Source organism: Roseomonas sp. HF4 (assembly GCF_005222755.1).
GTDB lineage: Bacteria > Pseudomonadota > Alphaproteobacteria > Acetobacterales > Acetobacteraceae > Neoroseomonas.
The window spans coordinates 1-188,943 of sequence record NZ_STGD01000013.1 but is presented as its reverse complement, the minus strand read 5'-3'; the positions used below and the strand labels follow the sequence as shown (position 1 = coordinate 188,943).

At 71.0% G+C, this 188,943-nt stretch carries 174 protein-coding genes and 3 pseudogenes; 73 read left to right on the top strand and 104 right to left on the bottom strand.

The genetic code is table 11. The features are described from left to right. Positions 1-81 precede the first annotated feature (81 nt). From E8M80_RS19315 to E8M80_RS19290, 6 genes are all read right to left on the bottom strand, one after another. Positions 82-645, bottom strand: a complete 564-nt coding sequence (locus E8M80_RS19315) for a hypothetical protein (protein WP_137127349.1) — start codon at positions 643-645, stop codon at positions 82-84. A gap of 72 nt (positions 646-717) precedes the next feature. After that, positions 718-1,536, bottom strand: a complete 819-nt coding sequence (locus tag E8M80_RS19310; RefSeq protein WP_137127348.1) for a hypothetical protein — start codon at positions 1,534-1,536, stop codon at positions 718-720. Continuing rightward, on the bottom strand, positions 1,533-1,715 hold the full coding sequence (locus tag E8M80_RS19305) for a hypothetical protein (RefSeq protein ID WP_137127347.1): 183 nt from the start codon (positions 1,713-1,715) through the stop codon (positions 1,533-1,535). Before E8M80_RS19305 ends, E8M80_RS19310 begins: the two co-directional genes overlap by 4 nt. A gap of 155 nt (positions 1,716-1,870) precedes the next feature. Next, positions 1,871-3,577 (bottom strand): hypothetical protein, encoded by a 1,707-nt coding sequence (locus tag E8M80_RS19300; protein ID WP_137127346.1) that lies wholly within the window; start codon positions 3,575-3,577, stop codon positions 1,871-1,873. A gap of 76 nt (positions 3,578-3,653) precedes the next feature. After that, positions 3,654-4,928: an MBL fold metallo-hydrolase gene (locus tag E8M80_RS19295; RefSeq protein WP_206035680.1), complete on the bottom strand. Its 1,275-nt coding sequence runs from the start codon at positions 4,926-4,928 to the stop codon at positions 3,654-3,656. 216 nt (positions 4,929-5,144) lie between these two features. Next, positions 5,145-8,678 carry a S8 family serine peptidase gene (locus E8M80_RS19290; protein WP_137127344.1) on the bottom strand — a complete coding sequence of 1,178 codons (3,534 nt, stop codon included), beginning with the start codon at positions 8,676-8,678 and terminating at the stop codon, positions 5,145-5,147. 219 nt (positions 8,679-8,897) lie between these two features. Here E8M80_RS19290 and E8M80_RS19285 point away from each other — a divergent pair, with 219 nt between their 5' ends. Beyond that, the gene (locus E8M80_RS19285) at positions 8,898-9,707 is read left to right on the top strand and encodes a hypothetical protein (protein WP_137127343.1); all 810 of its coding nucleotides are present in this window, start codon (positions 8,898-8,900) and stop codon (positions 9,705-9,707) included. A 7-nt stretch (positions 9,708-9,714) separates the two neighbouring features. On the opposite strand, the gene E8M80_RS19280 is transcribed toward E8M80_RS19285, so the two are convergent. After that, positions 9,715-10,812, bottom strand: coding sequence for a patatin-like phospholipase family protein (locus tag E8M80_RS19280; RefSeq protein ID WP_170979514.1), 1,098 nt, complete (start codon positions 10,810-10,812; stop codon positions 9,715-9,717). A 175-nt stretch (positions 10,813-10,987) separates the two neighbouring features. Between E8M80_RS19280 and E8M80_RS19275 the strand changes: the two genes are divergently transcribed. The 10 genes from E8M80_RS19275 to E8M80_RS19230 all read left to right on the top strand — a co-directional run bounded on the left by E8M80_RS19275 (position 10,988) and on the right by E8M80_RS19230 (position 19,914). Next, a complete protein-coding gene (locus tag E8M80_RS19275) occupies positions 10,988-12,106 on the top strand; it encodes a pectate lyase (RefSeq protein WP_137127341.1) in 1,119 nt (372 codons plus the stop codon). Next, positions 12,103-12,717: a hypothetical protein gene (locus E8M80_RS19270; RefSeq protein ID WP_206035679.1), complete on the top strand. Its 615-nt coding sequence runs from the start codon at positions 12,103-12,105 to the stop codon at positions 12,715-12,717. Before E8M80_RS19275 ends, E8M80_RS19270 begins: the two co-directional genes overlap by 4 nt. Continuing rightward, positions 12,704-14,500, top strand: a complete 1,797-nt coding sequence (locus E8M80_RS19265; RefSeq protein ID WP_170979513.1) for an OmpA family protein — start codon at positions 12,704-12,706, stop codon at positions 14,498-14,500. The genes E8M80_RS19270 and E8M80_RS19265 overlap by 14 nt, the downstream gene beginning before the upstream one ends. After that, on the top strand, positions 14,497-14,961 hold the full coding sequence (locus E8M80_RS19260; protein ID WP_137127339.1) for a hypothetical protein: 465 nt from the start codon (positions 14,497-14,499) through the stop codon (positions 14,959-14,961). Before E8M80_RS19265 ends, E8M80_RS19260 begins: the two co-directional genes overlap by 4 nt. Before the next feature lie 26 nt (positions 14,962-14,987). Then, positions 14,988-15,752, top strand: coding sequence for a hypothetical protein (locus E8M80_RS19255; protein ID WP_206035678.1), 765 nt, complete (start codon positions 14,988-14,990; stop codon positions 15,750-15,752). A 31-nt stretch (positions 15,753-15,783) separates the two neighbouring features. Beyond that, positions 15,784-16,344, top strand: a complete 561-nt coding sequence (locus E8M80_RS19250; protein WP_137127338.1) for a hypothetical protein — start codon at positions 15,784-15,786, stop codon at positions 16,342-16,344. Positions 16,345-16,496: 152 nt separating this feature from the next. Then, on the top strand, positions 16,497-17,321 hold the full coding sequence (locus tag E8M80_RS19245; protein ID WP_137127337.1) for a hypothetical protein: 825 nt from the start codon (positions 16,497-16,499) through the stop codon (positions 17,319-17,321). Further along, positions 17,318-17,959, top strand: a complete 642-nt coding sequence (locus E8M80_RS19240) for a hypothetical protein (RefSeq protein ID WP_137127336.1) — start codon at positions 17,318-17,320, stop codon at positions 17,957-17,959. The genes E8M80_RS19245 and E8M80_RS19240 overlap by 4 nt, the downstream gene beginning before the upstream one ends. After that, positions 17,956-19,242, top strand: a complete 1,287-nt coding sequence (locus E8M80_RS19235) for a PASTA domain-containing protein (RefSeq protein WP_137127335.1) — start codon at positions 17,956-17,958, stop codon at positions 19,240-19,242. The genes E8M80_RS19240 and E8M80_RS19235 overlap by 4 nt, the downstream gene beginning before the upstream one ends. 24 nt (positions 19,243-19,266) lie before the next feature. After that, positions 19,267-19,914, top strand: coding sequence for a PASTA domain-containing protein (locus E8M80_RS19230; RefSeq protein WP_137127334.1), 648 nt, complete (start codon positions 19,267-19,269; stop codon positions 19,912-19,914). Positions 19,915-20,082: 168 nt separating this feature from the next. Here E8M80_RS19230 and E8M80_RS19225 read toward each other — a convergent pair whose 3' ends face one another. Further along, positions 20,083-20,415, bottom strand: a complete 333-nt coding sequence (locus E8M80_RS19225; RefSeq protein WP_137127333.1) for a hypothetical protein — start codon at positions 20,413-20,415, stop codon at positions 20,083-20,085. Between the two features lie 183 nt (positions 20,416-20,598). Here E8M80_RS19225 and E8M80_RS26315 point away from each other — a divergent pair, with 183 nt between their 5' ends. The 4 genes from E8M80_RS26315 to E8M80_RS19205 all read left to right on the top strand — a co-directional run bounded on the left by E8M80_RS26315 (position 20,599) and on the right by E8M80_RS19205 (position 23,477). Beyond that, on the top strand, positions 20,599-21,138 hold the full coding sequence (locus tag E8M80_RS26315) for a hypothetical protein (RefSeq protein WP_206035677.1): 540 nt from the start codon (positions 20,599-20,601) through the stop codon (positions 21,136-21,138). A 261-nt stretch (positions 21,139-21,399) separates the two neighbouring features. Further along, positions 21,400-21,831, top strand: coding sequence for a PadR family transcriptional regulator (locus E8M80_RS19215; RefSeq protein WP_240790125.1), 432 nt, complete (start codon positions 21,400-21,402; stop codon positions 21,829-21,831). A 61-nt stretch (positions 21,832-21,892) separates the two neighbouring features. Beyond that, the gene (locus tag E8M80_RS19210) at positions 21,893-23,278 is read left to right on the top strand and encodes an FAD-dependent oxidoreductase (protein ID WP_170979512.1); all 1,386 of its coding nucleotides are present in this window, start codon (positions 21,893-21,895) and stop codon (positions 23,276-23,278) included. A gap of 10 nt (positions 23,279-23,288) precedes the next feature. Further along, positions 23,289-23,477, top strand: coding sequence for a hypothetical protein (locus E8M80_RS19205; RefSeq protein WP_137127331.1), 189 nt, complete (start codon positions 23,289-23,291; stop codon positions 23,475-23,477). A 143-nt stretch (positions 23,478-23,620) separates the two neighbouring features. Here E8M80_RS19205 and E8M80_RS19200 read toward each other — a convergent pair whose 3' ends face one another. The 10 genes and pseudogenes from E8M80_RS19200 to E8M80_RS19160 form a co-directional block, all read right to left on the bottom strand. Then, entirely contained in the window at positions 23,621-24,538 is a 918-nt protein-coding gene (locus tag E8M80_RS19200) for a cation diffusion facilitator family transporter (protein WP_137127330.1), read from the bottom strand. Between the two features lie 8 nt (positions 24,539-24,546). After that, the gene (locus E8M80_RS19195; protein WP_137127329.1) at positions 24,547-24,783 is read right to left on the bottom strand and encodes a thioredoxin family protein; all 237 of its coding nucleotides are present in this window, start codon (positions 24,781-24,783) and stop codon (positions 24,547-24,549) included. 12 nt (positions 24,784-24,795) lie between these two features. After that, positions 24,796-25,845 carry a permease gene (locus E8M80_RS19190; RefSeq protein WP_137127328.1) on the bottom strand — a complete coding sequence of 350 codons (1,050 nt, stop codon included), beginning with the start codon at positions 25,843-25,845 and terminating at the stop codon, positions 24,796-24,798. Continuing rightward, positions 25,842-26,138 (bottom strand): metalloregulator ArsR/SmtB family transcription factor, encoded by a 297-nt coding sequence (locus E8M80_RS19185; RefSeq protein WP_137127327.1) that lies wholly within the window; start codon positions 26,136-26,138, stop codon positions 25,842-25,844. The genes E8M80_RS19190 and E8M80_RS19185 overlap by 4 nt, the downstream gene beginning before the upstream one ends. 60 nt (positions 26,139-26,198) lie before the next feature. Next, positions 26,199-27,965: an arsenical pump-driving ATPase gene (gene arsA, locus E8M80_RS19180; protein ID WP_305013245.1), complete on the bottom strand. Its 1,767-nt coding sequence runs from the start codon at positions 27,963-27,965 to the stop codon at positions 26,199-26,201. Beyond that, positions 27,958-28,311 (bottom strand): carboxymuconolactone decarboxylase family protein, encoded by a 354-nt coding sequence (locus E8M80_RS19175; protein WP_137127325.1) that lies wholly within the window; start codon positions 28,309-28,311, stop codon positions 27,958-27,960. Before E8M80_RS19175 ends, arsA begins: the two co-directional genes overlap by 8 nt. An 18-nt stretch (positions 28,312-28,329) precedes the next feature. Next, on the bottom strand, positions 28,330-29,514 hold the full coding sequence (locus E8M80_RS19170) for an acetyl-CoA C-acetyltransferase (protein WP_137127364.1): 1,185 nt from the start codon (positions 29,512-29,514) through the stop codon (positions 28,330-28,332). 235 nt (positions 29,515-29,749) lie between these two features. After that, positions 29,750-29,932 (bottom strand): hypothetical protein, encoded by a 183-nt coding sequence (locus E8M80_RS27055; protein WP_370287462.1) that lies wholly within the window; start codon positions 29,930-29,932, stop codon positions 29,750-29,752. A gap of 80 nt (positions 29,933-30,012) precedes the next feature. Further along, positions 30,013-30,786: pseudogene (locus tag E8M80_RS19165) on the bottom strand (IS21 family transposase); the annotation flags it as partial. Between the two features lie 309 nt (positions 30,787-31,095). Further along, positions 31,096-32,004 carry an acetamidase/formamidase family protein gene (locus E8M80_RS19160; protein WP_137127323.1) on the bottom strand — a complete coding sequence of 303 codons (909 nt, stop codon included), beginning with the start codon at positions 32,002-32,004 and terminating at the stop codon, positions 31,096-31,098. A gap of 257 nt (positions 32,005-32,261) precedes the next feature. Between E8M80_RS19160 and E8M80_RS19155 the strand changes: the two genes are divergently transcribed. Both E8M80_RS19155 and E8M80_RS19150 read left to right on the top strand, forming a co-directional pair. Next, positions 32,262-33,005 (top strand): DUF2786 domain-containing protein, encoded by a 744-nt coding sequence (locus tag E8M80_RS19155; protein ID WP_170979511.1) that lies wholly within the window; start codon positions 32,262-32,264, stop codon positions 33,003-33,005. Beyond that, on the top strand, positions 33,002-33,433 hold the full coding sequence (locus E8M80_RS19150; protein WP_137127321.1) for a hypothetical protein: 432 nt from the start codon (positions 33,002-33,004) through the stop codon (positions 33,431-33,433). Before E8M80_RS19155 ends, E8M80_RS19150 begins: the two co-directional genes overlap by 4 nt. Positions 33,434-33,530: 97 nt before the next feature. Here the strand turns inward: E8M80_RS19150 and rsgA are convergent, their stop codons facing one another. From rsgA to E8M80_RS19120, 6 genes are all read right to left on the bottom strand, one after another. Further along, a complete protein-coding gene (gene rsgA, locus E8M80_RS19145; protein WP_206035676.1) occupies positions 33,531-34,619 on the bottom strand; it encodes a ribosome small subunit-dependent GTPase A in 1,089 nt (362 codons plus the stop codon). An 87-nt stretch (positions 34,620-34,706) separates the two neighbouring features. Continuing rightward, a complete protein-coding gene (locus E8M80_RS19140) occupies positions 34,707-35,243 on the bottom strand; it encodes a hypothetical protein (RefSeq protein WP_137127320.1) in 537 nt (178 codons plus the stop codon). A 244-nt stretch (positions 35,244-35,487) separates the two neighbouring features. After that, positions 35,488-37,104, bottom strand: coding sequence for a GMC family oxidoreductase (locus tag E8M80_RS19135; protein WP_137127319.1), 1,617 nt, complete (start codon positions 37,102-37,104; stop codon positions 35,488-35,490). Beyond that, positions 37,101-37,961 (bottom strand): TauD/TfdA family dioxygenase, encoded by an 861-nt coding sequence (locus tag E8M80_RS19130; RefSeq protein ID WP_137127318.1) that lies wholly within the window; start codon positions 37,959-37,961, stop codon positions 37,101-37,103. The genes E8M80_RS19135 and E8M80_RS19130 overlap by 4 nt, the downstream gene beginning before the upstream one ends. An 80-nt stretch (positions 37,962-38,041) precedes the next feature. After that, positions 38,042-38,947, bottom strand: a complete 906-nt coding sequence (locus E8M80_RS19125) for a LysR family transcriptional regulator (RefSeq protein WP_137127317.1) — start codon at positions 38,945-38,947, stop codon at positions 38,042-38,044. Positions 38,948-39,293: 346 nt separating this feature from the next. Continuing rightward, entirely contained in the window at positions 39,294-40,115 is an 822-nt protein-coding gene (locus E8M80_RS19120) for an alpha/beta fold hydrolase (protein ID WP_170979510.1), read from the bottom strand. A 119-nt stretch (positions 40,116-40,234) separates the two neighbouring features. Between E8M80_RS19120 and E8M80_RS19115 the strand changes: the two genes are divergently transcribed. From E8M80_RS19115 to E8M80_RS19105, 3 genes are read left to right on the top strand one after another with little or no spacing between them, the layout of a single operon-like run. After that, positions 40,235-41,206: a tripartite tricarboxylate transporter substrate binding protein gene (locus E8M80_RS19115; RefSeq protein WP_137127315.1), complete on the top strand. Its 972-nt coding sequence runs from the start codon at positions 40,235-40,237 to the stop codon at positions 41,204-41,206. A 39-nt stretch (positions 41,207-41,245) separates the two neighbouring features. Then, positions 41,246-42,229, top strand: a complete 984-nt coding sequence (locus E8M80_RS19110) for a dihydrodipicolinate synthase family protein (RefSeq protein WP_137127314.1) — start codon at positions 41,246-41,248, stop codon at positions 42,227-42,229. Next, the gene (locus E8M80_RS19105; protein ID WP_170979509.1) at positions 42,226-43,434 is read left to right on the top strand and encodes an MFS transporter; all 1,209 of its coding nucleotides are present in this window, start codon (positions 42,226-42,228) and stop codon (positions 43,432-43,434) included. Before E8M80_RS19110 ends, E8M80_RS19105 begins: the two co-directional genes overlap by 4 nt. A gap of 113 nt (positions 43,435-43,547) precedes the next feature. Here E8M80_RS19105 and E8M80_RS19100 read toward each other — a convergent pair whose 3' ends face one another. Genes E8M80_RS19100 through E8M80_RS19065 form a run of 8 tightly spaced genes read right to left on the bottom strand, consistent with a single transcriptional unit; the run spans position 43,548 to position 50,568 of the window. Next, a complete protein-coding gene (locus E8M80_RS19100) occupies positions 43,548-44,408 on the bottom strand; it encodes an aspartate/glutamate racemase family protein (RefSeq protein WP_137127312.1) in 861 nt (286 codons plus the stop codon). Positions 44,409-44,418: 10 nt separating this feature from the next. After that, positions 44,419-45,204 (bottom strand): SDR family NAD(P)-dependent oxidoreductase, encoded by a 786-nt coding sequence (locus E8M80_RS19095; RefSeq protein ID WP_240790126.1) that lies wholly within the window; start codon positions 45,202-45,204, stop codon positions 44,419-44,421. Positions 45,205-45,209: 5 nt separating this feature from the next. Beyond that, on the bottom strand, positions 45,210-46,181 hold the full coding sequence (locus E8M80_RS19090) for a tripartite tricarboxylate transporter substrate binding protein (protein ID WP_137127311.1): 972 nt from the start codon (positions 46,179-46,181) through the stop codon (positions 45,210-45,212). A 25-nt stretch (positions 46,182-46,206) separates the two neighbouring features. Continuing rightward, the gene (locus E8M80_RS19085; RefSeq protein WP_137127310.1) at positions 46,207-46,827 is read right to left on the bottom strand and encodes a carboxymuconolactone decarboxylase family protein; all 621 of its coding nucleotides are present in this window, start codon (positions 46,825-46,827) and stop codon (positions 46,207-46,209) included. Next, positions 46,824-47,663, bottom strand: a complete 840-nt coding sequence (locus E8M80_RS19080) for a polysaccharide deacetylase (RefSeq protein ID WP_137127309.1) — start codon at positions 47,661-47,663, stop codon at positions 46,824-46,826. Before E8M80_RS19080 ends, E8M80_RS19085 begins: the two co-directional genes overlap by 4 nt. Positions 47,664-47,666: 3 nt before the next feature. Next, positions 47,667-48,488, bottom strand: a complete 822-nt coding sequence (locus E8M80_RS19075) for an alpha/beta fold hydrolase (protein WP_137127308.1) — start codon at positions 48,486-48,488, stop codon at positions 47,667-47,669. Beyond that, complete coding sequence (locus E8M80_RS19070; protein WP_137127307.1) at positions 48,485-49,570, bottom strand: ketopantoate reductase family protein; 1,086 nt, start codon at positions 49,568-49,570, stop codon at positions 48,485-48,487. The genes E8M80_RS19075 and E8M80_RS19070 overlap by 4 nt, the downstream gene beginning before the upstream one ends. Further along, a complete protein-coding gene (locus E8M80_RS19065; RefSeq protein ID WP_170979507.1) occupies positions 49,567-50,568 on the bottom strand; it encodes a tripartite tricarboxylate transporter substrate binding protein in 1,002 nt (333 codons plus the stop codon). The genes E8M80_RS19070 and E8M80_RS19065 overlap by 4 nt, the downstream gene beginning before the upstream one ends. A gap of 122 nt (positions 50,569-50,690) precedes the next feature. On the opposite strand from E8M80_RS19065, the gene E8M80_RS19060 reads away from it, so the two are divergent. Then, positions 50,691-51,371 carry a GntR family transcriptional regulator gene (locus E8M80_RS19060; RefSeq protein ID WP_137127305.1) on the top strand — a complete coding sequence of 227 codons (681 nt, stop codon included), beginning with the start codon at positions 50,691-50,693 and terminating at the stop codon, positions 51,369-51,371. 73 nt (positions 51,372-51,444) lie between these two features. Here E8M80_RS19060 and E8M80_RS19055 read toward each other — a convergent pair whose 3' ends face one another. The 5 genes from E8M80_RS19055 to E8M80_RS19035 form a co-directional block, all read right to left on the bottom strand. Then, complete coding sequence (locus E8M80_RS19055) at positions 51,445-53,031, bottom strand: ABC transporter substrate-binding protein (protein ID WP_137127304.1); 1,587 nt, start codon at positions 53,029-53,031, stop codon at positions 51,445-51,447. Positions 53,032-53,071: 40 nt separating this feature from the next. Next, positions 53,072-53,890, bottom strand: coding sequence for a polysaccharide deacetylase (locus tag E8M80_RS19050; protein WP_170979506.1), 819 nt, complete (start codon positions 53,888-53,890; stop codon positions 53,072-53,074). Continuing rightward, a complete protein-coding gene (locus E8M80_RS19045; protein ID WP_240790124.1) occupies positions 53,890-54,657 on the bottom strand; it encodes an SDR family NAD(P)-dependent oxidoreductase in 768 nt (255 codons plus the stop codon). Before E8M80_RS19045 ends, E8M80_RS19050 begins: the two co-directional genes overlap by 1 nt. After that, positions 54,650-55,402: an SDR family NAD(P)-dependent oxidoreductase gene (locus E8M80_RS19040; protein ID WP_137127302.1), complete on the bottom strand. Its 753-nt coding sequence runs from the start codon at positions 55,400-55,402 to the stop codon at positions 54,650-54,652. The genes E8M80_RS19045 and E8M80_RS19040 overlap by 8 nt, the downstream gene beginning before the upstream one ends. A gap of 268 nt (positions 55,403-55,670) precedes the next feature. Then, entirely contained in the window at positions 55,671-56,642 is a 972-nt protein-coding gene (locus tag E8M80_RS19035; RefSeq protein ID WP_170979505.1) for a tripartite tricarboxylate transporter substrate binding protein, read from the bottom strand. A 60-nt stretch (positions 56,643-56,702) separates the two neighbouring features. Here E8M80_RS19035 and E8M80_RS19030 point away from each other — a divergent pair, with 60 nt between their 5' ends. Both E8M80_RS19030 and E8M80_RS19025 read left to right on the top strand, forming a co-directional pair. Continuing rightward, positions 56,703-60,323, top strand: coding sequence for a hydantoinase B/oxoprolinase family protein (locus E8M80_RS19030; RefSeq protein ID WP_137127300.1), 3,621 nt, complete (start codon positions 56,703-56,705; stop codon positions 60,321-60,323). 63 nt (positions 60,324-60,386) lie between these two features. Continuing rightward, positions 60,387-61,274, top strand: a complete 888-nt coding sequence (locus tag E8M80_RS19025) for a hypothetical protein (protein WP_137127299.1) — start codon at positions 60,387-60,389, stop codon at positions 61,272-61,274. 113 nt (positions 61,275-61,387) lie between these two features. Here the strand turns inward: E8M80_RS19025 and E8M80_RS19020 are convergent, their stop codons facing one another. The 5 genes from E8M80_RS19020 to E8M80_RS19000 are packed head-to-tail and all read right to left on the bottom strand — an operon-like array spanning position 61,388 to position 66,832. After that, complete coding sequence (locus E8M80_RS19020) at positions 61,388-62,356, bottom strand: ABC transporter ATP-binding protein (RefSeq protein WP_240790123.1); 969 nt, start codon at positions 62,354-62,356, stop codon at positions 61,388-61,390. Next, positions 62,353-63,288, bottom strand: a complete 936-nt coding sequence (locus tag E8M80_RS19015) for an ABC transporter ATP-binding protein (protein ID WP_240790122.1) — start codon at positions 63,286-63,288, stop codon at positions 62,353-62,355. The genes E8M80_RS19020 and E8M80_RS19015 overlap by 4 nt, the downstream gene beginning before the upstream one ends. 58 nt (positions 63,289-63,346) lie before the next feature. Further along, the gene (locus E8M80_RS19010) at positions 63,347-64,201 is read right to left on the bottom strand and encodes an ABC transporter permease (protein ID WP_137127296.1); all 855 of its coding nucleotides are present in this window, start codon (positions 64,199-64,201) and stop codon (positions 63,347-63,349) included. After that, positions 64,201-65,205, bottom strand: coding sequence for an ABC transporter permease (locus tag E8M80_RS19005; RefSeq protein ID WP_137127295.1), 1,005 nt, complete (start codon positions 65,203-65,205; stop codon positions 64,201-64,203). Before E8M80_RS19005 ends, E8M80_RS19010 begins: the two co-directional genes overlap by 1 nt. Positions 65,206-65,236: 31 nt before the next feature. Continuing rightward, complete coding sequence (locus E8M80_RS19000) at positions 65,237-66,832, bottom strand: ABC transporter substrate-binding protein (RefSeq protein WP_137127294.1); 1,596 nt, start codon at positions 66,830-66,832, stop codon at positions 65,237-65,239. A 158-nt stretch (positions 66,833-66,990) separates the two neighbouring features. On the opposite strand from E8M80_RS19000, the gene E8M80_RS18995 reads away from it, so the two are divergent. The 10 genes from E8M80_RS18995 (at position 66,991) to E8M80_RS18950 (ending at position 78,816) form a co-directional block, all read left to right on the top strand. Continuing rightward, positions 66,991-68,031, top strand: coding sequence for a ketopantoate reductase family protein (locus tag E8M80_RS18995; protein WP_137127293.1), 1,041 nt, complete (start codon positions 66,991-66,993; stop codon positions 68,029-68,031). 3 nt (positions 68,032-68,034) lie between these two features. Further along, positions 68,035-68,781, top strand: a complete 747-nt coding sequence (locus E8M80_RS18990; RefSeq protein ID WP_137127292.1) for an SDR family NAD(P)-dependent oxidoreductase — start codon at positions 68,035-68,037, stop codon at positions 68,779-68,781. 5 nt (positions 68,782-68,786) lie between these two features. Then, positions 68,787-70,829: a hydantoinase/oxoprolinase family protein gene (locus tag E8M80_RS18985; protein ID WP_137127291.1), complete on the top strand. Its 2,043-nt coding sequence runs from the start codon at positions 68,787-68,789 to the stop codon at positions 70,827-70,829. Next, positions 70,826-72,787, top strand: coding sequence for a hydantoinase B/oxoprolinase family protein (locus E8M80_RS18980; RefSeq protein ID WP_137127290.1), 1,962 nt, complete (start codon positions 70,826-70,828; stop codon positions 72,785-72,787). The genes E8M80_RS18985 and E8M80_RS18980 overlap by 4 nt, the downstream gene beginning before the upstream one ends. An 11-nt stretch (positions 72,788-72,798) precedes the next feature. After that, a complete protein-coding gene (locus tag E8M80_RS18975) occupies positions 72,799-73,572 on the top strand; it encodes an SDR family NAD(P)-dependent oxidoreductase (protein ID WP_137127289.1) in 774 nt (257 codons plus the stop codon). A 139-nt stretch (positions 73,573-73,711) separates the two neighbouring features. Beyond that, complete coding sequence (locus E8M80_RS18970) at positions 73,712-74,518, top strand: ABC transporter ATP-binding protein (protein WP_137127288.1); 807 nt, start codon at positions 73,712-73,714, stop codon at positions 74,516-74,518. A 2-nt stretch (positions 74,519-74,520) separates the two neighbouring features. Beyond that, entirely contained in the window at positions 74,521-75,345 is an 825-nt protein-coding gene (locus tag E8M80_RS18965) for an ABC transporter permease (protein WP_137127287.1), read from the top strand. Further along, the gene (locus E8M80_RS18960; protein WP_137127286.1) at positions 75,315-76,505 is read left to right on the top strand and encodes an acyl-CoA dehydrogenase family protein; all 1,191 of its coding nucleotides are present in this window, start codon (positions 75,315-75,317) and stop codon (positions 76,503-76,505) included. The genes E8M80_RS18965 and E8M80_RS18960 overlap by 31 nt, the downstream gene beginning before the upstream one ends. Further along, positions 76,502-77,371 carry an amidohydrolase family protein gene (locus tag E8M80_RS18955; protein ID WP_137127285.1) on the top strand — a complete coding sequence of 290 codons (870 nt, stop codon included), beginning with the start codon at positions 76,502-76,504 and terminating at the stop codon, positions 77,369-77,371. Before E8M80_RS18960 ends, E8M80_RS18955 begins: the two co-directional genes overlap by 4 nt. Then, entirely contained in the window at positions 77,368-78,816 is a 1,449-nt protein-coding gene (locus E8M80_RS18950) for a class I adenylate-forming enzyme family protein (protein ID WP_137127284.1), read from the top strand. Before E8M80_RS18955 ends, E8M80_RS18950 begins: the two co-directional genes overlap by 4 nt. Here E8M80_RS18950 and E8M80_RS18945 read toward each other — a convergent pair. Together E8M80_RS18945 and E8M80_RS18940 are read right to left on the bottom strand one after the other, a co-directional pair. Continuing rightward, positions 78,813-79,442 carry a cysteine hydrolase family protein gene (locus tag E8M80_RS18945; RefSeq protein WP_137127283.1) on the bottom strand — a complete coding sequence of 210 codons (630 nt, stop codon included), beginning with the start codon at positions 79,440-79,442 and terminating at the stop codon, positions 78,813-78,815. The two genes, E8M80_RS18950 and E8M80_RS18945, sit on opposite strands and share 4 nt — an antisense overlap. Further along, positions 79,442-80,461, bottom strand: a complete 1,020-nt coding sequence (locus E8M80_RS18940; protein ID WP_137127282.1) for an ABC transporter substrate-binding protein — start codon at positions 80,459-80,461, stop codon at positions 79,442-79,444. Before E8M80_RS18940 ends, E8M80_RS18945 begins: the two co-directional genes overlap by 1 nt. Before the next feature lie 557 nt (positions 80,462-81,018). Between E8M80_RS18940 and E8M80_RS18935 the strand changes: the two genes are divergently transcribed. The 5 genes and pseudogenes from E8M80_RS18935 (at position 81,019) to E8M80_RS18915 (ending at position 84,875) form a co-directional block, all read left to right on the top strand. Continuing rightward, positions 81,019-81,438 carry a hypothetical protein gene (locus tag E8M80_RS18935; protein ID WP_137127281.1) on the top strand — a complete coding sequence of 140 codons (420 nt, stop codon included), beginning with the start codon at positions 81,019-81,021 and terminating at the stop codon, positions 81,436-81,438. 300 nt (positions 81,439-81,738) lie between these two features. Further along, a complete protein-coding gene (locus E8M80_RS18930; RefSeq protein WP_137127280.1) occupies positions 81,739-82,050 on the top strand; it encodes a hypothetical protein in 312 nt (103 codons plus the stop codon). 738 nt (positions 82,051-82,788) lie between these two features. Continuing rightward, a pseudogene (atpD, locus tag E8M80_RS18925) lies at positions 82,789-84,207 on the top strand (F0F1 ATP synthase subunit beta). A 36-nt stretch (positions 84,208-84,243) separates the two neighbouring features. Further along, positions 84,244-84,570, top strand: a complete 327-nt coding sequence (locus E8M80_RS18920) for a F0F1 ATP synthase subunit epsilon (RefSeq protein WP_206035673.1) — start codon at positions 84,244-84,246, stop codon at positions 84,568-84,570. Continuing rightward, positions 84,567-84,875 (top strand): AtpZ/AtpI family protein, encoded by a 309-nt coding sequence (locus E8M80_RS18915; protein ID WP_137127279.1) that lies wholly within the window; start codon positions 84,567-84,569, stop codon positions 84,873-84,875. The genes E8M80_RS18920 and E8M80_RS18915 overlap by 4 nt, the downstream gene beginning before the upstream one ends. A 180-nt stretch (positions 84,876-85,055) precedes the next feature. Here the strand turns inward: E8M80_RS18915 and E8M80_RS26715 are convergent. Together E8M80_RS26715 and E8M80_RS26075 are read right to left on the bottom strand one after the other, a co-directional pair. Further along, positions 85,056-85,348: pseudogene (locus E8M80_RS26715) on the bottom strand (DDE-type integrase/transposase/recombinase); the annotation flags it as partial. A 343-nt stretch (positions 85,349-85,691) separates the two neighbouring features. Further along, on the bottom strand, positions 85,692-86,099 hold the full coding sequence (locus E8M80_RS26075) for a hypothetical protein (protein WP_170979503.1): 408 nt from the start codon (positions 86,097-86,099) through the stop codon (positions 85,692-85,694). 313 nt (positions 86,100-86,412) lie between these two features. Here E8M80_RS26075 and E8M80_RS26070 point away from each other — a divergent pair, with 313 nt between their 5' ends. Further along, entirely contained in the window at positions 86,413-87,423 is a 1,011-nt protein-coding gene (locus E8M80_RS26070; protein ID WP_170979502.1) for a GGDEF domain-containing protein, read from the top strand. Positions 87,424-87,435: 12 nt separating this feature from the next. Here E8M80_RS26070 and E8M80_RS18905 read toward each other — a convergent pair whose 3' ends face one another. The 7 genes from E8M80_RS18905 to E8M80_RS18875 form a co-directional block, all read right to left on the bottom strand. Next, on the bottom strand, positions 87,436-88,458 hold the full coding sequence (locus E8M80_RS18905) for a succinylglutamate desuccinylase/aspartoacylase family protein (protein WP_137127277.1): 1,023 nt from the start codon (positions 88,456-88,458) through the stop codon (positions 87,436-87,438). Positions 88,459-88,466: 8 nt separating this feature from the next. Then, entirely contained in the window at positions 88,467-89,450 is a 984-nt protein-coding gene (locus E8M80_RS18900; protein ID WP_137127276.1) for an ABC transporter ATP-binding protein, read from the bottom strand. After that, entirely contained in the window at positions 89,447-90,424 is a 978-nt protein-coding gene (locus tag E8M80_RS18895) for an ABC transporter ATP-binding protein (protein ID WP_240790121.1), read from the bottom strand. Before E8M80_RS18895 ends, E8M80_RS18900 begins: the two co-directional genes overlap by 4 nt. Beyond that, on the bottom strand, positions 90,421-91,308 hold the full coding sequence (locus tag E8M80_RS18890; protein ID WP_137127275.1) for an ABC transporter permease: 888 nt from the start codon (positions 91,306-91,308) through the stop codon (positions 90,421-90,423). The genes E8M80_RS18895 and E8M80_RS18890 overlap by 4 nt, the downstream gene beginning before the upstream one ends. Further along, positions 91,301-92,245 (bottom strand): ABC transporter permease, encoded by a 945-nt coding sequence (locus tag E8M80_RS18885; RefSeq protein WP_240790120.1) that lies wholly within the window; start codon positions 92,243-92,245, stop codon positions 91,301-91,303. The genes E8M80_RS18890 and E8M80_RS18885 overlap by 8 nt, the downstream gene beginning before the upstream one ends. Positions 92,246-92,248: 3 nt before the next feature. After that, entirely contained in the window at positions 92,249-93,823 is a 1,575-nt protein-coding gene (locus E8M80_RS18880; RefSeq protein WP_137127274.1) for an ABC transporter substrate-binding protein, read from the bottom strand. Positions 93,824-93,904: 81 nt separating this feature from the next. Continuing rightward, the gene (locus tag E8M80_RS18875) at positions 93,905-96,091 is read right to left on the bottom strand and encodes a N,N-dimethylformamidase beta subunit family domain-containing protein (RefSeq protein WP_170979501.1); all 2,187 of its coding nucleotides are present in this window, start codon (positions 96,089-96,091) and stop codon (positions 93,905-93,907) included. Between the two features lie 120 nt (positions 96,092-96,211). Here E8M80_RS18875 and E8M80_RS18870 point away from each other — a divergent pair, with 120 nt between their 5' ends. Beyond that, the gene (locus tag E8M80_RS18870) at positions 96,212-96,976 is read left to right on the top strand and encodes a class II aldolase/adducin family protein (RefSeq protein ID WP_137127273.1); all 765 of its coding nucleotides are present in this window, start codon (positions 96,212-96,214) and stop codon (positions 96,974-96,976) included. 3 nt (positions 96,977-96,979) lie between these two features. Here E8M80_RS18870 and E8M80_RS18865 read toward each other — a convergent pair whose 3' ends face one another. The 11 genes from E8M80_RS18865 to E8M80_RS18815 form a co-directional block, all read right to left on the bottom strand. Beyond that, the gene (locus E8M80_RS18865; protein ID WP_137127272.1) at positions 96,980-98,566 is read right to left on the bottom strand and encodes an ABC transporter ATP-binding protein; all 1,587 of its coding nucleotides are present in this window, start codon (positions 98,564-98,566) and stop codon (positions 96,980-96,982) included. Then, positions 98,563-99,396 carry an ABC transporter permease gene (locus E8M80_RS18860; RefSeq protein ID WP_137127271.1) on the bottom strand — a complete coding sequence of 278 codons (834 nt, stop codon included), beginning with the start codon at positions 99,394-99,396 and terminating at the stop codon, positions 98,563-98,565. The genes E8M80_RS18865 and E8M80_RS18860 overlap by 4 nt, the downstream gene beginning before the upstream one ends. Then, positions 99,396-100,373 (bottom strand): ABC transporter permease, encoded by a 978-nt coding sequence (locus E8M80_RS18855; protein ID WP_137127270.1) that lies wholly within the window; start codon positions 100,371-100,373, stop codon positions 99,396-99,398. Before E8M80_RS18855 ends, E8M80_RS18860 begins: the two co-directional genes overlap by 1 nt. Positions 100,374-100,377: 4 nt before the next feature. Continuing rightward, a complete protein-coding gene (locus E8M80_RS18850) occupies positions 100,378-101,970 on the bottom strand; it encodes an ABC transporter substrate-binding protein (protein ID WP_137127269.1) in 1,593 nt (530 codons plus the stop codon). A gap of 11 nt (positions 101,971-101,981) precedes the next feature. Further along, a complete protein-coding gene (locus E8M80_RS18845; protein WP_137127268.1) occupies positions 101,982-102,770 on the bottom strand; it encodes a VOC family protein in 789 nt (262 codons plus the stop codon). A gap of 74 nt (positions 102,771-102,844) precedes the next feature. After that, positions 102,845-103,093: an acyl carrier protein gene (locus E8M80_RS18840; protein ID WP_137127267.1), complete on the bottom strand. Its 249-nt coding sequence runs from the start codon at positions 103,091-103,093 to the stop codon at positions 102,845-102,847. Then, a complete protein-coding gene (locus E8M80_RS18835) occupies positions 103,090-104,235 on the bottom strand; it encodes a dihydrolipoamide acetyltransferase family protein (protein WP_137127266.1) in 1,146 nt (381 codons plus the stop codon). The genes E8M80_RS18840 and E8M80_RS18835 overlap by 4 nt, the downstream gene beginning before the upstream one ends. Beyond that, entirely contained in the window at positions 104,232-105,215 is a 984-nt protein-coding gene (locus E8M80_RS18830; RefSeq protein WP_137127265.1) for an alpha-ketoacid dehydrogenase subunit beta, read from the bottom strand. The genes E8M80_RS18835 and E8M80_RS18830 overlap by 4 nt, the downstream gene beginning before the upstream one ends. Further along, the gene (pdhA, locus tag E8M80_RS18825; protein WP_137127264.1) at positions 105,212-106,198 is read right to left on the bottom strand and encodes a pyruvate dehydrogenase (acetyl-transferring) E1 component subunit alpha; all 987 of its coding nucleotides are present in this window, start codon (positions 106,196-106,198) and stop codon (positions 105,212-105,214) included. The genes E8M80_RS18830 and pdhA overlap by 4 nt, the downstream gene beginning before the upstream one ends. Next, positions 106,195-107,991, bottom strand: a complete 1,797-nt coding sequence (gene acsA / locus E8M80_RS18820) for an acetate--CoA ligase (protein ID WP_137127263.1) — start codon at positions 107,989-107,991, stop codon at positions 106,195-106,197. Before acsA ends, pdhA begins: the two co-directional genes overlap by 4 nt. A gap of 94 nt (positions 107,992-108,085) precedes the next feature. Further along, on the bottom strand, positions 108,086-108,838 hold the full coding sequence (locus E8M80_RS18815) for an SDR family NAD(P)-dependent oxidoreductase (RefSeq protein ID WP_137127262.1): 753 nt from the start codon (positions 108,836-108,838) through the stop codon (positions 108,086-108,088). Between the two features lie 125 nt (positions 108,839-108,963). Here E8M80_RS18815 and E8M80_RS18810 point away from each other — a divergent pair, with 125 nt between their 5' ends. Next, the gene (locus E8M80_RS18810) at positions 108,964-110,316 is read left to right on the top strand and encodes a GTPase (RefSeq protein WP_170979500.1); all 1,353 of its coding nucleotides are present in this window, start codon (positions 108,964-108,966) and stop codon (positions 110,314-110,316) included. A 36-nt stretch (positions 110,317-110,352) separates the two neighbouring features. On the opposite strand, the gene E8M80_RS18805 is transcribed toward E8M80_RS18810, so the two are convergent. Next, positions 110,353-111,672 carry a rhamnan synthesis F family protein gene (locus tag E8M80_RS18805; protein ID WP_137127260.1) on the bottom strand — a complete coding sequence of 440 codons (1,320 nt, stop codon included), beginning with the start codon at positions 111,670-111,672 and terminating at the stop codon, positions 110,353-110,355. After that, complete coding sequence (locus E8M80_RS18800) at positions 111,669-113,528, bottom strand: class I SAM-dependent methyltransferase (protein WP_170979499.1); 1,860 nt, start codon at positions 113,526-113,528, stop codon at positions 111,669-111,671. The genes E8M80_RS18805 and E8M80_RS18800 overlap by 4 nt, the downstream gene beginning before the upstream one ends. Positions 113,529-113,734: 206 nt before the next feature. On the opposite strand from E8M80_RS18800, the gene E8M80_RS18795 reads away from it, so the two are divergent. Beyond that, positions 113,735-114,379 carry a class I SAM-dependent methyltransferase gene (locus E8M80_RS18795; RefSeq protein WP_137127258.1) on the top strand — a complete coding sequence of 215 codons (645 nt, stop codon included), beginning with the start codon at positions 113,735-113,737 and terminating at the stop codon, positions 114,377-114,379. A 78-nt stretch (positions 114,380-114,457) separates the two neighbouring features. Here the strand turns inward: E8M80_RS18795 and E8M80_RS18790 are convergent, their stop codons facing one another. Genes E8M80_RS18790 through E8M80_RS18780 form a run of 3 tightly spaced genes read right to left on the bottom strand, consistent with a single transcriptional unit; the run spans position 114,458 to position 116,616 of the window. Then, positions 114,458-115,198, bottom strand: coding sequence for an ABC transporter ATP-binding protein (locus tag E8M80_RS18790; RefSeq protein WP_137127257.1), 741 nt, complete (start codon positions 115,196-115,198; stop codon positions 114,458-114,460). Between the two features lie 4 nt (positions 115,199-115,202). Beyond that, positions 115,203-116,036, bottom strand: coding sequence for an ABC transporter permease (locus tag E8M80_RS18785; protein ID WP_137127256.1), 834 nt, complete (start codon positions 116,034-116,036; stop codon positions 115,203-115,205). A gap of 49 nt (positions 116,037-116,085) precedes the next feature. After that, entirely contained in the window at positions 116,086-116,616 is a 531-nt protein-coding gene (locus E8M80_RS18780) for a glycine zipper 2TM domain-containing protein (RefSeq protein WP_137127255.1), read from the bottom strand. Between the two features lie 294 nt (positions 116,617-116,910). On the opposite strand from E8M80_RS18780, the gene E8M80_RS18775 reads away from it, so the two are divergent. From E8M80_RS18775 to E8M80_RS18740, 8 genes are all read left to right on the top strand, one after another. Further along, positions 116,911-118,230, top strand: a complete 1,320-nt coding sequence (locus E8M80_RS18775; protein WP_137127254.1) for a lytic transglycosylase domain-containing protein — start codon at positions 116,911-116,913, stop codon at positions 118,228-118,230. 160 nt (positions 118,231-118,390) lie between these two features. Further along, on the top strand, positions 118,391-120,538 hold the full coding sequence (locus E8M80_RS18770) for an acetate--CoA ligase family protein (protein ID WP_206035672.1): 2,148 nt from the start codon (positions 118,391-118,393) through the stop codon (positions 120,536-120,538). Beyond that, a complete protein-coding gene (locus tag E8M80_RS18765; RefSeq protein ID WP_137127253.1) occupies positions 120,538-121,395 on the top strand; it encodes a MaoC family dehydratase in 858 nt (285 codons plus the stop codon). Before E8M80_RS18770 ends, E8M80_RS18765 begins: the two co-directional genes overlap by 1 nt. A 13-nt stretch (positions 121,396-121,408) precedes the next feature. Beyond that, positions 121,409-122,089: a 3-oxoacid CoA-transferase subunit A gene (locus tag E8M80_RS18760; RefSeq protein WP_137127252.1), complete on the top strand. Its 681-nt coding sequence runs from the start codon at positions 121,409-121,411 to the stop codon at positions 122,087-122,089. A gap of 85 nt (positions 122,090-122,174) precedes the next feature. Next, a complete protein-coding gene (locus E8M80_RS18755; RefSeq protein WP_206035671.1) occupies positions 122,175-122,816 on the top strand; it encodes a 3-oxoacid CoA-transferase subunit B in 642 nt (213 codons plus the stop codon). 142 nt (positions 122,817-122,958) lie between these two features. Further along, positions 122,959-124,029 (top strand): acyl-CoA dehydrogenase family protein, encoded by a 1,071-nt coding sequence (locus tag E8M80_RS18750; protein ID WP_137127251.1) that lies wholly within the window; start codon positions 122,959-122,961, stop codon positions 124,027-124,029. Continuing rightward, positions 124,026-124,796: an enoyl-CoA hydratase/isomerase family protein gene (locus tag E8M80_RS18745; RefSeq protein WP_137127250.1), complete on the top strand. Its 771-nt coding sequence runs from the start codon at positions 124,026-124,028 to the stop codon at positions 124,794-124,796. Before E8M80_RS18750 ends, E8M80_RS18745 begins: the two co-directional genes overlap by 4 nt. Before the next feature lie 5 nt (positions 124,797-124,801). Then, on the top strand, positions 124,802-125,971 hold the full coding sequence (locus E8M80_RS18740) for an acyl-CoA dehydrogenase family protein (RefSeq protein WP_137127249.1): 1,170 nt from the start codon (positions 124,802-124,804) through the stop codon (positions 125,969-125,971). A gap of 7 nt (positions 125,972-125,978) precedes the next feature. Here E8M80_RS18740 and E8M80_RS18735 read toward each other — a convergent pair whose 3' ends face one another. Beyond that, the gene (locus E8M80_RS18735; protein ID WP_137127248.1) at positions 125,979-127,472 is read right to left on the bottom strand and encodes a triacylglycerol lipase; all 1,494 of its coding nucleotides are present in this window, start codon (positions 127,470-127,472) and stop codon (positions 125,979-125,981) included. Positions 127,473-127,556: 84 nt separating this feature from the next. Further along, entirely contained in the window at positions 127,557-129,155 is a 1,599-nt protein-coding gene (locus tag E8M80_RS18730; RefSeq protein ID WP_137127247.1) for an ABC transporter substrate-binding protein, read from the bottom strand. Between the two features lie 137 nt (positions 129,156-129,292). Between E8M80_RS18730 and E8M80_RS18725 the strand changes: the two genes are divergently transcribed. Genes E8M80_RS18725 through E8M80_RS18705 form a run of 5 tightly spaced genes read left to right on the top strand, consistent with a single transcriptional unit; the run spans position 129,293 to position 133,235 of the window. Then, positions 129,293-130,135, top strand: coding sequence for a DUF547 domain-containing protein (locus E8M80_RS18725; protein ID WP_137127246.1), 843 nt, complete (start codon positions 129,293-129,295; stop codon positions 130,133-130,135). A 10-nt stretch (positions 130,136-130,145) separates the two neighbouring features. Continuing rightward, complete coding sequence (locus tag E8M80_RS18720) at positions 130,146-130,994, top strand: phosphate/phosphite/phosphonate ABC transporter substrate-binding protein (RefSeq protein WP_137127245.1); 849 nt, start codon at positions 130,146-130,148, stop codon at positions 130,992-130,994. After that, complete coding sequence (phnE, locus tag E8M80_RS18715; protein WP_137127244.1) at positions 130,994-131,740, top strand: phosphonate ABC transporter, permease protein PhnE; 747 nt, start codon at positions 130,994-130,996, stop codon at positions 131,738-131,740. Before E8M80_RS18720 ends, phnE begins: the two co-directional genes overlap by 1 nt. Continuing rightward, positions 131,740-132,387, top strand: a complete 648-nt coding sequence (locus E8M80_RS18710; RefSeq protein WP_137127243.1) for a phosphonate ABC transporter ATP-binding protein — start codon at positions 131,740-131,742, stop codon at positions 132,385-132,387. The genes phnE and E8M80_RS18710 overlap by 1 nt, the downstream gene beginning before the upstream one ends. Next, a complete protein-coding gene (locus E8M80_RS18705; RefSeq protein ID WP_137127242.1) occupies positions 132,369-133,235 on the top strand; it encodes a metallophosphoesterase in 867 nt (288 codons plus the stop codon). Before E8M80_RS18710 ends, E8M80_RS18705 begins: the two co-directional genes overlap by 19 nt. On the opposite strand, the gene E8M80_RS18700 is transcribed toward E8M80_RS18705, so the two are convergent. From E8M80_RS18700 to E8M80_RS18675, 6 genes are all read right to left on the bottom strand, one after another. Then, positions 133,192-134,307 carry a YeeE/YedE thiosulfate transporter family protein gene (locus tag E8M80_RS18700; RefSeq protein WP_137127241.1) on the bottom strand — a complete coding sequence of 372 codons (1,116 nt, stop codon included), beginning with the start codon at positions 134,305-134,307 and terminating at the stop codon, positions 133,192-133,194. The two genes, E8M80_RS18705 and E8M80_RS18700, sit on opposite strands and share 44 nt — an antisense overlap. A gap of 1 nt (position 134,308) precedes the next feature. Beyond that, positions 134,309-134,809, bottom strand: a complete 501-nt coding sequence (locus tag E8M80_RS18695; protein WP_137127240.1) for a DUF302 domain-containing protein — start codon at positions 134,807-134,809, stop codon at positions 134,309-134,311. Between the two features lie 79 nt (positions 134,810-134,888). Then, entirely contained in the window at positions 134,889-136,637 is a 1,749-nt protein-coding gene (locus E8M80_RS18690) for a hypothetical protein (protein WP_137127239.1), read from the bottom strand. 133 nt (positions 136,638-136,770) lie between these two features. Further along, positions 136,771-137,325 (bottom strand): demethoxyubiquinone hydroxylase family protein, encoded by a 555-nt coding sequence (locus E8M80_RS18685; protein ID WP_137127238.1) that lies wholly within the window; start codon positions 137,323-137,325, stop codon positions 136,771-136,773. 30 nt (positions 137,326-137,355) lie between these two features. Then, complete coding sequence (locus E8M80_RS18680; RefSeq protein ID WP_137127237.1) at positions 137,356-138,210, bottom strand: NUDIX hydrolase family protein; 855 nt, start codon at positions 138,208-138,210, stop codon at positions 137,356-137,358. 64 nt (positions 138,211-138,274) lie between these two features. Beyond that, positions 138,275-138,634: a DUF6636 domain-containing protein gene (locus E8M80_RS18675; RefSeq protein WP_370287463.1), complete on the bottom strand. Its 360-nt coding sequence runs from the start codon at positions 138,632-138,634 to the stop codon at positions 138,275-138,277. 57 nt (positions 138,635-138,691) lie between these two features. On the opposite strand from E8M80_RS18675, the gene E8M80_RS18670 reads away from it, so the two are divergent. The 4 genes from E8M80_RS18670 to E8M80_RS18655 all read left to right on the top strand — a co-directional run bounded on the left by E8M80_RS18670 (position 138,692) and on the right by E8M80_RS18655 (position 141,205). Continuing rightward, complete coding sequence (locus E8M80_RS18670) at positions 138,692-139,885, top strand: phosphoglycerate kinase (protein WP_137127235.1); 1,194 nt, start codon at positions 138,692-138,694, stop codon at positions 139,883-139,885. A gap of 166 nt (positions 139,886-140,051) precedes the next feature. Continuing rightward, a complete protein-coding gene (locus E8M80_RS18665; protein WP_170979498.1) occupies positions 140,052-140,261 on the top strand; it encodes a hypothetical protein in 210 nt (69 codons plus the stop codon). 57 nt (positions 140,262-140,318) lie between these two features. Beyond that, complete coding sequence (locus E8M80_RS18660) at positions 140,319-140,855, top strand: NUDIX domain-containing protein (RefSeq protein ID WP_137127233.1); 537 nt, start codon at positions 140,319-140,321, stop codon at positions 140,853-140,855. Then, positions 140,852-141,205 (top strand): hypothetical protein, encoded by a 354-nt coding sequence (locus E8M80_RS18655; protein WP_137127232.1) that lies wholly within the window; start codon positions 140,852-140,854, stop codon positions 141,203-141,205. The genes E8M80_RS18660 and E8M80_RS18655 overlap by 4 nt, the downstream gene beginning before the upstream one ends. Here E8M80_RS18655 and E8M80_RS18650 read toward each other — a convergent pair. Together E8M80_RS18650 and E8M80_RS18645 are read right to left on the bottom strand one after the other, a co-directional pair. Further along, positions 141,199-142,824 (bottom strand): tetratricopeptide repeat protein, encoded by a 1,626-nt coding sequence (locus E8M80_RS18650; RefSeq protein WP_137127231.1) that lies wholly within the window; start codon positions 142,822-142,824, stop codon positions 141,199-141,201. The genes E8M80_RS18655 and E8M80_RS18650 overlap by 7 nt on opposite strands. Continuing rightward, the gene (locus E8M80_RS18645; protein WP_370287461.1) at positions 142,824-143,108 is read right to left on the bottom strand and encodes a BolA family protein; all 285 of its coding nucleotides are present in this window, start codon (positions 143,106-143,108) and stop codon (positions 142,824-142,826) included. The genes E8M80_RS18650 and E8M80_RS18645 overlap by 1 nt, the downstream gene beginning before the upstream one ends. Positions 143,109-143,227: 119 nt before the next feature. Here E8M80_RS18645 and E8M80_RS18640 point away from each other — a divergent pair, with 119 nt between their 5' ends. From E8M80_RS18640 to E8M80_RS18615, 6 genes are all read left to right on the top strand, one after another. Beyond that, positions 143,228-143,839, top strand: a complete 612-nt coding sequence (locus E8M80_RS18640) for a J domain-containing protein (protein WP_137127230.1) — start codon at positions 143,228-143,230, stop codon at positions 143,837-143,839. A gap of 56 nt (positions 143,840-143,895) precedes the next feature. Then, positions 143,896-144,900 (top strand): cobaltochelatase subunit CobS, encoded by a 1,005-nt coding sequence (gene cobS / locus E8M80_RS18635; protein ID WP_137127229.1) that lies wholly within the window; start codon positions 143,896-143,898, stop codon positions 144,898-144,900. 149 nt (positions 144,901-145,049) lie between these two features. Then, the gene (gene cobT / locus E8M80_RS18630) at positions 145,050-146,924 is read left to right on the top strand and encodes a cobaltochelatase subunit CobT (protein ID WP_137127228.1); all 1,875 of its coding nucleotides are present in this window, start codon (positions 145,050-145,052) and stop codon (positions 146,922-146,924) included. 118 nt (positions 146,925-147,042) lie between these two features. Then, the gene (locus tag E8M80_RS18625) at positions 147,043-147,909 is read left to right on the top strand and encodes an esterase-like activity of phytase family protein (RefSeq protein ID WP_170979497.1); all 867 of its coding nucleotides are present in this window, start codon (positions 147,043-147,045) and stop codon (positions 147,907-147,909) included. Positions 147,910-147,966: 57 nt separating this feature from the next. Continuing rightward, complete coding sequence (locus E8M80_RS18620; RefSeq protein WP_137127226.1) at positions 147,967-148,710, top strand: metallophosphoesterase; 744 nt, start codon at positions 147,967-147,969, stop codon at positions 148,708-148,710. Between the two features lie 4 nt (positions 148,711-148,714). Continuing rightward, positions 148,715-150,091, top strand: a complete 1,377-nt coding sequence (locus tag E8M80_RS18615; protein ID WP_137127225.1) for a bifunctional serine/threonine-protein kinase/universal stress protein — start codon at positions 148,715-148,717, stop codon at positions 150,089-150,091. An 18-nt stretch (positions 150,092-150,109) separates the two neighbouring features. On the opposite strand, the gene E8M80_RS18610 is transcribed toward E8M80_RS18615, so the two are convergent. Beyond that, positions 150,110-150,613, bottom strand: coding sequence for a hypothetical protein (locus tag E8M80_RS18610; RefSeq protein WP_137127224.1), 504 nt, complete (start codon positions 150,611-150,613; stop codon positions 150,110-150,112). A 135-nt stretch (positions 150,614-150,748) separates the two neighbouring features. Between E8M80_RS18610 and E8M80_RS18605 the strand changes: the two genes are divergently transcribed. Continuing rightward, the gene (locus tag E8M80_RS18605) at positions 150,749-151,717 is read left to right on the top strand and encodes a LysR substrate-binding domain-containing protein (protein ID WP_170979496.1); all 969 of its coding nucleotides are present in this window, start codon (positions 150,749-150,751) and stop codon (positions 151,715-151,717) included. On the opposite strand, the gene E8M80_RS18600 is transcribed toward E8M80_RS18605, so the two are convergent. Then, entirely contained in the window at positions 151,718-153,322 is a 1,605-nt protein-coding gene (locus E8M80_RS18600; protein WP_137127222.1) for a peptide chain release factor 3, read from the bottom strand. Positions 153,323-153,505: 183 nt separating this feature from the next. Here E8M80_RS18600 and E8M80_RS18595 point away from each other — a divergent pair, with 183 nt between their 5' ends. The 3 genes from E8M80_RS18595 to E8M80_RS18585 all read left to right on the top strand — a co-directional run bounded on the left by E8M80_RS18595 (position 153,506) and on the right by E8M80_RS18585 (position 155,864). Continuing rightward, the gene (locus tag E8M80_RS18595) at positions 153,506-153,964 is read left to right on the top strand and encodes a hypothetical protein (RefSeq protein WP_137127221.1); all 459 of its coding nucleotides are present in this window, start codon (positions 153,506-153,508) and stop codon (positions 153,962-153,964) included. 111 nt (positions 153,965-154,075) lie between these two features. After that, positions 154,076-154,948: a UTP--glucose-1-phosphate uridylyltransferase GalU gene (galU, locus tag E8M80_RS18590; protein ID WP_137127220.1), complete on the top strand. Its 873-nt coding sequence runs from the start codon at positions 154,076-154,078 to the stop codon at positions 154,946-154,948. Continuing rightward, positions 154,941-155,864 (top strand): polysaccharide deacetylase family protein, encoded by a 924-nt coding sequence (locus E8M80_RS18585; protein WP_206035669.1) that lies wholly within the window; start codon positions 154,941-154,943, stop codon positions 155,862-155,864. Before galU ends, E8M80_RS18585 begins: the two co-directional genes overlap by 8 nt. Before the next feature lie 108 nt (positions 155,865-155,972). On the opposite strand, the gene E8M80_RS18580 is transcribed toward E8M80_RS18585, so the two are convergent. The 5 genes from E8M80_RS18580 to E8M80_RS18560 are packed head-to-tail and all read right to left on the bottom strand — an operon-like array spanning position 155,973 to position 160,136. After that, positions 155,973-156,434 carry a DsrE family protein gene (locus tag E8M80_RS18580; protein WP_137127219.1) on the bottom strand — a complete coding sequence of 154 codons (462 nt, stop codon included), beginning with the start codon at positions 156,432-156,434 and terminating at the stop codon, positions 155,973-155,975. Positions 156,435-156,466: 32 nt separating this feature from the next. After that, positions 156,467-157,222 carry a c-type cytochrome gene (locus E8M80_RS18575; protein WP_170979495.1) on the bottom strand — a complete coding sequence of 252 codons (756 nt, stop codon included), beginning with the start codon at positions 157,220-157,222 and terminating at the stop codon, positions 156,467-156,469. Continuing rightward, complete coding sequence (gene soxC, locus E8M80_RS18570) at positions 157,215-158,495, bottom strand: sulfite dehydrogenase (protein ID WP_137127217.1); 1,281 nt, start codon at positions 158,493-158,495, stop codon at positions 157,215-157,217. The genes E8M80_RS18575 and soxC overlap by 8 nt, the downstream gene beginning before the upstream one ends. A gap of 31 nt (positions 158,496-158,526) precedes the next feature. Next, a complete protein-coding gene (locus E8M80_RS18565) occupies positions 158,527-159,822 on the bottom strand; it encodes an NAD(P)/FAD-dependent oxidoreductase (RefSeq protein ID WP_137127216.1) in 1,296 nt (431 codons plus the stop codon). A 14-nt stretch (positions 159,823-159,836) separates the two neighbouring features. Beyond that, entirely contained in the window at positions 159,837-160,136 is a 300-nt protein-coding gene (locus E8M80_RS18560) for a c-type cytochrome (RefSeq protein WP_206035668.1), read from the bottom strand. 434 nt (positions 160,137-160,570) lie between these two features. Here E8M80_RS18560 and E8M80_RS18555 point away from each other — a divergent pair, with 434 nt between their 5' ends. Continuing rightward, complete coding sequence (locus E8M80_RS18555; RefSeq protein WP_137127215.1) at positions 160,571-160,951, top strand: thioredoxin family protein; 381 nt, start codon at positions 160,571-160,573, stop codon at positions 160,949-160,951. Then, complete coding sequence (locus E8M80_RS18550) at positions 160,948-161,445, top strand: heme-binding protein (protein WP_137127214.1); 498 nt, start codon at positions 160,948-160,950, stop codon at positions 161,443-161,445. The genes E8M80_RS18555 and E8M80_RS18550 overlap by 4 nt, the downstream gene beginning before the upstream one ends. 48 nt (positions 161,446-161,493) lie before the next feature. On the opposite strand, the gene E8M80_RS26065 is transcribed toward E8M80_RS18550, so the two are convergent. Both E8M80_RS26065 and E8M80_RS26060 read right to left on the bottom strand, forming a co-directional pair. Further along, positions 161,494-161,940, bottom strand: a complete 447-nt coding sequence (locus E8M80_RS26065) for a DsrE family protein (protein WP_170979494.1) — start codon at positions 161,938-161,940, stop codon at positions 161,494-161,496. Further along, positions 161,937-163,472, bottom strand: a complete 1,536-nt coding sequence (locus E8M80_RS26060; protein WP_170979493.1) for a fused MFS/spermidine synthase — start codon at positions 163,470-163,472, stop codon at positions 161,937-161,939. Before E8M80_RS26060 ends, E8M80_RS26065 begins: the two co-directional genes overlap by 4 nt. A 68-nt stretch (positions 163,473-163,540) precedes the next feature. Here E8M80_RS26060 and E8M80_RS18540 point away from each other — a divergent pair, with 68 nt between their 5' ends. Next, positions 163,541-164,098 carry a thioredoxin family protein gene (locus E8M80_RS18540; protein WP_137127212.1) on the top strand — a complete coding sequence of 186 codons (558 nt, stop codon included), beginning with the start codon at positions 163,541-163,543 and terminating at the stop codon, positions 164,096-164,098. An 8-nt stretch (positions 164,099-164,106) separates the two neighbouring features. Here E8M80_RS18540 and E8M80_RS18535 read toward each other — a convergent pair whose 3' ends face one another. From E8M80_RS18535 to E8M80_RS27050, 16 genes are all read right to left on the bottom strand, one after another. Next, positions 164,107-164,841, bottom strand: a complete 735-nt coding sequence (locus E8M80_RS18535) for a cytochrome c biogenesis CcdA family protein (RefSeq protein WP_137127211.1) — start codon at positions 164,839-164,841, stop codon at positions 164,107-164,109. Positions 164,842-164,851: 10 nt separating this feature from the next. Further along, positions 164,852-166,513, bottom strand: coding sequence for a thiosulfohydrolase SoxB (soxB, locus tag E8M80_RS18530; protein WP_137127210.1), 1,662 nt, complete (start codon positions 166,511-166,513; stop codon positions 164,852-164,854). A 172-nt stretch (positions 166,514-166,685) separates the two neighbouring features. Next, entirely contained in the window at positions 166,686-167,483 is a 798-nt protein-coding gene (soxA, locus tag E8M80_RS18525; RefSeq protein WP_137127209.1) for a sulfur oxidation c-type cytochrome SoxA, read from the bottom strand. A 10-nt stretch (positions 167,484-167,493) separates the two neighbouring features. Further along, entirely contained in the window at positions 167,494-167,826 is a 333-nt protein-coding gene (soxZ, locus tag E8M80_RS18520; protein WP_137127208.1) for a thiosulfate oxidation carrier complex protein SoxZ, read from the bottom strand. Positions 167,827-167,844: 18 nt separating this feature from the next. Further along, positions 167,845-168,306, bottom strand: coding sequence for a thiosulfate oxidation carrier protein SoxY (gene soxY / locus E8M80_RS18515; RefSeq protein WP_137127207.1), 462 nt, complete (start codon positions 168,304-168,306; stop codon positions 167,845-167,847). A gap of 17 nt (positions 168,307-168,323) precedes the next feature. After that, a complete protein-coding gene (gene soxX, locus E8M80_RS18510; protein WP_206035667.1) occupies positions 168,324-168,782 on the bottom strand; it encodes a sulfur oxidation c-type cytochrome SoxX in 459 nt (152 codons plus the stop codon). A gap of 143 nt (positions 168,783-168,925) precedes the next feature. Beyond that, positions 168,926-171,724 carry a malto-oligosyltrehalose synthase gene (gene treY / locus E8M80_RS18505; protein ID WP_137127206.1) on the bottom strand — a complete coding sequence of 933 codons (2,799 nt, stop codon included), beginning with the start codon at positions 171,722-171,724 and terminating at the stop codon, positions 168,926-168,928. Then, a complete protein-coding gene (gene malQ / locus E8M80_RS18500; RefSeq protein WP_137127205.1) occupies positions 171,721-173,865 on the bottom strand; it encodes a 4-alpha-glucanotransferase in 2,145 nt (714 codons plus the stop codon). The genes treY and malQ overlap by 4 nt, the downstream gene beginning before the upstream one ends. Beyond that, positions 173,862-175,661: a malto-oligosyltrehalose trehalohydrolase gene (gene treZ, locus E8M80_RS18495; protein ID WP_137127204.1), complete on the bottom strand. Its 1,800-nt coding sequence runs from the start codon at positions 175,659-175,661 to the stop codon at positions 173,862-173,864. The genes malQ and treZ overlap by 4 nt, the downstream gene beginning before the upstream one ends. Continuing rightward, the gene (gene glgX / locus E8M80_RS18490; protein WP_137127203.1) at positions 175,658-177,757 is read right to left on the bottom strand and encodes a glycogen debranching protein GlgX; all 2,100 of its coding nucleotides are present in this window, start codon (positions 177,755-177,757) and stop codon (positions 175,658-175,660) included. The genes treZ and glgX overlap by 4 nt, the downstream gene beginning before the upstream one ends. A gap of 8 nt (positions 177,758-177,765) precedes the next feature. Further along, a complete protein-coding gene (gene glgB, locus E8M80_RS18485) occupies positions 177,766-179,937 on the bottom strand; it encodes a 1,4-alpha-glucan branching protein GlgB (RefSeq protein WP_240790119.1) in 2,172 nt (723 codons plus the stop codon). 1 nt (position 179,938) lies between these two features. Next, the gene (treS, locus tag E8M80_RS18480; protein ID WP_137127202.1) at positions 179,939-183,241 is read right to left on the bottom strand and encodes a maltose alpha-D-glucosyltransferase; all 3,303 of its coding nucleotides are present in this window, start codon (positions 183,239-183,241) and stop codon (positions 179,939-179,941) included. Next, a complete protein-coding gene (locus E8M80_RS18475) occupies positions 183,238-186,315 on the bottom strand; it encodes a maltotransferase domain-containing protein (protein ID WP_206035666.1) in 3,078 nt (1,025 codons plus the stop codon). The genes treS and E8M80_RS18475 overlap by 4 nt, the downstream gene beginning before the upstream one ends. Before the next feature lie 610 nt (positions 186,316-186,925). Next, positions 186,926-188,134: a sulfotransferase family protein gene (locus E8M80_RS18470; RefSeq protein ID WP_137127200.1), complete on the bottom strand. Its 1,209-nt coding sequence runs from the start codon at positions 188,132-188,134 to the stop codon at positions 186,926-186,928. Continuing rightward, on the bottom strand, positions 188,131-188,559 hold the full coding sequence (locus E8M80_RS18465; RefSeq protein WP_137127199.1) for a hypothetical protein: 429 nt from the start codon (positions 188,557-188,559) through the stop codon (positions 188,131-188,133). The genes E8M80_RS18470 and E8M80_RS18465 overlap by 4 nt, the downstream gene beginning before the upstream one ends. Before the next feature lie 21 nt (positions 188,560-188,580). Next, on the bottom strand, positions 188,581-188,796 hold the full coding sequence (locus E8M80_RS27050) for a glycosyltransferase (RefSeq protein ID WP_170979492.1): 216 nt from the start codon (positions 188,794-188,796) through the stop codon (positions 188,581-188,583). On the opposite strand from E8M80_RS27050, the gene E8M80_RS18455 reads away from it, so the two are divergent. Then, positions 188,774-188,943 (top strand): transposase (locus E8M80_RS18455; protein WP_170979491.1); only part of this gene is annotated, 170 nt, incomplete at its 3' end. The two genes, E8M80_RS27050 and E8M80_RS18455, sit on opposite strands and share 23 nt — an antisense overlap.

The window sequence follows — 188,943 nt, the reverse complement described above, 5'->3', positions numbered from 1 at the left end:
GATCGGACCAACTCCACCATCTGCCGCCGGAACTCCGGCGGGTAGGGCACTCTGAATCTCGGCATCTCGAACACCTCCGTCTCAAGCCTCGGGGTGTCCACGAAACCGGGTCAACTTCAGCCGTGCGGTGAACTGGTCGCTGATATGCGCGTAGCGCTCCTTGAAGATGTCCTGAAGCGCCTGTTCGACGCGGGCGCGAAAGAAGGCCGTGAATTCGGGGGTCTGCGCCACCTGCCGCAGTTGGTCTTCGAGCACTGTCCTCCGTTGCCGATCGAAGGCATTCAGCACGGCATCAGAAACCCTGGCGTTGATGTCGCGCTCAACCTGCTGGCGCAGCTCGACAACGGCCTCGCGTATCTGCCCCTCCATGCGATCCGTCCGCCGGCCCAAATCGTCGCGCAACGAGGTCACTGCGGGCCGGACGGCGTCGGTGACGCTAGTCTTGATGGTGGAGTCCAGGAGCTTCCAGACGACGCCGACGATCGCAATGATGCCGGGGAGCCCGAAGAAGAGGACGGAGCGGGCGACCTTCTGCCAGGTTGCATCGGTAACATCCTTCCTGAAACGATCGCTCAGGACGCGCCGCAGTTCGGCGGTCGTAACTTGGCTGATCAGTGGTTCGCCGTCACTCTTGCTGCCGCTCATGGATGGCACCTCCGCCATTTTGCCATGTCGCTCGACCCGGCTATCGGTCACCGGCCGGGCTGATCATGCCGCTCATGTTCCCGCGTACAGAATGCTCCTGCGCCACGTGCAGCGCTGCGGCGCCCGTTGCGAAGGACCTGCCCGACCTTGAAGCGGCCGCTTGTCAGCACAATTGACTGCGCCGCTGCGCCAGCCTGACCGCTGCGGAACCCACCAACGAAGGCCGGGCTGTTGACCTGTTGGGTTTTCGGTTCGTCGCGGCCGTCGATGGCGTGGCCGTAACCACATGGCTGCCCGAGCACCCGGGGCGACCGCGACCCCGGTCCGCCGGTAACCGAGATGGATGTTCGGTTTGCGGACACCGGAGGCCGCATTCTGCGGCGCCCCCCTGATCCTGAAGCCGATCGAGGTCGTGGTCGAAGAGATCAGCGGGCTGGAAACTCCGCTCTCTGGCGGCGGGCGGTCATCGCAGCCGCGCGGCCGCTCGCTGATGCAGGCGGCGCCGTGATTGCGGTCGGCTCCCGGTGCCTTTCCGGTAGCGCCGACCCTGCCTGGGGCGGTATCGGCGGAGACGGGCGCCCGGGTCATCGTGGCGGCCGCCGACCCAGCCGCAAAGACCGTAATGTGCGCCACGGACTGGGGCCCGACCACCTGCACGTGATGCGCGCCCGCCGTCGCTACGCCGACGACGCTGCCATCCTCGAAGACCGGCTGCACAACGCCCTCGGTGCGGCTGAACCCGATGTCAACACACGGATAGGGCGTGGACTCGATGGCGATACCGATATTGTCGCCTGTCGCGAAGGCAAGGCGATTGGAGCCAACGCGGGTGGCCAGGATCGGACCGTCAGCAGCCAGCATGAGGCCCGCAGAGGGCGGGGCGAGAATCATGGAAGCCTTCCTTGCGTCGTCGCGGCGCCAGGTGGGTGCGCATCGGTCAGATCGCATTCCAGGCAATCAAGGGTGACGACTTGGTCGTCGCAGAGACAGGCTGCGCGTTCCCGCACCATCCCGACGACGACGACGCTCGAGATCGTCGTGGCCAGGACCGTCACTTCGAGTGCGGCCACGCCGGCTACTGTCGCGGTCTGCGCGGCCGACCGCGCCGGCCGGGCGATGCAGCCCAGTTTGATCGCGCGCCGTCGTCTGGCGCCTTCTCCGCACACCACCCCGCACGAGGTCGGCTCCGCGCAGAGCGCTGTCGCGAGGAGGCGTGGGATTGGCGTCATCCGTGCACCCAGAATGCGCTCTCGGCGAACTCCTCGCCGTTCCACCAATTCGCGCGCCCGGTGCCGCGGCGGAAGTTCGCGGCCCCGGCCTGGCTCTGGAGCGGCGCGGTGACTTCCCCGCTGCTGTTGCGGCGCGCCCTATCGGTCGCCGTCTCGGGAATGACGATCACGATATGCCCCGACTTCCCGTCTTCCTTGCGGCGCGCGACGATCAGTCCGATCGCGCCCTGGTTGGCGGCCTCCTGCAGCTTTGTCGTGGTGCCTGTCCGGCGCCAGCCGAAGGCCGGGCCGAAATCCTGCAGCCAGCGGAACAGGTCGTTGGCGCGCATCTCGACGATGGTGTCGCCGATCAGCGGCTGGACCCGCTGCCCGGCGGCCAGTGCCTCGAGCGCGCGTTGCCGCCACCACACCCGCGGCAGGTAGATGCCGGCGAGGTGGCAGACATCATGCGCGTAGATGTTGCAGAACGTGCTGCCGCCCCCTGGCTGGTATCGCCTGTGTGCGAGGCGGTCCACCGCCAGGTGGTCGATGATCGCCGCGATGCTGGCCACCAGTTCCTGTGGCGTGCTGCCCGTGCGGCCCGGCTGGCCCGCCTCGTTCAGCGAATGGGCGCCGGCGGGCGCGGTGCGCTTCGTGACAGTCCCGGGCCTGCGCGGCATGTGGGCGGCGACGATGCCGCCCGCGGACGGCGCGGCGGCAGGCGCGGCCGGGAGGGAAGGCGGCGCCCCGTCCGCCGGCACAAGCATCCTCGTCGAACAGAAGCCGCGGATCAGCGCTCCCGACAGGCTGGTCTCGATCTCCAGGAACCCGTTGACCGGCTTGCCCGTCACCGCCCGCACGTGGTGCCCGTCAGGCAGGTGCGCCACCACGTTCCGCCCGGGCGGATCGCTCTTGCGGGGCTCGCTGCGCACCCGCAGCGGCGCTTCCAGCGTCTCCACCATGAAAATGGCGCCTTGCGCGGTGACGTCGCTCGGTGGCGGCAGGATGGCCGTGTCCGGCGCCGGCGGGGAAATGCGCGGCGCCGCGCCACCCAGCGCCACGGTTTGGGCGAGGCGCAGGAACCCGAAGACCTTCTCGCCATAGAACTGCGTGCCGTCGAAATGGCCCTGCTTCAGCCCCTTGGCCGGCTTGAAGCCGCCGGTGTTGTAGGTGATCGCCACAGCCGCGAATTCGAGGTCGGTGAGGCGTGTCTTCGTCTCGAAGCCGAGCTTGCGCAGGCCGCGCTTCAGCTCGCCAAGGCATTGCTCGAGGGCTGCGTCAAACCCTTCGTAGCGACGCTGCAGGAAGTAGTCTGGATCGGTCTTGAAGAACTGCAGGTCCCGCTGGAACATGCCGAAGCCGTGGCAGAACTTATTGGGATTGCCGACGACGCCGGAAAAGCCCGCGATATGGGCAGCCATGTCCTCGAGTGCCTTACGTGCGATCGCGAACATCTGGGCGCCGTTCGGCGCCGCCATGAGCTCGGCCCGGTTGCGTGGGAAGGCGCGGCGCCCTGCGGTGTCGTCCAGCGTGTCGCCAACGCACAGCGCCAGGATCTGCTCGGTCGGCATCGCCTTGCGGCGCAGCGTGGACCAGATGTGGCCCGTCTCCTGGCAGGCGATGGCGACCAGCATGTCGACATCGAAGGGCGTCCCGACGAGAGCCGCGGCGATCGGCGCCTCGAACTGTTCCTTGAACCAGCGCATGTCGTCGGCAGTGGCCATGGTGGGGTCCTCCTAGCTGGCTGTTCTCGCCGGATCGCCGGACCGCGCGCACTGGCGCGACGGCGCGCGGCGTCGGTCAGGGTGGGAAGGCGAAGAACAGGTCGTCCTCGGTCAGCGCCTCGATGCCGGTGGGTGCAGGACGGTCGCTGCGCAGCAGCCGGCCGCCGGTCATCTCCTCAAGCCGCGCGACCAGGCCGGGCAGCGGCATGGCGTTCCAGCGCCGCTTGCGCGCCATCGCCTCGTCCACCGGGATCGCAGCGATCCGCAGGCGCCGCATGGTCTCGAGGCCCTTCTCGCGCAGCGTCGCATTGTGGCTGCCGTGGTGGCCGACCTTGTAGAACACGGTGCGCGCCAATAGGTCCGGGCCGGTGACCCGCCGCCCGCCATCGTCCCAGGCGAGCGTCTCCCACGACAGCCAGTTGCCCACCTGCGCGTCGGCCGCGAACAGCAGCACATCGCCGTCGGCCAGCTCGATCGCGACGGCAAGGCTGGTGTTGTTGGTATCCGCGTCGAGCCTGAGTGCCAGCTCCGCCGCAGCGTCCATCCAGTCCGCGTCGATCCGGCGCCAGCTCTCCTCCGCGCCCCAGTACCGCGCGAAGTCCGGCATGGCCCGCGCGACCTGCATCGGGATGCTCATGCCCTCGGCGAAGGGGCCCTCCGTCGCCTCCCCGGCGAGGCGGGCCTGGACCTCTTCCATCGACCCGGCGCCGAAAGCGAGGTGATAGGTTTCGGGCGTCCGACGCGAGGGGGTGGAGCGCAGCAGCAGCGCCTCGTCGCGTGGCGGGCCGAGCACGAAGATCCGCGCGTCCGTCCCGGGCAGCGGGGTCGGCGGCTCGCCGGGCTCGACGTAGCGCAGCCTGTCCGGTGCGCCGAGAGCGCGCGCGGCCTCCAGCGCATCGGCCGTGGTGGCGCCGCGCCCGCCGGCGCCGAAGAAGGCGAGCAGTCCGCCGACCTCCTCCGCGACCGCTTCCGCACCGGCCAGGCGCAGGCGGCTGTCCGCCATACGAAGGGCGGTGATCGCCTGGCTGCGCCGCTGCAGAAGGGCCTTCGCCTGGCGATCCGCCGGGTTCTCAGTCCAGCCCATCCACACCGCCCCGAAGCTGATGGCGGCCAGGGCATCCCGCGCCTGAAGGAAGCCCGAGACATGATCCCAATGTTCATGCGTAACGATCAGCAGGTCGACATGCCCGCCGCTTTGCGCCGCGATGTCCTGCGCCACCGCGCGCATCCGCGCCTCGGCATCCGGCGTGCCGAGCAGCACGCCGCAGTCGATCATGATGCGGAAGGCGCCCGCGCCGTCCGTGCGCGGCAGCGTGAGCAGGAAGCAGTCGCCGAGCCCGTGGCGGTACATTCGCACTTCGGGCCGCGGCGGGGCGGCAGCACGGCTCGCACGCTTGCGCGCCTTGGGCGCGGCGGATGCCTTGGGTGCCTCGGGCCTGGCAGACGCCTTGCGCGGCTTTGGCGGGGCGGCCTCGGCTGCGGTGGAGCGGGCGCCGGCGCGCCCGGTTCCGCGCGGCGCCGGAGTGCGGCCGGGGGCCTTGGTGTTCCTGGCCATGCGTGCCTCCCGTCAATGGCCGCCATGCAGCATGGCGAAGGGCTCCCGCCCGCCCGCCCGGCCGCCGCCGTAATTCGCCCGGAGCGTTCCTTCCTCCGCCGTTGCCGCGAAGCGCATCTGCTCGCCGATGCGCTCCGCGCTCGCCACGCGCTTGCGGATCAGGTAGCGGACCTTGCCGGTCTCGAAGTCGATCAGCAGCGTGCAGCCGCCGCGGTAGCGCCCGAGCGCGGGGTCGGCCGGCCGCCAGGTCTGGGTCAGTTCCACCACCAGGTCCGCCTGGAGCTGCCCGTCCGGCCCGACGCGGCGCGCGGGGCGGACGGAATGCACCTCGATGCCGCGCAGCGCGCCCGCGATGCCGTTCACCGCGAGCGGGCCACCGTTCCGCACCAGGCCCAGCATCGCCAGCTCCTCGTCCGGCACATCCAGCGCAGAGGTGAGCCAGCTGTGGAACCGCATGGCGTTCAGGGTCGAGACGCGGTGGATCCGCTCGCGGCGCTCGCGGAGGTTCCAGGACAGGTCGATCTTCCTCAGGATCGCGTGGATGTTGCGGAAGCCGGCCGGCGGCGGCTCCCAGACCACACTGTCGGTGGACAGGTGGCGCACCCGCTGCGGATGGATGCCGCGGTCGCGAAAGGCCGAGACGAGCGCCACGCGGTAGCCGAGCGGGTCCGAGGGCACGAGGTCGCGGTCCGCCGTGATCAGTGCGCGCAGGTATTCGCCGAAGGTGATGTCCACCGGCGGGCAGTAGTCCAGCGCGCGGATGCACATATCGAGGAAATGCCCCGCCGTCTTGCTCGCCTCCGCAGTCAGGCGCGTGACCAGGTCGTGGGAGATGTCGCCTTCCGGCAGCACGCCCGTACCGTTGGTGGCGAGCCTGACCAGGTCCGCGCTGCGCCGCGCGTAGATCTGCAGGAAGGCGTCGAACACCGCCGCGACCAGCACCGCGCCGCGGGCATGTGGCGCCTTCGCGGTCTCGTAGTCCGTCCGGTTCGCCTTGCGCGGCACCCAGCGCCTGCCCTCCTTCCCGTCATCCTCGAAGTGGCCGATGAAGTCGCGCAGCGCGCCATGCCCGTGCGTCGCCGCACCGAACTGCTGCGCCAGCGCGCCGAGCAGGCTCTGGCGACGGATGTCGCCGCGCGTGCGCGCCACCTGGTCGCGCAGCGCCTCGGGCATGGTGAAGTGCTGGAACAGCGCGACGATGTCGGCGAAGGCCTCGTGGAAGGCCAGCACGTCCGGGTTGGTCGGCTCGCGGAAGCGCCGGTGCAGGCCATCGAGCAACGCATGCGTCGTCTCGTGCGCGATGATGTCGTGCGACAGGCAGGTGAAGACGATCCCGCCCGGGATGTTCTCCCCGCCGCGGTCGTCCGGCGCCTGGAAATAGCCGAACAGCAACGCCCGCTTGTCCGGACTGTAGAAGGCGTTGGCGCCGCGCAGCGCATGCGGGTGGATGCGCAGCCGCTCGACGAACTGCTCGGCGTAACCGCCCTCGAGCGTGCGCACCATCCTGGGCGCCCAGAGCGCAACGCGGCCCAGCGCGCGCTGAAAATGCCCGATGGTCTTCATCGCCACCGCATAGGCCATCTGCTGGTGGAAGCGCGGATCGGCCTCCGACGGCCTGAGCCCATCGGCCGCGAGGTTCGCCGGATGGTCGAGGTCGACCGGCGCGTAGCAGGCCCCGGCGGCGGGGTCGACGTCCACCACCTCGACCGAGCGGCCGACCGGGCCGGGTTCCAGCGTCTCCCACGGGACCTCGATCGTCGCCTCGTTGATCGCGAGCGTGTCGAGCCGCGCGCCCACGCTCGGGTCGAATGCATAGACGCGCAGGCGGCGCGTGGCGGGCGCCGACGTCTCGGGCGCCATGGCCGAGCGCAGGCGCATGGCGGCCATGGCATCGCCCGGCGGCAGCGGCGGGTGGGCCGGCACCGCGCGGACGGCCGCGCCGCCCAACCTCTCGCGCAGCGCGCGCGAGGCGCGCGGATCGGCCGCCAGCGCATCGAGGATGCGCCGCGCCTGCGCGGTGGCGAGCGGCGCCTCCGGATCCTCCGGCAGCAGCGCCTCGATCACCGCGGATTGCGACAGTTGCAGCGCCTCGAGCTCGAGCATCCGCTGGCGCGGATCCGCCGCCGCATCGATGCCGAGCCCGGTCAGCACGCGCAGGATGGAGAAGGAGGCGCTGTCCTGCGCCATGCGCGCCAGAGATGCCGCCGCGGGCGGCGCGATGTTCATCGCCGCGCGCGCGGCCAGGTGCCCGGCGCCAAGGCGCTTTGCGTCGCCGGGTACTGCACTCGACAGCAGGGCGCGGCGCACTGCCTCGGCGCGCATCCAGTCCTCCGAATAGCCCGCCAGCGCCGCGCGGTGCCGCGCGATCCAGATCGCCGCCGCCGCGGCGACCTGCGGCGTGGCGGAGGAGGTTCCCGCACCGTCGAGATCGACGATCCGCGGGCAACCCAACCGCGACCAGGGGATGTTGGGCGTGCAGGCGGCGAGCGCGGTCGCCATCTTGTGCTCCGGCCCGTAATTGCCGGCCATCCGGTCGAGGCCGAGATCGGCATAGGGCCGGCCATCCGCCATCACGCCGCAGGCCGCGAGCACCCGGCCGAAGCGCGCCGGATAGACGAGGTGGCGCGTCGGCAGGTTGCCGAAGTTGTTGCCCGCCGCCGCCACCACGACGATGCCGCGGTCGTACAGCGCGTTCACCGCCTCCGCCCAGGCCTGCGAGGCGACGCCGCCCATGCTGATGGTCACCACCTGCACGGCCTTGGCCGGGTCGAAGGACAGCGCGTGGACGTAGTCGAAGGCACGCGCGATGGCGCTGTTGCGGAACAGCACGACGCGGTCGGCCACGCGGATCGGCACGACCTCGGCGAAGGGCGCGGCGCCGATACCCTGGCCGGCCAGGATACCGATCGTGCCCGTGCCGTGGCCGAGCTGCGTGAGGAACCCCTCGGTCACGTCCGTCGCATCATCGGGCTTTTCGCCGGCGACGAAGTTGCGCTGCAGGTCGCGCCGCAGCCGCAGCGGCAAGGTCGAATGGGCGGGGTCGTAGCCGGTGTCCAGATGCGCGATGCGCACCGGCGCCGCGCCACCGTCCAACGCCGCATTCGCCGCATCGAACTGCGACCTATCGTCGTCGCGGTACCAGAGCGGGCGCGATCCCTCCGGGAAGCGCGCATCCTGCGGGCTGCCGGCCGCCGGGCAGCCGCCGGCCATGGCCAGGGCCTGGCGCGGCTCCTCCCCGAAGGTCCAGCGCTGCTCGAGGTCCGGCTCGGCGAAGACCGGCGCGGTGCGCGCCACGCCGAAGCCGCCGGTCATCAGCGCGTGGCAGACATCCCAGGCCGAACTCGGCGCCGCCAGCATCGGCCCGCGCACCAGGTGCCATTGCTCAGTCACGCCCGGTGCCGCCGCGAGGCCGGCGGGGGCGGCGCCGATGCTCGCAAACAGCGGCTCGGCCGCGAACTCCGCGCGCTCGCCGCCGATCTCGAGGCGGAACTCGCGCGGCGCCGCCGCGGACTTCACGAGCAGCGCCGGTCCTGCATCCTGAGCCATGGGCGACCTCGCAAGGTTCCGCGGCCTCGGCCGCGCTGGCGGCGCAACATCACGCCAGGGGCAGGTCGTAGGACAGTGACGTGCATCACTGCCCTCCCGCCCTCCGTATGCGCGAAATACAGTGCCTCTACGCTCGCGGAGCGTGCATTCGCCGGAACTTCATCGCAAGATAATTCGCCGCCGGCCGGCAGTGTCGGTCCGGCGAGGGAGGTCAGGCCCATGCGGAACCGTGGCGGTGTCGGCGTCCTGCTCATGGCCGGCATCTGCGCCCTGGCCGGGCCCGCACAGGCCGCCGATACGCCTACGAGCGTCGCGGCGCTGCTCTCGGGAGAGGGGCTGACGGCCGCGACGACCACGGTCCTGACGCTTTTCTTGATCGCGGTGCTGCTGGAATCGGCGCTCGCCGTGCTGTTCAACTGGCGGCCCTTCGTCGAGACCTTCAACGCCCGCGCGACACGCCCGCTGCTGGCCTTCCTGATCGCCTGGCTGTTTGTGGACCGCTTCGACTACGACGCCGTCACGGCGCTGATGAACGCGGTGCAGGGCGGCGCCGCGCAGCAACCCCGCATGATCGGGCGGCTGCTGACCGCGGCGATCCTCGCCGGCGGCAGTTCCGGCGTGAACACGGTGCTCGTCTCCCTCGGTTTCCGCGAGGTCCGCACCCAGGCGACCGAGGTACCGAAGGTGATGCCCGACAAGGCCTGGATCGCCGTGCGCGCGGAGCAGGTCGCCTCGGAGGGCGACGTGATGGTACGGATCGGCCAGCCGGACGCCACTCCCGGCGATGCGCTGCCACTGGCCGGCGTGATCAATGGCGGGCGTGGCACGGCGACCGCGCTCGGGCGATTCTTCCTGCGCGACCGCAACCGGTTCCCCGCCTTCGGCGGCTACGAGGTGCCCTCGGGCCAGCCCTGCCGCATCCTCCTCAGTGCGCGGCGGAAGGATGGCGGGGAGGATCGCATCGCATCCGCGCCACTCGACTTCGTCCCGGCGAAGGGCGCGATCATAGACCTGACTGTCCGCCTCTGACCGTGCCTCAGCGAAGCGCGAAGCCCGGCACGGGCCAGGATGGCGCCGGTCCGTTCGTGCCCGGCAGGAAGCGGCGGACCGCGGCGTCCGCCAGCGCGTAGCCCCAGTTGATCAGCCGGCCCTGCTCAGCCTCGTCAAAGGGATTGAGCCGCGTGCGCAGCCGCGCGAGCGGGTCGGCGACCTCGGTGCGCACGGGCATCGCGTCGGGCAGCCCGTAGTCGGCGATCCTTGTGTCGATGCCCCAGTAGGCGACCGTCTGGCCGCGCACCGGCGCGCGCTCCAGCAGCATGCGCTTGCGCAGGGCGCGCGCCTGGTCCGTCGCGATGTCGAGCGCGCGCATCGGCTGCCCGAGCCAAGCCACGCCATCCTCTCCTTCCACGGAGAAGGGCGCGCCGGCGTCGCTGACGAGCAGCGTCGCGAAGTCGTCGATCGTCTCGAGGCCGAGATTGTCATAGGCCCCGCCGTCGGTCAGTTGCAGCACGCCGCGCTGGCCCGGGTCGTCGAACAGATCGGCGCCAGGCTGGCACTGCCACGCCATGCCCCTCGCATCGATCGTGACCGGCGAGAGGATGGGCGGGAAGGCAGAGGAGGCGGCGACGGCGCGCGCGAGGGGAATCGCCGGCGCATCGACGCGCCCGACGCGCCAGTCCGCCATGTAGGGCTTGGCGATGCGGACCAGCCTTCCGCTGCGCAGGTTGGTCGCGTTGAAGACGAAGCGCGGCGCGTCCGGCAAGGATTGCATCCCGGCGCCCTCGAGCAGTTCCTCGGCATAGATGCGCTCGAGCGCATCGCCGACCGTCCGGCGCAATGACAGGCTGCCGAGCGCCACGGCGCGGCGGTCGACGTCGCGCGCGCAGAAGGCGCGCAGCGGCTCCACGACCTCCGGCCCCAGGTTCGTCGCGACACCCGCGACGAAATCCAGCCGCCGCCAGGCGACAGCGAGCCGCCCGGCCGCGATGGATCCGCCGGAGACGCTCGAGATGCGCGCGAGCGTGCCGAGCAGCGCGCATTCGTTAAGGCGAACCAGCGCGCCGGCGTGGAACAGCGTCGCGCGGAAGCCGCCACCCGACAGCGCCAGCGCCGTGCCCGCACGCAATTCCGTCATCGCGACGTCCCCCGCCTTCGCGCTCCTGGCGCGGCGCGTGCCCTGCATCACAGCGGCTCGCCACAGGAGAGCTTTTGGATTGTATAACTACTTTCTGAATCTGTATGGTCAAATTCTGCAATCTGTGAGGCGCAGGCAAGCCATTTGGTTCTGCCGTTAGTTGAAGGTTGCTGGCATGACGCTCGCTATGAGGGAAGCCGCCGAGGACACGCGGCGCATTGTCGTGACCTCAGTCGGCTCGGCGGGGCCGACCGCCGCGGCAGCCATCGCCCGCGGCCTCGGCGTCCCGGTCAGTCGCGCCGTGGCCTGCCTCTACCGTGCTCCCGCGGTGCTCGCCGAGGGCGTTCCCGCCGCCACCGCGCCCGACTTCCTGCGCCTGCTGTTGGGCATCGGCCTCACCGCCGAGGCCGCGCCGCAGGCGACCCCGCCGCCACCGCCGCCGCTGCTGCGCGATGTCGCGCTGCACCTCGACGACCCGCGCGCGCTGCCGGGCGCCGCCGCCGCGCTCGCGCGCTTCACCGGCATGGCGGAGGACGCGGCGCTCGCGATGATCCTGGCCCCACCGGGCGTGGTGCTCGGTGCGGTCAGCGATGCCACCGTCGCGGCGCTCGCAGCGCGGCTGCCGGCCGGCGCCTCGCTGGTCGCGGCACGGCCGGAGGACGCCACCTACCACCTCTTCCTGCTGGACGGGCCGGAGGTGGTGCGCGCGCGGCTGATGCCCGACCTCGCGGCGCTCGGCGTCACGGCCGATGCGCCGCCGGGGCTGGTCGCGACCGACGTGCCGCATCGCCTGGTGCGCGACCTCTGGCAGCGGCACCAGGCGGGCGGGATGCTGCGCGCCGTCAACAGCGCCTTCCTGCGCTACGACATCGTGCTGGCCGGCCTTGGCGCTGCGCGGCCGAACGATCCGGCGCTGGCGGACGCCCTCGCGCGCGAGGCCGGCATGCCGGCCGAGCTGCTGCCCGCGATCCTCGCCGCGCTGCCGGTCACGCTCGCCGAAGGCGTCGCCCATGGCGAGCTGGCAGGCCGCCTTGGCGCGCTCGCCGCGACCGGGCTCGAGGTCCGTGCGGAGCTCACCACCTTCCAGCGCCTCGGCCTGGAGGTGATCTCCGCACCGGCGCAGGAGGCGGTGCGCCATGTCCTGCGCGGCTTCGGCTGCCTGGCGCCGGATGCGCCGCTGCCGCGCCCGCCCTTCGCGCTCGATGGCCAGTTGCCCGAGGCGCAGGCGCGCGTGCTTCGGGCCGCGCTCGAGGATGCCGGCGCCGAGGTGCGCTTCACCGGCGGTTCGACATGAGCGCGGCGCCGGACGACGCCGCGCGGCACAGGGTGCATCTCGGCATCGCCGAAGCGGGCAAGGTGCACGCCCTCGCCCGCCGGCATGCCGAGGCGCTGCGCCACTACCGGGAAGCCCTGCGCCTCGCCGTCGCGGCGCAGGCGCCGGAGGTGTTCTTCCGCCACTACACCCAATGCGTCCTCGAGAGCCTTGAGCTGCTCGAGAGCTACGACGAGGTCATCCGCTTCTGTGAGGAGGCGGATGCTCACTACGCCAGGGCGGGCCAGGCGCTGGCACTGCACCGCGCCGACCATGCCGCGATCCTCGAGCGCCTCGGCATCGTGCGGCTCAAGGCGGGCGATCGCGACGGCGCGGCGGCGTCCCTGCGCCGCGCCGTCGCCCTCGCCGGCCCGGGGCGCCTGCCGCTGGCGGAGGACGCGCTCGGCTGGCTCGGCCGCCGGCTGTCGCCGTCCGCGTCCCATATCGCGGAGGCCCAGCGCCGTCGCCGCTACTTCACCGTGCGCGCCGGCCAGGTGAATGCCGCCGCCGCGACGCCGCTGCCGCCGGCCGGCGCGGCAGGCCCCTTCGCCATGCCAATTCCAGGCAAGGAGATGCGCGATGTCGGATTATGACGGGCTGACCCCGGGCCAGGTCCTGGCCGATGCCTCGGTCGCGGAATTCATCAGCCAGCTCGGCCTCGGCATCGCGCAGGCGCAGCGCGCGCTGGACGCGAACTCGGTCGACCAGATCGCCGAGTTCATCACCCCGCGCGAAGGGCTGGGCGGGCGCACGCTGCTCGACCTCGGCCTGTCGCCCGCCTTCTACCACTACCAGCACGCGGACATCTCCTGCTCGCTGCAGCTCAGCCTGCGCGTGCAGAAGGACCTCAGCCTCGGCCTCAATCTCTCGGGCTCGGTGAACGACACCACCACGAGCGACGAGAACCGGGCGGAGAACTCGTCCAGCACCGAATCCGGCAGCGAGACGCGCACCGAGACGCGCAGCGCCAACGTCGAGATCACCGCCGCCTCGGTCGGCGCGCTCACCGTGGGGGGCCAGAACTTCAGCCTCACCGGGCAGGATCCGCTGGAGAGGATGCGCAACCTGCAGACGGCGCTGCTGGCCAACGACGGCGCGGGCATCGGCCGCGCCCTGGTCAGCGCGACGCCGCAGACCTTCGCCATCACCACCGATGCCGACCCGGCCAGCGTCCAGATCGGGCCGAACACCATCGCCTTCCTGACCGGCGGCTTTGACAGCGCGATCATCCAGGTCGACGCAAATGCCGCGACGGACTACCGGATCAGCGCCTCCGCCAGCAAGACCGCCGCGACGACGGCGCAGCCGACGATCGACACCTATGTCGGGCACGTCGTCGAGCAGATCGAGGCGGCGGGCTACGACGCCATCGCGGCTGCGCCGGGCGAGCCCATCAACAGCACCTTCTTCGACACCGGCCGCCACCATATCACCGAGGCGCTGCAGCCGCCCAACACGCGCAACCGCAACATCGACGCGCGGCTGCTGCAGCTCGCGCAGATGATCCGCGCGCGCGACCTGCGCGTCGAGATCGAGGGCTTCGCCGACCGCCAGCCCTTCCGCGGCGCGACCGCCGGAGGTTCGGCGGAATCGAACCGCCGCCTGGGCGACCTCAGGGCGCACGCGGTGCGCGACCGGCTGGTGGCGAACGGCGCGCCGGCCAACAACATGGCGATCCGGCCCTCCCGCGGGCATGAGGCGGCGCCGGCGACACCGGTGGACAATCCGGATTTCCGCCGCGCCAGCGTGTTCGTCGTCGGGCGCACCCAGCACTGGATCCGCGTCGATGCGCGCAGCGGCGGGACCGGGATCGACGGCGTCACGCCGGATCTGCGCACCGGGCCGGCGGCAGGCAATGGCTTCATCTTCCTGTTCAACCCGCGCCCGCTGAACCTGGCCGGCAAGAAGGTGACGATCGACGGGACTGACTTCCCGCTCTCCGGCACGGCGGTCACCCCGCATGCGGCGGGCACTCCCGAGGCGCATGCGCGCAACCTCGCCAATTCGATCAACGCCAACACTGGGGTGACCTTCACCGGGTCGGCCGAGGCCAACGTCACGACGGTGATGCGCAAGACCCAGCCCTTCACGCTCGAGCTCATCACCGCGGAGCAGCGGCAGATCTCGCTCTCCGGCACCTCGGGCATCACGGTCACGCGCCAGTTCACCCGCACCGAGAGCCGCAGCCTGACCAGGCAGAACACCGGCAACCGCGCCATCGCCTTCGGCGCCTCGCTCGACGTGCGCTACTCCCGCCAGTTCGAGATGAATGTGACGGGCAATTCCTCGATCACGGCGCGCCTGGTCTCGATCCCGGCGCCACCGGAGTTCCTCGAAACGATCCGCGCCTTCCTCGCCCCGCGTGACCAGCCATGACCGTCGAGACCGTCACCCGCGCGCTCGTCACCGCGCCGCTGCCGCAGATCATCGAGAAGCTCGGCACCTCGATCGCGCAGGCGCAGCACGCGCTCGACACCAACTCGGTCGAGGTCGCCAAGCTGATGGCCGCGACCGAGGTCGAGCTCGGCGGGCGGACCTTCAACCTGCTCACCCTCGGCTTCACGCCGAGCTTCTATACCTTCACCGAGGCGACGGTGGAGGCGAAGCTGAGTTTCACGATGACCGAGAGCACCGAGCTCTCGGTCAGCGTCGGTGTCACCGCCGAGGTCAATGTCGGCGTCTTCATGGCCGCGGCGACCGTCGACGTCTCCTATGCGCGGAAATACTCGGTCACGTCCGAGGGCGTCAGCTCCATCGCGGCGCGGCTCGTCTCGGTGCCGGCACCCGATGTCTTCACCCAGCTGCTGCGGCGGCAGTTCGAACAGCCGGTCACCTGAAGGCGACCCGCAGGAGGAGGAACAGCATGGCGATCGGTCAGGAACTGCTCAACGTCCCGATGGGGGACATGATCCGGCAGATGGCCTTCGCCATCGCCGAGGCGCAGTACAAGCTCGACGAGAACGCGATCAGCGTCGCCGAGATGATGGGCGGGCTGCAGACCGTCACCGACCGGCGCGGGGAGGTCACCTTCGACGACAGCCGCGTCTTCTTCGGCTACGAGTACATGACCCTGCCCGAAGCGGTCGCCTACGCGACCGTGGACGACGCCTTCACCGGCGCGCTGAACGGGGAGGAGAGCCTCAAGCTCCTCGAGATCGTCAAGAAGGTCGCGCAGGAGCTCGGCGTCAGCGACATCAACAACCTGTCGGAGCAGCAGCGCAGGATCGAGATCCGGGTGCCAACGCGCGTCTCGATGCTCGAGCTCGGCTTCACCCCCACCTTCTACCAGTTCGTCGACACCATCATCGAGGTGAAGATCGCCATCAAGATCACCCGCGAGGTCACGACCAGCCGCACCTCGCGCGACAGCGAGACCGAGAAGGAAGGCCGCGTCCGCCTCCGCCGCCGGGCCGTGACCGTCGGCAGCACGGTCACAACGAGCCAGGTCGATGCCTCCTACTCCGCGCGCTACGGCTACAGCGCCGAGGGGGCGAGCCTGCTGCGCACCAAGCTCAGCCCCGTGCCGCCGCCCCCGGTCCTCGAGGAGCGCGTGCGCTCGCTGATGGAGAACGAGGCGGCACGGCGCGCGGCGAGCCTCGAGGCGCGGCGCAACCCGCCGACGCCGTGAGCCAGGCCGCGGCAGCCGAGGAGGATCCTGCATGAGCGTCGGAACGGAACTGCTCAACGCCCCCTTCCCCGAGATGGTCAAGTCGCTCGGCGTCGGCATCGCCGAGGCGCAGTTCGAGCTCGACCTGGTCTCGATGAAGATCGCGCGCATGATGGCCGGCTACGCGCCCGACCCGGAGCCGGCCGAAGGCGCCGCCGCCATCGCGCCGAGCGGCATGCCGGAACGCACCATGCTGGTGCCGCTCGGCGACGGGCGCAGCTACAGCCTGCTCGAGCTCGGCTTCACGCCCACCTTCTACCAGTTCGTCGACACGCTGATCGAACTCAAGATGTCGATCTCGATGTCGCGGGAGACCAACATCGCGCGGTCCTCCAGCACCACGAACGCCTCGGTGAAGGGCTCGGTCGGCTTCTTCTCGGCCAGTGCGCGCATGACGGTCTCCTCGGTCTCGGCCAGCTACTCGGCCAAGTACCAGTATTCGGCCGAAGGCAGCTCGCTGATGCGCACCAAGCTCGTGCCCGTGCCGCCGCCCGCGATTCTCGAGGAGCGCATCCGCGCCATGATCGCGGCAACCATCGGCCAGCCGGGCTAGGCCGCGCCATGCCCGGCCGCAGCTGGCGCGACGTCGCGGGCCAGGGCCGCAGCGCGGAATCCCCGCCACGCGCGCCTGCAGCCGTGCCGGTTCGGCCCGCCGCCCCGCCCCGTTCGCCCACGGCCGTACCGGACCCGCGCCTTGCGTCGCTGATGGCAGAGCGCGAGGCGCTGACCCGGCGCATGGACGCGCTGACCCAGGGCGGCCGCCAATCGGATCCGCGCGACGCCGCACGCTTCCCGGTCGCGACCTTCGCCGAACGCCGCGCCGAGGCGCGCGCCCTGGCCGAACGCCAGGAGGCGCTGCGCGCCCGCCCCGTGACGCGCACCCCGCCACCGCCCGAACCGCCGGCGCGCGAACCGGCGCGGCGCGACCGCCAGCCCGCCGGCCGCACCGCGCCGCCCGACCCGCTCGCCGCGCTGTTCGCCGCGCCCATCGCCTCGGCGCGCGACTTCCTCGCCGCGCGGGACCGAGACCGCGACCGGCTGCGCGCCTCAGCGCGCGACCGCCTGGCACCGCTCACCGCGGTGGCCGAGGTCGGGCGCGGCGCCCAGGCGAAGCTGCAGGAGGCGCAAGGCCGGCTGCGGGACCTCGATCGCCAGCTTGCCGAGCGCGACGTCTCCGCCGAGGAACGCGCCGAGATCCAGCGCACGCTGAAATCGGCCGAGATCGACGCCATCGCCGGGCGTGTCGGCCGCGCGACGCGCGCCGCCGAGGCGCCGATGCGCGCCGTCGAGCGGCTCGATTCCGCCTGGAGCCAACGGCGCGACGGCATCTCCGGCGCGATGGACCGCGTCGGGCCCTATGCCGCGGCGCGGGCGCGGCGGCTCGGCCTCGACACCGGCGGGTCGGGCGATCTTTTCGAACGTGCGGACCGCGCCCGCGCAAGGGCGCTGGAGCGCCGGCGGGAGGCGCGCGCCGCCGAGGCGCGGCGCGAACGCCGCAGCGCGCAGGACAGGCAGGAGGGCGGCCGATGAGCGAGCGCAGCTTCGTCTCGGGCTCGATCGGGCAGCTGCTCGTCGCCATCGCCGATGGCGTGCGTGACGCGCAGGAGGCGCTGAGCGCCGCCCCGCCGGTTGATGCCTTCGGCCGGCCGACGCCCTCCTACCACCTGCCGCAGCTCGACTTCGAACTGCGCGTCGAGATCGAGACGCGGTCGACCGGCAGCGGCCGCGCGATGATGCTGGTGATGCCGGCATCGAGCAGCACCTCCTCCGTCTCGAGCGTGGTGTCGGGCCGCCTGGTCGCGGTGCCGCCGGGCCAGGGCCTGCCGCTGCCGGTGGTCGAGCTCACCGCACAGCGCCGCACCGCGCGGCAGCACGAGCTCGCGGTGGTCGCGGCGAATTCGGCCGGCGAGTTGCTGGCCGGCGCGACGGTCGAGATCAACATCGACCTCGAGATGTCGCGCCGCCTGTCGGAGGTCGAGGGCGTGCGCATCACCGGCGCCGGCAGCACGCGCATCGCGCAGCCGGTGCTGGTCACGGACGAGGCCGGCCGCGCCGCCACGCTGCTCGATATCGACGCGCGGCTGCCCGCGCAGGCAGTCCTGGTGCTGACCGCCGAGGCCGGGTCGGCCGTCGCGCGACTGAGCGTCACCGCGGGCAAGCCGGCATGAACCGCATCAACGCCCTCGCGCGCATCCTGACCGCCGAAGGGCAGCCGGCGGTGGGCCAGGTCGTGCGGCTCGAGGCCTTTGAGCTTGCCGGCGGCTGGAAGGCGATCGGCGAGGGCAAGGCGGATGCCGACGGGCAGGTCCGGATCTCGGCCGAGCCGGCTGGGCAGGGCCATGTCTACGCACCGGCGCTGCGCCTGGTCGAACCCGGCGACCCGGCCGCGCGCATCCTGGCGGAAGGCGGCGGCGTTACCTTCCAGACGGTGCGCGGACGCGTCATCGTGGTGACGCCGCGGCCCACGCCGGCGCCCTCGATCCAGTCGCTGACCGTCGATTTCGGCGAGATCGAGCGGCTGGAGGAGACCGCCCATGCGCGCCGCGCCGCGGATGGCAGCGCGGCGGCGGGCCATACCGTCGCCGGCCAGCCCCGGCGCGGCGAGGTGAGCGCCGCGATGATGGTGCGCGCGATCGGCGCGGTGAACCCGAAGGCGCTGGGCGGCGTCGCCGACCGCACGCGCGCCGTGGCGCTGGGCGAGGCAGCGCGCAAGAGCCTGCTCGGCGATGCGGTTGCCGCCACGCCCGCCGCGCGGGTCGAGGCGCCCGTCGTGACCGAGCGCTTCAACGCCGAGCTGCTGCAGTTCATCAGCCGCGAGACCGCCCTGCGCGCCGACCTGCGCGCCAAGGTCATCGAGGCGGAAGAGGCCCAGGTGAAGGCCGTCGGGCTCGAGCGCAACATCGCCGACATCGCCGCGCGCCTCGCCGCCACCGAGCGCGAGCGCGCCGCGGCGGCGGCGGAGGCCGCCACGCTGCGCGCGGCCGCCGCGCAGGAGGCGCCGGTGCAGGCGATCGCAGCCAGCATCGGCACCGAGGCGGAGGCGGCGAACCAGGCGCTCGCCGGTTCGGGCGCCAATTGGCGCATCGGGCGCCTGCAGGTGACGCTGCGCGGCACGCTGAGCGGCGCGGGCACCCGCATCACCCTGCCCGATGCCGCGACGGTCCGCCGGCCCGGCGCGATCGGTGCGTTGCAGGACGTGACCTTCGACCTGCTGCCGGAGCGCCGGCCCGCCGCGCCCGCCACCGGCACCAAGGTGCCCGACGTGCGCGGGATGACCGAGAGCGCGGCGCGCCGCGCGCTGGCCGGCGCCGGCTTCGCGCTCTCGGCCGCGACGCGCCCGGGCTGGACCGGGGATGGCTTCAGTATCGGCCAGGCCATCCAGCAGGCGCCGGCGGCAGGCGCCGAGGCCCAGCCGGGCGAAAGCATCGTCGTCGTCTTCGCGGCACCCTGAGCCGCCGAGCGGGAGGCAGAGCCCATGTCACAGAGCATCCGCAGCCTGGCTCGGGAGGTGGTGGCCTCGCCACTCGGCGATGTCATCGCCGCGGTCGGCCAGGGCGTGGCGGCGGCGCAGCAGGCGCTGGACGACGCCTCCCTGGCCAAGACGCTCGAGATCTACGGCGATGCGGGGGCCGAGGCACACCAGCTGCTGCGCGAGATCGGCTACCGCCCAACCTTCTACGTGCTCCCCGAGACGACGGGGGAGGTGCATGTCTCCCTTACCCTCGGCGGCGAGAGCCAGGGCGCGGCGCGGCCGGGGCGGGGGATCGTGCCGCGTGCGCGCATCTATGCCACGCCTGTCGATGCCGGCTTCGCCAACCGCTTCGCCTTCCAGGCGCAGGTGAGCGCGAAACTGACCTTCCGCATCGTGCCCGTGCCGCCGCCGGCGGGAACGGAGGACCTGCGCGCCATGCCGGAGCTGGCAGGCCTTGCGCAGAAACCCACGCCGGAGCGCGCGGCGGCGGCGCTGCGCTCGCTCGGCCTGGCGGTGCAGATCGAGGGGCCGGACGGGGCGGTGCTCGATGCCGTGCCGGCTGCGGGGGAGGTGACCGCGCAGCGGCCCGAGGCCGGCACCATCCTCCGCGCCGGCGACGAGGTGACGCTGACGGTTAAGCCCTCGGCGTAGAGGTTGGACCGAGGATCCGGCTCCCAGGCACATCAGGCAGTCGCAGCCGGCCGAATATGGTGACCGCCCGCTCGGCCTCGGCGGGGAGCAACAGCGGCATCTCCGACAGCAGCGACTGCCCCGCCTGGATGCCCGCCGCCCAGTCCGGGCAGGCCAGCGACCACGCGGTCACTGAGGTCGGCTGCTCGCCGGTTCGAGCAGGCTCTCCAAGAAGGTGCCGCGCTCGGCGGTCTCCGCTTCGAGTGCGCGCTGCTCCTTCATGCCGAGATCGTCGATGGCCGGCCACTCGCGCCAGCCGGCGCGGCACTTCAGCCAGAAGATCGCAGCCACCACCGCCTCGCGGCCATCACCGGTCGCCTTCTTGAACAGGGAGGCGGCGACCTTGGCATTGGCCTCGACATGGCCAACCTCGAGTTCGGTCCAGAAGTGCTTGCGCAGCGTCTTGGGGTCGATGGCGAGCACGCGGGTGATCTCGTAGTCGGGGATGCCGAAGGCGGACATCGTCTTGACGGTGGCGCAGTCCTTCTCGGTGGGGGTGTAGCCGGGCGGCCTGGCTTGGGGTGCAGCGCCGGCCCGGTGGTGACCTGCGGCCCCTCGACGCCGTTGAGGTCGCCGTAGACATAGACCGGTGCCGCGACCGGGTCGAAGGACAGGTACCAGCGGTTCGCCGCAATCAGCGGCGCGATGATTGGCCGCACGAAGCCGGCGAAGACATTCGCCTTGCCGGTCTCGCTCGCCTGCACGACAACGGTCGCCTGCAGTGCGGCGATCTCGAGGTTCGACCCGACCAGCCGGCGCATGGTCTGGCCCATGGAGATCGGCGGGCCGTCCAGGGTGCGCTGCGTCATGATGGCGGTGCGGCCGTCGCCGATGGTCGAGGTATCGAGCACCGTGCCAGTGCCAGCCTTGATGGCGCGCGCGGCGCCAGTGGCGAACACCGGCACGCTGCTGCGCCAGCCGGAGATGGTGGTCGGCACCTGGCGGGCCGCGCGCAGAACGGCGCCGGACGTCACCGAGCAGGAGGTGCTGCTGGCGCTGGAGCGGATCGAGCCGTTGTGGGACGAGCTTTTCCCCGCCGAGCGGGCGCGTATCGTGCGGCTGCTGGTGGACCGGGTCGACATCCAAGCAGAGGGCGCCGTGGTGCGGTTGCGGCTGGACGGGCTCGGCAGCCTGGTGCGTGACCTCGCCGCCCACGCACCCGAGGCCGGGAGGGCCCCGGCGTGAGCGACGCGGCGCAGACCCTGACCGTGGTCATCCCGCTCCGTGTAAAGCCGCGCGGCGGGCGGAAGGCCATGTCACCCCCGGCGTGCTGGCGCTGGAGCGCTGGCAGGACCTCACGCTGATCAAGGCGGTGGCGCGGGCGCTCCGGTGACCTTGGTGCCGCCGCCGCGTGCTCACGGTGGCACCCGACAGCCATCCCGCGTGCGCATCACCACTTCGCCTTAGAGCTTGATGCATAGAGGGTCAAGGTATACGATGATTACCATGAAGGTCCTCCGTCCTGCTCCCGCACCCCGCGTCGACTATGCCTCCCGCGACTATTGGGCGGGGACCATCAAGATGGGCCTGAGCAAGTTCTTCATTCTGCGCGTCCTGCACCATGGACCGATGCACGGCTACGACATCGCCCGCCTGGTCGAGCGCACCACCAACGGGTGCTGCTCGCCCACCGAGGGCACGATCTACCCCGTACTCCGCGAGTTCGAGGCCGGCGGCTTCGTCACCGCGACCGAGGAGGTGGTCGGCGGCCGCCAGCGCCGGGTCTATGCGCTGACCGACGCCGGGCGCGCTGCCTTCCGCGTCGCGCTGGACGCCTGGATGGAGGCGACCGCCGCACTCCAGGACACCGGCCGCGCCTTTGCCGCCGCCGATGGCGCGCGGGCGGAGCGGCGCTCCGGCGGGGAGTGCTGCAGGTGACCCGATCCGCGCCTTGTCGTGCCAACATACCTCACCCCTCTATGCATCAAGGAGCCTCCGCATGAGCGAACCCAGCCTGCCCGTCGTCGTGATCGGCGCTGGCCCCGTCGGCCTCGCCGCCGCCGCGCAGCTCCTCGCCCGTGGCCTGGAGCCCTTGGTGCTGGAGGCCGGGCCCGGCATCGGTCACGCGGTCCGCGCCTGGGGCCACGTCCGCATGTTCTCGCCCTGGGAGTTCAACACCGACGCCGCGGCGCGGGCACTGCTCGAGGCCGAGGGATGGTCTGCGCCCCAACCCACGCACTACCCGACCGGCCTTGAGCTTGTCACCGACTACCTCGCCCCGCTGGCCGCGACGGCGGCGCTGCGCGGTCGCATCCGCACCGGCTCGAAGGTGGTGGGCATCGCGCGCCGCGACTTGGGGCGGCTGCACGACGGGGCCGGCCGCGGCGCGGCCCCCTTCGTTGTGCATATCGAGACCTGCTGCGGCGTGCGGGTGATCGAGGCGCGCGCCGTGATCGACTGCTCCGGCACCTGGCATGCGCCTAACCCCGCCGGGAGCCACGGCATGCCCGCGCCAGGTGAGACGTGGCACGCCGCGCGCATCGCCTACGGCATTCCTAACGTGCTCGGGGACGAGCGCGCGGCCTACACGGGCGCGACGACGCTCGTCGTCGGCGCCGGGCACTCGGCGATGAACGCCGTGCTGGACCTGGCCGAGCTCGCGAAGGAGGCGCCGGGCACGCGGATTCTCTGGGCCTTCCGCCGCCCACTCGGCGCGGTGAACTTCGGCGGCGGCGCGAAGGACGGGCTCGCGCAGCGCGGCGAGCTCGGCGCCCACGCGCAGGCGCTGGTCGAGACCGGCGCCGTGACCGCCCTCGCGCCCTTCCTGATCGACCGCATCACCGAGGCCGACGGCAAGCTCGCCGTCACCGGCCGGCAGGAGGCGCGCACGACGACAGTGCAGGCCGACCGGTTGATCGTCGCCACCGGCTTCCGCCCCGACCTCTCCTTCCTGCGTGAGGTGCGGCTCGGCCTGGACCCGGCGGTGGAGGCGACGCCGGCGCTCGCGCCACTGATCGACCCGAACCTGCATTCCTGTGGCACGGTGCGCCCACACGGCGAGGCGGAACTCCGCCACCCGGAGGCGGGCTTCTACATCGCCGGCATGAAGAGCTACGGTCGCGCGCCGACCTTCCTGTTGGCGACCGGCCACGAGCAGGTGCGCTCCATTGCCGCCTATCTGGCGGGCGACGTCGAGGCCGCGCGCCGCGTGGAACTCGTGCTGCCCGAAACGGGCGTGTGCTCGACCGTACACAGCGCGGCGACCTCCACTGCGTCCTGCTGCGGTCCCGCCTCGGCGGCGGCCCTGCCTGAGCCGGTCAGCGCCGGCGCTTGTTGCGGCCCGGCTTTGGCGCCAGCGCCCAAGAGCGGCGGCTGCTGCGGCTGAGGGATTGGGCGTGAGCGTGTTGCCGGCCGCCGCCGCGGCGGCCGAGCGCCCGAGCCTGGCGGTGATCTCCGGCATCGGGCTCGGGCAGATCCTCTCCTGGGGCTCGACCGACTACCTGCCAGCGGTGCTGGCCGTGCCGATCGCCGCGGACACGGGCTGGTCGCTCGGCTGGCTGTTCGGCGCCATGCGACCACGCTAACCTCCCCGGGCGGGGGACCGGAAGCGCTAGTCACCCCGCGCGGCAATCGCTCGCCTGGCCGCAACTCATGGCCGGCCTCGTGTCGCCGACCATCCGCCATGCCGACCAGGCCGGCGAGGGCGGCCTTCTTGGCAGTGCAGGTTTCAGCCCTTGGCGGCCTGACAGGTCGGGCCGTCGCCAAGCTCCACCTGTACTGTCGCGCGAGCAATGCCGAACCGCGCGCGGAGATCGGCCGAAACGGCAGCGAGAAACGCATCCCCTGGATGGCCCGCCGGCATGACGAGATGCGCGGTCACCTCATTGACGGTCGTGCTGTGTGCGCGAATGCGCAGATCGTGCACCTCTGCCACACCCGGCTGCGAGGCAAGGAAGTCGCGTAGCGCCTCTGCATCGACCTCGGGCGGCACGCCATCCATGGCGAGGTGCAGCGCATCGCGCAGCAGGCGCGCCGCGGTGACCGCGATGACAATGCTGACCGCGAGCGCCGCGAGCGGATCCAACACCGACCATCCGGTCGCGAGGATCACCGCCGCAGAGCCGATCACGCCGACCGAGACGGCCGCATCCGCCGTCATGTGCAGATAGGCGCCGCGTGCATTGAGGTCGTGCGCGCCATGGCCGCGGAAGAGCAGCGCGGTGCCGATGTTCACGCCGATGCCGACGGTCGCAACCAACAGCACCGGTAGCCCGGCAACGTCGGGGGGCGACGCCATACGCCCGATGGCCTCCCACATCACGGCGCCGACGCCGAGCAGGATCGCCACCGCATTGGCCAGCGCCGCGAGGATCGTCGCCCGCCCGAACCCATAAGTGTGCCGCACATTCGGCCGCAGGCGGGACGCGGCTACGGCACCCCAGGCGATCAGCAGCCCGGCGACGTCGGTGAGGTTGTGCGCGGCATCGGCGAGCAGCGCGAGCGAGCCGAACCAGAAGCCCGCCGTGGCCTCGAGCAGCGTGTAGCCGAAGTTGAGCCCGACCCCCCAGCGGAAGGCCGCATCGAGCCCGCCGTTCGTGGGCGATGCGTGACGGTGATGATCGTGACCGTGATCGTCGTGGGACATGCCTGCGCTCAGGTGGCGATCCAGCGCGCCAGGTCGTCGGCCTTCGGCAAGCCGCCCGCATGGACGACCTTGCCGTCCACCACGATCCCCGGCGTCGAGGCGATGCCGTAGCCGGCGATCTCCGCGTAGTCGGTGACCTTGCTGACCGCGACTTCGACGCCAGCCGCGGCGGCAGCGTCCTTGACCATCTGCACCGCTGCGTCGCAGCGCTTGCAGCCGGGCCCCAGAACCTTCACGTCTTTCATGACGCGCCCTCCTCAGGCGAACAGCAGGTTGAACAGGAACCCCACGGCGAGGATGCCGCTGCCCACCACCGCGACGAAGACCGCGATCAGCTTCAGCGACAGCACCTTGCGCAGGATGATCATCTCCGGCAGCGACAGCGCGATCACGCTCATCATGAAGGCCAGTACGGTGCCGAGCGCCGCGCCCTTGCCGAGCAGCGCCTCGACCACCGGGATGATGCCGGCGGCGTTCGAATACATCGGGATGCCGATGACAACGGCGGCGGGCACCGACCACCAGGCGTCCTTGCCCATGATCGAGGCCAGCAGATCCTCCGGCGCATAGCCATGGATCAGCGCGCCGGCGGCGATGCCGGCGATGATCCAGTACCAGACACGGCCGACGATCTCGCGCATGGCGTCGAGCCCGGCGCGGATGCGGTCGGGCCAGGTGGTGGTGGTTTCGGGAAGGTCCACGGCGCCGGCGTGGATCTTCAGCACCCAGGGCTCGAGCCAGGATTCCAGCTTCAGCCTGCCGATCACCCATCCGGCGACGATGGCGATGCCAAGACCGAAGGCGAGATAGGTCAGCGCCACCTTCCAGCCGAGCAGCGCGAAGAGCAGGCCGAGCGCGACCTCGTTCACCATCGGCGCCGCGATCAGGAAGGAAAAAGTCACGCCAAGCGGCACGCCGGCCGAGACGAAGCCGATGAACAGCGGCACAGCCGAGCAGGAACAGAAGGGCGTGACGATGCCGAGCGACGCGGCCATCGCATTCCCCACGCCCTCGCGCCGCCCGGCCAGCATCGCGCGGGTGCGTTCGGGCGAGAAAAAGCTGCGCACCACGCCCATGGCGAAGACCACCAGCGTCAGCAGCAGCAGCACCTTCGGTACGTCGTAGAAGAAGAACGCGATGGACTCGCCGAGATGCGAATGCCGCTCGACCGGCAGCAGCGAGACCATCCAGTCCGAGAAGGGGATCAGCTGGCTGTATAGCAACGCCCAAGCCACCAGCCCCGCGGCGGTGCCGCCGATCCAGGGCAGCGCGGAGGGCGCGCGGGGCGCGCCGGCGGCGGCACTCATGCGGCAGTCCTTTCGGCTTGGGCGGGCAGGTCGAGCGCTGCGTCGAGCAGGCTGCGTACCGAGCCGGGCAGAGCCGGGTTCAGCCGGTAGCGAACCCATTGCGCGTCGCGCCGGTCGGTCACCAGCCCGGCCGCGCGCAGCGTCGCCATGTGGCGCGACATGCGCGACTGCGTGGCGCCGAGGCGCGCGACCATCTCGCAGACGCAGTGTTCCTGCCCGTCGCGCAACAGGCGCAGGGCGGCAAGGCGGGTCGGGTCAGCAAGGGCGGCGAGCAGCGTCACCGGATCTGTCATGCCGACCTGATATGCCATCGGGCGCATATGCGCCTTGCGGCATATCAATCCCGCGACGCGCTACGCGGCGAGCTTCCGCAGCGCCGGCAGGCCCACCGGCGCTTCCGCCTGCCACGGTAGGAGGAAGAGCCGCTGAGCGAGGCCGGCCTTCAGCCGGTCGATCTGCGCTGCCTCGCCCGCCATGCGCTGGCGCAGCAGCGGATCCGCCGCGCCGCTGCCGGACAGGGCACGGTTGACCACCCAGGCATGGGGCTCGATGCCGGCGCGGCGCAGATCCTCCTGCAGTGCCGCCGCCTCCGACACCGGCGTCGTCTCGGGCAGCGTCACCAGCAGGACCTGGGTGTGCTCAGGGTCCTGCAGGCGCATCAGCGGCGTGACGATGCGCCCCTTGCTGCCATTGCCCGGGTCGAGGTTGCGCGTCATCTGGCGGTGATACGCGCCGGTGGCGTCCATCAGCAGCAGCGTATGGCCGGTAGGGGCCGTGTCCAGCACTACGAAACTGCTGCGCGCCTCGGCGACGACGCGGGAGAAGGCGTGAAAGACCGCCACTTCCTCGGTGCAGGGGGAACGCAGGTCCTCTCGCAGCAAGGCGCGTCCTGCCTCGTCGAGGTCACGGCCGCGGCTGTCCATGATCTTGGCGACGTAGCGCTCGGTCTCGACCTTCGGGTCGATGCGGTCGACGCGCAGGTTCGGCATCTCGCCGCCGAGCGTCATCGCGAGATGCGCCGCTGGATCGGTGGTGCTGAGGTGCACCGCGTGCCCGCGCGCCACCAGGCCGATCGCCACCGCCGCGGCGATCGTGGTCTTGCCGACGCCGCCCTTGCCCATGACCATCACAAGGCCATGCCCGCGCGCGACGAGACCATCCACCAGCGCATCCAGGCCGGGCACGGACGGCATCGCCAAGGCGCTGGGCGGCGCCGCGACGCCAGCCGGCTCCGATTCCGGCCGCAGCAGCGCGCGCAGGGCCGGCAGGCCGACCATGTCGAAGCCGCGCAGCGGAACCTCGTCGCGCGGCAGTCTGCGCAGAGCCTCAGGCATCTCCGCGAGGGCTGCCTGACCGCTCTGCTCGATCGACTGAGCCACTGGGTCGTCCGCCTGGCTGGCGCGGAAGACGCCGTTGACCACGAGCGTCTGGTTGGCAAGGCCGAGTGCTGCGAGTTCGCCCGCGCTACGCGCCGCTTCGGCCAGTGCGGCGCGGTCCGGCCGGGTCACGAGGACGATCTTGGTCGTCCCGGCATCCCCAAGCGCCTCCATCGCCGCGCGGAAGCGCTGCTCCTGCGTCTTCAACCCCGAATGCGGGCCGAGGCAGGAGGCGCCGGCTTCGTTCGCCTCGAGGAAGCCCGTCCAGGCGGCCGGCAGGCTCAGCAGCCGCAGCGTGTGCCCGGTCGGCGCCGTGTCGAACAGGACATGGTCGAATCCGGGCGCGCCGCCGGCGAGCAGGGCGGCGAACTCGTCGAAGGCCGCGACCTCCGTGGTACAGGCGCCGGAGAGCTGTTCGCGTACCGTCGCGCGCTCGGTCTCGGTCGCGCTTTCGATCTGGGCCAGCACGCGGGCGCGATAGGCCTCGGCCGCGGCCTCGGGGTCGATGTTCATCGCCTCGAGGCCGGCGACACCGGGCACTGGCCGAGGGGCGTCGGACAGTGCGACGCCCAGCATCTCATCGAGATTGGACGCCGGATCGGTGCTGATCAGCAGGACGCGCTTGCCGGCCTCGGCCAGCGCGATCGCCGCGGCGCAGGCGATCGAGGTCTTTCCCACCCCGCCCTTGCCGGTGAAGAACAGGCAGCGCGGCGGCGTGGTCAGGAAGGACGGAAGGTCAGCCACTGGCGGCGCCCGCCATCTGGTCGTAGGCGCGCAGCGCATCGGCGCCGTACACCGCCGCCGGGCCACCGCCCATGTAGAGCCCGACAGCGACTGTCTCCGCGACCTCCTGCCGGGTCGCGCCATGCTTGAGCGCGGCCCGGGTGTGGTACGCGACGCAGCCGTCGCAATGCGTCGCGATGCCGATGGCCAGCGCCATGAGTTCCTTCGTCTTGGTATCGAGCGCGCCGGCAGCGGTCGCCGCCGCTCCCAGCGCACCGAAGCTCTTCATGGCCTCGGGAGCAGCGCGCGCGATCAGCGCAGCACCCTGCGCCACCGTCTCTGCCCTATCCTTGAAGACGGTCGTCATGCGCCTGTCTCCCGCCGGTCAGAGCCGTTCGAGACAGAGCGCAATGCCCTGGCCGCCGCCGATGCACAGCGTGACGAGCCCGCGCGTCTGACCCGCGCGGGCCATGCCGTGCAGCAGTCTGGTGGTCAGCACGGCGCCGCTGGCGCCGATCGGGTGACCATGGGCGATGGCGCCCCCCTCGGGGTTCACTGCTTCCTGCCGCAGGCCGGTCTCACGCATGACGGCGATGGCGATAGCGGCAAAGGCCTCGTTGATCTCGGCGCGTTCGATGTCGGCGGCGTTCCAGCCCGCACGAGTCAGCGCACGTTGTACGGCGGGCACCGGACCAAGGCCGAACATCCCCGGCTCAACCGCGCCGACGCCCGCGGATACGAGACGCGCCACCGCCTTGAGACCCAATCGCTCGGCAGCGCCTCGCTCGGCCACCACCATGGCGGCGGCGCCGCTGTTGAGGCCCGGCGCATTGCCGGCGGTGATACTGCCATCCTTGCGGAAGGCCGGCCGCAGCTTCGCCAGGGTCTCCGCCGTTGTCTCGGGACGGTTGTGCTCGTCCTTCGCGAAGGTGGTCGGCCCCTTGCGGCTCTGGATCTGCGCCGGGGCTATCTCGGACTCGAACAACCCGGCCGCCTGGGCCGCCGAGAACCTTGTCTGCGAGCGCAGCGCCCAGGCGTCCTGATCGGCGCGGGAGATCTGCAGCTTCGTGACAAGGTCCTCGGTGTGCCAGCCGGAATGTTCACCGGAGAAGGCGTCGTTCAGCCCGTCCAGCAGCATGCTGTCGAGCACCTGGCCGTCGCCCATGCGCATACCCCAGCGGCCGTTCGGCAGCAGGTAGGGCGCGCGGTCCATGTTCTCCATGCCGCCGGCGACCATCGCCTCGGCTTCCCCGAGGCGGATCTCCTGCGCGGCGGAGGCGATGGCCTGCGCGCCCGAGCCGCAGACGCGGTTCACCGTCAGCGCCGGCGCGGAGACGGGTATGCCCGCGCTGATCGCTGCCTGGCGTGCAGGATTCATGCGGTTGCCCGCCTGGATGACGTTGCCCATCACCACGCCGTCGACCTTGGCGGGGTCGAGGCCCGCGCGCTCGATCGCGGCGCGAATGGCGACTGCGCCGAGCTCGGTCGCCGGCGTGTCCTTCAGCGCACCGGCGAAGGTCCCGATGGCGGTGCGCACCGGTGCACACAGAACGACGTTCCGGTCAGCCATGATGTTCCTCCGTCCAATGCCCTGTTGATGTCCTCGCGTCGCACAATCGGCGCGCCGATGCATTGCGGGGCATCAAGCGACCGAGAGCACCTTTGCGTGTGAAGGCACGATGCACTGGAACTGCCGTGGTGGCGCGCCGGCAGCGCCGGCCCCTACGCAATCAATCGGCGCCCTTCGGAGGACAGCCACATTCAGGGGTGTTTCTGCAGCGGCTTGTCTGCTCTCCGGTTCTGCATCAATCGGCTGGCCTGCGCTTGCGCTTCACCAAACGGGTCAGCGTCCGTACCCCGAGCCCGGCGACATCGGCCGCATTGCGTGTGACGAGAACAAGATCTTGCACCTGAGCCGTCGAAGCCAGCAGGGCATCGATGACCGGGACGGATCGCGCTGCCGGTATCCGCCCCCATGCGTCGGCCACCGCCGAATCCACGCCGAGGACACGAGACCCTAAGGCGTTGGAGACATCGCGAAGCCAGCGTTACAACGCGCCCGCCTTTCCCGGATCATGATGGCGGGATCACCGAGCGCGTCCACGAGGTCGCGGTGCGGCGCCTCGATCGAGCCGTTCTCGTGGGCGATGCCGGCGTTGTTGCGGGTCGGGCGCATGTCGTAGTGCGCGCAGAGCGCCTCGTAGCGGCGTGTCTGGTCGAGGACGGCGTCGCGGCTGAGGTTGGGGAAGGCGGCGGAGGGGCTGTCGGAGCAGTGCTCCTGGGGGGTGCCGCCGAGCGCCACGCGGACATGCCGCCAGCCGGAGAAGGCGAGGCGGAAATGGTAGAGCCGGTGCTCGAGCGGCTGGCCGGCGATGCTGACGCCAAGCGAGGTGGCCTCGGTGAAGTCGGACAGTCCCTGCCGCCCCGGCGGCTGGTCCTGGCGGAAGATCACCTCGCGCGCCGGGCCGGCGACCGCCTGCCAGTGGCGGATCCCTCGCTCCAGTGTGCGGCGGATGCCGACGTGGAAGTCGGGATGCCGGCGGCGCAGTTCCTCGCACAGCCTCACCGGTCGCAGTCCTGGGGCCGCCTCCAGCATCGGCACGATCTCGCTGTCCCAGGCCGCGGCGAGCGGGTCGGGCCTGCGTCGGCCGCGGGGTGCCGCTCGTTCGGAGGGCGGCCGGGGATCCGCCCCGATCCGTCCGCCGGCGCTGGGGCTGAAGCCCGCCATGGCGGCCGCGGTGGCGCGGCCGTGGGTGCGTTTGAGCGTCATGTAGCGTCTCGCCTGATGGTCGGTGATGTGCGAGCCGGGCAAGGCGGCGATCCCCCTGGGATGACCGCCCATTCCGACACGACGCACCGCCAAGGCACCCCACGCTGTCGGGCAACGGCGCCCGCCGGGGGTCAGCCTGCGGCCGGGCTACACCCGATCTCCGGCTGACCCCGACGCCGCTCATCCTGATTGACGCTCTCAACCATCCTGATTGTCGCTGTGCAGCGTGGCAGAACCGCACCACTTGGTTGCCGCCGTCCTACATGACCGGCGGACGACTTCTACGGGGGGCAGGTCAACCACCTGGTGTCCAGCGCGCCGACCCGACGCGCCGAACTGGCGGTCGCCTCGTGGTCCCAGATCGCGGCGTGACACCCAGTCCTAACGCTTCGGGAGCCAGCGTTTGGCAATGCGGCAGGCGACAGTGAAGGCGGGGTTGAAGACGTTGCCGACATCGTAGCGGACAACCTGTCCCATCAGGTGGCTGGCGGCGCTGGCATCCAGACCGTAGTCCTCGCCGAGCCAGCGCGACATCTCGGTCGTGGCGTGCTGAAGCGCCTGGTCCAGCGGCCGGGCATTGCCGACCGTGAAGATGTCGTCGGCCGTCTCTCCGCGCGGCCACGTGATCTTCCGCTTCAGGACGCGGAATGTCACCTCCATCTCGAAGGATGTCTCGATGCCGGTGCCGGTTATCTCCCCGTCGCCCTGGCAGGCATGCCCGTCGCCGAGATAGAAGAGCGCGCCGGGCACCGCGACGGGAAACCAGGCCGTCGTGCCGGGCGCGAACAGGCGATAGTCCATGTTGCCGCCGTTCTGCGCGCTGGTCGCGGTGGACAGCGCCTGCCCACCCGCCGGCGCGACGCCGAAGCAGCCGATCATGGGCTGGATGGGTGGCGCGAAGTCCTCGAGCCCCTTCACCTTGTCCTGCAGGCGCACCGTCCCGGCCGCCCGGTCGATATCCCAGACGACGCGCTGCTGCGGCGGCCGGTCGAAGATCGCGGCCGGGTCCAGCACGGTCAGCGCGAGTGGCGAATAGGTCCAGCCGGTCGCCCGGTTCGGTGTCAGCCGGTCGATCCGCACGGCGAGCGTGTCGCCGGGCTCGGCGCCCTCGATGAAGAACGGGCCGGTCATCGGGTTCGGCCGGCTGCCGACGGCGACCTCCCGCGCATCGAGGCCAGAGGCATCGAGCGTGTCGGTCACCACCGTGTCGCCATCCGCGACGCGCAGGACGGGTTCGGCGACGCCGATTGCGTTGAAGTAGCGTGTCGGATGGAAGCGGTGCGTGGCCATGGGCTCCCCGGGACATCTCGCTGGCATGGGCCGACCGGTCGGCGCCAAGGCTCGTCCCGGCACGCTAGGAACGGGGTCGCGCGGCGGTCAAGGCTCGGTGCCAGCGGGAGCGCGGGACGCGCCGACGCTTGCGCATGGCGGATGCTGCGCCAGGATAGGAAGGACCGGGCCGGATGCGGGATTGTGCCCGCCGCGCGACGATGTGCGGGGGGCGCGGTGGACCGGCGGTCACGTCACGCGAACGAGGCGCAGGAGCGGTGAGCCAGCAGACGGAACTCGATAGGGTGAAGGGCCTCATCCGCGCCCTGGCGGCGCGCACGGTGGATCGTGGCTGCTCGGAGGCCGAGGCGCTGGCCGCCGCGCAGAAGATCGGCGAGCTCCTCGAGATCTATGGGCTGACCATGTCCGAGGTGGACCTCCGCCAGGAGACCTGCATCCAGCGCCATGTTGTCTTCAGCGGGCCGCGGCTGCAGGCGCTCGGCACCATCTTCCTGCCGATCATCGAGCTGACCGAGACCAAGGGCTGGATGGTCGGGCGGACCACCTTCGTCTTCTATGGGCTCGAACCGGATGTGCTGATGGCGGAGTACCTGCTGCACGTCGTGGCGCGCGCGGTCGACCATGAGGAGGCGGCGTATCGCGCGAGCGACGCCTACCGAGCGGGCCGCGCGACGCCGCAGAACCGGCTCCGCAGCTTCCGCTACGGCTTCGCCGAGCGCGTGTCGAAGCGTATCGTCGATCTTGCGGCGCATCGCCGCTCGGCGGAGGAATCCGCCAGGACACCGACCGCATCGGGCACCGCCTTGGTCCTGGTGAAGCGGCGGATCATCGCCGAAGGTTTCCGCGAACTCGGGATCCGGCTGCGGACGAGCTACACGACGCGCACCGTGCGCGACGGCACCGCCTATCGCTCCGGGATGGAAGCCGGCGCCCGCGTGACCCTCGAACGGCCGATCGGCAGCGCCGGCGGCGCGCAGCCGCTGCCGCGCCGGCCGCGATGACGAGCGCGCGCGACCGGCGGCTCTATGCCTGGGAGAACCGCGTCGTCGCACCGCTGGACCGCTCGGTGGTGCCGTTCGACCACATGCAGGCGATCATCGACCATGTCTGGGCGGCGGAGGGCCTGCGATGGCCGCCGCGCGTGCGGCAGCGCAAGGCGTCCAGGGCCACGCTCGCGACCGGAAGCCGCCTTGCGATCGAGGCACCGCCGAGCCTGCCGAGCTGGATCCTGCTGCATGAGATCGCGCATGCGCTGACCAGCACGGCGGAGGGCGCGGGCGATGGCCACGGTCCCGACTTCGTCGGCACCTATGTCCGCTTGCTCGTGCATCACTGTCGCCTGGATCGCGCGATGCTGGCTGAAACGCTCGCAGCCGACGGGATCCGATGGAACCCTGATGCGAGCCCCGTCTTCCTCGATCGGGGCTGAGGTGGTTGCCGCGCGCGGCCCGGTCGCTCAGCGGACCTGCGGCTGGATGATGTGCCTTTTTCCGGCGGAGGATGACCGCCTCAATTGCCGGCGGTGTTCAGGAAACCGAGTCTCGCAGATCCTTCTTCGTCGACTGATACGCCTTCTGCAGCGCCGCCAGGCGACGGCGTTCCACCTCCTGCGCCAATCGGTCTTTCGTCAGCCCCGACGCCGCCAGTTCCCGACTCAGCTTCTGGAAATGCGCCCAGCGACCGGCGTCGAGCAGGCCCGCGTCCAGCGCGCCGCGCACGGCACAGCCCGGTTCGGTTTCGTGCCCGCAGTCGCGAAAGCGGCAATTCTGCGCCAGCTGTTCTATGTCGTCGAAGACCGTGCTGAGACCCTCATCCGCGTCAACCAGGCCAACTTCGCGGATGCCAGGCGTGTCGAGGAGGAGTCCTCCGCCAGGCAGCAGCACGAGTTGGCGATGGCTGGTGGTGTGACGCCCCCGGGCATCCGCGGCGCGGATGTCCTGGGTCGCCATCCGCTCCTCGCCCAGCAGAGCATTCACCAGGGTCGATTTGCCGACACCCGATGAGCCGATCAGCACACAGGTCTCGCCCGGCTTGACGTGATCCATCAGGTCGCCCAGGCCGAGACCCCGGCGCACCGACACGATAAGCACTGGGCAGCCCCCGGCCAGGGTTGCGATCGCCGCGGCCTGGGCTTCCGGTTGCTCGCACAGGTCGGCCTTGGTCAGCACCAGCACGGGCCGCGCACCACTCTGCCAGGCAGCCGCGAGGAAGCGCTCAAGCCGACGCGGATTGAGGTCAGCATTCATCGAGGTGACAACAAAAACGACGTCGATGTTGGCGGCGATGACCTGCAGTGTCTGCACGCTGTCGGCCGCCCGACGCACGAAAGCCGTGCGGCGAGGCAGGACGGCATGGATTGTGGCCGTACCTTCGCCCGCGTTCGCAGACAAAGCCACCCAGTCGCCGGCGGCCGGGTGGCCCGCCTCCCGAGCCTCGTGACGCATGCGTCCGGAGAGTTTGGCGCTCAGCCTGCCGACATCCGTGGCCACCAGGTTCGCTTGCCGCTGCTGGATGATGATACGCCCCGGGATGCGGCCGGCTTGCGCATGCGCTTCGAATGCCAGCCGCAACGCATCAGTCCAGCCGTATTTTTCGATCAAGGACAGCTCTTTCACGTGGGATGGGCAGTCTAGCACCGAACGGGCGGCAAGCCGTGCCTTTGGTCGGACCCTATCGGGCCCACGCGGGAATGCCCGTCCGATTTAGCCGCACGCTGAGCAAATCATCAGCCCGCGCATCTCCCGCGCTGCCTCGATCGCATAGCCGCAGCGCATGCAGTTCGCGCCATTGTCCGAGTTGTCGAACGGATCGGCGACGCGTCTCGCTAGCCTGTAGGTCCGCAGATGGCTTGTCGCCGCGGCGGATACGGCCGCAGCCACCGGCGCTTCATCACGAACCGGCGCGGTTACCTCCGCTGCAATCGCGGTCGGCTCCCACATCGGCATCACATGCGTGCCCGGCTCTGCCCTCGCGGGCGTCTCTGAATCAACCATGCCCGGAGGCTGCGCCGCAGGCCTTGCGGGAAACCCGTTTTCCCACGTCGCGGCGCGATTCGTGAACGTCAGGCGCCGGGCCTGACCCATGCCAGTCGGCGCGGCACTCGATCGCACGTGCACGACTTCGACGGCCCGGCTGCCAATCGCGTTGCCCCTGCGCGGGATGCTCAGCATCTCGCGTCGCTCGGCGGCGGCGGGCTTGTCGTTCTTGAAGCGGGCGAAGACGTGGTCTTTGTCGTCCATGGACGTCCAGTGTCACGAGGTGAGGCGGCCCGTTGGCGCCGCAGTGAACCTTGATGTGCAATCAACGATTCGCAGAAACGAAAGTTTGCTGCAGCGGTCGGAACCGGGAAAACAACTCTGTCTGGGCGTTGCTCGTGTGATGGCACTGCCCGAGACGGCCAGCAGGCTTCGGACGCCTGATCAAGCAGGGCAGGGCACGGCACGACCCGGCCCGCCTGCGCAGTGTCGGTGGCGTCTGCCTGCCCTACGGCTTCGTGATGGACTGATCGAGCATGATCGCCGCAGCCTTCGCTGCGATCATCATCGTCGTCGCATTCGTATTGGCCGAGACGATGCGTGGCATGACCGAAGCATCGGCCACGCGCAGCCCGTCAAGGCCGCGCAACCGCAGGTCCGGCGTCACGGGCGCGCCGTCGCCACCCATGCGGCAGGTACCGCACAGATGATAGACGGTCGCGCCCTTCGCCCGCGCATAGGCCAGCAGGGCATCGTCGTCCTGCTGGGCCGGACCGGGCGCGGTCTCCGCCGCCGACCAGCGCGCGAGGGCGCGCGTCCCCAGCAGCCGGCGCGCGACACGCAGCCCACTGATGGCCGCCGCGCGATCCTCGGTCGCCGTCAGGTAGTTCGGCTGGATAGCCGGCGCCTGGCGAGGGTCCGCGTCCCTGGCACGCACGAATCCGCGGCTCTCGGGCCGGCATTGCCAGACGCCGATGGTCATCCCCGGCACCTCCTGCAATTGCCCCGTCACGCCTTCCTCCGAATAGGAGGCTGGGGTGAAGACGAGTTGCAGGTCGGGTTCGTCGAGCGTGTCGCGCGACCGCGCGAAGGCGCCGGCATGGGCCGGACTGTAGGCGAGCATGCCGCGCCGCGTCAGCATCCAGCGCGCCATCTCCCACCACAGGCGCGGCGGGCGCGCCTGCTCGTTCAGCGTGACCGGGCGGGTAACGCGATGGACCACGCGCATGGCGTAGTGGTCCTGCAGGTTCTCGCCGACGCCGGGATTGTCGGCGATGACCGGCAGGCCGAGCGCCTGCGACAGCGCCGCCGGGCCGAGGCCCGAGACCTGCAGCAGATGCGGCGAGCCGATCGCGCCCGCGGCGAGCACGGTCTCGCCCGTCGCATGCGCCGTCAGCACGCGGCCGTCGCGCGCGAAGGTGATGCCGGTGGCGCGCCCCGAGGTCGTCTCGATGCGCAGCACCATCGCGCCTGTGACGATGCGCAGATTGGTGCGGCGACGGATCGGCGAGAGAAACGCGCTCGCCGCGCTGAAGCGCCTGCCCCGACGGATGGTCCGTTGGTAGGTGAAGACGCCCTCATGCGCCGCACCATTGTAGTCCGGGTTGCGCCCCAGCCCGCATTCGGCCCCGCCATCGAGGAACGCCGCGACGATCGGATGCAGCGCGGGGATGTCGGAGACGTGCTGCGGCCCGCCGGCGCCGCGATGCGCATCGGCATGGTAGTCCTCGATACTGCGGAACACCGGCAGAACGTCGGCATGCGACCAGCCGCGACAGCCGGCCTGCGCCCAGTCGTCGAAATCCCGCGCCGCCCCGCGCACCCAGAGGTGCCCGTTGATCGCCGAGGAGCCGCCGAGCACCCGCCCGCGCGGCGTATGCATCGCCCGATCGTCCACGCCGGGGCCGGGTTCGGTGGTGAAGTTCCAGTTGAAGCGCGGATCGCGAAAAGTCTTGAGGAAGCCGGCCGGGACCTGGAGGTAAGGGTGGCGCGCCTCCCCGCCGGCCTCCAGCAGCAGGACGCGGCGGCGCGGATCGGCGGAGAGGCGGTTGGCCAGCACGCAGCCGGCGCTGCCCGCGCCGACGATGATGTGGTCCCAGTCGCCCTCGAAGCGTTCGGCGCTCACGCGGCGGCGACAAGCGTCGGCGCGGCGCCGGCGACGCAGGTGCGCACCATGTGGCGGCGTTCCGTCGTCGTCGCGAAGGGCGTGGCGCGGTGCAGCACCGCACGATTGTCCCACATCACGAGGTCACGCGGCCGCCAGCGATGCGCGTAGGTGAAGGCGGGCTGCGTCGCCAGCGCCATCAGCCGGTCGATCAGTAGGCGGGACTCAGCCTCACCCATGCCCTCGATGCTACGCGCATGGGCGCCGAGATACAGCGCCGCGCCATGCGGATTTTCCTCCAGGACCAGGGCCTGGCGTACCGGCGGGTGCTGGCTGCGCTCGGCCTCGCTCACCAGCGCGGCATCGACCCTTGAGCGCGACCAGTCGAAGTCATGGATGGCGACGCGGCCCCGCAAGACCGCCTGCTCGGCCGGATCGAGCGCGGCGAAGGCGGCGCGCATGGAGGCGAATTCGGTGTCCCCGCCGGCCGCGGGAATTTCACGCGCCGACAGCAGCGAGGCCCGCGCCGGTACCGGCTTGAACGACGAATCATGGTGCCAGAGCCGGTTTGCCTTGTTGTTCAGCACCTGCTTGTCGGTTGGCGGTGCGATCTCGCCGGCTGGGCCAATATTCGACAGGAGGATCACTGCGCTGCCCGCCCCGGGCGCGCCGGCGCGGGTGCGTTCCAGCGGCCCGAAGCCTTCGCTGAAGGCGATCTGCGCCGCGTCGTCGATGTGCTGGTCTGGGAAGACCAGCACCGAGAAGCGGTCGAGCGCCTCGCGCACTGCGGCCATCGTCGTCGCGTCCACGCCGCAGGCGATGTCGAGGCCGGTGATGCGGGCGCCGAAGACGGGGGTGAGCGGTGTTATCTCGACCATGGGGGCGTGTCCTCCTGCCCTCAACTTCGCGCGATGTCGCATTCGGGCGCCAGCCGGCAACTTTGCAAAACACTCTGCCGTCAGGCGGCAGGATCCGCGACGGCGAGCAGATGCCCGACGAAGGCGGCGATCTTGGCTGGAAGGTGATCGGCGCGGACATGCACGGCGTGGATCTCGGCCTGGTAGCGGCCGGGCCAGGCCGGCAGTCCGGGCAGCAGCGGCGTCAGGCGGCCGGCAGCGACGTCCTCGCCGAGCATCCATTCGGGCAGCAGCACCAGGCCCATGCCGTCCAGCGCCGCCTGGCGCAGCGCCTCCCCGCTGTTGGAGCGGAACGGTCCGGACACCGCGACCTCCTGCCGCGCGCCGGCTGCGGTGGTGAAGACCCAGACGGGTGCCTCATCGGCCTCGCGATACGTCAGGCAGGGGTGCTGCAGCACAGCGTCGGGCGTGGCCGGGGCGCCGTGCCGGGCAATGTAGCCGGGGCTGGCACAAAGGATCCGCCGGCCCGATGCCAAGCGGTGCCCGGTGAACGACTTTCCTGCCGGCAGGCCGAGGCGGATGACCAGGTCCACCCCATGCGCCGGCACCAGCCCGGTCTGCTCGGTCAGTTCCAGGTCGATCTCGACCCGCGGATGCGCGGCCCGGAAGCCGGCGAGATGCGGCACCACATGACGCAGCGCATAGGAGCGCCGCGCCACGATGCGCAGCGTGCCGGTCGCTTCCTCGTGCATCTCGCGCGCCTCGATCATCGCGGCGTCGAGGCTCTCGAGCAGGGGCGTGATGCGGGCCGCCAGGCGCCGCCCGGCCTCGGTCGGCGCGACATGGCGCGTGGTCCGGTCGAACAGCCGCAGCGCCAGGTCGTCCTCCAATTCGCGCAGCGCCCGCGAAGCCGCTGTCGCCGACAACCCGAGCGAGCGTCCCGCCGCCGCGATGCCGCCGCGATCGAGGGTGCGCAGGAAAAGCCGTAATGCGGTCAGCCGGTCCATGCGGCGACGCTAGTGCGGCTCTGCCAGTGCAGGAAGCCGGGTGGTTCTTGACAATGAACGGCTCATGACCCTTGGGCTCACGATTTCCGTCTACTGCAGGATGGTGCGCGTGCTGCCGTCGCTCGATACCAGGGTTGAGCCCGGCTACCAGCCGTATCTGGAACGGTTCCCGCTGCCGGAATGAGATGGTGCCGGTGCCGCGCACCGTGCGTAACCGTCAGTCGGATGCGCCTCCTGCACGGCGCCCGTGGCCGGACAATCGGCCGCGCCCTTGGTTCTTGCGCGTGCGTCGAAGGGCGCGGCTGACGACTGCGAATGGACCGGGCCGCCACCTCGGCGCCGAGGATCACGCCGTTCGCCGCGCCAGGAAGTCCAGAAGCGCGCCCACGCAGGCGTCCGGCGCCGCGTCGCCGATATTGTGCGGCATGCCGGCAAGCGAGACCAGTTCAGCATCCGGGATCAACGTCGCCATGCGCTCATACTGGTCGTGCGAGCCGATCGGCTCGTGTCCCGGTGTGACGATGAGCGTCGGGCAGGCGATGCGGTGCAGTTCATCCTCCCAATCGCGGCTGCTCATATGGGCGACGAAGCGCCCGATGAAGGGCAGGTCGTTGGCCCCGGTCTGCCGGCAGAACCAGTCCACCAGCCCGGGGTCCGCGTCGGCCGGAAAGCGATCGGCGACACCCGAGCGCATGAAGGCCTCGAGCCCCATCGCCGCCGCCTTCGCCGGCCAGGTGCCGGCCTGGCTGTTCTTCAGGCCGGGGGTGGACGCGAACAACGACAGGCTCGCGACCCGCTCCGGATGCGCCATCGCCAGCCGCTGCCCAACATAGCCACCGGCCGAGAGGCCGACGACATGCGCGCTGCCGACGCCGAGATGGTCGAGCAGTTCCACCGCATCCGCGACCAGCCGCTCCAGGGTCAGCGGCTGCGCTTCGGTCGGCACGGCGGATGCGCCATGGCCGCGGAGTTCCAGGCTCAGCGTGGCGTGGTGACGGGCCAGCTCCGGGATCCAGCCGAACCAACGCCGGTAAGCCCCCATGGCGGCATGCAGCAGCAGCACGGGGACGGTGGGCGTGCGCCACGGCGCGGTGAAGTCATCGACGCGCCACGCGAGCCGCACGCCGTCGCTGGCCGGCAGGAACGACATGTTCGGTGTCAGCGTCATCACATTCTCCAGTGCCGCCGTGGCGCGCGCGATGCATCGTCGAGCCGGGGGCGCCATTGCACAATCGGGTCCCGCCATTACGATGCCTTGAGATGCGTCGATCAAGAAAGGGCAACGACATGCCGACACTTCGCCGTCGTCACCTGCTCGCCGCCGCCCTTGGCGTGCCGCACGTGAACCGGGCACGCGCGCAGGCCTATCCCGAGCGTCCGTTGCGCGTCGTGGTGCCGTTCGGCCCGGGTGGCGGCACAGACAACCTGATGCGCGTGATCGAGCCGCATGTCCGCGCCGCCTTCGGCCAGCCCCTGGTGATCGAGAACCGCGCCGGCGCCGGCGGCACGATCGGCAGCGACATTGTCGCGCGCGCGGCGCCGGACGGCACCACCGCCCTGCTGGTGGACAGCAGCTTCGCCATCAACCCGTCGCTGTTTCCGAACCTGCCCTACGATCCGGCGAAGGATTTCGCCCCGGTCAGCCTGCTGGCGACGGGGCCGGTCATCCTCCTCGCGCATCCCGCGCTGCCGGTGACCACGGTGCAGGAGCTCGTGGCGATGGCCAAGGCGCAGCCGGGACGCCTCAGCTACGCCTCCGGCGGCAATGGCGCGTCCACGCACTTGGCGGGCGAGCTGCTGAAGATGGTGGCCGGCATCGACCTCGTGCACGTGCCCTATCGCGGCACCGGCCCCGCGACCACAGATGTGGTCGCGGGCCACGTGCCGCTGATGTTCAACGGCATCAGTGCGGCGCGGCCGCACGTGGATGCCGGCAGGCTGCGGCCGCTTGCCGTCACCGGGGCGCGCCGCTCCGGTGCACTGCCGCAGGTGCCGACCTTCGCGGAAGCCGGCCTCGCCGACGTGGCCGCATCGACCTTCTGGGGCGTGCTGGTGCCGGCCGGCACGCCGGACGCCGCCGTGGCGCGCATGTCGGATGCCTTCCGCGCCGGCGTGACGCATGAAGCGGTGCAGGAAAGGCTGCGAAGCCTCGGCTTCGAATCCATCGGTGGGCCGCCAGCCGCCTATGCCGAGAATCTCCGCACCGAGACGGCGAAATGGGCGCGGGTCGTGCGCCAGGCGAATATCAGGCTCGACTGATGCGAGCTTGGCGCCAGGACGACGAAGGCGCCTGACCGCATGCGCTATGCGCCGGGGGAGGCACGCGACTGGGTGCGGGCCGAACTCTCCGGGTACGTAACCATCCTCTACACCCCGTTCCACGCGGATGGATCGATCGACGAGGCGGCGCTGCGGCGCAATGTCCGGCGCACGATGGCGCTGCCCGGCGTGGGTGGCCTGTCGGTGCATTCGCTGCACCAGGAATTCTTCGCCCTGACGCTGGCCGAACGGAAGCGCGTGGCCGAGTTGGTTCTCGATGAAGCGGCGGGTCGGCTGCCGGTGGTGGTCGGCTGTTCCGATCCGGTGGCGGCGAATGTGGTCGACCTCCTGCGGCACGCGACCGCGGCCGGCGCCGACCTCGCGATGGTCTGGCCGCCCTTCTACGGGCCGCGCGACGCGGCCGGCGTGCGCGCCTTCTACGAACACGTCGCCGAGCGCAGCGCCATCGGCATGGTGGTCTACAGCACCACCCTCGCCGAACTCGGCTACTACCTGGCGCCGGAGCAGGTGGAGGCGCTGCTGCACCTGCCGAATGTCTGCGCCGTGCAGGACACCACGCTGAATTTCGCCAGCTACGCCCGCATGATGGAGCGCGTCGGCGACCGCATCGCGGTGTCGACCTCGCTTGAGGAATACTTCCTGTTCGGCCGCCTGACGTTCCCCGAGCGGGCGCCGCGCTTCATGATCGGGTCCTCCCGACCGGTGCTGTGCCAGACCGCGGCGGTGCCGCATTGCGGGCGCTTCCTCGATGCCGCGCTGCGCGACGATTTCAGCGTGGCGGCGCGGCACCTACGCGACATCAGCGCGATCGCAGGCCGGCTGCAAAGCCGCTATTTCGCGCAGGGCTTCCACCACGTCGCGCTGTTCAAGACGCTGGCCGGGGTGCTCGGCATGGAGGTCGGCGCGGGATGGCGGCCGGCGCTGGCACCGCCCGACCCGCGCGACGTTGCGGAATGCGTCGCGGTGCTGCGCGCCGCCGGCCTGCTGGATGGCGCGGCATGAGGGCACCCTGGATCGCCGCCCTCGGCGCCACGCTGCTGATGCAGGTGATCGCATCCTTCATGGCGCAGAGCCTGCCGGTGGTGGCGCCGGTGCTGACCGACAGCATGGGCCTGGCGGCGGAGGCGATCGGCAATCTCTCGGCGCTGAACGCGCTCGGCACCGTGCTGTTCCTGGCCTTCGGTGGGCCGTTCCTGGCGCGGCTCGGGCCGGTCCGGATGCTGCAGGTCGGCGCCGCGCTGTCGGCGATCGGGCTGCTGGCGCTCGGCATCGGCACGGTGCCGGCCCTGGCGCTGGCCGCGCTGCTGCTGGGCATCGGCTATGGGCCGAGCCCGCCGGCCGGCAGCCGCATCCTGGCCGCAACAGCGCCGCCACGGCACCGCAGCCTCATTTTCTCGGTCAAGCAGGCGGGCGCGCCGCTGGGCGGGGTGCTGGCCGGGCTGGTGACCGCCCCGCTGGCCGCCGCCTTCGGCTGGGGCGTGGCGCTGGTCGTATGCGCCGCGACAGCCTTCGTCGCCGCCGCCGCCATCCAGGGCCTGCGGCGCGAACTGGATGCGGAACGCGACGCCGCGCGCTCCATCGGCCTCGCCAGCGTGTTCAGCCGGCGCACCCTGGCCGCGCCGTTCGCCGCCCTGGCCCTGGCGCCGGCCCTGCTGCCGCTGACGCTGCTCGCGGTGTCCTTCGCGGTCGTGCAGGGCTGCCTGTTCACCTTCACCGTCACCTGGCTGGTGGAGACGCGCAGCCTGTCGCTGGTGCAGGCGGGATCGGCCTTCGCGGCGATGCAGGGGGCGGGCGTGGTGGCGCGCATCGTGCTCGGCTGGCTCGCGGACCGCACGGGGCGGCCGACGCTCAACCTGCTGGTGCAGGGCGTCGCGGCATCAGCCGCGGTGCTGCTGCTGGCCGCGATGCCCGCCGCGCCGAGCCTGGCGGTGGCGGCGTCGCTCACGGCGCTCGCGGGCTTCGCGGCGGCCAGTTGGAACGGCGTCTACATGGCCGAGGTGGCGCGACTGTCGCCGCGCGATCGTGTCTCGGATGCCACCTCGGGCTCCACGCTGCTCACCTTTCTCGGCTATGTCGCCGGGCCGGCGCTGTTCGGGCTGCTGGTGACGCTGAGCGGCGGATGGATGGTGCCGATGATCGCCATGGCGGCGCAACTGTCGCTGACGACGCTGCTGGTCGCGCGGCCGCTGCTGAAGGCCGCGCGGTAGCGGCCATGTCACGTCCCGCAGTCGCGACCAGCGGCACGAGGCTTCGATCCGTGCCGGGCGCCCGAAGGGCCGGGAAACAGCACACCGACGATCGCTGAAGGCGGCCGCTGGTATCAGGCGAACTTTCGCCGGCGCGTGCGCGGGGGCGGGTCCTTCGGGAAGGCGATGCCGCTGGCATCCACGCCGAGCGCCAGCAGCATCCGGGCCTGCGCGATCGCCGCGCTGTAGCCCTCCAGCACCGGGATGTCCCAGCCGCGTTCCAGGAGCCGGCGGCGCAGCGGCGCCTGCAGCCAATAGGCGGCGGAACAGCCGAGGATGATGCTCTCGGCGCCATCCTCCTCGATCGCCGCCTCGGCGGCATCGGTCGCGGCGTCCAGCATCGCGGAAGGCTCGCCGCGCGCATGCCGCTCGCTCTCGTCCTGCACGCTCACCCGCCCGGCATGGGCCGGGCGCGGTAGCGGGAATTCGAGGTTCCGGATCGAGGCGCAATGCTCCGTCATGCGGTACTGCACGACCAGGTCCGCCATGCGGAGGTTGTGGTTCTCCGACACGTCGAGGATCGAGAAGCGGTGGCCGAGCATCCCCGCCGCATGCATCTGCGCGTGCGCGCAGGCGGTGACAGCCACGCCGTGGCGGCGGCCGATCTCGCGCGCCTCAACATAGCCGGGATCGCCGCCGCCAAGCAGCACGATCGCATCGTAGCGTCCGCTTTCGCAGGCTTCCCGCACCACCGGCAGGCGATTGACGCCGGTGATGGCGAATTCCTCCCGCGTCTCGACCGGCCAGGCGCCATGGGTGGCGGGCGCGCCCGGGTGGACATCCCAGTCGATATCCGCGAGCAGCGGCAGGACCCGGTCGGCATTCAGCAGCATGCCTTCCTTGCTGCCGCCGAAGGCGCGCATGCGGTATCCGGCACCCTCCGGCAGGGAAAAGGCGCTGATCAGCAGGAAGCGGTGGCGCGCCCGGTCGGACATGCGGTGATCCTCAATAGGCCGAGCGTCCGCCATCGGCGGCGATGGTGGCACCGGTGATCATGCGTGCCGCGTCGGAGGCCAGGAAGACGGCCGTCGCCGCGATATGCTCGGGCTCGCCCACCCAGAACGGGTAGTCGCGCGCGCGCTGCACGGGGTTCTGCGGGTCGCGCGCGGCATCCTGTTCCGTCAATTCGCCCCAGTCGCGCTTGATGCGATCCGTCATCACCCGGCCGGACGCGATGACGTTCGCGCGGATGCCCTGCTGCGCGTAGGTGCCGGCCAGCGCCCGCGTCAGCCCGAGCAGCGCGCTTTTCGCCGCGGTGTAGACGTGGAACGGGCTGGCCCCGCGCAGCGCGGCACCCGAGGACATGTTGACGATCGCCCCGCCCCCCGCGCGAATCATCTCCGGGATCGCGTGGCGGCAGCACAGGAAGGTGCCGCGCAGATCGAGCCCCATGGTGCGGTCGAACACGTCGAGGCCGACATCCGTGATGTTGCCGTCCTGCGGATCGGTGCCGCCGGCGCAGTTGTGCAGGATATCGAGCCGGCCGAACCGCGCCACCGCCGCGGCGACCGCGGCCGCCACCTGGGCGTCCTCCCGGATGTCGGCCGGCAGGGCCACCGCCTGCCCGCCCGCGGCCTCGACGGCGGCCGCCGTGCGCCTGGCGCGCGCGGCATCGTGGTCGCACACGGCGATGCGCGCGCCGGCCGCGGCGAAGGCGAGGCAGGAGGCATGGCCGATGCCGCCGCCGCCGCCGGAGAGAAACGCGACCTTGCCGTCCAGGCGGGTGTTCACCTGCGTCAACCCGCCTGGATGCCGGCCTGGCGGATGATCGGCGCCCATTTCGCCAGCTCGGCCTCGAATCGTGCGCGATAGGCCGCCGGCGTGCTGCCGCGCGGCACGTAGCCGAGCGCTTCGACACGCGCGCGCACCTCGGGCATCGCCAGCACGGCGGACAATTCGCGCGCGAACCGCTCGGCCATCGCGCCCGGTGCGCCGGCCGGCAGCCAGAAGCCCCAGATGGTCTCGGCGTTCATCTCGGGCAGGCCAGCCTCGGCGAAGGTCGGGATGTTGGGCATCGACGCCGAACGGCTGTCGCCCGTGACGGCAAAGCCCTTCAGCCGCCCCGCTTCCACATGCTGGCGCGTCGAGCTGATGCCGGAGAACATGATCTGCGTCTGCCCGCCAAGCACCGCCGTGACGCCGGGGCCCGAACCCTGGAAAGGTACATGCACGATGTTGATGCCGCCGACATGGCGCAGCAGTTCCCCCGACAGATGGGTGGAGGTGCCATTGCCGCCGGAGGCGAAGTTGACCTCGCCCGGATGTGCGCGCGCATAGGCCAGCAGTTCGGCCACGGTGTTCGGTGCGAAGTTGGGCGCACCAACCAGGATCACCGGCGCGGTCGCGGCGAGTGCCACCGGCTGCAGCTCGCGCTGCGTGTCATAGGGCAGCGTGCGATAGAGCGAGGGGTTCACCGCGATGGCGCTGTCGATCAGCAGCATCGTGTAGCCGTCCGGCTCGGCCTTCGCGACAAGGTTGGTGCCGATGGTCGAGCCGCCGCCCGGGCGGTTCTCGATCAGAACCGGCTGGCCGAGCCTCGCCTGGAGGTGCGGGGCGAGGATGCGACCGAGGATGTCGGTCCCCCCGCCCGGCGGCACGGGCAGGACGACGCGGATCGGCCGGCTCGGCCAGTCCTGCGCCAGCGCCGGTCTGGCCAGGGTGCCGAGCACAAGCATCGCCGCGGCGGCTCCGAGTTGGCGTCGTTGCATGTGAGTGGCTCCTGTCCCCGGGTGTTCAGGCATTCGTCGCGACGACACGGTCGCCGACCCGCGGGCGCTTCTGCCAGTCCCGCTCGATCGCGAGGATCTCCGGCGGCTCGACCTTCACGCCGAGGCCCATGATCAGCGCACCGGCCGCGAGGTAGTAGGCCGCCAGCATCGCGATGTCGGTCGCCTGGCGCGGCGTGAAGCTGCGGCGCACCGCGTCCCAGGTCGCGTCCGGCACGCCGGCGAAGCGGGTCACCGCGAAGGTCAGGTCGCAAAGCGCCTGGTCGGCGGCGTCCAGCCCCTGCGGCGTGCTGCCGGCCTTGATCGCCGCCAACTCCGCTTCCGTCACCCCGGCATCCAGCGCCAGCGGCGCGTGGTGCGCCCAGGCATAGGCGATGTCGCGCCCGACGATGCAGATCACCAGCTCGCGCTGCCGCTCGTTCAGTTCCGTGCCGTAGCGGCCGTAATGGCCGAGCGCCGAGAAGCGCGCGAGCGCGTCCGGCGCGTGGCCGATCGAGGTCAGCAGGTTGGACACCCAGCCGCGGCTTTCCGCCACCTTGGCGAAGACGGCGGCGGTTTCGGGTGCCGTCTCGGGCGTCGGGTCGGGCAGCGTGCAGGCGCGGCCCGGGCCGGTCCAGGCGGCCGTCATGCGCCGGCACCCGCGCGTTCGCGGAATTCCGCCTGCAACTCGTCGAGCGTCATGAACACGGCGCCCGCCGCGCCCAGCGCGTCGATCAGCTTCTCCAGCATCAGCATCCGGTGGCCGCGCCCCACGACATAGGGGTGGAAGGTGAAGACCAGCGCGCCCCATGCCTCGGTGCGCTGCATGTAGGCGAAGTCGGCCAGCCAGTTCTCCAGCACGGCATCGGCATTGGCGAGGCCGGGCAGCACCTCGGTCTTGGTGCGGATGAACTCGAAATGCGGATGGTCGTCGAGCGACCAGCTGATCGGAATCTCCACGAGGTCCGTGGTTTCGCCGAAACGCATCGGTTGGTCCGCCACCACCACATCGCCGCGGCGTGCGAAATAGGGGCTGCAGTCATGGCCCATCATGCTGCTGTCGTAGCGCAGCCCGTGCTGCAGGATCAGGTCGATCGTGCGGTCGCTGATGTCCCAGGACGGCGAGCGGTAGCCGGCCGGCTTCTGCCCCGTGAGCCGGACGATGCTCTCGATCGCGCGACCAAATTCATCGGCCTCGCGATCCGCTTCCAGCCAGGCTGGCGGCACATGGCTCCAGCCGTGATGGCCGACCTCGTGGCCCTCGTTGACGACGCGGTTGCAGGCGTCCGGATAGGTCTCGATCACGACGCCAGGGATGTACCAGCTGGATTTGAGGCCGCGCGCCTTCAACAGGTCGAGCACCCGGCCCGCGCCCACAACGCCGAATTCCCCGCGGGAGGTGGGCGTCGGCGTGGTCATGCCACGCGCGGCGAAGCCGGACCAGGTGTCGAAATCGAAGGACAGGCAGGCGATGTGGCGTGGCATGGCTCAGGCCTTCGGCGTGCCGAACTTCGCTGACAGGAAGGCCAGGATGTCGCTGACGCAGCGATCGGCCATCATGTCGGCAATGTTGTGCGGCATGTGTGGATACTCGATCATCTTCACGTCGGGGATGCGCTCGCCCATCGTGTCGTAGCTGTTGGCGCTGCCGACGGTCTCGCCGCCCGGATAGATGACCAGCGTCGGCGCCTTGATGCGCGGCAGGTCACCGCTCCATTCCTGGGTCGCCATGTAGCCGATGAAGCGCGCCACATAGGCCGGGTCGTTCTCCGCCGTCTGCTCGAGGAACCAGCGCACCATGCCGGGATCGGTGCTTTCCAGGTCGAAGCGCATGGCGATGGTGCGCGTGAGGAAGGGCGTCAGCCCCTCCTTCTCGATCAAAGGCAGCCAATCCAGCGCGCTCGGGCTCAGCCCCGGCGTGGAGCCGACGACGCAAAGGCCGAGCACGCGTTCCGGCTTCGTGATCGCCAGCTTCTGCGCCAGGTAGCCGCCGGCTGAGTTGGCGACGATGTGCGCCTCCTTCGCCCCCACCGCATCCATGCATTCCTCGACATCCCGCACGAAGCGATCCATCGACAGCGCCACGTCCGGCGCCGGCACCGCGGACCGGCCATGGCCACGGAGGTCCATCCGCACCACGCGGAAGTGCCGCGCCAGGCCCGGAACCCAGGAATAGAAACGCTTCGAATTGCCCATCGCCGAATGCAGCAGCACGAGCGTGGCCGGAACCGTCCAGGGATCGGTGAAGTCGTCGATATAGTAGGCGATCTCCAGCCCGTCGCTGGCCGTGAAACTCAGGCGTTCGGTCATGCCGTCATGCTCTCCGTCGGCCCGCCGATGCGGGCGATATTGTCAGGGCCGAGGCCGAGCCGTCCGTGCTCGGCCTCGATGATCAGCGCGGCGAGGCGCGCATGGGTCGGTGCGGGCGCGCCGAGGCGCGCCCCTTCGCGTGCGATGAAGGCGTTGAAGAAATCCACCTCCGTGGGGCGACCCTTGGACAGGTCCTGCGAGGTGCCCGACATGCCGCCCTCGACCATGCTCGCGGCCTGCGCCGCCATGGCGTCGAGGGCGTCGGCCAGCGCATCCGCATCGCCGGCGGCGGCGCGGCACCAGACGGAAGGCGGCGCGCCGAACAGCTTCTGCAATCGGAAGCCGAGCGCCTCGCCCACCGTGATCGCCTCGGCGCCAAGGCGGATCGCGATGCGCCGCGTATCGTCGCGCGAATAGACCTGTTTCAGCGACAGGCCGGCGAGGCCCGAAATGCCCGAGGTCATGGTGTTCGCCGTCAGCTTCGACCAGCGTTCGGTCCAGAGGTCGGCCGTCACCGCGGCCGTATCGGCCGCCGAGAGCAGCGCCGCGATCCGTTCGGCACGCGGCGTGCGCCGGCCATGCACCTCGCCCACCTTGAACACCGGCGCGCCCGCCGCGCCGCGCCGGCGGGTGCGCCGCATCTTGCCCGGCCCGGCCATCGAGACATCGAGTCCGCCGCCGATCGCGCCGAGCACGCGGCCCCAGCCGACCGCGCGCGCCACGCGGTCCTCGACCAGTGCGTTCTGCAAGGTGACCACGGGCACGCCGGGCGGCAGCCAGGTCGCGAGCAGCGCCGCCGCCCAGTCGGTGTCGTAGAGCTTCACGGTCAGGAACGCTGCCTCGACATCCAGTCCGCGCAGACGTTGCGTCTCACCGAGGTGCCAGGCTTCGGGGTGGGTGCGCCGTTCCCCTTCCGGGCAGTCCAGCAGCAGCCCGCCGTCCCGGATCGCCGCGACATGTTCGGGCCAGCCGTCGATCAGCACGACGTGGTGCCCCGCCGCCGCAAGGCTGCCGGCGACGAAGCTGCCGACCGCGCCGCCGCCGAGCAGCGCGATGCGGCCCGGCACGACGCCGTCGGTCATATGGGCGTGATGCCCGCGCGGCGGACGATGTCGGCGAACTTCACCGTGTCGGCGGCGATGCGTGCGGCGAAGGGATCGGGGCCGAGCCTGCCCGGCGTGATGCCCTGCGCGGCGAAGCGCTGGCCGAATTCCGGCCCGTCAAGGATGGGCCGCACCGCGCCGGCCACCTTGTCCACGATGCTGCGCGGCAGGCCCTTCGGCCCGACCAGGCCCCACCAAGCGCCCATGTCGAAGCCGGGGTAGCCGCTTTCGGCCACGGTGGGGACTTCGGGGGCCATCGCCAGCCGATCGGCGCTCGACACCGCCAGCCCACGCAGCGTGCCGGCCTGGATGTGCGGCCAGGTCGGCGGCACCGAGATGAAGGAGACCTGCACGCGGCCCGCGGTCAGGTCGATCAGCGCATCGGCATCGCCGCGATAGGGGATGTGGTTCAGTTCGATGCCGGCCACCGCCATGAAGAGGCTGGAGGTGAGGTGCGGACCCGCGCCGACGCCCGAGGACGCGTAGCTGAGTTGCCCCGGCCGCGCCTTCGCCAGCGCCACGAGTTCGGCCACGTTGCGCGCCGGCACGCTGCTGTGCACCACCAAGAAATACGGCGCGGAGGCGCAGAGCGCGATCGGCGTGAAGTCGGCGACGGGGTCGAAATTGACCTCGCGCCGCACGGCCGGCGCCAGGACCTGCGCGCTCGACATCATGTAGAGCGTCTCGCCGTCCGGCGCGGCGCGCTTGGCGGCGTCGGCGGCAATGGTGCCGGCGGCACCCGTGCGGTTCTCCACCGTGATCGCCTGCTTCAGCGTCTCGGCCAGTGGCGTGGCGACCGCCCGCGCGACCAGGTCGTTCGCACCGCCCGCGGGATAACCCACCAGGATGCGGATCGGGCGCGTCGGCCAATCCGCTCCCTGCGCCTGCGCCTGTCCGGCGAGCACCCCGGCGCCAAGGCCCAGCAGGGCGCCGCGGCGGCCGATCCTGCCCGGCGACGCCTTCTGTTCATGGTCCATGCTGGTGTCCCCTTTTCGGCTCACGGTTGATGCGGCGCGGCGCGCCGCGAGCGGTCCCGTCCGAAGCTGGCAGCTCCCAAAGCGTACTTTCTTTGGCGTGATACGTAATATATCAGTGGAGCATGGCATCGGCCCCAACAGTGCGCAAGCGCGTGACCACAGCGCAGGCGCTCGCGATACCGAGCCGGCAGGAAGCCGTCGCGGCGACGCTGCGCTTCGATATCCTGCGCGGCCAGGTGGCGGCAGGCGCGCGGCTCGACATCGACGAGATCGCGGCGCGCCACGGCGTCAGCCGCACACCGGTCCGTGACGCGCTGAAGCAGCTCGAGGCCGAGGGGCTGGTGCATGTGCTGCCCTATCGCGGGGTCGAGGTGACGCGGCTTTCCGCCGAGGACCTGCGCGAGATCTTCGCGATCCGCAGCGCGCTGGAGCAACTCGCCATCGCCATGGCCGTGCAGCACATCACCGATGCCGAACTTGGCGGGTTGCGGCGCATCCTGAAGCGCATGGACCGCGCGCGCGGGCGCGACCAGTCCTGGACGATGCTGAACGCCTCCTTCCACGACGCGGTCCATGCGGCCTCGCGCTCGCCACGCCTGATCGAGATGATCAGGATGCAGCGCACGAACGTCGAGCGCTACGTCCGCGCCGGCGCCGCCGACCTCGGCACGGCGCCGCAGCAGGCCGAGCACTGGGAAATGCTCGAAGCCCTCGCGGCGCGCGACGCGGCCGCCGCGCGGGCGGTCATCGCGCGCCACCTCGATCGCACGGCGGAGACGCTGGCCGGGCTCGCGGGGGCTTAGTCGCGCCGCCCGCGCGATCCGGCCCGACGGGGGTGGCGCGGCCCTTCGGTCGTTGCGCCACCCCGCGCCGGCGTCACGTGCGCTCGATGTTCCAGATCACCGGGAAGCCGAAGTCGATCACGCCGCGCAGCTGCGCGCGCCAGGCGGCGGGTGCGCGGAACTGCCCCGCGATCGGGAAGGTCGCCTGTTCGATCGCTACGCGGTTCAGCTCGGCGGCGATCTCGCGCCGCCGGTCGGGGTCTCCCTCGGCCTCGAAGCGTTCGATCAGCGGGGTCATCGCCGCCTCGCAATAGCCCCAGGGCTGGTTACCCGTGCAGTTGAAGCCGACACCGAGGTTGGACAGCGGGTTCGCCATGTCGAAGCCCGTGTAGACGACCGGCACGACCGACCATCCACCACGGTCGAGCGGCTGGCGCTGCACCCAGCGCTGCGCGATCGAGGACCAGTCCGACCCCTGGACATCGAGATTGAAGCCGGCGCGCTTCATGCGGTCGATAAGCACGAGGCCGAAGGGATTGAGCAGCGCGGAATCGAGAGGATGCATCAGCACGACGCGCTGGTCCGTGTAGCCGGCCTCGCGCAGCAGCGCCTTGGCGCGGTCGAGGTCGGGGCGCGCGATCGCCGCGCCGCCGCGGTCGCTGCTGAAGGCGGTGCCGCACATGAACATCGCGGTGCAGTCCGGGTTGCCGGTCTCGGCGAAGCCCGCGCCGGCCAGGATTTCGCTCCGGTCCAGGCATTGCTGCAGCGCGCGGCGCACCAGCACGTTGTCGAAGGGCGGCAACGCGTGGTTGATGCTGACGGCATACATCATCTCGGCCTGGCCGCGCGCCTCCGAGATGACGATGTTCCGGTCCCTGCGCATCAGCGGCAGGTTGTCGATCGGCGCGTATTCCAGGTAGTCGACCTCGCCCTGCTGCAGCGACGTCGCGCGGAGCGCAATGTCGGGCATGGTGATCATCTCGACCTGCTCGACCTTCGGCACCTTGCCGCCGGCCAGCCCGTCCGCGGGCTCGTCGCGCGGCACGTAGCGCTCATTGCGGCGGAAGAAGGTGCGTTCGCCGGGGATCCAGCGGTCGGGCAGGAAGACGAAGGGACCGGAGCCCATGATCTCCCGCACCGGCTGCGTCGGCGGCGTGGCGGCGGCGATGCGCGCCGGCATGATGAAGGGCACGTGCACCGACGGCTTGCCCAGCGCCTCGATCACGCCGCCGAAGGGGCGGGAGAGTTTCAGCGTGAAGCCATCCGCGCCGGACGTCGCCAGTTCCGCGGTCGCCGCCATCAGGCGGCGCCCGATGGAATCGCGATTGCCCCAGCGCCGCAGGGACGCCACCACATCCTCCGACGTGACCGGCGTGCCGTCGTGGAACATCAGGCCGGGGCGCAGGCGGAAGGTCCAGGCGAGGCCGTCCGCGCTGGTCTCCCAGCCCTGCAGCATCTGCGGGCGATACCGCCCCTGGCTGTCCATCGAGACGAGCGTGTCGAACACCAGGTAGCCGAAGTTGCGTGTCACGAAGGACGGGCTCGCAATGGGGTCGAGGTTCTGCAGCCCGACATTCACCACGAAGCGGAACGGCCTCTCGCGCCCCTGCGCAAGCGCCAGGCGGGGCGAGGCCAGCATCGCGCCCGCCGCGGCGAGCCCCTGTCGTCGTGTCATCTGCATGGTCGGTCTCCTGCGGCATGGTTGAAGAAAGCGGTCGGGCTCAGGACTGCGTGGCGGCCCAGGCCTCCGCGACCTCGGTACAGGTGGCGAACCAGACACCGTCGAATTCGCGCATGAAGGCGATCATTTCCCGCAGCAGTGCGATGCGGCTCGGCCGGCCCGTGACCTGCGGGTGCATGACCAGGTTGTAGTAGCCGCCCCAGCGGTGGATTTCGCGGAACTCGTCCTGCCAGACCTCGCGGATGTGGCTGTTGGTGAAGATCGGCCGCGGCGTCTTGATGGAGAACAGCGCGAAGGGCGCGTCGTCCAGGCTCCAGTGCCAGGGCAACTCGACGATGTTGCCGCCGCCCGGCGCCGGGATGCGGTAGGGGTTCACCTCCGCCATCATCGAGCTGTCGTAGAGGAAGCCGTGCTGCGCGAGCAGGCGGATGGTGTTGTCGCTGGTCTCCCCGGCCGGAGAACGGTAGCCGCGCGGCACGACGCCGAGCACGCGCTTCAGCGCCTCGAGCCCGCGCTCCATCTCCTCGGTTTCCACGTCCGGAAAGCCGGGCTCGATCCAGGCGTGGGAGTAGGAATGATGGCCGATCTCATGCCCGGCCTTCAGCACCATGGCGGCGCGGTCGGCATGGTTCTCCACGGTCCAGCCGGGGATGAAGAAGGTCGCGGGAACCGCCGCTTCCTGCAATGTCTCCAGGATCTTGGGCACGCCGACGCGCGCGCCGTAGGTGCCCTGGCTCAGCGTCCCCGGGCGCTGCGCGTTGGCCGGGTCGCGGGCGAGCCAGAGCGTCTCGGCGTCGAAGTCGAAGGTCAGGGTCACCGCGACGCGCGCGCCGCCGGGCCACTTCACGCTCAGGTCCATCAGGCGTCTCCCGTTTCGTGTTCGGGTGGCGGATAGCGGCCGACGAGCCACCCGCCATCCACCGCGATGACCTGGCCCACGACATACGATGCGTCGTTCGACGCCAGGAAGCCAATCACCGCCGCCACCTCCCCTGGCGTGCCGGCGCGGCGGAGCGGCGTGGGCTCCAGCACGGCGCGCAGGTACACCGGATTGCGCCGATGGCCCTCCGTCATGGCCGTCTCGATCACGCCCGGCGCGACGGCATTGACCGTGATGCCTTCGGGCGCGACCTCGGATGCCAACTGCCGCGTGAACTGCGCGATGCCGCCCTTCGCCACGGCATAGGCGGTGGTACCGGGATACCCCGCGATGCCGAAGGTGGACGCGACATTGACGATCCGGCCGCCGGGGCGCGGCAGATGCGGCAGGATGTCGCGCGTGACGCGCAACACGGCGGCGAGGTTCACGTCCAGAAAGCGCGCGATGAGCGCATCGTCGGACGCCGCCAGCGCCTTCGATCCGCCGATGCCGGCATTGTTGACCAGGATGTCGATGCGCCCGAAGGCGTCGAGGGCAGCCTGCGCCAGCAGCACCCCGGCGCCCGCCTCGGCGACGTCCTGCTGAAGGCCGACACCACCCAGGCGCGCGGCGGTCTCCGCCACCAGCGGGTCGCGGTCCACCAGCAGGACGCGCGCGCCGTCATCGATCAGGCGCTGCACGACCGCCGCCCCGATGCCGCGCGCGGCACCGGTCACGATCGCCGTCCGGACGGGCCGGTCAGGCAAGCCGGCCTCCGTCCACCGGCAGCGCGACGCCGTTGATGTAGGATGCCGCATCGCTCAGCAGGAACAGCACGGCGGCGGCGACCTCGCCCGGCGTGCCGAAGCGCCCCATCGGATTGCGCGCCCGGGTGTATTCCTCCCGGGCCGCGGCCCCATCCCCGGCCTGGGCGAAACTGTCGCGCAGCATCGGCGTCTCGATCGGTCCCGGGCAGACGATGTTGGCGCGTATGCCCTGCGCGGCATGGCCGGCGACGAGGCTGCGCGTCATCAAGACAACGGCGCCCTTGCTGGCCGCATAGGCCGGGAAGACGGGGTTGCCCACCAGGCCCGCGCCCGATGCGAACGTCACGATGGCGCCGCGTCCCGCCGCTTCCATGGTCGGGACGATGTGTTTCAGCGCCAGCCAGGTGCCCTTCACATTCACGGCGAACAGGCGGTCCCAGGCGGCTTCCTCGACCTCCGGCAGCGGCACGGTCGGGCCCAGCATGCCGGCCGCCGTGACCAGGAGCGTGATCGGCGACAAGGCCGCGGCCGCGCGCGCGACATCCGCGGCGGAGGAGGCGTCACCCACAATGCAGACGCTGTCGGGGCAAGATCTTGCGGTATGCGCGAGGCCCGCCTCATCACGGTCGAACAGGACCAGCCTGGCCCCCTCGACGGCAAGCCCGATCGCGACCTCGCGGCCGAGGCCCGACGCCGCGCCCGTCACGAGGCCGCAGCGTCCCTGGAAGCGCAGGTGTGAAGCCATCAGAACCTCCGCGCGCGAAGCGACACAAGCGCCGTCGGTGCCTGGGGCGCCTTACACGGCACCGTGCGCGCCGCCAGCGGTCGACGGATCAACGGCAGACCGAACGTCGAACGATCATCCTCGCGCGACAGCAGCGCGCCAAGATTTCTGCGCGCCCGCATCGACACCGGCCCGCGTGGCGCCGCGCATCTTTCGGAACGTTCCGGCATCGGTCGACGGATGGCTCCTTCCAGCGTGGCGTGGCGTGGCGCGCCGCGGCCTCGTCCCGTTACCCCGACGCGAAGCGCCCGATCCTGATCCGCCGCGCCACGGCTTCGTGCTCGGCGAGGCTTTCGGCCATCATGGGCCGCATCTCCCGCGGCCCCATCCGGACCGGCACGATGGCGAGGGTGCGCATCGTCGCCAGGAACGCCTCCGAATGCGTCGCAGCGAGCAGCTCCTCGCTCCACCGCGCGGTCACCGCATCGGGCAACCCCTTCGGCCCGCCCATGCCGAGCCAGGGGCGCGACGCCCAGGAATAGCCGAGCTCGGGCATGCTCGGCACGTCGGGGAACTCGTCGCTCTTGGTCTCGTTCAACAGGGAGACCAGGCGGAGCGATCCGCTCCGCACGGCGGGCAGCACCTCCCCCGCGACGACCGCGCACATGACGTGCCCGCCCAGCAGCGAAGTGGTCGCCGGCGCACCACCGGCGAACGGCACGAAGGTGACCTCGATGTTCTCCTCGGCCGCCAGGCGCGCCATGTTGAGGTGGCTGTTGGCGCCGATCCCCGCGACACCGATGGTCAGCTTGCCGGGCTCCCGCCGCGCGAAGGCGATGAGATCCGGCAGCGTGCGGAAGGGCGAGGTGGCTGCGACCGTCACGAAGGTCAGGAAGGAACCGTAGACCATCAGCGGCGTGAAGTCGGCGACAGGGTCGACGGTCAGGGTCTGCAACTGCGGCGCGACGGCATTGGTGTTCACCGACAGCAGCCCGAGCGTGTGGCCGTCCGGCCGTGCGCGCGCCAGTTCGGTCAACATGATCGTCCCGGCCGCACCCGGCCGGTTCAGCACCGCGACGGGGTGGCCCATCGCCGGTTCGACGGCACGCGCCAGGGCGCGCTGCGTCACGTCGAACGATCCGCCGGGCGAAAAGGGCGCGAGGAAGGTCACGGGGCGGTCAGGCGACCAGCGAGCCTGCGCCGCTGCGACCGACGGCGTCGCCAGGGTCAGCGCCAAGAGGTTGCGGCGATCAATTTTCATGTCAGCCTCCGGTGCACCTGCACGGCATCTTGCCGTCATCGAGCCGGCGAAGGGAAGCCCATGCGGGACGGCGTTGTACTCGGGGTCGATATCGGCGGCACCTTCACCGACATCGTGGCGCTCGACACCGCCAGCCGGCGCGTCGTGTCCACCAAGGTGCTGACGACGCCCGGCGATCCGAACCTCGCCGTCATCGAGGGCATCCAATCGCTTTTCGCATCGCAGGGGCTCGACCGCGCACGGGTGCTGCGCGTCGTGCACGCTACGACGCTGTTCACCAATGCGTTGGTACAGCGGCAAGGTGCCCGGGTCGGCTTCATCACCACCGCCGGCTTCGCCGACACCCTGGAATTGCGGCGCGAACGGAAATTCGAGCTCTACGACCTCGCGATCCGCATGCCGGAACCGCTGGTCCCAGCCGAACGCCGTCTTGAGGTGGCGGAACGCATCGACGCGCGCGGCAGCATCCTCGAAGCCGTCTCCCCCGATGACGTCGTGGCCGTCGCCATGCGGCTGCGCGCGATGGGCTGCGACAGTATCGCGCTCGGCTTCCTCAACAGCATCGTCAACGCCGCCAACGAGCAGGCGGCGATGCGCGCACTCGCGCAGGCCTTCCCGGACCTGGCGCTCTGCGCCTCCTACCAGGTCGCGAACGAGATCCGCGAGTTCGAACGCTTCTCGACCACGGTCGCCAACGCCTTCATCGCGCCGCTGGCGGATCGCTACCTCGGCGCATTCGGCCGCTGCATCGCCGAGGACTGCGGCATCGCCGCACCGGTCCTGCTGATGCTCTCCTCGGGTGGCCTCGCGCCGATCGAGGTCGCGCGGCGGCAGCCGATCGCGCTGCTGGAATCGGGGCCGGCCGCCGGCGCCCTCGCTGCCGCATGGTTCGCCGGACAGGCGGGCATCGCGGATGTGCTGGCCCTCGACCTCGGCGGCACCACGGCCAAGCTCTGCGTCGTGGAGGGCGGCGCGCCGCTCATCGCGCGGCGCTTCGAGGCCGCGCGGGAACGACGCTTCGTGCCGGAAAGCGGCCTGCCGCTCTGCCTCGCCAGCGTGGACCTGATCGAGATCGGCGCTGGCGGCGGCTCGATCGCGCGGCGCGACGGGCTCGGCCTGCTCAAGGTCGGGCCGCGCAGCGCGGGGTCGGAACCTGGGCCGGCCTGCTACGGGCGGGGCGGGACGGAGCCGACCCTGACCGATGCCAACCTCGCCCTCGGGCTGCTGGATCCGGAAGGCTTCGCCGGCGGCACCCTGCGGCTTGCGCCCGCCGCGGCAACCTCCGCCCTGGAACGTCTGGGTGAGAGCCTCGGGCTCGATGCCACGCGCACCGCGCTCGGCATCCGCGACCTGGCGAATGAGAACATGGCGTCCGCTGCGCGCGTCCACGCGGCGGAGCGCGGGATCGAGCCGGATCGGCTCGCGCTCGTCGTCACCGGTGGCGGCGGCCCGCTGCACGGCGCGGAGGTCGCGCGCAAGCTCGGCATCCGGACAGTGCTCTGCCCGCCGGCCGCGGGCGTCGCCTCGGCGATCGGGCTGTGTCTCGCGCCGCTGCGCGTGGACCGGTCGCGCTTCCTCGGCCGGCCGCTCGCCGGGATGGCGGGCGCAGAGATCGAGGCCGCCTTCCTTGCGCTGGAGCAGGACGCGATGGGCTCGGCCGGGCTGCCGATGGCGGGGGCCACGCTCACCCGCAGCGCCGACATGCGCTACCTCGGCCAGGGTTTCGAGATCGAGGTCGCGCTGCCCGCCGGCCCCTACGACGACACCGAGGATCTGCTCGCCGCCTTCCGCGCCGCCTATGCGCGCATCTTCAGCCGCACCATCGACTGGGCGGCGGCGGAACTGGTCGCCCTGCGCGTCGTCGCATCGCTGCCGCTGGTAGATGCGCAGGCGCCGCTGCTGCTCGATGAAGCCGTGCCGCGGACCGGTGAGACGATGCGCGACATCGTGCTCGACGATGGCCGCGTGGCGCGGGCGCGCGCGCTCGGCTGGGGTGTCGCCGCGGGCGAGGTCGCGGGGCCTGCGCTGCTCGCGCAGGCGGGCTCGACACTGGTCCTCGGTCCGGGCGATGTCGCCTCGCCGGCGGCGCTTGGCATGGCGTGCCTGGCGCTGGCGCAGGAGGCGAATGCGGGCAACGCTTTCGACGCCGTCCGCACCGAGGTGCTCTGGCGGCGCCTGATCGGTGTGGTCGACGAAGCCTCGGCCGCGCTGGTCCGCAGCGCCTTCTCGACCGTCGTGCGGGAATCAGATGATTTCTCGGTCGTGATCACCGATGCCGCGGGCACGCTGCTGGCGCAGGGGCACAAGTCGATCCCGAGCTTCATCGGCAGCCTGCCCCGCACCGTCGAGCATTTCCGCGCAGTGTTCGGCGCGGGTATCGCCGAGGGCGACATCCTGATCACAAATGATCCGTGGTGGGGCACGGGGCACCTGGCCGACATCTCCCTGGCCATGCCGATCTTCCATCGCGGGCGGCTTGTCGCCTTCGCGGCCAGCACGGCGCATGCGCCCGACATCGGCGGGCGCAGCGGCGCGCAGCGCATCGCCGACGTGCACGAGGAAGGCTTCCAGATCCCGCCGCTGAAACTGGCCCGGCAGGGCGTGCTCGACGATGCCATCCTGGCCCTGCTCGCCAAGAACGTGCGCGCGCCAGAGGAAGTGCTGGGCGACCTGCATGGCCAGATGGCCGCGTTGCACCTGGTCCGGCGGCGCGTCTTGACGCTGCTGGAGGATTGGGCGCTGGACGACCTCGACGCCTTCGCCGCGGCGAGCTGCGGGCGTACCGATGCGGCGGTGCGCGCGGCACTCGCGGGCCTGCCGCACGGCAGTTGGGACGCGGAGGAGGAAACCGACGGCATGGACGGCGTGCCGATCCGGTTGAAGGCGCGCGTGACCATCTCGCCGGATGCCGTGACCGTGGACTACACCGGCAGTTCTGCGCAGATTCCGGCCGCCCTCAACGTCGCGTGGTGCTACACCTTCGCTTTCACGGCCTATGCCCTGAAATGCGTCCTCGATCCCGAAAGCCCGAACAATGCGGGGTCGCAGCGCGCCATTCGCCTGATCGCGCCGGAGGGGTCGATCGTTAACCATGCCTGGCCCTTCTCCGGCGGCAACCGCGCGCTGGTCGGGCATTACCTGCCGGCGCTTGTCCTGCGCGCACTTGCCGCGGCAATCCCCGGGAAGGTGATCGCGCCGACCGGCAGTCCGATCTGGTCGTTCCTGTTGCGCGGCCAGCGCGAGGACGGCTCCCGCTTCGCGCTCAAGACCTTCTTCAACGGCGGCATGGGGGCGGGCGCGCATGGCGATGGCGCCGCGGCGCTGTCCTGGCCGTCCAACGTCTCCTCGACACCGGTCGAGGTGATCGAGCAGCAGGCGCCGATCCGGGTCCTGCACCGACGCATCCGGCGCGGATCGGGTGGCGCGGGGCGCGGCCGCGGCGGGGATGGACTGGAACAGGCACATCTGCTGCTAGCAGGCGGCCCCTACATCATCGGGTTCAACGCCGAGCGCACGCGGGCGGCGGCGGCTGGGCTGCTGGGCGGGGCGGCGGGGGCGTGTGGCATGGTCGCCATCAATGCGACCGCCGTCGACATCAAGAACAGCCCCTTCACGCTGCGGGACGGCGATGTGGTGACCATCGCCACGCCGGGCGGCGGGGGATACGGGGATCCAGCGTAGGCGGCCGGCGGGCGGGGCGACAAATGCTGCTGCGTCGCGACCCTGACCGGCGGCAACGCCGCCTTGCGCAAGGTGACCCTTCCCGCGAAGGCCAGCCGCATCGCCATCCAGAACAGCACTGGCGGCGCCTTCGAGATTACCGTGGGCTGCGCAACGGGGGCGACTGTCAGCGTCGGCAACGGCGCCATCGTGCTGGTGCAGGACGCCGGGACGAACTGCCACGGCGTCGGTGGTGCCGCCACGCTTGGTGACCTCGCCGATATGGTCGGGCCGTTCCTGAACGGCGACCTGCTGTCATTCGAAGGCGCTGCCTGGCGACCACTCGGCAGCGGCATCCTCTCGCGCGTCATGCTGGCGGTCAAAGGCGCGCTGGTGCGGCGGGCCACCACCCTCTCCATCACGACCACGCCGACCGCCGCGCCCTTAACCGAAGCGACCCATGACACGGACGAGTTCTGGAGCGGGTCGCTCCCCACCCGTCTCACGGTGCCGGTCGGCGTCACCAAGGTGCGGCTCTGGGCACGGCTGCGCCGGCCTGGGCGTAGCGCCAATCACGGGGCGCGCATCTACAAAAACGGCGCCGCCTTCGTCGGCTGGGGCGATTTCAAGGCCGCCTTCGGCTGCACCGACGCCGACTACAGCTTCGGGTCCGCCGTGGTGGCTGTCACCGTGGGCGAATACTTGGAGGTGCAGCCCTATGCGTCCGCGATGCGCGCCGCCGCCTCCCGGCTCATGCCCGCCAGCGCCGCCGCGATCGCCAGCAGGCCCCGCGCCACACGCGGGTCGTTCTCGGTCTTCGCCAGCCGCCGAAGCTCACCCGGCGGCACGTTTTCCCGAAGCATCAGCGCCTGCATGGTCCGTTCGCACGAGCCATGCCCACCGATCAAAAACAATCGACCGCGTCGCCTCGAGACCATGAGTCAGCCCCGTGTACGCCGGGTGTTACTCTAGTAGTCAGGGTCACCCGCCATCTCTCCGGCCTCTCGGGACTTGGAGCGTCCTGTCCGTCGCGGATCGGCCAGAGTCACGATGCGGGCGGCGTAGCGTGAAGTGCCGCGATGCCGTCAGTCCGGAAAATGGCAGGCTGCCTGGTGCTGCGCGACATCGCCGGTGAGCGCCGGGTCCTCGCTTGCGCAGATCGTGGACGCGCGCGGACAGCGCGTGCGGAAGCGGCAGCCGGAGGGAAGGTTGGTGGGGCTCGGCGGCTCGCCCTCGAGCGCGAAGCTGTCGGTGACCCGCGCACCGCCGATCCGCGGGATCGCGGCGAGCAGAGACTGCGTGTACGGATGACGCGGGGCGGAGAAAATCTGCTCCGTCTCGCCGATCTCGACGATTCGGCCGAGATACATCACCGCGACCCGATCACAGACGAGCCTGACGACGGACAGGTCATGCGAGATGAAGAGATAGGTCAGGCCGAATGCCCGTTGCAGATCGAGGAAGAGGTTGAGGATCGTCGCCTGGACCGAGACGTCGAGGCCCGATGTCGGTTCATCGAGGATGACGACGGACGGCTTGAGCGTGAGGATGCGAGCGAGGCCGACGCGACGCTGCTGCCCGCCGCTGATCTCGTGCGGGTAGAGATCGAGATGCGTCTCGGGCAGGCCGACCGCCGCCAGGATCTCCCTCACGCGCGCCTCGCGCTCGGCTGCGGGCAGGGTCGTGTGCACGACCAGCGGTTCATGCAGGGAGGCACGGATGGTCCAGCGCGGGTCGAGCGAGGCGCCGGGGTCCTGGTAGCAGTACTGCAGGTGTTCCCGGTACTTGCGCGACTGGTGCGGCTTGAGCCCCGCAATGTCGTGGCCTTCGAAAACGACGCGACCGGATGTCGCGGCCTGGATGCCCATGAGCGTCTTGCCGAGGGTGGACTTGCCACAGCCGGATTCCCCGACGACGCCGAGGATCTCGCCACGTCGGACGTCAAAGGAGACGCCGTCCACTGCCCGGAGCCAGCCGACGCGCCGCTTCCAGACGTTGCGCACAGGGAAGTACTTGTGCAGCGCCTCGACCGAGAGGATCGGGCCCTCGCTCACGTCACGTCTCCGAGCGGATGGTGGCAGCGCACCGTGTGCGCCTCGGCGACCGGGGTGGAGGGCGGACGACTGCTGCGGCATACTTCCGAGGCACGGTCGCACCGCGGGTGGAAACGGCAGCCGGGGGGCGGGTCAACCAGGCGCGGGATCTCGCCGGGGATGCCCCGGATGCCGTTCTCCGAGGATGGCAGGCTGTCGAGCAGCTTGCGCGTGTAGGGGTGGGAGGGGCGGTCGAAAAAGGAGGCCACAGGCGCCTCCTCGGCCTCCTGGCCTGCATACATGACCGTGATGCGGTCGCAGATCTCGTAAGCGGTCCCCAGGTCGTGGGTGGTGAAAAGCACAGCGACACCACGGTCACGCGCAAGCGTCTTCAGGAGCTTCAGGATCTGCGCCTGCACCGTGACATCGAGCGCGGTCGTCGGCTCGTCGGCGATGACGAGCCGCGGCTCGGGCAGCAGGGCCATGGCGATCATCAGGCGCTGGCGCTGACCGCCGGATACCTCGTGCGGGTATTTTCGGAGGACCCCCTCGGGGTCGGGAAGCTGTACCTGGCGGAGCAGGTCGATCACGCGCGCATGGTCCGCACGGCGACGTTCCCGCGCCGAGAGGCCGCCTTCGCGCAGCAGCGGCGACTTGAAACGCATCAGGTCCGCGATCTGGGTGCCGATCGTAAAGACCGGGTTGAAGGCGGTGAAGGGATCCTGAGGGATGTAGGCGATCCGACGGCCACGGATCTCGGCGGCAAGTGTGGCCTCGTCGAGGTCGAGCAAGGCACGGCCTTCGAACCGGATATCGCCGCCATCGATGCGCGAGGCGTTGCGCGGCAGGATGCCAAGGATGGCGCGCGCAAGGGTCGTCTTGCCGCACCCGGATTCGCCGATCAGGCCCATGATCTCGCCGCGGTTGATCGTGAGATCCACGCCGTCCAGCACGCGAGCGATACCGGCATCCGAGGCGAAGGATATGCGAAGGCCCCGGACAGCGATCAGCTCACTTGTCATGCCGCGCCGCCCGTCGCAGGCGCGGGTCGAGCACGTCGCGAAGCCCGTCTCCCAGCAGGTTGAAACCCATCACGACCAGGAAGATGGCGAGACCCGGGAAGGCCGCATACCACCAGGCCATCGGCAGGAATTCCCGCGATTCCGCGATGGTGCGGCCCCATTCCGGCGTCGGGGGCGGCGGCCCCAGGCCGAGGAAGCCGAGCGTCGCCGCCGTCAGGATCGTGCCGCCCATGCCGATGGTGGTGCGCACGATGATGGATGAGGAGATGGAAGGCAGGATGTGGAGCACCATCACCCGCCAGGGCGAGCAGCCGAGCGCGATTGCCGCCTCGACGAAGGGTTCGTTCTTCATCGAGCGTGTCTCGGCGAAGACGAGGCGCGCCCAGAAGGGCCAGTAGGTGGCCGAGAGTGCCAGGATGACGTTCTCGATGGACGGGCCGAGCGTCTGCGCGATGGCGATGGCGAGGACGATCTGCGGTACGGCGAGGAAGATGTCGGACAGACGCATCAGAAGATCGCTGCCGAGGCCTTCATAGTAGCCGGCAACGAGGCCGATCGGCACGCCGATGATGACCGCGACCGTGATTGCGGTGACGGCGATGGTGATGGTGATACGCGCGCCGAAAAGCAGCCGGGAATAGATATCGCTGCCCATCCGGTCGGTGCCGAGCCAGTTCTCGGGATTCGGACCCGTCAGCCGCCGGGCGGTGTGGAACTCGGCGACGTCGGCGGGATGGGTCGAGAGCAGCGGCGCGAGAATCGCGGCAATCACCAGTGCCACGATCAGGAGGAGGCCGAGCAACGCGGCGCGATCCTCGGCCAGCTTGCGGAGAATGCGAAGCATCAGCGCGTCTCCCGCGGGTCGATCATGCCGTGCAGGATATCGACCACGAGGTTCACCACAATGAACATCGCGCCCACGATGACCGTGAACCCCATCACCGCGTTGTAGTCCGAGGAGAGGATGGAGTTGACCGCGAATGTGCCAAGGCCCGGCCAGTCGAACACCGCCTCCACCACCACGGCACCGGCGAGCAGGATGCCGAAGATCAAGCCGATCTGCGTGACCGTGCCGATCAGCGCGTTCCTGAGAACGTACTTCCAGATGACCAGGCGGCGCGGGTAGCCCATCGCGGTCTCGTAGAGAACGTAATTCGACTGCAGCGCGTTCAGCACACCGGCGCGGGTAAAGCGAACGATGGTCGCGGTGGCAGGGACCGCGAGCGTGATGACGGGCAGGATCAGGTGACGCAGAGCGTCAAGCAGGATCTCCATGTCCTGCAGAATGAGCGCATCGACGATGTAGAAGCCCGTGATCTGCTCGGGCCCCCAGCCCTCGATGCGCCCATGCAGCGGCGTAATGCCGAGGCGCATCGAGAAGGTGAGTTGGAGCAGGATGGCGAACCAGAAGCTCGCAATGGCGAGGCCGGCGATGGTGATCACACGCAGCGCGTGGTCGAGCCAGGAGTTACGCCGCAGTGCCGCGACCACGCCGAGCGGCACGCCCAACAGCGTCGCGAACACGACCGTGACGAGAGTGAGCTCGAGCGTAGCCGGAAGGCGGCTCATCAGGTCTTCGGCGACGGGGCGGCCGGTGTAGATGCTCCGTCCCATCTCCCCTTGAACGATCGATTCGAGATAGCGCCAGAACTGCACGTGCAACGGCTGGTCGAGGCCGAGGCGCGCGCGGATGGCCGCGATCGTCTCCGGCGTCGCGTTCTCCCCCGCGACGAAGGCCGCCGGGTCGGCCGGGATGACGTGAGAGATGAAGAAGACAATCGCGAGCAGTCCGAGCAGCGTGGGCGCGAACCACACGAGTCGGTTCAGCATGAGCACGAGCGTCTTCACGGTCCCTCGCCCCCAGGCCGGCGGGGATGGATCAGGTCAGGCTCAGCCACCGCATCTCCTGCCCGTCGCCGATCGGGCAGAAGCGCACGCCCTGTACGTTCTTCCGGAAGGGCCCGTACCACTTCGTGTTGTGGACGAAGAGCGCCGCGGCGTCCTCGCTCGTTATGCGGGCGACACGTTCGTAGAGCGGCGCGCGCTGCGCCTGGTCCGCGGTGGCGAGCGCCTGGGCGAGCAGCCTGTCCACCTCGGGGTTCGAGTAGTAACTCGCGTTGCCGCCGCGGTGGCGTTCGGACGCCAGAAGCTCGCCCGCCCAGTTGTGCGGGTCGGCGTAGTAGGTGCTGCGCCAAAGGAACAGCATGTCGTACATCTGCTCGGGGTCGCGCATCTTGTTCGACACGACCGGCCACGGCTCGTTGACCAGGCGGCTCTGGATGCCGGCACGTGTAAGGCCATTCTGCAGCAGCGCCGCGGCCTGCATCGACTGTTCGTAGCCGATCATCCCCGCAACGACGATCTCGCGCATCGGCGCCTGGACGCGCTGCAGGTACCACTTCGCCTTGTCGATGTCGAAGTTATAGCCGGCGACGTCGCGCGGCGCGCCCCACATCGGGTTAGGGATGACGTGCGCGTTGCGCACCACCGAACCGGAGAGGATGTTGTTGATCCAGCCCTCATAATCGAAGCAATGGCAGACTGCCTTGCGGAAGTTCGCATCCGTGAAGGGCGGGCGCTGGTTGTGCATGGTGGCGTAGAAGAGCCGCGTCGACTCCGCCTCCATCACGTTCATGTTTGCGTCGCCCTGCAGGCGAGTGATCTGGTCCTGCGGCATGTAGGGGTCGGTGCCCTGGAAGTCGCCTCGGATCAGGCCCAGGACGCGGCTGTTCACCTCGGCCACATAGCGGAAGTCGATCTCCTGCAGACCTGCCGGACCAAGGAAATGCTGGTCGAAGCGCTGCGCGAGGAAGCCACGGGCGGGGTCAAAGCGGCGCAGGATATAGGATCCGGAGCCCGCGTCGTTGCGGGCGATCCAATCCTGGCCCCAGTCGCCATTGCGCTCGTTCCGCCGCAACAGGGCGCTGTTCACGACGTAGATGTCGTGGGTGGTGGCCGCGAAGATCGCCGAGGCCGACTTCAGGTTGAACTCGACGGTCACGCGGTCCGCGGCCTTCGTCGTGCCCGGATCGATCAGCGTCGCGAAGAGCGGATAGGCCCCCTTCTTCACCGCGAGGATCCGTTCCATCGAATAGACGACGTCCTCGGCCGTCAGGTCGGTGCCGTCGTGAAACTTGATGCCCTGCCGCAGCCTGAAGGTATAGCGTCTGCCGTCATTGGTGACGGTGAAGCTCTCAGCCAGCCACGGCTCGAGCCTGGGCGGATTGCCGAGCCAGCGCATCAGGCCGTCGTAGAGGTTGAGGCGGTAGGCGACACGGCCGACATCGAAGGTCGCATGCGGATCCATCGTGTCAAAGGCGCTGCCGTTTGCGAAGACAATGCGTCCCCCGCCGCGCTGCGCCCGGGCTTCCCCGGGCAGACCCAGCGAACTGAGCGCGCCGGCAGCCACAGCAGCCTTCAAGGCGCTGCGTCGGCCGAGGGTCGTCGGCATGGCATCCCTGTCGTGCTCGCGCATCGCTCGGTCTCCCTTGTGCTTTCGGGCGAGACGCCCGACTGAGGCAACCCTGCGGAAGAATGCTGACGACCATCGCGCATGGTCGTCAAGTCGGCGCGGCGGGTTGTCGTCCGACGATCGCGCGCCTAGCGTCCGGGCCTGCACAGATCCGAGGCAGCATGCACGACGGTCCGATCCTGATCTGGGGCGCGGGGGCGATCGGAGGAACGATCGGCGCGTTCCTCCGCCGTGCCGGCCACGCCGTGACCTTCGTGGACCTCGTGGAGGAGCATGTCGCGGCGATCGCGGCAGGGCGGCTCGCGATCCGAGGTCCGGTGGCCGAGTTCGCCACGGGCGGGCCGGCATTCACGCCCGCGACGCTGCAGGGCAGCTTCCGCCGTGTGATCCTGGCGGTGAAGGCCCACCAGACGGAGGCCGCGGCGCGACAGATCGCGCCGCATCTTGCCCATGACGGCTGGGTGCTCTCGGCGCAGAATGGGCTCAACGAGCTTGTGTTGGCCGAGACCCTGGGACGGCAGCGCGTGATCGGCGCCTTCGTGAATTTCGGCGCGGACTGGCACGGGCCCGGGGACATCCTCTACGCCAATCGGGGCGCGGTGGTGGTTGGCGAGCTTGATGGCGCGAAGAGCGCGCGCATCACCGCGATCCATCGGCTGATGCAGGATTTCGACGCGGATGCGGTGCTGGCAGAGAACATCTTCGCCTATCTCTGGGGCAAGACCGGCTACGGCGCGTTGCTGAAGGCGAGCGCGCTGACGAACGAGACGATCGCCGACTTCATCGAGGCGCCGGAGTTGCGCCCTCTGCATCTTGCGCTGATCGGCGAAGTGATGGCGGTGGCGGCCGCGGAGAAGGTGCGGCCGATCGGGTTCAACGGATACGAACCGGATGCATTCGCGGCTGGCGACATGACCGCGATCGACGCCTCCATCGCAGCAATGGTGGCCTTCAACCGCAGCACGGCGAAGCCGCGGAGCGGGGTCTGGCGCGACCTCGCGGTCCGCAAGCGGCCGACGGATTCCGCGGCCCAACTCGCGCCGGTCCGGGCCGCGGCGTGCCGGCACGGCATCGCAACGCCGGTGCTGGAGCGGCTCGTCGTGCTGATCGGCATGGTGGAACGCGGCGAGCGGGAGATCGGCATGCCGCTGGCTCGGGAGTTGCTCGCTGCGGCGCAGGACGTTGAAGGTGCAGGAGGCTGAGGCATGAGCGGGAAGGTAGCCATCGTCACTGGCGGAGCGCGCGGGATCGGGCGCGGCTGCGCTCTCGAGTTGGCGCGGCGCGGCTTCGACATTGCCCTGGTGGACATGTTGCCGGCGGAGACGGCACGCACGATCGCCGAGATCGAGGCGATCGGCCGTCATGCCATGGGCGAGGAGGCGGACGTCGCCGAACACGCCCGCGCGAAGGCGGTCGTCGCCGCGGTGGTCGCGCGGTTCGGGCGCATAGATGTCCTGGTGAACAATGCGGGCCGCGGCAATCCGTCCGGCATCCTGGAGATCACGGAAGAGGCCTTCGACCGTACCATCGCGGTAAACCTGAAGTCCTGCTTCAACTATATCCAGGCGGTCGCGCCGGTCATGCTCGCGGGCGACGGCGGGCGGATCGTGTCCATGTCGTCGCTGAATGCGCATACCGGGGGCGTCACGAGCGCCGTGTCGAAATTCTCCTATGCGGCGGCGAAGGCCGGGATCATCGGCATGACACGGGCCCTCGCGAAGGAACTCGGCCCGACCATCGCGATCAACGCCGTCTGCCCCGGGATCATCGAGACGGAGGTCGGGAACTCGCTGACGAAATCGCGTGGTCCGGAGCTCGCGAAGAAAATTGTTCTGAACCGGCTCGGCACGCCGTCGGACGTGGCGCAGCTCGTCGCCTTCCTCGCGACGGCGGAGCCCTTCTTCATCACCGGACAGGCCTTCACCATCGACGGGTTCCAGTGGGAGATCTGAGGCGCATGTCCTATCGCGTCGGCGTCGATATCGGTGGCACCTTCGCCGATTTCTGCGTACTGGACGAGGCGACCGGAGCGCTCTTCACGCTGAAGGTCCTCACCACGCCGGACCGCCCGGGGGCGGAGGTGATTGCGGGGCTCGAGGCCGTGCAGCGGCGCTTCGGCATCGTGCCCGGCGAGATCGCCTGGTTCACCCATGGCACGACGATTGGCGTCAATGCCGTCATCCAGCGCAAGGGGATCCGACTGGCGCTTCTCGTCACCGAGAAGTTCCGCGACGTCCTGGAGGTGGCGCGGCTGAAGGTACCAGACCCCTACCATCTCTACTCTCGCCGGCCCGATCCCTTGGTGACGCGCGAACGGGTCCTGGAAGTGCGTGGGCGGATGCTCGCGGACGGGACGGAGGCGGAGCCGCTCGATGTCGCGAGCGTCGAGGCCGCGCTGCTGCGGGCGGAGGCGCTCGGGGCCGAGGGGATCGTGCTCGCGCTGCTGCATGCCTGGCGCAACCCGGCGCACGAGCACGCGGCAAGGGCCATCATCGCGGCGCGGCGGCCGGACCTGCCGGTCTATTGCTCGGCGGATGTCTGGCCCATCATCCGGGAGTATGAGCGGACCGTGACCGCCTGCGTGCATGGTCATGCGCAGCCGCCCGTGGCGCATTACCTCGGTTCCCTGCAGGTGGCGCTGCAGCAGGCCGGCGTTGCGGCCGAGGCAATGGTGACCAAGTCCAATGGCGGCGTGATGCGGGCGGAGCTCGGCAAGACGCGGTGCGTCGAGATGCTGCTCTCCGGCACCGCGGCGGGCGCGATTGGCGCGGCCTTCGTGGCGCGACAGGCTGGCGTGGCCCGCGCCATGAGCCTCGACATCGGGGGCACCAGCGCCGATGTCGCGGTCATCGTGGATGGCGCTCCGGGATACGGCAACGGGGAGCAGGTGGGCGACTTTCCCGTCTACATCCCGACGGTGGCGGTTTCCTCGATCGGGGATGGCGGCGGGTCGCTCGCAACCGTGGATGCGCTCGGACGGCTGACGGTGGGGCCCGAGAGCGCAGGCTCGACGCCGGGACCGGCCTGCTACGGGCGCGGCGGCACGCGCGCGACGATCACGGATGCGATGTGCGTGCTCGGCTGGATCGGGTACGGAGAACTCGGCTACGGCAGCGTGACGGTGCGGCGCGACCTGGCGGAGCAGGCCGTGGACGAGGTCGCGGCCTCGCTCGGCCGATCGCGCGAGGCGGCGGCGGAAGCGATCATCCGCGTCGCGGTCAGCGGCATGTACCGGGAGGTGAGCAAGCTCGCGGCGCGGCAGGGCGTGGATGCGCGCGATTTCTGCCTGCTGCCCTTCGGAGGGGCGGGACCGATGCTCGGCGCCTTTCTCGCGCGCGAACTCGGCATGCGGGAGATTCTGATCCCGACGGCGCCGGGCGTTCTCTCCGCACTCGGCGGGCTGATCGCCGAGATCCGCAACGACCTTCTCGAGACCGTCTATGCCGATCTCGACGCAGAGGCTCTGCCCAGGCTGCAGGCGAGCTTCGATCGGCTCGCGGCGGAAGCGCGGCGCTGGCTGTCCGATGAGCAGGGCTTCGCCGGCGATGCGCGGCTCATGCCGTCGGCGGACATGCGGTATCGCGGCCAGTCCTTCGAGATCGAGGTCGCGCTGAAGTCCGAATGGCTCGCGGCGGGTGATGTCCACGCCCTCGCCGGCGCCTTCCACGCTGAGCACGAGCGCATCTACGGCCATGCCGACCGGGATGCGCCGATCCAGGTCATCGCGGTGCGCATGGTCATCGCCGGCCGCGTGTCGGCGCCGCACTTCCCCGAGCAGGACCGCGCCGCGGTCGGTCCCGCGCCCGCAGGAGAGGTGACCGTCTTCTGCGACGGTGTGCAGCACCGCGCGCCGCTGTTCCGGCGCGACGCGCTGCGGCACGGCCACCGCATCGCCGGGCCCTGCGTCGTGGCGCAGGAGGATACGACGAGTTGCATCCCGCCCGGGTTGGCAGGCGAGGTGGACCGTTTCGGGAACCTGCGGCTGGGGGTCGTCGCATGAACATCGACCCCGTCACCCTGCAGATCCTCGCCAACCATGCGCAGGCTGCGGCCGAGAGCATGGCCTTCACCCTGTTCCGTACTGCGCATTCCACCTTCGTGAAGGAGACCGAGGACTTCACAACCGGTCTCACCACGCCCGACGGGCAAACCTTCGCCAGCCCGCGCGAACTCGGCGCGACCTGGTTCGTCGGACTGGACTACGGCCCCGTCATACGCGCGATCGCCGAATACGACGAAGGCGACGTGTGCATGACGAACGACCCCTACAGCGGCTTCGTCTGCACGCATTCCCCCGACATCCACCTCTGGAAGCCGATCTTCTGGGAGGGGGAGCTGGTCTGTTTCGCGGTCGGGCACATCCACAACACGGATGTGGGCGGCGCGGTGCCGGCCTCGCTGTCCCGCGCGCTGACCGAGGTTCATCAGGAAGGCATACGCTTCCCGCCCTGCAAGCTGGTCGACCGTGGCGTGCTGGACCAGCGGCTGCTCGACGTGATGCTGACGAATGTGCGCGCGCCAACGCAGAACTGGGGCGACCTGAAGGCGCAACTTGCCGCCGTGGCGACGGGCGAGCGCAAGGTCCACGAGATGATCCGCCGCTTCGGCATCGAGACCTTCCGCGCCGGCATCGCAGGACTGCTCGACCTCGGCGAGCGCCAGGCGCGGCGCGTGATCGGGCAGATCCCGGACGGCGACTACGCGTTCACGGACTACCTCGACGAGGACGCGCCGGACGGGCTGCCCTGCCGGCTGCACCTGACGATGCGCATCCGCGGAGAGGAGGCGGAACTCGACTTCACGGGGTCGGACCCGCAGCTCGCGTCATCGCTGAACATGCCGACCGGGGGCAATCCGCGGCACATCCTGCTGATGGTGGGGTGGAACTACGTCCTCTACACGCTCGACCCGACCGTGCTGCTGAACGGCGGGCTGATCCGGCCGGCAACCTGCATCGTGCCGGAAGGGACGGTGCTGAACCCGGCCTTCCCCGCCGCAGTCGGCATGCGATCCATGACCTGCATGCGGCTCCAGGGCGTGGTTATGGGCGCCTTCCAGCGCGCGCTGCCGGACCGGCTGCCGGCGGGGCCCGCGAGCGGCGGACCGATGACCAACGTGAACACGACCGACAACCGCACGGGGCGGCGCGTCATGGCGGCGATCGACCCGATCACGGGCGGCGCGGGCGGGTCGCCCTTCGGTGACGGCGCGGACGGCTCGGGCGCCAACAGCGGCTTCCTCAAGAACACGCCGGTCGAGATCAACGAGGCCGAGGTGCCGGTGCGCATCCTGCGCTACGGCCTCGAGCCGGATTCGGGCGGTGCGGGACTGCACCGCGGAGGGCTCGCGACGGTGCTGGAATTCCGCGTCCAGGCGCCGGGCACGGTGGTGACGGCGCGCAACCGCGACCGATCGCGCTTCCGCGCCTGGGGCGTGGCGGGCGGGCGGGCGGGCGCGCCGTCGGAGTTCTGGCGCAACCCGGGCACGGAGCGCGCGCAGAACCTCGGCAATACCGATGTCGTGACGCTCGACCCGGGTGATGTCGTCCGCATCGTCTGTTCCGGCGCCGCGGGCTGGGGGCCGCCGTGGCGCCGGCCGGTCAAGGCGGTGTTGGATGACCTCGATGCGGGTAAGATCAGCGCCGTGGCCGCCGCACGCGACTACGGCGTGGTGCCGGGCGACGAGGCGGCCACGGCGGCGCGGCGCGCGGCCATGGCTGCCCAGCCGGCACGTGGTTTCGACGCCGGGCCCGAACGCGATGCCTACGAGGCCGCCTGGACCGCGGCGAACTACGACGCGCTGACCGAGGCGCTGGCGCGCATACCCGTGCATTGGCGGCATTTCGCGAAGCGGCAAATCTTCGCTGCCGTTGCAGAGGATCGGGATTGCCGTGGCGACGGGACGGAGGTGCGGCGTGCCGTGGCGGCGCTCCACGCTGCGTTTCCGCAGATCGCGTGAGGGGTAACGACATGGCAGATCGCTTCGCGGGCAAGAAGGTGGTCGTCACCGGCGCGGCCGGCGTCTATGGCGCAGCGCTCTCAGCGGGCTTCGCAGCCGAGGGCGCGACGCTGCTGCTGACGGATTACGATGCCGGGCGCCTCGCCGCCGCGACGGCGGGGCTGCCGGCAGCACGGGTGGCGCTGCATCCCGCCGACCTGACCGCGGATGGCGGCATAGACGGGCTGGTCGCGGCAGCCTGCGTTGGAGGCGCGCCGGATGTGCTGGTGAACAACGCCGGCATCTATCCGTTCATCCCGCTGATGGAGGTAACCCCCGCGCAATACGACCGCATACTCGGCGTGAATGCGCGCGCGCCTTTCCGGCTCATGCAGGGCATCGGGGGCGCCATGGCCGAGGCGGGGCGCGGCGCGATCGTCAATGTCACTTCCGCCGCCGCCGAGGTGGTGCGCGGGAACGGCGTGCCCTATGGCGCGTCGAAGGTCGCGCTCGAGTACCTGACGCGCGCCTTCGCGCTGGAACTCGGGCCGCGTGGCGTACGGGTGAACAGCGCGCGGCCCGGCTTCGCGGAAGGCAGCGCAGAGGTCACGATGCCAACGGGCTATGCCGAAGCCATCCGGGCGCGGTCGCTGCTCGGCAGCATGGGGCCGCCGGCAGAATTCGCCCGCGTGGTGATGTGGCTTTGCTCGGACGAGGCAGCGCACGTCACCGGGTCGGTTCTCGACGCCGGCGGCGGCGGCCACATCAACCGGCGCGAAGGAGCGGCGACGCGAGCACGGAACTGAGCGCGCTGGGGTAGGCTGAACGGAGCCGCCCCGGCAGGCGCGCGACTGTGGCCGCGCCGAGGATCACGCTGCGACGCGCCTCGGGTGGACAGCTCCCTGGGTGCGCGCGATCATCGCCACCGCGTCACCGGGAGCATGCATGGTCGAGCCTGCGCACCCCGCCGTCGTCTTCCGCGCCGTCGAGAAGTGGTTCAGCACGCGCGATGCGCCGGTGCATGCGTTGGCCGCGACCGACCTCACGGTGTCGGAGGGCGAGTTCCTCGTCCTCCTCGGGCCCTCCGGCTGCGGAAAGACGACGATGCTGCGCATGATCGGCGGCCTCGTGGCTCCGACCTCGGGCGAGATCGCGGTCGAGGGGCGCGACCTCTGGCACAACGGGCAGCGCCAGGCGCAGACGCTGGCCGAGCTCGGCATGGTTTTCCAGGATGCTAACCTGTTCCCCTGGCTCTCGGTCGAACAGAACATCGCCTTGCCGCTCGAGCTCAAGGGCGTGCCGGCCGCCGAGCGGCTGGCGCGCGCGCGGGCGCTCACGCGGCTCGTCGGCATCCAGGGCTTCGAGGCGCGCTGGCCGCGAGAGTTGTCAGGCGGAATGCGCCAGCGGGCGGCGATCGCCCGTGCGCTCTCCTACGATCCGCGCATCCTGCTGATGGACGAGCCCTTCGGTGCGCTCGACGCCATGACGCGGGAGGCGATGAACCTGGAATTGCAACGCATCTGGCTCGAGACGCGCAAGACCGTGGTCCTCGTCACGCACTCGATAGCCGAGGCGGTTTTCCTCGGGGACCGGATCCTGCTGCTGTCCCCGCGGCCAGGGCGCGTGGACATGGCCCTCGAGGTGCCCTTCGCGCGGCCACGCGCGCCCGACCTGCAGTCGAGCGCGGAATTCCAGGCGATCGTTCTTCGGCTGCGCCACCGCCTGAACGACATGGCGCAGGACGGAGGCTGAACATGGACGGGCCCACCGAGACGCCACCCGCCACGCTCGGCCGGCGCCGCCTCACGATCGAAGCGGCGCTGCCGTGGATCACGACGCCCATCCTGCTCGGAATGCTGATCGGCCTCTGGGAGGCGTACATACACATCGGCGGCATCTCGCCGCTGATCCTGCCGCGGCCCGGCGCAGTGTGGCGCGCCTGGCTGGAGATGCTGGACGACCCACGCGCCTGGCACCACACCTGGATGACGGTCTACGCGACGCTTTCCGGCTTCGCCTACGCCACCGTCATCGGGGTCGGCCTCGGCGTGCTGATCGCGCGGCTGCGCTGGCTCGAACTCACGCTCAATCCCTTCATCGTGGCGACGCAGGTGATCCCGAAGGTGGCGCTGGTGCCGCTCTTCGTCCTGTGGTTCGGGTTCGGCATCACCTCCAAGGTGATCGTCGCGGCGGTGCTGGCGTTCTTCCCGATCCTGACCAACACAGCGCTCGGCGTGAAATCGATCGAGGAGGGCCACCGCGACGTCATGATGTCGCTGAACGCGACGCGCTGGCAGGTGTTCCGCCGGCTCGAATTCCCCTCGGCGCTGCCCTACATCATCACGGGGCTGGAGATCGGCATCGTGCTCGCAATCATCGGCTCGGTCGTCGGTGAATACCTCGGCGGCAATTCCGGCCTCGGCCACCTGCTGATCGCGCGGCTGAATGCCTTCGAGACCGACCAGATGTTCGCCGTGCTGATCCACATGTCGATGCTGGGTTTCCTCTTCTATTTCGCGATCGGCGCGCTGCGCCGGGCGCTGGTGCCATGGCACGCCTCGGCACGCCTGAGGGTATGACGGTGCAGGAGCCGACAGCGGAGGCGCGCCAGATCCTCGAAAGCGTCGATGCCTTCCTCGCGCGCCGGCTGCAGCCCGCCGAGATCCGACGCCGCGACGCGGGGCACGTACCACCCTACGACCTGCTGCCCGAGATGGGGCGCGCCGGCCTCCTTGCCCTAGCCGTGCCGGAAGCGGAGGGCGGCCTCGGCGCGGGCTGGCCCACGGTGGCACTGGTCCAGGAACGGCTCGGCCGGCATGCCTACATGGTCGCCTCGATCTTCAACCGCGTCGTCGGCTTCGGGCTGATGTCGGCGCTCGCTTATGGCAGCGCGGCGCAGCGCCGCCTGCTGCTGCCTCCGCTGATGGCCGGCGAGGCCTTCTGTGCGCTCGCCCTGACCGAACCACAGGCGGGCAGCGACGCCGCCGCAATCACGACCCGCGCCCGGCGCTCCGCCGGCGGCTGGCGGATCAGCGGGCGCAAGACCTGGATCAGCGACGCGCGCGGAGCGCGGTGGCTGATCCTGCCCGCCCACACCGGGCCGGAGCGAGAGGGCCGTCACGGCATCTCCCTGTTCCTGGTACCGACCGATGCCCCCGGCATCGCCATGACGGAACTGCCGAAGATCGGCAACAACTGCATGCCCTGCTTCGACATCGGTCTTGAGGAGGTGGAGGTGGGCGCGGATGCTCTGCTCGGCACGGAGGGCCGCGGCTTCGCGCAGCTGATGGCGACCCTGCACTACTCGCGCGCATCGATGGCCGCGACGGTGACGGGCGCAGCCGAGGCGGCATTCGACATTGCGCTGTCCCATGCGCGGCACCGCGTGCAGTTCGGCCGACCGGTCGGGCGCTTCCAGGCCATCGCCCATCGTCTCGCGGACATGCGGATGCGGGTGGATCTCTCGCACCTGCAGGTGCAGCACCTCGCGGCGCTCATCGCCGCAGGCGTGCCATGCCGACGCGAGGCGGCGCAGGCCAAGATCGTGGCGACGGAGACGCTGCGCGACGTCGCGGATGCGGGCATGCAGATCCTGGCCAGTGCGGGATACTCGGCCGAAGGCGACATGCAGCGACTGTGGCGGGATTCGCGCCTTTACACCTTCGGGGAAGGCACGAACGAGATCCTGCGCGACACCGTCGCGCGCGAGCTTGGCCTGATGGCGGAGGGAAAGCCGTGACCGGCAAGGGTGCGATCGACGCGGTGGTGAACATCTGGACGCCGGAGGCACTCGCCGGGCGCCCGGACCGCACCGGCTTCTACACCGGCAAGATGCGCGTCAAGCGCGAGATTTTCGAGGGCATGAGCCTCAAGGACATGCTCGCGCGGATGGACAACGCCGGGATCGACAAGGCGTTCCTGATCGCCGCCAAGGTCGGCCGGCTGGGTCATCCGGCCTGCTACCACGTGGACTACCGCCTCGTGGCGGATGCCGTGCAGGCGCATCCCGACCGCTTCTTCGGCATCGCGGGCGTCGACCCTACGGAGGGCATGCGCGGCGTGCGCGAATTCGCACGTGCCGTGACGGAATACGGCTTCATCGGCGCGCATTTCTATCCGCACTGGTTCGAGCTGCCGCCCGACCATGCGAGATGGTACCCGTTCTACGCGAAATGCACCGAGCTCGACGTGCCGGTACAGCTCCAGGTCGGGCAGTCGATGGTCTATGATCCATCCTATCCGCTGCGTTCGGTCGGGCGCCCGATCGCGCTCGATGCCGTCGCCTGCGACTTCCCCGAGCTCAAGCTCATCGGCATCCACGTCGGCATTCCCTGGACCGACGAGATGATCGCAATGGCCTGGAAGCACGCCAACGTGTTCATCGGCTCCGACGCGCACAGCCCAAGATACTGGCCGGACTCCTTCGTCCGCTACATCCGCAGCTACGGGCAGGACAAGGTGATCTTCGGCACCGACTTCCCGGTGCTGGACTTCGGCCGCACCATGGCGGAGATCGATGCGCTCGGCTTGTCGGAAGCGGTGCGCGAGAAGTTCCGGCGGACCAACGCCCTGCGCATCTACAAGCTGGACGGCACCGGCGCATGAACCTGGCCGATGCACTCGACATCCACGCGCGTGCGCGACCGACGCATCCGGCGCTGATAGACGGCACGCTTCGAATGACGCATGCGGAATTCGCGGGCCGCGTCCGCCGCATGGCGGCCTGGCTGCAGGAGCTGGGCCTTCCCGCCGAAGATCCCGTGGGGATCTGCCTGCGCGACACGGCGGAACATGTCGTCGCGCTGTACGCCGTGGCGCGGTCGGGCCGCGCGATCCTGCCCATGGATGCGCGCTGGACGGTGGAGGAGCAGCGCAACATCGCGCATCACTTCGGTGCTTCGCTCGTGCTGCTGGAGGCGGACATGCCGCCGTTGCCGGGCCTGCGCTGCTCCGCGCCTCGGGAGGCTTCCGCGGTTGATGCGGCGGCAGCACGCTTCGCCAGCGACGCCGAGGCGCCATTCGTGCTCTCGCTCTCATCCGGCACGACGGGGCGGCCGAAGGGGCCGCTCATCGCGCACCGGCATTTCCTGGCACGGTTCCGGACGCATTGGATCAACCTCGGCCTCAACGGGCGCGACAGGTTCGTCTGCGCAACGCCGCTCTATTTCGGCGGTGGGCGGACCTTCGCCATGTCGGTGCTCTTCTCCGGCGGGACGCTCATCCTGAAGCCACCGCCCTGCACGCCGGAGGAACTGGTCGCATGCGTCGCGGCCGAGCGCGCCACCAGCCTTTTCCTTGTGCCGACGCAGTTCCGTCGGCTGTTGGCACTCGACGACGATGCGCTCGTGCCACTGCGGGGCCTGAACCTGCTGTTCTCCTCCGGGGCGCCGCTCTCGGCGGAGGAGCGCCGCATCATCCGGGATCGCATGTGCCCGCGCTTCTTCGAGTACTACGCCTCGACCGAAGGCGGCGGCGTCTCGCTCCTGACCCCCGATGACATCGCGACACATGCCGAGACCGTGGGGCGCCCCGTCTTCGCCGTCGAGGTCGAGGTGGTGGATGCCGCGGACCAGCCGCTACCGCCGGGCGAGACCGGCCTCCTGCGCTATCGCGGGCCGGCCTGCGCGACCTCCTACCATCGGGACCCGGAGGCCTCGGCCGAGGCATTCCGGGACGGCTGGTTCTATCCCGGCGACCTCGCCTCGCTCAACGCCGAGGGCTTCGTGACGCTGCGCGGTCGGCACAAGGACATGATCATCCGCGGCGGCATCAACATCCACCCCGCCGACATCGAGGCTGCGCTGAACGCGCATCCGGATGTCGCGGAAAGTGCCGCGGTCGGCTGGTCGTCGCCTGAATTCGGGGAGGAGATCGCGGTCTTCGTCCGCCTGGTGGGGCCTGCCGATCAGGCGGCGCTGCTGGCCTTCGCGCGGTCACGCCTGCCGCGACCGAAATGGCCGCGCGCGGTCTTCGTCGTGGACGACCTGCCCCGCAACAGCGCCGGCAAGGTGCTGAAGCGCGACCTCGCCATGCGGCTGCCGAGGCTCTAGGCGAGCGGAAACAGCGCCTCGCCCGATGCCATGGCGTCGGTTGCGTGGTTAGCGCCGATGACGCGGGCGAAGCCGAACGCCATCGCGCGCAGCGATGCCTCATGCCGCTCCGCGTCGAAGTCGGCCACCGCCTCGCGCACGACGAAGGTGCGGATGTCGCGCTGCGCGGCATCGCGCACGCTGCTCTCGACGCACATGGAGGTCGTGACGCCGCCCACCATAAGGGCACGGATGCCGCGCGCGGCGAGCGCAATGTCGAGGACCGTGCCGAAAAAGGCCGAATAGCGCGGCTTGTCCAGCACGAAGTCGGCCGGCTCGACGCCCGCCTCCGCGGGGATCTCCACGTCAGCGCTGCCCTTTGCGAGCGCGCGTATCTCGCCGAGGCGGGGCCGCAGTTCCGTCGTGAGCAGCCCTCCATCCGCATGGTCCGCCCGCAGCACGTGGCGCGTCCAGATCACGGGCATGCCGACTGCGCGGGCAGCGTGCGCCAGCGCGTAGCAATGCCGCGCCGCCTCAGTGCAGGCCGAAACGTCGCGGCCCTGCGCGGCGACGAATCCCTCCGGATGCAGGAAGCCTCGCTGCAGGTCCACGAGCAGCAGCGCAGCCTCCCCACGCCGGAAGCGCATCAGCCGAGCGCACGGGCAACGAGGTCGTTGGTGTAGAGCGCGTCCGCGCGCCCATCGGCAGGGGCAAATCCGGCGGCCGCCATCAACTCATAGCCGCGCTGCCAGCGCTCCGGCACGTTGCGAAGGATGTTCTCGCGCCCCGCGGTCAGCCAGAACTGCATCTCGTTGCGCAGGATCAGCGGCGCGAGTGTGGCGTTGCGCATCTCAGCGATCTCGAAGCCGCGCAGGTTGGCCAGCGTCCGGGACAGATCGCCATCCGCCAGCATGTCGTCGAGCGAGCGCTTCACCGCGCGCAGGAAGCGCACAACCATGTCGGAGTTCTGTTCGAGCGTCGATCGTCGCGCGATGTAGCATTGACCCGGGATCGGCGCGACGGTGTCGGTGTTCCAGGCGATGTGCGGCGTGTTCGCGGCCCGCAGGGCGACGGGCACGCCGGCCGAGACGATATAGGCGTCCATCCGCCCCTGCTCGACCAGTTGCAGCCCAGCCGGGGAGTTCGGTGCCACCTGTCGCGCGACGCGCCCGCGATCCACGCCGCGCGCCTGGAGCATGACGTCGAGCACGATCTCCGTCGCGCCCCCCACGGAGAGCACGCCGATCGTCTTGCCCGCCATCTCCTCCGGCGTGCGGATCGGCTTGCCGGCCGGGCTGACGACGTAGAAGGGCGAACCCTGGCTGATCGTGCCGACGGCCACGAGCTCGTTGCCGCCGGGACGCGAGGAGGCGCGGATATGATCACCAACGCCGGTGCGGGAGAGCAGCGCGCCACCGCCGACGATCTGCTGCACCGCCATGGCCGAGCCGCGACCCTGCTCGATCGTCACGTCGAGGCCTTCGCGTTCGAAGTAGCCGCCGCCCTTCGCGTGCAGCACGTCCACGAAGGCCAGGATGTAGGAGAAGGGCGTGACGAAGGTCATGGCGCGGGTGGCCTGCGCGCGGGCGTCACGCGTGGTGATGGCGACGAGGCCGGCGCCGCCGAGCGACAGGGTGGCGCGGCGGCTGGCGGTCGATCCGGTCATGGGGCCCAGCTCTCTCTCGTGTCGTGGCGCCACGAGTGAAACCGCGCCACCCCCCGGCGTCAATGCGCACCAACAGCCGGTTCCCGATTGAGCGCCGCCGCACGGTCATCTGTCTGCAGCCCCGCCGGGGACGCCGGCTTCGCGAAGCGATCGCCTGCGCCCGCCGTGTCCGCTGCTCCATCGTCGGCGCGATGACGCCGCGCGCGGCACACCACGTGGCGAGCGTCCACATACCCGCGCCGTTTGCGCCGGCGACGGTCAAGATCTGCTCCGCCTCGATCGTCAGGTCGATGCCGGCCTGGATGTCGACCGGCCCGTGCGGGTTGCGTCCTTCGCCTGGCTTCGTTGCGACGGGGCTGCCGACTGGCCGGGGCGCTTTCTGCTGGGCGGCCTGGGTCCCGTTTGCCTTCCTTCCCCGCGCCGAGAGGCAATGACATTGTCAACGAACAGCCCCGAGGTCGAAACCGCGCCGTCACCAGCGGGGCGACATGCGTGCCGGGCACCGGGCGATTGGTACGACGGTTTCGCCGAAGTCTTCGCTTCGGTAGAAGCCGGCAATGGACAACAGCACGGCGACCAGGCCCTACAGCAAGCTGAAGGGCGATGCCTATCGGGCGTATGAGGAACTGCCGGGCGAGGTGCGCCGGGCTCTGCAGGAATCCCTGGTGGACTGGTGCCCCTTGCGTGCCCGCCAATGGCACATTCACCTGCTGTGCGAACAGCGATTGCGGCCGGCCCAGGCGACCTTCCTGCTCGTTCAGACGATCCGCCGGCACGATCACGCGGAAGTCGCCGCCTTCGCGAGGACATGGCCGAAAGGCCCGAAGTCCTATCCGCACCTCGCGGCCGGCGCGACGCTCCAGCGGTATGTCGGGACGGGCGGCATCCCCGCAGCCGAGCCCATTCTCGTCACTCCGAGGGCAAAGCGCTCCAAGGCACCGGTCAAGCGCAAGGCAGGCCGCCGCACCCGACGCTGACCGATGGCCGGCAGCGACCTGGTCCCCACGCGTCTTCGTTTCACGGCATCGATGCGCACCGCCGGCCCTGCACCTGAGGCTCGGAAAACTATGGATAGGCGCGGTTCTGGGTCGGCGCCCGTTCACACCGCCCGCCTCTCGAGCGCGACCTGGCTATCGTCGCCGCCCGTCGGGTCGCGCACGGTTGTGCGGGTCGCTCCGCCGACATGCATCACTGATGCTTCGCTCTCGGTACCTTGTGGCAGGCTTGCCGCCAGGGTGAACAAGCCATTCCCACCGAGGGACGGGACACTGGTACCCATGACCGCCTCCGCTGCGATGGCGGCAGTCCTGGTCGACACGGATCGTGTCGGCATGGACACCGCTCGCGTATACGCGGACACGTGGCAAGATGTCCTCGACGTCGAGGCTCATGCGCAGCGCCGGGGCAGCAGCTTCGAGCCCTTTGGCATCGGGGCCGGCTCCCACGCTCATGTTGACGGCGGGCCGCGCCCCAATGGCGTGAAGTTCTTGCGCCGCTCACGCGTGATGGTGCTTGCCTGGTGCGACGCGGCCGATGATCGGGTATGCGAGACGGCCTGCGGCATCGCCAAACGCAGAGACGCATCCTAACGCGCCCGACCGGAGGCGGGACCGATCCGCCTGTGTCCCGACCGCCTGCGTTTGGTCGCGGCACTGCCCCGGGCGGGTCCGCGCGCCGCAATATCCTCGGCAAGCCGCAACGCGGCGGAGGTGCTGCGGAGCGCCAGGGGCCATCGGGTGTTCGCCGTCCGTATCGACGGAACCAGCGTCGCGGCGGGAGGGCTCGGCTGCCCGTTCTGCCGCGACATGAAGCCTCGGGATGTCGGGCACGACGCAGTTCGGACCTCGCGCGGCTCGACGCCGAGCCGCATCCTCCAGTCCCGGGTCCGGGCGCGGACTGAACGGCCGCGGTCCTGACGGCCCTTCCGGCGCGCGCCGGACAGCGACGTCCAGGGCGGCATGACGCGGGAAGGCATCCAAGTCGGCGTCATGGCCGGGACGGCGGACCTCATGCAGTGGTGCCACGAGGGGATCGACATGCGGGCCAACACATGGCCTTTCGCCCTCTCCATGCCGGCAACGCTCGACGGCATACACGCCCGGCTGCACGATCGACGCCAGGCACCCGGCATCCCGGTGGACCACGAAGTGCCGCGCGTCAGCGGCCTGCCCTTCACGGCGGGGGCGGCTCGCCGTCGCCAACCGACACCGCGACCGCGAGGTCGCGCCGGGCGAGACCCACGAGTTCCTGCCACCGAGGCCTAAGGACCGCAACCGCGTCGAGAGCCGCACGTGCTCGCGTACCGGTCGCGCCGCGGCTTTCGCGTCGTGACCGCCCAGCCGTCATGCGCCGGGGACGGGCGCATCGTCGCCATCCGCGGCTCCGTCGTGGACGCGGCGTTCGTATCCGCCCCGCCACCGATCAAGCGGATGCTGCGCACCGGCGAGGATGGCACATCCTCATCGAAGTCGCGGGGCTGCTCGGCCCGCATCGTGTCCGGGGCCTGGCGCTCAAGGCCAGCGACGGGCTGGCACTTCGCATGGCGGTCGAGGATTCGGGGCAGATGGTGACGGTCGCGGTGTGCGAGGCGCTGCTCGGGCGGATGCTCGACATGTTCGGCAATGCCATCGACGACGGGCTGCCGCTCGACGGCCTCGAGCGACGCAGAATCCACCGTGCGCCGCCGCCGCTGTCCGCGCACGACGTGCGATCGGATATCTTGCAGACCGGCATCGAGGCGATCGACCTGCTCTGCCCGCTCGAACGCGGCGGCAAGGCCGGGCTGTTCGGCGGGGCCAGCGTCGGCAAGACGGTGCTGATCATCGAACTGATCCACAACATGGTCGGTCGCTACAAGGGTATCGGCCTGTTCTGCGGCATCGGTGAACGATGCCGCGAGGCCGAGGAATTGTATCGGGAGATGATGGCGACCGGTGTCCTCGAGCGCACGATGATGCTGTTCGGGCAGATGGACGAGTCCCCCGGGATCCACTTCCGGGCCGGACACAGCGCGCTGACCATCGCCGAGTACTTCCGCGACGACCTGCAGCAGGACGTGCTGATGCTGATCGACAACATCTTCCGCTTCGTCCAGGCGGGCGCGGAGGTCTCCGGACTGCTCGGCAGGATTCCCTCGCGGGTGGACTACCAGCCAACGCTCGGCACCGAACGCGCCGCGCTGGAGGAGCGCATCGCGAGCACCCGCCCGGGCGCCACCTCCTCGATACAGGCCGTCTACGTTCCGGCCGACGACTTCACCGATCCGGCGGCGACACACACCTTCGCCCATCTGTCGACGTAGATCGTGCTGTCGCGAAAGGGGGCAAGCGGGCGAGCCAAGGCCTCTACCCGGCGATAGATCCGTTGCAATCCGGCTCGACGATGCTGACACCGTCGGTCGTCGCGACGCGCCACTACCGGGTCGCGCGCGACCTGCGGCATGCGCTGGCGGAGTGCGCGGAACTGCGCGACATCATCGCGATGCGCGGCCTCGAGGAGCTGTCGGAGGCCGATCGCGCGAGACGGTCGCCACGGCGCGGCGGCTGGAGCGCTTCCTGACGCAGCCCTTCTTCAGCACGGAGTCCTTCACCGGTTAGAAAGGGGCGAAAGTCCCCCTCGAAGCGACGCTCGACGGATGCGAACGCATCCTGTGCGGCGAGCTCAACGGACGGCCGGAGCGCTCGTTCTGCATGATTGGCGCGATCGGCGCGGCCCTGCGGGGGGGGGCGGAGGAGGGCGCGCCATGAGACTCAAGGTCATGCTGCCGACCGGGATCCTCGTGGATGCGGAGATCCGGCGCCTTCGGCCTGCTGCCGCGCCATGTCGATTTCGTCACCGCGCTCGTGCCGGGCATCCTGATCCACGAGGCCATGCAGGGATCGGAGCGATACCTCGGCGTGGACGAAGGCATCCTGGTGAAGCTGCGCCACGAGGTCCTGGTGTCCACCCACGACGCGGTCGCAGGCGACCACCTGGAGGAGTTGCGTGGCCGCGTGCGCAGCACCTTCATCGACCTCGGCAAGCACGAGCGCGCGGCGCGAACCTCCCTCGCGCGCCTCGAGGCCGGAATCGCCTGCCGCATGCTGGGTTTGCGCGAAACCGGCCCATGACCCGGGAGACACCGCCAGGCCCTGGATGGGACGACCGGCTGTCGGAGCAGGTCGGCCGCAAGGCGACGCGCAAGCTCAAGGCCCGCAGCGGACGCCGCCATGTCGCCTGGCTCGGCCTCGGCGTGTTCGGGCTCATCGGCTGGTCCATCGCGGTGCCGGTCATCCTCGGCGTCGTCATCGGGCGGAGGATGGACGCCTGGGTGGAAGGACGGGCCAGTTGGAAGCTGGTGATGCCTTTCGCCGGGCTCGTCTTGGGATGCATCAATGCCTGGTACTGGACGACGCGGGAGGCTCGCGACGCATGAGGCCGCGGACGAGGCGCCGGGAGGAGGGAACGACCCTGCGATGGACATGACCGTGCATGGGTTCGGCCTCGCCGTCGTGCTGGGCCTGCTTCGGGGGGCAGGCTGCATGGCGGCGCTGTGGGCGTCGGTGCGGCGCTTGGCGCGCTCTGACCACCCAGTCACCACTCTGCTGGCGGGGGCGCTGCGGACGGAGGGCTCGATGCCGGCCTTGGCCAGACACCCGGCGGAGTGGATGGAAACGTACTGGGTAGGGTCGCGAGGCCGCCGCGATGCATCGGGCGGCGTTCGTGCAGGGCCTGTTCCAGCGCATCCAGCACGAAGCCTGTGTGTGCGGCCCGCGACACGTGCCAGCCGACAATCCGCCGCGCCTAGGGGTCGATGATGAAGGCGACGTAGGCGAAGCCCGGCCAGGTCGCGACATGGGTGAAGCCGGAAACCCACAGGGCGTCCGGGCGCGATGCCTTGAACTGCCGCCAAGCCTTGCACACGCAGTAGGCGCGGAAGGTCTCCTCGAACACACGCGCGATCTCGGGCACCAGCGGAAGGGCGTGGGGCCTGTCATCCGGGTGATCGCAGGTGAAACCCCGCCGCAGGCCTGCGGCAGCGCCGCCAGCGGAGCGGGCCGATGACGAGCCTCGTGTGCCGGGCGCACGCGAGGCATCCGGACGATCTCGCGCGCATCAGGAGCACCAGACAGTGCAGGAAGCCCCCCTCCAGGCCCGGTTCCATCTTCCGGCGCCGCCGAAGACCGAGACCCGGCCCTGCGCGCCGCAGGCCGATCCGCCGCGCGCTCCGCCGGCTGACGGCCGCCAGCGCTCAGGGCGCGGGGTGCGCCGCGATGAAGGCGTCGAGGGCAGCATTCAGCATGGATTGCGGATGCCGTGCGCAATGATCGTCGAGCCACGCGGTCGTCTGATCCACGTCGCCATGCCTCAGCGGGTCGAGCGCGTCGCCGTGGCGCGCTGCACCGCTAAGGTAGCCTATGGCCCAGGCGACCGCTTCCAGCGCCTGCGTCCGCTGCCGCAGGGAGAACAGGCTTTCGCGCGCGGACGCATGCTCGGTCCAAGCCGCGCAGGTCATTCCTGCGCCGACGCCGCGCAGCACGAATTCCCGCGCCCTCGGCGCGTCCTGCGCGCGCGCCGGCAAGGGCGGCAGCAGACAGGATGCGACCAGAAGCGCCGACACGGCCTTGCCGATCGCCGCCGCCCCGCCGATGGCCGTCACGGACGCGCCTCGACCCGGGCGGCAATTGGATTTCTTCGCGCGCATCCTCGACATCGGACCAGATCCTTCCCGGCGGAAGTCGCCACGCGGGCGGCCGCCCCACGGGTTCCCGCGTGATCCTGCACGTCCATGCCCGGTCAGCGGAAGACCCCCTCGGTCGGCCGCGCGGGCCGATCCCCGCACGCAACGAAAGTTCGCCCCCTGGCTGGCCGCGGCATCGAACCGCACATCCAACGATCAACTTTCGATTCATGCCCTTTCAGTCAAATTCGCGCGGCCGGACCGGTGGGAGGCAGGGATGCAGCATGACGACTTGGCCGCAGCGACGGCCCATGGCGAAGCGGCGGCGGGGTCCATGCGCCGCTTCGGCCTGCCACCGACGCCGCTCAACTACACGATCTGGTACGAGTTCCACGCGGGCCGCAACCTCGGGCTCACGCGGGCGCTTTCGGTCGCGCTGTCGAACCGGCGCAGCATCAACAGCATCATGATGGCGGAGTTGCACGACCTCTTCTTCACCATCGCTCCCGAGCGCGAGGCGGCGCGGGAGGCCCGCGCCACGCTGCGCGAGGCCGCCGGTCGCATCCTCGAAGCCGGTGCGGACGCCCAGCGCTATGGCGAGACGCTGAGCGAGGTGGCCGAGACTATGGACGAGGGCACCGTGGGCCTCACCAGCCTCATCACGCGGCTCGCGTCCGAGACGGCGACGCTGTCGGCGAAGTCCGCGCGGCTCGGCCTCGAGCTGAACGCCTCGGGCGATCGGATCGTGGCGCTCGAGAAACAGCTCGCCGCCGCGCAGCAGGTGTCGATGACCGATCCGCTGACCGCCCTGCCCAACCGCCGCGCCTTCGACGCCATGATCCTCGAGCACGCCGGGCAGGCGATGAACAGCGGCCGCGACCTCTGCCTGCTCATGATCGACATCGACCACTTCAAGCGCGTGAACGACGTGTGGGGCCATATCGTGGGCGATGCCGTGATCCGCCTTGTCGCGGCGACCATCGCGCAGCATGCGCCGGAGCAGGCGCGCGCCGCGCGCTACGGCGGCGAGGAATTCGCGATGCTGTTGCCCGCCACCTCGCTCCACCACGCGCGGATTCGTGGCGAGACGGTCCGCACGGCACTCGCCGCACGGCGTTTGAGCCTGCGCGCCAATGCCGAGCCGATCGGAAGCGTCACCGTCTCGATCGGCGCCGCGCGCTACGAACCCGGCGAGCCGATCGGTGCCTGGATCGAGCGCGCCGATGCGGCGCTCTACCGCGCCAAGCAGCAGGGTCGGAACCGCGTCGTCACGCTCGTGGCGGCGCCGATCATCGCCGACTGACGGCCGGCATCCTCAGACTGCAAGGTCCTGCGCGAGATGGAACAGGCAGTCGCCGCGCTTCGTGCGCGCGGGGATGCGCTTGCACATGACGATTCCGCCGGCACGGAAGGCGATCTCGACCGGCGGCAGCCAAGGGCTTTCGGGCATGTGGATGCGCGCGGCCGGCGTGCCCGGCTCGACCGTGTCGCCGAGGTCCACCAGCGGCTCGAACACGCCGTTCTCCGGCGCATAGACGTACATCTCGGGCCCGCGAACATCGAGGAAGCGGGTGGCCACCGGTGGCTCCACCCAGTGTTCCTGCCCCAGGATGCCGAGATGGACGAGAAGGTTGCGCAGCCCGCGCTCCGCGATCGCCAGGCCCGACGCATTCACCGCCCCTGCGCCGCCGAGCTCGGTGCCGAGAGCGATCCGTCCGCGCCGCTCGGCACCGGCGCCGAGCGTCTGGTCGCCGCCCTGCCCCTGCGCGCCCCCCTGGATGTAGGTATAGGGGGCGCCGAAGGCACGCAGCGCCGCCAGTTGCTTCGCATAGAGCGCCGGATCGGCCGACTGCTTCGCCAGCGCCGTCGGGATATAGTTCAGCGATGACCCGCCCGAATGCAGGTCGATCACGAGGTCGGCGAGCGGGATCAGCTCGCTGTCGATGTAGTGGGCGATCTGGCGCGTGACGGTGCCGTCCGGGTCGCCGGGAAAGATGCGGTTCATGTTGAGGTCGTCGATCGGCGAGACCCGCCGCCCGGCCAGCGCGGCGGGATAGTTCGCCATCGGCAGGATGATGACGCGTCCGCGGATCATGGACGGGTCGAGCCACTTGATCAGGTTCGTGAGCGCGACCTGGCCCTCGTATTCGTCGCCATGATTGCCGGAGGAGAAGAAGGCGGTCGGCCCCTCCCCGTTCTTCACCACCGCGATCGGGATGGGCAGGAAGCCGTAGGCGGAGTCATGCGTCGAGTGGAACAGGCGGAGGAAGCCGGTCTGCTTGCCGTCGCGGGCGTAGTCGACTTCCGGAATCAGGCGCGACTTACGGGGCTCTGGCATGGCGGTCCTCAGGAGCTGATCAGGTGGCAGGCGACCTGGTGGCCAGGTGCCGGTTCCACGAGCGCGGGCGCGCTTTCGCGGCACATGGGCATCACATGCGGGCAGCGCGTGTGGAAGCGGCAGCCCGAGGGCGGGTTGAGCGCCGAGGGGATGTCGCCCGCGATCCGTTCCCGCTTCCCGCGGGACCGCTGAGAAGGATGCTGCGCCGGCACGGCCGCGATCAGCGCGCGGGTGTAGGGATGCAGCGGTGCGCCGTAGATGGTCTGCTTGTCCGCGACCTCGACCACCTTGCCGAGATACATCACCGCCACGCGGTCCGAGATGTGCCGCACGACGGACAGGTCGTGCGCGATGAACAGGTAGGTGAGCCCCATCTCCCGCTGCAGGTCCTGCAGCAGGTTCACGATCTGCGCCTGGACCGAGACGTCGAGCGCCGAGACCGCCTCGTCGCAGACGATCAGGCGCGGATGCAGCACCAGCGCGCGGGCGATGCCGATGCGCTGGCGCTGCCCGCCCGAGAATTCATGCGGGAAGCGGTCGAGCGCGCGGGCGGGCAGGCCGACCTTCTCCAGCATCTGCGTCACCTGGCGGCGCGTCTCCGCGCCCTGCCTCGCGCCGTGGATGAGGAGCGGCTCGGCGATGATGTCCTCGACCGTCATGCGCGGATTGAGGGCGCCGTAGGGGTCCTGGAAAATGATCTGCATGGAGCGGCGGAAGGCGCGCATCTCCATCCGCCTCAGCGCCGTGATGTCGGTGCCGTCGAAGGTGATGCGGCCCGCGGTCGGTTCGATCAGCCGGAGCAGCAGGCGGCCGAGGGTGGACTTCCCGCAGCCGGATTCGCCGACGAGGCCGAGCGTCTCGCCCGCATTGATCGCGAGCGCGACATCGTCCACCGCGCGCAGCATCGCGCGCCTGCGCAAGCCGAGGAAGCCGCCGCCGCCGACCTCGAATTCCTTCGACAGCGACCTGGCCGTGACGAGCGGCGCGGTCATGGCGGCGCCAGCTCCCGGGCCCGGAAGCAGGCTGCGGTATGCGCCGGAGCAAGGGTTTCGAGCATCGGGACGGCGTTGGAGCAGGCGGGTTGCGCATGGCTGCAGCGCGGCCCGAAGTGACAGCCCGGCGGGCGCCGCGCGGGCTCGGGCAGGGTGCCGGGGATGGCGACGAGGCGCGGCCGGTCCTCGGTCAGCGAGGGCACGCATTCCAGCAGCCCGCGCGTATAGGGGTGTCGCGGCCGGTCGAAGATCTCGCGGACCGGCGCCTCCTCGACAACGCGGCCGGCATACATCACGAGCACGCGGTCGGCGGTCTCGGCAATCACGCCCATGTTGTGCGTGATGATGATGACGCCCATGCCGAATTCGTCGCGGAGGTCCATCAGCAGGTCGAGGATCTGTGCCTGGATGGTCACGTCGAGCGCGGTGGTCGGTTCGTCCGCGATCAGCAGCTTCGGGTTGCAGGCCAGCGCCATCGCGATCATCACGCGCTGGCGCTGGCCGCCCGACATCTGGTGCGGGTAGTCGTCGAGCCGCCGGGCGGCCGAGGGAATGCCCACCTTGTCGAGCATGTCGACGGCGCGCTTGCGCAAGTCCGCCTGCGACAGGCGCTCATGCGCCGCGATCGTCTCCATGATCTGGTCGCCGATGGAGAAGACCGGGTTGAGCGAAGTCATCGGCTCCTGGAAAATCATGGAGATGCCCGGGCCACGGATGCGCTGCATCTCGCGGTCGGACATGCGGGTCAGGGTCTGGCCGGCGAACACCACCTCGCCGCCCGCGATGCGCGCGGGCGGCTTCGGCAGCAGGTCCATGATGGTAAGCGCCGTGACCGACTTGCCGGACCCGGACTCGCCGACGATGCCCAGGATCTCCCCCTCGCTCAGGGAGAAGGATACGTCCTCGATGGCGTTCACCTCGCCCCCGCCGGTCATGAACGCCGTGGTGAGGCCGCGCACTTCAAGCAGGTTCACTGCTGGATCCTGAGCCTGGGGTCGAGCACGTCGCGCAGCCCGTCGCCCAGCAGGTTGAGGCCCATCACGGTGATCATCAGCGCGACGCCCGGGATGGTGATGATCCAGGGGGCTTCCCGCATGAAGTCGCGGCCCTCGGCCATGATGTTGCCCCAGGTGGGTGTTGGCGGCACCGCGCCGACGCCGAGGAAGGACAGTGTCGCCTCCGACAGCACGGCATAGGCGAACAGGAAGGACAATTGCACGATCATCGGCGCCATGGCGTTGGGCAGGATGTGGTGGCGCAGGATGCGCCAGTGGCCGGCGCCGGCGGCGACCGCGGCCTGCACGTATTCCATCTCCCGCAGCACGATGACGGAGGAACGGACGATGCGCGCCGTGCGCGGGATGTAGACGATGGACAGCGCCAGGATGACGTTGAGCGTGGACGGGCCGAGGACCGATGTGACGGCGATGGCGAGCAGGATGGCCGGGAAGGCCATCAGCGCGTCGTTCACCCGCATCAGCGCGTTGTCCAGGCGCTTGAAGTAGCCCGCCGCCGCGCCGATCAGCGTGCCGAACACGGCGTTCAGCGCGACGACCGAGGCGCCGATGATCATGGAGAGCTGTGCCCCCCAGACCACCCGCGACCAGAGGCTGCGCCCGAAATTGTCGGTGCCGAAGACCCAGTTGCCGTCCGGCGGCAGGAACTTGTTGCGCATGGACAGGCGCTGCGGATCGACGTCCGTGATCCAGGGCGCGGCCGCGGCAATGCCGGCCACGATGCCGAACAGCACCAGCCCCGTCATGAACAGGCGGTGGCGGAACAGCCGCCGCAAGGTGGCGCGCGCAGGGTGTTCGCGCTGCAGCGCGATGGCCTCGGCGTCGAGGGCGGCCTCACTCATGGCGCACCCGCGGGTCGAGCACCGCATAGAGCGTGTCCACCGTGATGTTCACCAGCACCAGGAAGACCGTCACCAGCAGCAGGCCGCCCTGCACCATCGGGTAGTCGCGGTTCAGCACCGCCTGGGTCAGCAGCTGGCCCATGCCGGGAATGGAAAACAGCGCCTCCGTCACCACCGCGCCGGACAGCAGCAGGGAGACGATGATGCCGACCACCGTGACGATCGGGATCAGCGCATTGGCCAGCGCGTGCTTCAGGATGACGCGCCGCTGCGGTAGCCCCTTGGCGCGGGCCGTGCGGATGTAGTCCTGGCGCAGCACTTCCAGCATCGAGGAGCGCGTGATGCGCGCGAGCAGCCCGGCCTGCAGCAGCGCGAGCGAGAAGGCCGGCATGGTGGTGCTTTCCAGCCAGCCGAGCGGGTCCTCGCCGAAGGGCACGTAGCCGCCCGAAGGCAGCCAGCCCAGATGCACCGCGAACAGGATGATCATGAGCAGGCCGAGGAAGAAGTTCGGCACCGAGATCCCGATCATGGCGAACATCATCGCCGCCTGGTCAATGAAGGTGTTCTGCCGCAGCGCGGCGATGATGCCGGCCGTGATCCCGAACAGGAGCGTGAAGACGAGCGCGTAGAGCGACAGGCCGATCGTGACCGGCAGCCGCTCCATCGTCGCCGCGAAGACACCCTTGCCGAGCAGGAGCGAACGGCCGAGGTCGCCGCGCAGCAGCCCCTGGTAGTAGTGCAGCAACTGCCCCAGGAGCGGCTCGTCGAGGCCGAGGTCCTGGCGCAGCTGCTCGATCTGCGCCGGCGTCGCCGCGATCCCGGCGATCGCCGCCGCCGGGTCGCCGGGAATGAGCCGCATCAGCCCGAAGGTGATGAGGCTGACGATGACCAGCACCGGCACCGCCGAGGCTAGGCGCCGGGCGAGGACCCCGAACACGGGCTACCGCGTCATCCACACGTTGGAGAAGCGCGGGATGCGGAAGGGCACGTAGCCCTGCACGTTGGCGCGCACCGCCTGCACCTTGGTCAGCGCCCCGAACGGATAGGCATAGGCGCGTTCCAGGACCAGGCGCTGCATCCGGGCGAAGGCCTCCTGCCGCGCCGCCGGGTCGCGCAGGTTGTTCATGTCGTTCCAGGCGGCGAGCACATCCGGGTCGTCCTTGTCGTCCCGCGGGCGGTAGTTGGCACCGGGCGCCACCAGGAACTGCATGGTCGCCAGCGCGCCGAGCGCGGGTTGCGTGCCCCAGCCGGAATGGAAGAAGTGCCATTCGTTGCTGTTGACGCGCTGGGACATCTGCACCGAGGTCGGCCAGTCCACCACGCGCAGGTTGGCGTTGATGCCGACGGCGCGCAGTTGCTGCTGCATCACCAGCGCCGCGTTGTACATGGGCGGGTAGTCGCGGTTGGTCAGGATGACGATGGGTTCGTTGCGGTATCCCGACTCGCGCAGCAGCGCCCGCGCCCGGGTCGGGTTGTTGATGTTGTAGGTCTCGCGCCCGGCATCGGTATAGGCGGGGCGGCCCGGATACTGGAAGCCGACGTTCAGTCGGTAGTTGCCGTCGGTCGCCGCATCCATGATGTCTTCCATGCCGAGCGCGGCCTGCACCGCGCGGCGGAAGGCCAGGTTGTCGGTCGGCGGGTTGGCGGTGTTGGGCAGCGCGATCTGGATCCACCAGTTCTCGAGCGGCAGGATGGTGATGGCGCTGTTGCGCCGCAGACTTTCGAGCGAACGCGTCGGCACGTCTTCCACCGCCTGCAGCGCGCCGGTCTCGAGCCCTGCCACGCGGGCGCTGGCCTCCGTCACGATGCGGAAGGTCACGGTGTCCAGGCAGGCGACGCGGTAGCCGCCGAAGCCCGTGCGCTGCTCGAAGGCCGTATTGGGCTGGTAGCCGTCGAAGCGGCCGAGCCGGGCATGGCTGCCGGGCACGAATTCCAGCAGGCGGAAGGGCCCGGTGCCCACGGTACGGAGCTGCTGGCGCTCGTCGTTCTCGTGCTCCGACGGGATGACGACGATCGGGACCGAGAAGGAGGACAGCGCCTCGATGAAGGTCGGCTGCACCTGCTTCATGCGGATGACGAAGGTGCGGGCGTCCGGCGCTTCCCAGCGATCCACGTTGTCGAGCGTGCTGCGCTGCAGCCCGATGCGGTTGTAGCGGTTGAAGGAGGCAACGATGTCGGCCGAGGTCATCGGCTTGCCGTTGTGGAAGGTGATGCCCTGGCGCAGGCGGAAGGTGTAGGTCAGCCCGTCGCCCGATTCCTCCATGCTCTCCGCGAGTTCGAGGATGGGGCGGTTGTTCTCGTCCCGCGTCATCAGCGATTCGTAGATGTTCATTGCGATGTTGCGCGTCGAGATCGTGCTGGACGTCATCTGGTCCAGCGAGTTGACGTTGGCTTCCTGGCCGAACACCAGGTCGCCGCCGCGCACCGGGCACTGGAAGGGCGCGGCGAGCGCCGTGCCGGCCGACAGCACGAAGGCCGCTGCGGCAAGCGAGGACGCAAGGCTTAGGCGCTTCATGGGTCGTTCCCCCCGAAAATGCGTTGCCTCAATCCGAATGAAACTGTCCGTCGTGCTTGGCCCAGCGTCAACTCTCTCCGTTCAGGGCGCCGCGAAACGGCGAAGCACGTTCTCCATGATCCGGCTGACCGGCCCGTCGAATGCGCCGTCCTGCCACAGGCTGCCGCACCAGGTGATCGATCCGGTCGCGAAGACCTCGCCGCCGCCGGGCGTACGGAAATGCACGATCTCGGCGCGCTTCAGGGCATCCGCCTTCTCGCCGCTGATCGTCGCGATGTGCGACAGCAATTCCTCCGGCACCGTGACGAAGGAGGACGGCGGATCCTCGGAGCGCGCCAGGATCGCCGTATCCTCGGGCGTGCCGAGCGTGACGTCCGCGCGGTCGAGCTCGAAGCCGGCCGCGCCTCCGCCCGACAGGCCATAGTCGCCGAAGGTCTCGCCCTCCACGCCATCGAAGACCCAGGCGTGGCGCGGATCGCGGGCGGCCGGCAGCAGGCGGTAATGCGTGCCCTCGAACAGGCCCTGCCCCGAAAAGCCGACGCCCGCCAGCATCTGCGGCGGCCGGCGGTTGCGCCGCCAGAGCCCGCCATAGGCGCCGTCGGTCTGGTGCCAGTATTCGCCGGGCTCGGCCGCCCAGGCGCGGATGCCGCCCTCGGCGCGGCGCAGTTCCATCATCCCGGGCAGCGCCTCGGTCACCGCGATGCGCCAGTAGAAGCCGTTGCCGCCGAGATACATCAGCCGCCCGCCCCCCTCGGTATAGGCCGCAAGCGCGTCGAGGGTCCGGAGAGTGTGGTATTCGGGGTGCGATCCCGTCATCACCACCCGGTAGGGCTCGAGCAGGCCGACACCTTCGTCGTGCAGGTCCTCGTCGGTGATGACGTCGAAGGCGATGCCTTTCGCCTCGAGCCAGGCGAGAAGGTGCGTGTCCGCCGGATAGTGCCGCAGGCCGGAGCCCCGCGCGTCGTTGAAGGTCAGGAAGCCCGGCCGCATCGTCAGGATTGGCCGCAGGCGGGAGGAGAAGGCGATGCCGCTGCCGTCAGGATGCCGGTTGTAGGTCGAGCGCCCGTAGACCGGGTAGTCGTCCGGATTGTGCGGATAGGCGCCCCAGGCCGCGACCCGTGCCTTGTAGGCCGCATCCGCATTGCCCCGCGCATGGTTCGCATAGGCCTGGTAGGTGAAGGTGGAGGCGAGGAAGGCGACCGGGGCGCGCGCCTCGCCGCGCGGCGGCAGCACGTAGAAGGGCAACCAGTCCTCGCCGCCCTCGCAGGTGAGCTGGAAGGCATAGGCGCCGCTCGGCAGGTCGGCCGGCACCCCGAAGGTGAAGTCCGTGCGCCAGCCGCAATCCCCGAGGTCGTCGGCATGGAAGTGGATCGCGGCGTAGTCGCGCGGCGCATGCCGCCAGCACATCTCGGCGCCCGACCAGCGCGCACCGACCACGGCGCGCGTCGGCACGTTCACGAGAATGCCGTCGCAGGCCTGCGGCCCCACATCCACCACGCGCTGGGTCGGGATGTCGCGCGCGAAGTCCCAGCCGGCGAGGAGGCCGGGCGTGGCGGCGTCCAGCGGCGCATCCGGCGCCGGCCAGGCGTCGCGGAAGCCTGCGAGCAGCGCGGGGTCCTCGATCCGGCCGGTCAGGTGCGCACGCGGCGCGGCGACGTCGCGCGCCGCGATCAGCAGCAGCCCCCCGCCATCGGGCAGGCCGAGGCCGGGCAACGCCGCCATCGCGACGGCCGGCTCGCCGCCGAGCGGCTGTTGCCCGAGCACCACGCGGCCCGTCGCGGGGTCGGCGCTCAGCCACACCCGCACCCAGCGTCGCAGCGGCCAGGGCATCCCGGTGGCCAGCCGGTGACGGGCGCCTCCGGCCAGGATCTCCGCCGCCACGCCGCTGGCGCCCGCGAGCAGCGTGACGGACGCGCCGTCCTGCTCCTCGCTGAGCACGGAAGCGGGTTCGGACGGATGCGCGTCGAGCCGGACCAGCGCGGTCCAGGTGACAGGCCCGGGCGGCCGGCGCGGCGGCCGCGCCACGATGGCGTGGGAGCCAAGCCGGATTGGCTGGCGCCGCCCCGCGAAGGCGATGTCGAGGCGATGCGACAGGTCCTCGAAGCGCAACCCGGGCCCTTCGGGGTTCGGATCGCCCGAGACCACCCGCACGAGCCTGGCGCGCGCCGGGCCGCCGTCGCGGACGCTGATGCGGGCCTCGAAGCGTTCACCCGGACGGTGCGAAAAGCGGTCGAGATAGCCGGTGATGGGCAGTTCCGCAGGCGTCATGGACGCGCTCCCTCGCAGGCGACGCGATGCTCGGCCGGCTGCGCGCGGGCGTCAACGTCACCCGCTGGCCACGCGACGCGCGCCGTGACAGCATCGGGCACCCCGACGGGAGTGCTGCCCATGGCTAACGTGGTCCAGAGCCTGACGAACACCCGCGCCGAGGAGCGCGAATGGGAACTGCGCCGCGACATGGCGGCGGTGTTCCGGATCGGCGCCCGGCTCGGCTGGAACGAGCACATCGGCAACCACAATTCCCTGATGCTGCCGGAGGAGGCGGAGCCGCGCTTCCTCATCAACCCGCGCGGCTACCTGTTCCAGGAACTGCGCGCGAGCGACCTGATCGTCTGCGACCTGGACGGCAAGGTCCTCCGCGGCAAGGGCGAGTTGCGGAAGGTCGCCTTCCATATCCACTGCCGCATCCACCTGGCGAACCCCAAGGCGGCCTGCGTGGTGCACGTCCATCCGCGCTGGCTGACGGCGCTGTCGATGGTGGCCGGGGCGGAGTTCAGCCTCTCGCACCACAACAACCTGCTGCTGAATGACCGCGCGGTCTATGACAGCGAGGGCGACCAGCCCGTGCATTCGAATGAGGAAGGCGACCGCATCGCGCGCCTGATGGGCGAGAAGACCATCATGCTGATGCGCGGCCATGGCGTGACCGTGGTCGGTCCCACCGTGCACGACGCCTTCGACGAGACCTACATGGCCGAGCGCACGGCGATGTACCAGATGACCGCGATGCAGACCGGCCTGCCGCTGCACCGGCTGCCGGACAGCCTGCGGCGGCACCACACGGGCCCCTGGGGGGAGAAGCTGGATGCGCGACTGCACCTCGACGCCTGGCGGCGCGTGCTGGACCGCGAGGAGCCCGACTACGCGACCTGACGCTCAGGTGCCGAACAGGGCGCGGCCGGGGATCGCCTCGATCAGGCTGCGCGTATAGGCGCTGCGCGGGTCGGCGAAGACGGCGCCGATCGAGCCCGCTTCCTCGACCACGCCGTCGCGCATCACCGCCACCTCGTCGCAGAGCTGCGCCGCAACGCGCAGGTCGTGCGTGATGAACAGGATCGACAGTCCGAGCCGCCGCTGAAGATCGCGCAGCAGTTCCAGAACCTGCGCCTGCACGCTGACATCGAGCGCCGAGACGGGCTCGTCGGCCACCAGCACCTCGGGCTTCATCGCGAGCGCGCGGGCGATGCCGATACGCTGGCGCTGGCCGCCCGAGAATTCATGCGGGAAGCGGTCCACCGAGTCCGGATCAAGGCCAACCAGCGCGAACAGGTCGCGCGCCTCGGTCCTCGCGCGCGCCGACGGCGTGCCGGCCGCGATCGGCCCCTGCGCCACCTGCGCGCCCGCGCGGCGGCGCGGGTTGAGCGAGGCGTAGGGATCCTGGAACACCATTTGAACGAGGCGTGCGGCCTCTCGTCGCCGCTTCGGCAGGGGCGCGCCGCTGATCACGATCTCGCCGCCATCAGCGCCGAGCAGCCCGACGACGCAGCGCGCGAGCGTGGACTTGCCCGACCCGCTCTCCCCCACCACCGCGAGCGTGGCACCGCGCTTCAGGGAGACCGACACGGCATCGAGCGCGCGCACGGGCTTGCGCCGCCGGAACAGGCCGCGCGAGACATAGGTCTTGGTGAGGCCGCGGACCTCCAGCACCGTGTCGGGCGAAAGCGCGCGCGGCGCCGGTGCATGCAGGCCCGGCACGGCCGCGAGCAGCGCCTTCGTATAGTCGTGCTGCGGGTTGGTCAGCACCTCGCGCGCCGTCCCCTCCTCCACCACGCGGCCAAGGCGCATGACGGCGACGCGGTCGGCGATCTCGGCCACCACGCCGAAATCATGCGTGATGAACATCACCGCCGTGCCGTGGCGGCGCTGCAGGTCCTTGATGAGCGCCAGCACCTGCGCCTGGGTCGTGACGTCGAGCGCGGTGGTGGGCTCGTCGCAGACCAGCACCTCGGGCTCCAGGGCCAGCGCCATGGCGATCATCACGCGCTGGCGCTGCCCGCCCGAGAGCTCGTGCGGATAGGCGCGCAGCGCCCCCTCGGGGTCGGGCAGGTTGACCTCGCGAAGCGCCGCCAGCGCGCGGCGGGAAGCCTCCGCGGCATCGAGGCCGAGATGAACGCGCCACATCTCCGCGATCTGGGCGCCCACTGTCATCAGCGGGTTGAGCGCTGTCATCGGTTCCTGGAAAACCATGGCGATGCGTCGGCCGCGGATCGCGCGCCACGCATCCGACGACTTCGCGCGGAGGTCCTCGCCCGACAGCGCCATGGCGCCGGCCGCGATCGTGAGGCCGGGCGCCAGCAGCCCCATCACGGCGGAGGCGGTGACCGACTTGCCCGATCCGCTCTCGCCCACGACGCACAGGATCTCCCCCGCCGCGACGCTGAGCGTGACCTCCTCGATCGCGTGCTCCCGGTCCGCACCGCGCGGCAGGCGGACCGTCAGGCCCTCGACAGCAAGGCGCGTCACCGGCCGCCCGCCAGGCGTGGGTTCAACGCGTCGTTCAGCCCCTGCCCCACCAGCGACACGCCGAGGATCGTCAGCAGGATCGCCACCCCGGGGATGGCCGATACATACCACTCCGCGCGCAGCACGTTGCGCCCGAGCCCGATCAGGTTGCCCCAGGAGGGCACGTTCGGGTCCGAGAGCTGGAGGAAGGCAAGCGCGGATTCCAGCAGGATCGCCACCGCCATGACCACGCTGGCATAGACGATCACCGGCGGCAGCGCGTTCGGCAGCACCTCCCGCAGGATCAGGTGGGCGTCGCCCAGGCCCTGGATGCGGCAGGCCTGCACGAAGTCCCGCGTGCGCAGCGTGAGGAACTCCGCGCGCGTCAGGCGCGCGACCGGCGGCCAGGACACGATGCCGATCGCGATGGTGACGGTCTCGATCGTGCTGCCGAAGATCGCGACCAGCACCAGAAGCAGAAGGAAGTTCGGCAGGGTCTGGAAGGCTTCCGTCACGCGCATCAGCGCGGTGTCGACGGCGCCCCCGTAGAAGCCGGCCAGCGCGCCGACCGCGATGCCGATCAGCACCGAGATCGAGGTCGCGACGAAACCGATCAGCAGCGAAACGCGCGCGCCGTGGAACAACTGCGCCGCGATGTCGCGCCCCGAGGGGTCGGTGCCTAGCGGGAAGCGCGGATTCTGCCCTGGCCATTGCAGTGGCCGCCCCGCGAGGCCGAGCGGATCGGCCGGATAGAACCACTGCGCGCCGACGCCCATGACGAGGACCGCGAGCAGGATGACGCTGCCGACCAGCGCCGACGGGCTGCGCGCATAGGCGCGGAGCGCGCGCATCAGCGGTCCGCCGAGATGCGCGGGTCGAGCCGCGCATAGAGGATGTCCACGACGAAGTTGATCGTGATCACCAGGAGCGCCGAGACGAAGACGATGCCGAGCAGCGTGTTGAGGTCGCGCTGCACCACGCTCTCATAGGCCAGCCGCCCGAGGCCCGGCAGCGCGAAGACGCTCTCCACCACCACCGAGCCGCCCAGCATGGTGCCGGCCTGCAGGCCGATCAGCGTGACCATGGGCAGCATGGCGTTGCGAAGCACGTGACGCGCCACCACCCGCGTCTCCGAAAGCCCCTTGGCGCGGGCCGTACGCACGAAGTCGAGGCTCAGCACCTCGAGCATCGAGGCGCGCATGATGCGGAGGTAGATCGCGAGGAAGATCAGCCCGAGTGTCAGCGTAGGCAGCACGAGATGGCGTGCGATGTCGACCACCGCGGCGATGCCGGTCAGCCCCTGCGTGATGTCCTGGAACCCGCCCGCCGGCAGCCATTGCAGGTAGACGCTGAACAGCACGATCGCCATCAGCCCGAACCAGAAGGAGGGCGTGGCATAGAATATCAGGCCCAGCGTCGAGATCAGCGTGTCCGGCCAGCGGTTGACGCGGCGCGCCGCCACCACGCCGAGCACCAGGCCGAAGAAGAAGGCGAAGGAGAGGCTCGCCGCCATCAGCAGGATGGTCGGCGGCAGCCGTTCCAGGATGACGGTCGCCACGGGCTTGCCGTAGATGGCCGAGAAGCCGAGGTCGAGCGTCGCCAGCCGCATCAGGTAGTTCCAGAGCTGCGCCGCGATCCCGGCGTCGAGGCCGTAGAAGCGGCGCATCTCCTCGGCAAAGGCAGCGTCGCCGCCGCCGATCTGCGCCATCAGCGCATCGACCGTGTCGCCCGGCGCGAATTGCAGCAGCAGGAACATCCCCACCAGGATGAGCAGCAGTGTCGGCAGCGACGCCGCGAGCCGCCGCAGCGCGAGGCGAAGGACCCTCAAGGCGTCACGACGCCAGCCAGGTGTCGTGCCAGGAGGATGACGCCCAGCGCGGATTGTTCCCCGCATTGCGGACGCGCCGGTTGAAGACCGAGACGAAGATCTGCTCGATCGGCATCCAGAGCGGCAGTTCGGTCTGTACCGCGCGGACGAAGTCGGCGTAGAGCGCCTTGCGCTTGACCGGATCCACCTCGGTCGCCGCATTGTCGATGATCGCGTCGATGCGATCGTCCTTCCAGCCCCACTGGTTGGTCCAGGGCGCGCCGACCGGGCTGCCGGACCGGTACCAGACCGTCGTGCTGACCGCGGGGTCGGACCGGTACTGGTGCCAGCCGGTCGCGAGGTCGAAGCCGTGCTCCCGATAGACGGTCCGGAGGAACCCGGCGGCGTCGAGGCGCACGATCTCGAGCCGGATGCCGACCTGGCTCAGCGACTGCTGCAGGAAGGTGGACCAGAGCGCGATGTCCTCGCCCCAGGGCGCGGGATGCAGGCGCAGGTTGAATCGCGCGCCGCCCGCGCCACGGCGATGCCCGGCCTCGTCCAGCAGCCGGTTTGCGAGCGCCAGGTCGAAGCCGTATTGCGGCATGCCCGCACCCGGATAGTAGTCGGTCGAGACGCTCGGGATCGGCCCGGTGCCGGGCTTGGCGAAGGGGCCGAGGAAATTCTCGATGAAGAAAGGCACGTTGATCGCGTGCGCCAGCGCGCGGCGGACGCGGATATCGGCCAGGATCGGATTGCGGAAGTTGAATTCCAGCGTGTTGGTGCGGACATTGCCCTCGTTGCCGCGCGTCGTCGCCTCGAAGCGCGGGTCGCGGCCAAGGCGCTGCATGTCGGCGATCGCCAGCGACGAATAGGGCGCGAAGAGCACCTGTCCCGCTTCCAGCTGCGCCGCGGCGGCCGAGCGGTCGGTGATGACACGCCAGACCACGCGGTCCAGGTACGGCAGGCTGTTGCGCCAGTAGTTCGGATTGCGCTCGGCGATGATGAACTGGCCGCGCTCGTACTGGACGAACTTGAAGGGGCCGGTGCCGATCGGCGCGGTGTTGGCCGGGTTCTGGCGGATGTCGCCGGTCTCGAACACGTGCTTGGGTGAGACGTAGCCGAGGTCGGGCAGCGCCCGGAGCAGAAGGCCCTGAGGCATCGGGCGCGAATACTTGAAGACCGCCGTGTGCGGGTCGGGCGTCTGCACCTCCTCCAGGAACTGCTGCAGCGTGGTGCCGTAGTTCAGGATCTTCTTCCACATCTCCATCGCCGTGAACTGCACGTCCGCGGAGGTGAAGGGCTTGCCGTCATGCCAGGTGACGCCGCGGCGGAGGCGGAATGTGTGGGTCAGGCCATCGGGCGCGCTCTCCCAGGATTCCGCGAGAACGCCGACGGGGTTGCCCTGCGCGTCGAGGTCGAGCAGCGCCTCCTGGATCTTGCCGCCGACGATGTAGACGCCGGTCGAGGCCTGCAGCGACGGATTCAGGATGCGCTGCTCGGTCGCGAAATGCACCGTCAACACGCCACCGCGGCGCGGCGTCTCCTGCGCCAGGGCGGGCACCGGGAGCATGGCTGCGGCGCCGAGGAGGAAGGTCTCGCGGCGCGTGGGTCCGGTCATGGTCGTTCTCCTCAGGCGGGGTCGAAGATGACGGCGACGCCGGTGGCGAAGCCGGGCGGGCGCGGCGCGGGTGTGCCGAGCACGATGGCGGCGCCACCTTCGCGCGGCAGGACCGACGCGGAGCACTGCGCGAGGCGGGCGATCTCATCGCGCGGCGCGAAGCCGATCTCGGCACGGCCAGGGCCGGTCGCAACCAGGTGGAACGCGCCGTCATGGCGCACCGTGCCGTCGATGGCGGCGGCAAGCCTGGCGGCAGCGCCGGCGGGGTCGTCCGTGGCGGCCAGCGCGCGACGGATGCGCGTCACGCCGTTCGCGTGCGACTGCAGCGATGGCACCCAGACTGCCTCGGGCGTGTGATGCTGGCAGGCGAAGATGCCGAGCCCGGCGGCATAGGACGACGGCGGCCACCGGAAGACGCTGAAGCGCGCCTCGGCCTCGGTGCCGTCCGGCATCGGCACCGGGCGCCCGAAATGCAGCGGGCCGACGCTGTCCACGCCGCGCGCGCGCAGCGCCTCGGCCCCCGCGGCGGCGTCGGTCGTGTGGAAGGCGGCGCGCTCCAGCCCCTCGCGCTGCGCGAGGAAGTCCCGCAGCGCCTGATTGTGCGGCTGCGGCACCAGCACGGCCAGCAGTTCGAGGTAGTCCTCCCCGAACATCATCGTATGGTTTGCGCTGCCGACATGCGCGCTGTGCAGCCCGCGCGGCGAGAGGGTGAAGCCGAGCGCCGTCCATGCAGCCGCCGCGGCATCGAGGTCGCGCACCGCGACCACGAGGTGGTCCAGTCCCTTCAGCGTCGGCAGCATGCCCGTCTCCCAGCCGTCGGAAGATGATAGGCAGCCTCGGTGGTGCGCCGCAACATGGTGCACCGGAGGAGGATTCAGGCGCGCTTCGCCGCGGCGAAATAGGCGAGCATGCCCTCGAGGGTGAAGAGCCGTGGATAATCCTCCTCCGGGATCGGCAGCCCGCTGCGTTCGTGCAGGCCGATCACGAGGTTCTGGAAATCCATCGAGTCGAGGTCGAGCGCCTCACGCAGGTCGTCCTTTGCCGTCACCGTCGTGAGGTCGGCCTCGGGCGCGATGCCGGCCAGGACCTCGGCCAGCATCGCCATCGTCTCATCCTTCGTCATGGCACCTCCGGGGTCTGCAGCAGGGCCTCGATGCGCGCGAGCAGCAGCCCGCCGCGATGGCCGTCCGTGGCGCGGTGGTCACCGGCGAGCGTCACGGTGACGATCCGTCGCGGCAACACGGCGCCGTCCACCACCCAGGGGCGCTCCATCACGCGGCCGAAGCCTATGGTCGCCACCTGCGGCGGCGTGATGATGGGCAGCACGCTCTCCGCACCACGGTCGCCGAGGCTGGTGACGGTGACGGTCGGGTCCGTCAGCTCCGACCCGCGCAGCCCGCCGCCGCGCGCCCGGCCCACGACGTCGCGCAGCGCCGCCATGAGTTCGTCGAGCCCGAGGCGGTCGGCGTTGCGGATGGCGGGCGCGACCAGGCCGCCGCCGCGCAGCGCGACCGCCCAGCCGACATGCACCCCATCCCCCGGGCGGAAGGCGCCGTCTTCCCAGAAGCCGTTGAGTTCGGGCGTCCCGGCCAGCGCCAGCGCGGTGGCGCGCAACAGCAGCACAGCGGGCAGCAGGCGATCCGGCGGCGCGCGCCCGGCATTGGTCCGATCGAGCCAGCCGAGCGTCGCCGTCACATCGACCGAGAGGCTCAGGTAGTAGTGCGGGATCTCGCGCTTGGAGCGCGCCATGGCGGCCGCGATGGCGGCGCGCATCGCCTTCGGGTCGAAGCCGCCCCTGCGCGGCGCGGGCTTCGCCGCCTGCGACAGGTCGGCGAGGCAGATGGCGCCGTCCACCCCTGTCCTCTGAAGGCCGTCGAGCGCGACGCCGAGCGAGGCGGCGCGCTGCCGGGCGGCGGGTGTCGCGCGTGCGCGGGTTCCGGCGGGCGGTGGGCGCCGTGGCTCAGGCGCTGGCGATGCGCGCGCGGGTTCCGGCGCCGCCGCCGGGCGCGCTGCCGGAACCGCGGTCACAGACCCGTCGCCGAGGCGCGCCAGCACGCCGCCCACCGGCACCGTGCTGCCGGGTGCTGCGACCAACTCGCCGATCGTGCCGTCGTGGAAGATCTCGATCTCGATAGCGCCCTTGGCGGTCTCGACCACCGCGACGACGTCGCCCCGCTTCACGGCATCGCCGGGCTTCACGAGCCATTCGACCAGCGTGCCCGCCTCCATGTCGGCACCGAGCGATGGCATCAGGAAGTCGGTCACGGCGGCTTCACCAGCGCCCGCGCGGCGGCGGCGATGCCCTCGGGCTGCGGCAGTGCCGCCTGCTCGAGATGCGCGGCGTAGGGCATCGGCACTTCCGCCGCACAGACGCGGCGGACCGGCGCATCGAGGTCCCAGAAGGCGTCCTCCATGATCCGCGCCATGATCTCGGCGGAGAGCGAGCCGGCCTTCCAGCCTTCGTCCACGATCACGACGCGCCGCGTGCGCGCGAGCGAGGCGGCGACCGTCTCCATGTCGAGCGGGCGGAGCACGCGCAGGTCGATCACCTCGGCCGAGATGCCCTCGGCGGCCAGCATGTCCGCCGCCGCCAACGCCTTGGGCAGGGAGCCGCCATAGGTGACGATGGTCACGTCGCCGCCGGCGCGTCGCACAGCCGCGCGGGCGATGTCGACCGACCTGATGCCGTCCGGGATCTCCCCCTCGGCGTTGTAGAGCATGACATGCTCGAAGATGAGCACCGGGTTCGGGTCGGCCAGCGCGGCGGCCAGCATGAAGCGCGCATCCGCGACCGTTGCCGGCGCCAGGATCCGCAGCCCCGGGACGTGCGCGTACCAGCCTTCCAGGCTGTGCGAATGCTGCGCGGCGAGTTGTCGCCCCGCCCCGGTCGCCATCCGGATCACCAGCGGCACGGCGAACTGCCCGCCCGACATGTGCGGGATGGTCGCCGCGCTGTTCACGATCTGGTCGAGCGCGAGGAGGCTGAAATTCACCGTCATGATCTCGAGGATCGGACGCATCCCCGCCATCGCCGCACCGACCGCCACGCCCGCGAGCGTGTTCTCGGACAGCGGCGTGTCGCGGATGCGATCCTCGCCGAGTTCCTCCATCAGCCCCTTGGTCACCGCGTAGCAGCCGCCGTAGCGCCCGACATCCTCGCCCATCAGGAAGACGCGGGGGTCGGCCAGGATCGCGTCCCGGATCGCCTGGCGGCAGGCCTCGCGGTAGGTCATGCGCGCGCTCATGCCGGCACCTCGTCCATCGTGACGAAGCGGTCGAGATCGGCCATTTCCTCGAGCGGCGCGGCCTCGGCGAAGGCGACGGCGTCGGCGACCTCGGCGCGGATCTCGGCCTCCATCGTCGCGGCCTCGCCCTCGTGCAGCAGGCCGGCCTGCTCGAGCCAGGCGCGGAACCGAAGGATCGGTCCGCGCTCGCGCCATTGCTCGATCTCCGCCTTGTCGCGGTAGAGCTGCGCATCGAACATGGAATGCGCGCGGAAGCGATAGGTGGCGCATTCGAGCAGAACGGGTCCCTCGCCGGCACGAATGCGCTCGGCGGCGCGGCGCGCGGCGACCTCGACGGCGACCACGTCCATGCCGTCCACCCGCTCGCCATGCATCCTGTAGCCGGCGGCCTTGTGCCAGATCTCGGTGTCGGCCTCGGCGACCTCGACCGGCGTGCCCATCGAGTAGCCGTTGTTCTCGCACACGAACAGGACCGGCAGGTGCCACAGGCTCGCGAGGTTCAGGCTCTCGTGGAAAGCGCCCTCGTCCGCCGCGCCCTCGCCGAAGAAGCAGGCGGTGACATTCGCACGCCCCTGCATCCTGTCGGCCAGCGCGACGCCGACGGCCAGCGGCAAACCGCCGCCGACGATGGCGTTGCCGCCGTAGAAGCGCGTCGTGCGATCGAAGACATGCATCGAGCCGCCACGGCCGCGGCAGCAGCCGGACAGCCGGCCGAACATCTCCGCCATCAGCGGGCGCATCGGGATGCCGCGCGCGATCGCCTGGCCGTGCTCGCGGTACGTCGCGACCACGGCGTCCTCGGGCGCGAGCGCCTGCATCACGCCGACCGAGACGGCCTCCTCACCGTCGTACAGGTGCAGGAAGCCGCGGATGTTCTGCGCCTGGTACTGCTCGGCGCAGGCCGCCTCGAATTCGCGGATGCGCATCATGTCGCGCAGCAGCGCGAGACCATGGGCGCGGTCGAGATGCACCTTCGCCGTCATCGCTCGTCGCTTTCCAGGGTGGAGAGGTCGCCTTCCGGCAGGCCGAGCTCGCGCGCCTTCAGCAGCCGCCGCATGATCTTGCCGCTGCGCGTCTTGGGCAGGTTCTGGCGGAAGTCGATCTCCTTCGGCGCCACCGCGGCGCCGAGGCGCTTGCGTGCGTGGCCCAGCAGCTCGCGCCGCAGCGCCTCGCCGGCCTCGAAGCCGGGCTTGAGCGCGACGAAGGCCTTGACGATCTCGCCCGCCGTCGGGTCGGGCTTGCCGATCACGCCGGCCTCGGCGACGGCGGGATGCTCCATCAGCGCGCTCTCGACCTCGAAGGGGCCGATCAGGTGGCCGGAGGTCTTGATCACGTCGTCGGCGCGGCCGACGAACCAGAAATATCCCTCCTCGTCGCGCATCGCGAGGTCACCGGTCAGGTACCAGCCATCGACGAAGCACTTCGCGTAGCGCGCCTCCTCATGCAGGTAGCCGCGCATCATCGACGGCCAGCCGGCGCGCAGCGCGAGCTCGCCCGAGGTCATCGGCGCGTCGATCACGCTGAGGCCACCGTCGCGGCGCTCGACGATGGCGGCCTCGATCCCCGGCAGCGGGCGGCCCATGGAACCGGGCTTCACGTCCATCGCGGCGAAGTTCGCGATCATGATGCCGCCGGTCTCGGTCTGCCACCAGTTGTCGTGGAAGGGCATGCCGAAGGCCTTCTGGCTCCAGACCACCGCCTCGGGGTTCAGCGGCTCGCCGACGCTCGCCATGAAGCGCAGCGCCGAGAGGTCGCGGCCTTCGAGCGGCGCCGCGCCGAGCTTCATCATCATGCGGATCGCGGTCGGCGCCGTGTACCACACGCTCACGCGCTCCTTCTCCAGGATGTCGTACCAGGTTGCGGCGTCAAACTCCGCCTCGGCAACCAGGTTGGTCACGCCGTTCACCAGCGGCGCAATGATGCCGTAGGAGGTGCCGGTGACCCAGCCGGGATCGGAGGTGCACCAGAAGACGTCGTCGGGATGCAGGTCGAGCGCGTACCGGCCGGTCATGGCGTGCATCACCACCGCCTCGTGCACATGCACCGCGCCCTTGGGGCGGCCGGTGGTGCCGCTGGTGAAGTGCAGCAGCGCCATGTCCTCGGGCGAGGTGGGCGGGATGGCGAAGTCCTCGCTCGCCGCCGCCATCAGGGCGGACCAGTCCTGCGTGCCCGGCACCTCCGCGGCAGCGCCGTCCTCGCCCACCAGGATCACGTGCTCGAGGCCCGGCAGGCGATCGCGCAGCGCGGCGACCTTGCGCGCATAAAGCGCCCCGGTCGTGACCAGCGCGCGCGCCGCGCCGAGTTCCATCCGCGTCGCGATGGGCTCCGGCCCGAAGGCCGAGAACAGGGGTGAGACGACGCATTTCGCCTTCAGCGCGCCGAGTACGGTCAGATAGAGTTCCGGGATGCGGCCGGCGAGGACGAAGACCCGGTCGCCGTCCTGCAGCCCGATGCCGCGCAGCGCGTTCGCCACGCGGTTGGTCGCGGCGCGGAGATCCGCCCAGGTGAAGGACCGCCGCTCCCCGCGCCGGCCGATCCAGCGCAGCGCCTCGCGCCCTGCATGCAGTCCGGCGGCGTGGCGGTCGACTGCCTCATGCGCGATGTTCAGCCCGCCGCCAGGCAGCCCGTCGAGCAGGGCGCGCGCAGCGGTCCAGTCGAAGCCGCGGCGGGCGTCATCGTAGTCCGCCATGTTCGGCAGGACGCGGAAAGCGTCGCGTCGCTTCACGATCCTCGGATAGCCGCCGATCGGGCGGTCCGTCGCCGCGTCCGTGGTCATGGCGGCCGCGCCCTCCTCCCGTGCTGGGGGCAAGGTCGCGGCACTGGCCGCCCGCGGCCATGATCCAGATCAACCGCCGGCGGCGGGCTGCGCCTCAGCCGAGGAAGGCGCCGCCGTTCACGTGGATGGTCTGGCCTGTCACGTAGCCGCCCTCGGGGCCGGCAAGCATGCGCACCACGGCGGCGATCTCCTCCACGCTCGCCTTGCGGCGCATCGGGATGCCGTCCTCCCGCCCGATGGTCACGGGCATCGCCCCCGCGCTGGCGCCGCGCGCGGTGTCGACCGCGCCGGGGGCCACGCAATTGGCGCGGATGCCCTGCGGTGCGAGTTCGACCGCCAGCGCGCGCATCAGCCCCTCAAGCCCCGCCTTGGAGGCCGAGACATGCGCGCGGTTCGGCGTGCCGACATGGGTCGAGATGCCCGACAGCGCGACGATCGCCCCGCCGCCACGCGCCACCATCAGCGGTACCGCGGCGCGGCACAGGATGAAGGCGCCGTCCAGCGCGACCGAGAGGATCTCCCGCCATTCCTCGAGGCTCATCTGCAGGAAGGGCGTCTGGCGGCGGAGCCCGGCATTGCTGACGAGGATGTCGAGGCCGCCAAGGCGCGCGCCGATCGCCTCCGTCATCCGCGCGACGGCCGCGGGGTCGGCGACATCGGCCAGCATCGACTCCGCCCGCCCGCCCATGGCGTGGATCTCCTGCGCCACGGCATCGACCGCGGCGGCGTCGGACCGCCCGTTCACCACCACCGTCGCGCCGTCACGCGCCAGCGCCAGCGCGATCGCGCGCCCGATGTTCCTGCCCGCGCCCGTGACCAGCGCGACCTTCCCGTCCAGCACGCCCATGCCGCGATCCCCCGTCCTTGCGTCATGGCGCGGGTAGCATGGCGACCCGCGCGGCGGGAGAGCCCGTGCGCTTGACGCACCAGGGTGACGCCTGCTGACCTCGGCACAGCGGAAAGGGCATGGCCATGACCGGACAGGCAGCGAAGGGCGGCCGCCGCCGCGTCGTCATCCTCGGCGCCGCCGGGCGCGATTTCCACGTCTTCAACACGATGTTCCGCGACGATGCGACGCGCGAGGTCGTGGCCTTCACCGCCGCGCAGATCCCGAACATTGCGGGGCGGGCCTATCCGGCCGCGCTCGCCGGGCCGCTCTATCCCGCCGGCATCCCGATCGAGCCGGAGGAGGCATTGCCGCGCCTGCTGCACGGGCGCGCGGTGCAGGAGGTCGTCTTCGCCTACAGCGACGTGACGCATGAACACGTGATGCATCTGGGCTCCGTCGCGCTGGCGGGCGGCGCGGATTTCGTCCTGCCCGGGCCGGATGCGACGATGCTGCGCGCGGCGCGACCCGTCATCGCGGTCTGCGCGGTGCGGACGGGCTGCGGCAAGTCGCAGGTCACGCGCTGGATCGCGGCGCGGCTGCGTGCGCGCGGCCTGCGCGTGGGCGTGCTCCGCCACCCGATGCCCTATGGCGACCTGGCGCGCCAGGCGGTGCAGCGCTTCGCGAGCGCAGCCGACCTCGACGCCGCCGCCTGCACGCTCGAGGAACGCGAGGAATACGAGCCCCACATCGCCGCCGGCGGCGTCGTTCATGCGGGCGTGGACTACGCCCGCATCCTGGCCGCGGCCGAGGCGGAGGCCGACATCCTGCTCTGGGACGGCGGCAACAACGACTTCCCCTTTCTCCGCCCGGACCTGCTCGTCACGCTGGTGGACCCGCTCCGCCCGGGGCACGAGAGCGCCTATCACCCCGGGGAGGCCGTGCTGCGCATGGCGGACATCGTGCTGGTGGCGAAGGCGAATGCGGCGCAGGAGTCCGACATCGCCCGCGTCGAGGGGGCGGCGCGGCGGCTGAACCCGGCGGCGGCGATCCTGCGCGGCGCCTCGCGCGTCACGCTCGACGACCCCGGCGCCGTGCGCGGCCGCCGCGTCCTGGTGGTGGAGGACGGCCCGACCCTGACCCATGGCGGCATGGCGACCGGGGCGGGTCATGCCGCCGCGGTCGCGGCCGGGGCGTCGGAGATCGTCGATCCGCGCCGTTCGGCGCATCCCGCGATCGCCGCCGTCTTCGCGGCCTTCCCACATCTCGGCCCGGTGCTGCCCGCGATGGGCTACGACGCAGCGCAGGTCAGCGCGCTGGCCGCCACCATCGCGGGGGCGGATGCGGAGGTCGTGGTGTCGGGAACGCCGGCGGGCATCGCGCACCTGCCCGGCCTCGCAAAGCCTGTGGTCCGCGCGCGCTATGCGTACGAGGATGTGGAAGATCCGGGGCTCGGCGCGGCGGTGGACCGGTTCCTCGCGCGCCGGGGCCTGGGATGACCGCTCATGCCCGCGGCGGCGGGAGCCCGCCGGCCATCAGGGGCCGAGCCCGGCCAGATGCGCCCGCAGCATCTCCGGCGGGCAGGGCGAGGCCGCGGGCACAAGCTCCGGCCACCTGTCCACCGCGGGCATCCCGCCGGGATTGCGACGGATCAGTTCGGTCTTGATGTAGGGGCAACCGTACGGCCCGCTCAGCGCCATCCAGAGATGGTGCGCGGGATTGACCGGCCGGGCCAGCAGGCGGGCGCGCGCGACGCTGGCATCGACGCCACGCACCCAGGACGGGATGGCGCGATCGAGGTACGCGCGCTGCACCGGGTCCGCCACCGCCAGGTCCACCAGCCGCCGATAGCCGTAGACGGTCGCCACGCGGTTGCCCGCGCCCAGCATGTGGCGGGCCAGGCGCAGTTCCCCACGCTGGATGATCCGCCATTTCGACCGGCTGAGCCTGAGGCGCCGGAGGAACAGGGCAAGGTCGGCGATGGCCTTGGGGCCGCGCGCGAGCGTGAACCAGGTCTGCAGGTGCGGCCCGCCCTGCGCGCTCTCGAGAAGCCCGAAGAAGCCGGGGCCGGCCTGACGCATCGCGGCGAACACCGGGTCGAGCGGGCGGATCGGTCCAAGCACGCTGTCGTTGACAAGGAGCACCTCCTCGGCGGTCGGCCAGCGGCGCAGCGCGACCGGCATGAGGTCCTTCCACGCACCGAAGTCGAGGCCCTTGTTGCGCCGGTGCACGACCAGCGCGGCGAGCCGGCGCGCATCCTGCCACGCATCCTCGGCGAAGGTCGGGCTGTTGGAGATGACCACGGTCGCGAAGCCAAGGCGCCGGTATGTCTCGATCTGCCGGCGTACCATGGCGCTGAGCGTGCCATCGGGGCTGAACTGCACGAAGAGCGCGACGGAGGCGTGGCCCGTGCATGGATCCTCCCCGGCCTCCATGCGCAGGATCGGCTCGCGCGGCCGGCGGAGGCGGTCCGAGGCGTCAAGGATTGAGATGCGGACCTCCTCGACGGACCAGACGACGCTCCGCCTGACCAGCCGGGACAGGAAGGCGGCCAGCAGTCGTATCGTCCGCGCGGCGAACCTCGCATATGCGGCGAGCACCGCCATCACCACCGGCACCAGCGTCCAGGGGCGGCGCAGCGTCGCACGTCGTGGAAGCCTGAAGCCGCGCTGCTCGAAGCGCGGCAGTCGGAACGGCGGCAGCCCGTGCAGCAGGCGCCACAGGCCGGAGCGCGCCATGGTGATGTCGGTCAGGACCGGCAGCGGCGCATCGGGGCCGCCCGCCACGGACGGCCCGGGAGACTGCGGCGGCTGCACCGCAGCGGGCGGCGCGGTCGTCGCCGTGTCGCCGGTCATCGGATGCGCCCGCGCATCCGCGCGATGCGGGCGCGCAACGGCAGGGGAACGACGAAACGCAGCACCGCGCGGATCGGGTCGGCAGGTGGCGGTGCCGGTGCCGCGGGCGGATCCGGCGGCTCGGGCGGCGGTTCAGGCTCAGGGGGCGGCGCAGGCTCAGGCTGCGGCTGTCCGTCGCCAAGGCCCAGGAACCGCGAGGTCTGCACATGGCTGTCCCGCATCGCATCGCCCAGCAGCGCCAGCCGATGCGCCTCGAACGCGACCTCGGTCGCGAAGACGCGGCGCCCGCGCCGCAGGTGCACGATGAACTCGACGCCGGGCTGCGGCGCGAGCCGTTCGACACGCCAGTCGATCAGGCCGATCTCGGCGAGTTCGAGGATCGCGAGTTCGAAGGTGGCCGGCGTGAAGACCCAGGCGTGGCAATCCGCGTAGGGCGCCGCATTATCCTCGCGCGCGGCGAGGAAGCGCCGATGCGCCTCGCGCAGCGTCCTTCGGGGGCGCGCCCCGCCGGACGGTACGAACCCCCAACCCGTGACGCCATCGAGTTCCGCAAGGTTGGCATTCTGGTCGAAGATGTCGGCCGCCAGGTGGCGGACCCGCGCGTCCCGGTGGGCGGCGAGCAACTTGCCCGTGGTCGTCGGGGGCCGGAAGAAGTCGAAGCAGTAGCGCTTGTCCGGCACCGCGAGGCTGACAAGCCCGCCATCGGGCCGCAGCAGCCGCTCGGCCGCGCGCAGCACGCCGACGGGGTCGGGGAAGTGCTCGATGACGTGGCTCGCGATCAGCAGGTCGTAGGTGCCGTGGGTTTCCTCCGGGAACAGCGCGTCGAGCGGACCCTCCGTCCAGACGTGATCGACATCCTCGATGCGCGACGTGTCGACGCTGTCGTCCCGACGGTACTTGGCGACGAGCCCCTGCCGGTCGGCATGGTCCACCACGGTCGTGCTCCAGCCGGCCGAGCGCGGCGCGATCGGCGCGTGGCTCGGCCCGATCTCGATGATGCGCGACCCCGGCCCGGCGCCGGCCAGCAGGTCCTCCTGCCGCGGGCGCCGTTCGGCGTCTGCGGGGCGGATGCCATCCGGCCCGCGGGGGGCGGGGGCTTCGGCCATCGCGTGGACCTGCGCGGCCACGGCCGCACCACGGCCGGCGAAAAGGTCGCGCAACGCGGCGCGACGCGCCGGATCGCCGGCGGCGGACAGGACGCGGCGGATCCCGGGCGCCTGGTCCTCACCGATGGCCAGAACGCCGAGCCCTTGCCCGTGCAGGAAGGAGAAGGACGGCCAGCGCGCGGAGACCTCGGCCCAGAGCCGTGCGGCGCCGCGCCCGTCCGCGCGCCCCTCGGTCTCATGGAGCAGGACCACGCCGCAGGGCGACATCTTGGGCAACCAGGCGCGGAAATCCTCGGCCACGGCCTCATGCGCGCGGGAGTCTCCGCCGATGTGCAGGAGGTCGACCGAGCCGTCTTCGAAGCGGTCGAGCGCCTCCGCGCCGCGCATCCGCAGCAGCGTCGAGACGTCGGCGTGCCGCAGGGCGTTCAGCGCCGAGATCGCCTCGAAGGCCGCATTCGGATCGGCGTCGGCGTCCTCCTCGCCCTGCCAGGTGCCCACCGCGAAGCAGCGCGGCGTCGGCGACACGCGTCGCGCCGCCTGGCAGAGGGCCATGTAGGAGACGCCGCATCGGGTCCCGAGTTCCACCAGCACGCGCGGCGCCATCGCTGCGACAAGCCAGGCGGCGAAGGGCGTATGTTCGATCCAGGCGCTCTCGGCCAGGTGCCGCGGCCACCAGGCGGACGTGGGGAATGCCTCCGGGTCCTGGGGCGCAGCCTCGGCTCCCGACGTCCTCGAGGCGCCGCCCGTCATGTTCCCGATCATCGTCGATTGGCTACCATGGTGGCGCCGGCCCTTCCACTGCGCGGTGCGGCGCCGCGCGGCCCGCGATCGCTCTCTCTAGGCGCCGCGGTGCGCAGGCGCCATAAGCGCGGACGGAGGCCGCCCCGGCGGCATCACGACCGAGAGAAAGCCTGTCCGCCCGCCATGAGCCCGCCCCCGCATCCCGGCGTCGCCCCGTGACCGAACCCCGTGCCTATCGCGCCGAACTGGCGCTGCGCCGCGCCATGCCGGAAGGGCTGAAGACTCTCGGCCGCCTCGTGCGTCTCACGTTCCAGCCGCCGCCGCCGTCCGCGCCGACCATCCCGCAGGGGCAACTGGACGGCTGCGCGCTGATGTCGGACCGGGTCGAGATGCTCCGCCGCCTGCCCAAGGGCGGCCGGGTCTGCGAACTCGGCACCTTCAGGGGCGACTTCGCGCGCGCCATCCTCGACATCGTGGCGCCGGACGAGTTGCACCTGGTCGATGTCAGCTTCGCGGCCTGCCGCCAGGATGTCCTGGACCACCCTGCCGTGCGCCGCCACGAGACGACGACGACGGCCTTCCTCGGCGCATCGCCCGCGGCGGATTTCGACTGGATCTACGTCGATGCCGACCATGGCTACGAGGCGGTGGTGGCCGACATCGCGGCCGCGAAGGGCCGGGTGAAGCCGGGCGGCCTGCTCGTGTTCAACGATTTCGCGCGGATCGTGCGGCGGGGCTTCGGCATCTTCGGCGTGCACCAGGCGGTCTCGGAATTCGCCGTCGCCGAGGGCTGGGCCCTGGCTTACCTCTGCCTGAACGGCGAAGCGCTCTACGACGTGGCGCTGCGCCGCCCGGCCTGACCCCTGTCGCCCATCCGGGGCTCGGTCGTCGGGCCACCGGGTGCGGGCGGGTGTCAGTTCCGCCCGGCGGGAAAGGGCCTAGGTCGCGTCCTCGGGGCCCAGAACCTCGGCCACCGGGCCGTCCGCGATGATGCGCCCGCCCTCGAGCCGGATGGCGCGCGTGCACCATTTGCGCACGATGCCCATGTCATGCGTCGCGATCAGTAGGATCTCGGCATCCGTGACCAGGCGCGCCAGGCGCTGCTCCGCGCGCTTCATGAAGTCGGCATCGCCGGCGAGGAACCATTCGTCCATCAGTAGGATGGCGGGTGCCATCGCGGTTGCCATGGCGAAGGACAGCCGGACGTTCATGCCGGCGGAATAGCCGCGCACCGGCACATCGAAGAATTCCGCCAGGCCCACGAAGCCGGCCACCTCGTCCGCGAGCGCGCGGCCCTCGGCCTCGGTCATGCCGCGGTAGAGGGAGCGCAGGACGACGTTCTCGCGCCCCGTCAGCAGCGGGTCCATGCCGGCGGCCGGGTCGATCAGCGAGCCGATCTCGCCCTCGATGCGCAGAGACCCGGCGACCGGCTCATAGACGCCGGCCACGGTGCGCAGCAGGGTCGTCTTCCCGGCCCCGTTGGGTCCGACGAGCGCCACGCGCTCCCCGTCGCCGATAGTGAAGGAGAGGTCGCGCAGCGCCGCCACGACGATCCGGTTGTCCTCGTTCTGCTTCAGCCTGAGCGGGGATGAGGCGAGCAGGCGCTGCTTCAGCGAACGCGCGTTGTGGTGATAGAGCGGGAACTCGATCGCGAGACCCGCCGCCTCGATCAGCGCCATGGCGTCACACCCAGAAGGCGATCCGCCCGCGGAAGCGGACGAAGAAGACCCAGGCCAGGCCACAGAGCGCCCCGGTCCAGAGCACCGCCATCAGCCAGACCACGATCCCCCCGGTCTCCCCCATCAGCGGGGCGCGCACCGTCTCCATCACGGCGAAGAAGGGGTTGATCGGCAGCCAGGGCTGCCAGTGGCCGACCATCTCCGGCTTCCAGATGACCGGGGAGACGAAAAACGCGATCTGCATCACCGAGCCCACGATCGGCGGGATGTCCCGGAAGCGGGCGCAGACCATGCCGAGGAATATCGAGGCCGCGAAGACCCCGACCGAGAGCAGCACCAGCCCGGGCAGGGCCAGCACCGCGGTCCAGGACGGCGCCACGCCGAACACCGCGAACACCACGCCGATCAGCGGCAGGTTGTGCGCCGCCACCACCGCGTTCCGGAACACGACCCTCAGCGCATGGACCGTGAAGGGCAGCGGCATCTGCCGGATCACCCCCTCCGCGCCCGTGAGGCTCGCGGACGCGTCCGTCACCGACTGCGACAGCGTGTTCCAGATGATGAGGCTGACGGCGAGCCAGGGCAGGTAGTCGGTCACGTCCATGCGGAACAGCTTGGCGTAGAGCACGCCGAGCGCCGTCAGCATCACGCCGGTCGAGATGGTCAGCCAGAAGGGGCCGAGGACGGATCCGCGGTAGCGGTGCGTGATGTCGCTCCGCGCAAGCGCCCAGGCCAGGCGCCACCGCGCGAAGCCGCCCGCGAGGTCCTCAAGGGCGCGTTCGCGCCGCCGCGGGGCGGCGGCATCGAATTCGCGGGCGGGTGATGCAGCGTGCAGCATGGGCGGGGGCTTCTACACGCCCCCGGCGCCAGCCGGAAGGGCAGCGCGGCTACTTGCCGCCGCGCGCGTCGATCGGGCCGCGGGGCCCCGCGCCGTAGCCCACCGGGGCCGCGCCACCGGCGCGCGAGAGTCGCACGCGGTCGGTCTGCGTGATCAGCACGCGCTCGCCGACCGTCAGGCCGAGCTCGTTGGTCTGCACCACGGCGCGGGTCTGGCCGTCGTCGTCGCGGATGATGAATTCCATGGCGTCGCCGCGCGTGACGCCTTCCTCGACGGCGGCGCCGGCAATGCCGCCGGCCAGCGCGCCGACCACGCCGGCCACGGTGCGCGCGCGCCAGTCGCCGCCGATCGTGCTGCCGACCAGGCCGCCCGCCACCGCCCCGGTGCCGGCGCCGATGCCCGTGCGCGTGCCCTGCACCGCCACCGGCCGCATGCCGACGATGGTGCCCGAGGAGACATAGCCCGAGGCGCCGAGCACGCTCCGGTCCACGGTCGAGTTCGTGGCCGGCGCGCAGGCCGAGAGCCCCAGGGCGAGGACGAGAACGGCGGTGGCCGGGGCGATGCGACGAAGCTGGATCATGGCGACAAACTCCCGAATCGGACGCGTCAGCGGGTCGGGGCCGCGTCGATGCCGCCCCGCGATGACCATAATATGGCCGTTGCGTCCATCACTGGCACCCCGGGGCGGGTCCCGCCCACCACATCCTGTTGGCAGGCCGGAATGCTTGACCCGGTCCGGGGCGCTGGCCTACGCAAGGTTTCATAGATTGGCGTTTCATGCCCGACGCGGGCTTGCCCGGAGGGGCCGGGGGGGATCCGGCCGCTCCTTGGAATAGGGTGAGCCAGGTGCGGGGCCGCAGGGGGATCAGGGGGAATGACCGGAACCTTCAAGGGCGGTGCCAGGGCCGTTTTGGCCGTCGCACTCCTGGCGCTGGTGTCGGCCTGCGCCGATACCGGGCAGCGCAGCGCATCGAACGGGCCCTATTACAACCGCCCCGACAGCACGTCGCCGCCCGGACCGCCGGGCGACCCGTGGGGCCCCTGGATTCGCGATGCCTCGCGCCGCTTCGACATTCCCGAGCTCTGGATTCGCGAAGTCATGCGCCAGGAGAGCGGCGGCAGGGCCGGCGCGACCTCGCATGCCGGCGCCATGGGGCTGATGCAGGTGATGCCCGGCACCTACCGGGAACTGCAGGCACGCTACAACCTCGGCTCCGACCCCTATCACCCGTATGACAGCATCCAGGCGGGCGCGGCCTACCTGCGGGAGATGTACGAGCTCTACGGCAATCCGGCCTTCCTCGCGGCCTACAACGCGGGCCCGCGGCGGACCGAGGAATACCTCTGGGGCGGACGTGGCCTGCCGAACGAGACGCGCAACTACGTGGCCCGGATCGGGCCCCGCATCACCAGCGCGCAGCCGAACCGCCGCGCGGCGCCCGAGGTCTACGCCGCGGCCGAGATGGGCTTCAATGTCCCGCCGGGCCCCCGCCCGATGGGTGGCGCGACCATGCTGGCGCTTCGCGAGCAGCGCCATGCGGCGGCCGCGGTCCAGGTGGCCTCGGCCCCGCCGCCGCCGGCCGCACCGCGCATCCAGGTCGCGAGCCTCGCGCCCATGGTGCCAGCCCCGGCGGCGGGCGGCACCACGCCGGCGCACATGACCGGCATCGAGAACCCGACCCTGACGCCAAGCGCGCGCGCCGCCCTCGCCGAGGCCGCCCGCCAGTCGGAGATCGAGCGCGCCCAGCAGCAGGAAGAGGAGACCGCCGCGGCCCGCGTCGCCACCGCCGCACTGGCGCCGCCGGAGCGGCGCCCCGCAGCTGCCTCGCCCTTCGGCCGGCTCGGCATCGTCGGCACGGCCCAGGCAGGGACCCTGCCGCGGCCGCTCGCGACGCCGCCCCAGCGTCCCGCCGCCGCCAGCCCGGCCGTGGCCCGCGCGCCGTCCGGCGGGCGCGCGGACTGGTCGGTTCAGGTTGGCGCCTTCGCCTCGCAGAACCTGGCCCGCACCTCGGCGAACCAGGCGCGCGACGTGGTCGCGCTGCTCGGATCCCGCACGGCGGTGACGCCGGTGCAGCAGGGGCGCACGACGCTCTATCGGGCGCGGGTGACCGGCCTGACCCGCAGCGGCGCTGAACAGGCCTGCTCCCGCCTGCGGTCCCGCGGCGACTGCACGATCGTCGCACCCGGCGCCTGAGGCGCCACGCCGGGCGGGCGAGACAGGGGGGGCCGCGGCCGCAGGGTCGCGGCCCTTTTTCGTGGGCGGGCACCTGCCCTGGCCGCGATGCAGGGCTCGCCCCCTTGCCGCCGTGATCCCGGGGCGCCACCCTGCGGCCGCTCAAGCCGGAGAAACGCCCATGCCCGCCGAAGGCGGCCGATCGCTGCCATCGCTGCCATCGCTGCCGACCTCGGGATTCGGCGCGCTCGACGCCATGGTGCGGCCGCGCTCGGTGGCCGTCATCGGCGCATCGGACGATGCGACGCGCATCGGCGGCCGGCCGATCGCCTACATGCAGCGCCAGGGCTTCGCCGGCGCCATCCTGCCGGTGAACCCGAACCGGGCGACGGTGCAGGGGCTGCCGGCCTTCGCCTCCGTCGCCGCCCTGTCGCAGGCGCCCGATGTCGCGATCGTGGCCGTGCCGGGGGAAGCCGCGGTGCAGGCGGTGGACGACCTCGGCGCCAAGGGCTGCCGCGCCGCGGTGGTCTTCACCGCCGGCTTCGCCGAGGTGGACGAGGCCGGCGCCGCGATGCAGGACCGCATGGTCGCGGCCGCGCGCCGGCACGGGATGCGCATCCTGGGGCCGAACTGCCTCGGCCTGTTCAATGCCGCCGTGCATTTCTACCCGATGTTCTCGCTGTCCTTCGAACAGGGCTGGCCGCTGCCGGGGAACATCGGCATCGCCTCCCAGTCCGGCGCCTATGGCACGCATGTCTTCGCCGTCTCCCGCCAGCGGGGGATGGGCACGCCGGTTTGTATCACCACGGGCAACGAGGCCGATGTCTCGCTCGGCGAGGCTATCGGCTGGATGGCGCAGGCGCCGGAGGTCGAGGTGATCTGCGCCTATGCGGAAGGGATCCGCGAGAGCGCCCGCTTCACCGCGGCACTCGATCTGGCCAGGCGCAACCGCAAGCCGGTGGTGCTGATGAAGGTCGGCCGGAGCGAGCTCGGCGGCCATGCGGCGAAGTCGCACACCGCGTCGATCGCCGGCGACGATGCGGTGACGCAGGCCGTGCTCGACGAATATGGCGTGGTGCGCGCGAACACGACCGAGCAGATGCTCGACATCGCCTATGCCGCGACGAAGCGCATCTATCCCGTGCGCAACAGCATGGGCGTCATCACGGTCAGCGGCGGCGCGGGCGTGCTGATCTCGGACGCGGCGGAGGCGATGGGCGTGCCGATGCCGCCGATGCCGGACAAGGCGCAGGCGCATCTGCGCTCGCTGATCTCCTTCTGCGCGCCGCGCAACCCGGTGGATTGCACCGCGCAGGCGGTGAACCAGACCGAGTTGTTCCCGCAATTCCTGGAAACCACGGCCGAGGCCGGCGGCTATGCCTCCATGCTGGTTTTCCTGACCCAGACCGGCGGCTCGACCACCATGGCGCCGAAGCTGCGACCCTATCTCAAGCAGGCGCGGGAGAATTTCCCCGATCGGCTCTGGGTGCTCTCGGCCATCGCCTCCGCGGACAAGATCAAGGGCTACGAGGAGGACGGCTACCTGGTGTTCGAGGACCCGACGCGCGCCGTTGCTGCGATCGAGGCCATGGGCCGCTTCGGCGACGCCTTCGCGCGCGCCGATCGCGGGGAGATCGTGGCGCGCGCGGTGGCGCTGCCGGCATCGACGCCCTCCGAGGCCGAGGGCAAGCGCATCCTGGCCACCGCCGGCGTGCCCGCGGTGCCGGAACGCGCCTGCGCCTCGGCCGCGGAAGCTGTCGCGGCGGCCGAGGCCTTCGGCTATCCGGTGGTGGCGAAGATCCTGTCGCCCGACATCCTGCACAAGAGCGAGATCGGCGGCGTCATCCTCGACCTGGCCGACGCCGACGCGGTGCGCGCGGCGCATGCGACGTTGCTCGCGCGTGCCGCGGACCGCGCCCCTGGCGCGCGGATCGAGGGCGTGCTGGTCGCGAAGCAGATCAAGGGCGCGGTCGAGATGGCGCTCGGCGTCATCCGCGACCCGGTCTTCGGGCCGGTCGCGATGGTCGGCCTCGGCGGCGTCTTCATCGAGATCCTGAAGGACGTGGCCTTCCGCCGCTGCCCCTTCGGCTACGAGGAGGCGGAGCGGATGATCCGCAGCCTCAAGGGCTTTCCGCTGCTGGACGGCGCCCGCGGGCGGCCGAAGGCGGATGTCGCGGCGCTGGCGGGTGCGCTCGCCGCGCTGTCGCGATTCGCCGCCGGTGCGGGGGACCGCCTGGTATCGGTCGACGTAAACCCGCTGCTGGTGCTGCCCGAGGGCCAGGGCGCCTTCGCGGCGGATGCCGTGATCGAGGTCGAGGAAACCCGCTGATGCCGATCGACTACCAGCATTTGCTGAACTACCCGATCCCGGAAATCCGCCAGGCGATCCGCTGGCAGGACACGGCGCTGTACAATTTCTCGGTCGGCCTCGGGCAGGACCCGATGGACCAGGCGCAGCTCGACTTCCTCTACGAGCCGCGGCTCAAGGCAATGCCGTCCATGGCCGTGGTGCTCGGATATCCCGGCTTCTGGCTGCGCAACCCGGATACCGGCGTCGACTGGACGCAGGTGCTGCACGGCGAACAGTCGATCATCCTGCACAGGCCCCTGCCGGCCGAGGGCGAGATCATCGGCAAGTCGCGCATCAGATCCATCGTCGACCGCGGCGCCGGCAAGGGCGCGCTGCTCTACAACGAGCGCGTGGTGCTGGATGCGAAGACGGGCGAGAAGCTGGCGACGCTGGAAGGCACCACCTTCGCGCGCGGCGATGGCGGCTTCGGCGGGCCGTCCGGCCCCGTGAAGAAGCCGCATCCCGAGCCGGAGCACGCGCCGGACGTCACCCTCGACCTGCCGACGCGCCCCGAACAGGCGCTGGTCTACCGCCTGAACGGCGACCACAACCCGCTGCACATCGACCCGGAGGTCGCCGCCAAGGCGGGCTTCCCGCGCCCGATCCTGCATGGCCTTTGCACCTTCGGGGTGGTGTGCCATGCGCTGATGAAGGCACTCTGCGGCTACGATCCCGCGCGCTTCGGGCGGATGGACCTGCGCTTCTCCTCCCCCGTCTTCCCGGGCGAGACGATCCGCACGGAGATCTGGCACGAGGAGGGCGGCGCAGCGTTCCGCGCCCGCGTGGTGGAGCGCGACAAGGTGGTGGTGAGCAACGGGCTCTTCAGGCACCCGTGAGGAAGCAGGACACGTGATCAACAAGATCGTTCAATCCCTCGCCGACGCCATGGACGGCATCAAGGACGGCTCGACCGTGCTGATCGGCGGCTTCGGCGCCGTCGGCCAGCCGGACGCGCTGATCGAGGCGCTGATCGAGCAGGGGGCGACGGACCTCACCTGCGTCGCGAACAATGCCGGCACCGGGCGCGTCGGGCTCGCGAAGCTCATGGAACTCGGCCGGGTGCGGAAGATCATCTGCTCCTTCCCGCGCAGCGCGGGCTCGGTGGTGTTCGAGGACCTGTACCGCGCCGGGAAGATCGAACTCGAGATCGTGCCGCAGGGGACCATGGCCGAACGCATGCGCGCCGCCGGCGCCGGCGTGCCGGCCTTCTTCACCGCCACCTCGGTCGGCACCATCCTGGCCAACGGCAAGGAGCACCGCGAGTTCGGCGGGCGCACCTACGTCATGGAGCATGCGCTCAAGGGCGACGTCGCGCTGGTCGAGGCCTGGGAGGCCGACCGATGGGGTAACCTGACCTATCGTTCCTCCGGGCGGAACTTCAACCCGGTGATGGCGATGGCCGCCGACCTCACCATCGCGCAGGCGATGCACATCCGGGACCTCGGCGAGATCGTGCCCGAGAACGTGCACACGCCGGGCATCTTCGTGAAGCGCGTGGTCCGCGTGGATCGCGGACCGGCCTGGGCATGATCCATCCGATCGCCGCAGGGCGCAGGGCCGCAGGCCTGAGCACCCGGAGGCGTGGATCGAATGGTCGAAACGAAGGGAGAGAGAGATGCAGGGCTTCGACCGCAAGGCCATGGCCGCCCGCCTGGCGCAGGACATCCCCGAGGGCTGGTACGTCAACCTCGGCATCGGCATCCCGACCATGGTGGGCGATTTCGTGCCGCTCGACCGCGAGGTGATCCTGCATTCCGAGAACGGCATCCTCGGCATGGGCCCCGCGCCGGCGCCCGACAAGGTGGACCCCTGGCTGGTGAACGCCGGCAAGCAGGCGGTCACGCTGCGCCCCGGCGGGTCCTACTGCCATCACGCCGACAGCTTCGCGATGATCCGCGGCGGGCATATCGACCTCTGTGTGCTCGGCGCCTTCGAGGTGGCGGAGAACGGCGATATCGCGAACTGGGCGACGAGCGAGAACGACACGGCGCCGGCGGTGGGCGGCGCGATGGACCTCGGCGCCGGCGCGAAGCGGCTCTGGGTGATCATGGAGCACACCACCAAGGACGGACGGCCGAAGCTCGTGGAGCGCTGCGGCTATCCGCTGACCACGCCGCGCGCGGTCAAGCGCGTCTACACCAATCTCGGCGTGTTCGAGGTGGTGCCCGACAAGGGGTTCGTGGTGGTGGACCTGGCGCCGGGGGTGACGCTGGAGCAGGCGCAGGCGGCCAGCGGCGCGACCCTGCACACGCAGTGATTAAGGTCGGGGGGAGGGAACTCCCCCCGATCCCCCCTCCTTCTTTGGGGATTTTCGCGGCTCGCCGCAGGCGAGGCGCCCGGACAGAAAAGGGAGGGGGTTCGGGGGAGGTTCCCCCCCCCCGGCCTTCCTTGAGGAAACGATGAGCCAGGCAGCCGACGACCGGACCGAATCCATCCGCATGATCCGCGACAGCGCCGGCGCGGTCGCGCCGCGCGGCGGCGACACGAAGCGCGTGCGCGCGCTCCGCTTCCAGGCCCCCGGCTTCGACCGCGCCGTCTTCCACGAGATGGGCGAGCTCGGTTGGATCGGCCTCGCGGTGCCCGAGGAAGCCGGCGGCTCCGGCCTCGGCATGGCGGAGGCCGTGGCGCTGGCCGAGGAGATCGGCGGCGGCCTGGCGCCCGAGCCGCTGATCCCAGCGATGCTCTCGGCCCGCCTGCTGGCGGCGGCCGAGGACACGGCGCTGGCGCAGACGCTGCTTGCCGGCCAACGGGTCGTTCTCACCGCGTGGCAGGAACGCCCCGACACGCTCGAGGCCCACGGCACAGACGATGCGCCGCGCGTCTTCGTCCCCATGGCGGGCGGCGCGGACACCTTCCTCCTGCCGGTGCGGGAGGCCGACCGCATTGCGTTGCTCGCGCTGCCCGCCGCGGGGGCGGACGTCACGCTCGAGAAGACGATGGATGGCGGGCATGTCGGCACGCTCCGCCCCTCGCTCGCGGTCGCCGAGCGCGTCGCGGACGATGTCGGCGCGCTGCTCGACCTGGCGCTCGACGAGGCGGCGCTGACGACCTCCGGCGCCATGCTCGGCCTGATGGAGCGCGCCTTCGACCTGACGCTGGGCTATCTGCGGACGCGCCAGCAGTTCGGGCGGATCATCGGCACCTTCCAGTCGCTGCAGCATCGCGCGGCGGACCTGAAGATCCATCTCGCGCTGACGCGCGCGGCGGTGGAGGCGGCGGCGGCCGCGCTCGATGCCGGCGCGACCGGCGCGGCGCGGCGCGCGGCGGTCTCGAAGGCCAAGCACCGCGCGGCGGAATCGGGGATGCTGGTGCTGCGGCAATGCATCCAGCTTCATGGCGGCATCGGCTATACGGACGAATACGATGTCGGCCTCTATCTCCGCCGCGGCATGGTGATCGCGAACCAGTACGGCTCGGCGACGCTGCACAGGCGGCGCTTCATGGCCCTGGCCCCGGAGGACGTGGAATGAGCGACGCGGCCCGCGTGCGGGAGGAGATGGACGGCGCCGTCCTGATCCTGACCATCGACTACCCTTCGCGGAAGAACGCGATCGGCCCCGGCGTGCGCCAGGCGATGGAGGATGCGCTGGAACGCGCGCAGGACGACCGCGCGGTGCGCGCCATCGTCGTCACCGGCGCGGGCGGGACCTTCTGCGCAGGCGGCGACATCTCCAACATGAATGTCGGCAGCGCGCTCGACGGCCGGGACCGGATGCGCCGTACGCACCGCCTCGTTCGGCTGATGGCGAAGGGGGGCAAACCCCTGGTCGCCGCGGTGGAGGGCTGGGCGGCCGGCGCCGGCATGGCGGTCGCCTGCGCCTGCGACACCATCGTGGCCGCCGAGGACGCCCGCTTCGTGGCGGGCTTCCACAAGATCGGCCTGATGTCCGACATGGGACTGCCCTTCTTCCTGCCGCGGCGGGTCGGTGTCGGGCGGGCGCGGCGCATCCTTTTCTACCATGAGGTGACGAACGCACCGGAAGGCGAGCGCATAGGCCTTGTGGATTTCGTGGCGCCACCGGGCAAGGCGCTGGAGATGGCGCTCGAGAAGGCGCGCTTCCTCGCAGCCGAGGCCGCCGGCCCGATCGCGCTGACGAAGAAGATCCTGGCCGAGGGCCTCGACGAGGCGCTGGCCGACGAGCAGACCTTCCAGGGCCTGCTGTTCACCACGCCCGACTTCCAGGAAGGCCGGGCCGCCTTCCTGGAAAAGCGCAAGCCGAACTTCGCCGGAGGCTGAACGAGATGGTCGCGATCACGCCGAACGAGCCGCAGGACCTGAACCTGCTCGACGACGAGACCTTCCGGACGCATGTGCGCCGCTGGATCGAGGCGAACTACCCGCCCGACCTCCGCAATCCGCCCAAGCGCCTGCACTGGGAGGAGAACAAGCCCTGGTACTTCATGCTGGCCGAGAAGGGCTGGCTCTGCCCCGGCTGGCCGCGGCAGTTCGGCGGGCTCGGCCTCAGCCCCGCCAAGCAGATCATCTTCACCGAGGAGATCGAGCGCCACGGCTGCGCGCGCACCAACGACCACGGCATCGTCATGGTGGGGCCGCTGCTGATCAACCACGGCACGGCCGAACAGCAGGAATACTTCCTGCCGAAGATCCTGAGCGGCGAGCACATCTGGTGCCAGGGCTATTCCGAACCCAATGCCGGATCGGACCTGGCCGCGCTCCGCACCGAAGCCGTGCTGGACGGCGACCACTACGTGGTGAACGGCCAGAAGATCTGGACCACCCTCGCCTCCGACGCGAACTGGTGCTTCCTGCTGGTCCGAACGGACAAGGCGGCGAAGAAGCAGGAAGGCATATCGTTCCTGCTGGTGGACATGGCGACGCCCGGCATCACGGTGAAGCCGATCATCAACCTCGAATACCATGACGAATTCTGCGAGGTGTTCTTCGACAATGTCCGGGTGCCGGCAAAGAACCTCGTCGGCACGCCGAACCGCGGCTGGGACATGGCGAAGGCGCTGCTGTCCTTCGAACGCATCTACCTCGGCTCCCCGCGCCTGTCGGCCTATGCCTTCGCGCGACTGCGGCAACTGGCCGAACGCATGGGCGTGTGGGAGGACGCAGCCTTCCAGGAGACCTACGGCCGGCTCCGCCTCGACCTCGAGGATCTGAAGTCGCTCTACGGTGTCTTCGTGGAAAAGCTCCGGCGCGGCGAGACGCTCGGCCCCGACGTGTCGATGCTCAAGATCTTCCAGACGGAACTCTTCCAGCGCATCACCGACACGATGCTCGAGATCGCGGGCGAGAATGCCGGGCTGCTGGAGCCGATGGAAGGTAACCGCAACCTCAACCCGACCGGCCTCTATATCCAGGCGCGACCGGCCACGATCTACGGCGGGTCGAACGAGATCCAGCGCAACATCCTGAGCAAGAACGTGCTCGGCCTGCCGGGCTGACGGCGCGTCACGCCCTCCGGGGCGCGACGCGCGGTTCTTCCAGCAGCCAGAACAGGATGTTGTTGCGGAAGGTCGGGTCGCGCGTGATCTCGAGGTGCTCGCGCGGCAGGAAAAGGGTGCGGTGGAAGCCCATCGGGCTCTGCACCGTGGGCGTCCGAGCCTCCTGGCCCTGGCGAAAGTCGAGCAGGGCGGAATCGCGCAGCACCAGGCCGTCGCCCGGGTCGGTCCGTGCCTCCGCGATCGCGCCAGTCTCGGGGTTGGCGATGATCCGCGACGCCGTCGGTAGCGCATCCCCGGCCACGATCATCAGGTCGGTGCCGGGCGGCTGCGTCACCGGCCGGTCCATCGCGGCGGAGAAGGCGCGGGCGCGGCGCAGCAGCCTCCCCTGCAGTGCCAGCGCCAAACGCCGCCGCTCCTCCGCCGAGGCGACGCCAGGCATCAGCGTGGCCAGGTCCGCGTCGTTGTCGCGCTTCGCGATGCCCCAGCCCATGCTCCGCCACAGGTCCGGATCGTACGGGTCGGGCGCCGTGCCCGGCTGTCCCGCCACCACCACCGCCCGCGCCCGCTGCCGCGGCAGCAACTGATAGAGCGACGGGAAGGTGCCGAGGATCGCCGGGCTGTAGCGCGGCACGATCGGCGATCCGAAGTCGCGCCCGTCCACCAGCACGCGGAAGGCGTCGAGCGAGCCGCCATTGGGCGTCCCGATCTGGATCAGCCGCGCCATGAACGGCGCGCCGGCGAAGGTGAGCGGCGGCAGCGTGCCATCGGCCGGCAGGTCGGCATCGCCGTAGAGCATGGCGTAGCGCGCCACCAGGCCGCCCATGGAATGCGCCACGACGTCGAACTTCACGTCGGCGTCGCGCACACCGAAGCGTCGCGCGTACTCGCCCTGCACGTAGGCACGCTTCTCCCGCATGAAGGCCATCAGCCGGCGCGCATTCGCCACGTTGTCCTGGCGCCAGTCGTAGTCGAACTGGAAGCAGGTGAAGTGGTCCCGCCCGTAGTCGACTGCTCCGCCGAGGCCCAGCGCCTCGTCTCGGTAGCCGCCGATGCCGAGCGTCGCCATGATCTCGGCATAGGCCTGCAGCGCGATCGGGATGCCGGCGACGCGGATGCGCACGCGGTCGAGCACGCCATCGGGCTGCACGGCGGCGCCCGGCGTCGCCATCATGTCGGTGAAGGGCAGCGCCACCAGCCGCGCGCCGTCCGGCGTTCCGGGGTTCGCCGCGTTGCCGTCGAACGCGCCCCAGACGATCCGGCCAGAAGCGGGATCGCGCAGCCGGCTGCCGAGCAGGCCCGGGATGACAATGATCGGGTTGCGGTCGATGCCGTGGTGCTGCGCCGCCGGGTTGTAGATCAACGCGAGGTTGGTCATGGGCTCCGGCGCGCAGCCCGCGAGCGCTGCGGCGGCCGCGGCGCCGCCCAGCAGCAGGGCGCGGCGGCCGCCCGGCGCCGTGGCCCTGGGACGGTCCTGGTCCGGACCTTGGCATCGCGGCGTCATGGCGGTCGTCTCCGTTCGGTTGCGCCCTTGTCCTTCCGGTTTCGCCAGGTCGGGCGCGCCCGTTACGACTCGCCCGGTCCGACCCTAGCGCGCCGCCTTGCGGATGTTCCAGGCGATGATGATGCCCGGCATGGCCAGCACACCCGACACGCGCGGCGTGATGGCCGAGGGCAGGTACCATTGCCCGTAGGGCACATAGGGCACGAGGCGATAGGCGCTCGCGTGCAGCTCGTCGAGGATGCGCCGCCGCTCCGCGTCGTTGGCGGCATAGGGGAAGGCATCGATCAGCGCCTGGTGCGCGGCGTCGCACGGCCAGCCCGGCCAGGCGCGCTCGCAGGACGCCTGCATCGGCACGTTGCCCACGGGGTCGGACGCGCCGAGGCCGTTCCAGAAGGTGAGCCCGATATGCCAGCCGCCTTCCGCCGGCGGGCGTCGGTTGGCGCGCCGCCCGGCCATCGACGCGAAGTCCATCGCCTGCACGTCCGTCCGGAAGCCGACCGACTGCATCTGCTGCGCCAGCACCAGCGTCGCCGCATGGACGAACGGATTGTCAGTCGGGTCCATGATGACGATCGGGGCGCCGTCATAGCCGCTCTCGCGCAGCAGGGCGCGGGCGCGTTCCCGCGCGGCCGGGCTGCCGAGGTCGGCCGGAACGCCCGCATTCGATTCCTGCGGCGACCCGCAGACGAAGAAGGCGTGGCAGACCTGATAGAGCGCCGGGTCCGGGAACATCGCCTGCAGGATCTCCTCCTGGTTCACCAGGAGCATCAGCGCTTCCCGCGCGCGGGCGTCGTTGAAGGGCGGGTGGATGTGGTTCATCCGGATCATGCCCGGCGCGCCCAGCGTGTTGGTGCGGATGATGCGCATGCCCCGCCGCTGCAGCATGGGCAGGAAGTCCACGCCCGGGCTCTCGACATAGTCGAGCTCGCCCTGGATCAGCGCCAGCACCGCGGTCTGCGCGTTGGCAATGTTGAGCCATTCGACGCGGTCGACATGCGCGACCTTGCCGCCGGCCGTGCCGGACGCCGGCTCGCTCCGCGGTACGTAGTCCGGGTTGCGGCGGTAGACGACGCGCGACCCCGGCACCCATTCGTCGCGCACGAAGATGAACGGCCCGGATCCGACGGTCTCGGTGATGGCGGTGAAGGGGTCGGTCGCGGCCACGCGCGCCGGCATGATCGCCGGCATGTTGCCCGCGGGCTTCGACAACGCGACCAGCATGAGCCCATAGGGCCGGCTGAGCCGCCAGGTGACGGTCCTGCCATCGGCCGAGGGCTCCATCGCCGTCGTGATCGCCATGATCTGCCGGCCATGCGGGTCGCGCGCGCCCCAGCGGCGGAGCGAGGCGATCACGTCCGCCGCCGTGACCGGCGCGCCGTCGTGGAACTTCAGCCCGTCGCGCAGCGTGAAGGTCCAGGTCAGCGCATCGTCCGAGACCCGGTAGGCGCCGACCATCTGCGGCTGCGGGCGCTGTTGCTCGTCGCGGCCGAACAGCTGATCGTAGATCATGTGGGCGTGCGACTGCACGACGCCGGCCGTGGTGTTGATCGGGTCGAGCGTCTGCAGGTCGGCGTTCGGCACCATGCGCAGGATGCGCTCGGGCGGGATGGGCTGCGCGCCGGCGGGGGCGGCGATCAGCGCGGCGGCAGCCAGCAGCGCGGCGCGGGCAAGGCGGTGGATCATGGTCGTCTCCCGGTCGGCGCCACGACAGGCGCTTTCTAATTATGGACCGATCGCTCCAGAAAACAACGCCGGCACGCGCGTAACCGCTCGGGCCCGCGCATCGAAGAAGCGTCCGAACGACCGGGAATGCCTTCGCCATGATCTCCTCCGAACGGTCGGCCGGGACCGCGCCGAAGCAGGGGCGCCGCAGCGTCCTGATCCTGTCCGGCCTGGCGCTGCCGGCCCTGCATGCCGCGGCGCCCGCCATGGCGGCGGATCCCGCGCTCGACGCGCTGCTGGGCCGCTACGTCAGCCTGCCGGCCGATGGTGTCGCGCGGGTCGACTACGCGCGCTGGAAGGCGAATGCCGCCGACATGGCGTCGCTCGCCGCCTGGATCGAGGCCGCGGCGGCCCGCCGCCCGTCCGCGATGCCGCGCGCGGAGGCCTTCGCCTTCTGGGCCAATCTCTACAACGCGCTGACGCTGAGCGTCGTGCTCGACCGTTATCCGGTGCGCTCCATCCGCGACATCCGCTCGACTGGCGTGCCCTTCGACCCACGGCAGTTCAACGGGCCGTGGCGGACGCGCCTTGTCACGGTGGAAGGGCGGCGCATGTCGCTGGACGACATCGAGCACGAGACCATGCGCCCGACCTTCCGCGACCCGCGCGTGCACTACGCGGTCAACTGCGCCTCGATCGGCTGCCCGAATCTGCGCCCGCGCGCGTTCCGGGCCGCGACGCTGGAGGCCGACCTCGACGACGCCGCGCGCGCCTTCGTGAACCACCCGCGCGGGGTCGCGGTGCGGTCGGACGGGCGGCTCGTGGTGTCGTCGATCTACCATTGGTTCCGCGAGGATTTCGGCGGCACCGATGCCGGCGTGATCGCGCACCTGCGCCGCCACGCCGCGCCGCCGCTGGCCGCCCGGCTCGCCGCCGCCGGCGGCATCGCCGACCACGCCTACGACTGGGCGCTGAACGACATCGCCACGCCCCGCTCCTGACAGGACCGCCATGCCCCGCATTCCGCGCCGCCTGCTGCTCGCCGCCCCGCTCGCCCTGCCCCTGGCCGCAAGGGCGCAGTCCGGCGCGCCGCTGCGCTTCGCCGTCGGCCCCTTCCAGCCGACGCCGGGCGACACGCGCCGCGCATTCGAGCCTTTCTTCGGGCGCCTGGCCGCGACGCTCGGCCGGCCCTACGAATTGCGGGTGACGACCGACTGGGCGGGAATCGCGGTGGCGCTCGGCTCCGGCCAGGCGGATTGCGCCTGGATGGGGCCCTGGGGCTTCGTGCTCGCGCGCGCCAGGGCCGGCGCGGAGGCGATCGCGACCGTGCTCTACCAGGGCCGCCCGACCTACCACGCCATCATCATCGCCAGGCCGGACCTGCCCATCGCCCGCTTCCCCGAGGATGCGCGCGGCCTTTCGATCTCCTTCGCCGATGCGGGCTCGACAAGCGGCTGGCTCATACCGCACCACTGGTTCCAGGGCCGCGGCATCGACCCGCGGACCTTCTTCCGCTACCGCGACGGCGCGAGCCACGCGGCCAACGTCATCTCGGTCGCCTCGGGCCAGGTGGATCTCGCGACAGATTTCGACCGCAACCTCGATGCCATGATCGCGTCGGGCCGCGTGCGCGCCGACCAGCTGCGCGTGGTCTGGCGCAGCGACCCGCTGCCGAACGACGCGCTGGCCGTGCGCGCCGACCTCGACGCGCCGACGCGCGATGCGCTGCGCGCCGCCGCGCTCGCGACCACGGCCGATCACCTGCCGCCGAACTACACCGGCTGGGTGCCCGCGACGGAGCAGACCTACGCGCCGATCGAGGCGGCCGGCCGCGCGCTCGGCCGCATCGCGCGGTCCTGATGCGGCGTGCCGCCTGGATCGGCGGATTCCTTGCCATCCAGGCCGCCTGCGTCTGGCTGGTGGAACCCGACCTCGGCCGGCTCTGGGCGGGCCTGCCGCGGCTGGCGGGCTGGATCGCGGGCGGATTCCCGCCGGATTTCTCGGGCTTCGGCGACATCGCGCGGCGCGCGGCCGAGACGGTGGCGCTGGCGACGCTCGGCACGACCGTCGCGGCGGTGCTGGCGCTGCCGCTGACGTTGCTCGCCGCACGGCCCTCGGCACCATGGCCCGCGATGTACCATCCGGTGCGCGCGCTGCTCGATGCGCTGCGCGGCATCGACGGCTTCGTCTTCGCGCTGATCTTCGTGGCCGCGGTCGGGCTCGGCCCCTTCGCGGGGATGCTGGGTGTCGCGCTGCATTCGGCCGGCAGCCTCGGCAAATTGTGGTCCGAGGCGCTCGAGGCCGCCGACCCTGCGCCGATGGAGGCCGCGCGGTCCGCCGGCGCCGGCCGCGCGCAGGCCGCGGCCGTGGTGCTGGTGCCGGAGACACTGCCGCAGACGGCCTCGGCGATGCTGTATGTGTGGGAATTCAACATCCGTGCCTCGACCGTGCTCGGCCTGGTCGGCGCCGGCGGGATCGGGCAGGAGCTCAAGAACGCGGTGGACCTGCTGGATTTCAACCGCGTCATCGCGATCCTCATCGTCATCGTCGCGCTCACCCTGGCGGCGGACCGCCTCTCGGCCGCCCTCAGGCGGCGGCTCCTGTGATGCTGCAGTCGCGCCCGGGGCTCGTGGTGCAGGGGCTCAGCGTCGCGCTGGGCGGGCGGGCGGTGCTGCGCGACGTCTCGCTCGATGTCGCGCCGGGGGAGGTGGTGGCGCTGGAGGGCCCCTCCGGCGCGGGCAAGACGACACTGCTGCGCGCGATCGCCGGGCTGCTGCCGGCCGAGGGCGCGGTGCTGGCCGGCGGCCGCCCGGCGCTGGTGTTCCAGCAGCATGCGCTGGCAGGCCGCCTGACCGCGCGCGAGAACGTGCTGGTCGGCGCGCTGGCGCGGATGGGATTCTGGCGTGCGGCGCTGCGCCTCTGGCCGCGGGCCGAGGTCGCGGCGGCGGACGAAGCGCTGGCGGCGGTCGGGCTGGATGGACTCGAGGCACGCCGCGCCGACCGGCTCTCGGGCGGGCAGCGGCAGCGCGTGGCGATCGCGCGCGCGCTCGTGCAGCGTGCCCCGGTGCTGCTGGCGGACGAGCCCGTGGCCAGCCTCGACCCCGCCACCGCCGAGGGCGTGCTCGGCCTGCTGCGGGACCTGGCGCTGGCGCAGGGATTGCCCATCCTTGTCTCCCTGCACCAGCCTGGCCTTGCCGCCCGCTTCGCCGACCGCGTGCTGCGCCTGGAGGATGGATGCCTGACCCCCTCGTGATCCCCGCCGACGAGCCGCTGCTGGTGTTCGGCGGCCCCTATTCCAACCTGCAGGCGACCCGCGCGCTGCTGGCCGAGGCGGCGCGCCGCGCCATCCCGCCCGCGCGCGTGATCTGTACCGGCGATGTCGTGGCCTATGGCGCGGACGCCGCGGCCTGCTGCGACCTGGTCATGGCGAGCGGCATCCATGTCCTGCTGGGAAATTGCGAGGAGAACCTGGCCGCCGGCGCCGTTGATTGCGGCTGCGGCTTCGAGGACGGCACCGCCTGCGACCTGCTCTCCCGCGCCTGGTACGCCCATGCGGCGCGCCAGGTGACGGCGGCGCAGCGCGACTGGATGGCCGCCCGGCCGCGCCGCATGGCAGTGGCGCTGCCGGATGGCCGGCGGCTGGCGGTGATCCATGGCGGGGCCGGGGATGTCAGCCGCTTCCTGTTCGCCTCCTCGCCCGACGCCGTGCTGGCGGCCGAGATCGCGGCCACCGGCTGCGACGGCGTTATCGCGGGGCATTGCGGCATTCCCTTCGCGCGCGGCATCGGGCCCGCGCTGTGGCTCAACGCCGGCGCCATCGGCATGCCGGCCGACGACGGCACGCCGCGCGGCTGGTTCGCGGTCCTGACGCCGGACGCAGGCGGCCTCGGCATCGAGATCGTGCCGCTGGACTACGACCATGCCGGCGCGGCGGCGGCGATGCGCGCCGCGGGCCTGCCCGAGGGCTATACGACGGCGCTGCGCACCGGCATCTGGCCGTCCTGCGACGTGCTACCGCCGGCGGAGCGCGCGCGCCGCGGCATGCCGATCACGCCGGTCAGCCTGGCCTGGCCGGTAGCGCGAAGGCCGGCCGCAGCCTGAGGCCGAGCCAGCATCCGGGCAGTACGGCAAGAATCCACGCGAAGCCGTGCAGGCTGCCGGAGGACGCCCCGCCCAGGAAGGCGCCCACGTTGCAGCCGAAGGACAGCCGCGCGCCGACGCCCATGAGCAGCCCGCCCAGCGCGCCGCCGAGCGCGCCGCGCCAGCCGATCGGCGCCATGTGCCGGAGCCGCCCGGTCGCCGCCGCCGCCGCCAGCGCGCCCGCGACGATGCCGGCATCGCCGAGCACGCCGTGCATCGCCAGCACGGGCCCGTCCAGCGCGGCGCGGGTCCAGCCCTCCGCCCAGAATTCAGTGCCGGTCAGGTCGATGCCCACCGCCTGCCCGGCCTTCGCGCCCCAGAGCGTCAGCCCCATCGTGATGCCCCAGGGCATGCCCGAAACCAGGAACAGCAGCGCCGCGAGCAGGCCGATCACGACACCCGGCAGCACCTTCGCCGGCGCCGGACGCGCGCCCCGCAGCACGGCCAGGGCCATGGCCAGGAGCAGCGCCTCCACCGCCAGCAGCCCGGTCCAGGGCCCGAACGGCGCGGCGAGATCCACCTCGACCCCCGGCAACCGCAGCGCCGCCGGCAGCAGCAGCGAGCCGAGCACGCCGCCCAGGCAGAAGAAGGGCAGCGCCACGAACATCCGGCGCGCCCCCTGCCCCGCCGCCACCAGCGCGCCCGAGCCGCAGCCATTGGCCAGCATCATGCCGACGCCGAAAACGGCGGCGCCCACCACCAGCGACGGCCCGACCGGGGCGACGAATCGACCATAGCCGGGCATCGTCGCGCCGACCGGCAGCACGACGAGCGCGGCCACCGCCGGCACCACGAAGGCAGCGCCGAGCACGCGGCCGTCACGCTCCTCCAGGAAGGCGCGAAAGCCGCCGGTGAAGCCATAGTCGAGCAGCACGAAGGCGGCGCCGAGCGCGGCCGAGACGGCCAGCACCGGCAGCAGCGCAGGATCCTCGAGGCGCATCGCCGCCACCGCCAGCGTAACCAGGCCGGCGAGCCCGAGCGCCAGCCCCGCCGGATGCGCGCGCGGCGCCGGCCGGGCGAGGCTGCCCGCCACGCTATTCCGCCGCCTTGCGGACCAGGCCGTCGATGAAGGCGTCGGTCGCGAGCTGCCCCTGCGGCGGCACGGTCACGCCATGCCGGGCGAAGACCCGAATGGCCAGGTCCTGCCCGGTGTTGCGGGTGACCTGCGTGACGCCGGCATCATCCTGCCAGACCAGCACGCGCATCGGCAGGTCGATCGCGAGCGTCGGGTTCGCCGCCATGCCCGGCGTGCCGGCGCGCGGATTGCCGAACAGCACCACGGTGCGCGGCCGCAGCGTCATGCCGACGGCCTGCGCCGCCGCGGCATGGTCCACCTCGGTGAAGACGACCCAACCCGCTTCCCGCACGGCGGCGGCGAAGCGGTCGAGCGTCACGCGCGGCGCATGGGCGCTGGCGCGGGTGACCAGCCCGGCATCCTGCGCCGCGGCCGGCATGGCAAAGCCTGCCAGCATGACGAAGGCCGCGAGAAGCCGCGGCAGCGTACCGCTACGACGGGCATGGGGGCGGGTCGGCATGTCGCGTGTCCTCCGGAAGATTGCGTATCCGGAGGACTTCGCCGCGGCGGTCGCCGCGGTTACGCTGCCGGCCGGCCGGTCAGCGCGGCGCCGGTGCCGGCGCGGCCGGCGTCTGGCCGGGCACCACCACGCTCATCGGGTCGGGGCCGCCGGCCTCGCGCGCCCGGCGGACGCGGGATTCGAGGTCGGCCAGTTCGTTGCGCCGCTCGGCGAGCCGGGCCTCGGTCGCTGCGATCTGGCCCGCGATCTCGGCACGGCGGCGCTCGGCCGCGGCCACCTCGGCGCGCATGGCGTCCACCTGGCGCGCCACCTCGGCGCGCTGGCGCTCGGCCGCGGCCACGCTCGCACGGACGCTCTCGGCCTCGCCCGCCACGGCCGCGCGGCGCTGGTCGGCGGCCGAAACCTCGCCCCGGAGGCGCTCCACCTGCCCCGCGAGTTCCGCCCGGCGACTGTCGGAGGCCGCGACATCGGCGCGCAGCGCCTCGATCTGCGCGGCGAGTTCCGCGCGGCGCCGGTCGGAGCCGGCGACGTCGCCGCGCAGCGCCTCGGCCTGCCGCGCGAGGTCCTGGCGCTGCCGCTCGGACGCCGCGAGTTCCTGGCGCAACGCCTCGGACTGGCGCTGCAGCGATTCCGCCTCCCCGCGGGAGGCCTGGACGGCGCCGGCGGCGCGGCGGGCCTCCTCGATCTGGGTGCGGGCGCGCTCGGTCTCGGCGGTGGCGGTCCGGGCAGCCTCGGCGGCGCGGCGCTCGGCCTCGGCGGCGGCGGCGCGGCGCTCGGCCAATGTGCGCTCGGCGGTCGCGGCCTCGCCGCGCAGTGCCTCGAGCCGCCGTTCCTCGGCGCCGGTGCTGTTGCGGAGTTCGGCCAGGCGCCGCTCGGCGGCGGCGACCTCGTTGCGCAGTTCCGCCACGCGCGTCTGCAGGCCGCGGAGTTCGGCGGCGGTCTGGTCGCGCGTCGCAGTCAGGCGGCCGATCTCGGCCTCGAGCTGCGCCACCGACTGCCGGCGGGCATTGGCCTGGCCCTCGGCGAGGTTGATCTGTTCCCGCGTCTGGGCGAGGCGCTGCTCGGCTTCGCGCAGCGCATTGGCTTCCCGCGTATTGCGTGCCTGCAGGTCCGCAAGGCGCTGCTGCTCGGCCGCGGCGCGCTGGTTCAGCCCGGCCAGGCGCTGCTCGGTCGCGGCGGCATCGGCGGCGAGGCCGTCGCGGCGGCGCTCCTCGGCGGCCGCGGCGGCACGCAGGTTGGCCAAGCGCGTCTCTTCCGCTGCCGTGCGCTGGCCGAGGCCGGCGAGCCTGCGCTCCTCCTCCTGCGCGCGGGAGGTCAGGCCGGCCAGGCGCTGGTCGGCGGTCGCGATGTCGCCGCGCAGGCCGGCCAAGCGCTGCTGCTCGGTTGCCGTGTCGCCGCGCAGCGCGGCCAGTCGGCGGTCGGCCTCGGCCACCTCGCCCTGGCGGGCCTGCAACTGCAGCTGCGTCTGCTCGGAACGGGACTGCAGGTCGGCCAGCCGCCGCGTCTCCTCCTCGAGCCGCTGGCGGAGCGCGGTGGTCTGCTGGTCCGCCGTGCCGCGCCCCTGCTCGGCGGCGGACAGGTCGCGCCTTGCGATGGCGAGGCGCCGCTCGATCGCCGCGAGGTCGCCGCGCGCACGGCGCTCGGCGCCCAGGGTGCGTTCCAGGTCCTCGACGCGGGAGGTCAGTTCGCGGCCCTGCGCCCGGGAGGAGGCGAGGTCGCGCTCGAGCCCGGTGACGCGCTCGGTCCGCTCGACGGACAGGCCGCAGGCGGGCAGCAGGGCAACCGAGGCGAGCAGGGCCGCCTTCGCGAAGGCGCGGGTGCGCGTCATGGCAGCAGGCCTCTCCTGTCAGTCACGTCATGGGGCCGGAATCGCCGGCCGATCAGGCATAGTCTTATGCCCGGCCGGCGCTGGCGAGTCCCGCCCCCTGTGGTTGCAGGCCTGCAATCGGTGCGTGCGGCGCTCAGATGCGCTTCGCGGCCGCCACGGCCGCCGCGGAACCGCTTCCCACCACCCAGGCCCAGGCGCGCAGCACGGGGCCATGGGCCGGGCCCGCACCGGCCTCGCGCGCTTCGTCGCGGTGGTGGACCTCCTCCTCACGGCAGCGCTCCAGCAGGGCGTGGATCTCGGGCAGGATGCGCTCGCGCTCCAGACGCTCGGTCTGGGCTCGGTAATGATGGTCGACGAAGGTTTCGACCGCGTCCACGGTCGCGAAGACGGCGCGCGGGCCGAACAGGGCGGGCAGCGCGCCGGTCAGCCAGCCGGCGACGCGCCAGATGGGCAGCAGCCGGCTGCGCTCGGCGCGCGGCAGGAGGTCCTCCAGCAGGTCGAGATGGCCCTGCTCGGTCGCGCGGTGCCGCTCCGCGAAATCGCGCACGGCCGGGTCGCGGCTGAAGGCCAGGATGCCGTCGTAGATCCTGACCGCCCCGGTCTCCCCGGCATGGTCGGAACGGAGTTCGCCCACCAGCCAGGCGGGCCAGGCGGCGGGGATGGTGCGGTCGGCGGTGGTGCTGCTCATGCGCCGCAGATGGCGCCATACGGCCGGCGGTCAATCCGGCCCCTGGTCGAGGCCCGCGCGCAGGCTGCCGTCCGGGTCCGCGACCAGCCCCTCGCGCAGGAACAGGTCGATCAGCACCAGGTTGACGTTGAACTTGACGTCGTCGGTGCCGCGCACCGCCGCCAGCACGCGCGCGGCGGGCCAGAGCTCGAAGCGCTCGACCTCGTCGTCGCCCGGTCGCGGCACCACGCCCTCCGGCAGGTCGAGGTCGAAGCAATGCAGCACGTCGCGGCGCAGCCCCTCGGCATTGCGCATGACGTAGGAGACGCGGCCCACCGGGCGCGCCGTCGCCGCCAGGGCGGGCGGCAGGCAGGCCTCCTCGGCCGCTTCCTTCACCAGCGTCTCCTCGGCCGAGAGCCCCGCGGGGATGCCGCCGGCGACGACGTTGTCGAGCTGCCCCGGCGCCACCGCCTTGTCCTTCGCCCGGATGGCGACCCAGAGATGCAGCCCGTCCGCGCGGCGCACCAGGCCGTTCACATGCACGCCCTGCGACATGACGCCGAAGGCCGGCAGGGCGCCGCGGTCGAGCGTGGCGAGCACCGGGCCGTCGCTCGTCTCCCGCACGTCGAAGGGCTCGCCGCGGATCCTAAGGAAGCCGCCGGCGGCGAGCGCGGGCAGGGTGCGGGACAGGGCCTCGCTCCGCTGGCCGGGGCTGCGGAGCCGGCCGGCCAGCGCCACGCCATCGGCATCGAAATGGAAGTCGCGCGGGCGGAAGGTCAGCGCCTGCGCCAGGTCCGCCGTCATCCAGCCCACCTGCGCCGCGCCCAGGCGGAACGGAATGAGCCCCGCCGGCGAGGCGACGTTGTTGCAGGCGTCGATGTGGCGCGTCAGGGCGGGATCCGGCATGGCACTGGCAGGCATGGCGCTGGAATAGGACGCTTCGCGGACGCGCGAAACCGGCGGTCGGCGATCAGAACAGCCGCAGCCGCGCCCGCGCCATCTCGAAGCCCCGGCCGTCGCCATTGGCACATCTGAGGCCGGTCGGCGCCGCGGTGCAGGCCATCCCAGGCCCCTGCCAGGCGCGACCGTAGCCGAGCACGGGGTTGCCCGGGTCCGCCACCGTGTCCCCATGGCAGATGACGCCGGCCGGCCCCTTGCCGCCGAGCATCACCGCGCCGCCCCAGTCGAGGTCGCAGCCGGGCGGGCGCGGCGGACGCGCGTAGGAGAAGTTCAGAACGTCGCAGCGCAGCTCGCCCTCGAACACCGCACAGTGAATGTTGCCCGAGGGCAACTGGAACGCCTGCTGCGCCGATGCTAGGACCGGAAGCATCAGGAACACTGCGGCCCACCGTATCATTCCGTCCCTCCTCGCCAGGATCTTCACGCGATGTCCTACCGTACGATCGACGCGCTGGATGCCAAGGGAAAGCGCGTCCTGCTGCGCGCGGACCTCAACGTGCCGGTCAAGGACGGCCGCATCACCGACCGGACGCGGATCGAGCGGATGTGTCCCACCATCGCGGAACTGGCCAATGACGGCGCGCGGGTGATCGTCTGCAGCCATTTCGACCGGCCGAAGGGCAGGCGCGTGCCCGAGATGTCGCTCAAGCCGCTGCAGGAGGCGCTGTCGGCCGCACTGCGCCGGCCGGTCGCCTGGGCCGACGACTGCATCGGCCCGGCGGCCGAGGCCGCCGTCGCCGCGATGAAGGACGGGGACATCCTGCTGCTCGAGAACACGCGCTTCCATGCCGGGGAGGAGGCGAACGACCCCGCCATGGCCGCGGCGCTCGCGACGCTGGCGGACGCCTACGTGAACGACGCCTTCTCGGCCGCGCACCGCGCGCATGCGAGCACGGAAGGCGTCGCGCACCTGCTGCCCGCCTTTGCCGGGCGCCTGATGGAGGCGGAGTTGAAGGCGCTCGACGCCGCGCTCGGCAATCCGGCGCGGCCGGTGGTGGCGATCGTCGGCGGCGCCAAGGTCTCGACCAAGCTCGACCTGCTCGGCAACCTGATGAAGAAGGTCGATGTGCTCGTGATCGGCGGCGCGATGGCGAACACCTTCCTCGCCGCGCAGGGCCATGCCATGGGCAAGTCGCTGCAGGAGCCTGATCTGCACGCGTCAGCGCGCGCCATCCTCGACGCCGCAAGCGGCGCCGATTGCGAGATCGTGCTGCCGGTGGACCTGGTCGTGGCCGATGAATTCAGGCCGCACCCGCCGACCCGCACGGTGCGCGCCGGGGCCGTTCCGGCCGATGCCATGGCCCTCGATGTCGGACCGGAGACCGAGCGCGCGATCGAGCAGCGCCTGCGCAGCGCCTCGACGCTGGTCTGGAACGGCCCGCTCGGCGCCTTCGAGACGCCGCCCTTCGACGCCGCGACGGTCGCGCTGGCCGAGACGGTGGCGTCGCTGACCCAGTCCGGCGCCCTGAAGTCGATCGCCGGCGGGGGGGACACGGTCGCGGCGCTCCGCCATGCCGGGGTGGCGGAGCGCATGACCTATGTCTCGTCGGCCGGCGGGGCCTTCCTGGAATGGCTTGAAGGCAAGACGCTGCCGGGGGTCGCGGCGCTCCAGGCGGATTGATCGCGCCCCCTCCTGCCCAGCCCAGGATACAGCCACAGGTTGCTGGAAGGTTAACGGGGATCGGCCGCAGGCTGCGGCCATGCGCATCGCCCCCCCTCGCCCGTCCCGGCCCCGAAACCGCTCGGGTTTAAGCCATTCTTCACGGCTGACCTGGACAATGCTGCGCATGATCAGCGCGAATTCCCTTGCCGCCTTCACACAGGAAGTCGGCCGCACCGCCGGCATCCAGCCGGTGCGCGGGCCCGACCGAACGGCCGAGGCCGCGCGCGGCGCGCCGCCGCCGCCGCAGCGCATCCTGCAGTCGGCGCCGCCGGCGGGCAGCGCGCCGCCGGCCCAGACCATGCCGCGCGGCTCGCTGCTCGACGTCAGGGTCTGACCCGCCCGTCGCGGCGAAGCCTTGCAGCGGCGCGGGGCGCGGCGGCATCCTGCCGGCATGTCCCGTTTCGTCCGGCGCATCCCCGAAGGCGACGACCGCGAGCGCCTGATGTGCCCCGATTGCGGGCACGTGGCCTACGAAAACCCAAAGGTGGTGGTGGGCTCCATCGTCGCCGAAGGCGACACCGTCCTGCTCTGCCGCCGCGCGATCGAGCCGCGCTCGGGCTTCTGGACCATTCCCGCCGGCTACATGGAAATGGGCGAGACCGTCGAGGAAGGTGCCCGCCGGGAGGCCTGGGAGGAAGCGCGCGCGTGCATCGCGCTCGAGGGCGTGCTCGCCGTCTATTCCATCGCCCGCCTTGGCCAAGTGCAGGTCATCTTCCGCGCCCGGCTGGCGGAACCGGGCTTCGAGGCGGGGCCCGAAAGCCTGGAGGTGCGGCGCTTCGCCTGGGGCGACATTCCCTGGGACGATCTCGCCTTTCCCTCCGTCCGGTGGGCGCTGCGCGCCTGGCGGGAGGGCCCCGCGGGCGGCGTCGCGCTGAACCCTTCGGAGGATCCCCGGGGCATCCGGCCGCTGCCCGGGGGGGAAGCGTGAAGCGCCGCGTTGCCCTGTTCGCCAGCCTTCTCCTCCTGCCCGGCCCGCTCGCGGCCCAGTCGCCTCCGGCGGGTCGGCGGCGCCACCGCAACGATCCGATCCCGCTGCCGCCGCCCTCGCCGCCCGATGCGCTGACCTGGGCCCCTGCCCCGGTGCCGGACCGCGACCTTGAGGCGCCGCGCGGAGACAGGTCGCGCGAGGGTGCACCCAGGCTCGACCCCGCTCTCATCGACCCGAACGCGCCGCGGGTCGGCACCGCGCGCGACTCGAGCAATCCCCAGGATGTCGAGGATCGGCTGCTACGCCAGCCGGCGCCGGGCGCCCGCCTGCGCGTGCCCTTCACCTACTGACCAGGCCGCACCCGACCGAACAGGCCGCGAAGCCCGGCCCGCAGGCGCGCGCGAAGGCCTGCCGGCCGCGTCAAGGCGCGCAGGCGCGCGGCGATCGCGGCCTCCCCCGGCATCAGCGCCAAGCCACGGCGCAGGGCGCCCAGGGCGTCCGTCCGGCGGCCCTGTGCCTCGAGCGCGTCGGCCAGGCCGAGCCACGCGTCGGCACGCCCGGGGAAGCCGCGCTGCAGTCGCCGAAAGAGCCGCTCGGCCCTCGCCGCCTCCCCGCCCGACAGCAGCAGCCGGGCAAGCAGCGCGAGGGCATCGGCATGGCCCGGCAGCCGCGTCGCGGCGCGCTGGGCCATCGCTGTGGCCTGTGCAGTCTCGCCCCGGTCGGCGAGCACGACGGCAAGGCCATAAAGCGCCATGCCACACCCGGCCTGGCGCGCCAGCACCGCGCGGAACACCCGCTCGGCTTCCTGCTGGTGCGCGCGTCCCGCCGCGATCAGGAGGTGCCCGTAGTGGCTCGCAAGATCGACATCCGCCGGCCGGGTCGCATGTGCGGCACGCGCGACGTCGAGCGCTTCCGCCATGCGGCCCTGCGCGGCCAGCGCCAGGCTCAGCCCGATTTCCAGATCGGGCGCGGCGCCCAGCTTGCGCGCATGGCGGAAGGCGGCCTCGGCTTCCGCCGGCGGCGCGGCGGCAAGCAGCACATGCGCCGCGCGGGCGACCGCGACGGCGGCGCAGGGGGCCTCGTCCAGCAAAGCCCGGCAGATTGCGGCAGCCTCTGGCTTTCGGCCGGCCTCGACCAGGCGCTGCGCCCGGTCGGCCATGGCTTCGACACGCTCAGCGGCCAGGACCGGCGCCGGGACCCGGAGCGCGGCGGCGCGGTCCCACAACGTCGCGGCCAGGCGTGCATGGCCATGGCGCAGGGCGGCACGTCCCATCATGCGGAACCAATGGCCCGACTGCGCCCGGCGCGCCTTCAGCAGCGTGCGCATGGCCGCGATGTCGCCCGCCAGCGCTGGTTCCAGGATCTCGGCCAGCGCGTCGGAGCCCGCGAGCAGCCAGATCGCGGCATGGCCAGCCAGGGGTGCCCGCAACAGGTGAACGGGGCCCGCGGCCGCCACCATCGCCGCATGCGGCCAGTCCGTCGGATCGTAGGGGTCGGCCAGCACGGCAGCGAAGGGTGCCAGGTCCTCGGCGGCGATGCGCATCCCCGCATGCAGCCCGGGCCGGTGGAAGCGATGGAAGCGGTCGTCGGAGGGCACCTCTGCCGGCGAGATGCTCGCCTGCGGCGAAACCGCGAGCGCGCCGGACACGCCAAGCAACGCGCCGTGCTTGAGCGCGGCGTAGGCGCCCATGCTGTAGCCGTAGGCGATGCTACGCGGCTTCAGCGCGGCGCGCACCAGGGGGGCCGCGGCACGGACGGAGCCGACGGGGTACCAGTTCTCCCGCTTTGCGACGAAGCCTATCGCGTCGCGCCCGAGCTTTTCGGCCGCCTCGCGGCCCCAGAAGTGGGCCCCGGCGGGCCGGAAGGTGAGATCGGCGAAGGTGACGAGCGTGTGATCCGACGGGCCGGGCCGATGCAACACCAGGATTTCCCGGTCTTCGAACAGCACCCGGGTGTCGGCCCCGGGCATCAGCGGGCGGCCGCTTCCTCGGGCGTCAGCAGGCGAAGCGCGAGGGCGTGGAGACCGGTGCGGAACTCGGCGTCAAGCGTGGCATGGACGGCGCGCGAGCGCGCGACGCGCGACTGCCCGGCGAAGGCGGGCGCGACGACGAGGACGCTGTAGTGCGTCTCGCCCTCCGGCCGCGCGCCGGCGTGGCCCGCATGTTGCGCGCTGTCGTCCTGCACCTCGATGCGGGCGGCGGGAAAGGCTGCCTCGAGGGCGGCGCGGATGCGGTCGGCACGGTTCTGCATCATGGGGGCTTTTCGGGTCTTTGGCGGGCGGTGCCAAGGGGCGTCGCGCGACTTTGCATCATGCGTGTTTGCGGGACGTTACGCCGCTTGCGGTCGGGCGGGACGCTGCCCATAAGGATCGGATGCGCCGACATGGCAGGAAGGCCGCGCCGGAATTCGAGCCCGCCGGCGAACCGCCCCGCCGCTGCGATCATCCGGGCTGCCTGGAGCCCGGGCTGTTCCGCGCGCCGCGCGACCGCCGCCTGATGGATTTCCTCTGGTTCTGCCTGCCGCATGTCCGCGCCTACAATGCGGCCTGGGATTTCTACAAGGGCATGGGGCCCCACGAGATCGAGGCAGCGCTGCGCGCCGACACATCCTGGCAACGCCCGTCCTGGCCGCTCGGGCGGCTCGGCGGCGCGGGCCGGTTCGACCCCGAATTGCTGCGCGACCCGCTTTCGGTGCTCGGGCAGGAGGCGCCGACGTCGCGCCGCCGCCCCCGGGAGGAGACGCAGGCGCCGCCCGAACTGCGCGCCGCGCTCGAACTGCTCGGCCTCTCCTGGCCGCTCGACCAGGGGGAACTGCGCGCGCGCTACAAGGACCTCGCGAAGCGCCACCACCCGGATGCGACGGGCGGGGATCGCAGCGCGGAGGAGAAGTTCAAGGACATCAACCGCGCCTACAGCCTGCTGAAGCGCCGCGTTCCCGCGCGCGCCGGCCAGCATGCGCCGGCCGAGGCCGCAGCGGCCGGGTAGCCGGATCGCCGCGCGACCCCTAGTATGGTCTTCTCTGTGACGGAACCGGACTCGCGATGAACAAGGTTGCCCAGATTTCCGAAATCCGCCCGACCTCGGCAATCGAGGCCCCGGACACCAAGGTGAAGGCACGCGAGGCCTTCGGGATCGACATCGACCTCGAGGTGCCGGCCTTCTCGGTGCGCACGGAGCACGTGCCGGAAATCGACCACACCTATCGCTTCGACAAGGAGACGACGCTCGCGATCGTTGCGGGCTTCACCTTCAATCGGCGCGTGATGATCCAGGGCTACCACGGCACCGGGAAGTCCACGCATATCGAGCAGGTGGCCGCGCGGCTCAACTGGCCTTGCATCCGCGTCAACCTCGACAGCCACATCAGCCGCATCGACCTGATCGGCAAGGACGCGATCGTCCTGAAGGACGGCAAGCAGGTCACGGAATTCCGCGAAGGCATCCTGCCCTGGGCGCTGCAGCACCCCTGTGCGCTGGTGTTCGACGAATACGATGCCGGCCGCCCGGACGTGATGTTCGTGATCCAGCGCGTGCTGGAGGTGGAGGGCAAGCTCACGCTGCTCGACCAGAACAAGGTGATCCGGCCGAACCCTTGGTTCCGCCTGTTCGCGACGGCCAACACGGTCGGCCTGGGCGACACGACGGGCCTCTATCACGGCACGCAGCAGATCAACCAGGGCCAGATGGACCGCTGGTCGATCGTGGCGACGCTGAACTACCTGCCGCACCGGCAGGAAACCGACATCGTGCTCGCCAAGATGGGCGCCGAGGGCGATCCGAAGATGAAGAAGCAGGTCGAGGCGATGGTCGCGCTCGCCGACCTGACCCGCGCCGGCTTCATCGCGGGCGACATCAGCACGGTGATGTCGCCGCGCACGGTCATCACCTGGGCCGAGAACGCGCGCATCTTCGGCGACATCGGCTTCGCCTTCCGCCTGACCTTCCTCAACAAGTGCGACGAGGCGGAGCGCGCGACGGTGGCCGAGTACTACCAGCGCTGCTTCAACGAGGAAGTCTCGACGGGACTGCTGAAGAAGGCAGGGTGAGCAAGGCGTGGCAGGCGCGGGACATCCCGCCCTTGCCGATGCAGTAACGCAGACGGCCGTCCTGATGACGAAGCCCCGCAGCGCCGCAGTCGCGAGGAGCGAAGTCTGAATCGGGCCGGCCCCGCCGAAGCGCAGCGGAGGCCAAGCACATGTCCGGCAAGCAGGACCTGACGCGCCAGGAAGAGTTCAAGCGCGCCACCGCCGGCGCACTGCGCGCTGTCGCGCATGCCGACCCGGAGGTGCAGGTGGCCTTCCAGCCCGGCCCCTCGGGCGTCGCTGGCAAGCGCGTGCGCCTGCCGCTGCCCACACGCGCCCTGCCGCCGGCCGAGATGGCGAAGCTGCGCGGCGCGGCCGATGCCGCCGCGCTGCGCCTGCGCCACCACGACGAGAGCCTGCACGCAAGCCGCATTCCCGGCCGGCGCGAGGCGCGCGAGGTGTTCGACGCGCTGGAGCAGGTGCGCGTCGAGACTGTCGGCTCGAAGTTCATGGAAGGCGTGGCCGCCAACCTGCGCGCCAAGCTCGCCGAGGAATGCGAGGCCGAGGGTTACGACCGCATGACGCGGAAGGACCAGCTGCCGCTCCCGGCGGCGCTAGGCCTGATCGCGCGCGAACGCCTGACCGGCCAGCCGGCACCGGAGATCGCGCATCGCGTGCTCGACCTCTGGCGCGACACGCTCGGCCCCGCGGCCGACGATGCGCTGGCCGAGATGGCGGTCAGCGCCGACGACCAGGCAGCCTATGCGAAGGCGGCGCGCAAGTTGCTGACCGCGCTGGACCTGGCGGAAGCGGAGGTCGAGGCCGAGAGCGAGCAGCAGGACGAGGAAGGCGAGGAAGGCGGCGAGAGCAGCCCGCAGCAGGACCAGTCCGGCGAGGGCCAGAGCCAGTCCGAGCAGGAGGAGCAGATGCTGGGCGCGCAGCCCGAGCAGATGCAGGGCGAGGCCTCCGACGAGGAGGCCGAGGAGACCGAGGAGGACGGTGCCGCCGCCGATGGCGACGACAAGCCCGGCGGCCCGCAGCAGCGCCGCGAGGTGCCGCAGGTCGACGACACCACGCGCTACCACGCCTTCACGACGCAGTTCGACGAGGTGGTCGAGGCCGAGGACCTCTGCGACCCGGACGAGTTGAACCGGCTGCGCCAGCAGCTCGACCAGCAGCTCAGCCACCTGCAGGGCGTCGTCTCCAAGCTCGCGAACCGGCTGCAGCGCCGCCTGCTGGCGCAGCAGCAGCGCGCCTGGGAATTCGACCTCGAGGAAGGCATCCTCGACGCCGCGCGGCTCACGCGCGTCGTCACCAACCCGATGCACGCGCTGTCCTACAAGCACGAGCGCGACACGGATTTCCGTGACACCGTCGTGTCGCTGCTGATCGACAATTCGGGCTCGATGCGCGGGCGCCCCATCACGGTGGCGGCGATGTGCTGCGACATCCTGGCGCGCACGCTGGAACGCTGCTCGGTCAAGACCGAGATCCTCGGCTTCACGACCCGCGCGTGGAAGGGCGGTCAATCCCGCGAGCGCTGGGTGCAGGAGGGCAAGCCGCGCAATCCCGGCCGCCTCAACGACCTGCGCCATGTCGTCTACAAGGCCGCGGATGCGCCCTGGCGTCGCGCGCGCAAGAACCTCGGGCTGATGCTGCGCGAGGGGCTTCTGAAGGAGAACATCGACGGCGAGGCGCTGGAATGGGCCTATCGGCGCCTTCTGCCGCGGCCGGAACACCGGCGCATCCTGATGGTGATCAGCGACGGCGCGCCGGTCGATGACAGCACCCTGTCGGTGAACCCGGGCAACTACCTCGAGCGCCACCTGCGCAAGGTCATCCACGAGATCGAGGGCCGCAACCAGGTCGAGCTGATCGCCATCGGCATCGGCCACGACGTCACGCGCTACTACCGCCGCGCGGTTACCATCGTGGACGCCGAGGAACTCGGCGGGACGATGATGAAGAAGCTGGCCGAGCTGTTCGACGAGGACGCCGCCGAGGCGTGGCAGCGCGCTGCGGCCGAGCGTAGCCCCGTGCTGATCTGATGCGGCGCGGCGCGGCCCGGGGGCTCCGCCGCTGACGACACGGCGTGGCGTCCTTGCCGCGGCTGCGCTGCTCGGCTCCTGCGCCGCCGCGCCGGGCGGCCGCACCCCGGCCGGACGGGTGCTGCCGCCGGTGCCGCTGGACGGCCTGCTCCGCAGCCTCGGCGGCTTCGAGATCGACGCGGACCGGCTCGGCGCCGCTAACCTCTCGGGCCTGCATCTCGATGCCGACCTGGTGGCCAGCTTCGTGGACGACCGCGGCCGCTGGGCGCAGGCACGCATCGGGCTCGACGCCGCGGGCCGGGCGGCGACGCTCGTGCCGCTCGGCGCCGGGCCGCTGCGCGACGGCGGCGGCCGGCCGCTCCGGCGCGGCCGCGCGGCGGATGCCGAGGCGCTGGCCCGCCTGCCCGACGGCACCTGGCTCGTGGCCTTCGAACGATGGCACCGCATCCGGGCCTATGGCCGCCTCGACGGCCCCGGCACCTATGTAGAGGCGCCACCGGGGCTCGACCGCGCCCCCGGCAATGGCGGTCTCGAGAGCCTCGCCGTGCTGGCGGACGGGCGGCTGTTCGCCCTGACCGAGGACCTGGCCCCGGACGGGGCGCCGGCGCTGCGGCAGGGCTGGATCGGCACGCCCGGCCGCTGGATGCCCGTCGCCTGGCGACCAGGGTCGGATTTCGCGCCGGTGGATGCCGCGGGCCTGCCCGATGGCGGGGCGCTGGTGCTCGAACGGCGCTTCAGCCTGCTCGGCGGCTTTGCCGCCCGGCTGGTGCGGTTGGCGGCCGCGACGCTCGCCACGGCGCGCCCCGGGGCGGTGCTGGCCGGGGAGGAGGTGCTGCGCCTCGACGGCGCGCCGTTGCCGGCCGAGAACTGGGAAGGCGTAGCGGCCGTGCGCCATGGCGGGCGCACCCTCGTCAGCCTCGTCGCCGACGACAACGAGAGCCGGTTCCAGCGCAGCCTGCTGCTGCTGTTCGTCCTGGCCGATTGAGCCCGCCCGGCGATCGGATTACGCCCCGGCCACTATCTGTCCTAGGATCGCCCCGCTTTGCGCATCGCGATCCTCGCCGACATCCACGGCAACCTCGAAGCGTTCCGCGCCTGCCTCGAGCATGCCCGCACCGGCGGGGCGGACCGCGTCGTGCTGCTTGGTGACCTCGTGGGCTACGGCGCGGACCCGGAGGCGGTGCTCGACCTGGCGGTGCAGGAAGTCGCGGCCGGCGCGCTCGCGCTGCTCGGGAACCATGACGAGGCCGCCGCGGCCGGGCGCAGTCCCGGCATGAACGACGTGGCCGCAGCCGCCATCGCCTGGACGCACCGTAGGCTCGATCCCGGGCAGCGCCGCTTCCTCGCAGGCCTGCCGCTGAGCGCCGAGATCGAGGGCTGCCTGCTCGTCCACGCCGAGGCGTCTGACCCCGGCGCCTGGCACTATGTCACGGATGCCGAGGCGGCGCGCCGGAGCCTCGACGCGACCGAGGCGGCGATCACCGTCTGCGGCCATGTGCATCGGCCGGCGCTCTACAGCCTCGGGGAGTCCGGGAAGTTGACGCCGTTCCGGCCGGTCACGGGGGCGCCCGTGCCGTTGGCACGGAGCCGCCGCTGGCTTGCCGTGCTCGGCGCGGTCGGCCAGCCGCGCGACAGCAACCCGGCCGCCTGCTACGGCATGCTCGACACGACGACGCCGGAAATCACATGGGTCCGCGTGCCCTACGACATCGCCGCGGCCGCATCGAAGATCCGTGCCGCCGGCCTGCCGGAGCGGCTTGCCGACCGGCTGTTCCTGGGTCGCTGAGCGGATGGCCCGGCCGGGCGCCCGCATCGACGGCTTCGAACTCGGCGAGGTGCTGCACGAAGGCGGCATGGCGCTGCTGTTCCGCGTGACCCACCCGGACCACACGCTGCCGCTGCTGATGAAGGTGCCGCGCCTGCGCCCAGGGGAGGACCCGGCCGCCATCGTCTCCTTCGAGATGGAGCAGATGATCCTGCCGCGGCTGTCCGGGCCGCACGTGCCGCTCTTCGTCGCGCAGGCGGGCTTCGAGGTCGACCCGTACGTCGTGATGGAGCGGATCGAGGGGCCGAGCCTGTCGGCCCGGCTGCGCGACCTGCCGCTGCCGCCCGAGGAGGTCGCCACGATCGGTGCCGCCGTGGCCGAGGCGCTGGACGACCTGCATCGCCAGCACGTCGTCCACCTCGACGTGAAGCCGGCCAATATCCTGTTCCGTCCCGACGGCACCGCGGTGATGGCGGATTTCGGCCTGGCGCACCACGAACAGCTCCCCGACCTGATGGCCGAGGAATTCCGCCTGCCCTACGGCAGCGCGCCCTACATGGCGCCCGAGCAGGCGCTCGGCCTGCGCAGCGACCCGCGCAGCGACCTCTTTGCCCTCGGCACGGTGCTGTACCAGCTGGCGACGGGGGAATTGCCCTTCGGCGCACCGCAGCACCTCCGCGCAGTGAAGCGCCGGCAGTGGCGGGACCCGGTGCCGCCGCGCCGGCGCAACCCAGCCATCCCGCCCTGGCTGCAGGAGATCATGCTCCGCTGCCTCGAGCCCGTCGCGGATCGTCGCTACCCCAGCGCCGCGCAGCTCGCCTTCGCGCTGCGCCACCCGGACCAGGTGGCGCTCGGCCCGCGGGCCACGAAGAAGCGGCGCGATCCGCCGCTGGTGGTGCTGCGCCGATGGCTGAGGCCCGAGCCCCCGGCGCCGCCGCCGCGCGGGACGGCGGGCCAGGTCGCCGGGGCTCCGATCTTCGCCGTGGCCCTCGACCTATCGCAGGGGGGCGAAGGGCTGGGCGCGCTGCTCCGCGACCAGATGGCCAAGATACTGGCCGGCCGGCCGGAAGCGCGGCTCGCCTGCCTCAACGTGCTGCGGGGCCCGAGCACCGGGGCGGAGGTGAACCCCCATGTCCGACGGCTGGTGGAACTGCGCCACTGGGCGCGCCCGCTCGGCCTGCCGGAGGCGCGCGTCACCTTCCACGTGCTGGAGGCGACCGACGCGGCGGAGGCGATCCTCGACTACGCCCGGGCCAACCGCGTCGACCATCTGGTCCTCGGCGCAAGGGAAAATTCGATGGCGCGCCGGCTGCTCGGCAGCGTGTCGGGCAAGGTCGCGGCGGAAGCACCCTGCAACGTGACGGTGGTTCGCCGGCGACGCCTCGACAACGCCGGAGCCTGACCGACAGGGCCTCCCCCGTTACGATTCGGGCGGCGGATCATCGGCCGCGTCGAACCGCGGCATCGCGACGGCGATGCGGTTCGATGCGTCCGCGATGGCGGGCATGGCCCGGGTCTCGGAACCTCGCCTTGCGCCACCCGCCGGCGCGATCGGAAGGACCGGCGGACGCGTCGGATACCCCTGGCGCTCCAGCGCCGCGTGCCGTTCCACCTCCGCGAGATACGCGGCGATCATGCGCTCGAAGCCCGAGAGCCCCTGCCGCCCGGCAAAGGCGCCTACGGCCGCCTGGATCCTGATCGACGCTGCGGCACCGAGCCCCGCCTGGGCACGGGCCAGGTGCGCCATCAGGATCGCCGACTGCGCCGGTGACAGCCTGGTCCAGGCGATGCCGCGGGCCAGCGCCGCAGCCTCGGCCGCGCGGATCTGCGTCGACAGCGCCGGCAGCCCCGCCGCACGGCTGGCCGGCATCGCGTCGCGCAGGACCTCGCGTAGCATCCGGCGCATCCGGAACTTGAAGAACACGGCGCTTTCGTCCCAAATCGTCTCGTGAGCGGGACGTCTCGATACGGGGCCGGCTCGTGCATTCCGAGAGAACGGTTTGCATCCCGTGCAACGAGGCTGTGCATGGAGCCCACCCTTGGCGCTGGAGGATCGGGCATGGCGACGCTCAAGGGTCTCGACCTGAACCTCCTGCTGGTTTTCGACGCACTGCATGAGACGCGGTCCGTGTCGCGTGCCGGCGAACGGCTCGGCCTGAGCCAATCGGCGACCAGCCATGCGCTGGCGCGGCTCAGGGATGCGTGTCGCGACGAGTTGTTCGTCCGCACGCCCACCGGCATGACGCCGACGCCAGTCGCCAACCGCATCTTCCCCGAGATCCGCGTCGCGCTGGAGACGCTCCGCAATTCGATCGAGGAGGCGCGCGGCTTCGACCCCGCGACCAGCACGCGCAGCTTCGAAATCGCCATCCCGCATCCGATGGGCCCCGACTACGCCTTGATCCTCCAGGACGCGGCACAGCGGGAGGCGCCCGGCGTGCGGCTGCGCTTCGACACCCGCACCCTGGCGGACGACGCGCCGGACCTGATGCGCGACGGGCGGCTCGATCTGGCGGTGGACTGGATCCCCGCCACCGACGATCGCTTCGTGAACCGCCGGCTGTTCGAGGACGGACTGGTCATCGCCGCACGCCGCGGCCACCCGCGGGCCTTCGCGGGCATGGGGTGGAAGGACCTCGCGCAGGAGCAATTCGTCCGCTGCCACCGCCGCGCGCCGGAGCGTCGGCCGCGGGCGCTGCAGGGGCGGCTCTGGGAGATGATGGCGGAGAGCCGCCTCACGGTCAGCGAATACCTCGAGGTGCCCTATGTCATCTCGCGCACCGACTATCTCGGCGTGCTGCCGCGCAGCATGGCGCGGATCGCGTCCGAGAAGTTCGGAATGGTGATCTCGGAGGTTCCGGGACGCCCCATCCGCATCCCGATCTGGCAGGTCTGGCATGAGGCACGCCGGCGGGATGCGGGCCACGCCTGGCTGCGGACACTGGTGCCGCGGGAGATGGTGGCGGCGGCGCGGGAGGCCGGATTGGGCGGCGCGCCCGCGGAAATGCTGGCCCCCGCCACCGAGTGATCAGGCGGGGGCCAGCCCGTGCTGCTCGCGCACCGGCAGGAAGCGGATCATCGGCCATTCCTCCTCGGCCCGCTTGCGCCGCCAGTCGCTGCCGAAGAAGGCGACCTGCTCGCCGTCGTGGTCCTCGGCCATGTCCATGCGGCTCGCGGCGGCGAAGCGTTCGATCGCGGCGCGGTCCTCGCTCGCCATCCAGCGCATCAGCGACCAGGGCGCGGCTTCGAAGGACGCGGGCACGCCGTATTCGGCGCGCAGCCGGGACTGCAGCACATCGAGCTGCAGCAGCCCGACCACGCCTACGATCGGCTGCGAGCCATCGAGCGGGCGGAACACCTGCACCACCCCCTCATCCGCCAGTTCGTCGAGCGCCTTGCGCAGCTTCTTGGCCAGCATCGGGTCGTCGAGCCGGACGCGGCGCAGGTGCTCCGGCGCAAAGGAGGGGACGCCCCGAAAGTTGAGCGGATCGCCCTCGGTCAGCGTATCCCCGATCCGGATGCCACCATGCGTCGCAATGCCGACAACGTCGCCCGGCCAGGCTTCCTCGGCCACCTGTCGGTCCTTGGCGAAGAAGAACAGCGGCGCGTTGACAGGAACCTGCTTGCCCGTGCGCACCTGGCGCAGGCGCATGCCCTTCTCCAGCCGGCCCGAGCAGATGCGCAGGAAGGCGACGCGGTCGCGGTGCTGCGGGTCCATGTTCGCCTGGATCTTGAAGACGAAGCCCGACAGCTTTGCTTCCTCCGGCCGCACGACGCGCACATCGGCCGCGCGCGGCCGGGGCGGCGGCGCGAAGCGGGCGAGGCCCTCCAACAGATGCTCGACGCCGAAGTCGCGCAGCGCCGAGCCGAAGAAGACCGGCGTGAGCGAGCCCTCGAGGAAGCGGTCCAGGTCGAACTCCGCGCAGCCGCCGGCCGCGAGTTCCGCCTGTTCGCGCAGCGTCGCCGCCAAACCCGCGGGCACATGCGCCTCTATCGCCGGGTCGTCGAGGCCGGAGAGCGGGATCACCGCGTCCGAGCCCAGCATTCGGAGCGAGGGGCGCAACAGGTCGTAGACGCCGCGCAACTCCGCCCCCTGCCCCACCGGCCAGGCCACGGGCGCTGCGTCGAGCGCCAGCGTCTTCTCGATCTCGTCCAGCAGGTCGAAGGGGTCGCGGCCTTCGCGGTCCATCTTGTTGACGAAGGTGATGATCGGGATGTCGCGCAGCCGGCAGACCTCGAACAGTTTGCGCGTCTGGCTCTCGATGCCCTTGGCGGCATCCAGCACCATCACGGCGGCGTCCACGGCCGTCAGCGTGCGGTAGGTATCCTCGGAGAAGTCCTCGTGGCCCGGCGTGTCCAGCAGGTTGAAGACCACGCCGTCGCGTTCGAAGGTCATGACCGAGGTCGCGACCGAGATGCCGCGCTCCTGCTCGATCTTCATCCAGTCGGATCGCGTGCGCCGCGCATTGCCCTTGGCGCGCACCTGGCCGGCGAGCTGGATGGCGCCGCCCTTGAGCAGCAGCTTCTCGGTCAGCGTCGTCTTGCCGGCATCGGGGTGCGCGATGATGGCGAAGGACCGGCGCCGCGCGGCCTCGGCGGCCACGCGGGCATCCGCGGGGAGGTGCATGTCCATGGTGGGCGGAACCTAGTGGCGCGGACGCCCGGCCGCCAGCCCGAACCGATCCGGGCGGCCATGCGCGACGGGCGACGCTTGCCGCCGGCGGCCCGGCAGGCCCAGACTGCGGCATCCCTGGCGGCGGCTCGCCCTCGGGGCCAGTGCAATCCGAGCGCCCCGCGCCCGACCGGAGACGACGCCATGGCCGACGAGACACCGCGCACGGGGCTGGGCCGCCGGCTCCTGTTGATCAACACGCCCGTGGCGGGCGCGGCGGTGGTCGCAGCGCCGGCGGCGGCGCAATCCGGGCGGAATGACGCCGACCCTAGCGATGCCCCGGGCCGCGGTCGCAGCGGCGTCACGGATGCCGACCCGAGCGACGGGCCCGGTCGCGGGCGCGGCCGTGCGGCCTCCGGCGTGACGGATTCCGACCCGAGCGACGGTCCGGGGCGCGGGCGCGGGCGGGCCGCCACGGGCGTGACCGATGCGGACCCGAGCGACGGTCCCGGGCGCGGGCGCGGGCGCGCAGCCTCCGGCGTGACCGATGCGGACCCGAGCGATGGTCCCGGGCGCGGGCGCGGCCGGCCGCCCTCCGGCCTGACCGACGCCGATCCGTCCGACGGCGCCGGCCGCGGCCGCGGCACGCGCCCGACCAAGTAGGCTCCGCGCTCGGCACGCAGGCGTTGCGCCCTCGGCCGGCATGCGCCTTATAGGCGGTGAAGCCGCGGCGCCGCCGCGGCGGTCCACACCGTCACGGAGGATGCTTCCCACGTGCCCCTGAAGCCGCTCAAGAAGGCCGTCCTGCCCGTCGCCGGCCTCGGCACCCGCTTCCTGCCCGCCACCAAGGCGATGGCGAAGGAAATGCTGCCGGTCGTCGACAAGCCTCTCATCCAGTACGCAGTGGAGGAGGCTCGGGCCGCTGGGATCGAGCAGTTCTGCTTCATCACCGGCCGCGGCAAGACCGCGATCGTCGAGCATTTCGACGTCGCCTTCGAGCTCGAGCGCACGCTCGAGGAACGGAAGAAGACCGCCGAGCTTGAGGCGCTGCGCGCGCAGTCCATGACGCCGGGATCGATCGTGACCGTGCGCCAGCAGGTCCCCCTCGGCCTCGGCCACGCGATCTGGTGCGCGCGGTCCTTCGTGGGCGAGGACCCCTTCGCCATCCTGCTGCCCGACGACCTGATGATGTGCGACACGCCCTGCACGCAGCAGTTGGCCGAAGCGTACCGCGAGACCGAGGGCAATGTCGTCGCGATCGAGGAAGTGCCGATGGAGCGGGTCAACCGCTACGGCGTGCTCGACGTGGCGGAGGACAAGGGGCGGCTCGTTTCGGTCAAGGGCCTGGTCGAGAAGCCGGCGCCGGAGAAGGCGCCGTCGAACCTCACCATCATCGGCCGCTACGTGCTGATGCCGGAGGTGATGGGCTTCCTCGCCCGGCTCGAGAAGGGCGCGGGCGGCGAGGTGCAGCTCACGGATTCCATGGCGAAGCTGATCGGCATGCAGCCCTTCCACGGGCTGCGCTACGAAGGCAAGCGCTTCGACTGCGGCGACAAGGCCGGCTTCCTGGAGGCGCAGGTCGCCTATGCATTGCAGCGCCCCGACCTCGGCCCCGCCATGCGCGCGATCCTGAAGGCCTATGGCTGAGGCCCGCCTGCCCGGCGGCATGCCACCCGCCTCGCGCGACTTGGCCGGCTACCGAGGCCGGCCGCCGGACCCGCAATGGCCAGGCGGCGCGCGGGTCGCGCTCTCCCTCGTGGTGAATGTCGAGGAAGGCGCGGAACTCGCGATCGGCAGCGGCGACGAGCGGAACGAGAGCGGACCCGAGACCGGGCAACTCGTGCAGGGCGCGCCCGACTTCTGCATGGAGACGCATTTCGCCTACGGATCGCGCGTCGCGCTCTGGCGGGTGCTCGACGTGCTGGATGCCTATGGCGCGAAGGCGACCTTCTCCTCCTGCGCCCGCGCCGTCGCCGTGACGCCGGCGCTGGCCGCCGAGCCGGCCGCGCGTGGGCACGAGGTCAGTGCCCATGGCTGGCGCTGGGAGATGCATGCCGGCATGGACGAGGCGACCGAGCGCGCGGTTATCGCGCAGACGGTCGCGACGCTGGCCGAACATGCCGGCACGCGGCCGGTCGGCTGGCACACCAAGTCGGCGCCCTCGGTCAACACGCGTCGGCTGCTGCTGGAGGAAGGCGGCTTCCTCTACGACAGCGACGTCTATGACGACGACCTGCCACGGCTGGTGCCGGGCGCCGCTGGCAGGCCCCATGTCATCCTCCCCTACGCCTTCGACACCAACGACATGCGCTTCCGGCCAGGGCAGGGCTTCGTCTTCGCCGAGGATTTCTCGCGCTACTGCATCGCCGCCTTCGACCGGCTGATGCAGGAAGGCGGCCGGATGATGTCGGTCGGGCTGCACCTGCGCACCATCGGGCGACCGGGGCGGATCGCGGGGCTGGAGCAGTTGCTCGAGCACGTGGCCAAGGCCGGCGACGCCGTCTGGGTGGCGCGCCGGGCGGATATCGCGCGGCACTGGATGGCGCGTTTCGGGCAGGGCTGAAGCCGGCCGGCGCATGCGTCGACCTGGACGGGCGGTGAAAAGGGCGGGGGAGATGAACCTCCCCCGAACCCCCGCTCGATTGAGGATGACCCCTCGGCAGGCCCACCATCAGATCCTGATGTAGGCGAACCCGTCCCACTGAAGTCGGCCGAGCTGCCCGACGCCGCTCGGCACCAGGTCCTCCTCGCTGGCGTCGTAGAGTTCGTCGAGCCGGATGTTGTTGTTGCTCAGCGTGATGCGGCAGATCTCGAAGCGGACGCCGGCGAGCTTCAGGTTGTCGACCGACGCCGCGACCTGCGGGCTGTGCCTGGCCGCGATGCGCAGGAGATTGACGCCCGGCCCATGCATCACGACGCGCAGGTCGAACTGCCCGCGCGTCAGCACGCTCAGGTGGTTGCCGACATTCACGAGGAACTGCCGGTAGAGGGCGAATTCCTCGCCGCCCGGCTGGTTCAGGTGATAGACGACCTTCTCGCGCGCGGTGCTCGCCTGTTGGGCGGCAGCGGGCGCCGCCGCGCCCAACCCGGCGATCGCCGCGATCCCGCCACGGCGACCAAGCTTTCCTGGCATCGTCCTGCTTCCCACCCTGTGTACGGGCCGCCCTATTGCGGCTCCGCCGTGCCGGATTCCGATCCCGGTCGCACGAATTGCCGGCTGTCCATGGTCACGGTGACGGGCCGCCCCTGGCGGCAATTCGTCATGCAGGCCTCGTTCGGCGTGTCCGGCCGCGCCTCGAGGACGAAGCCCTCGCGGTTCGGCATGGCGACGCGCGGCAGGCTGTCGCGGTCCATCACGTCCTCCTCCTGCACGAGTTCGTTGATGAAGAGGACATAGGCCGTCAGCGCGTAGTATTCGTCGTTCGTCAGGCTCTGTGGCGCCGCATACGGCATGGCGCGTCGGATGTAGTCGAAGACGCCCGGCGCATGCTGCCAGAAGGAGCCGACGGTGCGCCGTGGCTGGTCGCCCCGCAGGCTGCCACGCCCGCCCATCAGCGCCGGCCAGCGGTCGAGACCCTCCCCGAAATCGCCATGGCAGGCGGCGCAATGGGTGATGAACAACTCCTCCCCCTGCTTCGCCGTGCCGCGCCCGGGCGGAAGGTTCCGGCCATCGCCGCGGACGGCGATGTCCCAGCCCACGATCTCGGGCGCGGTGGCGGCGCGGCCGATTCCGGCGATCGGCGTGGGCAGCGCGGCGACCGCGGGCGCGGGCCAGGCGACATCGGCGCGCGTGCGCTCGCCCGGAGGCGCCTCGAAGGGGCGATACAGCGCCGTCATGTCTCGCGGCGCGGGCGCCTGCTGCGCCAGCGCGAAGCCGGCGATGGCGAGCAGCGGCGCGCCGATCGCGGCGGCCCTACGCATCGATCTGGACATTGACCACCGTCCCTTCGCGATCGACCAGCCAGGTATGGATGCTGTTCTTGTGGTAGATGCTCTCGGTGCCGCGCACGCGGCGCAGTTCGGGCAGCGTCGGCTGCACGCGTCCCGTCTCGTCCATCGCGCGGCTCTGCAGATACGCGGTCTGGCCCTCCCGCCATTCCCACGGAATGCGGAAGCGCGTCAGCGCCTTGGGCAGCACCGGGTCCTGCAGCGAGGCGCTGCGCCAGGTGTCGCCGCCATCGACCGACACATCGACGCGCGTGACGCGCCCGGCCCCCGACCACGCGAGGCCCGAGATCTCGACGAAGCCCGGCCTGCCGTTCAGCGGCTTCTCCGGGCAGGGCGCGGTGATGACGGAATTCACCTCGTTGACGAAGGTGAACTGGCGCGACAGGCCATCCGGCATCAGGTCGGTATAGGTGCGGGTTTCCCAGCGCGTGAACCAGGGGCGGTCGCCGACCTCGATGCGGCGGATCCACTTGATCCACATGTTGCCCTCGTAGCCGGGCAGCACCAGGCGCACCGGATAGCCCTGCTGCGGGCGCACCGCCTCCCCGTTCTGGCCGAAGGCGAGGAAGGCATCGTCCAGCGCCTTCGCGAGCGGGATCGACCGCGCGAGGTGCGCGGCGTCCGACGCCTCCGCCAGCAGCCAGGACGCGCCGCGGCGCAGCCCCGCCTGCGCAAGCAGCGCCTTCAGCGGCACGCCCGTCCATTCCGAGCAGGACAGCATGCCGTGGGTGAACTGCACGCCCGACATCTGCGCGCCACGCCATTCCATGCCGCCATTGGCCGGGCACTCGATGAAGTGGATGCGGCTGACCGAGGGCATCCGCTTCAGGTCCTCGAGCGTGAAGACCAGCGGGCGTTCGACCATGCCGTGGATCATCAGCCGCCAGTCGGCCGGGTCGATGTCCGGCACGCCGCCATGGTGGCGCTCGAAATGCAGGCCAGAGGGCGTCACGATGCCGTGCATCTCCGCCAGCGGCGTGAAGGAGACGGAGGAGACGCGGTCGGGCGTCAGCCAGGGCACGTAGCGGCGCACCGCGGTCTCGTGCCGGCTGCGCGTGCCGTAGGTTTCCTCGATGACGCCGGGGCCAAGGGTGCGGCTCCATTCGGGAAGGTTCGGTGGTAGGTTCTCGGCATTGCCGGAGGCCCGTGCGACGCCGCCCGCGCCGGCGAAACCCACCGCCGCGCCGGCACCAGCGCGCAACAGGCCGCGGCGCGACGGCCGTTCCACATCAACTCTCGTCGTCATTCGTCCTCCCTCCGGAAGTGGCCGGCAGTGGCTAGCCAAACATCTCGTTGGTGATGCTCTCGTACCAGCCGTCCGCGTAGAGCGCCTCGAGCTGGCGGTGCTGCGCGCGTCGCTCGGACGTCATGGTCGCGTTGCGCGGGCTGATGCCGCCCGAACCCTCCACCTCGGTCAGCGCGGTCGTGCTGGCGCGGTAGACCCCCACGACAGAGATGCCGTAGTCGGGCGCGACATGGCTGTAGCAGGTGTTGAAGAAGGTCGCGGGCGGCGGCGCGCGGCCCGCGAGCGACGCCGCGATGCAGGCGATCGCGTGCTTGCCCTGCGAGGAGGCCGCGAAGCCCGACTTCGGCATCGGCGCGGCGATGGTCGCGTCGCCCAGGACCCAGATGCCCTCGACCTGAGCGCTCTCGAAGGTGGCGGGCTTGACCGGGCACCAGCCCGACCGGTCGGCGAGGCCGGCATCGCGCGCGATCCTCGCCGCCATCTGCGGCGGGATGACGTTGACGACGCTGCCCTTCACCTTCTCGCCGAACTCGGTCTCGACCTCCATCGCGGCGGGATCGACACGCATCACGCGCCCGTCGTTCGAGGCGCCGCGCCACTGGATGATGCCGGGATAGAGTTCCGCCCAGGCATCCACGAACAGCGGCTGCTTGGAGAAGCCGTCCTTGGCGTCGAGCGCGATGATCCTGCTGCGCGGCTTCGCGCGCTTGAGGTACTCCGCGACCATGCTGATGCGTTCGTAGGGACCGGGCGGGCAGCGGAACGGGTTGCCCGGGATGGTCATGACGAAGGTGCCGCCGTCGGGCATCTCCTCGAGCTGGCGGCGGAGCAGGGTGATCGGCTGCAGCGAGGGTATCCAGCCATGCGGCATGCGCGCGCTGGCGGCCTCGTCATAGCCCTCGATCGCGCCCCAGCGCAGGTCGATGCCGGGCGACATGACCAGGCGGTCGTAGGGCACCTCGGCGCCGTCGGCGAGGCGGACGCGCTTCGCGGCCGCATCCACCGCCACGACGTCCTGGTGCACGACGCGCACGCCGCGCGCGGCGAGGCGCCCATAGCCGAAGGTGATGCTCGCGATGTCGCGCCGGCCGGCCAGCACCAGGTTGCCATAGGGGCAGGTCGTGAAGGTGCGGTTCCGCTCGATGAGCGTGACCTCGAGCGCGGGGAAGTGGTCGCGGGCGAAGCGCGCGGCGGAGGCGCCGCCGAAGCCGCCGCCGATGATGACGACGCGGCCCGCGCCCGCCTGCGCCCGCGCGAGGCGCGGCGCGGCAAGCCCGAGCGGCAGGTTGGACGCGATGGCCAGAAGGGCGCGGCGTTGCAGGCTCATGGCGTGCCTCCTTCTCACTGCGCGCGGGCGTAGTGGGCTGCGAGGACGGCGACCTGTTCGTCCGTGTAGCCACGGGCGATGCGCCCCATGACCGTCGCCTCGCGCTGGTTGGTGCGGAACGCCTGCATCAGCGAGACGAATTCGGCGCGCCCGTGGGCATCCTTGATCTGCGGAATGCCGTGGCCGCCCTGCCCAGCAATTCCGTGGCACCCCTGACAGGCGCCTGCGAGGACCACGGGATCCGGCGCCTGTGCGAGCGCCGGTGCGGCGGCAAACAGCAGGCAGGACAGAGCCATCGGAACCTTCATGGACACGATTTTCTCCTCCCCCGGACTTGCCGGGCACGGTATTTTAGGTAACCCTAATGGAATGTGCGGGCGCCCGTCCAGACCTTCGCGCTCGCGCACAGGTGAAATGGAGGAAACGCAATGCCTGACCGAGACGATCCGGCCGCGCGTTCCATCCCCGCGCCGACCGGCGCGGCTACGGGTCAGGACGCCACGGCCGGGCGGCGAGGCTTCGACCGACGCCGCGCAGGCGGCATCGAGGGCGCCCGCCATTCGGCGCCGATGCGGGCCAGGGCGAGCGACGGCCTGGCCTGGAGCGAAGCGACGCCGCGCGCTCGCCTGACGGATCGCAGGGCCGCGGTGCCGGAGTGCTCGGTAACGCGTGCGTGGCTGCGCAACCGGCGGCCGTTGAATGGCCCGGCCGCATACCGCCGCCAGCCGACGGGCGAACCGTAGCAGCGATGCACCGACGCCTCCTTCTCGCTGCGGGCCTGACGCTGCCGGCGGCGCGCGCCGCGGCGGAGGAGGTGTCGCTCGTGCTGCTCGAGCGGCACGACTGCCCCTGGTGCCGACGATGGCTGCGGGAGGTCGGAGAAACGTCGTGGAACCAGTCGGACCTCGGCCGGCGTGCGCCGCTGCGCCGCGTGGACGTGGCGCGAGGGCTACCCGCGGACCTGCGGCACATCGCGAACTGGCGCTTCACGCCGACCTTCGTCCTGGTCGCCGACGGGCGCGAGGTCGGCCGCATCATCGGCTACCAGGCCGATCTGTTCTTCTGGCAGCAGGCCGAGGCGCTGCTCGCCAGGCTTCCTTCCGACACCAGACAGGAGAGCCAGCCATGAAGGCATCCATGCTCGCGGCCGCGCTCGCGGCCGCAACGCTCGCCAGCACGTCGCCGCGCGCCGAGGAGTTCACGAATTTCCGCGTCATGGCGCCGGCGCTCGCGCTCGACCTCGCCCAGGCAACGCTGCGCGCCTGTCGCGACCGCGGCTTCCAGGTGGCGGTCTCGGTGGTGGACCGCTTCGGCGTGACGCAGGTGGTCCTGCGCGACGCCCTGGCAGGCGCCCATACGCCTGACACGGCGGTGGCGAAGGCGCGCGCCGCGGTGTCGTTCCGCGCCTCGACCGAGGAACTCTCGGCGCTGACGCAAGCCGGCCAGTTGAACAGCGCGATCCGCCACCTGCCGGGCTACGTCTTCCTCGGCGGCGGCGTGCCGGTCGAATCGGCGGGCTCGATCGTCGGCGGCGTCGGCGTCTCGGGCGCGCCCGGTGGCGCGGAAGACGACGCCTGCGCGCGCGCGGGCATCACGGCCGTGGAGGACCGCCTCCTGTTCTAGGACGTCTCGTGGGCTTGGGGGGCCAACGGCTCGCAGCCCTACGCGGCCTCAGGGCCGAAGATGCACCCACCCCTGCAGCGTCCGCTCGACGATCTCCGGAAGCCCGTTCTGCACCACCTCGACGCCGTCCAGCACCGTCTCCGGCCCGAGGCCCAGCGTGTCGAGCGTCGCGCCGCAGGCGACGAACTCGATGTCGTAGGCGCGCAGCGAGGCAACACGCTCGGCCACCTGCGTCTCGGCCGCGATCAGGTGGCGCACGCCTGGCCCGTAGGCCACCACCATGATCCGCACCAGGTCCTGCCCATAGAAGGACTGGACGTTGATGATGTTGCTGAACACCGCGTTCGCCCGCGCCGGGTCGGAATCCGCCAGCGACACCACGATTCGCCGCGGCGCCTCGAGGCTCGGCCGGGGGTCCGCCAGCGGCGTCTCGCGCACGCCCGCCGCGCCAAGTGCGACGGCCGAGGCGGCGATCAGGAAAGTGCGTCGTGTCATCGTCCACTCGCCTCCGGCGACAGAATGAGGTGGGACATCAGCCGGTCGACCGGCGCGAAGTCGTCGGTCAGCACCGGCACATCCGCCGCGCGCCAGCGCGACGCGACGTAGTCGGGCGGCAGCCGCGCCCAATGCCGTTCGGGCCCGCGGCGCGCGGTGATCCGTGGCGCCGGGCTCGGCGTGCCGGAGGCCAGCACGAGGTAGGTGATGCGCCGGCCCGCCGGCTGCGCCGTCGCCTCGACCCAGATCTCGACGACGGCGAAATCCTCCGCCAGCGTCCGCGCGAGCGCCAGCAGGAAGCGCGGCGCGCGACGGTCCTCCATCACGTTCACCAGGTAGGCGCCGCCGGGGTTCAGCCGGTCGCGCACCGCGCGGTGCCATTCGCGCGTCACCAGGTGCACCGGCATCGCGAGGTCCTGGAAGGCATCGGCGAAGACCAGGTCGAAGCGCGGCCCGGGCGGGGTCGCCTGCAGCGCCACGCGGGCGTCGCGCGCCACCACCCGCAGCGCCGGGCCGTCGCGCAGCCAGAAGTCGCGGCGCGCCAGCGCGGCGATCGCCGGGTCGATCTCTGCCACGGTCAAGGCCGCGCGCGGATGCTCGGCCGCCCAGGCCCGCGGCAGGGTGAAGGCGCCGCCGCCGGCGAAGAAGGCGGCCGGCGCCTCGGGCAGGCCGCGCGCGACCATCAGCTCGTCCGCCAGATGCAGATAGGGCTGCACCAGCGTCGTGGGTTCGTCCCGCAAGTTCATCCCATGCGCCAGGTGGTCGAGCACGAGCAGCCGCGCCGGCCGGCCGATCATCGGTTCGGCATCCACGACGCGCAGGCAGGCATAGGCGCTCTCGACATCGCAGAAGCGCCCATAGGCCGGCAGCGCCAACGCCCCCGCGGGCACCGCGACCGCCGCGGCCGCGAGGCCAAGCGCCGCCGCCCGCCGCGCCCCCGCCGCCGCGTGCAGCGCCGCCAGCGCCGCGTAGCACCCCGCGCAGGCCAGCATGGTGCCCGACGACCCGATCCAGGCCAGGAACACGAAGCCCGCCGCCAGCGTGCCGCCGATCGCCCCCAGCGCCGAGATCGCGAACAGCCGCCCCAGCACCCGCCCGACCTGCCCCGGCGCGGCCTCCTCCACCGCGAGCTTGGTGACGATGGGGGAGACGGCGCCGACCAGCAGGCTCGGGGCCAGGAAGCCCGCCAGCGCGAAGCCCAGCATGGCGAGCAGCGGGGAGACGCCCTCGGCATCGAGGAACGGCGCGGCGAGGCGCAGCGCCGGCACCGCCACCAGCGACGCCGCCGCGCAGCCGGCCAGGATCCAGGAGAGCCGCGCATGACCGCGTGCGCGGTCGCACTCCGGCCCGGCCAGCCGCCCGCCCCACCAGTGGCCGATGGAAAACCCGCCCAGCACCACCGCGATCACCGCCGTCCAGGTATGGACCGACATGCCGACATAGGGCGCGAGCAGCCGCCCGGCGACGATCTCCACCACCAGCCCAAGCGCGCTCGCGAACAGGATGGTGGTCGCGTCGAGAATCGCCCTCATGCGCATTGACGCGGCGCGCCTTCCTGCGCACATGCTGATGCAACAGACGATACCCCGAGGAACACCCGATGTCCCGGATCGCCCGCCGTGCCGTGCTTGCCGGCCTCGCCTTGGCCCCCGGGGCCGCGCGGGCCGCTCCGGTGCGCACCGAGGGCGGCTTCACCCAGGACTGGTTCCACGAGGGCTTCCTCACCCTGCGCGAGGATCTCGAGGAAGCGACCGCCGCCGGGCAGCGCCTCGCGGTCCTGTTCGACCAGCGCGGCTGTCCTTATTGCCGGGAGATGCACACCGACCACCTGGCGCAGCCGGATATCGAGGGCTTCATCCGCCCGCGCTTCCGCGTGGTGCAACTCGATCTGCACGGGTCGCGCCCGGTGACCGATTTCGACGGCACGGTGCACGAGGAACGCGCGCTGGCGCGGCGCTGGCGCGTGACCTTCACGCCCACCATCGTCTTTCTGCCCGAGCAGGCGCCGGCGCGCATGGGCCGCGAGATCGAGGTCGCGCGCATGCACGGGCTGATGGCCAAGCCGGACTTCCTCGCGCTGTTCACCTACGTGGCGGAGCGCGGCTACGCCGACGGCACCGGCTTCCGGGCCTGGCGGTCGCGCCGCCAGCAGGGCTGACGCCGCGCTCATCCGAAGCGCCCGAGGTCCGGCCAGCGTTCGAGCAGCCAGGCGCCGATCTCCTGGAAGGTGCCGGTCAGCACCATCACGCCCGTCACCACCAGCAATCCGCCCACGGCGATCTCGACGGCGCGGAAATGCTGGCGGAAGCGCTGCACGAAGCGCAGGAAGGGCGTCACGAAGGCCGCCGCCAGCAGGAACGGGATGCCGATGCCGAGCGCATAGGCGAACAGCAGCGCCGCCCCCTGCCAGGCGCTGTCCGCCGCCGCGGCGATGGTCAGGATGCCGGCCAGCACCGGCCCCACGCAGGGCGTCCAGCCGAAGGCGAAGGCGAGCCCCACCACATAGGCGCCGAGCGGCGAGACCGGGCGCTCGGCCACCTGGAAGCGCTTCTCGTAGTTCAGGAAGGACAGCCGCAGCAGGCCGGCGAAATGCAGGCCGAAGGCGATCAGCACAAGGCCGGCGAAGACCGCCACGGTCTCGAGGTGGTCCGAAAACAGCTGTGACACCAGGCTCGCGGTGGCGCCGAGCGCGGTGAACACAGTGGCGAAGCCGAACACGAAGAACAGCGCGGCCACCATCACCCGCGCGCGGTCGGGCGCCACCGCCACCGGCCCGCCGGGCGCGGCGCGCAGCGTCACGCCGCCGAGGAAGCCGAGATAGGGGATGATCAGCGGCAGCACGCAGGGCGACAGGAAGGACAGGGCGCCCCCGAGCAGCGCCGCCGCGTAGCCGACCTGCATCGTCGCCCCGTCAGGCGTTGCGCAGGCGGACGTCGCGGCGCGGTTCGGCGCGCACCGGGCCCTTCGCCAGGTGGCGGAACACCACGTCCCAGATCGGCGGGCCTTCCACCGCCTGGTTGATGCTCGCCCAGCCGGCAACGGTGTAGTCGCGTGACGCCTCGACCGGCTGGCCGGTGCGCAGCAGTGTCAGGGCCGAGACCCGCTGGCCCGATGGCGCCGCGACATCGAGCGTGAAGGAGATCCCGCCCGAGCGCACCATGTCGCCGCCCTGCTGGTAGTAGGGGTCGGGGTTGAAGAGGTTGTCGGCCACGTCCTCCAGCACCGCCTTCAGCATCTCCCCCTTCATCGGGATGCGGTAGGCGGCGGGGTAGGTCATGGCGGTCTGCGCCCAGACATCCTCGGCGGTGATGTCGGTGCCCGGCAGCAGCGTTGTGCCCCAGCGGAAGCCGGGGGAGAGCGCGACCTCGGCCTCCCGCTGTTCGAGCAGCGCGTCGCAGATCAGGTCGTCCCAGGTGCCGGCGGTGTTGCCGCGGCGCCAGAGCAGGCTTTCCGTGCGCCCGACCACGCGGGCGAGGTCGGCGGCGTAGGGCTCGCGCACGCGGTGCACCAGGGCGGCCATCTCGGCATCCGGGGCGATCGCGTTGCTGAAGACCGGGATCAGCGCATGGCGGAAGCCGGCGACCTTGCCATCCTTCACGTCGAGGTCGAGGCGGCTGACGAACTTGCCGTTGGCGCCGGTCGCGATCAGCAGCGTGGTGCCGACCTGCAGCGGGCGCGGCAGCGCGTCATGCGTGTGGCCGGTCAGGATCACGTCGATGCCCGGCACGCGCGCGGCGATCTTGCGGTCCACGTCGAAGCCGTTGTGCGACAGCAGCACGACCAGCTGCGCGCCGGCGGTGCGCGCCGCTTCCACGCGGCCGGCCAGCTTCTCCTCCTTGATGCCGAATTCCCAGTCCGGGAACATCCAGCGCGGATTGGCGATCGGCGTGTAGGGGAAGGCCTGGCCGATCACTGCGACCTTCACGCCGCCGCGTTCGAACACCGCCTCGGCGGGGAAGACGTCCTCGTTCCACTCGGTGTCCTGGATGTTGCCGCCGAGGAAGGGGAAGCCGAGTTCGCCCGCCAGTTCCTTCACGCGGTCGGCGCCGTAGGTGAATTCCCAGTGCCCGACCATCGCCTCGACGCCAAGCGCCGTCTGGAAGGCGACCATGTCGGCGCCCTTGGTCTGCAAGTTCGTCCAGGCGCCCTGCCAGGTGTCGCCGCCATCGAGCAGAATGGTACGGCCCGGCCGCTCCGCCTTGATCGCCTTCACGATGGTCGCGATGCGGTCGGCCCCGCCCATCGGGCCGAAGCGGCGCGCGAGGTCGACGTAGTCCACGTCGGTCAGCGCGTGCGACAGCGCGCCGCCGCGTGGCAGGCCAAAGGCGCGCAGGAAGGCCTCGCCGGTGATGTGCGGCGGCTGGCCGCGCGCCTCTCCGACGCCGAGGTTGGTCGAGGCCTCGCGGAACAGCATCGGCATCAGCTGGCCGTGGATGTCGGTGATGTGGATCAGCGTCACCTGGCCGAGCGGGTCGAAGCGCAGCAGGTCGGACTGGCTGGGGGCCTGCTGCGCGCGCGCGGGCAGCGCGGCGAGCGCCGCACCGGCGGCGAGTAGGTCGCGACGGGTGATCATGCGTGTCCTCCGCCCTGCGCCCGCTGCCTCGGAGACCGTTCGAGACCACGCCCTCGGGCGCATTCCGAAGTCCGGCAGCGGCCCGCTCCCCCACCCGTCCACCGAACGTCAGTATCCTGGATAGGCGGACGGGAGGGGGAGCGGGCCGCTGCCGGCATTCTCGAACGGTCCCTCAGCGACGGACGGAGGGGCTCTCGACCGGCAGGCCCTGCGCCCGCCACGCCAGGTAGAATTCGAGGTTGGTGAACTCCTCGCCGCCGAGCAGCGGCGCCTCCCCGCGCACGTCGTTGACGCAGCCCTGCAGGCGGAACTGCAGGCTGATCACCCGCTGTTCCTTGAGCCGATAGGTCGGGAAGCCGTTGCTCATGCCCTGCGAGAGGAGGTCGGCGCGCAGGGACCGGCCATAATTGTCCTCGTGGCAGGACCCGCAGCGCATGTCGAGTTGGCCGCGGCGCGTGTTGTAGAACGCCTCGCCGCGGTCGAAGAAGGCGCGCGCCGGGCCCGCGATGTCCACCGCCACCGGCATGCCGCGCGACTGCAGCGCGACAAAGGTGGTCATGGCGTTCAGCGGCCGGCTGTCGATGGGCAGCGCGGCGGCGCCCATGCGTTCCGTGCGGCAGATGTTGATCTGCTGCTCGAGCGTCACGACACGATTGAGGCGCGGGTGATACGCCGGCATGCGCGCGCGCACGCCGCGCATCGTCTGTGTCGCGTCGGTGTGGCAGGATGCGCAGGACTGCCCTGCGGTGCCCTCGACCCGGCTCCAGGCGGCCTCGCCTTCCTCGGCCCAGAGCATCGCCGGGTTCTGGAAGTCGTCGTCCTGGATGGCGATCGTCTCGGGCGTGGCGAAGTGGCGGCCCGATTGCGGGTCCGGGATCGCGCGCTGCGGCTCGGGCGCGCCGGACTGCGCGAAGGCGATGCCCACCGCCAGCGCCGCCGTCCCGATCGTCAGCCCTGCCGCCTTCCACATGGCAGGTGCCTCAGGCCAGCTTGATGTCGTTGGTCGCCTTGCGTTCCTCGCCGGCGTCGTTGGTCCAGGTGAACTCGAAGCTGCCCGCCTTTTCCACCTTGAAGGGGAAGGCGATGTATGGGTTCGCCGAGATCGCCGGCGCCAGGTCCATGGCGAAGACGAGCTGGCCTTCGAACTTCGCCTCGAAGCGCTTGATGATGTCGCGCGGGATGATGGCGCCGGCCTGGTCGCGGCGCTGCCCGGTCTCCATGATGTGGGAGATCAGGGTGCGGATATCGATCACCTCGCCGGCGCGGGCCTGGGCGGGGATGCGGACGCGGGGCTGTCCGATGGGTGCGGCCATGGTGGTTCTCCTTCGCGCTCAGCCGCCGCAGCCGCCGATGGTGACCTTCACCTCGGCGCGCGTCATGAACAGGTTGCCGTCGCTCATCTCGGCGATGGCGACGACGTCCTGCGTCGTGCCAAGGCGGATGCGGGTATCCACGCTGGCGCGGCCCATGGCCGGCGTCAGGTGGAAGGTCGCGAGGTCCGGCGTCGGGTTCTTGTCGGCGAAGACGTAGATCGTCTTGACGTGGTCGGCGGCCGTCATCGGGCTCTCGACCGAGACGGTCATCGGCACCGTATTGCCGTTCTCGGCGATCGGCGGCAGGCGCAGCGTCACGCGCCCTTCCTGCGGCGTGCGGCCGCCACGGATGCGGTCGATCGCGGCCTGGGTGGGCGCGGCCAGCTGCGCGGAAGCCGGGCGCGGCAGCAGGCTTATCGCGACCCCTCCGGCGGCAAGCGCCAGCATCACGCGGCGCGATGGGGTGGGGGCGGCGTGCATGGCGGTCTCCGTTCGTCTCATCTGAGGGTCATCAGGTAGGCGAGCACGTCCTCGACCTCCTGCGCGGTCAGGATCGGGCGGCCAGCCCAGTCGCGGCGCACGCCGGTCAGGCCTTCCACCCGGTAGTAGGGGGGCATGTTGCTCTCTGCGTTGTTGCGCTTGCTGTCGACGACCCGCAGGCGGAGTTCGCCGATCGAGTAGCGGTCCGCCACGCCGGTCAGCGGTGGGCCGAGATTGCCCTGGAAGTCGGCGGAGACCGGCAATTCATGGCAGGTCACGCAGTTGCCTTTGGAGCGGTCGAGGGCGAGTGCCCGGCCCCGGGCCGCATCGCCACCCGTTGTCGTCAGCGGCAGCGGAATGGCATCGTCCACGACGGCGAACGGCACGAGCGCGGCCGTCTGCGCCGCCGCCGGCACGCAAAGCGCCGTCGCCGCGAGCATGGCCGCACCTAGAATCGGCATCGAACCGAACCGCATGCCCTCTCCTTGTTAGTATTTTCTTATATTCGAGCATACGGATCCCTCATCGCGCAAGGGGTCACTTCGCGCGGGGCGTCATCGGCAGTCGATTTTCCGGCGTTCGGGTCCCGGGTGCCCGCAAGGCGGGCCTCGTGGTCCCGTCAGGCCTCCAGGGTCGTGGAGGGCGTCGTTGTCGCGATCGCCACCGGCGCGCCCTCCAGCAGGCGCACGAGCCGCAGGCCCGGCACCCCATCCTCGGCCGGACACCCGGGACGGAGGATGCGCCAGCCCCGCCGCCCCGAGATCGCCGCCGGGAGGACCAGGGTCGTCGCGCCGAGTGCGGCGCCGCGGACCGGCGCAAGGCTGCCCGGCTCCAGCAGGCCGGTCGGGTGCAGCAGGCCGACGAGGAGTACCGCCTCATCCCCTGCCACCCGTGCAACGCCGACGACACGCTCACGCAGCGGCCCGCGGCAGTTGACGGGAAGCCAGGTGCCGTCGAGGAACAGCGCCGGGCGGGACCGCCGCAGACCCAGCAGAGCGGCCGTCCAGGCCAGCTTTACGGCCTCGTCATGCCACGCCGCAGGCGAAGCGGCTCGCTCCAGGGCCGCGGCGCGCGCGGCGAAGTCCACCGGGCGCCTGTTGTCCGGGTCGACCAGCGACAGGTCCCAGAACTCCGTACCCTGGTAGGTGTCAGGCACGCCGGGCGCGATGCATTTCAGCGCCGTCTGCAGCAGGCCCTTGGCCGCGCCGGCGGCTGCGATCGTGGCGGCCTTCGCCGCGACATCGCGGTCGAAGCGCTGCGGGCGCGCCGGGTCCATCGCGGCGCGCAGGAAGCCAAGGCAGGACCCCTCGTAGGCAGGGTCCGGCAGGGCCCAGTCGCTGTGGCGCTTGCCTTCGCGCAGCGCCTTCACAAGCCAGCCCTCAACCCGCGCGAGGAAGGCCGCGACGCCCCGACGGTCGTCGGCATCGAGACCCATCGGCCAGGCGCCGAGCAACGTCTGGTAGATGTGCAACTCGTCCGCCGGATCGGGCGCGACGGTGGTGTCCAGGGTTGCGCGCAGCGGCGCATTCATGCGGCGCCAGCGTTCGGTGGTCGCCGCCCATCCCGCGGCATCCTCCGTCAGTACGGCCAGCCGCGCCCGCACATCCTCGCCGCGCTTGTGGTCATGCGTCGCCCCACCCGAGAGCGCGAGCGGCGTGCGCCGGCGGCTGCGCATGAAGCGGTGGAACGCAGTTCGTGTCACCGAGAGCTGCAACGGATCCGAGCCCACCTCGTTGCGCGAAATGAGCCTCAGGTAGCGGTAGAACGCCGTGTCCTCCACCGACTTGGCCGCAACCGGCCCCGTGAGTTGCTGGAAGCGGCGTATCGCCTGCAGAGCGTCGTGCCGTTCGGCACCGGGCTTCGCGCGGCGCAGCGCCTCGCCGGACAGGATCGGACGGACGCGCGCGAGCAATTCGTGCTGCGTCGCGCGCAGCCGGCGGGCAGCGCGGCTGAATGCCCAGTCCAGCACGTAGGCATCCGCCCCGCGCCCACCGGAGAGCGAGGCATAGGTCCGATATGTCGGGAACTCGATCACGATCGCGCGCAGCACGCGGCGCACAGCAGTCAGCGTGAAGTCGCGCGTGCCGAGGTCGCCCTGCAGGACACGATGGACGTGCAGCGCTGCGCCGGCGAGTTCCGCCGCCAGATAGTCCGACAGGATCTGCGCGCGCGCCGCGCGTTCGACCGCGTGGAAGTCGGACAGATCCGGTGCCGTATCCGCCCAGGCAGCGTCCAGCAGCGGTTCTGCCGCCGCGTCGTGCAGCAATGCGCCGATGCGGTCCATGACCTCGTAGCCCGTGGTACCGTCCGTCTGCCATTCGGCAGGCAGATGCTCGTGCCGCGCGAGAATCTTCTCGACCAGGATCCAGGGCTCGCGCGCCAGGCCTGCCGGGCGCTCGGGCGCGCGCGCCTCCATGCGCCGGCGCAGCTTGCGGCAATATGCGCGCGGATCGGCGAGACCGTCGACGTGATCGATGCGGACGCCGTCGATCAGCCCCTCTGCCCAGAGGTCGAGCAGCAGCCCGTGCGCCGCCTCGAAGGCGCCAGGCAATTCGACCCGGAAGCCGGCCAGCCCGTTGATATCGAAGAACCGGCGGTAATTGATCTCGTCGGATGCTGCGCGCCACCAGCAGAGCCTGTAAGACTGCCGCTCAAGCAGCGCGTGCAGGGCCGCACCGCCATCGGTGGCCGCGTCATACCGCGCCAGGCGCGCGAAGACGATCGAGGCCGCTGCGGGGCCCTGCAGCGCCTCGGCCAATGCGCGCCGGGCGGCTGTCGCGCGCGCGCGGTGCTGGCTGCGCGGCGCGCGCGCCAGGTGCCGCCATGCCGAAACCGCGGCGTCGAGCACCGCATCGCCCGTCGGCGGCTCGGGAAGGATCCCACCATAGTCGCGCGCCGCCACCGGAAAGCGATGCTCGTGATACCAGACCGACAGGCTGCCCTCGTGCGGCTCGAGGCGCAGCACGAGGTCGCCCGCGGCGAGCGCGTCTCCGTATGGCGCGCCGAGGAAGGGCGCCAGCACGCGCCCGTTCAGACGCGCATCCGCCGGCGTCCAGTCGATGTCGAACCAGGTCGCGTAGGGGCTGGCGCGCCCCCACTCCAGGACATCGAGCCAGAGCGCGTTGTCCGCTCCGCCGACCCCCATGTGATTCGGCACGATGTCGAGCAGCAACCCCATCCCGCGCGCGCGCAGATCCGACGAGAGCGCGCGCAGGCCCTCCATACCACCAAGCGCGTCGCTGATCCGCCCATGGTCGATGATGTCGTAGCCGTGCGGGGACCCCGGGCGCGCCGCCAGCACTGGCGATGCATAGACGTGCGAGATCCCGAGCGCGTCGAGATAGGGCACGACCGCGCGGGCATCCGCAAACCCGAAGCCGTCGTGAAACTGCAGCCGGTATGTCGCGGTCGGCGTCACCGTCTGTCGGCCTTCCTGCGCGACGCGGCCAGGGCATCGAGGATGCCCGTCGCCGGCGCTTCAGCGAGCAGGACCTCGGCCGCCCTGGGCAGCCGGCGGCGCCAGTTGGGATGTTCCTCCGTCGTGCCGGGCAGGTTCACCTGCGGCTCGACGAGGAGGGCGTCCTCGATCGGCAGCATCACGAGCGCGGAGGGCGCCTGGCCCAGGAAGTGCGCGACGGCGGCGCCCAGCCTTTCGTCCGGCGCGTCGGGCCTGTCGCCCTCGGCGCCTGCCTCCGTCCGGAGGGCGTGCCACAGGGCCGAGCGCTCGCCTTCGCGCGTGCGGTGCTCCGCAGCCTCGTCGCTGCCCTCGGGCAGCAGGCCGAGTCCGGCGCGCAGCCCGATATCGGCACCGCGCCACCAGCCAGCCAGCGTCGGCATGTCGTGCGTCGTGCTGGTCGCGACGGCCTCGGCCGAATAGCGCGCAGGCGGCGCGAAGCCGCCATTGGAATCGCGCTCGAAGAACAGGACGCGGAGCCCGAGGACGTGGTTCCGCACCAATGTGTCGCGATAGCCGTGAGGCAGAGTCCCGAGGTCCTCGCCGATCACGACAGTACCGTGCCGGTGGGATTCGGCGGCCATGATCCGCATCAGGTCATCCACCGGGAAGCGCAGATAGGCGCCATGCGACGCCCTCTCGCCTTCCGGCACGCACCAGATGCGGGCAAGCCCCATGACGTGGTCGATGCGCACCCCGCCGGCATGCGCCATGGCGGCGCCGAGGTCCTCGATGAAGGGCGCGAAGCCCTGGGCGGCCAGGCGGGCGGGCGCGAAAGTCGTGAGCCCCCAGTCCTGCCCATGAGGATTGAGCAGGTCTGGCGGCGCCCCTATCGACACGCCCTCCAGCAGCGCCGCGGTGCGTGACCATGCGCGGCTGCCGCCGGCATGGGTGCCGACCGCGAGGTCGGTCACCAGTCCGATCGCCATGCCGGCCGCGCGTGCCGTCTCCTGCGCGGTGCGCAGCTGACGCGTCGCGAGCCACTGCAGGAAGACATGGAATGCAACGTCATTTGCATGGGCGGCGGCGAACCGCGCCACCGCGTCGTTGCGTGGATCGCGGAGCGCCTCGGGCCATCGCCGCCAGTCCCAGGCGGAGGGATCGTCGCGGAACTGGCAGGCGTGCAGCGCCTCGAACCGCGCATGGTCCTCGAGCGCAGCACCGCCCGCGCGCCGGAAGGCGAGGAACTCCTCTCCGAGCGAGGTCGGCGGCGCGAGATGTGCCGCGGCGAAGCCCGCATGCAGCGCGCGGAGCAGGGACAGGCGCAAAGGCACCGCGGTCGGATAATGTACCTCCTCCTCCTCCTCGGCGGAGGCCAGAGCGGCATCGAGGCCGAGCGCCGCGGATAGCGTCGCCACCTGCCCCGCCTCCGGCAGCCCGCCCGGATCGGCGAGCCAGCCGTTCAGCCGCGTGCGGCTCGACGGCGCATAGGGGCTGTAGTGCTGCGGATCCGCGGCAAAGAGCGCATGCGTCGGGCTGAGCGCCAGCGCGTTGGCGCCGCGCGCCGCCGCTGCGCGCGCGAGCGCGGGCAGGGCGCCGAAGTGGCCAAGCCCGCCCGCGCCCGCCGCGCGCAGGCCGTAGAGTTGCACGCCCAGGCCCCAGAGCCGCCGGTCCTCCAGGGCGCCGCGAAAGCAGGCGGGGGGCGCGATGGTGAGGCGCGCCTCGGACGCGACCGCGCCGCCAAGCAGCAGCCGTGCCTCGCCCGGCGTCGTGGGCAGCGGCAGCGCGAGGCCCGGACGCGGTTGTCCGAGCAGCGGATCCGGCTCGCCGCAGGACGGTATCGCCGTGCCCTCCAGCGTGCGGCCGTCCGTGAATTCGATCCGCCACGGCACGTCACGGTCCTGCGGGCAATCGAGCGCGAGGGCGATGTGGAGCACGCCGCCCGCCGTGCCGGTCAGGCGCGGCGCCAGGGGCGCACGGCGCGCAACCTCGACGGCCTCGGCGAGTCCGCCCGCCGGGTCGGATATTTCGACGCCCTCCGCACGCAGAAGGCTGCGGAGCGTGTCGAGGCCCACCTGGCGGTGCCGGCCCATGAAATCGTGCCACTGCGTCTCGAAGCCGTGGATTTCGGCCAGGCGCAGGATGGCATCGTCGTGCGCGGTCATGTCGGCGATGTCCGATCGAGGAACCAGAGGGTCGAGAAGGCGCCGAGACGACCCTCGGCAAGCGATGCCGCGGCGCCCGCCGGCATCGCGTTCAGCGGCGTGCCGGTGTCGGCGGGCACGGCGACGGCCTCGGCACCAAGGTTGCACAGCACGCGCAGCGTGCTGCCATCCCCCATCCGCCAGGCGGCGCGGACGGCGGCACGGCCGATCGCCTCGGCGGCAAGGGCCGCCGCGCCCGGCAGGCGCGGGATGATCTCGGCATGGCGCGTCGCGAGCAGCGTTCGTGTTTGCGCGAGGGCGGCGGCCTGCGGCGCGGCCTCAGCCTCCTGTGAATCGGTGCGGGAGGCGGCGAAGGTCGCAGGGTCGTTGGGGTCGGGAATGGCAGCGCGGCCGGCCTCCCCCGCAAAGGCGGCGAAGCGTGCGAATTCCCGCGCGCGTCCCTCGCGAACCGCATCGGCGAGCGCGCCGGTGAAATCGGTGAAGTAGAGGAAAGGCCGTCGGCTCGCCCATTCCTCGCCCATGAAGAGCATCGGCACCTGGGGCGCGAGGAGCAGCAGCGACCGCGCCGCGTCGAGCGCTTCGGGTGGCGCAAGGACGGACAGCCTCTCGCCCATCGCACGGTTTCCCGTCTGGTCATGGTTCTGCAGGAACAGGACGAAGGTCGTGGGCGGCAGGTGGCCCGAGGCCTCCCCGCGCGGTTCACCGCCCCTGTGCGGCGAAGGCTCCCCCTGATAGGCGAAGCCTTGGGATAGGCAGCGCGCCAGCATCGCGGCCGGAGCCTCGGCATAGTCGCCGTAGTAGCCATCCTCCTCGCCGGTCAGCAACACATGCAGGCAGTGATGGCCATCGTCGTTCCACTGCGCGTCGTAGAGATGCGCCCCAAGGTGGGAAGCCGCGTTGTCGTCGTGCTCGAGCACCAGGTGGACGTGCCGTCCGGGCTCCGCCGCCGCGCGGATGCGCTGCGCCATCTCCTGGAGGAACTGCTCGCCCGGCGCGGATTCGATCGCGTGCACCGCGTCGAAGCGCAGCCCGTCGAAGCGGTACTCCATGATCCAGTGGATCGCGTTCTCGATGAAGAAGTCGCGCACCGGCGCCTTCGAGAAATCGAGCGCCGCGCCCCAGGGCGTGTGCGTGCCCTCGGCGAAGAAGCCCGGGGCATAGGCGTGCAGCCAGTTCCCCTCCGGTCCGAAGTGATTGTAGACGACGTCGAGGAACACCATCAGCCCGAGGCCATGCGCCGCATCGACCAGCGCCTTGAGGTCGTCGGGCGTGCCATAGGCCTCGGCGGGCGCATAGGGCAGCACGCCGTCATAGCCCCAGTTGCGCGTGCCGGCGAAGTCGGCCACGGGCATCAGCTCAACCGCCGTCACGCCGAGACACGCTAGGCGCGGCAATTCCGCCATCACGCCGCGGAAGCCGCCGAAGGCGCCGGGATGCAGTTCGTAGAGGACAGTCTCGTGCCAGGGCCGCCCGGCCCATTCGGCATGCAGCCACGCGAAGGCGCCGGGGTCCGTCACGACGCTCCAGCCCGACACGTCGCCATCCTGCGCGCGCGAGGCCGGGTCCGGGACCACCACATCCGGCCCGACGCGATAGCGATAGCGCGTCCCGGGGGGTGCCGGCACCGTGACGACGAACCAGCCGCCGGCCTCCGGCGCCATCGGTGCATCGCGTCCATCGGCAAAGACCACAGCAACGGCGGGGGAGGACGGCGCCCAGAGGCGGAAGCGCGTGGTCCCGTCGACAGCCGCTTCCGCGCCGAAGGGCAGGTGGTGCCGGAAGGAGGCGGCGGTCATGGCGCGGCGATCCTGGCGGCCAGGACGACAAGGCCATGGCCCTGGACCTCCATGGCGTTCAACCCTTCGCGCAGCGGTGCCTCCGGCGCCCCGCTGTCGAGCACGGGCCGGAAACTCGCGCCGTCGAGCGGCGGCATCGCGAATTCGACGGTGTCGCCCGCCGCGTTCAGCAGGATGCGGAGCACGTCGAGCATGCCCGGCGTCGACGCCGGCCCCGCCAGTTGCAGGGTGAAGGCGCGGCGCGACGCGTCGTGCCAGCCTTCCGGCGTGATCGGCGTGCCGTCCGGTTCCGACCAGGCGATGTCGGGCAGGCCTGGGCGCACGTCGCCGCCATGCAGGAAGCGGTCGGATCTCAGCACCGGATAGTCGCGGCGCAGGCGCGCCAGCCGGCCGGTGAAATCGGCCATGGCCTCGGCTTCCGGCGGGGCGTCCTCCGCCCAGGGCATCCAGGCCAGGGCATTGTCCTGGCAATAGACGTTGTTGTTGCCGCCCTGGGTCCGCCAGGCCTCGTCCCCCATCAGCAGCATCGGCGTCCCGTGCGAGACGAAGACCGTAGCCAGCAGGGCGCGCGCGACCCGGAGGCGCCGGGCCTTGAGCGCGGGATCGTCGCTCTCGCCCTCGACGCCCCAGTTGCGCGCATGATTGTCGCCGTGGCCGTCGCGGCTATCTTCGCCGTTCGCTTCATTGTGGCGTTCCTCGTAGGAGACGAGGTCGCGCAGCGTGAAGCCGTCATGCACCGCGACGAAGTTCACGCTGGACCAGGCGCGGCGGCGGCGGCGGTCGAACAGGTCGGCCGACCCGGCCACGCGCGCGGCAAGTTCCGGCCGCAAGGCCTCGTCGCCGCGCCAGAAGCGGCGCACGCCGTCGCGGAAGCGGTCGTTCCATTCCGCGAAGCCGGCGGGATAATTGCCGAGCTGATAGCCGCCCGGGCCGATGTCCCAGGGCTCCGCGATCAGCTTCACCCGCGCGAGGACAGGATCCTGCCGGATCGCGTCGAAGAAGCCGGCGCCGGGGTCGAAGCCGCCATCCTCCCGGCCGAGGATGGTGCAGAGGTCGAAGCGGAACCCGTCCACACCGTATTGCAGGACCCAGTGGCGCAGGCTGTCCATCACCATCTGCAGCACGCGCGGATGGGACAGGTTCAGCGTATTGCCGGTGCCAGTGTCGTTGATGTGGTGCCGGCGATTCTCGGGCAGAAGCCGATAGTAGGACGCGTTGTCGATACCGCGGAAGGACAGCGTCGGGCCAAGCTCGCTCCCCTCGCAGGTATGGTTGTAGACGACGTCGAGCAGTACCTCGATGCCGGCGGCCTGAAGCCGGCGGATGGCGATGCGCGCTTCCTCCGGGTCGCGACGGGACAGGAAGCGCGGCTCCGGCGCGAAGAAGTTCAGCGTGCTGTAGCCCCAGTAGTTCCTGAGCCCGCGCTCGACCAGGAAGCGGTCATCGACGAAGGCGTGGATCGGCAGCAGCTCCACGGCCGTGACGCCGATGCGATGCAGGTGCTCGATCACGCGCGGATCTGCCAGCGCCGCGAAGGTGCCGCGTTCGTGCGGCGCGGCTTCGGGCAGCGTCGCGGTCATGCCCTTCACATGCGTCTCGTAGATCACCGTGTCGCGCCAGGCGTGGCGCGGCCCAGGCCGCGGCGGCAGCGCCACCTCGGCCGTGATGAGAGCCTTCGGCACGCCGGCCGCGCTGTCGCGCCGGTCGATCGAGAGGTCGCTGCGCGGCGCGCCGATCCGGTAGCCATAGAGGGCATCGCTCCAGCGCAGGTCACCCAGCAGCGCGCGCGCATAGGGGTCGATCAGCAGCTTGTGCGGGTTGAAGCGGTGGCCTTCATGCGGCCGGTACGGCCCGAAGACGCGGTATCCGTAGGGGCGACCCGGCGCCACGCCCGGCAGGTAGCCGTGCCAGACGCCGTCCGTGCATTCAGGCAGGTCGAAGCGTGTGGTCTCCCGTCGGCCGTTCCGGTCGAACAGACATAGGACGACGCGCGTCGCATGTTCGGAGAACAGGGCGAAGTTCACGCCGCCGCCATCGAAGGTCGCGCCGAGAGGATTGGCGCAGCCGGGCTCCAGCCGCTCTGGAAAACGCGGCATGTCTGTAGTCAGGCCCCTTCAGGCAAGAGAATGACGGTGGCAAGGGGCGGCAGGTCAAGGAGAAGGGACTGCGCGTGGCCATGCGCGGGCACGGCCTGGGCCGTCCTGCCGCCGCCATTGCCGACGCCGGATCCGCCATAGGCGCCGGCATCGGTGTTGACGCGTTCCACCCAACGCCCGCCCCGCGGGACGCCGACCCGATAGCCATGATGCGGCGTCGGGGTGAAGTTGCTCACGACCAGCGCAGGCGGATCTTCCGGCGCCGCCAGGCGCAGGAAGGCGAAGACGCTGTTGCGGCTGTCGTCGCCGATGGTCCAGGCGAAGCCGTCGGGCCGGGTGTCCCGCCTGTGCAGGGCCGGCGCGGCGCGCATGACGTGATTGAGGTCGCGCACGAGGCGCTGCATGCCGGCGTGCATCGGGTCGTCGAGTAACGGCCAGTCGATTTGCGTGTCGTGGTTCCACTCCCGCTCCTGTGCGATCTCGCCGCCCATGAACAGCAGCTTCTTGCCGGGATGCCCCCACATGAAGCCCAGATAGGCGCGCAGGTTCGCGAAGCGTTGCCAGCGGTCGCCAGGCATCTTGCCGAGAAGACTGCCCTTTCCGTGCACAACCTCGTCATGCGACAGCGGCAGCACGAAGCGTTCGCTGAAGGCATAGACCATCCCGAAGGTGATCTCGCCGTGGTGGTGCGTGCGGTAGATCGGGTCGCGCGACACGTAGTGCAGCGTATCGTGCATCCAGCCCATGTTCCACTTGTAGTCGAAGCCAAGCCCGCCCTCAGGGACAGGCGCCGAGACCTTCGGCCAGGCCGTGGACTCCTCCGCGATCACCATCGCCCAGGGCGCGTGTTCGGCGACCGCCTCGTTCAGTTCGCGCACGAAGCCTACCGCCTCGATATTCTCCCGGCCGCCATGGACGTTCGGGATCCATTCGCCTGGCTCGCGCGAGTAGTCGCGGTAGAGCATGGACGCCACCGCATCGACCCGCAGCCCGTCGCAACCGAAGTCGCGAAGCCAATGAAGCGCGGAGGCGATGAGATAGCCGCGGACCTCGTTGCGCCCGAAATTGTAGATCAGCGTCGACCAGTCGCGGTGAAAACCCTCCCGCGGGTCCTGGTGTTCATAGAGTGCCGTGCCGTCGAAGCGGCCGAGCCCGTGCGCATCGGTCGGGAAATGCGCCGGCACCCAGTCGACGATGACGCCGAGCCCGGCCGCGTGCGCGCGCGACACGAAGCGACGGAACGCCTCCGGCGGCCCGAGCCGCGACGTTGGCGCGAACAGCCCGACCGGCTGGTAGCCCCAGCTGCCCTCGAAGGGGTGCTCGGTCACTGGGAGCAGCTCGATATGCGTGAAGCCGAGCCCCGCGACATAGGGCAGCAGCCGGTCGGCCAACTCGTCCCAGGCCAGCGGGCTGCCGTCAGCGTGGCGCATCCAGGAGGTCGCGTGGACTTCGTAGATCGACAGCGGCGCCTCCGGCCCGTGTGCCGGCCCGTCGCCTCTCGCGGCCGGCGGCTCCAACGGCTGGGGCACGATCGAGGCCGTCGCCGGCGGCCGTTCCGCCTCGCCGGCGCAGGGATCAGCCTTCAGCGGCAGCAGCGTGCCATCCGCGCCAAGAAGCTCGTACTTGTAGCGACTGCCAGGCCCAATTCGGGGGATGAAGATCTCCCAGATTCCGGCCTCCACGCGCCGGCGCATCGGATGGCGACGCCCGTCCCAGCCGTTGAAGTCGCCAACCACCGAGACACGCCGTGCATTCGGCGCCCATACGGCGAAGCGCACGCCGCGCACGCCGGCCATCTCGATCGCATGCGCACCGAGCACGCGGCCGATCTCCCTGTGCCGGCCTTCCGCGATCAGGTGCAGGTCGAGTTCGCCGAGCAGGGGCGGAAAAGCGTAGGGATCCTCGGTCTCCTGCTCCGCATCTGGCCAGGAGATGCGCAGCCGGTAGGCGCCCTCGGCCGCGACACGCCCGGCGAAGAAGCCCGGCGGATCGAGCGCCCGCAACGCCCCGAGCTCCGAGCCGTCGGCCGCCAAGGCCGAGACGGCCCGCGCGCCGGGCAGAAAGGCGCGCACCACCCGCCCGCCCTCGGCGACATGGGGGCCGAGCCAGGCGAAGGGGTCGCCGTTGCGCCCCTCGGACAGGGCGACGATCGCGGCGCGGTCGTCGGTCATGGCATTCATGCTAGCCCTCCTCCGCCGCGTGCATCGTGACGCCGGCGAGCGCGAGCAGCGCGCGGATGGGAATGATCGCCCAGCCGGGCCTGTTGCGGAGTTCGTAGGCCAGTTCGTACGCCGCCTTGCCGGCCACGAAGAGGTCCATGAGCCCGTCGCGCGCCGCCTCATCGGTCGGCCAGGCGGGCGACGTGCCGACCGTCTCGCGATAGGCGGCCAGGAATGCGCCCCGCGCCTGGCTGCTCCATCGCGCGATCAGTTCCGGCCGCGGATCGGGCGTCCCGGGGGAGCGTGGCGCCAGGTCCCTCAGCGCCGCCGCGGCCACGTAGTCGAGGCTGCGCACCATGCCCGCGACATCGCGCGCGGGCGTGCTCTTGGCCCGACGCTCATCGAGGGCGCGCAGCGGCTCGCCCTCGAAATCCACGATCACGGCGTCGCCGGCCGCCACGAGGACCTGCCCGAGATGGAGGTCTCCGTGGATGCGTGTACGAAGACCGCCTTGCGCGCCTGGCACCGCGACCGAGATGGTGGCCAGCAGCGGCTGCCGGGCCGAAAGCAGCGCGGCCGCGGCGTCGCACGCCTCCTCCGGCAGGCCGTCCAGCTGCCGCGCCAGGAGATCGAGCGCGGCCTCGGTTTCCGCTAGCGCGGCGGCGCGCCAGGCGTCGATATCCTCCTGCCGCAGGGGCTCCGGCGCGAAGGCCGGGTCGTCAGTCGGCTGCGCCAGGGCCAGGTGCATCTGCGCCAGGCGCCGCCCAAGCGTCGCGAGGAACGGCGCCAGCGTCTCGAGCACGCCCTCCGCGGCCTCGGCGGGGCCCTCCTCCTCCCCGGTCCCCTCGTGGATCAGGGCGTCATCGAGCAACCGCTTCAGCTGACCGAGCGTCCAGGACCAGGCATCCCCCTGGTTGCGCACGAAGGCCTGCGCCACGGCCAGCGTGCGCTCGGCGCCGTCCGGCTCGAGATGCACGACATCGCCGAGGAAAGCGGGCGTGCCGTCGAAGGCACCGGGGCCGGTCAGGTAGCGGCACATCTCGGCCTCGGGATGCGTGCCGAGGAAGGTGTGGCGCACCAGCTTCAGCACGACCTCGCCCACCATGATCGTGCTGTTGGACTGTTCGCCGCCGAACCGCCCGACGGGCGCATCGGGTTCAGGCGTGCATTCCGCAAGGCGGGCCGCGGGCCGGAAGCGAATTTCGCCCTCGGTCGAGGGCAGCATCTCGCCGGCCGCGAGCGCGGCGACGATGCCGCGCGCAAAGGCATCGCGCGTCACCGCGTCCGTCACGAAGCCCACGCGCCGGCCACGCCGCGCGCGGGCGAGCGCGAGTTGCGAGGACAGCGCCGAGATGCGTTCATGGTCCTCGAACACCACGGCGAGCGGCAGGAGATAGCGGTCCGTGCTGCCCGGGACGGTCTCGACCTCCGCGAGCACCATCTCGCCCTCGGCGGTCCGCAGGATGGACGTGGCGGCGACGCGCGCCTCGGCCAGGCGGGTTCCCTTGCCCTGGTACCAACGGCGCAGCGGCAGGTAGGCCGGCAGCACCTGCTTCTCGAAGGTTGCGCGGTCCTGATCGCCGAACGCGGTGCGCAGGCCCTCGCGCAGGACAAAGGTGACAAGGTCGGGCATCTGGACGGGTGCGGGCACGTGCCAACCCGGCAGCGCGTGCTCCTCGGCCAGGACGAACCAGAAGAAGCCGTAGGGCGGCAGCGTCAGCAGGTAGGGCAGGTCGCCGACCGGCGGGAAGGGCGTGCGACCGAGCAGTTCCACCGGCACACGCGCATGCCAGGGCGAGAGGTCGAGTTCCACCGCCTGCGGCGATCGCGAAAGGTTGGCGACGCAGAGAATCGCTTCCCCGTCATGCTCGCGCACATAGGCCAGCACCTTCCGGTTGCCGGGATAGAGGAAGCGGTAGCCGCCGCGGCCGAACAGCGCCGCGTGATTCTGGCGCACCGCCACCATCCGCCGCGTCCAGTTCAACAGGCTGTGGGGGTCGAGCGCCTGCGCCTCGACGTTCACGGCTTGGAAGCCGTAGATCGGGTCCATGATGGGCGGCGCGACGAGGCGTGCGAAATCGGCCCGGCTGAAGCCGCCGTTGCGGTCGTTCGACCACTGCATGGGCGTGCGCACGCCGTCGCGGTCGCCCAGGAAGATGTTGTCGCCCATGCCGATCTCGTCGCCGTAGTAGATGACCGGCGTGCCGGGCATCGACAGCAGCAGGGAGTTCATCAGCTCGATCCGTCGCCGGTCGTGCTCGAGCAGCGGCGAGAGGCGGCGCCGGATGCCGAGGTTGATCCGCGCCCGTCGGTCGGACGCATAGGTGTTCCAGAGGTAGTCGCGCTCCTGGTCGGTCACCATCTCGAGCGTCAGTTCGTCGTGGTTGCGCAGGAAGATCGCCCATTGGCAGCCGTCGGGGATGGGCGGCGTCTGGCGCAGGATGTCGGTGATCGGATACCGGTCCTCCTGCGCGATCGCCATGTACATCCGCGGCATGAGCGGAAAGTGGAACGCCATGTGGCATTCGTCGCCCTCGCCGAAATATTCCTTCACGTCCTCGGGCCACTGGTTCGCCTCGGCCAGCAGCATCCGGTCGGGGTAGTGGGCGTCGATCTCGGCGCGGATCTTCTTGATGACCTCGTGCGTCTCGGGGAGGTTCTCGTTGTTCGTGCCTTCGCGCTCGATCAGGTAGGGCACGGCGTCCAGGCGCAGCCCGTCCACGCCCAGCTTCAGCCACATGTGCATGACATCGAGGATGGCGCGCAGCACGCGCGGATTGTCGAAGTTGAGGTCGGGCTGGTGGCTGTAGAAACGGTGCCAGTAGTAGGCCTTCGCCTCCTCGTCCCAGGCCCAGTTCGACTTCTCGGTATCGAGGAAGATGATGCGGGTCTCGTTGAACCCCTTGTCGTCGTCGCGCCAGACGTAGAAGTCGCGCTGCCACGACCCCTTCTTCGCGCGGCGCGCGCGCTGGAACCATTCGTGCTGATCGGAGGTGTGGTTCACCACCAGCTCGGTGATGACGCGCAGGCCCCGCCGATGCGCCTCGGCCACGAAGCGCTTGAAGTCCTTCATCGTGCCGTAGTCTGGGTGGATGCCCCGGTAGTCGGCGATGTCGTAGCCGTCGTCGCGCCTCGGGGACGGGTAGAAGGGCAGCAGCCAGATCACGTTGACGCCGAGGCCGGCGACGTAGTCGAGCTTGCGGATCAGGCCGTCGAAATCCCCGATGCCGTCGTCATTGGCGTCGAAGAACGACTTCACATGGACCTGGTAGATGATCGCGTCCTTGTACCACTGCGGATCGGACGGGGTGGCGTTGGCGGTCATGCGTGGGTTCCGGGCGCGGCGAGGCGCAGAATGGCATAGGGAAGGACGGCCGGGTCGAGGCGGAGGCGCTGCATCTTGCCACGCCAGCGCCAGGACCGGCCGGTCAGGAGATCCTCGACCTCGACCTCGGCGTCGTCGGGCAGGCCGAACTCCCAGAGCGGCACTTCGAAGCTCGCCTCCTGCACCGCGAAGGGGTCGAGGTTGACAGCCACCACCACGAGATTGCCGCGGTCGGGCGTCATCTTGCGATAGGCCAGGATGCTGTCGTTCCAGCAATTGAGGAACCCCAGTCCGAGATGCGTCTGCAGCGCCGGGTTCTCGCGGCGGATGCGGTTCAGCGCGGTGATCTCGGCGACGATGTTGCCCGGCCGGTCCCAATCCCAGGCACGGATCTCGTACTTCTCGGAATCGAGGTACTCCTCCTTGCCCGGCAGCGCACGCGCCTCGCAGAGCTCGAAGCCGCAATAGGCGCCCCAGAGACCCGAAAGCGTCGTCGCCAGCACAGCTCGGATCAGGTGGCCCGGCCGGCCGGATTTCTGCAGGAACACCGGGTTGATGTCGGGCGTGTTGACGAAGAAATGCGGGCGGTAGAAATCGGCCGCCTCGGTCGTGGTCAGTTCGGTCAGGTACTCGGCCAGTTCGGCCTTGGTGTTGCGCCAGGTGAAGTAGGTGTAGGATTGCGTGAAGCCGAGCTTCGCGAGGCGCTTCATCATCTTGGGTCGCGTGAAGGCCTCCGACAGGAAGATCGCTTCGGGGTGGCGTGCCTGGACATCGGCGATCATCCATTCCCAGAAGGGCAGCGGCTTGGTGTGCGGGTTGTCCACGCGGAAGGTGCGCACGCCCTGCTCGATCCAATGCAGGATCACGTCGCGCAGCGCGACCCAGAGATCCGGTACCGAATCGGGCGCATAGAAGTCGACGTTGACGATGTCCTCGTACTTCTTCGGTGGGTTCTCCGCGTAGCGCAGGCTGCCGTCCGGGCGCCAGGCGAACCAGCCGGGATGTTCCGCGAGCCACGGATGATCCGGGCTGCACTGGATCGCGAAGTCGAGCGCGAGCTCGAGCCCATGCGCCTCGGCCGCCGCCACGAGACGGCGGAAGGCGTCAAGGTCGCCGAGTTCGGGGTGCAGCGCATCGTGCCCGCCCTCGGCCGCGCCGATCGCATAGGGGCTGCCGGGATCGCCAGGGCCGGCCTTCAGCGTGTTGTTGCGCCCCTTCCTGTTCCGTCGGCCGATCGGATGAATGGGCGTGAAGTAAAGGACATCGAAGCCCATGGCGCGCACGCGCGGCAGGTGCCGCACGACATCGTCGAAGGTGCCGTGGCGCGCCGTGTCGTCGGAGGCCGAGCGGGGAAACATCTCGTACCAGGACGCGAAGGCCGCCGCGCGGCGGTCAGCCATGACCGGATAGACCTTTTCGGTCCGGACCGACTGGGTCCGCTCGGACCAGCGGCGCATCAGCACGCGCGTCTCGTCGGCCAGCAGGTCGTGCAGGCGGTCGCCCTCCGAACCATCCGCAAGGCGGCGCAGCAGGGCGGAGAAGCGCTCCGCGTCGTCACCCTCGGAACGCGCGGCCGCATGCTCGACGAGCCTGATCCCCTCCTGCAGTTCGAGCGCGATGGGCACGTCGGCGGCGTGTTTCTTCTCGACCTCGTCGCGCCAGGTGGCGAAGAGGTCGCGCCAAGCCTCGATCGTCACCTCATGGCGCCCGGCGGCGGCAAGCGGCACGATGCCCGTCCAGCGGTCGTTCTCGCCCTTGGTCATCGGCGCTTCGTGCCACGCCGCCTCGCCCGACGCCTGCCAGCGCAGGACGGCGGCCAGCACCTCGTGGCCGTCGCCGAAGATGTCGGCGGAGAAGGGGACGGCCTCGCCGGCGAGCCGCTTTACGGAGAACCGGCCGTCATCGACAGCGGGTGTCACGCGCTCGATCGCGATGCGCGGCATGGAGCGCGCCGTCTTTCCGGCCAGCGCCCGTCCGGGCGCCGTTCGGGGCGCTGCGGCGCGGCCGGCGAAGACGCGTATCTCCCCCTCCGCCAGCACGACGGGGCGCCCCGGTGTCAGGAGGTCGCCACCATCCAGCGGGAAGACCTGCCGGAGCGCCGGAAATCGGCCGTCGAGCGCGGCCAGGATGCCATCCGGCGAGATGCTCGCCGGTGCGTTCAGTGTTGCGTTGGCGAGCACCACCGCCACCTCTTCCGCGCGGCGGAGGTCGCCACCGAGCGCGCGGGCAAAGGCAGCCACGGGCGCCCCCGGCCCGGAAAGCGGCACCATCTGGCCTGGCGTGCCGAGCGGTGCACAGGACCGCACGAGACGGATCGCCGCCGAAATCGCCGCGGACACCTGCTCGTCGACCGCTTCTCCCATCCAGGACCAGTCGGCAGGACGGTCGGCCGTCATGTCGAGCGGCCGAACCGCCCCCTGCTCGAACCCCATCGGCATCAGGAGCCCGGCACCTGTTGTTGCGGCCAAGGCGAGCGCCCGCTCGATCGCCCGGCGGCGCGCGGGCTGGTCTTCGGACGGCACGCCCGCCGCGATCCGCGGACCCGCCGGGTCCTCGACCAGGCCGATCGAGGGAAGAAGCAGGCGTCGCTCCTCGTATTCTCGCGCAAGCCACGGCGCGCGGCCGTCCCACCATGGCGCACTGCCGGCACTGTGCGTGAAGCCGCAGCGGGCTAGGGCGGCGACGTCGGCGGGCGAAAGGCCCGGGGTCCAGGCAAGGGCCGTGAAGTCGGGCCTCACCTCACGAACAGCGCCAAGAACCGTGCGCCACAGCGATGCGGGCACCCGGTGTGGGGCAAGCGCACGAATGCCGGACACCCCCGCATCAGCCCAACTCGTGAGCAGCGAGCCGAAGATGTCCGCAAGGCGCCTCTCCGCCTCAGCGCCGTCGCACCGCGTCATCGCGATGTCGGCGCGTTCCATCGGACGCCTCGGGTCGAGGGGGATTTCGCCATCGGCCCCCGCCCGATGGAACAGATCGGGATTGTCCGCCACGAGCCAGGAATCGGCTGCGAGGTGATCGAGCGCGATATCGACCATGAGGGTCATCGCATGAGCCGAGAGGCGCGCCGTCATGTCCCGGAGGTACGCATCGGTCGGCCCGCCTCCGAGCGCCGCATGAAGGCGCCCCGGATCCGATATGTCGAATAAGCTCCCGCTGATGCCCGGCTGGCAGGGCGGTGCTATTAGGAGCGCATCGAAGCCCAGCGCCGCGATACGCTTCATATGAAATTCCGCTGTAGCTCCTATATTGAACAGCAATGGAGAAGCATAATAAATCGCCGAGATGGAACTGAATTTTTTTTCGGGAGTTTGGCATTTGATTTTTTTCTCGGTATTTCTATTTTTGAGTACCATTTTTGTATCTCCATATAGCAATAACTTCATACACAGTTCAATTTTCTGCGAAGTTTAAAATGAAATTATGTTTTTTGCAGCGTTTATATTTTATTTTTTTATTTATATCTATCTATACTATTCGAACTTAGGGATTATGTCAATTCTAAATCCCATACCGCCGTATTATTGGAAAATTTCCTATGTAATTTCAATGTCTTGATTCTGGCTCTGCCGCCTGGCTGCCTTGCTCATGCTCATGCTCATGCTCATGAGGAGAGCTTGTTCTTGCTAACAGGCCCCGGTTTTGGTGGGCGCTGCTTTGCTTGGGACAAGCCCAATCCTGGCGTCACGCCTCCGGCGTCGTGTGTGATGCCGGTGCTGTCGGTTCAGGCGCGTTTGCGAGATGCGCCTCAAGCTGCCGGGCGTAAGCTTCAGCCCGATCCCGCGCCTGTTCCAGGCTTCGCGTATAGGCTACGGTCGTTTCGTGCGTCGCGCGCATCTCGTGCATCGTTTGCTCCAGAGATCGCGCATAACGTTCGGCACACCGCGCAGCTTCAGTCCGTTCGGCCAGCCTCTCGGCGAGGACGGCGGCCCGACGAGACGCCTCGCGACCGACTTCTGACAGGATCGCCGCATGGGCAGCGGAAACTGCAAGGATGCCTGCGATCTCCGGATCCACCTTCCGCTGTTCTGTCGCACGATGCACGGCGCCGTCGAGTACCGCTTCACAGGCATCGTCGAAGGATCGTCCGATGGCATCCAGCAGCGCCATGTCAGGCCCTCTGCGCAACGCCTCGAAGGCCGGGGTGATCCACGATGACCAGGCGCCGCCGCGCCCCTGGGCCGGCTCCACGACGTGCTGATGACGATGCTTCGGATCAAGGAACCGGCTGATGTCGGGCGCAGCCTCAAGAGGTGACCGCGGCCACGCTATCCCGAGATCACATGCGATGCGACCCAGCGTGCCCTGCCAGTCGGCGAGCAGTTCGTCGAAGGTACAGAATGCTCTCGTGCAGCCGCGTGAATGCCGTTCCGCCGCGACCGCGTAGCGCAGCCAGAGCAGCCCGCCGCGATCGGTCGGCCAGGACTGCCAGGGCTCGGCCCGTGTCTGCCGATCCGCAAGCGACTGCGCCACCTCCACAGGATTGCGCGAGATGATGACCGGCAGACAGCCGATGCCAAGTTCCTTCAGTGCTCGACGCCACAGCGGAAAAACCAGGGCGCTGCGCGGATCCTTGAACACGAAGAGCGGTGCAGTGGCGAACTCCTCGTGGATCAGCGCCTGCATGGGCGCGACGAAGGCCTCCGCGGCCTCCGACGCGAACCATGCGTCCGGCGGCCCGTTTATCCCTTCGACCCGGGTACCTGCCTCCGCCAGGATCCTGTCGTTCAGCGCCACGGCGCGTTCCGGTTCCCAGTGACCGCTCTCGTTGCCTGGCCCTGGCGGAAGCACGTGCCGCGGCAGCGACGCCCCGAGGAGGCTCAGCACGCGCGACAGCGCCGAGGTGCCGCTGCGATGCATGCCGAGAACGAAGATCGCCGCGCGGGACGTCATGCCGGGTCAGGTCCCGTCAATCCCGCGCGTGGGAGGGGCTGCACACGGAAGCGAAGCAGATACCAGAGCTCCTTGATGCCATCGCGCCATCCGATCCTCTTTCCCTCCTCGTAGCGCCGCCCCTGGTAGGTGATGTCGATCTCCCGGATGCGCCAGCGCCGCGACCGTGCGATCTGCGCGCTGATCTGTATCTCGCAGCCGAAATCATCGCAGGTGATCGTCAGGCCATCGCAGACGGCCTGGGTGAACATCTTGTAGCACACCTCGATGTCGGTCAGGCGCTGGCCGTAGAGGATGCTGAACAGCGCCGAAAGCGTCGCATTGGCGGCATACTGGCGGCGATAGGCGAAGCCGCCCCGCCCGTCTCGCATCTGCGTCCCGAAGACGACGTCCGCGACCTTGCGTTGCGCGATCAGGTCGTACATCAATGTCCAGTCCGCCGGATCTTATTCCAGGTCCGCATCCTGGATGACGATCACCTCCCCGCACGCCGCCGCAAGGCCAGTCCTCACGCCCGCCCCCTTCCCCCGGTTGGCGGGATGGAAGAGGCAGCGGATCGTCGTGGGTGCGTGGTGACCTGCCCCCCTAGAAGCGGTCCGCCGGTGATGTAGTCCGGCGGCAGCGATGGGAGGTTGTGGGATGGGGCGGAAGAAGGCGCACACGCCGGAGGAGATTGTCGCGAAGCTGCGGCAGGCGGAGGTTCTGGTTGGCCAGGGCAAGACGGTGGCCGATGCTGTGCGGGCGATCGGCGTGACGGAGCCGACCTACTATCGCTGGCGGACGGAGTTCGGCGGCCTGAAGCTGGACCA

Excerpts from the sequence above, each read along its gene's own strand:
- E8M80_RS19315 (WP_137127349.1), bottom strand. The coding sequence starts at position 645 with ATGAGCGGCAGCAAGAGTGACGGCGAACCACTGATCAGCCAAGTTACG.
- E8M80_RS19310 (WP_137127348.1), bottom strand. The coding sequence starts at position 1,536 with ATGATTCTCGCCCCGCCCTCTGCGGGCCTCATGCTGGCTGCTGACGGT.
- E8M80_RS19300 (WP_137127346.1), bottom strand. The coding sequence starts at position 3,577 with ATGGCCACTGCCGACGACATGCGCTGGTTCAAGGAACAGTTCGAGGCG.
- E8M80_RS19295 (WP_206035680.1), bottom strand. The coding sequence starts at position 4,928 with ATGTACCGCCACGGGCTCGGCGACTGCTTCCTGCTCACGCTGCCGCGC.
- E8M80_RS19290 (WP_137127344.1), bottom strand. The coding sequence starts at position 8,678 with ATGGCTCAGGATGCAGGACCGGCGCTGCTCGTGAAGTCCGCGGCGGCG.
- E8M80_RS19285 (WP_137127343.1), top strand. The coding sequence starts at position 8,898 with ATGCGGAACCGTGGCGGTGTCGGCGTCCTGCTCATGGCCGGCATCTGC.
- E8M80_RS19280 (WP_170979514.1), bottom strand. The coding sequence starts at position 10,812 with ATGACGGAATTGCGTGCGGGCACGGCGCTGGCGCTGTCGGGTGGCGGC.
- E8M80_RS19275 (WP_137127341.1), top strand. The coding sequence starts at position 10,988 with ATGACGCTCGCTATGAGGGAAGCCGCCGAGGACACGCGGCGCATTGTC.
- E8M80_RS19270 (WP_206035679.1), top strand. The coding sequence starts at position 12,103 with ATGAGCGCGGCGCCGGACGACGCCGCGCGGCACAGGGTGCATCTCGGC.
- E8M80_RS19265 (WP_170979513.1), top strand. The coding sequence starts at position 12,704 with ATGTCGGATTATGACGGGCTGACCCCGGGCCAGGTCCTGGCCGATGCC.
- E8M80_RS19260 (WP_137127339.1), top strand. The coding sequence starts at position 14,497 with ATGACCGTCGAGACCGTCACCCGCGCGCTCGTCACCGCGCCGCTGCCG.
- E8M80_RS19255 (WP_206035678.1), top strand. The coding sequence starts at position 14,988 with ATGGCGATCGGTCAGGAACTGCTCAACGTCCCGATGGGGGACATGATC.
- E8M80_RS19250 (WP_137127338.1), top strand. The coding sequence starts at position 15,784 with ATGAGCGTCGGAACGGAACTGCTCAACGCCCCCTTCCCCGAGATGGTC.
- E8M80_RS19245 (WP_137127337.1), top strand. The coding sequence starts at position 16,497 with ATGGCAGAGCGCGAGGCGCTGACCCGGCGCATGGACGCGCTGACCCAG.
- E8M80_RS19240 (WP_137127336.1), top strand. The coding sequence starts at position 17,318 with ATGAGCGAGCGCAGCTTCGTCTCGGGCTCGATCGGGCAGCTGCTCGTC.
- E8M80_RS19235 (WP_137127335.1), top strand. The coding sequence starts at position 17,956 with ATGAACCGCATCAACGCCCTCGCGCGCATCCTGACCGCCGAAGGGCAG.
- E8M80_RS19230 (WP_137127334.1), top strand. The coding sequence starts at position 19,267 with ATGTCACAGAGCATCCGCAGCCTGGCTCGGGAGGTGGTGGCCTCGCCA.
- E8M80_RS19225 (WP_137127333.1), bottom strand. The coding sequence starts at position 20,415 with ATGTCCGCCTTCGGCATCCCCGACTACGAGATCACCCGCGTGCTCGCC.
- E8M80_RS26315 (WP_206035677.1), top strand. The coding sequence starts at position 20,599 with ATGATTGGCCGCACGAAGCCGGCGAAGACATTCGCCTTGCCGGTCTCG.
- E8M80_RS19215 (WP_240790125.1), top strand. The coding sequence starts at position 21,400 with ATGAAGGTCCTCCGTCCTGCTCCCGCACCCCGCGTCGACTATGCCTCC.
- E8M80_RS19210 (WP_170979512.1), top strand. The coding sequence starts at position 21,893 with ATGAGCGAACCCAGCCTGCCCGTCGTCGTGATCGGCGCTGGCCCCGTC.
- E8M80_RS19200 (WP_137127330.1), bottom strand. The coding sequence starts at position 24,538 with ATGTCCCACGACGATCACGGTCACGATCATCACCGTCACGCATCGCCC.
- E8M80_RS19195 (WP_137127329.1), bottom strand. The coding sequence starts at position 24,783 with ATGAAAGACGTGAAGGTTCTGGGGCCCGGCTGCAAGCGCTGCGACGCA.
- E8M80_RS19190 (WP_137127328.1), bottom strand. The coding sequence starts at position 25,845 with ATGAGTGCCGCCGCCGGCGCGCCCCGCGCGCCCTCCGCGCTGCCCTGG.
- E8M80_RS19185 (WP_137127327.1), bottom strand. The coding sequence starts at position 26,138 with ATGACAGATCCGGTGACGCTGCTCGCCGCCCTTGCTGACCCGACCCGC.
- E8M80_RS19175 (WP_137127325.1), bottom strand. The coding sequence starts at position 28,311 with ATGACGACCGTCTTCAAGGATAGGGCAGAGACGGTGGCGCAGGGTGCT.
- E8M80_RS19170 (WP_137127364.1), bottom strand. The coding sequence starts at position 29,514 with ATGGCTGACCGGAACGTCGTTCTGTGTGCACCGGTGCGCACCGCCATC.
- E8M80_RS19160 (WP_137127323.1), bottom strand. The coding sequence starts at position 32,004 with ATGGCCACGCACCGCTTCCATCCGACACGCTACTTCAACGCAATCGGC.
- E8M80_RS19150 (WP_137127321.1), top strand. The coding sequence starts at position 33,002 with ATGACGAGCGCGCGCGACCGGCGGCTCTATGCCTGGGAGAACCGCGTC.
- E8M80_RS19140 (WP_137127320.1), bottom strand. The coding sequence starts at position 35,243 with ATGGACGACAAAGACCACGTCTTCGCCCGCTTCAAGAACGACAAGCCC.
- E8M80_RS19130 (WP_137127318.1), bottom strand. The coding sequence starts at position 37,961 with ATGGTCGAGATAACACCGCTCACCCCCGTCTTCGGCGCCCGCATCACC.
- E8M80_RS19125 (WP_137127317.1), bottom strand. The coding sequence starts at position 38,947 with ATGGACCGGCTGACCGCATTACGGCTTTTCCTGCGCACCCTCGATCGC.
- E8M80_RS19120 (WP_170979510.1), bottom strand. The coding sequence starts at position 40,115 with ATGACGCTGACACCGAACATGTCGTTCCTGCCGGCCAGCGACGGCGTG.
- E8M80_RS19115 (WP_137127315.1), top strand. The coding sequence starts at position 40,235 with ATGCCGACACTTCGCCGTCGTCACCTGCTCGCCGCCGCCCTTGGCGTG.
- E8M80_RS19110 (WP_137127314.1), top strand. The coding sequence starts at position 41,246 with ATGCGCTATGCGCCGGGGGAGGCACGCGACTGGGTGCGGGCCGAACTC.
- E8M80_RS19105 (WP_170979509.1), top strand. The coding sequence starts at position 42,226 with ATGAGGGCACCCTGGATCGCCGCCCTCGGCGCCACGCTGCTGATGCAG.
- E8M80_RS19100 (WP_137127312.1), bottom strand. The coding sequence starts at position 44,408 with ATGTCCGACCGGGCGCGCCACCGCTTCCTGCTGATCAGCGCCTTTTCC.
- E8M80_RS19090 (WP_137127311.1), bottom strand. The coding sequence starts at position 46,181 with ATGCAACGACGCCAACTCGGAGCCGCCGCGGCGATGCTTGTGCTCGGC.
- E8M80_RS19085 (WP_137127310.1), bottom strand. The coding sequence starts at position 46,827 with ATGACGGCCGCCTGGACCGGCCCGGGCCGCGCCTGCACGCTGCCCGAC.
- E8M80_RS19080 (WP_137127309.1), bottom strand. The coding sequence starts at position 47,663 with ATGCCACGCCACATCGCCTGCCTGTCCTTCGATTTCGACACCTGGTCC.
- E8M80_RS19075 (WP_137127308.1), bottom strand. The coding sequence starts at position 48,488 with ATGACCGAACGCCTGAGTTTCACGGCCAGCGACGGGCTGGAGATCGCC.
- E8M80_RS19070 (WP_137127307.1), bottom strand. The coding sequence starts at position 49,570 with ATGACCGACGGCGTCGTGCCGGGCCGCATCGCGCTGCTCGGCGGCGGC.
- E8M80_RS19065 (WP_170979507.1), bottom strand. The coding sequence starts at position 50,568 with ATGGACCATGAACAGAAGGCGTCGCCGGGCAGGATCGGCCGCCGCGGC.
- E8M80_RS19060 (WP_137127305.1), top strand. The coding sequence starts at position 50,691 with ATGGCATCGGCCCCAACAGTGCGCAAGCGCGTGACCACAGCGCAGGCG.
- E8M80_RS19055 (WP_137127304.1), bottom strand. The coding sequence starts at position 53,031 with ATGCAGATGACACGACGACAGGGGCTCGCCGCGGCGGGCGCGATGCTG.
- E8M80_RS19050 (WP_170979506.1), bottom strand. The coding sequence starts at position 53,890 with ATGGACCTGAGCGTGAAGTGGCCCGGCGGCGCGCGCGTCGCGGTGACC.
- E8M80_RS19040 (WP_137127302.1), bottom strand. The coding sequence starts at position 55,402 with ATGGCTTCACACCTGCGCTTCCAGGGACGCTGCGGCCTCGTGACGGGC.
- E8M80_RS19035 (WP_170979505.1), bottom strand. The coding sequence starts at position 56,642 with ATGAAAATTGATCGCCGCAACCTCTTGGCGCTGACCCTGGCGACGCCG.
- E8M80_RS19030 (WP_137127300.1), top strand. The coding sequence starts at position 56,703 with ATGCGGGACGGCGTTGTACTCGGGGTCGATATCGGCGGCACCTTCACC.
- E8M80_RS19010 (WP_137127296.1), bottom strand. The coding sequence starts at position 64,201 with ATGCTTCGCATTCTCCGCAAGCTGGCCGAGGATCGCGCCGCGTTGCTC.
- E8M80_RS19000 (WP_137127294.1), bottom strand. The coding sequence starts at position 66,832 with ATGCGCGAGCACGACAGGGATGCCATGCCGACGACCCTCGGCCGACGC.
- E8M80_RS18995 (WP_137127293.1), top strand. The coding sequence starts at position 66,991 with ATGCACGACGGTCCGATCCTGATCTGGGGCGCGGGGGCGATCGGAGGA.
- E8M80_RS18990 (WP_137127292.1), top strand. The coding sequence starts at position 68,035 with ATGAGCGGGAAGGTAGCCATCGTCACTGGCGGAGCGCGCGGGATCGGG.
- E8M80_RS18985 (WP_137127291.1), top strand. The coding sequence starts at position 68,787 with ATGTCCTATCGCGTCGGCGTCGATATCGGTGGCACCTTCGCCGATTTC.
- E8M80_RS18980 (WP_137127290.1), top strand. The coding sequence starts at position 70,826 with ATGAACATCGACCCCGTCACCCTGCAGATCCTCGCCAACCATGCGCAG.
- E8M80_RS18975 (WP_137127289.1), top strand. The coding sequence starts at position 72,799 with ATGGCAGATCGCTTCGCGGGCAAGAAGGTGGTCGTCACCGGCGCGGCC.
- E8M80_RS18970 (WP_137127288.1), top strand. The coding sequence starts at position 73,712 with ATGGTCGAGCCTGCGCACCCCGCCGTCGTCTTCCGCGCCGTCGAGAAG.
- E8M80_RS18965 (WP_137127287.1), top strand. The coding sequence starts at position 74,521 with ATGGACGGGCCCACCGAGACGCCACCCGCCACGCTCGGCCGGCGCCGC.
- E8M80_RS18960 (WP_137127286.1), top strand. The coding sequence starts at position 75,315 with ATGGCACGCCTCGGCACGCCTGAGGGTATGACGGTGCAGGAGCCGACA.
- E8M80_RS18950 (WP_137127284.1), top strand. The coding sequence starts at position 77,368 with ATGAACCTGGCCGATGCACTCGACATCCACGCGCGTGCGCGACCGACG.
- E8M80_RS18945 (WP_137127283.1), bottom strand. The coding sequence starts at position 79,442 with ATGCGCTTCCGGCGTGGGGAGGCTGCGCTGCTGCTCGTGGACCTGCAG.
- E8M80_RS18940 (WP_137127282.1), bottom strand. The coding sequence starts at position 80,461 with ATGACCGGATCGACCGCCAGCCGCCGCGCCACCCTGTCGCTCGGCGGC.
- E8M80_RS18935 (WP_137127281.1), top strand. The coding sequence starts at position 81,019 with ATGGACAACAGCACGGCGACCAGGCCCTACAGCAAGCTGAAGGGCGAT.
- E8M80_RS18930 (WP_137127280.1), top strand. The coding sequence starts at position 81,739 with ATGACCGCCTCCGCTGCGATGGCGGCAGTCCTGGTCGACACGGATCGT.
- E8M80_RS18920 (WP_206035673.1), top strand. The coding sequence starts at position 84,244 with ATGCGGAGATCCGGCGCCTTCGGCCTGCTGCCGCGCCATGTCGATTTC.
- E8M80_RS18915 (WP_137127279.1), top strand. The coding sequence starts at position 84,567 with ATGACCCGGGAGACACCGCCAGGCCCTGGATGGGACGACCGGCTGTCG.
- E8M80_RS18905 (WP_137127277.1), bottom strand. The coding sequence starts at position 88,458 with ATGCCAGAGCCCCGTAAGTCGCGCCTGATTCCGGAAGTCGACTACGCC.
- E8M80_RS18900 (WP_137127276.1), bottom strand. The coding sequence starts at position 89,450 with ATGACCGCGCCGCTCGTCACGGCCAGGTCGCTGTCGAAGGAATTCGAG.
- E8M80_RS18890 (WP_137127275.1), bottom strand. The coding sequence starts at position 91,308 with ATGAGTGAGGCCGCCCTCGACGCCGAGGCCATCGCGCTGCAGCGCGAA.
- E8M80_RS18880 (WP_137127274.1), bottom strand. The coding sequence starts at position 93,823 with ATGAAGCGCCTAAGCCTTGCGTCCTCGCTTGCCGCAGCGGCCTTCGTG.
- E8M80_RS18875 (WP_170979501.1), bottom strand. The coding sequence starts at position 96,091 with ATGACGCCTGCGGAACTGCCCATCACCGGCTATCTCGACCGCTTTTCG.
- E8M80_RS18870 (WP_137127273.1), top strand. The coding sequence starts at position 96,212 with ATGGCTAACGTGGTCCAGAGCCTGACGAACACCCGCGCCGAGGAGCGC.
- E8M80_RS18860 (WP_137127271.1), bottom strand. The coding sequence starts at position 99,396 with ATGCGCGCGCTCCGCGCCTATGCGCGCAGCCCGTCGGCGCTGGTCGGC.
- E8M80_RS18850 (WP_137127269.1), bottom strand. The coding sequence starts at position 101,970 with ATGACCGGACCCACGCGCCGCGAGACCTTCCTCCTCGGCGCCGCAGCC.
- E8M80_RS18845 (WP_137127268.1), bottom strand. The coding sequence starts at position 102,770 with ATGCTGCCGACGCTGAAGGGACTGGACCACCTCGTGGTCGCGGTGCGC.
- E8M80_RS18840 (WP_137127267.1), bottom strand. The coding sequence starts at position 103,093 with ATGACGAAGGATGAGACGATGGCGATGCTGGCCGAGGTCCTGGCCGGC.
- E8M80_RS18830 (WP_137127265.1), bottom strand. The coding sequence starts at position 105,215 with ATGAGCGCGCGCATGACCTACCGCGAGGCCTGCCGCCAGGCGATCCGG.
- pdhA (WP_137127264.1), bottom strand. The coding sequence starts at position 106,198 with ATGACGGCGAAGGTGCATCTCGACCGCGCCCATGGTCTCGCGCTGCTG.
- acsA (WP_137127263.1), bottom strand. The coding sequence starts at position 107,991 with ATGACCACGGACGCGGCGACGGACCGCCCGATCGGCGGCTATCCGAGG.
- E8M80_RS18815 (WP_137127262.1), bottom strand. The coding sequence starts at position 108,838 with ATGGGCGTGCTGGACGGGAAGGTCGCGCTGGTCACGGGCGCGGGCAGG.
- E8M80_RS18810 (WP_170979500.1), top strand. The coding sequence starts at position 108,964 with ATGACCGGACAGGCAGCGAAGGGCGGCCGCCGCCGCGTCGTCATCCTC.
- E8M80_RS18805 (WP_137127260.1), bottom strand. The coding sequence starts at position 111,672 with ATGACCGGCGACACGGCGACGACCGCGCCGCCCGCTGCGGTGCAGCCG.
- E8M80_RS18800 (WP_170979499.1), bottom strand. The coding sequence starts at position 113,528 with ATGACGGGCGGCGCCTCGAGGACGTCGGGAGCCGAGGCTGCGCCCCAG.
- E8M80_RS18790 (WP_137127257.1), bottom strand. The coding sequence starts at position 115,198 with ATGGCGCTGATCGAGGCGGCGGGTCTCGCGATCGAGTTCCCGCTCTAT.
- E8M80_RS18785 (WP_137127256.1), bottom strand. The coding sequence starts at position 116,036 with ATGCTGCACGCTGCATCACCCGCCCGCGAATTCGATGCCGCCGCCCCG.
- E8M80_RS18780 (WP_137127255.1), bottom strand. The coding sequence starts at position 116,616 with ATGATCCAGCTTCGTCGCATCGCCCCGGCCACCGCCGTTCTCGTCCTC.
- E8M80_RS18775 (WP_137127254.1), top strand. The coding sequence starts at position 116,911 with ATGACCGGAACCTTCAAGGGCGGTGCCAGGGCCGTTTTGGCCGTCGCA.
- E8M80_RS18770 (WP_206035672.1), top strand. The coding sequence starts at position 118,391 with ATGCCCGCCGAAGGCGGCCGATCGCTGCCATCGCTGCCATCGCTGCCG.
- E8M80_RS18765 (WP_137127253.1), top strand. The coding sequence starts at position 120,538 with ATGCCGATCGACTACCAGCATTTGCTGAACTACCCGATCCCGGAAATC.
- E8M80_RS18755 (WP_206035671.1), top strand. The coding sequence starts at position 122,175 with ATGCAGGGCTTCGACCGCAAGGCCATGGCCGCCCGCCTGGCGCAGGAC.
- E8M80_RS18750 (WP_137127251.1), top strand. The coding sequence starts at position 122,959 with ATGAGCCAGGCAGCCGACGACCGGACCGAATCCATCCGCATGATCCGC.
- E8M80_RS18745 (WP_137127250.1), top strand. The coding sequence starts at position 124,026 with ATGAGCGACGCGGCCCGCGTGCGGGAGGAGATGGACGGCGCCGTCCTG.
- E8M80_RS18740 (WP_137127249.1), top strand. The coding sequence starts at position 124,802 with ATGGTCGCGATCACGCCGAACGAGCCGCAGGACCTGAACCTGCTCGAC.
- E8M80_RS18735 (WP_137127248.1), bottom strand. The coding sequence starts at position 127,472 with ATGACGCCGCGATGCCAAGGTCCGGACCAGGACCGTCCCAGGGCCACG.
- E8M80_RS18730 (WP_137127247.1), bottom strand. The coding sequence starts at position 129,155 with ATGATCCACCGCCTTGCCCGCGCCGCGCTGCTGGCTGCCGCCGCGCTG.
- E8M80_RS18725 (WP_137127246.1), top strand. The coding sequence starts at position 129,293 with ATGATCTCCTCCGAACGGTCGGCCGGGACCGCGCCGAAGCAGGGGCGC.
- E8M80_RS18720 (WP_137127245.1), top strand. The coding sequence starts at position 130,146 with ATGCCCCGCATTCCGCGCCGCCTGCTGCTCGCCGCCCCGCTCGCCCTG.
- phnE (WP_137127244.1), top strand. The coding sequence starts at position 130,994 with ATGCGGCGTGCCGCCTGGATCGGCGGATTCCTTGCCATCCAGGCCGCC.
- E8M80_RS18710 (WP_137127243.1), top strand. The coding sequence starts at position 131,740 with ATGCTGCAGTCGCGCCCGGGGCTCGTGGTGCAGGGGCTCAGCGTCGCG.
- E8M80_RS18705 (WP_137127242.1), top strand. The coding sequence starts at position 132,369 with ATGCCTGACCCCCTCGTGATCCCCGCCGACGAGCCGCTGCTGGTGTTC.
- E8M80_RS18695 (WP_137127240.1), bottom strand. The coding sequence starts at position 134,809 with ATGCCGACCCGCCCCCATGCCCGTCGTAGCGGTACGCTGCCGCGGCTT.
- E8M80_RS18690 (WP_137127239.1), bottom strand. The coding sequence starts at position 136,637 with ATGACGCGCACCCGCGCCTTCGCGAAGGCGGCCCTGCTCGCCTCGGTT.
- E8M80_RS18685 (WP_137127238.1), bottom strand. The coding sequence starts at position 137,325 with ATGAGCAGCACCACCGCCGACCGCACCATCCCCGCCGCCTGGCCCGCC.
- E8M80_RS18680 (WP_137127237.1), bottom strand. The coding sequence starts at position 138,210 with ATGCCGGATCCCGCCCTGACGCGCCACATCGACGCCTGCAACAACGTC.
- E8M80_RS18675 (WP_370287463.1), bottom strand. The coding sequence starts at position 138,634 with ATGCTTCCGGTCCTAGCATCGGCGCAGCAGGCGTTCCAGTTGCCCTCG.
- E8M80_RS18670 (WP_137127235.1), top strand. The coding sequence starts at position 138,692 with ATGTCCTACCGTACGATCGACGCGCTGGATGCCAAGGGAAAGCGCGTC.
- E8M80_RS18665 (WP_170979498.1), top strand. The coding sequence starts at position 140,052 with ATGATCAGCGCGAATTCCCTTGCCGCCTTCACACAGGAAGTCGGCCGC.
- E8M80_RS18660 (WP_137127233.1), top strand. The coding sequence starts at position 140,319 with ATGTCCCGTTTCGTCCGGCGCATCCCCGAAGGCGACGACCGCGAGCGC.
- E8M80_RS18650 (WP_137127231.1), bottom strand. The coding sequence starts at position 142,824 with ATGCCCGGGGCCGACACCCGGGTGCTGTTCGAAGACCGGGAAATCCTG.
- E8M80_RS18645 (WP_370287461.1), bottom strand. The coding sequence starts at position 143,108 with ATGATGCAGAACCGTGCCGACCGCATCCGCGCCGCCCTCGAGGCAGCC.
- E8M80_RS18640 (WP_137127230.1), top strand. The coding sequence starts at position 143,228 with ATGCGCCGACATGGCAGGAAGGCCGCGCCGGAATTCGAGCCCGCCGGC.
- cobS (WP_137127229.1), top strand. The coding sequence starts at position 143,896 with ATGAACAAGGTTGCCCAGATTTCCGAAATCCGCCCGACCTCGGCAATC.
- cobT (WP_137127228.1), top strand. The coding sequence starts at position 145,050 with ATGTCCGGCAAGCAGGACCTGACGCGCCAGGAAGAGTTCAAGCGCGCC.
- E8M80_RS18615 (WP_137127225.1), top strand. The coding sequence starts at position 148,715 with ATGGCCCGGCCGGGCGCCCGCATCGACGGCTTCGAACTCGGCGAGGTG.
- E8M80_RS18605 (WP_170979496.1), top strand. The coding sequence starts at position 150,749 with ATGGCGACGCTCAAGGGTCTCGACCTGAACCTCCTGCTGGTTTTCGAC.
- E8M80_RS18600 (WP_137127222.1), bottom strand. The coding sequence starts at position 153,322 with ATGGACATGCACCTCCCCGCGGATGCCCGCGTGGCCGCCGAGGCCGCG.
- E8M80_RS18595 (WP_137127221.1), top strand. The coding sequence starts at position 153,506 with ATGGCCGACGAGACACCGCGCACGGGGCTGGGCCGCCGGCTCCTGTTG.
- E8M80_RS18585 (WP_206035669.1), top strand. The coding sequence starts at position 154,941 with ATGGCTGAGGCCCGCCTGCCCGGCGGCATGCCACCCGCCTCGCGCGAC.
- E8M80_RS18580 (WP_137127219.1), bottom strand. The coding sequence starts at position 156,434 with ATGCCAGGAAAGCTTGGTCGCCGTGGCGGGATCGCGGCGATCGCCGGG.
- E8M80_RS18575 (WP_170979495.1), bottom strand. The coding sequence starts at position 157,222 with ATGCGTAGGGCCGCCGCGATCGGCGCGCCGCTGCTCGCCATCGCCGGC.
- soxC (WP_137127217.1), bottom strand. The coding sequence starts at position 158,495 with ATGACGACGAGAGTTGATGTGGAACGGCCGTCGCGCCGCGGCCTGTTG.
- E8M80_RS18565 (WP_137127216.1), bottom strand. The coding sequence starts at position 159,822 with ATGAGCCTGCAACGCCGCGCCCTTCTGGCCATCGCGTCCAACCTGCCG.
- E8M80_RS18555 (WP_137127215.1), top strand. The coding sequence starts at position 160,571 with ATGCACCGACGCCTCCTTCTCGCTGCGGGCCTGACGCTGCCGGCGGCG.
- E8M80_RS18550 (WP_137127214.1), top strand. The coding sequence starts at position 160,948 with ATGAAGGCATCCATGCTCGCGGCCGCGCTCGCGGCCGCAACGCTCGCC.
- E8M80_RS26065 (WP_170979494.1), bottom strand. The coding sequence starts at position 161,940 with ATGACACGACGCACTTTCCTGATCGCCGCCTCGGCCGTCGCACTTGGC.
- E8M80_RS26060 (WP_170979493.1), bottom strand. The coding sequence starts at position 163,472 with ATGAGGGCGATTCTCGACGCGACCACCATCCTGTTCGCGAGCGCGCTT.
- E8M80_RS18540 (WP_137127212.1), top strand. The coding sequence starts at position 163,541 with ATGTCCCGGATCGCCCGCCGTGCCGTGCTTGCCGGCCTCGCCTTGGCC.
- E8M80_RS18535 (WP_137127211.1), bottom strand. The coding sequence starts at position 164,841 with ATGCAGGTCGGCTACGCGGCGGCGCTGCTCGGGGGCGCCCTGTCCTTC.
- soxB (WP_137127210.1), bottom strand. The coding sequence starts at position 166,513 with ATGATCACCCGTCGCGACCTACTCGCCGCCGGTGCGGCGCTCGCCGCG.
- soxA (WP_137127209.1), bottom strand. The coding sequence starts at position 167,483 with ATGTGGAAGGCGGCAGGGCTGACGATCGGGACGGCGGCGCTGGCGGTG.
- soxZ (WP_137127208.1), bottom strand. The coding sequence starts at position 167,826 with ATGGCCGCACCCATCGGACAGCCCCGCGTCCGCATCCCCGCCCAGGCC.
- soxY (WP_137127207.1), bottom strand. The coding sequence starts at position 168,306 with ATGCACGCCGCCCCCACCCCATCGCGCCGCGTGATGCTGGCGCTTGCC.
- soxX (WP_206035667.1), bottom strand. The coding sequence starts at position 168,782 with ATGCGGTTCGGTTCGATGCCGATTCTAGGTGCGGCCATGCTCGCGGCG.
- malQ (WP_137127205.1), bottom strand. The coding sequence starts at position 173,865 with ATGACCGCGCACGACGATGCCATCCTGCGCCTGGCCGAAATCCACGGC.
- treZ (WP_137127204.1), bottom strand. The coding sequence starts at position 175,661 with ATGACCGCCGCCTCCTTCCGGCACCACCTGCCCTTCGGCGCGGAAGCG.
- glgX (WP_137127203.1), bottom strand. The coding sequence starts at position 177,757 with ATGCCGCGTTTTCCAGAGCGGCTGGAGCCCGGCTGCGCCAATCCTCTC.
- glgB (WP_240790119.1), bottom strand. The coding sequence starts at position 179,937 with ATGAATGCCATGACCGACGACCGCGCCGCGATCGTCGCCCTGTCCGAG.
- treS (WP_137127202.1), bottom strand. The coding sequence starts at position 183,241 with ATGACCGCCAACGCCACCCCGTCCGATCCGCAGTGGTACAAGGACGCG.
- E8M80_RS18475 (WP_206035666.1), bottom strand. The coding sequence starts at position 186,315 with ATGACGGCGCGCCTCTCGGCTCATGCGATGACCCTCATGGTCGATATC.
- E8M80_RS18470 (WP_137127200.1), bottom strand. The coding sequence starts at position 188,134 with ATGACGTCCCGCGCGGCGATCTTCGTTCTCGGCATGCATCGCAGCGGC.
- E8M80_RS18465 (WP_137127199.1), bottom strand. The coding sequence starts at position 188,559 with ATGTACGACCTGATCGCGCAACGCAAGGTCGCGGACGTCGTCTTCGGG.